This is a genomic window from Micromonospora sp. NPDC049282 (assembly GCF_043197045.1).
Classification (GTDB): Bacteria; Actinomycetota; Actinomycetes; order Mycobacteriales; family Micromonosporaceae; genus Micromonospora.
The window spans coordinates 1-222,631 of record NZ_JBICSL010000008.1 but is presented as its reverse complement, the minus strand read 5'-3'; the positions used below and the strand labels follow the sequence as shown (position 1 = coordinate 222,631).

Genomic DNA, 222,631 nt, shown 5'->3' with positions numbered 1-222,631 from the left:
TCGCTGTTCAGCGGCCCGGTCTTCGAGCCCGGATGGGACCCGGACATCCCCACCGGCGGGTTCGGCGCGGCGATCACCGCGCTGATGACCGACGGCGCCCGGAAGGACCCGGCGCGCGCCCGGCGCACCGCCGAGGAGACCAACCACGCCGCGGACCGGGTCCCCGAGCCGGACCTGACCGCCGGCCGGCAGTTCGCGAGGCTGCTCGGGCTCAGCGGGAGCGCCGCCCAGGTGACCCGGGGGAAAGCACCGGCGGCCGGGGCGGCGGGCGCGCTCGGCGCCGAGCTGGGCAAGGTCGAGTCGCTGCCGGTGATCCGGCTGGTCGACATCATGATCAGCGACAGCGACAACGTGATCGCCGAGGCGATGGCCCGCCAGGTGGCGCTGGCCAAGGACAAGCCCGGGTCCTTCGCCGGGGGCGCGGCCGCCACCGACGAGGTGCTCGGCGGGCTGGGTCTACCGGTCGGTGAGATCAGCCTGGCCGACGGCAGCGGGCTGTCCCGCACCAACCGGATCAGCCCGTCGCTGCTCACCGACCTGATCACGCTGGCCGGCAACGGGAGCCACCCCGAGCTGGCCGCGATCTTCGGCGGCCTGCCGGTCGGTGGCTGGTCCGGCACCCTCGACGAGCGCTACCGGACGGCCGCCACCCGGACCGGCGCCGGCGTGGTGCGCGCCAAGACCGGCACGCTGAGCGAGGTGAACGCCATCGCCGGCACGGTGACCACCGCCGACGGCCGGCTGCTCACGTTCGCCGTGCTCACCGACCGGACGCAGGGTTCGCTCGACGAGACCCGGCAGGCGCTCGACCGGATCACGTCCGCGCTGGCCGGCTGCGGCTGCCGCTGACGACGGGCGTCGATCGGTCGGCGCGAGCCCGGGTGGGGGTGTCGCGGCGCGGGTACGGTGGGTTCATGGCGCAGTTCGTGGACTGGGATCTGGCCGCCGCCACCGCGGGGGCGCTGAGCAAGTCGGGCCCTCGGGTGTCGTACACCGAGGCCACCGACGTGGTCGGCGACCTGCGCCGGCTGACCGAGGAGGCCGCCGGTCACGTGACCGACTACACCGGCCTACGGGCCCAGGTGGCCCACCCGCCGGTGCGCGTGGTCGACCGCCGGGACTGGGCGGCGGCCAACATCGCCGGGCTGCGTGAGGTGATCACCCCGCTGGTCGAGCGGCTCTCCGGGGACAAGCGGCCGGGCGCGTTCACCGAGGCGATCGGCTCCCGGCTCACCGGGGTCCAGGCCGGCACCGTGCTGGCCTACCTGTCCGGCCGGGTGCTCGGCCAGTACGAGGTCTTCGCCGGCGACCCCGGCCAGCTGCTGCTGGTGGCCCCGAACATCGTCGAGGTCGAGCGGAAGCTCGGCGCCGACCCGCGTGACTTCCGGTTGTGGGTGTGCCTGCACGAGGTGACGCACCGCACCCAGTTCACCGCCGTGCCGTGGATGCGCGCCTACTTCCTCGGCGAGGTGCAGGCGTTCGTGGACGCCTCGCAGGGCGGCGAGCACCTGCTGGAGCGCCTACGTCGTGGGGTGGCCACGCTCTCCGACGCGGTCAAGGACCCGGAGAGCCGCTCCAGCGTGCTCGACATCGTGCAGACCCCGGCGCAGCGTGCCGTGCTGGACCGGTTGACCGCGCTGATGACGCTGCTGGAGGGGCACGCCGAGTTCGTGATGGACGGCGTCGGCCCGACGGTCATCCCGAGCGTCGAGTCGATCCGGGCGGCGTTCAACCGCCGTCGCGAGTCCGGCAACCCGCTGGAGAAGGCGATCCGGCGGCTGCTCGGCATCGAGGTCAAGATGCGCCAGTACGCCGAAGGGCGCAAGTTCGTGCACGGCGTGGTGGAGCGGGTCGGCATGGCCGGCTTCAACAAGATCTTCTCGTCCCCGCTCACCCTGCCCCGGCTCGACGAACTGGGCCACCCGGAGGCCTGGGTGTCGCGGGTGCACGGGCCGGCCGGTGCCACCCCGACCGCCGGCTGAACCGGCCGCGCCGGACGTGCCGGCCGGGCGGTCGCCGGTCACGCCGTCGCCGGCGCCGGCCGTCGCCGCCGTGCGGCTCGCCGTACGCCGGCTGCTGACCGGGCTGCCCGGGGCCGGACCCGTGCTGGTGGCCTGCTCGGGCGGCCCCGACTCGCTGGCCCTGGCCGCGGCCACCGCGTTCGTGGCGCCGCGGCTCGGCCGTCCGGCCGGCCTGGTGACCGTCGACCACGGCCTGCAACCGGGTTCGGTCGATCGGGCCGAGGCGGTCGCCCGCTGGGCCCGTACGGCCGGGTTCGACCCGGTCGAGGTGGTCCCGGTCCGGGTGGCCGGCCGGCCCGGCGGCCCGGAGGCCGCCGCCCGGACGGCCCGTTACGAGGCACTGGTCGCGGCCGCCCGGCGGCACGACGCGGCCGGGGTGTTGCTCGGGCACACCCGGGACGACCAGGCGGAGACCGTGTTGCTCGCGCTGGCGCGGGGCGCCGGGCCGCGAGGGTTGGCCGGGATGCCCGAGCGGCGGGAGCTGGACGGGGTGCCGCTGCTGCGCCCGCTGCTCGACGTGGCGCGGTCCGACACCCGGGCGGCCTGCGCCGCGCTCGGGCTGTCGGCGTGGTCCGACCCGCACAACACCGACCCGGCGTACGCCCGGGCCCGGGTCCGGGCCGAGGCGCTGCCGGCGCTCGTCGCCGCGCTCGGACCGGGCGTGGTGGCGAACCTGGCCCGGACCGCCCGCCTGCTCGCGGCCGACGTGACCGCGCTGGACGCGCTGGCCGACGCCGCGCTCGCCGACGTCCGGGCCGACGGCGGTGGGCTCGCGGTGGACGGGCTCGCCGCGTTGCCGGCGGCGGTCCGCACCCGGGTGCTGCACGCCTGGGCGCGGGAGTTGGGCGCCGCGCCGGCCGACCTGTCCCACCGGCACGTGGCGGCGCTGGACGCCCTGGTGACCGGCTGGCGCGGGCAGGGGCCGGTGCATCTGCCCGGCGGCCGGCAGGTGCGCCGGCAGGCCGGCCGGCTGACCGCCCCGGGTGGGTAAGCCCACGCCGGGTCGGGTCGGCGAGGTGGCCGTGTCCGGGGGTGGATGATGCCGCCGTTTCGCCGAGGTGGCGACGCGGACGGTCAGGCGTCGACGCGCTCCCGGAAGGTGGTCCGGTAGGCCTGCGGCGTGGTGCCGACCCGGCGGGTGAAGTGGTGGCGCAGCGTGGCCGCGTCACCGAAGCCGGCCCGGTCGGCGACGCTCTCCACACTGAGGCGGGTGTCCTCCAGCAGTCGGCGGGCCAGCAGCACCCGCTGGTTGGTCAGCCAGTCGTGCGGCGTGGTGCCGGTCTCGGCGCGGAACCGGCGGGCGAAGGTGCGCGGGGCCATCCCGGCCCGGGCGGCCAGCTCGTCCACGGTCACGCCGCGGTCCAGGTGGCCCATCAACCACTCCAGCACCGGCTCCAGGGTGGGCGCCTCCGGCGCCTTCGGGATCGGCGCCTCGACGTACTGGGCCTGGCCGCCGTCGCGGTGCGGCGGGACCACCATCCGCCGGGCCAGCCGGGTGGCCACGGCCGAGCCGTGCTCCTGGCGGACCAGGTGCAGGCAGGCGTCGATCCCGGCGGCGGTGCCGGCGCTTGTCAGCAGCCGGCCGTCCTGCACGTAGAGCGAGTTGCACCGGACCCGGGCCCGTGGGTTGCGGCGCTGCAACTCGTCGCCGTAGAGCCAGTGGGTGGTGCACTCGCGGTCGTCGAGCAGGCCGGCCACGCCGAGCACGAACGCGCCCGAGCAGACGCTCAGCACGTACGCCCCGCGCGCGGCGGCCCGCCGCAGTGCCGCCAGCACCTCGGGCGGGATCGCGCGCAGGTCCTCGTCGCCGGGCACGGTGACACCGCTGAAGTGCGCGGGCACCGCCACGAGGTCGGCCTCCTCCAGCGGCGCCAGGTCGGCGTGCGGCTGGAGGTGGAAGCCGGAGGAGGTGCGCACCGCCCGGCCGCCGGGCGTGCAGACCTGGAACTGGTAGGCGGGGAAGCCGTCGTCGGTGCGGTCGGTGCCGAAGACCTCGGCGAACACGCCCAGCTCGAACGTGGCGACCCGGTCCATCGCGAGGACGGCAACGGAACGGAGCATGTGACGAGGGTAACCCGGACAGTGGCAGGAAATCGATGGTCGACGGCATTCCTGCCACTGTCCGCAGCGGACGGCGGGCCGCAGACTAAGTGGTGTCCGGTGCGCACCGGCGGCGAAAACAGTCCTCAACCATGTGAAAGCGAGCGCCGCCATGACCGTTCTGCTGCTCCTGCTCTTCCTGCTCCTTCTCGTCGGGGCCAGCGCCGTCGGGCTCACCGCCGACACCCGCGACTCGGCCGACTGGAAGCCGACCGACGACGGCCGGCGCTGGCGCTCCCGTACCTGCTGAGGTGATTTGTTTCGTTCGCGCCGAAGATCCCCGGCGGGACCGCGCCAAAAGGAGCGGCCCCGCCGACGGAGGCCATCCGCCGTACGGCAGGCTAGGAGCATGGCTGACGGCTCCTGGTACGACGCCGACATCGACCACGTGATCATCTCCGAGGCGCAGATCCGCGAGAAGACGGCGGAGCTGGCCAAGCAGGTCTCGGCGGACTACGCGCACGTCGACGACGGTCTTCTGCTCGTCTGTGTGCTGAAGGGCGCGGTCATGTTCATGGCCGACTTCGCCCGCGCGCTGGGCCGCCAGGGCCCGCCCGCCGAGTTGGAGTTCATGGCCGTCTCGTCGTACGGCCAGGGCACCACCTCGTCCGGGGTGGTCCGCATCCTCAAGGACCTGGACCGCGACATCGCCGGCCGGCACGTGGTGGTCGTCGAGGACATCGTCGACTCCGGCCTGACCCTCTCCTGGCTGCTGCGTTACCTGGAGTCGCGCTCCGCGGCCAGCGTCGAGGTGGTCGCGCTGTTCCGCAAGCCGGACGCGGTCAAGGTGCAGGTCCCGGTCAAGTACGTCGGCTTCGACATCCCGACCGAGTTCGTCGTCGGCTACGGCCTCGACTTCGGCGAGCGTTACCGCGAGCTGCCCTATGTCGGGGTGCTCAAGCCCGAGGTCTACGCCCGGGCCTGAGCGCCGACGGGCTGCTCGTCAGCGGACGTTCAGCGGGCTCTCAGTCTTTCGGTCTACGGTAGGGGCCGGTGACGTGGAGGCACCCTCCACGCCCGACCCCTCGAGCCGCGTGACCGTGCGGCGTGGGCGGGTCGGGTGCGGAGCTCCCCGCCACGCCGGCTCGAACTCTGGTTCGCCGTACGCGTAAGTGCCGGGCTCGCAAGCTCACACCTCGCCTGTACGGTGTACCGTCGAATGACCGTGGTGCGGCAGTTCGCGCGCCCCGGGGGTCGGGCCGGCCCGCACGGCGGCTCCGGCCGCCGCCCGAGGCGGCGACACCATTCAGACGGTCAGGACGTCGATCAGGAGGATGCGGGCGTCTCGGCGCCCGACGACAGCATGGAACGTACGCGTTTCTTCCGCCGACCGGTGGTCTGGATCATCCTGGTCATCCTCGGCGCCGTTGTGCTCAGTCAACTGTTCACCGCTGGTCCCAGCTACCACCGGGTGGACACATCCGTTGCGCTCGACCAGCTCAATAAGGGTGGCATCGAGAAGGTCGTCTTCCAGGACAAGGAGCAGACGCTCCAGCTCGACCTGAAGGACAAGGCCAAGTTCGACGACACCACCACCGACAAGATCGAGGCGCAGTTCCCGTACGAGGTCGGCGGCCAGGTCTGGAACCAGGTCCGCGAGGCCGAGGCGGCGGACCGGATCACCGGTGCGGTCGACACCAAGGTGTCGTCGGACAGCATCTGGGTCAGCCTGCTGGTCAACCTCCTGCCCATCGCGCTGCTGGTGCTCCTGCTGCTGTTCTTCATGTCGCAGATGCAGGGCGGCGGCTCGCGGGTGCTCAACTTCGGCAAGTCCAAGGCGAAGATGATCACCAAGGACACGCCGAAGACCACCTTCGCGGACGTGGCCGGGGCGGAAGAGGCCGTCGAGGAACTGCACGAGATCAAGGACTTCCTGCAGAACCCGGCGAAATACCAGGCCCTGGGCGCCAAGATCCCGAAGGGCGTGCTGCTCTTCGGCCCGCCCGGCACCGGTAAGACGCTGCTGGCCCGCGCCGTGGCCGGCGAGGCCGGGGTGCCCTTCTACTCCATCTCCGGCTCCGACTTCGTCGAGATGTTCGTCGGTGTCGGCGCCAGCCGGGTCCGTGACCTCTTCGAGCAGGCCAAGTCGAACGCACCGGCGATCGTCTTCGTCGACGAGATCGACGCGGTCGGCCGACACCGTGGCGCCGGCATGGGCGGCGGCCACGACGAGCGGGAGCAGACCCTCAACCAGCTCCTGGTCGAGATGGACGGCTTCGACACCAAGGGCGGCGTCATCCTGATCGCCGCCACCAACCGGCCGGACATCCTCGACCCGGCGCTGCTGCGCCCGGGCCGGTTCGACCGGCAGATCCCGGTGGACGCCCCCGACATGGAGGGCCGCAAGGCCATCCTCCGGGTGCACGCCAAGGGCAAGCCGTTCGCGCCCGACGTCGACCTCGACGCGGTCGCCCGGCGGACCCCGGGCTTCTCCGGCGCCGACCTGGCCAACGTGATCAACGAGTCCGCGCTGCTCACCGCGCGTAAGGAGCAGCGGGCGATCAGCAACGACTCGCTCGAGGAGTCGATCGACCGGGTGATCGCCGGACCGCAGCGCCGCACCCGGGTGATGAGCGACCAGGAGAAGAAAATCACCGCGTACCACGAGGGTGGGCACGCGCTTGTCGCCTGGGCGCTGCCGCACGCCGCGCCGGTGCACAAGGTGACCATCCTGTCCCGTGGCCGGTCGCTGGGTCACACGCTTGTCCTCCCGACCGAGGACAAGTACACCCAGACCCGGGCCGAGATGATCGACACCCTGGCGTACGCGCTGGGCGGCCGGGCGGCCGAGGAACTGGTGTTCCACGAGCCGACCACCGGCGCCGGCAACGACATCGAGAAGGCCACCCAACTGGCCCGCGCGATGATCACCCAGTACGGCATGAGCTCCAAGCTCGGTGCGATCAAGTACGGCACCAGCGGCGACGAGCCGTTCCTCGGTCGCAACATGGGTCACGAGCGGGACTACTCCGACTCGGTGGCCGCCGAGATCGACGGCGAGATGCGCGCGCTGATCGAACTGGCGCACGACGAGGCCTGGGAGATCCTGGTGGAATACCGGGACATCCTGGACAACATGGTCCTGGAGCTGATGGAGAAGGAAACGCTCTCCACCGCCGACATGGCCCGGATCTGCGCCCGAGTGGTCAAGCGTCCGCCGATGGCGCCCTACCACGGCTTCGGCAAGCGCCTGCCCTCCACCGAACCGCCGGTGCTCACCCCGGCCGAGAAGGACGCGCTCAACGCGCAGGCCACCGCCGACGGCATCTCGGTCGGCGGCTCCAGCAACAACTCGGACGGTACGCACTGAGCAGCGACCCGACGGCCGGCTCCCCGCACCGGGAGCCGGCCGTTTCCGCGACCGAGCCCGACGGCGACGACACGCTCGACTACGTGGCCGCGCGCCTGATCAGCGGCAAGCTGACCGGTGGCCCGGTCGAGGAGAACGTCGACCTCGGCCGGATCGAGAAGGCGGTCCGGGAGATCCTCATCGCGGTCGGCGAGGACCCCGACCGCGACGGCCTCCAGCAGACGCCGGCCCGGGTCGCCCGCGCGTACGCCGAACTCTTCGCCGGCCTGCGCGTCGACCCGGCGCAGGTGCTCCGCACCACCTTCGAGGCCAACCACGAGGAACTGGTGCTCGTCCGGGACATCGACGTGATGAGCCTCTGCGAACACCACCTGCTGCCGTTCCGGGGCAGCGCGCACATCGGCTACATCCCCGGGCCGGACGGCCGGATCACCGGCCTGTCCAAGCTGGCCCGGCTGGTCGAGGTGTTCGCCCGCCGGCCGCAGGTGCAGGAACGGCTCACCTCGCAGATCGCCGACCTGCTGATGTCCAGCCTCGCCCCGCGCGGCGTCATCGTGGTGCTCGAGTGCGAGCACATGTGCATGGCCATGCGGGGCATCCAGAAGTCCGGCGCCAAGACCATCACCTCCGCGGTGCGGGGCGGCCTGCAGAACGACGCCAAGTCGCGGGCCGAGGCGATGGCCCTGATCATGCATCGCTGACCCGGCGGACTCCCACGGCCGCGCGCTCCCCACCTGCGGAGGCGCGGCCGCCGCCGTCCCCGGACGATCAGCCGGGCAGCATGGCCAGCAGCAGGCCGGCGGCGGTGAGCACCGCCGGAACCAGGCAGACCAGTGCGCCGAACCGGGGCGTCCGGTCCACCCGGTCGGTCGGGCGCGGGCGGAAGATCCGCCCCACCGCGAGCCAGCCCAGCATGAACGCCACCGCCGGCAGCGGCAGCCCCACCAGCAGCGCCAGCACGGTCACCGGACCCGGGCCGGCGACCGCGAAGAGGACGAGCTGCAGCAGCGGCACCACAAGCGCCGCCGGCCCGTACACCAGCAGGTTGCGCGGGCGGGACGGCCAGCGGGCCAGCCGGGGCAGACCGCGCGCGGACAGGGTGTCGTCCGCCGCGTCCGCCCAGCCGCCGGCCGAGCGCAGCGCCGCCAGCACGGCGGACGGCCCGCCCGCCATCGACCGCGCCGCCTCGGTCACCTCCGGCGGTGTCGGAACCAGGGAGATCGCCGGCACGCCCAACTCACGCAGCCGGGACTGCTGGGACGCCAACCGCTCGCGTACCCCGGTCAGCTCCTCGCGGGCCGCCGCCACCGACCGGGCCTGCTCCCCGGCGGCGGTCGCCGCCGCCCGGCGTACGCCGTCGAGCTGCCGTGCGGCCGCCACGTATTCCGCCCAGGCCGACTCGGCGGGATCCACCGCCACGGTCGGGTCGCCGACCCGCGGCCCCGGCACCGCCGTCGGAGTCTCGCTCATCCGGCCGCCTCCCCGGCCCCGAACGGCACGAAGACCGTGCCCTGCTCCTCCGGGCCGTCCCAGAGCACCGCGCGACCGGGGCGGGGCTGCCACCACACCGGGCGGTCGAACAGCCGCTCCAGCCGGCCACCCGGCACGTCGGTGACCGCCACGGCGGTGAGCTTGTCCACCTCGCCCTCGGGGCCGAGCAGCCCGGCCAGCGGGCCCGGCGTACGCCACCAGCCGAGCAGGTGCCGGCCGGCCGGCGGCCCCTCCAGCAGCAACGACCGCAGCAGCTCCGGCGGCAGCTCGGTGGCGTCCGGCACATCCGACCCGAACACCACCAGATAACCCGGCTCGCCCGACTCGATGGCCGCCCGCAGCCCGGCGGCGTCGACAATCTCCACCCGGTGCCGCTCGGCCAGCTCGGCGGCGAGCACACCGGCCGGCTCGGCCGACCCGTTCGCCAGCGGCGCCAGCACGAACCGCCCCGGCTCCGGATGCGCCGCCGCCGCGCTGCGGACCGCGGTGACCAGCAACCGCTCCGCCTCCTCGTCCCGGCCCAGCACCGCCAGGTTCCGCCCGGCGGCCGGCCCGAGCGGCACCGCCACGGTGGTGCGCCGGACGTCCACCGCGCGGCCGAGCAGCGCGGCCGGCGCGTGGACCCGGCCGGCCAGCGCGGCCCGGTGCCGCGGGTCGTTGGCGAGCAGCGGGCGGGCGTAACCGGCGAACACCACCGGCGGGACGGACGCCTCCGGCCGGGCCGACCAGAGCCGCCGCCGCAGCTCGGTGAGAACCTCCGGACCCCCGTACGGGTCCGGGAAGCGGATCATCCGCTCGTGACCCCGGGTCGCGCCGCGCGGACCGCCCAGCCCGCCGGCCGTGTTGACCACCGCGCTGCCGACCGGCAGGCCGGCCGCCGAGTCGTTCGCCGGCTCCAGCACCGCCGAGCCGCCGGGCAGCGCCACCCGCACCGGGAACTGCCCGAGCAGCGGATCACGCGGGCCGCCGATGCCCAGGTCACCCTCGCCGGCCAGGACCAGATGGATCCCGTACGAGCGGGCCGCGCGGGCCAGCGCGTCCAGCCGGGCGAGCAGGTCGGTGGCGAACCGGTCCCGCTCGCGCAGCACCAGCGGGAAGTTGTCGATCACGCAGAGGATCCGGGGCAGCGGCTGGTGCTGGCGCAGCTCGGCGTAGCGCTGCCCGCCGGCCCGCCGGGACGCCTCCTCGCGGCGGCGCACCTCCGCCTCCAGCTCGCCGAACAGGTCCGCGACGTACTCCCGGTCGGCGGCCATCCCGGCGGCCCGGACCTGCGGCACCCAGGACCGGTCCCGCTCGGTCTGCAGGAACTCCACGAAAGACTCGCCGTCGCCCAGATCGGCCAGGTAGAGCGCCAGCTCGTCCGGGCCGTACCGGGCGGCCAGCCCGAACAACGCGTTGGTGAGGAACGCCGACCGGCCGGCCTGCGACCGGCCGCTCACCAGCCAGTGCGGGGTCAGCTCGGTGAAGCCGAGACTCACCGGGCGGCCGGCCGCGTCGCCCACCGTGGTGCTGAGCCCGTCGACCGAGCCGGCCGTCCACAGCCCGTCCGACGGCAGCAGGTCGGCCAGGCCGAGCCGGGACCCGTCCTCGATCTGCCGGGCCAGCCGCCGGCACACCTCGACGACCAGCTCCGCCGGCGGATCCTCGTCCACGAACACCGGCGAGTTCAACCCGCCCGGCGACTCGGCGCCCGGGCTGCTGAACCCGGCCGTGGGCGGATCACCGACCAGCGCGTACGCGGTGCGCACCGCGAGCGGGGTGGCCCGGGGCAGCGCACTGCCGGCGGACCAGCCGGCGACCACCAGGTGCAGGCCGGCGCGGGGCCCCCGATCGGCCAGGTCGGCGAGCCGCCCCAGGTCCGCCGAGGTCGCGCCGTCCGGCAGCGTGGCCACCACGAGCAGCAGCGTACGGTCGTGGCCGCGCTGCCGGGCCGTCCCGGCGGCCACCCACTGCTCCGCCTCGGCCAGCACCGCGTGCCACCCGACGAGGTCGGTGGCCGGCGGCGGCAGCAGGCCCGCGTCGGCGAGCGCCGCGTAGCCCGCGAACGTGTCACCGTGGCCCCCGTCGACCACCCGGGCCAGCAGCGCGCCCGCCGGCGTCGCCGCGAACAGCCGCAGCAGCAGCGCCCGGAGCAGCCCGGCCACCCGCGGATCCGTGGCGTCGACGTCGACGCTCAGGTGGCCGCTGCCGAACAGCGGCACCAGCGCGGGGAAGCGGGCGTCGTCAAGCGGCGCGGCGGCGCCGACCCGAACCCAGGCCGGTGGGCCGTCGCCCGGCGGCGTGGCCGGTGTCAGGGCCTCCAGCGGCGCGCCGGCCCAACCGGGCGCCACCTGCTCGGCCGCCGCCCGCAGGCGCTCGGCCAGCTCGTACTGCCGGTGATGGTCGGCGGGCGCGGGCCGGATCTCGTCCAGGATGCCGGCGGCCGCGGTCGCCGCGGCCTCGGCCCTGCGGTGCAGCGCGGCGGCCCGGCCGGCACGCGCCTTCGGAGTCGCCACCGCGTCCACCTCTCTTCCCGAGGCCGACATCTTCCCCCCGAGCTGTGACGGTAACCCAGCCGGGAGCCGTCAACCGGGATGTCGGTCGGCGCGGTGAGCTGCGCGCCGGTGAGCAGCCTCACCCGATCCCCGGGCGGCGTCCGCCCGGCGGTTCGCCACGATCCGCCAGTTCTGAGGCATTGGGTACGCGACGCGTAGCCGATAGCCTCAGGAGGTGGAATCAGTGCAGCCCTCCGCCGGTTCCCAGGTCTCCCGGGTACCGGCGCAGCGAACCCCGCCGGAGCAGGTGGCGCCCCCCGCGCCCGCTCCGGCGCCGGTGCGGCCGAAGCGCCCGCTGCGCACCGTGCTCGCGATCGTCGCGGGGGTGTTGGCGTTGCTCTGCACGGGCGGCGCGGTGGTCGGTTTCGTGCTCTACGACCGGGCGACAGCCCCGGACCGCAGCGCCCCGGACGTGGTGGTCGCCAACTATGTCCAGGCCTACCTCATCGAGCGAAATGACACCAAGGCCCAGGAGTTTTCCTGCAAAAGCGCAGCCGGTCTTGAGGGGATGCGTGCTCTACGGGCGGAGTTGGAGCAGCGTGAGGCCAACTTCAATGTGGTGATCAAGGTGAGTTGGGGCCCTCTGGTCCGAGTCAAGGATGGGCAAGGCGAATCAGTTACGACGACGCTCGCCATTTCGAGCTCGCAAGACGGTCAGCCACGAAGCAGCCGCCGGGAGGCGTGGCGCTTTGACCTAGTGGACAACAAGGATGGTTGGCGCGTCTGCGGCGCAGATCGGCTCGGCTGAGGACGTTACTCCAACCAGAGCAGGTGGACCGGCACCTCCAGGGTGGTGGGTGTCTGGCCGCGCCAGGCCCAGCGGTACCACTCCAGCTCCGGCGCCACCCGGACGCAGATGTCGCCGTCCGCGCCGGAGTAGGTCTCGGTGACCGCGCGCAGGTCGCGTCGCTCCGCGCCGCCGTCCACATGCACCACCCGTCGCCCGGTCACGGCGTCGGCCTCGAACACCGGCGTGGGCGGCCGGCGGGTCGGCGCGTCGAGCGAGACCAGCCGGATGCCCGGTCCGGTGGAGGCCGGGGGCGGTCGTCGTTCGCCGACCGTCTCGACCCAGACTCGTTCCACCGGCACCAGCGGCGCGAACACCTCCACCTGCTCGGACTCGGCCCGGTACCACTCGTGTTCCGGGATGACCGGCACGTAGGTGCGGCTGCCCTGCACCACCCGCTCGTCGGCGCGCAGGTCGCCGCGCCAGCCGAGACCGGGCAGGCCGACCAGCACGCGGCGACCGCGCAGTTCGGCCCCGCCGACGGCGGGCACGACGTCGACCGGGCGGGGTGGCAGCGGGGCCCAGTCGGGCCGGTCCGCGAAGGGATCGGGAAGCGGGTTGCTCATCGGCGGGACCTCATTCGGCCTCGCCCAGGGGCGCGCCCCGTTCGCGCATGAACGGCACCGGGTTCTCGGCGCCGCGGCTGGACCGGTCGCTGTCGTGGTGCACCTCGAAGTGCAGGTGCGGGCCGGAGGAGTTGCCGCTGGTGCCGGAGAGCCCGATCACCTCGCCCGCAGCGACCTCCTGCCCCGGGCGCACCCGGGGCCGTTCGATCATGTGGCAGTAGCGGGTGATGAAGCCCTCGGCGTGCAGGATGTCCACGAACCATCCGCAGCCGCCCTTGTCCGGCCAGCCGTCCCGGTCGCAGTCCCGCCGGCCGGAGTGGTCGGGGTCGCAGCGGGCCACCAGCACCCGGCCGGCGGACGCGGCGTGGATCGGGGTGCGTTTGCCCGCGGCCAGGTCCACGCCGTCGTGGCTCGGGCGGGCCTCGGTCCGGAAGCCGGAGACCACGCCGCCGGGCAGCGGCGCGGTCCAGCCGGAGGCGGCGATCCGGGCCCCGGCCGCGGCGTCGCAGACGGCCTTGCCGGCGATCTCGACGGTCCGGGCCGCTCCACCGGCGAGCGCGTCGACGATCCGCCCGGCCAGCCCCTCATGCTTGGCGTACGCGTCGGGGAACGCGCTGACCTGCACCCGCTGCGCCACCACGCTGAGCGGTCGCTGCTGCCAGTTCGGCACCCTCACCATCTTCTGGTAGAACTTGCGGGCCGCGTACGAGGGCGTCATCCGCTGCTCGACGGTGCCCCAGCCGGGCCGCTGCTGGAACAGGCCCACCGAGTCGTGGTCGGCGCCCACCCCTTCGTGCGGCAGGGCCAGCGACGCCGGCACCGTGCTGTTGGCCAGGTTGCGCAGCGCGGACTCCTGCATCGCGGTGGCCAGCGCGATCACCCAGCCGCGGGCGGGCAGTTTCATGTCCTGCCCCACCTTGATGATGACAGCGGCGTTGCGCAGCTGGCCGTCGCCGTACTCGGCGAAGCGAGGCATGTCCCCGGTCAAGTTCACCTGGTAGGCGGGGTCGCAGCTCAGGCCGGCGAGCTTCGGGTCCTCCGGGTCGCCGCCCAGCTCGGTGAGGAAGAAGGCGCCGGCGCCGCCGACACAGCAGAGCAGCGTGAGCACGGCGGTGACCGCGGTGGCCAGCACGCCGACGCGCAGCTTGCGACGGACCCGCGCGGCGACGGCCGGCCCGGTGCTCACGACCGCTCCCAGTCGACCGCGTCCACCAGCCACGGCCCGTCCGGGGCGACCAGTTCGAGCCGGAGCGTGCCGCTGTCCAGCGGGATCGACACCTCCACGAAGGACTCGGTGCGGGGGCGGAGCGTCGGCGGGCCGGCGGCCCGCCGCGCGGGCACCGTCTCCGGGTCGGCGCCGGTCATCTTCTCCACCAGCGCGGGGGTGCAGAGCGGGCGCAGCCTGGCCTGCCAGGCGTCGGCTGCGCTGCCCGGGCCGGTCAGCCAGGCCGTGGTGAACCGGTCGGCGACCTGCTCCGGCGTCTGCTCACCCGGGCGGGTCTTCGGGGCGACCGCGGCCGGCGGGCTGGACAGCACCCCGTCCTCACCGGCCTCCGGGTCCGCCGTGCTGATCGGTTGGGTGGGGCGGACGGCCACGCCGGCGCCCGGGTCGCCGGGCCCGGAGACGAGCCGCGCCGAGCCGATCACCCCGAAGACCAGGACGGCGATCACCAGCGCGACGCCGAGCCGGGACCGGAGGACCCGGGTGAACAGGAATTCCACCGCCCGCCGCACCGGTGTCACCTGGCCTCGGAGCGGATTCGCGGCGCCGGCCGGGCGGCCGGCGTGCCGCGATCCGCCGAGTCCGGCCGGTAGACGGCGTAGGAGGGCGCCTCCTCGGGCACGTCCGGCTCGGTCCAGGTGGACGGCGCGCGGCGCGGCCGGGGCGCGGCGGTGGGACGTCCGGAACGGCGCTCGGTCGCGGGCGCCTCGTCCGGCCGTTCCCGCCCGTCCGGCCGGTCCCGTTCCACAGTCGTGGCGGAGTGCGCCGGATCCTCGTGCCGGGCCTCCGGGCGGAGGCTGCGCTGGTCGGCCAGCACACCGCGCCGCCGGCCGAGCGCCGGCTCGTTGGTGCCGCCCGGCTCGGCCACGTCCAGCCGGGCGGCGATCCGCATGTCCCGGAAGAACCGGCGATGCCAGGAGCCGGCCGAACTGACCGCCTCGCTGCTGTCCTTGCCGCCGAGCTGGGTGATCCGCCGGTACGGCCGCAGCAGCAACCACCCCACCACCCCGCAGAGCCAGACCAGGACCACCTGGAGCCAGCCGGGCAGCGTGGTCGTATTCATGATCAGGTCGACCGCGAAGAGGTAGATGGCCGCGCCGGTGCCGAAGATGGCGATGTTGAACACGGCGGCCACCACGGCGTTGGCCAGCCGGCGGAGTCCGGCGCTGGCCGGGCGCATCAGACCGACCGTGCCGAGGATCGGCGCCGCGATCACCGCCCACCGGAAGATCAGGAACCCGAGCAGCACCAGCACCGACGCGGTCAGGTCGAACATGGCGAAGAGCAGCGACGCCAGGACCGCGATGAAGCCGGCCCCGATCCGGTCCATGTCCTTGGTGCCCTGGAGATACTCGTACGCCTCCGGGTCCTCCGACTTGATCTGCTCGGCGACCCGCGCCCACTGCTGCTGCTTGGCCTTGATTACGACATCGCGGGTGGCCGGATTGGAGCGGATCGACGCCGCCTCGTCCCAGTTCAGTGACTTCGCGTCGTAGAGCGCCTGGCCGTACTTCTTCGCGGTCTCGCTGTCGGCGGAGCCGAGCACGCCGCGCAGCCAGTTGCGGTAGAGCATGGTCTCGGTGGCGGTGTCACTGGCCCGCACGGCTGGCGGGCGATGGTCCTTGCACGCCTCGGGATTCGGGTCGTCGCACTGGCCGGGCGGAGTGTCCCGGGCGGATGGACCGACCGCGTCGTGCACGACGCCGAGCGTGGTGATCAGCGTGCTGTCGGCGATGTTCGCGGACTTCACCGGCCAGGCGGCCAACGCGGTCACCGCCACCATCACCAGGATGGCCCAGCCGGCCGTGGTCATCGCGTTGCTCATGTCCGACTGGCGGGAGCGCCAGAGCAGGTAGAGGCCGACCACGCAGATCGTGATGATGCCGAAGACGCTGAACACCTTCTGGTAGACGGCCTTGGTGGCCTGCTCCACCAACGGGTCCGCCCAGCGCCACATGGTCCGGGGATCCCACGCGCGTTCCCGCAGCGCGTTCGACGCGCCGATCACCGCGTTGGCGAACATGAACTCGCCGTTCGCCACCATGGTGGTGAAGCGGTAGTCCGGATGGAGCACCGACGAGGCGCAGCCGCCGTCCACGTCGTACGTGGTGTAGCTGTAACCGGCGTACCCGTAGTCGCTGTAGAGGCCCTTCGGGCCGGGCTGCTTGGCCGAGTCGGGCCGGGACGCGAACCAGCCGGCCAGGCCGGAGTCCGGTGCGCCGGGGACCGGGGCGTTACGGCACTCGACCTGGTCCTGGCTGACCTCCTTCAGCCGGCCGACGCAGGTCCGGAAGTCGGTCTGCCACTCCTTGGTGCTGCACAGCTCCGCCCGCGCCTGGATGGTCGGGCCGGCGGCGTACGCGGGTGTGGCGCCGATCAGCGGCCAGGAGATCGTGGCTCCGGCGAGTACGCCGAGAGCGATGAGGAGCGCCGCGATCCGTGCCCGGGCCCTCGCCATGTCACGCCTCCAGATCAGCCAGCACGGTCGGCAGTTGCCCGGCGGCCTGGGCGACCGCGGCGGGGGTGGTGTCCAGGTGCTTCAGCAGCCCGTCGACGTACGACACGTCGACCCGGACCTTCTGCACGCGCCCGTCGACGTCGCGCATGACGAACTCACGGAACCCGAGCCGGTTCGCCGATCCGCTGTCGGCCTGGGAGAGCGAGGCGAGGGTCGCCTCGTAGCCGTCGTCGACCGGCACCCGCAGCAGCCGGAGCGCCTCGGAGGCGATCTCGCTGTCCTCGGCGATGCGGCCGACGAAGACGGTGGAGACGAGGTTCTGCACGTCGAGGCCGAGGATGTCCTTCGGGTTCTGTGAGGCGACGAGCGCGGCCAGGTTCCACTTGCGGGAGTCGCGGGCGAGTCGGACCAGGAACGACCGCCCGGAGCGCCAGCCCTCCATGAAGTGCGCCTCGTCCAGGCCGACCAGCTTCCGGGAGGACATCGAGCCGCCGTAGCAGCGGCGGACCGCGAGCCGGTGCGCGGTGTGCAGCATCGGCAGGGCCAGGGCCTCCTCGGCCGACCAGTACTCCCGTTCGATCTTGAGGTCGGGCAGCCGGAGGCCGGCCATGGTGATCACGGTGAGCGCGGCGTCGGCGCCGAGCAGCCCTTCCGGCGGCCGGCCGAAGAAGAGCATGGCCAGCGGCATCTCGGCGGTGTCGAGCAGCAGGTTCGCCAGCTCGCGGCCGGCGTCGTCGTCGAGACCCTGCAGGCAGGTCACCACGTCGTCCAGGGTGGACGTCTCCTCGGCCGGCACCTGGCGGACCGCGTGCCGGAACAGCGTGGCGGTGGACGCCTCCCGGGCCACCTGCGGCGGCACCAGCATCATGCAGATGTCCTGCACCAGCATCCGGCGCTCGGCCCGGGCGTTGGAGACGGCGATCTCGAACTCCCGGTCGCCGGCCGGCCCGGTGGTGAACTCGCTGCGCAACGGCGTGGGGATCAGCGCGTACGGCGCCAGGGTGCCCTGCTCGGACCCGGTCAGGTTGAGCACCCGCGAGTAGGGCGCAAGCTCGGGCATGGCACAGAGCCGGGCCAGCGGCCCGGACGGGTCGAGCAGCGTCACCTGCACGCCCCGCCGCGCGGACAGGTAGCCGAGCGCGCCGAGCAGCGTGGACTTGCCGCCACCCGGTTCGGCGACGAAGACGGCGAGGCCGGAACGCTCGCGGACCTCCATCGGGAAGTGCAGGTCGAGGAAGACCGGGCGGCGACAGGTGCCGGCGGTGCGGCCGATCAGGTCGCCGCGCCGGTCACCGACGGTGCTCGCGGCCTGGGGCAGCGCGGCGGCGAGCAGGTTGACCGGCATCCGCCGGACGTAGCCGGTGTTGGCGATGGGCTCGCCGGGGATGAACTCGCGGGCCAGCCAGTCCTGGTTCTTCGGGTGCTGGAGCGAGATCCGCAGCTCGCGGGAGTAGAGCTGGATGAGCCGGCGGGCCCGTTCCAGGCATTCCTCCCGGGTGCGGCCGCCGACCGCGATCCGGTGCCAGCCGTGCGCGCGGGCCGAGTCGACCGGCAGCCCGGTGGTCATCTCGTCGCCGATGACCAGTGCCCGCTTGGCCAGTCGTTCCAGCTCGGGCGGCGCGTCGATGCCGTGCTCGGCGTAGTCGAGCTGCTGGGAGCGGATCATCCGGAGCCGGTGTTCGAGGTTCCGGAAGGAGTCGTTGGGGCCGAGGATGTCGACCCGGGTCGACAGTTCCATCGGCCACGGCAGCCGCTCGTGGAAGTGCAGCCAGGGCTCGTGCCGCTCGGGGATCTCCAGCGGCTCCATCCGGCCGACCGCGAGCACGGCCACGTGCCGTTCCTCGCCGGTCATCCGGTTGACCAGCTTGACGGTCGAGCCGTACGGGGTGCGGTAGCGCTCGACCTGCTCGGTGAGGGCCAGCAGGTCGCCGCGTTCCCACCGGCCGTTGGTGATCGGGGAGAGCACGCCGGGCGGCGCCATGCAGAGCGCCACCGAGCGGTAGAGCAGCCACTCCAGCTCGGGCGCGCTGACCCGACGGCCGCGCATGCCGAACGCGCCGAGCACCTCGTCGAACTGCTCGACGGTGCGGCCCAGCCGGCGTCGTTCGCCGTCGGCGGTGCCTCGGCCGAACGTGCGCAGCAGCCGCTCGGTGAGCGAGTCGCCGAGCGACCGGCGGGCGAAGGTGACGCCGAGGTAGGTCTGGCCCTCGGCGTGGTTGACCGACATCAGGTGCCGCTGGGCGGCGACCAGGTGGTCGGCCCAGCCGGTGGTGCCGGGCACGTCGGGCAGCGGAGAGGCGGTGAGCCCGTCGATGGTGCGGGCCCACTCGTCGGCCGGGAAGGGCCGGGTGGTGCGGCGCAGGTGCAGCCGGAACCCGGCCAGGCCGGCGTACTGCTCGGAGATCGCCGAGAGCAGCGCCTCGCGTTCCGCGTCCGGCCGGAACGCCCAGCGCACCTCGGGCAGCCAGTACCACGCGGTGACCGTGTTGGGGGTGAAGGTGAGGTGGCCGGCGATCTCGGTGATGGCCAGCTCGACCGACGGGTCCCGGTCGCCGAACTTGATCTTCGGGGCGCGGACCCGGACCGGCTTGGCCGGCTTGCCGCGGCGTTCGGCGGAGCGCTGCCGGGGCGGCGTGACCTCCCGGTGCGCCGGCCGGCCGACCTCTCGGGACGGCGCGGCCGGCATCGGGTACGCGTCCACCGGCTCGGGTCCCGGCTCGCGCCGCTCGGTGCGATGACCGGGGCCGCGTACCTCGGCGGGCGCCGGCAGGGCGACGGGCTCGTCGGCCGGCTCCGGTTCGGCGGTGGGCCGGAGCGCGGGCAGCCGGTCACCCACCTGCAGCGGCACCCGGTTGCGGGTCGCGGGCGGCGGGTCGATCGCGGGTGGCGGCGCGGGTGCGGTGATCGCGGTCTCGGGTCGGGGTCGCCCCACCGGGCGTACGCCGGGGGCCTGCTCGCGGGCCGGCCGCCCGGGGTCGACCGGCGGCGCCGCCTCGACCGGTGCGGCGGGTTGGTGCGGGATCGGCAGGGCGTCGCGGCCCACCCCCCGTCGGGGTGGCGCCACCACCGGCTCCACCTGCTGGGCCGGCGGGATGGCGGAGGTGGCGGGGCGACGGACCCGGGGCTGCGCGCCGCCGAACAGGTCGAGGAAGGGCGAGTCGATGTCGCCGTCGGGGCGTGCCGGCTCCCGGGGTTCCGGGCCGCGCGCGGCGAGTGGACGCGGTGGCTGGAAGACGCCGACCCGGCCGTGCCCGGGGCTGGTGACCAGCGCCGGGTCCAGGACGACCTCGTCCAGTTCCTCGTCGGTCGGGTAGTCGAACGATCGCGCACGGTGACCGGGCGGGCCGGCCGGGCGCCCGGCCGGGGAACCCGGCGTGGAAGAGCGACTCATGCGACCGCCTCACCCGCGTCGTTCGTCTGCACCGTCGGTGTACGCCCGGTCATGCCAGTTCCTCCCGGATCCTGATCCGGCTCGCGACGAGGCGCGGGTCCCGCAGCTCGGCGGCCGGCTCCCGGGTGCGTCGCCAGTCGGTCAGCGCGGTCCGGATGACCATCCGCGCCGGCCGGTCCGGATCGACGTACCGGAAGATGAACGAGGTCGTCACGATGGCGAGCGAGATCTCCCAGGCGGGAAAGAGCTCGACCTGGAGCGTGAACAACCAGTGGATGAACACGTAGAGGGGTACGAGCAGCATGAACAGGCCGTACTGGGCGTACGGCAGGTGGACGGGAAGGGTGTAGCCGGGCGGGCCCAGGTAGACCAGGCGTGCCCGGTAGATGTCGTCGTCGGTGCGCAGCCGCATCGTCGCCCAACGCCCTACTCGAAGATGAGGTTGATCAGGTAGTCGCCGACGAAGAAGAGTGTGGCCGCGCCGGCGATGAAGGCCAGCCCGATGATGGCGATGGCCGAACTGGTCAGCACCTTGGAGATCTCACCCCGGCTGGCCCGGCCGATGAAGATCACGCCGAGGACGGCGAGCAGGATCGGCGCGACCTTGCTGGCGAAGAAGGTGACGACGTTGTCGGTGTCGATGCCCTTCGGGGCCGGCTCGGCGAGTGGAGTCGACGCCAGGGTGTGGAGCGCGTGGTCGACGGCGGTCGTCGCCGTTGCCATGAGCTCGATGGCGATCACTGGAAACCTCCCCAAAGGTCGCGGCCGGCGGTGCCGCGATGGTGCAGTTAGGCAAGCCTGGCGGGATGGTGCTCGTCAGAGACAGCGCCGTCGACGCTGAGTCCGTCACCCACCACGAAGAGTGGTGAGCTTTGGGCGGATTCTTCCCGCTTCGGCCCTCCCTCCAGGCTTCGCCATCTCGATGCTGGGCAATTCCAAAGCGTACGGCCCGGCCACCTTTGCGACAAGCCGCGAAGAGTGGACCCGGATCGACCCGGACGACCGATCGTACACCTGTTCCAATCTGCACGTCAGGGCCACCGGATCCGGGGCTCGCCCGGTCGCCGGAAGCCCGGTCGGCGAACGGTACTGTCGGGTCCGTGACCGATCTGGTACGAGCGGACGCCCCGGTGGTGATGGGCGTCCTCAACGTCACCCCCGACTCCTTCTCCGACGGCGGCAGATACGCCGATCTGGGCGCCGCCGTCGCACACGGGGTGCGACTTCGCGCGGCCGGCGCGGACCTCGTCGACGTCGGCGGCGAGTCCACCCGGCCCGGCGCCGACCGGATCGACGCGGAGACCGAGACCGCCCGGGTGCTGCCGGTGATCCGCGAGCTGAGCGCCGCCGGCATCCCGGTCAGCATCGACACCAGCCGGGCCCGGGTCGCCGAGGCCGTGCTCGCCGCCGGCGCGGACGTGGTGAACGACGTGTCCGGCGGGCTCGCCGACCCGGACATGGCGCGGGTGGTCCGCGACGCGGGCTGCCCCTGGGTGCTCATGCACTGGCGGGGGCACTCCCGGCAGATGCGCGACCTGGCCACCTACACCGACGTGGTGGCCGACGTCCGGGCCGAGCTGGGTCAGCGGGTCGACGCGGCGCTCGCCGCCGGGGTCGCCGCCGACCGGATCATCGTGGACCCGGGGCTCGGCTTCGCCAAGACCGCCGCGCACAACTGGGAGCTCAGCGCCCGCCTGCCCGAGCTGGTCGATCTCGGCTTCCCGGTGCTGTTCGGGTCCAGCCGGAAGTCCTACCTGGGTCGGCTGCTCGCCGACCCGGCCGGCGCTCCCCGCCCCACCGCCGGGCGGGAGGCCGCGACGGTCGCGACAAGCGTGCTGGCGGTGGCGGCCGGCGCCTGGGGGGTACGCGTGCACGACGTCCGCGGCACCGCCGACGCGCTCGCCGTCTGGCGGGCCACCGGCAGCCCGCGGCTGGCGGGCGCGGCGCGGACCGGTACGACCGCCGGCGCGGCCGGCGCCGGCCGCGGAGGGGACCGATGACCGACCGGATCGAGCTGACCGGCCTGCGCGCGCACGGCCGGCACGGGGTCTACGACTTCGAGCGGGCCCAGGGGCAGGAGTTCGTGGTCGACGCGGTGCTCGAACTCGACCTGGGCCCGGCCGCCCGCTCCGACGAGGTGACCGACACCGTGCACTACGGCGAGCTGGCCGAGCGGCTGGTCGCGGTGGTCACCGGCGAGCCGGTGAACCTGATCGAGACGCTGGCCGACCGGCTGCTCGCGATCTGCCTGGCGGACCCGCGGGTCGCCGCCGCGACGGTGACCGTGCACAAGCCGGAGGCCCCGATCCCGCACGCCTTCCGGGACGTGGCCGTCACCCTGCGGCGTACCCGGTGACCCGGGCCGTGCTGTCGATCGGCAGCAACCTCGGCGACCGCCTCGGCCACCTGCGCGGCGCGGTGGCCGCGCTTGGCGACGACGTGCTGCTGGTTTCCGGCGTCTACGAGACTCCACCGTGGGGGGACGCGGAGCAGCCCGCGTACCTGAACGCGGCGGTGATGGTCGCGGACCCGGCGGCGGCGCCGGGCGACTGGCTGACGCGGGCCCGGGCCGCGGAGGCGGCGGCCGGGCGGACCCGCGACCCGGCCCGGCGGTACGGGCCGCGCACGCTGGACGTGGACGTGATCGTGGTCTGGGACGACGCCGGGCAGCCGATGCTCGCCGACGACCCCGAGCTGACGCTCCCGCATCCCCGGGCGCACCTGCGTGCCTTCGTGCTGCGGCCGTGGATCGACATCGAGCCGCACGGCCGGCTGCCCGGGCACGGCTGGCTGACCGACCTGCTCAACGCCGAGCCGCTGGCCGCCGACGCCCTGGAACTGAGCCCACGACCCGATCTGACGCTAGAGTCGGAGGCATGAGTACGGCCCGGACCCCGCAGGACCCCGACCGCTTCCGGATGGGTCCGACCCGGGTCTCCACGCTGGTGGTGGCCGGGCTGGCCGCCGCCGCGGTGGCCTGGCTGCTGATCAGCGGCTTCTACTACGACTTCGCGCCCGACCTGCCCTGGCTGCCGGTGATCACGCTGGCCGGGTTGGCCGTGCTGGAGGGCTACGCGGCGGCCAACACCCGCGCCCGGGTCGAGCGCCGGCCCGGCCGGGAGCCGGTGAACCCGCTGCTGGTCGCCCGGTTCGTGGTGCTCGCCAAGGCGTCCGCGCTGGCCGGAGCCATCTTCACCGGCTTCTACGCCGGGCTCACCGGATGGCTGTTCGTGGAGCGGACCAACGCCGCCGTCGGCGACCGCCCCGCCGCCGTCGCCGGGCTGGTCGCCTCGCTGGCCCTGGTCGTGGCCGCGCTCTGGTTGGAGCGCTCGTGCCGGGTGCCGGAGCAGGAGGACGACGAGGACCGGGAGCCGGGCGACCGGGAGACGCCGCGCGGGCGCCACTGATCCCAGGGTTCCCCCACCCTCCGCACGCAGGTACCGTCCCTGGCGACCGGAGAGTGACGGCCGCCACCGGTCCGCCCGCGGAGTGGGCCGGACGCGGCCACCTGGGAGGCGCGGGCCACATGGGGTACGACGAGTCGGGCCGGACGGTCCCACCGGAGACGTCGTCCGGAGTGCCCGCCGCGGTGCTGGAGAACGTCTTCGACGACCCGTCCCACGGCGAGCCCGGCCGGGACCGGATCGCGGTGCACGTGGTCTGGGAGTTCCTGCTTCTCGCCGGGCTGGCGGCGGTGACCTGGCTGCTCTGGCGGGAAGACTCGGACGCGTTGCGCGGCGGCGCGCTGAAGACGCTGCTGGTCGACGTGGCCGGGCTCGGCCTGCTCACCCTGGCCGCCGGCCTGAGCCTGCGGGCGGCTGCGGTCAACCTGGCGATCGGCCCGGTCGCGCTCGCCGCCGCGCTGCACTACGCCGAGCAGGGCGACCGGGGCGCCCGGGAGGCGTTGCTCCCGGCGCTCGCGGTGGCGGCGGTCGCCGGGTTGGCGCTCGCCCTGGCCGTGGTGGTGCTGCACGTGCCCGGCTGGGCGGCGAGCCTGGCCGGCGCGGCCGGCGTGATCGTCTACCTGGAGCGGCGGACCGCACCGGTCACCGTGCAGGGCGACTACGACCCCCGGCGCACCGCGCTCTACCTCTTCCTCGGCTTCGCCGCCGTGGCCGTCCTCGGTGGCCTCTTCGGCGCGATCAAACCGGTGCGCCGGCTGATCGGCCGGTTCCGCCCGATCGCCGACCCGGCCCGGCGGCGTGGCGCGGTGGCCGCCTCGGTGACCGCGCTGGCACTCGTCGGCTCCATGGTGCTGGCGATGTTCGGCGGGATGCTGATCGCCGCGAACGGCGACCGCACGGTCGCGCCGGGCACCGGCCTGGACTGGTCGGTGCTGGCGGTGGGCGCGGTGCTGCTCGGCGGCACCAGCGCGTACGGCCGGCGTGGCGGCATCTTCGGCACCCTGCTCTCGGTCTGCCTGGTGGTGGTGTTCCTGTCCTGGACCGTGGCGCACGACTGGACGGTCAGCCGGTGGGCGGTCGGCGGCGCGGTCCTCGGCGCCGGGCTGCTGGTCACCCGCCTGGTGGAGACGTTCGGGCGGCCCCGCCCGGCGCCGCCCGGCGCGGGCGCGTCCGGCCCGCTCCGGCCGGCCGGCGACGGCACGCTCAGCAGCGGCTGGGCGATGACGCCGGCGCCCGAGCCGGCCGCCACCTGGCCGTCGGTGCTACCGATGCGCAACGACACCGACACGCCGGTCGAGGCGTGGGAGGCGCCGCGCTGGGACAGCGAGCCGCGACGCTGGGACGCCGACGACCGCTGACGCCGACCGGCGGCGTCGCGTCCGGCGGGCCGGAGCTGATCTCGCCGGATAGGCTCGGCGGCATGACGGAGACTCCTGCCCCCGGCGGCCGTACCTTCGACGAGCTCGACAAGCTCTCCACCGAGGAGCTGCGCGAGCAGGCGTTCCACCTGGCCCGGGAGCGTCGCGACGTGGGGTTCTTCTGGTCGGTGCTGCGGCACCTGCCGAACGCCGACGAAGCCGCCGCCCTCGACGGCGCCCCGAACTCGGTCGGGCCGACCATCGACGAGGCCAACGCGCTGTGGCGCGAGCTGACCGGCCACGGCTACGAGGAGTCCGCGCCGCTGCTGCGCGCCGCTTTCATCGACTACCTGCTGAAGCACTGATCCGGTGGCCGTCCGCCGGCCGGGGGCGGCCGCGCGGTGGGGCAGGTTTGCCCGGCGTGGCGGCCCGGGAACTGACCGCTCCATGGCCCTCACCAACCGCCCCCGCACCGTCCCCCGGTACGGCACGGCCGCCGGCACCGGCACGCTCGCCGCGTTCCTGCTCGTCGCGGTCGGCGGCAGCCCGATGTACGTGGGCTGGGCGCAGGGCCACACCGACCCGACCGGCGCCGGCGGCTGGTTCCTGCGGCTGCTGGCCTGGCCGGCCTGGCGGTGGCACGCGGACGAGGGGCTGCTCACCGCGAACCTACGGGCGATCCTGCTGCTCGTGGCGGCCGCGGGGCTGCTCTATCTGCTGCCCGGCCCGCAGGTGGACCGGGTGGCGGCCTCGGGCAGCCAGTTCCTCTCCGGTTGGGGCGCGTACGCCTTGGCGGCCGGGATCGCCGCGTTGCTCGCCACGCTCCTCGGGCCGAACGGCACGCTCTACGCCGCGTTCCAGGCCGCGAGCGCCGGCGTGACATACGGCTTCTTCGCCGGCTGGATCGTCGGCCTGGCCAGCCTGGGCGGCCGCGCCTGACCGACCGGGATCGTCGGCCTGGCGAGGTCGTGCGGGCCGAGGCGGCCGCGCCTGACCGACCGGGATCGTCGGCCTGGCCAGGTCGTGCGGGCCGAGGCGGCCGCGCCTGACCGACCGGGATCGTCGGCCTGGCCAGGTCGTGCGGGCCGAGGCGGCCGCGCCTGATCCCGGCGCGGTCGGGCTCAGTCCACCGCGCCCAGGGTCAGCACCCGGTCCCGGGTGAGCAGCCCGACCGGGCGGCCCTCCTCGGTGACCACCGCCTGCTCGGCGCCGGAGGTGAGCAGCGCGCCCAGCGCGTCGTAGGCCGAGCTGCCCAGCGCCACGGTGGGCAGGCCGGCTCCGTCGCCGGCCGGGAGCGGGTCGAGCACCGCACCGGTCACCGGGGTGACCGCCAGCCGCCGGACGCCCCGGTCGGCGCCGACGAACTCGCGGACGAACGCCGAGGCCGGCGAGCCGAGCAGCGCGGCGGGTGGGTCGTACTGCTCCAGGACGCCGCCCTCCGACAGCACCGCGATCCGGTCGCCCAGCCGAACCGCCTCGTCGAGGTCGTGGGTGACCAGCACGATGGTCTTGCGGACCTCGGCCTGCAACCGGAGGAACTCCTCCTGCAGCCGGGTCCGGACGATCGGGTCGACGGCCGAGAACGGCTCGTCCATCAGCAGCACCACCGGGTCGGCGGCGAGCGCCCGGGCGACTCCCACCCGCTGCCGCTGGCCGCCGGAGAGCTCGTGCGGGTAGCGCCGGCCGAACTGCGCCGGGTCGAGGCCGACCAGCTCGAGCAGCTCCCCGACCCGGGTCCGGGTCCGGTCCCGGGGCCAGCCCAGCAGCCCCGGGACGGTCGCCACGTTGGCGGCCACGGTCTGGTGCGGGAACAGGCCGACGTTCTGGATCACGTAGCCGATCCGGCGGCGCAGCGTCACCGGGTCGACCCGGGTGACGTCGTCGTCGCCGAGCAGGATCCGCCCGTCGGTCGGCTCGATCAGCCGGTTGATCATCCGTAGCACGGTGGACTTGCCGCAGCCGGACGGGCCGATCAGCACCACCAACTCGCCGGCCTTGACCTCCAGGCTCAGCTCCCGGACCGCCTCGGTGCCGTCCGGATAACGCTTGCGGATGCGCTCCAGCGTGATCGAGGCGGCGCCGTGGCCGGTGTCGGTGCCCGGGGTAACGTCCACGTGTGTTCCTCCACCTGAGCTACCGGGCCGCCCCGGGTAATCCGTGGTTCTCCTGGCAGTACGTGCGGGACAACTCTGACAGCATCCTCGCCGCGTTGCGCGAGCACACCTGGCTGACCGCCCGGGCCGTGGTGATCGCCGCGCTGGTGGCGCTGCCGCTCGCGGTGGCAGCGTACTGGTTCCGGTCGCTGGCCGCGTCCATCCTGGCGCTGACCGGGGTGCTCTACACGATCCCGTCGCTGGCGCTGTTCGCCTTCCTCGCGCCCTACCTCGGCATCGGCGCGGCGACCGTGCTCACCGTGGTGGCGCTGTACGCGTTGCTGGTCATCGTGCGCAACACCCTGGCCGGCCTGAACCAGGTGCCGCCCGAGGTGCGGGAGGCCGCCGAGGGCATGGGCTACGGCCGTTGGGGCCGGCTGTTCCGGATCGAGCTGCCGCTTGCGCTGCCCGGCATCCTCACCGGCGTACGGCTGGCCACCGTGTCCACGGTGGCCCTGGTCACGGTGGGGGTGGTGGTCGGCCGTGGCGGTCTCGGGCAGCTCATCTTCGCCGGCTTCCAGAACAACTTCTACAAGGCGCAGATCATGACCGGCACCGTGCTCTGCGTGCTGCTGGCGCTGGTGCTCGACCTGGCCCTGGCCGGGGTGGGCCGGCTGCTCACTCCGTGGCTGCGCGGGAGAGCCTCGTGAGCGCGAGGAGTGCAGCGCAGCGGAGCTCCGCAGTCGCGAATGGAAGGGAAGCCCGGTGAGTCCGGTGCAGGCGGCGGTGACCTGGCTGAACGACCCGCTGAACTGGACCAATCCCGGCGGGGTGCTGGACCGCCTCGGCGAGCACCTGAGCATGTCCGCCCTGGCGGTGCTGCTCGGCTGCCTGGTGGCCTGGCCGGTGGGCCTCTGGCTCGGGCACAGCGGCCGGGGTGGCGGGCTGGTCCTGCTGGTCTCCAACGTCACCCTGGCGATCCCGACCCTGGCCCTGCTCACCATCCTGCCGCTGACCTTCCTCGGGTTCGGCCGCGCGTCCGTGGTGGTGGCGCTCGCGGTCTTCGCGGTGCCGCCGCTGCTGGCCAACGCGTACACCGGGGTCCGGCAGGCCGATCCGGAGGCCCGGGACGCGGCGCGCGGGATGGGACTCTCCGGCGGGCAGGTGTTGCGCCGGGTCGAGCTGCCGCTCGCGGTGCCCTACCTGGCGGCCGGTTTCCGGACCGCGGCCGTGCAGGTGGTGGCCACCGCCGCGCTGGCCTCGTTCGTCAACGGCGGCGGGCTGGGCCAGATCATCCGGGCCGGCTTCGGCCTCGACATCGCGGCCGGCGGCGGTCAGATCATCGCCGGGGGTGTCCTGGTGGCCGGTCTGGCGATGCTTGTCGAGGGCGTGCTCGCGGTGGTGGAGCGGATGGTCACGCCGCGTCCGCTGCGCCGGGTCCGCCAGCGGGCGAACCGCCGCGCCGCCGCGGCCACGGCCGGCGGCTGACCCGCCGCCCGGCGAGGCGTTGAGGCGGCGGTCGCAGCCGCGCGGCCCGCCGGTGACGATCGGATGACGAAAACCGCTCCGAATTTGTCGGTCGGGTCCGTGAGGATGTTGGGTGGAGTCGCGGGCGGCATTCGGATCGCCCGTCGGACACGCGGCCGGCCCGAAGGGGTCGCGCCGGGACACGGAAGGCGGGCATTGATGCGCGCACGTTCACGGCTGGCCGCGGGGGCCTTCGGCGCCCTCGTCGCGGCGAGCCTTCTCACCGGCTGCGGCGATGCCGGTTCGTCCGGCACCGACGCCCCCGAGGCGGGCGCCTCGGGCGCCGGTTGCGCCCCGGTCGCGGGTGATCAGCTCGTTGTCCTCACCGACGACAAGAAGCTCCAGAACACCGACAACGTCCTCCCCGCGATCAACGCGAAGGCGGCCACACCGCAGCTTGTCGCCGCGCTGGACAAGGTTTCCGCGAAGCTCGACACGCCCAAGCTGATCCAGCTCAACCGGGCCGTCGACGACGAGCGGAAGACGCCCCAGGTGGCGGCGCAGGAGTTCGCCGGCGCCAACGGCGTGACCGACGGGATCGAGAAGGGTCCGGGCGGCCAGGTGACGGTCGGCGCGGGCAACTTCAGCGAGAGCCAGACCGTCGCCGAGCTTTACAAGATCGCGCTCACCGCGGCCGGCTACCAGGTCAAGGTGCAGACCATCGGCAACCGGGAGCTCTACGAGCCGGCCCTGGAGAAGGGTCAGATCCAGGTCGTCCCGGAGTACGCCGCGACCATGGCCGAGTTCCTCAACACCAAGACCAACGGCAAGGACGCGCAGCCGGTCTCCTCGCCCGAGCTGGAGAAGACGGTCTCGGCGCTCAAGACCCAGGGCGACAAGGCCGGCCTGGTGTTCGGTCAGCCGTCCCAGGCGCAGGACCAGAACGCCTTCGCGGTCACCAAGGCATTCGCCGACAAGTACGGCGTGTCGACCCTCTCCGACCTGGCCGCGAAGTGCTCCGGGCAGGCCACCGTGCTGGCCGGTCCGCCGGAGTGCCCGCAGCGGCCGAAGTGCCAGGCCGGTCTCGTCGAGGTCTACGACTTCAAGGCCGGCTCGTTCAGCTCGCTGGACGCGGGCGGTCCGCAGACCAAGAACGCGCTGAAGACCGGTTCCGCCAGCGTCGGCCTGGTGTTCTCCTCCGACGCCGCGCTCGCCACGAGCTGACCGACCGTCGCCGGCCGGTCGCACCGGCCGGCCGGCGACGTCCCAGCCGGGCGGCAGCGCGCTCAGCGGTCCGTGCACCGGACCGCGCCGACCCGTTCCCCTGCGGTGGAACTCTCGGTACTCTGCACTCCCATGCCAGCCTCGGTCGCCCCCGCCGACAAGCGCACCCCGGCGCTGCTGACCGTCCTGTTCTGGATCGGTGTCGGGCTGGCGCCGCTGGCGGCGCTCGTCCTGCTGGTCGCCGGCGGCAACGGCACGCTCCGGTTCGGTGCCGTGCTCGCGATCCTCGCCGTGGTGCTGATCGGCCTCTCCATCGCGTTGCGGGCCGAGCAGGGCGGCGCCGGTGCCGAGGAGCTGCGCGACGAACTGGAACAGCTCCGACGGGAGCTGCGGGCCGAGATCGTGGCCGCCGCGCAGCGCGGCAATCAGGCCCTCGACCAGGCGCGCCGCGCGGAGGAAGCGGCCGGCGCGGTACGCCACCGGCTCGATGCGGCGGCTGCGGGCCTGGCCGCCGCGCCCGTCGAGGAACGGTCGGGCGGCCGGGCCCGGGTGCCGGTCGCCGGGGCGTACGACGCGGGTCGGGCGCATCCGGCCGGCCGCGACGACGACGAGCCCAGCGGTCGCTACGGCACCGGCCAGCGGGGCGAGCCGGCATGGGAGGTCCGTCCCGACGTCGAGCGGACCGGGTCCGACGCGTACGCCGCCGAGGGCCGGGCGCGACCCGAGCCGCCCGGTGCCGGGCGCGACCGGCCGGCCGGCCGCCACGAGCAGCACACCGGGTTCGGCGGTCGCGGAGCGGAGCCGGCACGGCCCGGCGGACGGGCCTCCGCCGGCGTCTACGGCGCGGCGCGGGTGCCCGAGCCGGAGGCCCGGCCGGAGTCCCGCCGGGTCGGCGTGGTCCACCACACCGAGACCGTGCATGTCACCACGCGACACACCATCGTGGGTGGTGGCGGCGACCCGTCCGATTCCCGGTACGGCGGATTCGCGGGCCGCTGGTCGCCGCCGGCGGAGGACCAGCCGCGGGGCGCGGAACCGGCCGAGCATCGCGGTGCCGGCCGGGACGACCGTCCACGGGCCGGCGCCGACCCGACCGGCTGGCCCGGGAGCCTGCGGGCCGGCCCGGGCGCGGAGGAGCCCTGGCCCGGCGCGCACGACGACGACTCGCGGGACGACGGCTTCCGGCCGGGCGCGTCGAGCGACGGCCCCGGCCGGGCCGGGGACGGTCCGAGCTGGGCCGGGGACGGCCCCGGCCGGGCCGGCGGCGAGCATCCCTGGGCGAGCGTCGGCAGGTCGGCCGCCGGTGAGCGGGGCTGGTCGTCGCGGGCGGTGGACGACGGCTGGTCCGCCGACGACGACCGGGCGCGGCCGGTGGACGAGCCGCCGACGCCGGCCTGGCCGCGGCCCGGGCAGTACGGCCGGCCGGCGGCGCCCGAGCGACCCGGACAGTACGGCCGGGCGGAGCCGGTCGAGCGTTCCGGCCGGGCGGCGCCCGCCGAGCCGGACGGAGAGAACTGGTCCGAGCTACGTGCCGGCAACCGCTGGGCGGCGGTGCGCGACGACGGTCAGGGTCGGGAGTTCCGGGTGGGTGAGCGGCGGGCCGCGGTGCACGCCGACGGCGGCGGCACCGAGTACCGGATCGAGGACCGCTGGGCCGCGGTCCGCGGCGCGTCCGGCGAGTACGGCAACCAGCCACGCCACGATCCGGAGCCCTCGTACGGCGGCTCGTCGCGGCGCGACCCCGACCCGTCGTACGGCGGTTCAGGTTCGTGGCAGGACCCGGAGCCGTCCTACGGCAACTCGGCCTGGTCGGAGGAGGGCCCGCCGGCGTTGCCGGCCGGCGGGGTGCCGGTGCCGGGCGAGTGGCGGCCGCCCACCCAGCGCACCGGCCAGCCGGAGTGGCGGCAGGTCGAGCCGGAGTGGCGGCAGCCGGAGCCGGAGTGGCGGCAGCCGGAGCACGGCTACGGACAGCCGCCCCGGGATGCCACCGACCGCTGGCGCTGACCGTTCGCGCGGCGCCCGGACGGGATCGACGCGCCGCCGGGATGCGATCGGCGCCGGGACGACGTCACTTGTCGATGTCGCCGACCACGAAGAACATCGAGCCGAGGATGGCGATCAGGTCCGGCACCAGGCATCCGGGCAGCAGCGTCGACAGCGCCTGCACGTTCGCGTACGAGGCGGTGCGCAGCTTGAGCCGCCACGGCGTCTTCTCGCCCCGGGAGACCAGGTAGTAGCCGTTGATGCCGAGCGGGTTCTCGGTCCAGGCGTAGGTGTGCCCTTCGGGCGCCTTGACGACCTTGGGCAGCCGGGTGTTCACCGGCCCGCTGATCCGGTCCACCCGGTCCAGGCACTGCTCGGCGAGGTCCAGTGAGGCGTACACCTGGTCGAGCAGCACCTCGAACCGGGCGTGGCAGTCCCCGGCGGTCTTCGTCACCACCGGCACGTCGAGCTGGTCGTACGCCAGGTACGGCTCGTCCCGGCGCAGGTCGAGGTCGAGCCCGGAGGCCCGGCCGACCGGCCCGGACGCGCCGAACGCGGCGGCGTCGGCGGCGGACAGCACACCGACGCCGACGGTACGGGCCAGGAAGATCTCGTTGCGCCGGATCAGGTTGTCCAGGTCCGGCATCCGGCGGCGTACCTCGCCGATGGCGGCGCGGGCGCGGCCGGTCCAGCCGGCCGGCACCTCCTCCTTCAGGCCGCCGACCCGGTTGAACATGTAGTGGATCCGGCCGCCGGAGACCTCCTCCATCACCGCCTGGATGGTCTCCCGTTCGCGGAACGCGTAGAACATCGGCGTGATCGCGCCGATCTCCAGCGGGTAGGAGCCGAGGAACATCAGGTGGTTGAGCACCCGGTTCAGCTCGGCCAGCGCCATCCGCAGCCAGGTCGCGCGTTCCGGCACCTCCATGCCCATCAGCCGTTCGACCGCGAGCACCACGCCCAGCTCGTTGGAGAACGCGGACAGCCAGTCGTGCCGGTTGGCCAGCACGATGATCTGCCGGTAGTCGCGTACCTCGAAGAGCTTCTCCGCCCCCCGGTGCATGTAGCCGACGATCGGCTCGGCGGCGACCACCCGCTCCCCGTCGAGCACCAGGCGCAGCCGCAGCACGCCGTGCGTCGAGGGGTGCTGTGGCCCGATGTTGAGCACCATGTCGGTGCCGAGCTGCTCACCGCCGGCCCCGGTGCCGACGGTCAGCTCGCGGAGGTCGCCGGCGTCCGTGGTCATGCCCGTCATCGTGCCACGAGCGGGTCGAGGGCGACGCCGACCGGCTGCCACAGCCACCAGTGCCCGCCGAGGCCGGCCGGGTCGGTCAGCTCGGCCACCGCCGACGCCGTGGCCAGCGCCCGCAGGTAGCCGGCCGGGTCCCGGGAGGCCGACGCCAGCGGCGGTCGCCCGCCGTCGGCCCCGAGCGCCCGCAGCGCCTCCCGCTGCGACACCAGGGTGTACGCACACCGGGCGACCCGCTCACCGGCAGAGGCGACCGAGTCGATGGCGACGTGCGCGGTCACGTCGCACGACCCGTCCGGCACCGGCGGCACCTGTCGTCCGTCCCGGTACCCGGTCAACGTCCCGTCCACGGGCCGGGCGTCCCGCAGGTGCCCGTAGTCCACCGCCAGCGCCAGCCCGCGTTCGATCCGCCCCACCGCCTCCGCCCAGACCTCGTCCCGTTTCCGCCCGACCTCCGCCCGCGCCCATCCGCCGTCCCACCCGCCCGGCTGCCCGCGCTCCACGCCGATGATCAAGGGGTTTGCGTCGTGGTCCGGGCCTCCACCCGACCCGAACTCCTTGATCACCGGGGGCGGCCACCAGTGGGTCAGCCAGGCGGTGTCGGCGAGGGAGAGGGCTCGGCCGGGGGTTTCCTCGCCGGTGGTGGGGTCGACCAGGACGAGGCGCCAGCCGTCGGGGGTGTACGTGGCGACGTCCAGGGGGACGTTGTCCAGCCATTCGGTGGCCAGCAGCAGGCCGGTGATCCCCTCGGGGATCTCGTGGCGCCAGTGGATCTCGGGTGGCAGGCCGGCCGGGCGGGCGGCCCGTTCCACCGCGACCGGGTGGATCCGAGCGGCCAGCTCCGGCGCGGCCTGGGCCAGCAGCGCCCCGAGCAGCTCCCCCCGGCCGGCGCCCACGTCGACCACGTCCAGCCGGTCCGGTTGCCCAAGCGCGTCGTCGAGGACGGCGAGCTGCCGCGCCACGGCAGCGGCGAAGGCCGGCGAGGCGTGCACGCTGGTGCGGAAGTGGGCGGCGGGGCCGGGGCCGGCGACGAAGAAGCCGTCCGGCCCGTAGAGCGCCCGTTCCATCGCGTCGCGCCAGCGCAGTGTGGGGTTCCCGGATCTCACGTGCCGACCCTAAGGTGCCCCTTGCATACCACCGGGCGGGCGCTTCGGACGGCCGGTGAAGGTTTTCACACCTTCTTGGTTCCGGTCTGTCACCCGGGCGCATACTTGCCATCGACCGGTACCCCCTTCGAGGACTGGATCGCTGCCATGAGCGCACCGCTGCGCCCGCGGGCCCTCCGGGCCCCGCTCGCCTTCCCCCGTACCCTCACCGTCGGCGTGCTCGGCGCCGGACGGGTCGGCGCCGTGCTCGGCGCGGCCCTCGCCGCCGCCGGTCACCGGGTGGCCGCCGTGTCCGGTTCGTCCGGTGCCTCGCGGGCCCGGCTGGCGCTGCTGCTGCCGCAGGCCCCGCACCGCTCCGCGCCCGCCGTGGCGCGCGCCGCCACCGACCTGCTGATCGTGGCGGTTCCCGACGACGCCCTGGCCGGGGTGGTGGCCGACCTGGCCGCGAGCGGCGCGCTGCGTCCCGGGCAGGTGGTGGCGCACACCTCCGGCGCGCACGGGCTGGCGGTGCTGGCCCCGGCCGCCGCGGCCGGCGCCCGGCCGCTCGCGCTGCATCCGGCGATGACCTTCACCGGTACGCCGGACGACCTGTCCCGCCTGGCCGGCAGCTCCTACGGGGTGACCGCCCCGGCCGAGCTGCGCCCGTTCGCGGCCCGGCTGGTGGCCGACCTGGGCGGCGTGCCGGAGTGGGTGGGCGAGGCCGACCGGCCGCTCTACCACGCGGCCCTCGCGCACGGCGCCAACCACCTGGTGACCCTGGTCAACGACGCGGCCGACCGGCTGCGCGACGCCGGGGTGGACCGGCCGGAGAAGGTGCTCGCCCCGCTGCTGCGGGCCGCCCTGGAGAACGCCCTGCGCCTCGGTGACGACGCGTTGACCGGCCCGGTCTCCCGGGGCGACGCGGGCACCGTACGCCGGCACCTGGACCGGCTGGCCGCGGCCGCGCCGGAATCCGTGCCGGCGTACCTGGCGTTGGCCCGACGGACGGCGGACCGTGCGGTCGCGGCGGGCCGGCTGCGCCCGGCGGACGCGGCGCCGCTGCGGGACGTGCTGGACGGGATGGAGGTGGCCTCCTCGTGGTGAGCGTCGTGCACACGCGCAAGGAGCTGGCGGCGGCCCGGGACGGGCTGACCGGCACGGTCGGCGTGGTGATGACCATGGGCGCGCTGCACGCGGGGCACGAGACGCTGCTGCGGGCCGCTCGGGAGCGGGCCGACCACGTGCTGGTGACCGTCTTCGTGAACCCGCTCCAGTTCGGCCCGAACGAGGACTTCGACCGCTACCCGCGCACGCTCGACGCCGACCTGGAGATCTGCCGCCGGGCCGGGGTGGACCTGGTCTTCGCGCCCCCGGTGAGCGAGATGTATCCGCAGGGGCAGCCGACGGTGCGGCTGGACCCGGGCCCGCTCGGCGAGGACCTGGAGGGCCTGAGCCGTCCCGGTTTCTTCCACGGCGTGCTCACCGTGGTCCTGAAGCTGCTCCAGCTCACCCGCCCGGACCTGGCCTTCTTCGGCGAGAAGGACTACCAGCAGCTCACCCTGGTCCGCCGGATGGTCCGCGACCTCGACGTGCCGACCGAGATCGTCGGCGTGCCGACCGTGCGCGAGCTGGACGGGCTGGCGCTGTCCAGCCGCAACCGTTACCTGTCCGCCGAGGAGCGGCGGGCCGCGCTGAGCCTCTCCGCCGCGCTGCGGGCCGGCGTCGCGGCGGCCGGGCGGGGCGACGACGCGGGCGCGGTGCTGGCCGCCGCGCACCGGGCGTTCGACGCGCCGGAGGCCCGCCTCGACTACCTTGTGCTCACCGACACCGATCTGGAGCCCGGACCGGTCTCCGGCGCGGCCCGGCTGCTGATCGCCGCCTGGGTCGGCGCCACTCGCCTGATCGACAACACGGCGATCCACCTCGCGCCGCGTCCCTGACCCCAGCACCTATGCGGAAAGGCACCCCGATGCTCCGGACCATGCTCAAGTCGAAGATCCACCGGGCCACGGTGACCCAGGCCGACCTGCACTACGTCGGCTCGGTGACCGTGGACGAGGATCTGCTCGACGCGGCGGACCTGCTCCCCGGTGAGCAGGTCGCGATCGTGGACATCACCAACGGCGCCCGCCTGGAGACGTACGTGATCCCGGGCCGGCGGGGCAGCGGCGTGATCGGCATCAACGGCGCCGCCGCGCACCTGGTGCACCCCGGCGACCTGGTCATCCTCATCTCGTACGGGCAGATGGACGACGCCGAGGCGCGCGCCTGGCAGCCCCGGGTGGTGCACGTCGACGCGGACAACCGGATCGTCGACCTGACCGCCGACCCCACCACCGCCGCCCCCGGCACCGCCGGGAATCCCACCCCGAACCCCCTGGCCGCCGCCCTGCCCTGATCCCCCCGACGCGGTCTGTCACCGGAAGGTCATTTTCGGCTACCCTGGGCGCACCGTCGGAATCGACGGTCGTCGGGCTGGGGGAGGCGCGATGGGCCGTGCGATGCGAAGCCTCGTCGCCGCCGTGGTCGCGGGTGTGCTGCTGGTCGGGTGCGCCTCGTCGGGCGGGCTGGACGGGGATCTCGGCGACGACTGGGCGGCCATGCCGCCGGCCGGTCCGTTCACCCCGGTGGCCGAGGTCTGCCAGGTCGCCGACTTCACCCCGGCCGTGGGCCTGCCGGCGTACGCGCCGGTCGGCTGCGATCTGCCGCACCGGGTGGAGACGGCGCACGTGGGCGCGTTCGCCGTCGACCGGACCGCCCCGCCGGCGCTCGGCTCACCGGAGATGCGTACCGCGTTCGCCGACTGCGACACCCGGGCCCGGGGCTACCTGGGCGACGACTGGCGCGCCGGGCGGCTCCGGCTGGCCGTGGCGGTGCCCACCGGCACCGGCTGGACGGCCGGCTCCCGCTGGTACCGGTGCGACCTGGCCGAGCTGAACACGGTCGAGGCGGCGGCCGTGGTGGTGACCCGGACGGGCAGCCTGCGTAACGCGCTCAAGCCGCCGTCCCCGCTGCGCCTGGGCTGCCAGCGCACCGGGCAGGACCGCGGCCGGGTGCAGAGGCTCACCCCGGTCGACTGCGCGGTGGCGCACGACGCCGAGTTCGCCGGCGTCTGGGTGGCACCGGACCGCCCGTACCCGAAGAAGCCGGCGGACTGGGCGCCGCTCTACGCCGGCTGCTTCGGCGCCATCGCGCGTTTCTCCGGGGTGCCCGCCGACGGGGCCCTGCGCTACCGCAGCGACGTGGTGGTCCGGCCGCCCGGCGCCGGCCGCTGGGGGGTCGGCGACCGGGGCGTCCGCTGCTATTTGTGGCTCAGCGACCGCACGGTGACCGGCTCGCTGAAGGGTGCCGGCCCGGGCCGCCTGCCGGTCCGGACGAGGTAGCCGAAACCACTCGTCCCGCCCCCGTCACCCGGGACGAGGACGCTTCGGGTTGACTGTGCCCATGGACTTACCCACCGTCGGCCTGCCTGCGCTGCCCCGGCTGCTCGCCGCGCCCGCGCCCGGCTGGGTGGAGACCACCGACGTGATCGTCGTCGGCTCCGGGGTCGCCGGGCTGACCGCCGCGCTGCACCTGCGCGAGGCCGGCCTGCACGTCACGGTCGTCACCAAGGTCGACATGGACGAGGGCTCCACCCGCTGGGCGCAGGGCGGCATCGCCGCGGTGCTCGACCCGTCGGACAGCCCGGGCGCGCACGCGTACGACACCGAGGTGGCCGGCGTGGGTCTCTGCGATCCGGCGGCGGTCCGGGTGCTGGTCGAGGAGGGCCCGGTCCGGCTGCGCGAGCTGATGCGGATCGGGGCGGAGTTCGACCGCAACCCGGACGGCTCGCTGATGCTCGGCCGGGAGGGCGGCCACCGGGCCGACCGGATCGTGCACGCCGGCGGCGACGCCACCGGTGCGGAGGTGCAGCGGGCGTTGCACGCGGCGGTGCGCCGCGACCCCTGGATCCGGCTGGTCGAGCACGCCCTGGTGCTGGACCTGCTGCGCGCCCCGGGCGACGGTCCGGGCGGGCTCGGCCCGGCCTGCGGGATCACGCTGCACGTGCTCGGCGAGGGCAGCGAGGACGGCGTCGGCGCGATCCTCGGCCGCGCGGTGGTGCTGGCGACCGGCGGGATGGGGCAGGTCTTCGCGGCCACCACCAACCCGGCGGTCTCCACCGGGGACGGTGTCGCCCTGGCGTTGCGTGCCGGCGCCGCCGTCACCGACCTGGAGTTCGTCCAGTTCCACCCGACCGCGTTGATCGTGCCGGCCGGCGGCCCGGGCGCCGGCCTGGCGCAGCAACCGCTGGTCTCGGAGGCGCTGCGCGGCGAGGGCGCCCATCTGGTCGACGGCGACGGCAAGCGGTTCATGGTCGGCCAGCACGAGCTGGCCGAACTGGCCCCCCGGGACGTGGTGGCCAAGGGCATCCACCGGGTGCTGCTGACCACCGGCGCCGACCAGGTCTTCCTGGACGCGCGGCACCTGGGCGGCGACTTCCTGGCCCGGCGGTTCCCCACCATCGTGGCGTCCTGCCTGGCCATCGGCGTGGACCCGGCGACCGACCTGATCCCGGTCGCGCCGGCGGCGCACTACGCCTCCGGCGGCGTCCGGACCGACCTGCACGGCCGCACCTCGATCCCCGGCCTGTACGCCTGCGGCGAGGTGGCCTGCACCGGGGTGCACGGCGCCAACCGGCTGGCCAGCAACTCGCTGCTGGAGGGGCTGGTCTTCTCCCGCCGGATCGCCGAGGACATCGCCGCCGGGCTGCCCGAGCAGGCCCGGCCGGCGGAGACCGGCGCCTGGGTGGGGGACGAGGGCCGGCTGGTGCCGGCGGCGGGCACGCCGGAGCTGCAACGGGCGATGACCCGCGGCGCGGGCGTGCTCCGCTCGGCGGAGACACTGGCCGCCACCGCCGTCACCCTGACCGGGCTGGGCGAGGGGCGGGGGGTGCCGCGTACCGCCGACTGGGAGGCGACGAACCTGACCACCGTGGCGTCGACGCTTGTCGCCGCCGCGTACGCCCGCGCGGAGACACGGGGCTGCCACTGGCGGGAGGACTTCCCGGCCGCCGACGACAGGTGGCGGGGCCACCTGGTGGCCGAGGTGGGCCCGGACGGGCGGTTGGCCGAGCGTTTGGTGAGCGCGAGGAGTGAGCCGGTTCTGCGAGCCCCGCAGTCGCGAACGGGGGAGGCGCGGTGAGCGCGAGGAGTGAGCCGGTTCTGCGAGCCCCGCAGTCGCGAACGTCGTCGATGGAGGAGGAAGTTTCATGATCGAGTCGACGGTACGGGCGTTGCGGGACGGCGGCCTGGATCCGGAACGGGTCCGGCAGGTCGTGGTCGACGCGCTGGCCGAGGACCTGGGCCCGGACTTCCTCGACGTCACGAGCGTCGCCACCGTCCCCGACGACCAGCGGGACACCGCCGACCTGGTGGCGCGCGAGGACGGGGTGGTCGCCGGCCTGCCGGTGGCCGCCGCCGTGTTCGAGCTGGTGGGTGAGGTGACCGGCGCGGGGCGTACGGTCGCGGTGTCGCTGGTGGCCCACGACGGTCAGCGGGTGGCGCGCGGCGACGTGCTGGCCACGGTGACCGGGCCGACCCGGCTGCTGCTCACCGCCGAGCGGACGGCGCTCAACCTGCTCTCCCGGATGTCCGGGGTGGCGACCCACACCCGGGCCTGGGCGGACGCGCTGGCCGGCACGAAGGCCATGGTGCTGGACACCCGTAAGACCACGCCGGGGCTGCGCGCGCTGGAGAAGTACGCGGTCCGGGCCGGCGGCGGCACCAACAAGCGGATGGGCCTGCACGACGTTGCCATGATCAAGGACAACCACAAGCTGGCGGCGGGCGGGATCACGGCCGCGTTCCGGCGGGTCCGGGAGGCGTTCCCGGAGGTGCCGGTGCAGGTCGAGGTGGACACGCTGGCCGAGGCGGTGGAGGCGGTCGAGGCCGGGGCGGGTTTCCTGCTGCTGGACAACATGACCCCGGCGCAGCTGCGTGAGGTGGTGGCCGTGGTGGGCGACCGGGCGGAGCTGGAGGCGACCGGTGGGCTGACCCTGCCGGTGGCGGCCGAGTACGGGGCCACCGGCGTCGACTTCCTGTCGGTCGGCGCGCTCACCCACTCCTCGCCGATCCTCGACATCGCCCTCGACCTGCGCCAGAAGTAACGGTCTAGGCTGCCGCTGTGCTGCTCTGCATCGACATCGGAAACACCAACACCGTGCTGGCGACCTTCGACGGCGACAAGCTGGTGCACTCCTGGCGGATCAAGACCGACGCCCGCTCCACCGCGGACGAGCTGGGCCTGATGTTCCGGGGGTTGCTGGCCGGTGACGCCGTGGAGATCACCGGGGTGGCCGCCTGTTCGACCGTGCCGGCCGCGTTGCGCTCGCTGCGCACCATGCTGGATCGCTACTACGCCGACCTGCCGAGTGTGATCGTCGAGCCGGGCGTACGCACCGGGGTGCAGCTCGCCATCGACAACCCGAAGGAGGTGGGCGCGGACCGGGTGGTGAACACGCTGGCCGCGTACACGCTCTACGGCGGGCCGTCGATCGTGGTGGACTTCGGCACCACCACCAACTTCGACGTGATCAGCGACCGGGGCGAGTTCCTCGGCGGGGCGTTCGCGCCCGGCATCGAGATCTCGTTCGACGCGCTGGCCGCCCGCGCCGCCCAGTTGCGCAAGGTGGAGGCCACCCGGCCGCGGTCGGTGATCGGCAAGAACACCGTCGAGTGCCTCCAGTCCGGCCTCTACTTCGGCTTCGCCGGCCAGGTGGACCGGATCGTCGAGCGGATGTCCGAGGAACTGGGCGAGGTGAAGGCGGTCATCGCCACCGGCGGTCTGGCCGCGCTGGTGCTGGGGGAGTGCGCCACCATCACCCACCACGAGCCGATGATCACCCTGATCGGCCTGCGGATGGTCTACGACCGCAACACCTGAGGTCAGTAGCGCCGCGCGCGAAGCACGACCGTGCGGTACGGCAGCTCCACGGTGTCCCGGCCGGCCAGCTCCGGGTGGGTGGCGAACAGGTCGGTCAGCCCGCCGTCGACCCGCGCCCGCTCGGCCGGGGTGGCGGTCAGCCAGTAGGAGCGGGTGTGCAGCATGGCCACCAGCTCGTCCGGGGTGAGCGTGGTGGCGTGGCCGAACTCGCCGACCTCGACCGGGATGAAGGCGGGGCCGAAGTCGGCGTACCGGTCGGTCACGTCACCGGCGTTGTGGTCGAGGTGGGCGATCCGGGTCAGCTCGGCCACCCAGCCGACCCGCTCGTCCCGGACGTTCCACACCGGCGCGAACGTGCCGCCGGGGCGCAGCACCCGGGCCACCTCGGCGTGCGCGCGGTCCCGGTCGAACCAGTGGTAGGCCTGCCCGACCAGCACCGCGTCCACGGCGTCGTCGGGCAGCGGCATCGACTCGGCGCTGCCGGCCAGCGCCGTCGTGCCCGAGGTGGCGGCGGCCAGTTGCGCCCGCATCTCCGGATCCGGCTCGACGGGTACGACGTGGTGTCCGAGCGCGGACAGCCCGCGGGTGAGGATGCCGGTGCCGGCGCCGAGGTCCACCACCCGGGCCGGGGCGGGACAGCCTTCCAGCGCCCAGCGCAGCGCCTCCTGCGGATAGCGGGGCCGGAACCGGTCGTACTCGCCGGCGGCGGCGCCGAACGAGAGCGCCGCAGTGGGGTCGGTCATGGCGGGCAGGTTATCCCGTAACGGCCGGCACGGCGCTTGAGTACGCTCATGTGCTGACCCCGCCGATGTTCCCCAAGGCTTGAGGAAGCGTGCCGTGACCGAGCAGAACGCCCTGCCAACCGACCCCGCCGACGACCTTCCCGAGCAGATGAAGGTCCGCCGGGAGAAGCGGGACCGGATGCTCGCCGAGGGCGTCGAGCCGTACCCGGTCGGTTTCCCGCGCACCACCACGCTCGCGAAGCTCCGCGAGCGCTACGCCGACCTGCCGACCGACACCGCCACCGGCGACCGGGCCTCGGTCACCGGTCGGGTGATCTTCATCCGCAACACCGGCAAGCTCTGCTTCGCCACCCTGCGCGACGGCGACGGCACCGAACTCCAGGCGATGCTCTCGCTGGACCGGGTCGGCCCGGAGCGGTTGGCGGACTGGAAGCGCCTGGTGGACCTCGGTGACCACGTCGGCGTGACCGGCGAGGTGATCACCAGCCGGCGGGGGGAGCTGTCGGTGCTGGCCGACGAGTGGACGGTCACCGCCAAGGCGCTGCGCCCGCTGCCGGTGGCGCACAAGCCGCTGAGTGAGGAGTCCCGGGTCCGCCAGCGCTACGTGGACCTGGTGGTCCGTCCGCAGGCCCGGCAGATGGTCCGCACCCGGGCGGCGGCGGTCCGCAGCCTGCGCGACACCCTGCACGGGCGGGACTTCATTGAGGTCGAGACGCCGATGCTGCAGTTGCTGCACGGTGGCGCGGCAGCCCGCCCATTCGTGACCCACAGCAATGCGCTCGACACCGATCTGTATCTGCGAATCGCGCCGGAACTGTTTCTCAAGCGCGCGGTCGTGGGGGGCGTCGACCGGGTCTTCGAGATCAACCGCAACTTCCGTAATGAGGGCATCGACTCCTCGCACTCGCCGGAGTTCGCGATGCTGGAGACCTACGAGGCGTACGGCGACTACGACACGATGGCCGAGCTGACCCGAAATCTGGTGCAGCAGGCCGCCATCGCGGTCGCCGGCTCGACGACCGTGACGCACGCCGACGGCCGGGAGTTCGACCTGGGCGGCGAGTGGCGCTCGGTGACGCTGTTCGGTGTTCTTTCCGAAGCGCTCGGTGAGGAGGTCACCGTCCGCACCGAAAGGTCACGCCTGGTCGAGTACGCGGACAAGGTCGGCCTCGCGGTCGACCCGAAGTGGGGGCCGGGCAAGCTGGCCGAGGAGCTGTTCGAGGAACTGGTGGTGCCGTCGCTGCAGGCGCCCACGTTCGTCCGCGACTACCCGGAGGAAACCAGCCCGTTGACCCGGGCGCACCGGAGCGAGCCGGGGTTGGCCGAGAAGTGGGACCTCTACGTGCTCGGATTCGAGCTGGGTACCGCGTACTCCGAGCTGGTCGACCCGGTCGTGCAGCGGGAGCGGCTGGTGGCCCAGGCGCAGCTCGCGGCGCGCGGCGACGACGAGGCCATGCGTCTCGACGAGGACTTTCTCCGGGCGATGGAGTACGGAATGCCGCCGGCCGGTGGGATGGGAATGGGAATCGACCGGCTCCTGATGGCGCTGACCGGCCTGGGAATTCGGGAAACCATCCTGTTCCCGTTGGTCCGGCCCGAGTAGGCGGGCAAAGCTTCTCCGCCTCGTTACGCCGTCCTATTGACGGGGCAAGCATCGGGCAGGTTATCGTGCTCGGGGCATTGCAGGAGCACCACCCTGCTCGAAAGGAATGTGGGACGTGGCCAAGCAGATCATTCACAAGCTGGTCGATGACCTGGACGGCGGGGACGCTGACGAGACTGTCAAGTTCGCGCTCGACGGCGTGCAGTACGAGATCGACCTCTCCGCCTCCAACGCCGAAAAATTGCGCGGCGAATTCGCGCAGTACATCGCGCACGGCACGAAGGTCGGTCGGGGCGGAGTGGTCGTGGGCGGCCGGGCCGCGCGCGGCCGGGGCGGGGCGACCGCCGACCGCGAGCAGAACCGGGCCATCCGCGAGTGGGCCAAGAAGGCCGGCAAGGACATCTCCGACCGGGGCCGGATCCCGCAGGAGATCGTGGACGAGTACCACGCGAAGGCGGGGCACTGACCCCGACGTACGCGACGGTTGACCCGACGCCGGCCCGGAGGACGACTCCGGGCCGGCGTCGGCCGTTTCCGCCTGACCGCGCCTGCCGTCCGGTTCGGCCCCGGCCGGCCGGTCCAGGTGTCGGCGGCGGGAAGAAACCGGCGTCCGGTGGAGTTGTCCACAGGCGGTGGAGATTTCGTCCACAGGCTGTGGACGAGCGCGGCGGGTGCCCGAACCCCCGCCCGAAGCCCCTCGACCGGGCCTTCCACCGGTGGTCGAATTTCGCTCTGCGCGTACAGGCGGGGGTCCCGGAACACCTCCTGAGCGTGGACGGTTGGCAGAAACGACGTCGGAACCGTCATTCACGGGGTCCCACGACCTCAGCGGAGACGGTCCGCGGCGATAGAGTAAGGAGGCACGGACGCCCGTCCCGGACGTCCGCGCACCGGCCCCGCCGAGATCTGACCATCAAGGCGCACGGCATGTGAGGAGCACGAGGGCATGTTCGAGCGGTTCACCGACCGAGCGCGACGGGTTGTCGTCCTGGCCCAAGAAGAGGCCCGGATGCTCAACCACAACTACATCGGCACGGAGCACATCCTGCTGGGCCTGATCCACGAGGGTGAGGGCGTGGCGGCGAAGGCTCTGGAGAGCCTCGGCATCTCGCTGGAGGGCGTCCGTCAGCAGGTCGAGGAGATCATCGGCCAGGGCCAGCAGGCGCCGAGTGGGCACATCCCGTTCACGCCGCGGGCCAAGAAGGTGCTGGAGCTGTCGCTGCGCGAGGCGCTGCAGCTCGGCCACAACTACATCGGCACCGAGCACATCCTGCTCGGCCTGATCCGCGAGGGCGAGGGCGTGGCCGCCCAGGTGCTGGTCAAGCTCGGCGCCGACCTCAACCGGGTCCGCCAGCAGGTGATCCAGCTCCTCTCCGGCTACCAGGGCAAGGAGCCGGCCGCCGCCGGCGCCGCGCCGGGTGAGGCCGCGCCGTCGACCAGCCTGGTGCTGGACCAGTTCGGCCGGAACCTGACCCAGGCCGCCCGGGAGGGCAAGCTCGACCCGGTGATCGGGCGCGAGAAGGAGATCGAGCGGGTCATGCAGGTGCTGTCCCGCCGCACCAAGAACAACCCGGTGCTGATCGGCGAGCCCGGCGTCGGCAAGACCGCCGTGGTGGAGGGCCTGTCCCAGAAGATCATCAAGGGCGAGGTGCCCGAGACGCTGAAGGACAAGCAGCTCTACACGCTCGACCTCGGCGCCCTGGTCGCCGGCTCCCGCTACCGCGGTGACTTCGAGGAGCGCCTGAAGAAGGTGCTCAAGGAGATCCGTACCCGCGGCGACATCATCCTGTTCATCGACGAGATCCACACCCTGGTGGGTGCGGGCGCCGCCGAGGGCGCGATCGACGCCGCCAGCATCCTCAAGCCGATGCTGGCCCGTGGTGAGCTGCAGACCATCGGCGCCACCACGCTCGACGAGTACCGCAAGCACCTGGAGAAGGACGCCGCTCTCGAGCGCCGCTTCCAGCCGATCCAGGTGGGTGAGCCGTCGCTGGCGCACACCATCGAGATCCTCAAGGGCCTGCGGGACCGCTACGAGGCGCACCACCGGGTGAGCATCACCGACGCCGCCCTCGTGGCCGCCGCGACGCTGGCCGACAGGTACATCTCCGACCGCTTCCTGCCGGACAAGGCGATCGACCTGATCGACGAGGCCGGCGCGCGGATGCGGATCCGCCGGATGACCGCGCCGCCGGACCTGCGTGACTTCGACGAGCGCATCGCCCAGGTGCGTCGCGACAAGGAGTCCGCGATCGACGCGCAGGACTTCGAGCGGGCCGCGCAGCTGCGCGACAAGGAGAAGCAGCTGCTGGGTCAGAAGGCGCAGCGGGAGAAGGAGTGGAAGGCCGGTGACCTGGACGTCGTCAGCGAGGTCGACGACGAGCAGATCGCCGAGGTGCTCGGCAACTGGACCGGCATCCCGGTCTACAAGCTGACCGAGGAGGAGACCTCGCGCCTGCTGCGCATGGAGGACGAGCTGCACAAGCGCGTCATCGGCCAGGAGGACGCGGTCAAGGCGGTGTCGAAGGCGATCCGGCGGACCCGGGCCGGCCTGAAGGACCCGAAGCGCCCATCCGGCTCGTTCATCTTCGCCGGCCCGTCCGGTGTCGGTAAGACCGAGCTGTCCAAGGCGCTGGCCGACTTTCTCTTCGGCAGCGAGGACGCCCTTATCCAGCTGGACATGTCCGAGTTCCACGACCGTTACACGGTCTCCCGGCTGGTGGGTGCCCCTCCCGGCTACGTCGGCTACGACGAGGGCGGGCAGCTGACCGAGAAGGTGCGTCGCCGGCCGTTCTCGGTGGTGCTGTTCGACGAGATCGAGAAGGCCCACCCGGATGTGTTCAACACGCTCCTGCAGATCCTGGAGGACGGTCGTCTCACCGACGGCCAGGGCCGGATCGTGGACTTCAAGAACACGGTCATCATCCTGACCACCAACCTGGGCACGCGGGACGTTGCCAAGGCGGTCTCCCTGGGCTTCCAGCAGTCGGAGGATTCCGAGTCGACCTACGACCGGATGAAGCAGAAGGTCAACGACGAGCTCAAGCAGCACTTCCGGCCCGAGTTCCTGAACCGGATCGACGACACGATCGTCTTCCACCAGCTGCGTGAGAACGAGATCCTGCAGATCGTGGACATCATGATCCAGCGGATCGAGGGTCAGCTGCGTAACAAGGACATGGGTCTGGAGTTGACCGACAACGCCAAGAAGTACCTGGCGAAGAAAGGCTTCGACCCGGTGCTGGGCGCCCGGCCGCTGCGTCGCACGATCCAGCGCGACATCGAGGACAACCTGTCGGAACGGATCCTGTTCAACGAGCTGACCCCGGGTCAGATCGTGGTGGTCGACTGCGAAGGCGACCCCGAGAACATCGACAAGTCCAAGCTCGTCTTCCGGGGCGCGGACCGGCCGGACGCCGTGCCGGACGCCGTCCCGGCGGATCTCGGCGCCGCCGCCACCGGCGCGGACGACGCCGCCGCGTAAGTTCGGGCGAGACTGTTTCCAGGGCGACGGCCCCGGTCGGCGAGAGCCACCGGGGCCGTCGCCTTTCCCGTGCCCGGGCGTGCGGTCAGGGCAGGGGAACGGGCGGGCCGTCGCCGGCCAGCCGGAACGACTCCGGACCCACCGGTTCCACCAGCCCGTCGGTGACCAGGCCGGCCAGCGCCCGAGCCCGCTGCACGTCGTCGTGCCACACCTGGTCCAGTCGCTGGTGCGGCACCGGTCCCGCGGTGTCCCGGAGCACGGCGAGGAGCAGGCCGCGTACCTGCCGGTCGGTCCCGGCGTAGCGCTGCGGACGGCGGGTCGGCCCGGCCGGCGCCGCCAGCCCGGAGGCCCGCCACGCGCAACTGGACTCGACCGGGCACACCGCGCAGCGGGGCGCGCGTGCGGTGCACACGACCGCGCCGAGTTCCATGAACGCCGCGCTGGCCAGGGCCGCCGCGGCCGGTTCGACAGGCAGCAGCTCCTCGGTGGCGACCAGGTCGGCGGGGCGGGTGGTCGGCCCGGCGTCGGGCTCCCCGGCGATCGCGCGGCACACCACCCGGCGGACGTTCGTGTCGACCACCGGATGCCGCTGCCCGTACGCGAACGCCGCCACCGCCCGGGCCGTGTACGTGCCGACCCCGGGCAGCGCCAGCAACTGGTCCAACCGGTCGGGCACCACGCCGCCGTGCCGGTCCACGACGGCCACCGCGCACTCGCGCAGGCGTACCGCCCGGCGGGGGTAGCCGAGTCGGCCCCACATCCGGATCGCCTCGGCCGGGGTGTCCTCGGCCAGCGCGCGTGGCTCCGGCCAGCGGGCCAGCCATGCCTCCCAGGCGGGCACCACGCGGATCACCGGGGTCTGCTGGAGCATGACCTCGCTGACCAGGATCGCCCAGGCACCGATGCCGGGGCGGCGCCACGGCAGGTCGCGGGCGTTGCGCTCGTACCACCGGCTGACCAGGGTGGCGAAGGTGGGTCCAGTCATGGCGTGCCGATGATGTCACGGGCGGCTTTCCCGCAGGGTGGGCGGGCCGGGTGGGCCGGTGCGGTGGATCTTCGGCGGCGGGGCAGAATGTCCGAATGAACGAGCTCGCGATCACCGTCATCGGCCGGGACCGGCCGGGCATCGTGGCCGACGTCGCGGAGGTCCTCGCCGGGCTCGGCGCGAACCTCACCGACTCGACGATGACCCGGCTGCGGGGGCACTTCGCCATGACCCTGATCTGCGTGGGTCCGTCCGCCGCCGACGTCGAGGCCGCGTTCGCCCCGCTCGCCGCCGACGGGCACCTGCTGGCCACCGTACGCGCGGTCACCCCGGACGGCGCCCGCGAGCCGGCCGGCGAACCGTACGTGCTGGCGGTGCACGGCGCCGACCGGATGGGCATCGTGGCCGCGATGACCCGGGTGCTGGCCGACGCGGGCGGCAACGTGACCGACCTGAGCACCCGGCTGACCGGCTCGCTCTACGTGGTGGTCGCCGAGGTGGAGTTGCCGCCGGGCAGCTCGGACGAGGTGGCCGGCCGGCTCACCCGGGCCGCGGCGGAACTGGGCGTCGGGGTCAGCCTCCGCCCGTCGGACTCGGACCTGCTGTGACCGGCCCGGAGTACGCCGGCCTGGGCGGCTGGACGCCGGAGAAGCTGGGCGTCCCGGGCGAGGTGCGTCCGGTGGTCGCCGCCCCGGAGCCGGTGCTGAGCCGGCCGGGTCCGGAGGTCGACCCGACCTCGACCGAGGTGGTGCGGCTGGCCGCCGACCTGGTGGCCACCATGCGGGTCTCGCCGGGCTGTGTGGGCCTGGCGGCGCCGCAGGTCGGGGTGAGCGCGCAGGTGTTCGCGGTGGACGTGACCGGGCACCCGAAGGCGGTCACCGTGCACGGCACGTTCGTGCTCTGCAACGCGCGGGTGGTGGAGGCGAGCCGGTGGAAGGCCGGCCGGGAGGGCTGCATGTCGGTGCCGGACCTGACCGGCGACGTGAAGCGGGCCAGCCGCCTGGTGGTGGAGGGAATGCTGCCGGGCAGCGGAGAGCCGGTGCGGCTGGTCACCGACGGTTTCGAGGCGCGTGCGCTCCAGCACGAGATCGACCACTGCGCCGGCTTGCTCTTCCTCGATCAGGTTGCCGGCGCACACGCCGTCTACCAGCGCAAAGTCTATCTCTGACGGTGGCCGAAACCATCCAGTGTGGACGGCTGGGCGGGCGTCGCACGCGGTTACCGGCGCGTCGGACCGGCGCGCCGAGCACCGCGCGGCTACGGTAGGCGCATCATGCGTCTGACGGTCGGCCCTCTGCCCTCCGCCGTGTACTGGCGGCGTCGTGCCGTCGTGCTCGGCGCAGGGCTGCTCTTCCTGATTGTCCTGCTCTATTCCTGCACCGGCACGGACCGCAACACCGGCGCGCCGGGCGGCGAACCGTCGCCGGGCGGCTCCGCCGGTGCGGCGCCGGGACCTTCCGGCTCGGTACTTGCCCCGCAGTCGACCGGACCGTCGCCCTCGCCGGGCGCCTCCGGTGACACCGGCGGTGGCACGAACACGGGCGGTGGCACGAGCACCGGCGGTGGCACGGGCACCGATGGTGGCACGAGCACCGGGGGCGGGTCGGGCACGGGTGACGGCGGCGCGTCCGGGGAGCCGGTCTCCGCCGACGGCGCCTGCACCGACGCGGAGATCCAGGTGACCCCGGTGGCGGTGCCGGCGAGCGCCCAGCGGGGCACCGTGGTCACGCTGCGCCTCAAGATCAAGAACGTCTCGAACCGTACGTGCAGCCGCGACGTCGGCGCCGATCTTCAGGAGCTGTACGTCAAGGCCGGCGCGGAGAAGGTCTGGTCGTCCGACACCTGCGGCACCGGCAAGGGCTCGGACGTGCAGTCGTTCACCCCGGACTTCGAGCGCGCGTACGAGCTGGGCTGGAACGGGCGGGACACCAGCCGCTGCGACGGCGGGCTGGCCGCCGGCCCGTACGCCCCGATCGGCACGTACCAGGTCTTCGCCCGGGTCGGCACCAAGATCAGCGAGCCGGTGAAGTTGACCGTCACCGGCTGAGGCGGATCAGACGTACCGCTCCAGGATGGACGCCTCGGCGAGCCGCGACAGACCCTCGCGGACCCCACGGGCGCGGGCCTCGCCCACCCCCTCGACCGCCTGGAGGTCCTCCACGGTCGCGCCGAGCAGCCGCTGGAGGCTGCCGAAGTGCACCACCAGCCGGTCGACCACGGCCGCCGGCAGCCGGGGCACCTTGGCCAGCAGGCGGAACCCGCGCGGGCTGACCGCGGCGTCGAGCGCGTCGGAGGCGGACGGGTAGCCGATGGCCTTGGCCACCGCCACCAGGTCGATCAGCTCGGTGGCGCTGAGCAGGTCCAGCTCGACCAGCGCCTCGTCGAGCGTGCGCGACTTGCGGCCCACCGGCAGGTAGTCGCGGATGACCAGGGTGCGGTCGGCGTCCACGCCGGCCATCAGCTCGTCGAGCTGAAGCGCCAGCAGGCGGCCGTCGGTGCCCAGCTCCACCACGTAGCCGGCGATCTCGTCGGCGATCCGCCGCACCATCTCCAGCCGCTGCACCACCGCCACCGCGTCGCGCACGGTGACCAGGTCCTCGATCTCCAGCGCGGAGAGCGTGCCGGAGACCTCGTCCAGCCGGAGCTTGTAGCGCTCCAGCGTCGCCAGCGCCTGGTTCGCCCGGGACAGGATGGCCGCCGAGTCGTCCAGCACGTGCCGCTGGCCGTTGACGTAGAGGCTGATGATCCGCATCGACTGGCTGACCGAGATGACCGGATAGCCGGTCTGCCGGGCCACCCGCTCGGCGGTGCGGTGCCGGGTGCCGGACTCCTCGGTGGGGATGGACGGGTCGGGCATCAGGTGCACGCCGGCCTGGACGATCCGGGTGCCGTCGCTGGAGAGCACCACGGCGCCATCCATCTTGCACAGCTCGCGGACCCGGGTGGCGGAGAACTCCACGTCCATCGGGAAGCCGCCGGTGCAGATCTGCTCGACCACCTTGTCGTAGCCGAGCACGATCAGCGCGCCGGTGCGGCCGCGCAGGATCCGCTCCAGGCCGTCGCGGAGCGCGGTGCCGGGCGCCATGAGGGCGAGATTGGCGCGCAGCGGGTCGGCGCCGGCGCCGCCGACGCTCCCGGCCACGCTCACGCTGATGGCGCGGGTGGGGTTGCCGCTCACGGCACCGGTGCGGGCGTGCGGCGTCGCCGTTGCGGGCTTGGTGGCATCGCGGTCGATCGGCACGGGCACAGTCTACGGACTGCGGTGCGGTGGGTGCTCTCGTGGTTACTGTGATGTGTCACGATGTCGGGCTCGTCCGGCCGTCGGTGGACCGTGTGGCCTGTCCGGAATCGTCCGGCCGCGCCCTCCGAGCGTGCGCACTCACGGTCACTCCGCGGATGCGCGGGCGGCCGCCTGGAGCGCGGCACGCACGTCCGTGACCTCGATCACGCGCATGTTCTCCGGGGCGATGCCGCTGCTGCCGGGGCCGCAACCGGGCGGGACCAGGGCCAGCCGGAAGCCCAGCCGGGCGGCCTCGGCCAGCCGACGGGGCACCGCGCCGACCCGCCGCACCTCGCCGGTGAGCCCGACCTCGCCGATGGCGACCAGGTGCGCGTTGAGCGCCAGGTTGAGCCCTCCGGAGGCCACCGCGAGCGCCACGGCGAGGTCGGCCGCCGGCTCGACCACCCGGATGCCGCCGACGGTGGCGGCGAAGACCTCCCGGTCGTGCAGCGTCAGCCGCTCGGTGCGGCGCTGGAGCACCGCGAGGACCATCGCGAGCCGGGCGCTGTCGAGGCCGGAGACCGTGCGCCGCGGCGAGCCGGCGACCGTCGCGCCGATCAGCGCCTGCACCTCGGTGACCAGCGCCCGCCGGCCCTCCATGGCAACCGTCACGCAGGTGCCCGGCACCGGCTCGGAGTAGCGGGTCAGGAACAGGCCGGACGGGTCGGCGAGGCTGCTGATGCCGCCCTCGTGCATCTCGAAGCAGCCCACCTCGTCGGCCGCGCCGAACCGGTTCTTCACGCCGCGCACCATGCGCAGCGAGGAGTGCTTGTCGCCCTCGAAGTGGAGCACCACGTCGACCAGGTGCTCCAGCACCCGAGGGCCGGCCACCTGGCCGTCCTTGGTGACGTGCCCGACCAGCACGGTGGCGATGCCCCGCTCCTTGGCGACCGCGACCAGCGCGGCGGTGACCGCGCGCACCTGGGTCACGCCGCCCGGCACGCCCTCGGTGCCGGTGGTGGAGATGGTCTGCACCGAGTCGAGCACCAGCAGCCCGGGCTTCACCGCGTCGAGGTGACCGAGCACCGCCGCCAGGTCGCTCTCGGCGGCCAGGTAGAGCTGGTCGTGCAGGGTGCCCATCCGCTCCGCGCGCAGCCGGACCTGGCTGACCGACTCCTCGCCGCTGACCACCAGCGACGGGCTGCCCGCGCCGGTGGCCCACTGCTGGGCCACGTCGAGCAGCAGGGTCGACTTGCCGACTCCGGGCTCGCCGGCCAGCAGCACCACCGCGCCGGGGACCAGACCGCCGCCGAGCACCCGGTCGAGCTCGCTCACGCCTGTCGGCCGGGCCCGGGCCGGCGCGGCGCTGATGGTGGCGATCGGCCGGGCCGGCTCGGCCGGCACTCGGGAGCTGACCACCCGGCCGGAGACCAGCGGACCGGTGACCGTGGACTCGACCACCGAGCCCCACTCGCCGCACTCGGGGCACCGGCCCACCCACTTCGGTGGCTGGTGACCGCAGGCGTCGCACTCGTAGGCCGGGCGGGGCTCGCGGGCGGCGGCACGGCCGCGGCCGGAGCCGGCGCGGGGGGAGGTCGATCGGGGCGTGGTCACCACCGGACGCTAACCGGGCGGTACGACGAAAGCCCACCGACGAAACGACGACACCGCCGGTGTGGCGCAGGCCACGGTGGCGGTGTCGTCGGAGACGGTGCGGCGTCAGCCGTGGCTGCCACCCTCTTCGGCGGTGTGCTCACGCGGGTTGACGACCGGCGACGGCGGCGCCTCCGGGGTCAGCGGGACGCCGATCGGCACCGGCGTCCTGATCACGTTGCCGTTGCCGAAGTCGAAGGTCAGGTCGACCTGCTGGCCGACGAGCACCTTCTCGTTCAGGCCGACGAGCTGGAGGATTCGCGGGTTGCCGCTGATCAGCTGGGCGTAGCCGAGCGCCGGGATCTCGATCCGGGCGGGCTGGCCGGCGGGCGCCGCCGCGCTCTCCGACGGCGACGGGCTGGCCGAGGCGGAACCGCTCTGCGACGGCGAGCCGGTCACGTCCAGCGACTGGCTGGGCGAGGCGCTCGGGTCGGCGGCGGTCGGCGAGGCGGAGGCCGGCTCGGTCGGCGACCCGGTCGGGGTGGCCGCGCCGCTGGACCCGGCACCGCCGGTCAGCACGACCTCGCGCGCGCTGTCGGTGGTGACGGTCACCGTCACCGGCGCCTTGCTGTCGTTGTAGATCACGACGTTGAGCGGCGCGTTCGCGCCCGCCTCGTAGCCCTTCGGCCCCGGGAACTGCACGTAGAGCCCGCGCACCTGGTAGAGGTTGTCGGAGGTCTGGACGTTGACGCCCTGTACCGACGGGATCTTGTTGGCGGTCTCGGCCACCTGCCCGGCGCCACACCCGGACAGCAGCAGGCTCGCCGCCGCCGTGCCGGCCAGCAGCAGGGCCGGCCCCCGGGAACCCCTGATCGAGCGCGTCACGTCGGTCCTCCTCGTCACGATCCCCCGCCCGGTCGACCGCCGGGCACGGGGTGGCCTTACCCGCGCAGACCGCGCTCCAGGGTAGTTGGAGCTGATCGAGGCCCGCACGCGGACCCGGCAACGCCACCTCCAGGGGACTCCTCAGACCACCCGGCCGTTCGCCACCAGCAGCACCACATCGATGAGCGCGACCACCAGCACCGCCCGGAAGGCGGTCACCGGACGGCCGTCGGCCCGGCCGGTGGCGCCTCCGGCGTACCAACCGAGGGCCGGCACCGCGACGGCGGCGGCGACCGCCGACAGGCCGGTCCACGACGGCGGCCCGGGCGGGCCGAACACCAGCGTGACGGTGGCGGCGAGGAGCAGCCCGGCGGCGGCCAGCCGGCTGCCCGCCGGGCCCAGCCGGTGCGGCAGCCCGCGCACCCCGGTGCGGGCGTCGTCGGCCAGGTCGGGCAGGACGTTCGCGAAGTGCGCCCCGGCGCCGAGCAGCGCGGCGGCGCCCACCAGCCAGGCCGGGGGAGCGGGCGAGCCGGGCAGCGCCAGCACCACGAACGCGGGCAGCGCGCCGAACGAGACCGCGTAGGGCAGCACCGACACCGGCGTCGACTTCAACGGCTTGTTGTAGAGCAGCGCGGAGACCAGCCCCAGGGTGGCGAAGGTCGCCGCGACCGGACCGGCGGCCAGCGCCAGCAGTCCGGTGGCGACGGCGGCGACCGCGGTGGCCCGGGCCAGCGTCGACCGGGCGACCGCGCCGGTGGTCACCGGCTTGTCGGTACGCCCCACCGCGGCGTCCCGGTCGGCGTCGATCAGATCGTTGCTCCAGCCGACGGCGAGTTGGCTGGCGAGCACGGTCAGCGCCACCGTCACGATTCCGGCGGCGGCGTGCCCGACGGCGGCGGCGAGCAGCGCGGCGACCACGGTGACCGCCGCCGCCGGCTCCGGATGGCTCGCCCTGACCAGCCCTAACACCCGTGTCGACATAACGGAAGTCTGGTCGTTACCGGGGAGTCGTGCCACGCTCGGTCCATGCCAGAAGCGTCCCCGGTGGCCGGTCCGCGCCGGGCGCTGCCCCCGAACGACCCCCGGCAGTACGACGACCTGGCCGACGAGTGGTGGCGGCCGGACGGCGCCTTCGCGATGCTGCACTGGCTGGCCCGCGCCCGCGCGGCCCTGGTGCCCCCGGCGTCCACCCGGGACGACCTGCTGGTCGACCTCGGCTGCGGCGCCGGGCTGCTGGCGCCACACCTGGCCGGCAAGGGCTACCGGCACGTGGGGGTGGACCTGACCCGTTCCGCGCTCGACCAGGCCGCCGCGCACGGCGTGACCGTGCTCCAGGGCGACGCCACGGCGGTGCCGCTGGCCGACGGCTGCGCCGCCGTGGTCTCCGCCGGCGAGCTGCTGGAGCACGTGCCGGACTGGCGGCGGGCGGTGGCCGAGGCGTGCCGGTTGCTGCGGCCGGGCGGCCTGCTGGTGCTGGACACCCTCAACGACACGCTGCTGGCCCGGCTGGTCGCGGTGGAGCTGGGGGAACGGCTGCCCACGGTGCCGCGCGGCATCCACGACCACCGGCTGTTCGTGGACGCCCGCGCGCTGGTGGCCGAGTGCGCCCGGCACGGCGTGGCGTTGCGCCTGCGCGGGCTTCGACCGGAGTTGGGCGGCACGCTGGCCTGGTTGCTGCGCCGGTGGCGGGGCGGCGACCGTCCGGTCCGGACCGAGCCGCGTGTCGTGCCGACCCGGTCCACCGCGGTCCTCTACCAGGGCAGCGGGCGCCGGGGCGGGTAGCCGGGAGCACCCGGGGTAAGGGACGTCGAGAAGGGGGCGACATGACTGTGCACGCGCTGGAGGCGGCCCGCCGGTTGGCGCCGCGACTGGCCGCCCGCGCGGCCGGGCACGACCGGGACGGCTCGTTCCCCGTCGACGACTTCGCCGACCTGCGGGAGGCCGGCCTGTTCGGCCTGATGGTCCCGCGCGAGCTGGGCGGCTCGGGCGCGACGTTCGCCGAGTACGCCGCCGTCGCGACCGAACTGGCCCGGGGCAACGGCGCCACCGCGCTGGTGTTCAACATGCACGCCTCGGTGACCGGGGCGTTGGGCGCGGTCACCGAGGAGCTGGCCGAGGCGCTCGGCGTATCGGACGAGGCGTTGGTCGCCCGCGACCGGCTGCTGCGCGCGGCGGCCGACGGCGCCTGGTACGCGGTGGCGATGAGCGAGCGCGGCGCCGGCGCCCGGCTGTCCCAGCTCAGCACCGTCTACCAGCCGGTCGACGGCGGCTGGCACGTCAAGGGCAGCAAGACCTTCTGCTCCGGCGCCGGCCACCCGGACGGCTACCTGGTGGCCGCGCGCAGCGCCACCGACCAGTCCGTGGTCTCCCAGTTCCTGGTCCCGGCCGGGGATGGGATCACGGTCGAGCCGACCTGGGACGCGCTCGGCATGCGGGCCACCTCCTCGCACGACCTGCACCTGGACGTGACCGTCCCGGCCGACCGGCTGCTGGGTGGGGTGGAGGGGCTGGCCCTGGTGGTGGCCCAGCTCATGCCGCACTGGCTGGTGGCCAGCTACGCCGCCGTCTACGTCGGGGTGGCCCGGGCCGCGATCGACGCGGCGGCCGAGCACCTGAACGCCCGGAACCTGGCCGGGTTGCCGGCGGTCCGGGCCCGGTTGGGGCGGGCGGACGCGGCCGCCGCGGCCGCCGAGCTGGTGGTCGCCGAGGCCGCCCGCCGGGTCGACGAGGATCCCGGTTCCGTCGAGACGAACCGCTGGGTGTGGCGGGCCAAGCTGCTGGCCGGCACCACGGCCGCGGAGGTGGCGGCGTCCATGCTGGAGGCGGCCGGCACCTCGGCGACCCGCCGGGGCCATCCGCTGGAGCGGCTCTACCGGGACGCCCGGTGCGGGTCGCTGCATCCGGCCACCTCCGACGTGTGCGCCGACTGGCTGGGCATCGCCGCGCTCGGCGGCGACCCGGACCGGGACGGTGCGGTCCCTCGTTGGTGAGTGAGCCGGTTCCGCGGGGCCGGAGAAGTTGTCGAGAGGTGGGGGACGTGGGCGTACCGGTGATCGCGGGTCTGGGCATGGCGTTGCCGCCGGGCGCCGCGCAGGACGAGCTGTGGACGGGTTTCTTCGAGAAGCGCTTCTCGGGCACCACCCGGGCGCTGGCCGAGAGGATCTTCGCCAACTCCGGGGTGACCCGCCGGCAGGCGGCGGTGAATCCGCTGCTGGAGGACGTCTCGGAGTGGCCGACCGAGCGCCGGATGCGCCGCTACCAGGTGGAGGCGCTGCCCCTGGGCAAGGAGGCGGTCAGCCGCGCGCTCACCGCCGCCGGCCTGGACGCCGGCGACGTCGGCCTGTTCGTGGTCTGTTCCTGTACCGGGTACGCCACCCCGGGCCTGGACATCCTGCTCGCCCGGGACCTCGGCATGGCCCCGGACACCCAGCGCATGTTCGTCGGCCACATGGGTTGCTACGCGGCCCTGCCCGGGCTGGGCGCGGCGAGCGACTTCGTCACCGCCCGGGGGCGGCCCGCGTTGCTGCTCTGCGCGGAGCTGACCAGCCTGCACATCCAGCCACCGGGCGCCCGGGTGGACACCCAGCAGATCGTCTCGCACGCGCTCTTCTCGGACGCCGCGGTCGCCGCCGTGGTGGTGCCCGCCGGCCGGGGGTACGCGGTGCGCGAGGTCACCTCCGTCACCGACACCTCCACCGCCGATCACATGACCTGGGACGTCACCGACACCGGCTTCCGGATGGGACTGTCGCCGAAGGTGCCGAAGGTGCTCGCCCGGTTCGTCCGGGACCTGGTGGACGACCTGCTGGCCCGGCACGGGTACGACCGGTCCGGGGTGGACGGCTGGGCGGTGCATCCGGGCGGCCCGCGCATCCTCAACGTGGTGGAGCGTGAGCTGGCCCTGCCGCCGACGGCGCTGGCGGCGTCCCGGGAGACGCTGGCCGAGCACGGCAACTGCTCGTCCCCGACGGTGCTGCTGATCCTGGACCGGTTGGCCCGTACGCCGTCGCCGCCGCGTCGGGTGGTGATGCTCGCGTTCGGGCCGGGGCTGACGCTCTACGCGGCCCTGCTGGAGCGCGCGGGCTGACGGACACGTCGCCGCGTCGATACCCTGGCGGCATGGCCTCCGAGGAGCGGATCCGGTCGGCGGTGCTGGTCGGCCTGACCGTGCTGGCGTTGGCGCTCGGCGCGTGGTGGTGGCGGTCGACGGCGCCCTGGCTCGGCACGGTCCCGGGCCCGACGAGCGACGACCTCGTCCGGTCCCGGGTCGAGGTGGACGGTGCCGCCGGGCAGGTGCCGCCGGGGCAGCCGACCGGCCGGGATCCGCTGGTGGTCGGCGTCGACCCCGGCTCCGGCGAGCTGGCTTCCGGGCCGGACCGTTCGGTGGTGATCCACGTCGACCCGGACGGGGCGGCGCGTCCGCTGGAGGTGTCGCACGTGGTGTGGCGGGAGACGTCCCGGCTGACGCCGGGCGGGCCGCCGGTCGTCCGGCAGGCGAATCCCTCGTCGGGCGACACGTACCGGTTGTCGGTGCGTTGCTCCGCCGATGGTGCGGTCTCGGTTCGGGTGACCGGGGCCGGCGCCGGCGACGTGGAGCGGGTGCTGAACTGCGGTGGGCGGCTGGACGTCCCGTTGATGGAGGGCACCGGCGCGCCGGTGTTGGTGCGGTTCGCCCCGCTGCGGGGCGAGACCGAGCTGGACGCCCGTCTGGAGGCCCTCTACTAAGCCCGGGTCAGCCGGCCAGCCGGGCCAGGTCGTCCCGGTAGTCCGCCGCGGGGCCGAGTTCCGGCACCAACCGCACCAGCGTGCCCTGCCGGTCCACCAGCAGCGCGGCGGCGGTGCCCGGCCGGGCCGCCAGGTGCAGGTAGGAACGGAGCCCGCCGGCCGGGTCGCCGAGCGGGCGTACGCCGGTGGCGGTGGCGGGCCCGGCGCTGCGGCCCTCGGTCACGGTGACCACGGTGACTCCGGCGGGCGCGGTGGCCGCCGCGGTGCCGACCTCGTCGGCGCAGGCGCAGGCGTCAACCAGGATGATCATGGCGGGCAGCAGGCTGCGCAGCGGCACCGGGGTGTCGTCGGCGCCGACCAGGTCCAGCGCGGGCAGCGGGCCGACCGCCGACGGCGCGGCGGTGGTGGCCCGGGGCAGCACGGTCGGGGCGCCGGAGCGGTTGGGCCGCGGCCAGGTGACGGCGGCCAGCCCGGCGAGCGTGACCAGCATCGAGACCAGCAGCACCAGCACGGGAAGCCCGAGCCGGACCCGGACCGGCCGGTGGGTGTGCCGGGGGTCGCGGCGCAGCTCCCGGCGCACCTGCCGGGCCTCGTCGGCGAGCGCCGAGGCGTCGTCGGGGACGACCACCCGGCCCCATTCCGGGGGCAGCCCGGGGAGCCCGTCCGGCGGCCCCTGGCCGTCAGCGTCAGGCACGCCCATCGGACCCCCAGAACGTCTCGGTGAGCGGACGTCACGTCCACCACCAGCGTCCCGCACTGGGGGCCGTACCGCCACATCTGGGCGCGGATGGAGTTGCGGAGCTACCATGGAAGGAGCGCATTGCCCCAGATCTGCAACGCTCCGGTCGCCCGCGCCGGGTTGTCATCTGCTAGTCACGGAGCGTGTCCAAACCATCGACTTGACCTCCTGTCAAGCCGAAGAAATACCTCTCACAGGGCCCCTGAGCTGCGCCAACGATCAGGACAGCGGTGAGACATCGGTGCCTGAGCGTGTTACCCTAGACACAGCGAAAGGGGTTTCGAACCTATGGTTTTCAGTGTCGGCGAGACCGTTGTTTACCCCCACCACGGGGCCGCACTCATCGAGGCAATCGAGACTCGGGTCATCAAGGGCGAGCCCAGGGAATACCTCGTCCTGAGGGTCGCGCAGGGTGACCTGACGGTCCGGGTGCCTGCCGAGAACGCCGAGATCGTGGGTGTGCGCGAGGTGGTCGGCGAAGAGGGCCTGGGCAAGGTCTTCGACGTGCTCCGTGCACCGCACACCGAGGAGCCGACCAACTGGTCGCGGCGTTACAAGGCAAATCTGGAGAAGCTGGCCTCCGGCAACCCGCTGAAGGTGGCCGAGGTCGTCCGCGACCTGTGGCGCCGGGAGCGGGAGCGGGGCCTGTCGGCGGGCGAGAAGCGCATGCTCGCCAAGGCCCGTGACATCCTCGTGGGCGAGGTCGCGCTGGCCGAGAAGAGCACCAAGGACGAGGCGGAGACGCTGCTCGACAAGGTGCTGACCGAGGCCTGATCCGCACCGCTGCCTCTACCCGCACCACAGCGAACGAAACCGAGGACCGCGACGTGACCGCGCAGCTCAATCCGCGCGGTGACGTCGCGGTCCTCGTTCCTGCGGCCGGCGCCGGCGTACGCCTCGGCCCGGGCGCGCCCAAGGCGCTCCGACCGCTCGCCGGTGAGCCACTGCTGGTGCACGCGGTCCGCCGCATCGCCGCCGCGCCCTCGGTGCACACGATCGTGGTGGCCGCGCCGGCCGCCGATGTCGAGTCGGTGCGGGCGCTGCTCGCGCCGGTGGCGCCGGTGACCGTGGTGCCGGGCGGCGCCGAGCGCCAGGCGTCCGTGGCGGCCGCCCTCGCCGCCGTGCCCGCCGGGCCCGAGATCGTCCTGGTCCACGACGCCGCCCGGGCGCTCACCCCACCCGATCTGGTCGAGTCGGTGGCCGCGGCGGTCCGCGGCGGGCACGACGCGGTGATCCCGGTGCTGCCGGTGGTCGACACGATCAAGGAGGTCGACGCCGCCGAGCGGGTGCTCGGCACGGTCGACCGGGCCGCCCTGCGGGCGGTGCAGACGCCCCAGGGCTTCCGCCGGCCGGTGCTGACCGCCGCGCACCGGGCGGCCGGGGATCCGCTCACCGACGACGCCGGCCTGGTGGAGAAGCTGGGCGTCGGGGTGTGCTGCGTACCCGGCTCCGAGCTGGCCTTGAAGATCACCCGCCCGTTCGACCTGGCGCTGGCCGAACACCTCCTGACCACCGGCGCCTGACCGCGCGTCCCACGTACCCTCTGGTCATGATCGTTCCTCGGGTGGCTGTCGGCACCGACGTGCACGCGTTCGCGGCCGGGCGGCCCTGCTGGGTCGCCGGCCTCCACTGGCCGGACCAGGACGGCCTGGCCGGCCACTCGGACGCCGACGTGGTGGCGCACGCCGCCTGTAACGCGCTGCTCTCCGCCGCCGGCCTCGGTGACCTGGGCGCGAACTTCGGGGTGGATCAGCCGGAGTGGGCCGGCGCCTCCGGGGTGGCGTTGCTGGCCGAGTCCGCCCGCCGGGTGCGGGCGGCGGGCTTCGCGATCGGCAACGTGTCCGTCCAGGTGGTGGGCAACCGGCCCAGGATCGGGCCGCGTCGGGACGAGGCGCAGCGGGTGCTGTCCGAGGCGGTGGACGCGCCGGTCACGGTGTCCGCGGCGACCACCGACGGCCTCGGCTTCACCGGGCGCGGCGAAGGGCTGGCCGGCATCGCGGTGGCGCTGGTGTACGAGGCGCCGGCCCGATGACGCGGTGACCGGGACACCCGGTCACCGCGCCCGGCTCAGTCGACGTCGGCGCAGACGTTGTGGGTCGTGCCGTGGAGCATCGTGATGGTCTTGTCGAAGGTCGGGGTGAACTCCACCCGGAACTGGCCGTCGACGATCCACAGGCCCTTCGGAAGCGTGCCCGCGTTCTCCCGGAAGCCGAGCAGCACCGGACCGGTGACGTACCAGGTCATCGAGCCGTCGGTGCGGTAGCGGACCAGCGAGGTGCCGCTCGCGTCCGCCGTGGCGGTGGCCCCGGTCTCCACGTTTGTCACCCGGTCGATGAGGGCGCCGGTGAACAGCTCCTCCTTCGGCGAGCCGTCCGGATAGCTCGCCAGGGTCAGCTTCCGCACCTCGTCGACGATCGGCTCCACCCGTACCGCGAACTCGCACCGGGCGCCGGCGGGCAGCTCGAACGCCTCCTGGGGCGCCGGCACCCAGGCGCCGGACGTGTGCCCGTCCCGGGCGGCGGACGCCGATCCGGGCAGGGCCGCGACCACGGCCGCCACGACCGACGCCACCGCGATACTCATCCCGCTGAAACGCATGTTCACTCCATCCGTACTGCTGGTCAGGGCGAGTCCCAGCGTCCCCGGGACGGATCACCACCGGCTCACCGCGCGCAGGCGGTGGCCGGGCCGCCCGGCCCCGGCTCCCGGTCGGTCGCCGGGGTGCCCGACCACGCGCTCACCGCCGGGTGACAACCGCCGGTGCCGGCCGGATCGTCCTGTTCGTTATGGAGTTCCGCCTGCTCGGGCCGTTCGAGGCCCGCCACGACGGCCGGCCCGTCGAGATCGGCAGCCGGCGCCAGGAGCGCTGCCTGCTCGGGATGCTGCTGCTCGACACGGGTGGGGTGGTGCCCACGGACCGCCTCATCGACCTGCTGTGGAACGGCCGGCCGCCGGTTGCCGCGCGCGGCGCGGTGCAGACGTACATCGGCCGGTTGCGGGGTGCGTTGAAGCCGTACGGGGTGCGGATCAGCACCCGAGGTGCGGGCTACGCCGTCGAGGGGGACGGGATCAGCGTCGACGTCGACGAGTTCGGCGAGCTGGTCCGGGCAGCCGGCGCGGTCGCCGACCCCGCCGAGCGGCTGCGGTTGCTGGACCGAGGGCTGGCCCTCTGGCGGGGGCCACTGCTCGCCGACGCGGCGGACGGCGAACTGCGCGACCGGCTGCACGGCACGGTCGAGGAACTGCGGCTGGTCGCCGTGGAGCTGCGCGCCGAGGCGCAGCTCGCGCTGGGCCAGCACGCGCAGGTCATCGCGGAGCTGACGCCCCTGGCGGACCGACATCCGGTTCGGGAACAGCTGATCGGCGTGCTCATGACCGCCCTCTACCGGGGGAACCGCCGGGCCGAGGCGTCGCGGCTCTACCGCACCACCCGGGAGCTGCTGAGGGCGGACTTCGGCGTCGAACCGGGGCCGCGGCTGCGCGAGGTGCACCGCCGCGTGCTGTCCGAGGACAACCGGCTCGACCGGATCGGTCGGCCGGTGTACGAGGTCCGGATCCGCGACGAGAGCCTCCCGTGGAGCGTCGGCGGCCATCCGGCGCTCGACTTCTGCAACACCCTGGCCGGGTGGGGCAGCGAATCCCCGCTGCCTGGCGCCGAGTGGCTGCGCGGCTACCGGACCCTGGCCGTCTGGAGCGGCCACGTCGGGCTGGCCGACGAGGTGTCCGTCACCCGCCTGCTGCACCTTGCCCGACGCGACCCCGCCTCGGCGGAGGCGGTGCTCGCCGAGGCCCGTACGCTCCGCGCCGCTCTCTACGCCAGCCTGGTCGACCCGGCCGACCACCGGGCCTTCGACGCGGTCGCCCGGGCCGCCGAGGCGGCCGCCCGGACGCTTGTGTTCCGGCGCGGGACGGACGGGCGCGGCCGCTGGTGGATCGACCTGACCGCCGGGCTGCGGTTGCCGCTGCACGCCGCCGCGTTCAGCGGCGCGCAGCTGCTCGCCGATCCGAGCCGGCTCACCGTCCGGGCCTGTCCGGACGGGCGCTGCGGGTGGCTGTTCCTCGACGAGAGCGGCCTGCGCCGGTGGTGCAGCCTCGGCACCTGCGGGGGCCGGGCGGACGCGCCCTGCCGCAGCGCCTGACCGCGCTGGCCGGCACGGGACGGGCCGGGGCGGCTAGGCTCGCCGGGATGCCGAGTGACGCCGCTCCCGACCAGTCCGCCGCCGACGGCTTCCTGCAGCGTGCCCACCTCCTCGCCGAGCTGGGCCGCTACGACGAGGGGATCGGCGAGCTCACCGCGCTGATCGCCACCGAGCCCGCGCATCTCGAGGCGCTGATGATGCTGGCCCGGATGCAGCTCGCCGCCGACCGTCCCGCCGACGCGCTCGCGGTGGCCGAGGCGGCGGTGTCGGCCGTGCCGGGGGCCGTGCCGGCGCTTGTGGCACGCGGGCTCGCGCTGCTCGACCTGGAACGCTGGAAGGCCGCCGCGAGCACCGCCGAGGAGATCCTGGCGCTCGGCCCCACCGACGCGTACGCGCAACGCAGCGCCGCCGCGATCCTCTCCGCCGCGCGCAACGGGCAGCCGGCGCTGGACGCGGCCTGGCGGGGTGTCGAGCTGGCCCCGGACGAGCCGGAGGCTCATCTCGTGCTCGGCCTGGTCGCGGTGCGGCTGGAGCTGTTCGACCTGGCCGAGCGGGCCTACCGGGAGGCGTTGCGGCTGGACCCGGAGCTGGCCGGGGCGGGGAAGGACCCGGGGGTGGCGCGGCTGGAGCGGCGCCGCTACGCGGAGACGCTGGAGCACCTGACCGAGGTGGCCGACATCTCCCCGACCGGTCCCGATCCGGTGCGTACCGCCGACGCCGGTCTGCGCCGGCTGGTGCTGTCCGCCGCCGGCTGGTCGCTGGTGCTCACCGTGCTGGTCGCCGCGCTGGCCCCGGCCGCGCCGGGCGCGTCCCGGCTGCTCGCCGTGCTGGCGGCGGTCGGGGTCGGGCTGCTGGCGGGACTGCCCGCGTCCCGGCTGCCCGGCCTGCGGGACGCGATGTCGCGCGGGCTGTCCCCGGCTGTCTACGCGGCGGCCGCGGCGCCGCTGTTGCTGGCGGTGTATGCGCTTGTCGGCGGCCCGTGGCCGCTGGTGGGTGCGATCACTGCCACGGTGGTCGCCGGGTTCACCGCATTCCGCCGGGGGTAGAAAAATCGGATGCTCACCGTCAACGCCTACGCGGCCACGTCCGCGACCGACCCGCTCACGCCGACCACCGTCGAGCGGCGGGACCTCCAACCGGACGACGTCCTCATCGACATCAGGTTCGCCGGCATCTGCCACTCCGACATCCACACCGCGCGCAGCGAGTGGGGCCCGACCACCTACCCGATCGTGGTCGGCCACGAGATCGCCGGCGTGGTGCGGGAGGTCGGCTCCGCGGTGACGAAGTTCGCCGTCGGAGACCGGGTCGGCGTCGGCTGCATGGTCGACTCCTGCCGGGAGTGCGACAACTGCCGCAGGGGGCTGGAGCAGTACTGCCTCAAGGGCAACATCGGCACGTACGGGGCGGTCGGCCGGGACGGCAAACCGACCCAGGGCGGCTACTCGCAGGCGATCGTGGTCACCGAGGGCTTCGTGCTGCGGATCCCGGACGGCATCGAGCTGGACGCCGCCGCGCCGCTGCTCTGCGCCGGCATCACCACCTACTCGCCGCTGCGGCACTGGAACGCCGGGCCGGGTCGGAAGGTCGCCGTGGTCGGCATGGGCGGCCTCGGCCACATGGCCGTGAAGCTGGCCCACGCCATGGGCGCCGAGGTGACCGTGCTGTCCCAGTCGCTGAAGAAGCGGGAGGACGGGCTGCGGCTCGGCGCCGACCACTACTTCGCCACCTCGGACGAGGCGACGTTCACCGACCTGGCCGGCTCGTTCGACCTGATCGTCAACACGGTCAGCGCGTCCATCGACCTGGACGCCTACCTGGGGCTGCTGGCCGTGGACGGGACGCTGGTGAACGTGGGCGCGCCGGAGGACCCGCTGTCGGTGCGCGCGTTCTCGCTGATCCCGGCCCGGCGGTCGTTCGCCGGCTCGATGATCGGCGGCATCGCCGAGACCCAGGAGATGCTCGACTTCTGCGCCGAGCACGGGCTGGGCGCCGAGATCGAGGTCATCCCGGCCGAGAAGATCAACGAGGCGTACGAGCGGGTGCTCGCCTCGGACGTGCGCTACCGCTTCGTCATCGACGCCTCGACGTTCTGACCACCGCGTGCGAGGGGGCCGCGTCCGTGCCGGGCGCGGCCCGCTCGGCGTACGTCAGGGTTTGCGCGCCCAGGTCCAGGCGTAGCCGTCGTCCTCGCAGGCGGTGCCCGCGTCGCAGAGGTCGAGCGGGCGGAACGTGTCCACCATGACCGCCAGTTCGTCGAAGAAGTCCGCCCCGATGGACCGCTCGGCGGCGCCCGGCTGGGGGCCGTGGGTGAAGCCGGACGGGTGCAGCGAGATCGAGCCCTGCTCGATGCCGGAGCCGCGCCGGGCCTCGTAGTTGCCGCCGGTGTAGAAGAGCATCTCGTCGGAGTCGACGTTGTGGTGGTTGTACGGCACCGGGATGGCGGCCGGGTGGTAGTCCACCTTGCGCGGCACGAACGAGCAGATCACGAAGTTCGGGCCCTGGAACGTCTGGTGCACCGGCGGCGGCTGGTGGATCCGCCCGGTGATCGGCTCGAAGTCGTGGATGGAGAACGCCCACGGGTACATGTGCCCGTCCCAGCCGACCACGTCGAACGGGTGGTTCGCATAAACATGACGCGTCCACGCTGTGCCGCTGCCACCCGGGCCTACGGCCCGAGAGCGGTGTCGGACCAGCACCTCGACCTCCTCGCCGTCCACGAGCAGCGGGGTGTCCGGTCCCCGGACGTCGCGCTCGCAGTAGGGCGAGTGCTCCAGGAACTGCCCGCGTACGGAGAGGTAGCGCTTGGGCGGCCCGATGTGCCCGGCCGCCTCGACGGCGAGCAGGCGGGTCGGCTCGTCGCCGGTCGGCACCAGGCGGTGGATGGTCGAGGTGGGGATGACGACGTAGTCGCCGGCCACCGCGTCGAGCACGCCGAACGGCGACTCCACCCGCATCGAGCCGGATTCCAGGTAGAGGCAGTGGTCGCCGGTGGCGTCGCGGAACAGCGGTGAGGGCTGGTCGGCCAGCACGTACGCGATCCGGACGTCGTCGTTGGCGAGCAGGTACCGCCGGCCGAGCACCGGGTCGGCGCCGCTGCCGTCGAGCTTGTGGGTGCGCAGGTGGCGCGGCTTGAGCGGCAGGTTCGGCACCCGGGTGACGGTGGGCGGGGCGAACTCCTCGGCGGCGAGGATCGCGGTCGGCGCGTGCCGGTGGTAGAGCAGCGACGAGTCGGAGGAGAAGCCCTCCTGACCGACCAGCTCCTCGGCGTAGAGCGTGCCGTCGGGCTGCCGGAACTGGGTGTGGCGCTTGCGGGGCACCTCGCCCACGCTGCGGTAGTACGGCATGTCGCCTCCGTTATGTCCCGTTGGCCGGCCGGTAGCGTCCGATAATCGGACGTTGTTGTCCGTTCCTCGTAGCGTCCCGTACATTCTTCTCTCGTGTCAACGCAGGTGCCCCGCCTCCTCGCCGGCCTGGTGGACGACGCCGCGGTCTTCCCCCCGGGCAACGCCACGCTGCCCGACGCGGTGACCGCGCACCGCACGCACCGCGCCGCCTGGTACGCCGGCCTGGTCGGCCCGCTGCTGCTGCCCGCCTCGGAGATCGTCCGCGGCGCGCTGAGCGGCCTGGTGGACCCGGCCGAGCGCTTCGTCATCGGGTTGATCGGCGACACCGGTCTCGACCAGCTGCCCGCCGCGCTGTCGGCGCTGACGCCCGACGGGGTGACCGCCCGGCAGGTCGAGGCGCCGGTCGCCAAGCGCGGCGAGGACCCGCAGCCCGGCCTGGCCGAGCTGGTCGCGCTCGCCGGCCGGCTCGACGGCGCCACCGTCTACGCCGAGGTCCCGCTGACCTTCGGGCTGATGGGCGCGTTGGACACCCTCGCGCGGGCGCGCGCCGACCGGCTGCCGGTGGCGGCCAAGTTCCGCACCGGCGGGTTGGCCGCCGAGCTGTTCCCGACCCCGGCCGAGCTGGCCGCGGTGATCTGCGCCTGCCGCGACCGGGACCTGCCCTTCAAGCTCACCGCCGGGCTGCACCACGCGATCCGGCACCGCGACCCGGAGACCGGCTTCACCCACCACGGCTTCGTCAACGTGCTGGCCGCCACGCTGGCCGCCGTCGAGGGCGCCGAGGTGGACGGGGTGGCCGAGCTGCTGGCCGCCACCGACCCGGTGCGCGTGGTCGAGTCGGCCCGGGCCCGGCGCGAGGCCCAGCGCCCGCTCTGGGTCGGGTACGGCTCGTGCAGCATCTCCGAACCACTTACCGATCTGATCCGGCTGGGGCTGGTGAACGGAGGCTTCGAGGCATGAGCGAACGCACCGAGCGGAGCGAGGGCCGTGCGGGCATGCCCGGTCGGCACGGCATGAGCGAACGCACCGAGCGGAGCGAGGGCCGTGCGGGCATGCCCGGTCGGCACGGCATGAGCGAACGCACCGAGCGGAGCGAGGGCCGTGAGGGCATGCCCGGTCGGCACGGCATGAGCGAACGCACCGAGCGGAGCGAGGGCCGTGAGGGCATGCCCAGTCGGCACGGCATGACGTGGGTTGCCGGGGCGGCGGGGTCGCCGTACGGGGTGACGAACCTGCCGTACGGCGTGTTCCGGCACGGCGACCGGGAGCCGCGGATCGGCGTCCGGATCGGTGACCTCGTGCTCGACCTGGCCGGCGCCGAGGCGGCCGGCCTGGTGCTGGCCGGCGGGGCGCTGGGCCGGCACACGCTGAACGCCTTCCTGGCGCTCGGCCGGCCGCAGTGGACCGCCGTCCGGGCGCGGGTCACCGAGCTGCTCACCGACCCGGCGCACCGGCCGGCGGTGGAGCCGCTGCTGGTGCCGGTCGGCGAGGTCGAGCTGCTGCTGCCGTTCGAGGTGGCGGACTACGTCGACTTCTACTCCTCGGAGCACCACGCCGGGAACGTCGGGCAGATCTTCCGGCCGGGCCAGCCGCCGCTGCTGCCGAACTGGAAGCACGTGCCGATCGGCTACCACGGGCGGGCCGGGACGGTGGTCGTCTCCGGCACCCCGGTGGTTCGCCCCACCGGGCAGCGGGCCAGCGCGCAGGGCCCCACCACCGGCCCCTCGGTACGCCTGGACATCGAGGCCGAGGTCGGCTTCGTGGTCGGTGTGCCGAGCCGGCTCGGTGACCGGGTGCCGGCGACCGACTTCGCCGACCACGTCTTCGGCGTGGTGCTGGTCAACGACTGGTCGGCCCGGGACATCCAGGCCTGGGAGTACCAGCCGCTCGGCCCGTTCCTCGGCAAGTCGTTCGCCACCTCCGTCTCGGGCTGGGTCACGCCGCTGGAGGCGCTCGTCGACGCGTTCGTGCCCGCGCCGGACCAGGACCCGCCGGTGCAGGACTATCTCCGCGACACCCCGCACCTCGGGCTGGACCTGACCCTGGGCGTGGAGTGGAACGGCGAACGGGTGGCCGAGCCGCCGTTCGCCACCATGTACTGGACCCCGGCCCAGCAGCTCGCCCACCTCACCGTCAACGGGGCGTCGCTGCGCACCGGCGACCTCTACGCCTCCGGCACCGTCTCCGGCCCGGAACGCGGCCAGGTCGGCTCGTTCCTGGAACTCACCTGGGGTGGGGCCGAGCCGGTGAAGTTCGCCGACGGCAGCCAGCGGACCTTCCTGGAGGACGGCGACACGGTGACGATCACCGCCACCGCGCCCGGTCCGGACGGCACCGCGATCGCGCTCGGCGAGGTCACCGGGACGGTCCTCCCGGCCCGCTGACCGCCGCCTTCCGCATCGACGGCCCCGATCGCACCCACTGTGCGACCGGGGCCGTCGCGTTGCGCGTTGATCGACGCGGGTCGTGTGCGCCCCGGGCGGTGCCGGTCCGGGGCGCACCGAGGAGTGAAAAACAGGAAGGACCGAGCATGACCGAGTTGACCGGCGCCGTCTGGCGCACCAGCAGCCGCTCGAACGATCAGGGTCTCTGCGTCGAGGTGGCCACCAACGTGGTCGCCGCGCACGGCGTGGTGGGCGTACGCGACTCGAAGGACCAGGACGGTCCGACGCTCGCGGTGAGCCCGCCGGGCTGGACCGCGTTCGTCACGGCGTTGCGCGGCGACGCCTTCCGCGGCTGACCGATCCCGCCGGACCCCGGCGCCCCGCAGGGGGCGCCGGGGGTGGAAATGTCACTCTGGGGCTCCCCCGGACCGGTGACGGCCCGTACCGTGGACGACACGGGAGGTGCCATGTCGACGGTGACCGTTTCCGCCTTCATCGAAGCGCAGGACGCCGATCTGTGGCGCCTGCTCACCGACCTGCCGGCCCGCGCCGACTGGCTCTCCGCGGTGGGCGCGGTCGAGGTGCTCACCGAGGGCGGGTTCGCGCCCGGCACCGCCTGGCGGGAGACCCGGGTCCGGCCGGACGGCGGGTCCGAACCGGAGGAGTTCGAGGTGGTCGAGGCGACCGCCCCGCGCCGGGTGGTGCTCGGCTCGCGCGGCGCCGGCGTCGACTACCGGATCACCTGGACGTTGCGCACGGTCGAGCGCCGGCGGCGCGGCTGCACCGAGGTCACCGTCGAGCAGGAGGCGATGCCCACCCGGCCGTACGGGCGGGTGCTGGCCCTGATCCTCGGCGGCCTGGCCGCCCGGGCGGTGCACGGCGCGCTGCGGCGCGACCTGGCCGACCTGGCCCTCGCCGCCGGCCCGGCCCACTCCGCCGAGGCCGCCTGAGTCGACGGGTCACCCCGCGCCCGGCCGTGCGCCGGGCGGCCGGGCGACCGGATCACGGCCCGGACCCGGCCGGTAGGGTGCCGGGTCGGAGGTGACGGATGGCGAAGGCCGGCAGGCGGCGGGCCGTGGTGGCGCTGGTGGCGGTGCTGGCCGTCGCGGCGTCGGTCGCCGTGGTCGCCCGGGTGCTGGCGCCGGCCGAGGTCGAGACCGTGGCCCGCGGCCCCTACCCGGAGGCGCCCGCGCCGGCCGCCGGGGTGATCGGGCGGCTGCCGGTGGCGCCGCTGGTCGTGGACGGCCGGCTCCGTGTCTACGCCGGCGCCCGCCAGGTGTACGCGGACCAGCCGGTCACCGGCCGGCACCGGGTCACCCCGTTCTGGTCCTACCGCCGCTGGCCGGCGACGCTGGTCGGGGTGCTCGCCCAGGGCACCACCGTGGTCAGCCGCTGGTCCGACGGCACGTTGGTGGCGCTTGACGCGCGTACCGGACGGGTGGCCTGGCGGGCCGACGGCCCGGAACCGGCGCCGGTGCCGAAGCCCCGCCGCACGTTCGCCGCCCCGGTCTGGGATCCGGTCGGCCTGCACGTCGCCCGCACCGCCGGCGGCCTGGACGTGCTGCTCGCCGCCGGTCCGGAGGCCCTCGGCGGGTACGCCCTGGCGGACGGCCGTCGGCTCTGGCACGCCGACGTCGGCCAGGGCTGCCGGGTCGACGTGGGCAGCACCGCGAGCGGCGAGATGGTCGGGGTGGACAGCTGCGCCGGGCCGGCCTCGGTCGAGCTGCGGGACGCGGCGACCGGTGCGGTGCGGACCCGGTGGCGACCGCCGAACGCGCCGGACCGGCTCGTGGTCACCCCGGTCGGCTGCCGCGACGGGCGCTCCGGCTGCCGCGGTCTGCGTACCGCCGGGCCCGGCGGTGAGTCCGGGCGGGGCTGGCTGGTGACCGATCCCGGCGAGCCGTCCGCCGCGCCGGGCCTGGACGTTCCGGGCGTGGTGCTGGACGGCGAGCGGGTGGTGGACACGTCCGGCGGCGTGGTGGTCGGGCGGTCCCCCCGCACCGGCGAGGAGCTGTGGCGCCGGGCGGACATCCACCCGGCCCGGGTGCTCGCGGTCGAGCCGGGGCGGGTGCACCTGCTGACCGACCGGCGGGAACTGGTCACGCTCGACCCGCTCACCGGGGCGACCCGGTCGGAGTTCGTGCTGGACCTCGGGCGGGACGGGATCGGCTGGCGGCCGGGCCGGGCGTACGCGGTCGACGGCTACGTCGCGGTGGAGCGCGTCCGGGAGGAGGCGACCGCGGATGACGACGACCAGGGCTATTTCCTGATGGCCGAGTCAATCCTGCTCGCCGCCACCTGAGAACGGCCGGCCGGTGAGAAGGGGCCCCTTCTCGACGCCAGGCGTTAAGAAGGGGCCCCTCCTTACACCAGGGCGGCCTCGGCGGCGGCCAGGAACGCGTCGTTCTCGGCCGGGGTGCCGATGGTGACGCGCACCCCGTCGCCGGAGAACGGCCGCACGATCACGCCGCGCGCCTCGCACGCCTTGCCGAACTCCACCGCCCGCTCGCCCAGCGGCAGCCAGACGAAGTTGGCCTGGCTCTCCGGCACGTCGGGCACGAACTTGCGCAGCGCCTCGGCGACCCGGTCCCGCTCGGCCACGACCAGCGCGCAGCGCCGCTGTACCTCGTCGGCCTGGGCCAGCGCGGCCAGCGCACCGGCCTGGGCGGCCGAGCTGGTGGAGAACGGGGTGACCACCTTGCGCACGGCGGCGGCCACCGCAGGCGCGGCGACCAGCCAGCCGATCCGCAGACCGGCCAGGCCCCACGCCTTGGAGAGCGTGCGCAGCACCGCCACGTTCGGCCGGTCCAGGTAGCTGAGGCCGTCGGGCACCTCGGGGTCGGTGACGAACTCCCGGTACGCCTCGTCGATCACCACGAGCACGTCGTCCGGCACCGCGTCGAGGAAGCGGTCCAGCTCTGCCTTGCGCACCGCCGTGCCGGTGGGGTTGTTCGGGTTGCAGACCAGGACCATCCGGGTCCGGTCGGTCACCGCCGCCGCCATCGCCGCCAGGTCGTGTCCGTGACCGGCGTCGTTCGGCACCCGCACGCTTGTCGCGCCGCTGGTCGCCGCGATGATCGGGTACGCCTCGAACGAGCGCCACGAGTAGAGCAGCTCGTCACCCGGCAGGCAGGTGGCCCGCACCAGGTGCTCGGCCAGCGCCACCGAGCCGCAACCGGTGGCGATCCGGTCGGCGTCCACGCCGTAGCGCTCGGCGAGGGCCTGGCGCAGCGCCACCACGCCCATGTCCGGATAGCGGTGCGAACCGGCGACCGCCTCGGCGACCGCCTCCACCACGCCGGGCAGCGGGCCGTACGGCACCTCGTTGCTGGCCAGCTTGATCGCCTCGGACAGGCCCAGCTCCCGGGCCAGGTCGGCCGGGCTGCGGCCGGGCACGTAGTTGGGCAGCGCGTCCAGGTCGGCGCGGGTGAGTCGCAGCGCAGGCTGGTGACGTCCGGTGTCGGTCATGGGGTGTCTCCCGGGGGGTCGGCGCGGTCGTGCGGGGCGGTACGGGGGTCGGGGCGGGGGAGCTGGACCACCACGGTCTGCGCCCGCTTGTCGTGCAGCGCCTGGCGCAGCGGCTGGTCGAACAGCGGCGAGACGGCGTCGACGAACTGGAGCACCAGGCCCAGCCCGCAGCAGTACCAGAGCAGCGTGGGCATCCCGAGCGTGCTCCAGCGCCGGAAGGCCCGGCCGAAGCCGAGCGGCTGGTCCGCCTCGACCGGCAGCGCGCGTACGCGGGCCACCCGCTTGCCGAAGGTCTGCCCGCGCGCCGCCATCGACGGCACCTCGTAGGCGAACCAGAGCGCGGTGGCGATCAGCAGGATGACGACCTGCAACCCGCCGGCCTGCTCGTCGATCTGGGGCAGCCCTTCGGTGGAGGTGTCCCCGTTCACCGCCCGGCGCATCGTCTCCCGCAGGTACGGCGAGATCGCCTCAAGGTAGCGCCAGACGAACCAGCCGTTGACCAGGGCGTTGAGCAGGAACACCACGCCCAGGTCGATCAGCCTGGCGACCAGCCTGGCGCCGTACGAGGCGAGCGGCAGCCCGTGCGGACGCGGGATCGGCGGCCGGCCCGGCCACTGCGGGTACGGCCAACCCGGCGGCGGCCCCTGCGGTCCCGGCTGGCCCGGCTGGCCGGGCCATGGCCCAGACTGGCCCGGTTGCCCAGACTGGCCCGGCCACGGTCCGGCGTGACCAGGCTGGCCGGGCTGCCCCGGCCAGGGACCGGGCCGTCCGGGTGCGCCGGACGTCGGGAACGGCTCGGGCGAGCCGGCCGCACCGGAGGTCGGCCGGTCGGTGGTCGCACCGGGGACCGGCGTCACGGCGGCCGGCTCGGGCTCGGCGGGCGGGGGACCGTCGGGCGGGGTGACGTCGACCGGAATCGGCGCGCCGACCCAGCCCTCCCCGTCCCACCAGCGGCGGGTCTCCGGTTCGGCAGGGTCGACGTACCAGCCGGGTTCCAAGCTCACGGTGCTCCCTCGGTTCGCGACTGCGGGGCTCGCAGGCCCGGCTCGCTCCTCGCGCTCACGGTGCTCCCTCGGTTCGCGACTGCGGGGCTCGCAGGCCCGGCTCGCTCCTCGCGCTCACGGTCCAACCTTAACGACGACCGTGTTCGCGAACTTGTCGTGGAGGCACTGCTGCCAGGGCTTGTCCCAGAGCTGCCAGAAACCGTCGAGGTAGTTGAGGAACGGCACCAGCGACCCGGCGACGAACTCGACCAGGTAGCGCTTGCCGAGCATGCCCCGGGTCAGCGTGGCGCCGGGCTGCGCCGGCACGATCCGCAGCTTCATCACCTTCTTGCCCAGCGTCTGCCCGCTGCGGTGGGCGTATTCCACGTGATAGAGCCAGTAGAAGACCAGCAGCAGCACGAAGAGTCCCAGCTCGGCGGCGAGCAGCGGGAGGAAGAAGTCGGTCAGGAAGGTGTCCGGGTCGGGCCCCTCCGAGCCGGCCTGATCCAGATCGCCGATCATCCGGAAGAAGAGCAGGAAGAAGATCGGCAGGAACAGCACCATCGCCACCGCCGAGGCCACCGCGGTGTCGATCAGCCAGGCCAGCAGCCGGTCGCCGAAGCTGGCCAGCGGCTGCCCGTCCGGTGCCACCGCGGGCGGGGCGAGCGGCGGGTACGGCACGTACCCGGGCGGGGGCGGCGGGTAGCCGGGCAGGCCCGCGTACGGCGGCGGGGTGTGCTGCGCGGGCACTGCGGGGCCGGTGGGCGGCGCGAAGCCGCCACCCGCGGGCGGGGGCCCGGCGGGCGGCGGCGTCGGGTTCGGGGGAGGCTGGGTCACGCGGACAGTGTCACAGATTGCCGCGCTTCTCCTGCTCCCGCTCGATCGCCTCGAACAGGGCCTTGAAGTTGCCCTTGCCGAAGCCGAGGGAGCCGTGCCGCTCGATCAGCTCGAAGAAGACGGTGGGGCGGTCCTGCACCGGCTTGGTGAAGATCTGGAGCAGGTAGCCGTCCTCGTCCCGGTCCACCAGGATCTTGCGGGACTGAAGCTCCTCGATCGGCACCCGCACGTTGCCGATGCGGGCCCGCAGCTCCGGGTCCTGGTAGTAGGAGTCCGGGGTGTCCAGGAACTCCACGCCGGCGGCCCGCATGGCGTCGACGCTGGCCAGGATGTCGTTGGTGGCCACCGCGACGTGCTGGGCGCCGGGGCCCCGGTAGAACTCCAGGTACTCGTCGATCTGCGACTTCTTGCGGGCCACCGCCGGCTCGTTGAGCGGGAACTTCACCTTGCGGGTGCCGCTCGCGACCACCTTGCTCATCAGCGCGGAGTAGTCGGTGGCGATGTCGTCGCCGACGAACTCGGCCATGTTGGTGAAGCCCATGACCCGCTTGTAGAACTCGACCCACTCGTCCATCCGGCCCAGCTCCACGTTGCCGACCACGTGGTCGACGGCCTGGAAGAAGCGCTTCGGCTGGAGGCCGGCGGCGATCATCGGCTGCCGGTCCACGATCGGGCCGCGGGCGACGAAGCCGGGCAGGAACACCCCGGTGTAGCGGGACCGGTCGACGAGCGTGTGCCGGGTGTCCCCGTACGCGCCGATGGACGCCATCCGGACCGTGCCGTGCTCGTCGCTGACGTCGTGCGGCTCCACCAGTCCGGTGGCGCCCTGCGCGGTGGCGTGCGCGTACGCGGCGTCCACGTCCGGCACCTCCAGCGCGATGTCGGAGATGCCGTCGCTGTGCTTGGCCACGTGCTCCGCGCCGTCGGCGTCCGGACGGACCACGCCGGTCAGCACGAACCGGGCCGAGCCGCTGGTCAGCACGTACTGCGCGTGGTCCCGGTAGCCCTGCTCCGGGCCGCGGTAGGCCACGCAGGTCATGCCGTAGGCGGTGGAGTAGTAGTGCGCCGCCTGCTTGGCGTTGCCGACCAGGAAGTGCAGGTGGTCGAGGCCCTTCACCGGGAACGGGTCCCGGCTGATGTCGTGGTCGACCGCGCCGACGAGAACGTCGGCGTCGGCCTCTTCGGTCGACTGGGGTCGGTCGATCGCCTGGGTCATGGGTGCCTCCCTCGCGTACCGGCCGGCCTCGTGGGCCGCCGTGGATGTGCTTCGGGCGAGCATCTACGGGCGGCCTCCGGTTGGGCAATAGTTGACGAATTTCCTGGTCAGGTTGCGCATTCGGTACGGTGAACCACCATGAACACTGGTCAGGCTGTACAGCTCGACGAACTGGACGCCCGCTTGATCGAACTGCTCGCCGAGGAGCCCCGGATCGGGGTGCTGGAGTGCTCGCGGCGGCTCGGGGTGGCCCGGGGCACGGTCCAGGCCCGGCTGGACAAGCTGGTCGGCCGGGGCGTGGTGGGCGGGTTCGGGCCGGAGATCTCCCCGGCCGCGATCGGCTTCGGGGTGACCAGCTTCGTCACCCTGGAGATCAGCCAGCGGCACGGCCACGACCAGGTCACCGCGCATCTGGCCGCCATCCCGGAGGTGCTGGAGGCGCACACCATCACCGGCTCCAGCGACCTGCTCTGCCGCATCGTGGCCCGGTCGAACACGGACCTCCAGCGGGTCATCGACCAGATCGTCGCCTCGGAGGGCATCCGGCGCGCCTCCACCATCATCGCGCTGGCCGAGCAGATCCCCTACCGCACGCTGCCGCTCGTCCGCTCCGCCGCCGGCGGTGAAGGAGGGGCCCCGCTTGACGCATTCGGTAGAGGCGGGGCCCCCTCTTAACATCCGAGGCCGACCAAGAAGCGGCGCGACACGCCCCGCGCGGACCCCGGGGGAACGGTGATCGTCGCTACCGTGTCCCGTGTGAAGGGCCTAGGCGTACGCGGCTGGTTGCTGCTCGGGCTCATCACCGTGGTCGTGCTCGCCGCCACCGGCGTGTGGAACCCGTTCCCCGGCATCTGGGACTGGGTCGACCGGAGCGAGCCGATCTCCGAGCCGGACGTGGCCTGGCAGCAGCGCGTCGGCGGCACCCCGCGCAGCGTCACGATCGCCGGCGACACCGTGATCGTGGAGCAGCGCACCCGGATCGAGTCCCGCAAGCTCGCCGACGGCAGCCAGCTGTGGGAGCGCAAGGCCGACTGGTCGGCGGTGGCCGGCAGCGGCCGGGAGTCGGTCGTCGCCGTGGGCAAGCTGCTGGACAAGGGGTACGAGGTGCTCGACCCGGTGTCCGGCGTGACCCGCCGCCGCGACGGTCGCGCGATCGCCGTCTGGACCTACCGGAACCTCCTGCTCGACGCCTACTGCGTGCAGCCCACCGACTGCACCCTGCGGGCCTGGGAGCCGCGCGGCGCCACCCCGCTGTGGAGCGTGTTCCTGCCCGGCGTGCACAGCGGCGTGCTCGCCGACAATCCGGAGCTGCTCGGCACCCGGCGGCTGGGCGCGACCCGGATCGACAGCGGGGTGGCCGGGCCGGAGTCGGTCCCGCCGCTGCTCGGCTTCCCGGTCGACGGCCGGGTGCACGTGGTGGACACCGCCACCGGTCGGGTGCTGCAGAACGTGCAACCCGGCCGGGACGAGCGGCTCGCGGTGATCGGCGGCCGGCTGCTCCGGATCGCGGCCACCTCCCGCGACGGGAGCTGCTACTTCGTCATCACCGCCGTCGACCCGGCCACCGGGCAGCAGGTGTGGCGGCGGGCCGGCCTCAACCTGCGCACCGCGGACTCCGCCGGCTGTGTGCAGCGGGAGGACCCGCAGGGCGCCCGGAACGTGCTCATCGGGGTCGCCCCGGACGGCCGTGAGGCGGTGCTCGACGGCTACGACGGCCGGCTGCTCCAGGTCGGCGCGGAGGGAGAGAAGCTGCTCGCCGTCGACGACCGGTACGCGGTGGTGCGCAGCGCCGACAAGGATTCGCTGTTCGGCCGTGAGTTGTCCGCCGAGCGGACCCGGTGGACCCGCCCGGCCGGCGGGAAGAGCGGCGCGGCGCTCACCCCGTACGCGGCGGTGATCACCGGGGACAGGCCGTCCCGGCTGAGCGCGGTCGAGCCGCGTGGGGGCCGGGTGCTGGTCGAGCTGCGTACCTCGGCGAACGCGTTGGCGGTCGGCCCGAACGGCATGATCATCGGGGAGGGGCGGGAGATCGGGTACGTCCGTTGGGGCGCCGGCGCCGCCGGTGTGCCGGCGGCGGACCAGGGGGCCGTGCCGGCGCCCGACCCGGCCGACACCTGGCGTCCCCCGAGCGACCAGGGCAGTTGCGGGCCGAAGAAGGAACTCTGCGCCGACGGGAAGTGACGCCCGGTGAGATCGGCGTCCCACGACCCACCGGCGGGTGTCACCGATCGACCGCTCTGCCCTAGGCTTTTCGGTCATGAGCAGTGCCGCCGCCTTCTCGTACGCACCCCTGCTGCCGACCGGTCCCGACCAGACGGAATACCGTCTGGTCACCGACGAGGGCGTGGACGTCGTCAACGGCCCGGGGGGTCGCCGGTTCCTCACCGTGGAGCCGGCCGCGCTGACCGCGTTGACCGCCGAGGCCATGCACGACATCGCCCACTTCCTGCGCCCGGCCCACCTGGCCCAGCTGCGGTCGATCATCGACGATCCGGCGGCCTCGCCGAACGACCGGTTCGTCGCGCTCGACCTGCTGCGCAACGCCAACATCGCGGCCGGTGGGGTGCTGCCGATGTGTCAGGACACCGGCACCGCGATCGTGATGGGCAAGCGCGGCCGGCACGTGCTGACCGACGGCGCCGACGCGGAGGCGATCTCGCACGGCGTCTACCAGGCGTACACCCGGCTCAACCTGCGTTACTCGCAGCTCGCGCCACTGACCATGTGGGACGAGCGGAACACCGGCAGCAACCTGCCGGCCCAGGTGGAGCTCTACGCCGAGGACCCGGACGGCCACCCGGACGCCTACAAGTTCCTGTTCATGGCCAAGGGCGGGGGCTCGGCCAACAAGTCCTACCTCTACCAGGAGACCAAGGCGCTGTTGAATCCGACGCGGATGATGCAGTTCCTGGAGGAGAAGCTGCGGCTGATCGGCACCGCGGCCTGCCCGCCCTACCACCTGGCGATCGTCATCGGCGGCACCTCCGCGGAGTACGCGTTGAAGACCGCCAAGTACGCCTCCGCGAAATACCTGGACGCGTTGCCGACGCAGGGTTCGATGAGCGCGCACGGCTTCCGTGACCTGGAGTTGGAGGCCGAGGTGCTGGAGCTGACCCGCAACTTCGGCATCGGCGCGCAGTTCGGCGGGCGCTACTTCTGCCACGACGTCCGGGTGGTCCGGCTGCCCCGGCACGGCGCCTCCTGCCCGGTCGCGATCGCGGTGTCCTGCTCCGCCGACCGGCAGGCGGTCGCCAAGATCACCCCGTCGGGTGTCTGGCTGGAGCGGCTCGAGACCGACCCGGCGCGGTTCCTGCCCGACGTCACCGACGAGACGCTCGACACCGAGGAGGTCGTCCGCGTCGACCTGAACCGGCCGATGGGCGAGATCCGCGCCGAGCTGTCGAAATATCCGGTGAAGACGCGCCTGTCGTTGACCGGCCCGCTGGTCGTCGCGCGGGACATCGCGCACGCGAAGATCGCCGAGCGGCTGGATGCCGGGGAGCCGATGCCGCAATATCTGCGCGACCACGCGGTCTACTACGCCGGCCCGGCCAAGACCCCCGAGGGCTACGCGTCCGGCTCGTTCGGTCCCACCACGGCCGGCCGGATGGACGCCTATGTGGAGAAGTTCCAGGCGGCCGGCGGCTCGCTGGTGATGCTGGCCAAGGGCAACAGGTCCGCCCAGGTGACCCGGTCCTGCGGCGCCCACGGCGGGTTCTACCTCGGCTCGATCGGCGGCCCGGCCGCCCGTCTCGCCCAGGACTGCATCAAGCACGTCGAGGTGCTCGAATACCCCGAGCTGGGGATGGAAGCGGTCTGGAAGATCGAGGTGGAGGACTTCCCGGCCTTCGTCGTGGTCGACGACAAGGGCAACGACTTCTTCGCCGAGGTGACCAAGCCGGTGCTCACGGTCGGCCGTCGCTGACCGACATCGGTGCGCTCGCCCGGCCTCTCGGCCCGGCGAGCGCACCGCCCCCGTCGGATGCCGTCACCGACAGCAACCCGGGATGAGTCTGGACGGCGTCGCTCTCGATCGTCTATCAGATCTCTATCACCTCGACGGGGAGTTCGGTGACCACCGCGTTACGCTGCTCGAAGTGCACAAGGGGCGTACGGGGGCGCGGATGCGGTTCGGGATCCTGGGACCCCTGCGGGTGGGCGGCGGCGAAGCCACCGTCACCGCAGGTCGGGACAGGACCGTGCTCGCCCTGTTGTTGCTGCGCGCCGGTCGGGTGGTGCCGTTCGACGAGCTGATCGACGCCGTCTGGGAGGAACGCCCGCCGGCCACCGCCCGGGCTCAGTTGCAGATCTGCGTGTCACGGTTGCGGCACCGGTTCGTGGTGCTCGGGCTGCCCGCCGAGGCCATCGTCACCGATCCGGTCGGCTACGGCATCCGGGTCGAGCCGGACGACCTGGACGCCGAGGTCTTCGGTCGGGCGGTTCACGCCGGCCGCGCCGCGGTTGCCGCCGGCCGGCCCGGGGAGGCGCGGCGCCACTATCGGGCCGCGCTGGCCCTGTGGCGGGGTCCGGCGCTCGGTGGAATCGCCAGCCGCAGCGTACGCCGGCTGGCGCAGGCCCTCGACGAGCAGCGACTGGCCGCGTTGGAGGAATGCGTAGAGGTCGAACTGCGGCTCCGTCCGGCGGCCGACCTGGTCGAGGAGTTGGCCGAGAGCGTCGAGCGGAACCCGCTGCGGGAGCGGCTGCGCGGCCAGCTCATGCGCGCCCTCGCCGGGGTCGGCCGGCAGGCCGACGCGCTCGCCGTCTACCGCGAGGGCCGCCGCCTCTACGCCGAGGAACTGGGGATCGAACCCGGTCCGGAGTTGCAGGAGCTGCACCAGCGGGTGCTCGCCGGCGACCTGGCTCTGGGCGCCGCGGAGGGCGGGTCTACCGCGCCGGTCCGGGCACTGCCCCGGGCGATCAGTGACTTCACCGGACGCCAGCAGACCGTGGCCCGGCTGGTGAAGGAGATCGAGGAGGACAAGGTCCGGGTCCAGCTCATCGACGGCATGGCCGGCAGCGGCAAGACCACCCTGGCCGTGTACCTGGCGGCCGCTCTCGGTGACCGTTATCCGGACGCGCATCTCTTCGTCGACCTGCACGGGCACAGCGAGCGCACGCCGCTGACCCCCTCGGCGGCGGTGGCCGTCCTGCTGCGCCAGCTCGGCGTGCCGCCGGAGCGGATGCCGCTCGACCTGGCGGACCGGTTGACCTTGTGGCGCACCGAACTGGCCAGCCGCCGGGCGCTCGTGGTGCTCGACAACGCGGGCGACAGCGCGCAGGTCGAGCCGCTGTTGCCGAACGGCCCGGACTGCCTCGTCCTGATCACCAGCCGCCGCCGGTTGCTCGGGCTCGACGAGGGGCGTCCGTCTTCCCTCCCCGTGCTCGACCGGGACGAGGCGGTGGAACTGCTCGGCCGGATCGTCGGTCGTGATCGCATCGCCGCCGAGCCCGCGGCGGCCGTCGAGGTGGCGCGCCGCTGCGGGCACCTGCCGCTGGCCCTGCGGTTGGCGGCGGCCCGGCTGGCGCACCGACCGAACTGGCGCGTCGCGGATCTGGCCGAACGGTTGGCCACCAGCACGGACCCCCTTGCCGAGCTGGCCGCCGGGGAGCGCTCGGTCGGACAGGCGTTCGCCCTGTCGTACGCCCAGGTTTCGCCCATGGCGCAGCGGCTGCTGCGGCTGCTCGGCCTGCCGCCCGAGGCCCGGTTGGACAACCGGGTGGCCGCCGCGTCGGCCGACCTTCCCTTGGGCGAGGCGCAGGACCTCCTCGACGAGCTGGTCGACGCGCACCTCGTGGAGGAGGTCGAGCCGGGCCGCTACCGGTTGCACGACCTGATCCGCGAGTACGCACGCACGCTGCTCGCCGAGCCGGCCCGGGCACAGGAGCGCCGCGCGGCCCTGGAACGCCTGCTGGACCACCACCTCGACGTGGCAACTGCGATCGCCCGGACGATCGAGTCGCCGGGCAGCCGGCAGTCCCTCCGCGCTGAACCGCCGCGCCGGCCCGATCTGGTCGCTGCCACGCTACCGCAGGGCCGGGCCTGGTTCGACGAGCACGGAGCGCTGCTGACCGCACTGGTCCAGCTCGCCGAGGCGGAGGGTTTCCCCCGGCACTGCTGGCAACTCGTCCGGGCCTGCTGGCGGGCCAACTTCGACAGTGGACACCTGGACGACCTGCTGGAGACGCACGCCGTCGGCCTGCGCGCGGCCAAGGCGCTCGGCGACGAGGCGGCGGTAGGGACCATCTACAACTACCTGTCCTCGGTCTACTACCGGCAGGCCCGGTTCCCCGAGGCCATCCGGTTGATGCGGCAGGCCCTGGAGATCCGCCGCCGACTCGGGCTCCGCGACGAGACGCGGGTCTCGCTGTGGAACCTGGGCGTCTCCTACTCGGCCAACGGCGACCATCAGCAGGGGATGGAGTGCTTCGACGCCGCGATGCAGATGATCCGCGGCGCGAACCACACGCCGGAGCTGGGCAACCTGGTCAACAACATCACGTATGCGCTGCTGATGGCCGGCCGCCACCCGGAGGCGCTTCGTCTCAGCCGGGCCCACCTGGTGCTCGCCCGGCAGAACCAGGACTTCAGCCAGTTGGCGAACGCGGTCGCGCACACCGGCATGATCCGGCACCGGATGGGCCACCTGGAGCCGGCCCGCCGGTTGCTGCGGGTCGCCCTGCGCCTCAAGCGGGCACACGTCGGCCGGCACGGCGAGGCCGAGGTGCTCAACGAGATGGGCGTCTTCGAGCGGCGGGCCGGTCGCCCCGAGCGGGCGGCCGAACTGCACCGGGAGGCTCTGGTCGTGATGATCGATTCGGGTGACCGGATCGGTCAGTGCACCTCGCGCAACCTGCTCGCCGCGGCGTTGCTCGACCAGGGCGACCACGCCAGCGCGCTCGACCTGCACCGCCGGGTGCTCGCCGACGCCACCCGGCTCGGTGCCCGCCACGAGCAGGCTCACGCGCTGGACGGCATGGCCCGGTGCCTGCGTGACTCTGACCCGCGGACGGCCCGCACGTACGCCAGCCGCGCGCTGATCCTGTTCCGGCAGGTCGAGGCACCGGGTGAGGCGGCGACCGCGGAGTTGCTGGCCGAGCTGGGCTGAGCCGGCGCGCGTTCCCCTGCACGTCGGCGGGTGGCGCGGCAGGATGGGGTGCGTGACGACTCCAGAGGCGACCGGTTACCGGATCGAACGCGACTCGATGGGCGAGGTGGAGGTGCCCGCCGAGGCGCTGTGGCGGGCGCAGACGCAGCGCGCGGTGCAGAACTTCCCGATCTCCGGGCGTGGGCTCGAACCGGCCCAGATCAAGGCGCTGGCGCAGATCAAGGGCGCGGCGGCCCAGGTCAACGGCGAGCTGGGGGTGATCGACGCGGACGTGGCCGAGGCGATCGCCGTCGCGGCGGCGCACGTCGTCGCCGGCGGCTACGACGACCAGTTCCCGGTGGACGTGTTCCAGACCGGTTCCGGCACGTCGTCCAACATGAACACCAACGAGGTGATCGCGTCGTTGGCGAGCCGCGAGCTGGGCCGGGACGTCCACCCGAACGACCACGTCAACGCGTCGCAGTCCAGCAACGACGTGTTCCCGACCTCGATCCACCTGGCCGCCACCCAGTTCGTGGTGGAGGATCTGCTTCCCTCGTTGACGCAGCTCGCCGGCGCGCTGGAGGCGAAGGCGGCCGAGTTCGAGACCGTGGTCAAGGCCGGTCGCACCCACCTGATGGACGCCACCCCGGTCACCCTGGGGCAGGAGTTCGGCGGCTACGCCGCGCAGGTCCGCTACGGCGTCGAGCGGCTGGAGTCGGCGTTGCCCCGGCTGGCCGAGCTGCCGCTCGGCGGCACCGCGGTCGGCACCGGCATCAACACGCCGCTCGGCTTCGCCGGCAAGGTGATCGGCCGGCTGCGGGACTCGACCGGCCTGCCGCTGTCCGAGGCGCGCAACCACTTCGAGGCACAGGGGGCCCGGGACGCGCTGGTGGAGACGTCGGGTCAGCTCCGCACCGTCGCGGTCGGCCTCTACAAGATCGCCAACGACGTACGCTGGATGGGTTCCGGCCCTCGCGCGGGCCTGCGCGAGCTGCGTATCCCGGATCTCCAGCCCGGCTCGTCGATCATGCCCGGCAAGGTCAATCCGGTGGTGGCCGAGGCGATGCGCCAGGTCTGCGCCCAGGTGATCGGCAACGATGCGGCGGTGGCCTTCGCCGGCTCGCAGGGTGACTTCGAGCTGAACGTGATGCTCCCGGTCATGGGCCGGAACCTGCTGGAGTCGATCAAGCTGATCGCCGCGTCCAGCCGGCTCTTCGCCGAGCGCCTGGTGGCCGGCCTGGTCGCGGACGCCGAGGTCTGCCTGGCGTACGCGGAGGGGTCGCCGTCGATCGTCACCCCGCTCAACCGTCACCTCGGCTACGACGAGGCCGCCTCGATCGCCAAGGAGGCGCTGGCCAGGCAGGTGTCCATCCGGGAGGTGGTGATCTCCCGCGGCCACGTCGACTCGGGCAAGCTCACCGAGACCCAGCTCGACGAGGCGCTGGACCTGCTCCGGATGACGCACCCCTGAGGTGGTCGGGGTGCGGCTGGGCCGGACGCCAGTTCGGTGAAGTGGCGGTGTCCGGCCGACCGGGATGCCACCACTTCCCCGAGCTGGTGTCGATCATTGGTCGACCAAGTCGGCGGTAAATGCCTCGCCCGCGTGCGGGAAGAGCGGGATGATCCGGCCGTGTCTGACAACCGGATTTTGCTGGAGACCGCAAGGCTGACGCTGCGCCGGTTGACCATGGACGACGTGGACCGGTTGGTCGAGCTGGACGCCGACCCGGAGGTGATGCGGTTCCTGACCAACGGCGCGGCGACGCCGGCCGCGACGATCCGGAGTGAGATGTTGCCCCGGCTGCTCGCGCAGTACGACCGCTGTCCCGGCCTCGGCTGCTGGGCCACGCTCGACCGGTTCACCGGTGAGTTCCTCGGCTGGCTCGCGCTCGACCCGTCCGACGACGGCGCCGAGGGGGAGTTGGGCTACCGGCTGCGTCGCCCGGCCTGGGGGCACGGTCTGGCCACCGAGGGGGCGCGGGCACTGGTCCGGCACGCGTTCGACACGGTCGGTGTCCGTCGGGTGTGGGCGCAGACGATGGCGGTGAACGACCGGTCCCGGGCGGTGATGGCCCGGGCCGGGTTGCGCTACGTCCGCACGTTCCACCTGACGTTCGACGACCCCATTCCGGGTACGGAGCACGGCGAGGTCGAATACGAGCTGCTCGCCGGGGACTGGCCGGGGGTGCGTCAGGAGTGGGACGCCGCCCTGCGTGCCCGGTAGGCGCTGACCGCGGCCCGGTTGCCGCAGCCACCGTCGCAGAACCGGCGGGACCGGTTCTTCGACAGGTCGACCAGCACGTTGTCGCAGTCGGGGTGGTCGCAGTGGCGCAGTCGGCTCAGCTCGTTCGTGCGGACCAGGTCGGCCATGGCCATCGCGGCCTCGACCGCCATCCGGGTCGCCAGCGGCGCGTCGCGGGGCACGGCGTGCAGATGGTACGGCTCGTCGTCGTGCCGGATGAGCTGCGGCAGCGCCCGAGACTCGCGGAGCAGCGCGTTGACGATCTCCACCAGCTCGTCGGTGTCGGCGTCCCAGAGCCGGCGCAGCCGGGGTCGCAGCGCGCGGACCTGGCGCAGCTCGGTGGCGGTGTGCTCGTGCCGGCCGCTCCACCCGTGTGCGGTGAAGAACCGGTCGAGCGCGGCCACGTCGGGCAGGCCCTCCCGATCCGGGTCGGCGGTGTTCACCAGTGCGGCGGCGGCGACCAGCGCGCACTCGGTGTCATGAGCGAAAAGCAACTTGACTCCTGTCGGACGGTGCCCCTAGCGTCATCAGCGTAACGCTCCTTCACTCATGACCGGGAGTTGCCGATGCGTGAACGGTCCGGCGCCGGGCTCGGCCTGGCCCTGCTCTCCGCGCTCACGTTCGCCACCTCGGGCACGTTCGCCCGGCCGCTGATCACCGGCGAGTGGTCGGCCGTGGCGGTGGTGATCGCCCGGGTCGGCATCGCCGCCCTGGTGCTGGCCGTGCCCGCCCTGCTGGCGCTGCGCCGCCGGTGGCCGGTGCTGCGCCGCAACGCGCTCACGGTGGTGCTGTTCGGGCTGCTCGGCGTGGCCATGGCCCAGGCGTGCTTCTTCAACGCGGTCCGCTACCTGCCGGTCGGCGTCGCGCTGCTGCTGGAATACCTCGGCATCGTGCTGGTGGTCGGGTGGATGTGGCTGGTACACGGCCAGCGTCCCCGGCGGCTGACCGTGGCCGGCTCGCTCACCGCGCTGTTGGGCCTGGTGTTCGTACTCGACCTCACCGGCGCCGGCCGGCTCGACCCGGTGGGCGTGCTCTGGGGCCTCGGCGCCGGGATCGGACTGGCCGGCTACTTCGTCATCGCCGGACGCCTCGACGACGCGCTGCCCTCGGTGGTGATGGCCAGCGGCGGCATGGCTGTCGGTGCCCTGGCGCTGCTGCTGCTCGGCGCGGTCGGGGCGCTTCCGCTGGCCGCCGGCACCGCCGACGTCAGCTTCGCCGGCCACCGGGTGAGCTGGCTGGTGCCGATCGCCGGGTTGTCGCTGGTCGCCGCCGTGGTCGCCTACCTGACCGGGGTGGCCGGCACGCGGCTGCTCGGCGCCCGGCTCTCCTCGTTCGTCGGGCTGACCGAGGTGATGTTCGCGGTGCTCATCGCCTGGCTGGTGCTGAACGAGCTGCCGACCGCGGTCCAGCTGGCCGGCGGGGTGCTCATCGTCGGTGGTGTCGCCCTGGTCCGGGTGGACGAGATGCGGTCCGCCCCGGAGGCGGTCGCGCCGGCCCCGGCGGAGCCCGCGCTGAGCGGCGACCGATGAGCGCGCCCCGCGCCGCCGTCGTCTTCGACGCCGACGAAACCCTGATCGACCTGCGCCCGGCGGTCACCGGCGCGCTGGCGGCCGTACTCGAGGAGATGCGGCGGCGGACCCCGGCGGCGGCCGACGTCTCGCTCGCGGACCTGGAGGGCGACTGGGGTTCGGTCTTCGGCGCGCTCAGCGCCGCCCCGGTGCAGGAGATCCGGCGTGCCGCGCTGGCCCGGTCGCTGGCCCGGGCCGGGCTCGGCGCCCACCTCGACGAGTTCGCCGCGCTCTTCTTCGCCCGCCGGTACGCCCTGAGCCGGCCGTTCCCGGACGCGCTGCCGACGCTTGCCGCGTTGCGCCCGCACCACCTGCTGGGCTTCGCCACCAACGGCAACAGCCGCGCCGAACGCTGCGGCCTCGCCGGGCAGTTCGCCTTCGCGTTGTACGCGCACGAGGGCGGCCTGCCGAAGAAGCCGGCACCCGGGTTCTTCGCCGGCGTGGTGGCAGCCGCCGGGCTGCCCGCCGGCCGGATCGTCCACGTCGGCGACTCGCCGGAGCACGACGTGGTCGCCGCCCAGCGGGCCGGCCTGCGGACCGTCTGGCTCAACCGGGCCGGCCTGCCCCGCCCGCCCGGCCTCGAACCCGACGCCGAGGTGTCCACGTTGAGCGACCTGCCGGGGGTGCTTGTCGATGTGACGAGCACGAATGCCTGATTGCCGACCATTCCGGGCGCACACCTGGCGAAACCCGCTCCCGTGATGTGGGATGACTGCCACGTCCCTCAACGAGAGGATCTGAATGTGGTGAGCAAGCGCTTCACCGCCGGCGCGGTCGCGGTCGCGGCCTCGCTGGCACTCACGGTGACCGGTCTTGGCGTCCCGGCGACCGCCGCGCCGTCGGACACCCGGACCTTCACCGTGCTGGCCGAGAGCGGCGTCTCCACCGACGCCGCGATCGCCGCGATCAAGGCGGCCGGCGGCACGGTCGTCTCCCGCACCGACGACGTCGGCCTCTTCCAGGTGACAAGCGACCGGGCGGACTTCGCCAGCCGCGCCACCGCCGCCGGAGCGCTGGTCGGCGCGGCCGAGGAGAAGGCGATCGGGCGCAAGCCGAAGCTGGACCGGGTCGAGCAGGAACACCTGCTCGCTGCCGTCGCGAGCAAGGGCAAGGCCGCCAAGGGCAACGCCAGGAAGATGGACCCGCTGGACGACAAGCTCTGGGGTCTGGACATGATCCGGGCCGACCAGGCGCGCAAGATCGAGCCGGGTGACCGCCGGGTGACCGTCGGCGTCCTGGACACCGGCGTCGACGCCAGCCAGCCCGACCTCGCCCCGAACTTCAACTGGGCGCTGTCGCGCAACTTCGCGCCGGACATCGCCGACGTCGACGGCCCGTGCGAGGTGGCGAGCTGCCTCGACCCGGTCGGCACCGACGACGGCGGCCACGGCACGCACGTGGCCGGCACGATCGGCGCCGCCGCCAACGGCTTCGGCCTCTCCGGCGTGGCCCCGAAGATCTCCCTGGTCGAGCTGAAGGGTGGCCAGGACAGCGGCTACTTCTTCCTCAACCCGGTGGTCAACGCGCTGGTGCACGCGGGCCGCTCCGGGCTCGACGTGGTCAACATGTCGTTCTACGTCGACCCGTGGCTCTACAACTGCGCCGCCAACCCGGCCGACTCGCCGGAGGCGCAGGCCGAGCAGCGGACCATCATCGAGGCCATGAAGCGGGCGCTGACCTTCGCGCACCGCAAGGGCGTCACGCTGGTCGGCGCGCTGGGCAACAACCACGAGGACCTGGGCGACCCGCGCACGGACGTGAGCAGCCCGGACTACGGCGCCGACCCGTACCCGCGGCCGATCGACAACGCGAGCTGCTGGGACCTGCCCACCGAGGGGCCGCACGTGATCAGCGTGTCGTCCGTCGGCCCGTCCGGCAAGAAGGCCGACTACTCGAACTACGGCACCGAGCAGACCTCGGTGGCGGCGCCGGGCGGTTGGTTCCGGGACGGCTTCGGCACCGACACCTACCGTGCCGACGCCAACATGATCCTCTCCACGTACCCGAAGAAGGTGCTGCAGGAGGAGGGGTCGGTCGACGAGAACGGCAACATCGTGGCCGGCTTCGAGAACTCGGTGTTCAAGCAGTGCAACGCCAAGGGTGAGTGTGGCTACTACACCTACCTCCAGGGCACCTCGATGGCGTCCCCGCACGCCGCCGGCGTGGCCGCGCTGATCGTCAGCCGGTGGGGCAAGAAGCAGGGCCGGGACGGCTACGGCATGGCGCCGGACCTGGTCGAGCAGCACCTCTACCGGACGGCGGCCGAACACGCCTGCCCGGAGCCGCGGCTGCAGACCTACACCAACGAGGGCCGCAACGCCGAGTTCGACGCGTACTGCGCGGGCTCGTTGAACTTCAACGGCTTCTACGGCTATGGCATCGTGGACGCCTTCGCGGCGGTGAAGACCCCGCTGAAGCCCAACGCGCGACCGTAACCACTCCGCACCATCGAGAAGCCCGGGCGACCTACGTCGCCCGGGCTTCTCCGTGCCGCGACTGCGCGCAGTGACCATCCCGCCGGTCGCCGGTCGCCGGCGCGACCAGTTGCAGCGACACCGGCTCGTCACGGCCGCCAACCCCGGGCCACCAGGGCGGCGCGGATTTCGCGGACCAGGGCGGGAAACTCCTGGCGCAGGCGTCGGCCGGTCACATGCAGCACCAGCCAGCCCGCCTCGACGAGTTGGTTGAGCCGGCGCCGGTCGAGGTGCATCCGGTCGGGATCGGCGTGCCACTGACCGTCGTACTCCACGGCGACCCGGAACTCCGGCCAGGCGAGGTCGGGATGCAGGACGAGGCCGGTGGACACGCGTACCGGATGCCGCGCCACCGGTCGCGGGAGCCCGGCGAGCATGAGCCGCACCCGCAGGTGGGACTCGGGTGGTGACTGGGCGCAGCCGTCGGTGAGGCCGAACACCCAGGACGCCCGGCGGCCACCCGGCCGGCCGGCGTTGCGGACCGCCTCGGTGGCCAGCCCGGACCGGTTGACCACCCCGATACGCAGCAGCCCGTCGATGACGCCGACCGCCCTCACCGGATCGGCCCAGACCGCCGTCTCCCAGGCGCACGCGGCAGGCTCGGTGCGAGGTGGTGGCCGGTGCGCGCCGGTCGGCGAGGTCGGGGGCGGCGCGTCGGTAGCGCACGGCGGACGGCTCCGAACCGGCGCCGTCAGGGTCACCACATCCGAGGGCCGGACCGATGTGAGCGGCCTGCGGTCGCTGCTCGGTGCGGTGCCGCTTGGCGCGGTGCCGCTTGGCGCGGTGCCGCTTGGCGCGGTGCCGCGGATCGGCGTGGTAACGGGAGCCGATCTCGGCGAGGTTCCGGGAGCGGCGGTTCCGGGAGCGGCGGTTCGGGGAGCGGCGGCTCGGGAGGCGGCGGCTCGGGAGGCGGCGGCTCGGGGAGCGGCGGCTCCGGGGCCGTCGGCTCCGGGATCGGCGGCGGGGACCAGGAGGCCACTGCCGGTGCCGGACATCGGCGCGTGGTGCACCCGGACGCCCGGTTGGGAATCGGCCCGGACTGTGGCCGGAAGCAGGACGTGCACGTCGTCGGTGAAGTCGGCGGCGTGCTCGACCCCGTGCAGGTAGGCCGCGGACGGCCCGGCGATCAAGGTGCCGGGTGGCATCCGGAGCAGCACGGCCCGGCAGGCCAGCGCGTGGTCGCGATCGAGGCGGGCATCGGCGTAGATGTCCTGCCGCAGCCGGACCCAGGACGCGCCCCGAAGGTGGTGTCGGGACAGCAGCCCGCGGCGGACCGCGTCCGAGCCACGGAAGACCTGCCAGACCAACTGCGGTGGCCGATGTGGATGAGGTGGCATGTGTCCAGCGTGAGCCGGACCCGCCGCCGTCTCCATCCCTGTGGACAACCACTGCCGACCCTGACCGCCGCACCCTGTGGACAACCACCACGCGGCCCGTCGGTGTGCTAACACCACGCGTCCATCTACCCGAAGATCGACTTCACTTCGCCGAAGTGGCGGTATCCGTCCCGTTCCGATGCCGCCACCTCGGCGCAATGGTGAACGGTGGACACATCGCGGGGGCACGTGCTTGCCGAGGGCCGATGGCGGAGGTGGTGGCGTAGTCACCGCGTCTCCGGGCCGGGTCACTGAATGATCGTCTCCACTTCGCCGAGGTGGTGGTGTCCGGTGGGCCTTGATGCCGCCACTTCGCCGAGCTGATGGGCCGGGGTGGGTGGGATCCCGCCACCTCGCCGAGCTGGCGCCACACGGAGCCGGGCGAGTCGGTCAGGAGAGCGCGGCGGCGACCGCCTCCGCGGCGGCGGTGACCTGGGCGCCGACCTCGGTCACGTCGAGCGCGGTCAGTGACACCACGCCGACGCTCCCCTCCAGCCCCGGCACCCCGAGCACCGGCGCGGCCACCCCGTACGCCCCGGATTGGAGCTCACCGCTGGTGCTGACCGGTCCGGGATCGCCGGCCCGTCCGGCGAGTACGGCCCGGCCCGCCGCGCCCCGCTCCAGCGGGTGCCGGGAGCCGGTCCGGTACGCCACGTGGAAGGCGGTCCAGCTCGGCTCGACCACTGCCAGCGCGACCCCCTCGCCGCCCTCGACCACGGTCAGGTGCGCGGTCGCCCCGGTCTGCTCGGCGAGCCGGCGCAGCGCGGGCATCGCGCCCTCGGCGAGCAGCGGCTGGGCGCGGCGGGCCAGGTGCAGCACGCCGACGCCGATCCGCAGCCGGCCTTCGCCGTCGCGCCGGAGCATGCCGTGCCCGGCCAGCGCGCCGACCAGCCGGTAGACCGCCGCCCGGCCGATGCCCAGCCGGTGCGCCGCCTCGGTGACGGTCAGCCCGCCCGGGGCGTCCGCGACGAGGTGCAGCAGACGCAGACCCCGGTCCAGGGTCTGCGCGGTCTCTCCCGAGCGTGCCGCCGTGTCCACAGCACGCAGCGTACGACCCGGCTCCGGCCAACCTCGAAATGTGCGGACGGCTACCCTTGTGAGGTGACGCTACGCCTGTATGACACCGCCACCCGATCGGTGCGGGACTTCGTCCCGCGGGAAGCCGGCAAGGTGGGGGTCTACCTGTGTGGTCTCACGCTCCAGGGACCCCCGCACATCGGCCACCTTCGCTCCGGCGTCAACTACGACGTGCTGCGTCGCTGGCTGGTCGCCAACGGGTTCGAGGTCACCTTCATCCGCAACCTGACCGACATCGACGACAAGGTCCTGGCCAAGGCCATGGAGCAGGGCCAGCCCTTCTGGTCGATCGCGTACGCCAACGAGCAGATCCTCGCCGCCTCCTACCGGGCGCTGAACGTGCTCCCGCCGACCTACGAGCCGCGGGCCACCGGGCACGTCCCGGAGATGCACGAGCTGATCGCCCGCCTGATCGAGACCGGGCACGCCTACCCGGCCGGCGACAACTCCGGCGACGTCTACTTCGACGTGGCCTCCTGGCCGGCCTACGGTTCGCTGTCCGGGCAGTCCCCGGCCGACATGCAGCCCGCCGGGGACGCCCCCGACCGGGGCAAGCGGGATCCGCGTGACTTCGCGCTCTGGAAGGGCGCCAAGCCGGGCGAACCGGCCGACGCCTCCTGGCCGTCGCCGTGGGGTCGCGGCCGGCCCGGCTGGCACATCGAGTGCTCGGCGATGTGCTGGCGTTACCTGGGCGCCGAGTTCGACATCCACGGCGGCGGGCTCGACCTGACGTTCCCGCACCACGAGAACGAGATCGCCCAGTCGCAGGCCGCCGACCTGCCGTTCGCCCGCTACTGGGTGCACCACGGCCTGCTCGGCATCGGCGGCACCAAGATGGGCAAGTCGCTGGGCAACACGCTCGACCTCGACTACGTGGCCTCGCTCGGGGTGCGCCCGGTGGAGCTGCGCTACTACTACGCCGCCGCGCACTACCGGTCCCACATCGACTACTCGGAGGACGCGCTGCGTGAGGCCGCGGTCGCGTACCGGAGGATCGAGGGCTTCGTGCAACGGGCGGCCGAGCGGGTCGGCGCGGGCCGGCCCGACGGGTTGCCGGACGCCTTCGCGGCGGCGATGGACGACGACCTCAACACCTCGGCGGCGCTCGCCGTGCTGCACGAGGTGGTCCGGGACGGCAACACGGCGCTGAGCGGCGGCGACGATGTGACCGTCCGCACGACGCTCGCCGCTGCCCGGGCGATGCTGGATATCCTCGGCGTCGACCCCCTGGATCCGGCCTGGACCGGCGCCGACCGCGCGGGCGACCTGCGCGGCGTGGTGGATTCACTGATCGCGCTGGCCCTGGAGCAGCGCGCGCAGGCCCGAGGCCGCAAGGACTGGGCCGCCGCCGACGCCGTACGCGACCAGCTCAAGCAGGCCGGCGTGGTCGTCGAGGACACCCCCCAGGGCCCGCGTTGGACTATTGGAGAGCAGGACTGATGGCCGGCAACTCACAGCGCCGTGGCCGGCGACTGACGCCGAAGGCGGGCGCCCCCAAGGGCACCGGTGGCAAGAACAAGGACTCCCTCGCCGGCCGGGGTCGCACCCTGCCCGCGGACGAGCGTCCCTGGCACAAGGCCTACTCGGGCACCGAGAAGCTGCCCCAGCGCACCGCCTGGAAGCAGGACAAGGAGCGCCGTGCCGCCGCCGAGGAGGGCCGCGCGCCCAAGATCGGTCAGCCGGGCAGCAAGGACACCACCTGGGGCAAGGGCGGCGGCCGGGGCGTACCCAACGCCAAGGGCCGCAGTGGCGGCGGCAAGCCGGCCGGCCGCTCCGGTGGGCCCCGGGTCGCGCCGGGCCGCAAGTCGAACCCGGCGAAGGACAGCCCCGAGCTGCTCGTCGGGCGTAACCCGGTGCTGGAGTCGCTCCGCACGCAGGTGCCGGCGACCGCGCTCTACACCGCGCAGGGCATCGACGTCGACGACCGGGTCAAGGAGATCGTCCGCACCGCCGCCGACCGGGGCATCGCGATCCTCGAGGTCAGCCGCACCGAGCTGGACCGGATGACCGGCGGCGTGCTGCACCAGGGCGTCGGCCTCCAGGTGCCGCCGTTCGCCTACGAGCCGTTCGAGGACCTGGTCACCGCCGCGCTGGAGCAGGCGGCCCCGCTGCTGGTCGCGCTGGACGGGGTCACCGACCCGCGCAACCTCGGCGCGGTGATCCGGTCGGCCGCCGCGTTCGGCGCCCAGGGTGTCTTCGTACCGGAGCGGCGTGCCGCCGGGATCACCGCGACCGCCTGGCGGACCAGCGCCGGCGCGGCCGCGCGCGTCCCGGTCGCCCAGGTCACCAACCTGACCCGGTCGCTCAAGGCGTGCAAGGAGGCCGGCTTCGTCGTGGTCGGCCTGGACGCCGACGGGCAGACCGACCTGTACGACCTGGAAGCCGCGGTCGGCCCGCTGGTCGTGGTGGTCGGCTCGGAGGGCCGTGGCCTGTCCCGCCTGGTCGGCGAGACCTGCGACCTGACCGTCAGCATCCCGATGGTCTCCGACGTCGAGTCGCTCAACGCCAGCGTCGCCGCCGCGGTCACGCTCGCCGAGGTCGCCCGCCGCCGCGCCGTCGAGGCCTGACCACAAGCACGAAAAGGGGCGGTCCGCCGTGGCGGGCCGCCCCTTTTTCGCGTACGTCAGATCCGCTGGCCGGTGACGGCGTGGAAGACGTGGTTGCGGCCGATGCGCGGCTTGACGAACACGGTGTCGCCCATGTTCGGCATGCTGCGCCGGTCGGTGCGGATCACGAACCGCTCGTTGTGGCCCTCGAGCGCCGCGTGACCGTAGATGTTGGCGTCGGAGCCGAGGTCCTCCACCAGCTCGACCACGACCGGCATGCCGCCCTCGGACGGGCTCACCAGGTCGCAGTCCTCCGGCCGGAAGCCGACGGTGACCTTGCCGTCGCCACCCTCGCCACGGGCCGCCGCGATCTGCTCGCGGGTCAGCGGCAGGATCATCTCGGCGAACGCGCCACCCTGCTCGGTCAGTGGCACCGTCTTGATGTTCATGGCCGGGGAGCCCATGAAGCCGGCGACGAAGACGTTGGACGGGGTGTCGTAGAGCGCCCGCGGGGTGTCCACCTGCTGGAGCACGCCGTCCAGCATGACCGCCACCCGGTGACCCATGGTCATGGCCTCGACCTGGTCGTGGGTGACGTAGACCGTGGTGACACCGAGCTTCGCCTGGAGCGAGGCGATCTGCGTACGGGTCTGGACGCGCAGCTTGGCGTCGAGGTTCGACAGCGGCTCGTCCATGAGGAAGACCTGCGGCTCGCGGACGATCGCGCGGCCCATCGCGACCCGCTGGCGCTGACCGCCGGAGAGCGCCTTCGGCTTGCGGCTGAGGAACTCCTCCAACTGCAGGAGGTTGGCTGCCTCCTTGACCCGCCGGTCGATCTCCGACTTCGAGGTCTTGCGCAGCTTGAGGGCGAACGCCATGTTCTCGTACACCGTCATGTGCGGGTAGAGGGCGTAGTTCTGGAAGACCATCGCGATGTCGCGGGCCTTCGGCGGGAGGTGGGTGACGTCCCGCTCGTCGATGTAGATCGCGCCGTCGTCGACGTCCTCCAGGCCGGCGAGCATCCGCAGGCTGGTGGACTTGCCGCAGCCGGACGGGCCGACCAGGACGAGGAACTCCCCGTCACCGATCTGCAGGTCGAGCTGGTTGACGGCGGGGCGCTCGGTGCCCGGATAGATCCGGGACGCCTTGGAGTAAGTGACCGTAGCCATGATGGAGCGCTTCCTTTCACCGGCAGGAACGTGCCGGACGATCCGAGTGAAGGAGCGACCGGCACCCAAGGTGCCGGCCAAACGGGGCGTCACCCGAGCAGCCGGGGCCGGCCGGAGTGTCGTCCGTGTCACTGCACCGTAAACGGCTTTCACGATCGTGCCAAGGCGAGGAGCAACGGGTGGGACGGACTGCATACACATTTCGGTCAGCCGGGCACGTCAGGGCATCAATCTCCCGGCCAGGAGCGCGATCCGGTGACGATCCGTCGGCCGGGCCGGTCGGGAAACTGACGTTTTCCGTGGTCGGGAGCGCTGCCAGGCGGGATTTCCGGGACCCAGTCGCTATGCTGAGCCGGTCACACGCGCCCCTGTAGCTCAGCTGGCCAGAGCACTCGCCTTGTAAGCGAGATGTCGCCGGTTCGATCCCGGCCGGGGGCTCCAAATTCCATCAGGCCCCCGGGCCGTCCGGTCCGACCACCCGCCTCCGACCGGCCGCCCCCGCCATGGCGTTCACGCTGCCACGACGGGGGCGACGGAGGTCAGGCAGCTTCCGTGGTGAAGGCCTGGAAGGTTGCCACGTTGTCCGCCGGGTTCGCGTCCGGCTGAGGCACCATCCGGTCGGCTCGCACCTCGAGACTGATCTCGCCGAGGTCACCAACCGTGTCGCCCCAGTAGTCGAGGTGGAGGTCGAAGGTGCGCTCCTCGCCCTCCGCCATCGGACCGCCGGGCACACACTCGTGGCTGCACTCGTCGGTCCACGGCCAGCCGAAGCCCGGCGGCAGGCCGCGACCGGTGATCGTCACGCCCGAGTGGGGGGCGTCGGTGTGGGCGCTGACGGTCACCCGCACGGTGCCCGCGAACCAGCCGTCAGGCTGCCGCACCATGGTCAACGGACCGGCCACGGAGACGGACAGGTCGGGCTGGGTGTCCTGCACGTACGGCTGCGGGTCGGCGAGCGAGCCGGTGGTGGAGCGGAACCGGGTACGGAAACTCTCGTCGGTGACGGTCGTGCCGTCGACCGTCACGGCGAGCTGGCCGTTGCGGGCCTTCATGGCGTACGCCTGCACCGTGGTGAGGACCCAGAAGTCCACCCGGAAGCTGCGGTGCTCGCCCGGTTGGAGTTCGCCGCCCGGCACGTCGCACTCGACCCTGACCCGACCGTCCGGCAGGAAGTCGCCGCTGCTGTAGCAGCTCACGCCCCACTCCGCGTTCTGGTAGGAGCCGGGGATCGGCTCGGTGATCACGTAACGAGCGCGTCCTGGCTCGGTGCCGTTGTAGGTGAGGTCGACCTCCAGTGAGCCCCGGTAGCCGCGCTCAGTCGGCTCCAGCACGAGCCGGTCCGCCACGGTGGCGGTGGAGCCGGCGGCGGCGGCCTGGGCCGGCACCCCGACGAGTGCCAGGGACGCGGTCATCCCGAGTACGGCGGCCAGCATCCTGGACAGTGTGGTGCGCATGGTCCTCCCCGTGAACCCCGTTTTGAGGCGGATGGTCCGCCCCTCGCCACGGAGGGTGGCGAGCGCCCATGGTGGCAGAGGCGAGCGGGTCGCCGCTGCCCCATTTTCGTCGGCGGTCGCCCGACCGGTGATAGGGCGGCAGGTCAGCCGGCGGGGTGCTGCTCCGGTCGGAAGCCCTTGACGATCAGGTAGACGCCCAGCGAGAACTCCCACACCGCGATGGGCAGGGCCGCGACCGCGGTCACCGGGGACAGCCGGTCCCAGAGGTCGAACAGGACGCCGACGTCGGACGCGACGAGGAGGGGCGCTCCGATGAGCCCGAGCACCGGAAGTAGGCGCGGGACGAGGCGTGACTGGTACAGCAGGGATCCCAGCAACAGCGCGTTCACGGCCGGAATGAGGCTCTGGCTGAGCAGGAACATCGAGTCGTAGAGGGTGACAAGCGCCTGGCCGGTGAGCAGCGCGTCCGCTCCGACTCCGGCCCGCCGCAGCCCCACGATCGTCAGGATGCTCGCGACGCCGACGAAGATGCCGGCGGCCTCCAGGACCCGAGCGGCGACGAAGCCCAGCGCTCGGGCTTCGCCCTGCCGCCTGACCACCGGGAACAGCGCGACGGCGGTGCCGATGCAGGCGAGGGCGACGATCACCTCGAGGACCCCACCGACGACCACCGGGGTTTCCGACGTGGTGCCCACGATGTAGTCCGCGTCCCGTACCGGGCCGTACAGGGCGACGGTCGGGATCGAGATGAAGGTGAGCACGTAGAACCCGCCCGCGACCAGCGAGGTCTTCCGCAGTGAGTCCATCGGTGTCCCTTCCGCCGCCGTCGTCGTCCTATCGATGATGACGACTTGATCCCCGGTCGCGAATCGGCCGCTCGGGCATCCGCGCCGCGTCAGACGTCCCGGTGGGTGTTAACCGGGGCCCCTTCCTATGCCGGATGCGTTAACAAGGGGCCCCGCCTTTCAGGCGTAGCCTGACCACGATGAGCCGTGCGACGGAGGAGTCCAACCGGGCCATGCTGCGGGCCCGGGACGCCATGGACCGGGCGTACGCACAGCCGCTGGACATCCCCGCGCTGGCCCGGATCGCGCACGTGTCCGAGGCGCACTTCATCCGCACCTTCCACGCCACGTTCGGCGAGACCCCGCACCGCTACCTGCAACGCCGGCGGATCGAGCGGGCCATGTCGTTGCTGTTGGAGACCGACCGGGACGTCACCGACATCTGCCTGGCCGTCGGCTTCACCAGCCTCGGCACGTTCAGCCGGACGTTCCGCGGGATCGTCGGCCAGTCGCCCCGCGACTTCCGGCGGCACCGGTCCGCCGCCGCGAACGTGCCGAGCTGCTTCGCCAAGTCCTGGACCAGACCGAGCAGTTTTGGATAAGCAGCAGGTCAGGGCATTGCTCTAGCGTCGACGGCATGACGATGACTTCGATTTCCCGCTCGCAGATCTATGTGCTCGACCAGGACGAGGCGCTCGACTTCTACGTCGGCAAGCTGGGCATGGAGGTGAACACCGACCAGGATCTCGGCTTCATGCGCTGGCTCACGGTGAACGTGCCGGGCGACGTCGAACGGGAGATCCTGCTGGAGAAGCCGGGCCCGCCGGCGCTGGACCCGAAGACCGCGGAGCAGGTCCGGGAGCTGCTCACCAAGGGCGCCACCGGCGGCTTCCTGTTCCTCACCACCGACGACGCCCACAAGGCGTACGCGGACCTGGTCGCCAAGGGTGTGGAGGTCACCGACGAGCCGACCGACCGGCCGTACGGGATCGATTTCGGTATCCGCGACCCGTTCGGCAACCGGATCCGGATCGGCCAGATGCACCCCCGCGAGCAGTGGGCGAACGGCTGACCACGGGGCAGCGGTGATCAGGGGGGGGCCGGATAGATTCGGCTCTCCCGATCATGGTGAGGTGACCGATGGCGAGCCGCCTGTTGTTCCTGGCCCGGCACGGCGAGCAGGAGGAGACCGGGACGGAGGCCCCGGAGGTCGGCCTGTCGGCGCGGGGCCGCATGCAGGCGACGCTGCTAGGTGAGCGGCTGCGCGGGGCGCGGATCGACGCCGTGCACCACGGGCCGCTGGCCCGGGCGGCGGAGACCGCCGCGCTTGTCGCCGCCGAGATGCCCGGTGTCCCGGTGCACTCCGACGACCGCGCCGGCGACCACATGCCGCACGACACCGACCCGGCCGGCCTGCCCGAGCGCCACGCGGCGTTCCTCGCCCAGTTCACCGAACGGGAGCGGCGGGACGGGCCGCGCGTGACCGCGGGAGCGGTGGCCCGGTTCGCCACCGCCCCCGCCGAGGGCGACGTCCGCGAGCTGGTGGTCACCCACAACTTCCTGGTGGCCTGGCTGGTGCGCCACGCGCTGGAGGCGCCGGCACACCGGTGGATCGGGCTCAACCACGCCAACTGCGCGCTGACCGTGATCCGCTACAGCGACGGCGGCCCCCCTACGGTGGTCGCCCTGAACGACGCCGCCCACCTGCCGCCCGAGCTGCGCGCCACCGGCCTGCCCGACGACTACCGGTTCTAGCCGGCGCCGTGCCGGGCCCCGGCGTCGGTCAGCCGCGCAGCTTCACCACGGCCTCGGCGACGGCGCGCGCGGACTGCGGGTTCTGGCCGGTGACCAGGCGGCCGTCGACCACCACGTGCTCGGTGAAGTTCGGCGCGGGGACGTGCTGCGCGCCGGCCTCGGTGAGCTTGTCGGCGAGCAGGAACGGCACCACGTCGGTGAGGCCGACGGCGGCCTCCTCGTCGTTGGTGAAGCCGGCCACCCGCTTACCGGCGATCAGGCGCGAGCCGTCGGAGAGGGTGAGGTTCACCAGCGCCGACGGGCCGTGGCAGACGGCGGCGACCACGCCGCCGCGCTCGTGGACCGAGCGGGCGATCCGGGCCAGGTCCGGGTCGTCGGGGAAGTCCCACATGGTGCCGTGACCGCCGGCGAAGACGATCACGTCGTACCCGGCCGGGTCGACGTCGGCGGCCTTCGGGGTGTCCGTCACGCCGGCGGTGGCCAGGAAGTCGTTCTGGGTCTTGTCGTCGGCGTCCCGCCCGTCGGTCGGCGGCTCCCCGCCGGCCACCGACACCAGGTCGACGTCGTACCCGGCGGCCCGGAAGACCTCCCACGGCTCGGCGGCCTCACCGACGTAGTAGCCGGTCTTGCGGCCGGTGTCGCCGAGTTCGGAGTGGCTGGTCAGAGCGATCAGTGCACGAGTCATGTCACCATGCTTGCGCGCCGAGACACAGCCGACCAGGAGGCAAGCGTCACGTCGACGACAGGTTTGCCGAGGTGAGGATGCCCCCTGGATCGGCGCGGTCAGCCGGTGGCGCGGGTGAGCAGGCCGACCACCTCGGCGGTGGCGGCGGGCGGGGTGGCCTGCGGCGGGCAGTCCACGTAGCCGACGCTGGTCGGGCCGACGGTGAGGCGGTAGCTGAACGCGTCGGCGCACATGGTGGCCGGCACGGTGACGGCCGCCTCGGCGGCGAGCCGCGGGTCGGCGGCGAGCTGTCGCAGTCGGTCGAGGTCCGGCTCGGCGAGCCGGCCGTCGCGGGCGGCGCCGGCCCGGTCGGTCTTCGTCCAGCTGCCGTCCGGCCGCACGGTGATGGTGTCGGTCAGGCCGGCGATGCCGCCCGAGCGCACGAGCACCACCTCGACGCCGGGCAGCTTGGTGACGGCCGGGCCGACGGGCGCCAGGGTGTCGACCCGGGCGCAGCCGGCGAGCGGGGTGAGGATGACGGCGGCGGCGGCCGCCACGGCGGGGGCTGCTCTCATACCCGATCGGACGCGCGACGGGGCCACCCGGTTCCGGACCACCGCGTCTCCCTCATCCGTTCGGTCAGTGTCTAAGACGGGAAACCGCCGCCCTCTTTCACGCCCATCGATGTCTCAGCTATATCTACATCAGTGACTACCCCCGTCACAACATCTCCTTGCAGGAGGGCACGTGAAAAGAACCGTCGCCGCCGTCAGCGCAGCGCTGCTCACCAGCGGCGTGCTGGCATGCGTCACCACCACGGCGCAAGCGGCCGCGCCCAACGCCCCCAGTCCCGAGCCCGCCGCGGCGGCCCGGGCCGACAGCCTGATCCGTACCAACCCCGGCGCCGTCCAGGGCGCCGGCGGGGAGGCCTACCGGGCCGTCCGCACCAAGGTCGACCCCTCCGGGGCGGCGCACACCCGCTACACCCGGACCTACCAGGGCCTGCGGGTGTACGGCGGTGACTTCGTCGTCCACACCGCCCCCGACGGCACCCTGACCGGCACCTCGGTCGGCCTGTCCGCCCCGCTCACCCTCGGCACCACCGCCAAGGTCGGCGCGGCCGCGGCCAAGTCCAGCGCGCGCAAGGCGTTCACCGGCAGCCTCACCTCCGTCGGCGCGCCCGAGCTGTTCGTCGACGCCAGCAGCGGCAAGGGCCGGCTGGCCTGGGAGACCGTCGCCACCGGCTGGAAGGCGGACAAGCAGACGCCGTCGAAGCTGCACGTCGTCACCGACGCCACCACCGGCAAGGTGATCGGCTCGTACGACGAGATCGAGTCGGTGGTCGGCAGCGGCCAGGGCATCTACACCGGCTCGGTCAGCATCGACACGACGCTCTCCGGCAGCACCTACCAGATGATCGACCCGTCGCACGGCAACGGCCGTACCTGCGACATGAACAACGGCACGTCCACCTGCACCACCTTCACCGACGCCGACAACGCGTGGGGCACCGGCGCCAACTCCAACCGGCAGTCCGCCGCGGTGGACGCCCACTTCGGCGCCGCGAAGACGTTCGACTACTTCAAGAACGTGCACGGGCGCAACGGCATCTTCGGCAACGGCCAGGGCGTGCCGAGCCGGGTGCACTACGGCAACAACTACGTCAACGCGTTCTGGGACGGCGCCCAGATGACCTACGGCGACGGGTCGAGCAACTCCCGCCCGCTGGTCTCGCTGGACGTGGCCGGGCACGAGATGAGCCACGGCGTCACCGAGGCGCTGTCCGGCCTGGTCTACTCCGGCGAGTCCGGTGGCCTGAACGAGTCCACCAGCGACATCTTCGGCAACATGATGGAGTTCTACGCCGCCGCGCCGAGCGACCCGGGCGACTACCAGGTCGGCGAGAAGATCAACATCAACGGCAACGGTACGCCGCTGCGCTACATGTACAACCCGTCGCTGGACGGCTCGTCCGACTCCTGCTGGTCCACCAGCACGAAGAACAAGGACGTGCACTACTCCTCCGGCGTCGGCAACCACTTCTACTTCAACCTCGCCGAGGGCACCGGCGCCACCTCGTACGGCACCTCGCCGGTCTGCGGTTCGGCCCCGGCGGTGACCGGCATCGGCCGGGCCAAGGCGGAGAAGATCTGGTACCGGGCGCTCGACGTGTACTTCACCTCGAACACCTCGTACGTCAACAACACCACGCCGTCGAACACCGCCCGGGCGTACACCCTCAAGGCGGCGACCGACCTGTACGGCAACTGCTCCACCGAGTACAAGACCGTCCAGGCGGCGTGGACCGCGGTGAACGTGGCCGGCAACGACGCGCCGTGCAGCTCCACCGGCAACGACTTCTCCGTGTCGCTCTCCCCGACCTCGGGGTCGGTGACCCAGGGCGGTTCCGTCTCCGCCACCGTCGCCACCGCCACCACCAGCGGGACCGCGCAGACCGTGACGTTCTCCGCGTCCGGCCTGCCGACCGGCGCCACCGCGTCGTTCAGCCCCGCCTCGGTGACCTCGGGCGGCTCGTCCACGCTCACCATCGCCACCAGCGCCAGCACCCCGACCGGCACCTACTCGGTGACGGTCACCGGCAATGCGACGTCCGGGGCCAAGACCGCCTCGTACTCGCTGACGGTCACCGGCACCGGCGGTGGCTGCACCGGCGCCGGCCAGAAGCTCGGCAACCCGGGCTTCGAGTCCGGAAACACCGGCTGGACCACCACCTCCGGCGTGATCGGGCAGTACGGCTCGCAGGGCCAGCCGACCCACGGCGGGACCTGGAACGCGTGGCTGAACGGCTACGGCACCACCCGTACCGACACGCTGGCGCAGTCGGTGAGCCTGCCGTCGGGCTGCTCGACCTACAACTTCAGCTTCTGGTTGCACATCGACTCGGCGGAGAGCACGTCGAGCGTGCAGTACGACAAGCTGAACGTGCAGGTGCTCAACTCGTCCGGCTCCGTGCTGGCGACGCTGGCGACCTACTCGAACCTGAACAAGGCCACCGGCTACACCCAGCGGTCGTTCTCCCTGGCCTCGTACGCCGGGCAGACGGTCACGCTGAAGTTCACCGGCACCGAGGACGCGTCGCTGCAGACCTCGTTCGTCGTCGACGACACCGCGGTCAACGTCTCCTGACCTGACCGCCCGACCCCGGGGCCCGGCGGCCACCCCACGTGGGTGGTCACCGGGCCCCGCCCGTTACGGTCGGGCCCATGTCCGACGCGGAGTTGACCGTCACCGTGACCGGCCCGGTGGCGACCGTGGTGATCCACAACCCGGCCCGCCGCAACGCCATGACCCCGGCCATGTGGCGCCGGCTCCCGGTGCTGCTCGACAACCTGGAGGACGACCCGGCGGTGCGGGTGCTGGTGCTCACCGGCGCCGGCGGCACGTTCTGCGCCGGTGCCGACCTCGGTGACCTGGACGAGCTGCTGGCCGCCGGTGACGGCAGCATCGCGGTGGCCGCCGAGGAACGGCTCGCCGCGTTCGGCCGCCCCACCGTCGCCGCCGTCGAGGGTGCCTGCGTCGGCGGCGGCTGCCAGCTCGCCGTCGCCTGCGACCTGCGCCTCGCCGCGGCGGACGCCCGGTTCGGCGTACCGCCGGCGCGCCTCGGCCTGGTCTATCCCGCGCCGACCACCCGCCGGCTGGCCCGACTGGTCGGGCCGGCCGCGGCCAAGCACCTGCTCTTCACCGGCGACCTCGTCGACGCCGAGCGCGCACTGCGGATCGGCCTGATCGACGAGGTGCTCCCGGCCGCCGCGCTCGCCGACCGGGTGGCGGCGCTGACCGCCACCGTGGCCGAGCGCTCCCGGCTCACCGTGACCGCCGCCAAGGAGATCGTCGACGGGCGCGCCGACGCCGACCGGATCGCCTGGTGGTACGCCCAGGTGCGGGAGAGCGGCGAGGCCCGCGAGGGGGTGGCGGCGGCCAACGAGCGCCGACCGCCGCGCTTCGACTGGGCCCCGCCACCGGGTCCGTCGCCGTTCGGGTGCACCTGATGTCGCTCTGGCAACCACAGGCGCACCCAAACCCTCCGGGACACCGCCGAGATCTGTGGTCAGCGCGCGGATCGGCTCTCGCTGACGTGTGAGAGCAGTTCATCGACCGACCACTGGTCGGAGGCGTGTTCGCCGTGTTTCGCAGCGAGCACCCGGCCGTCGGGGGCGATCAGGAAGTCGGCCGGCAGCCCGAGCCGCCCGCCGTGCGGGGTGCGGGACGGGAGCCGCTCCCGGCCGTGCAGCACCTGCCAGGTGCCGCTCGCCACGGCGCGCGGGATCGGCAGCCAGGCGCGCGGGTCCAGCAGCGCCCGCCGCGAGGACTCCACGCCGAACTCCCGGTAGAGCCGCCGGTCGGGATCGGCCACCACCGCGAACGGCAGGTCGGCGACGTGCTCCCGGAGCTCGTCGGCGGGGGAGTGGAAGAGCACCACCTCGCGGACGCCGGCTGCCTCGATCTCGGCGTGCCGGCGGACGATCGAGCGTAGGTGGAGGTTGCAGACCGGACAGCCGGCGAACCGTCGGAACTGGAGGTGGACCAGGCGGGTGGGGTCCGGCAGGGCGAGCTCGGCGCCGGTGACGCTGGTCAGGTGGCGGAGGGTGACGACGTCCATGAGCTCTCCCGTTATAGGCGTACGATGTACTCCTACAACCGTAGGCGTATCTTGTACGCTGTCAAGGCCATGCCCCGTCCCCGTTCCCTGACCCCCGCCCAGCTCGCCGACGCCGCGCTCGCGGTACTCGACCGGGACAATCTTCCCGGCCTCACCATGCGGGCGGTCGGCGCGGAGCTCGGCACCAGCACGATGGCCCTCTACCGCTACGTCGCCGACCGCGACGAGCTGGAGGCGCTGGTCGTCGAGCGGGTCCTCGACGGGGTGGACATGCGCCCCCCGACCGACGTGCCGTGGCCGGACGGCATCCGGGCACTGGTCGACCGGGTGCGCGTTGCGGTCGGCGCCCATCCGGCCGTGGTGCCGTTGCTCCCCGCGCACCGGCACCGCTCGCCCGGGATCCTGCGCTGGGGCGAGGCGGCGCTCGCCGTGCTGACCCGGGCCGGCTTCGCCGGCACCCGGCGAGTGGTCGCGTTCCGCGCCCTGCTCGCGTACGTGGTCGGGGCGATCCAGATGGAGCACCTCGGCGGGCTGGGCGGCCCCGGCACGGCGGTCATCGCCGCACTTCCCCGGGAGGAGTTCCCGCTGCTGGCCGAGACCGCACGCGCGGCCGCCGCGGTCGGCCCGGACGACGAGTTCGGTGGTGGACTCGACCTCCTGCTCGACGGGCTCGCCCGCCAGCTCGCCCGGCGACCGTCGGGGCCCGGCGACCGGTGACGGTGGGGCCGGCGGGCGCCGCGCCGGAGGCGTACCCCGGCACCGCCCCCTGTGCCCGCCGGCCGTCCGTCACCGCGCCAGCGTCACCCAGCCCGGGGTCGCCGGCTCCCGCCGCAGCGGCATGCCCGCCTCGGCCGGGGTCCGGTCGCCCTTGCGCTGGTTGCACGCATAGCAGGCGGCGGTGGTGTTCCCCCAGGTGTTCCGGCCACCGCGCGAGCGGGGCAGGACGTGGTCGATCGTGCTGGCCGGGCCGTCGCAGTAGGCGCACCGCCGCCGTCGCGGGCCAGCACCCCGGCCCGGGACCAGGCCGGGCCGGTGCGGAACCGCCAGCGCGTCACCACGTACCGGACGAGGCGGACCACCCGCGGCAGCGGGAAGACGCCGATCAGCCGGTCCGGCTCGGCCTCGTGGATCTCGGCGACCCGGCGGCAGAGCATCCGGATCGCGTGCTTGACGGTGACCCGGTGCAGCGGGCCGAGGTCGGCGTTGACGACGAGGACGGCGTCCACCGGGTTCTCCCTTCACGATCGGTGGTGGCGACGAAAAAGCCGCCCGGTCCACGGGACCGGGCGGCGACGACGGGGCGCGTGGACGCGCGTCAGTCGGGCCTTCCGAGCCATGGACCGTGTTCCCGACAACCGTCGCCGAGCAGCCACGAGGTCATCGTGGTGGCGGATCGCAGCGACATTGACGGCTCCTGGAACGGTGGTTGACCTTGCGCGTTCACGGTAGATCCACGCCGGAGACGCGAGCAACGTATTTCGATCCGCCGTCGGACGGTGTCCGCTGCCGCCCGGCGCGCCCGGCCCGGCGGGCGGCGGCGAGCGGGCGGTCGATCCGGGCGCTCATCTGCACCACCAGCTCGCTCTCCAGCAGCGGCCGGTTCACCTCGGCGGCCACCGACAGCGTCGGGGTGGAGATCGACCGCCAGATGGCGGTGAGTCCGGCGCCGAGGCCGACAAGCGCCACCGCGGTCCGGGTGGTGGGGGAGCCGGCCGCCGCCGCGGTGCTCACCCCGACCACCGCCAGGAGCACCACCAGCAGCGGCGCAAGCACCGGCCAGAAGATGCCCCGGGCCGCCTGCGCCACCAGCTTCCGGTCCCGGATGACGACGTTGCGGGCCACCACCGCCCAGTTCTCCTCGTCCAGCAGGTCGCGCGGGTGCAGGCCGCCGGTGAGCACGTCCTGCCACAGGTCGCCCTGGTTGCGCAGCTCGCGGGCCAGCTCTGCGAGCCCGGCCTCCCCGGGGTCGCCGACCGTGGCCCGGCCGACCGCGCCGGTCCAGGCGGACAGCGAACGGCGCACCACCGCCGCCGAGTACGGCGGCAGCACGCTTGCCAGCTCGTCCAGCCACCGGCTGAGCTGGACCTGACGCCCGCCGAAGCGTTGGACCAGCTCGGCGGCGTCGCCGCGCCGGACCGTGTCGGCGAGCGAGCGGCCGAGCCGGTACGCCACCCCCACCCGGTGGTTGGTCGCCATGGTCCAGCGCAGCACCTCGACGTTCAGCTCGTCGAGGGCGAGCAGCAGCGGCTCCCGGTCCGCCCCGACCGCCCGCCGCGCGGCGTCGGTCGACGGCAGCACGCGGCCGGTCGGGGTCAGCGGGGCGATCTGGGCGAGTGCCACGTCGACGCCGTCGAGGTGCATGCCGAGCCGGTGCCGTCCCGGCATCTCGGTCAGGTTGGACAGTTTCGCCGGAGCGGTCGCCGGCCGCTCCCCGTCCTCGGCCAGGTCGGCGGTCTGCGCGTGGTGGTAGGCGTCCGCCATGGACCAGCCGAGGCGCAGCGCGGTGACCACGGCGGTCCGCTCGTCCTGCCGGTCCTCCGTCCGCGTCGCGGTGCCCACCGCTTGACTTTATGCGTTTTATGACCGTTTATCGGCGGTTCGCGCCAGCAGTCCGCGTGGGCGGATCGAGCGCACCGGCTCGGCCGCCGCGCCCTCGGCACGCAGGATGTGGTTCGCCGCGATGATCCCGGTGGCCGCCGAACGCTCCATCAACGCGCTCGGGAACTCGGTGCGGATCCCGTCCCCGGCCAGGTACAGCCCCGGCGCGTCGGTGCGTACCCCGGGGCGGCCGGCGTGGCTGCCCGGCGTGAACGCCGGGGCCTGCGCCTCGACCCGGGCGCGCAACTCGCGGACCCGCAGCTCGGCGACCTCCGGCCAGAGCGCGGTCAGCTCCCGCAGCATCCGCGCGGCCAGCTCGTCCGCCGGCACGTCCGGCTCACAGGCGTACGCGTGCAACTCCACCACCGAGCCGCCGGTGCGCTCCGCCCAGCGGCGCGGCTCGGCCTCCAGCCGGTGGTAGAGCGTCACCGAGTCCAGCGTCGGCTGGCGGGACACGCCGCTGAACACCGCCCGCTCCGGGCGGACGTCCCCGTCCATCCAGTAGCGCGCCACCGCGTACGGCGGCCCGGGCCGGCCGAACGCGGGCATCCGCGCCACCAGCTCGGGCGCCGCCGCGACCAGGCCGGGGGAGGCGGCGACCAGCCCGGCGAGCGCCGGCGGGTCGACGGCGAGCACCACGTGCCCGGCCGCCCAGGTGTCGCCGTCCGCGCCGGTCACCCGCCAGCCCTCCGGCGTACGGTCCAGGCGGGCCGCCGGGGCGCCGGTCAGCACCCGGCCACCGTGCTTCTCCACGTGCCGGGTGAGCGGCTCCCAGATCGCCGTCGCGTAGTCCTGGTCCGGGCAGTCGAAGGCCAACCCCTCCGGGTTGCCGAGCAGATAGAAGTGGAACTGCGCGATCATCTCGGCGGCCGACATCTCCGCCTCGTGGTTGAAGAACGAGTGCGAGAAGACCTCGAAGAGCATCGCCCGGGCCCGGTCCGGCAGCCGCAGCGAGGTGAGCAGCTCGTCCGCGGTCCGCTCGTCGAACTCCGCGTAGGTGCGCTCCGGATCGTAGGTGAGCAGCGGAAGCGCGGCGTCCCGGTCCATCGCGCGCAGGTCGGCCAGGCGCAGGCTCGGGCTGCGCAGCAGCAACGCCAGCAGGTTGGCCGGCGGGGCCGGCGGCAGCTTGCCGAACTCCTCGGCCGGCCACTGCGCGGACAGGATCGGATAGCCCGGGATCGGCTTGAGGAAACCCAGCGTCGGGTCGACCCGGCGCAGGATCGACCGCCAGTTCCAGTACTGCCGGAAGAACGCGTGGAAGCCGTGCTCGTTGAGCTGGGCGCCGTCGGGCAGTTCCTCGGGCCAGGCGCCGAGCCGGCCACCGAGGTGCGGCGCGGCCTCCAGCACGGTCACCGCCACCCCGCGTTCGGCCAGCACCACCGCCGCCGACATGCCCGCGATTCCGCCGCCCACCACGAGCGCCGACGTCGGCCGCGGCACGCGGGGCGCGCCACCGCCGCCCGGGTCCACCACGTGCTCACGTACGCCGATGAGTCGACCAACCACTCGCGACAGCCCCACGCCCCACCCTCCGCTCAACCGGTGCCCCCCAGTGTCCCCGAGAGGTAAGGAAGGGCCCCCTGTCAACGCATTCGGATGTGGCGGGGCCCCGCTTGACGCGGCAGGCCCCGCGCGCGGACGCGGGGCGTCAAGCGGGGCGTCTTCCTCTACCGGAGGCGTTGACAGGGGGCCCCTCCTTTCACCCCGGGCGGGGGCGGTCGGAGGGAGGCCAGACGTAGTCCAGGTCGGCGGGGGTGTCCGGGAAGAGGGGGGTGTAGTGGGCGGGGTCCTTGCGCAGCAGCGAGGACCGGTGGCTGCGGTGCAGGTCGTCGCGGCCCAGCCAGGGCGGCAGGTCGCCGGCGGCGGCCAACTCGTCCTGGGTCCGGATCGTCGTGATGCCGCAGGCGGCGGCGAGGTCGGTGGCGAGCGTGGCCGCGCAGGTGTCCGCCCGACCGGGCTCGCACCACACCGCACACATGTCGAGCCCGTAGCGGGTCAGCGCCTCCTCGTACCCGGCCCACATCTTCACCGCGGGATGGTGGCGCCAGCCGTAGTCCGATCGGGTCAGACCGCGCAGCACCTGGATGGCCTCCACGCGCTGCTTGCCCAGCCGTTTCTGGTCCAGGGTCCGGGCGCTGGCCAGGAAGTCCGGATACGGCAGGAACGTCTGCATGCCGGTGCTCTACCCGTCCCCGACGGCGCCATGCGTTCAAGATCGAAGGGGGCTGCGCCCACCGCGAGCGGCTGACTACGATCCGGGCATGGCCGAGCCCCTGCGTGACCGTGCGCGCCGCGCGACCGGGTGGCGGTTCCGGCCGAACGGGGACGAACGACCCCATTACGTGGTCTGCGGCTCGGACCCGGTGGCCTACTGGGTGGTCCGGGCGCTGCTCGCCACCGACCCGGCCGCCGGTCAGGTCCGGGTCACACTTGTGGTGCCGGAGCGCCGCCGCTCCGACGGCCCGGACGGGCGGGACGTGCCCGGCGTACGCGTGGTCCTGGCGGACCGGCTCGACGAGGCCGCGTTCCGCCGGGCCGGGCTGGCCGACGCGGCCGGGCTGGCGCTGCTGCACCAGGACGACGTGGGCAACATGCACGCGGCGCTCTGCGCGCAGGAGGTCGAGCCCCGGTTGCGCCTGGTGGTGCGGATGTACAACACCAACCTGGCGGACGGGCTGCGGCAGCTCTTCCCCGACTCGGCGATCATCTCCGACGCCTCGATGGCCGCGCCCGCCTTCGTCGCCGCCGCGCTGGGCGAGCTGGCGCCGACCCACTTCCGGCACGCCGGCCGCACGCTCTACGTGGCCCGCCGCACCGACGTACGCCCGCAGGACGTGGTCTGCGGGCTGGCCGTCACCACCGATCCGGAGCTGGTCCGGGTGCTGCCCGCCGACGAGGCCGCGGCCGACGTGGTGCTGGCCGAGGCGACCGGCCGGCCGCCCGGCACCGAGCTGGCCGCCCGCCGGCTGGTGCGGGCCCGGCGACGCCGGCAGCCGGTGGAGGTGCTGCTGCGCGCCGTCCGCAGCTTCGCCACCCGCAAGATCGGCATCGCGGTGCTGGTGCTGCTCGGGGTGATCGCGGTGCTGGGTTGGCTCAACGCGCGGGCCGCCGGCGTCGACTGGGGCGAGGCGCTCTATCTCACCCTGGTCACCACGCTCAGCGGCCAGGACCCGGACGTGAACAAGCCGGCCGCCGCCCAGGTGATGCAGGTGGTGCTCAACCTGGCCGGGCTGGCGCTGATCCCGCTGATCACGGCCGCCGTGGTCGACGGCATCGTCAACGCCCGGCTGGCCCTGCACGCCGGCCGGATCCAACCCGACCGCTCCGGGCACGTGGTGGTGGTCGGGCTGGGCAACATCGGCACCCGGGTGATGGCCCAGCTGCACGACTTCGGCGTCGAGGTGGTGGCCATCGACAAGAATCCCGACGCGCGCGGCGCCGCGCTGGCGCACCGGCTGGGCGTGCCGGTGATCGTCGGGGACGCCGGCCTGGAGGAGACGCTCCGCTCCGCCTCGGTCGACACCAGCCAGGCGCTGGTGGTGGTCTCCACCGACGACGGGGCGAACCTGCGCGCCGCGCTGATCGCCCGCTCCCTCGACCCCGACCTGCGGGTGGTGCTGCGGCTGTTCGACGGCGACTTCGCCGAGCGGATCCAGCAGGCGTTCGGCATCGGCATCTCGCGCAGCGTCTCCTACCTGGCCGCGCCGTCGTTCGCGGCGGCCCTGCTGGACCGCGCGGTGATCGCCACCATCCCGGTGGACCGGCACGCGTTGCTGGTCACCGAGGTGCCGGTGGTGGCCGGCTCCCCACTGGACGGGCGCCCGCTCGGCGCGGTGGCCCGCCCCGGCGAGGTGCGCCTCCTCGCGCACACCCGGACCGGGCAGAAGGCCGACTGGTCGGTCGACCCGCGGGTGGTGCTGAACGCCGGGGACCGGCTGACCGTGGTGGCCCGGCGGGCCGGGTTGACCGCCCTGTTGCGGGAGACCACGCCCGCGCCGACCGGGCCGCCCATCCCGCGTGAGCCGGCGGAGTGACGCTCCTCAGCGGTGGCGGAACGCGTACCAGAGCGCGCCGAGGGCGAGCACGCCGAACCCGGCGAGCACGCTGGCCGGCGGCAGGCTGACCGCGAGCACCAGGCAGCCGACCAGCCCCAGCGCGGCGAGCAGCGACGGGCCGAGCGTCAGCGCCGCCGCGTTGGTGATCGCGTAGTAGACCAGCACGGTGCAGCTGGAGAAGCCGATCGCGCCCCGGACGTCGCCGAGCGCCACCACCACGATCACCACGGCGGCCACGGCCAGCTCGGCCCGGTGCGGCACCCGGTGGCGCGGGTGCACGGCGGCCAGCGCGCCCGGCAGGTCGCGACGGCGGGCCATCGCCAGCGTGGTGCGGCCGACGCCGGCGAGCAGGGAGAGCAGCACCCCGGTCACCGCGACGGCGGCTCCGGCCCGCACCAGCCAGGCCAGCCCGGGCCGGCCGGCCGCGGTCACCACGTCGACCAGCGGGGCCGCCGAGGCGGCGAGCCGGCCGGGGCCGAGCACGCCGAGCGCGACCACGGCCAGCGTCAGATAGACCGCCAGCACCGCGCCGAGCGCCAGCGGCACCGCGCGGGGGATGGTGCGTTCCGGGTCGCGGACCTCCTCGCCGAGCGTGGCGATCCGCGCGTACCCGGCGAAGGCGAAGAAGAGCAGGCCGGCGGCGGTGAGCACGCCGTGCGTCCCGACGTCGGCGAGACCGGTGAGCCGGTCGGCCGCCACCCGCGGCGCGCCGGTCACCGCCACCACGGCCAGCACGGTGAGCACCACCGCGACCAGCACCCGGGTGGCGGCCGCGGTCTTGCCGATTCCGCGCAGGTTCACCGCGGTCACCGCCACCACCGCGAGGACCGCGACGAGCCGCGCCCGCCCCGGCCACAGGTAGGCCCCGATGGTCAGCGCCATGGCCGCGCAACTCGCCGTCTTGCCGACCACGAACCCCCACCCGGCGACGAAGCCGGCGAACGGGTGCAGCCGCTCCCGGCCGTAGACGTAGGTGCCGCCGGACTCCGGGTAGCGGGCGGCGAGCCGCGCCGAGCTGGTGGCGTTGCAGAACGCGATGAAGCCGGCCAGCGCGAGCGCGACCAGCAGTCCGGCGCCGCCGGCCGCCGACGCGGCCGGGGCGAAGACCACGAAGACGCCCGCGCCGAGCATCGAGCCCAGACCGATGACCACCGCATCGGGTACGCCGAGTCGCCGCGCCAGCCCTTCCACACCGGCAGCCTAGGGCCCCGGGGTGAGCACCGGGTGGATCAGTCCGGGGCGGACCAGCCGACCGGCCGGGTCCAGCCGCCCAGCCGGCCGGGCAGCGGCAGGTCGTCCCAGGGCACCCGGTGCAGCAGCCGGTCCAGCAGCAGCCCGAGCAGCAACCCGGCGATCGAGTCGGTGATCCAGTGCCAGCCGAGATAGACGGTGGTGCAGAAGACCACCGCCGGCGGCGCCACCCGCACCACGGTGACCAGCCGGGGCGGTACGGCGCGGCCGACCGTACGCAGCAGCGGGGCCAGCAGCAGGGCGAGCACGCCGTACCAGACGATCGCGTTGGCCACGTGCCCGGACGGGTACGACTGGGCGAAGCGCACCGGCAGCTCGTGCTGGAACAGCGGGAGCGTCTGCTCGGGCGGCAGGAACGGCTCCTTGACGCTGGCGCTGGGCGCCGGCCGGGCGGTCCACACCTTCAGCGGGCCGATCGTGAAGAACGTCAGCACGAACGCCGTCACCGGCGGCAGCACCGCCCGCACCGAGCGCAGCCGCAGCGCCAGCAGCACACCCAGCCCGGCCGCCAGCAGCGTCAGCGGGGTGCCCTGGCCGAGCAGGTTGAGCGCCATGGCGATCCACCGGGCGGCGGTCGGCCGGTGCGCGGCCGACCAGTCGGCGACCGCCCGGTCCAGCCCGAACAGGTGACCGGAGGCGAGCGTCACGGTCAGCGCCACCAGCGCGGCGAGCAGCAGCCCGTCGAACCACCACCCGGCCGGTCGGACGGGCCGCAGCCGCAGGTCGCGGCGTACCCCTGAGGTCTGGCGCACGCGACCACGCTACCGGCCGCCGGCGACGGCCCGGCCGTGCGGGCGTCGGCGGTCTGTGTGCCGAACCACGAAGGGAAGCACTTGGGGGAGCCAGCGGTCACACTGGTTGCCGTGCGGATCACTTCGGCTCTCGTCGACCCGGCGCTGCTCGACCTCCCCTGGTCGACCCCGCTGGAGCAGTGGCCTGCCGAGCACCTGGTGGCGCTGCCCCAGGGCATCTCCCGGCACATCGTGCGGTTCGTCCGGCTCGGCGACTACGTCTACGCGGTGAAGGAGACCGGCGAACGGGTCGCCGAGCGCGAGTACGACCTGCTGCGGGCGCTGGAGCGGATCGACTTCCCGTCGGTCGAGGCGATCGCGATCGTGGCCGACCGGCAGACCGACGACGGTGAGCCGCTCGACCCGGTGCTGATCACCCGGCACCTCCAGTTCTCGCTGCCCTACCGCGCGCTGTTCTCCAACACGCTGCGCCCGGAGACGATGAACCGGCTGCTGGACGCGCTGGCCGCACTGATCGTGCGGATGCACCTGACCGGCTTCTTCTGGGGCGACTGTTCGCTGTCGAACACGCTGTTCCGGCGGGACGCGGGCGCGTTCGCCGCCTACCTGGTGGACGCCGAGACCGGGGCGCTGCACCCGTCGCTCTCCAACGGCCAGCGCGGCGAGGACCTGGAGATCGCCCGGGTCAACATCTTCGGCGAGGCGCTCGACCTCCAGGCCGCCGGCCTGCTGCACGAGTCGATCGACCCGGAGGTGGTCTGCGAGGAGGTCGTACGGCGCTACGAGCGGCTCTGGCACGAGATCACCTACGAGCAGCAGGTCGAGCGCGCCGCCCGGCACGACATCGAGGGGCGCATCCGCCGCCTCAACGAGCTGGGCTTCGACGTCGCCGAGGTGGCCATGTCGACTGTCGACAACGGGCGCTACCTGGTGCGGCCCAAGGTGGTCGACGCCGGCTACCACACCCGGCGGCTGCTGCGGCTCACCGGCCTGGACGCCGAGGAGAACCAGGCCCGCAAGCTCCTCAACGACCTGGACGCCTACCGGGTGGAGAGCGACCTGACGGACGAGCAGCAGGCGGCGCACCGCTGGCTGACCGAGGTCTTCGAGCCGGTGGTCCGGGCGGTGCCGGGACACCTCCGGCGCAAGCTGGAGCCGCAGGAGTTGTTCGCCCAGATCATCGAGCACAAGTGGCTGCTCTCCGAGCAGGCCGGCCGCGACGTCGGAATGCGCCGGGCCGTGCACTCCTACCTGGCCGACGTGCTGGTGCACCGCCCGGACGAGCAGGCCGTGCTGGGCGTCGAGGTCCCCACCGCCTGACCTCCGTCTCGCCCGTGGCCCCGGCCGGGCTTCGGATCGATTCGCCCGGCTCACTCCACCCAGTCGCCGGCGCGCATCACCCGCACCACGTTCAGGTCGTCGTCGAGCACCACCAGGTCGGCGCGCAGGCCGGTGCGCAGCGCGCCCACCCGGTCGCCCAGGCCGAGGGCGCGGGCGGGGGTGGTGGCGGCCATGCGGCAGGCGTCCGGCATCGCCACGCCGGTGCCGACCGCGTGCCGCAGGGCGGCGTCCATGGTGAGCGTGCTGCCGGCGATCGCGCCGCTGCGGCTGAGCCGGGCCACGCCGTCGGCCACGGTGACCGCCTGGCCGCCCAGCTCGTAGTCACCGTCGGGCATGCCGGCGGCGGCCATCGCGTCGGTGACCAGCGCGGCCCGCTCCGGGCCGGCCACGGAGGTGGCGAAGCCGAGCATGCCGTCGTGCAGGTGCACCCCGTCGGCGACCAGCTCGCAGACCACGTTCGGGGCCTCCAGCAGCGCCACCACCGGGCCGGGCTCGCGGTGGTGCACCGGGCGCATCCCGTTGAACAGGTGGGTGCCGACGCTCGCGCCGGCGGCCACCGCCGCGCGGGTCTGCTCCCAGGTGGCGTCCGTGTGGCCGACCGCCGCCACCACGCCGTTCGCCACCAGCAGCTCGATCGCCGCCGTCGCGCCCGCGCGCTCGGGAGCGAGCGTGACCATCCGCACCGCGCCGCCGCCCAGCTCGATCAGCTCGGTCAGCTCGTCGGTGGACGGGTCGCGCAGGAACTCCGGGTTCTGCGCGCCGCAGCGGTCGGTGGACAGGTAGGGGCCCTCGAAGTGCAGGCCGGCGAGCACACCGGACTCGACCAGCGGGCGGAACGCGGCGGTGGCGTCCCGCATCAGCGCGAACGGGGAGCTGACCAGGCTGGCCAGCAGCGTGGTGGTGCCGTGGCCGAGGTGGAACTCGGCGGCCTGCCGGGCGGAGTCCGGGTCGCCTGTGGTGAACGTGTGGCCGCCGCCGCCGTGGGTGTGCATGTCCACGAAGCCGGGCACGATCCAGTGGCCGTCGCGCACCGAGGGGTATTCGGCGACCGCGGTGATCCGGCCGTCCGAGATCTCCACGCAGCCCTGCCGGATGACGCCGGTCGGGGTCACCACCTTGCCGGTCACGCGCCGGGTCATCGACTCTCCTTCGCCAGGGTGTCCAGGGCCAGCAGGGCGGCGCCGAGGCAGCCGGCCTCGTCGCCGAGGGCGGCCGCGACCAGGCGCGGCTCGCGGTGGAAGGTCAGCCGTTCGCGCAGCGCGTCACGCAGCGGGTCGAACAGTCGGGGGCCGGCCTGGGCCAGGCCGCCGCCGATCACCACGGTCGCCACGTCGAACAGCGCCTGCCCGGTGGCGAGACCGTCGGCGAGCGCCTCGACCGCCTCCCGCCAGACCTCGCCGGCGAACCGCTCGCCGGCCGCCGCCCGGTCGGCCACCTCGGCCGCGGTCGCCGGCGTGCCGGCCAGCTCGGTGTAACGGCGGCCGATCGCCGAGGCCGAGGCCACCGCCTCCAGGCAGCCGGCGCGGCCGCAGCCGCAGCGCGGGCCGCCCGGGCGTACCAGGATGTGGCCGATCTCCCCGGCGGCGCCGTGCGCGCCGGTGGCGGCCGAACCGTCGACCACGTGCGCGGCGGCGATGCCGGTGCCGATCGCGACGAAGAGCACGTGGCCGGCGTCCCGGCCGGCGCCGAGCCGGGCCTCGGCCAGGCCGCCCACCCGCACGTCGTGGCCGAGCGCCGCGGGCAGGTCCAGGCGCGTGGCCGCCAGTTCCCGCAGGGGTACGTCCCGGAAGCCGACGTTCGCCGACCAGACCGCCACCCCGCGCGTCTCGTCGACCACCCCGGGTACGGCGATGCCGCAGGCCACCGGTGTGAGACCGGCGGCGTGTGCCTTGCCGGCCAGCCCTTCGGCCACGTTCAGGATGGTGCCGACCACGGCGTCCGGCCCGCGCTGCGCTTCGGTGGCGTGCCGTTCGGCGTGCACGGTCGTGCCGTCCGGCCGGACCAGGGCGCACTTCATCCCGGTGCCGCCCACGTCCAGCGCGACGACGACCTCGTCGCGGGAGGTCACGCGAGAACCACGGACCGGGTCAGGTGCCGGGGCGCGTCGGGGTCGAGGCCGCGGCTGGTGGCCAGCGCGACGGCGAACCGCTGGGCCAGGATCAGGTCGGCCATCGGGTCGACCGGGTTACGCCCGGCCGCCCAACTGGTCAGCACCGTGCGGCAGCCGTGCGTGCGGCTGTGCGCGAACGCGGCGCCGGTGGCCGCCACGTCCTCCGCCAGCCCGTCCGGGATCCCGCCGAACGCCCAGACCAGCCGGCCCGGGGCGGCGATCGAGATGGGGCCGTGCCGGTAGTCCATGGCCGGGTACGCCTCGGCCCAGAACGTGGCGGCCTCGCGGCACTTCAGCGCGGCCTCCTGGGCCAGCCCGACGGTCCAGCCGCGACCGAGGAAGGTGACCTGCTCGATGCGGGCCGGGTCGATCGGCAGCGGCGCCCGGACGGCCACCTCGGCGTCGGCGGCCAGCCGGCCGAGGTCCTCGCCGAGGTGGGCGCGGAGCAGCGCGAGCGCGGTGGTGGCGAAGCGGGTCTGCACGACCGAGCGCTCGTCGGCGAAGGGCAGCGCTACGGCGGCGTCGGCCAGCGGGACGGCGGGCGAGTCCGGATCGCCGACCAGGACCGTGGTGGGGATCCGCCCGCGCAGCGCGGCGAGCAGGTCGAGGACCTCGGTGGTGGTGCCGGAGCGGGTGATCGCGATGAGCCGGTCGTACCGGCGGCCGGTGGGGAACTCGCTGGCCTGGAAGGCGTCCGTCTCGCCCTGGCCGGTGCTCTCGCGGAGCCCGGCGTACGCCGCCGCCATGAACCACGACGTGCCGCAGCCGACCACGGCGACCCGCTCGCCGGGGCGCGGCAGGTGCTCGGCGACGGTCGGCGCGAGCCGGGCCGCCTCACGCCAGCAGTCGGGCTGGCTCGCGATCTCCGCGTGCACGTACGCCATGACAACTCCTCGCCAAGGGAGGCCTTGCGCAATACGGCGCGATAGGGCCTTCTTTCGCGCGTCATTCTGCGCGAAGTGGGGCGGGCGTGGCAACCGTCTCCCGGTTCGCGCAGAGCAGGGTTTTGCGCAGACCTAGTTTTGCGCACTACTGTGCACGCAACCAATCACCGTACGTGCACAGTCAGGGGAGGCCCCCGCGGTGGACCGCTACGCGCGTTGGAACGCGTTGCTCGAGATGCTGACCGACAGCGGCCGGGTCAGCGTCGAGGAGGCGGCCGAGCGGCTCGAGGTCTCCCAGGCCACCATCCGGCGGGACTTCGACCAGCTCGCCCAGCAGCAGATGATCACGCGGACCCGGGGTGGCGCGGTCGCCAACGGCGTCTCGTACGACCTGCCGCTGCGCTACAAGACGGCCAAGCACTCGGCGGAGAAGCAGCGGATCGGCGCGGCTGCCGCCGCGCTGGTCTCCCCGGGCACCGTGGTCGGCCTGAACGGCGGCACCACCAGCACCGAGGTGGCCCGGGCCCTGGCCGTCCGCCCGGACCTCAACACCAGCGCCGAGGGCGCCCAGCTCACCGTGGTCACCAACGCGTTGAACATCGCCAACGAACTGCTGGTCCGCTCGCGGATGAAGGTGGTGGTGGCCGGCGGCGTGGTCCGGCCGAAGTCGTTCGAGCTGGTCGGTCCGCTGGGCGGGGCGTTGCTGCGCGAGGTCACGCTGGACGTCGCGCTGCTCGGCGTGGACGCGATCGACCCGCAGCTCGGCGCCGCCGCGCACCACGAGGGTGAGGCGGCCATGAACAGCCTGATGGTGGCGCGCGCGAAGCGGGTCGTGGTCATCGCCGACTCGTCCAAGCTGGGCGGGCACGCGTTCGCCCGGATCTGCCCGGTCGACCGGGTGGAGACGCTGGTGACGGACTCCGGCGCGGACCCCGCGGTGGTGCAGGCGTTCCGCGACGCCGGCGTGCACGTCGTCTGCGCCTGAGAGTGACACGCCGATCGCGTATACATACCGGGTATTGCCTTCCGCTGCATACCGCGTATGGTGTCGCTGTCGCCTAACTCATCGGGGGAGGTCAGCTGTGTCGGCTGTCCTGGAGATCGAAGGTCTCCGCAAGACGTACCGGAGCCGGAAACGCGGGGTCCGCCACGCGCTCGACGGCTTCGACATGCGGGTCGAGGCCGGCCAGGTGCACGGCTTCCTCGGCCCCAACGGATCCGGCAAGACCACCACGCTGCGTACGCTGCTCGGGCTGATCCGGCCCAACGGCGGCCGGATGGCCATCCTCGGCCAGGAGCTGCCGCGGGCGTTGCCGGCGGTCGCCGGTCAGGTCGGCGCCATCGTGGAGAGCCCGCAGTTCTTCCCGCACTTCACCGCGCGGGACACCCTCGGCCTGCTCGCCCGGGCCGGCGAGCTGCCGCAGCGGCGGGTCGACGAGGTGCTGGAGCAGGTCGGACTGCGGGACCGCGCGACCGAGCGGGTGAAGACCTACTCGCTCGGCATGAAGCAGCGGCTCGCCGTGGCGTCCGCACTGCTCAAGGAACCGAAGCTGCTGATCCTGGACGAGCCGGCAAACGGCCTCGACCCGGGCGGCATCCGGGAGATGCGCCGGCTCATGCGCGAGCTGGCCGAGTCCGGGATGACCGTGGTGCTCTCCAGCCACATCCTCGGCGAGATCCAGCTCATCTGCGACTCGGTCACCATCATCTCGCTCGGCCGGCGGGTCGCGTTCGGGCCGGTCGAGCAGGTGCTCGCGGCGCACTCCCAGGGCAGCGTCCGGGTCCGGCTGGAGGCGGTCACCGACCTGCCCCAGGCGGCGGAGACGCTGACCCGCTCCGGGATCCGCGTCGCCGCCACCGAGCCCGACCACCTGATGCTGGCCGGCGTCGACAAGCCGGCCGTGGTCAGCCGGATGCTCGCCGAGCAGGGCCTCTACGTCAGCGAGCTCACCCCGGTCGCGGTCGACCTGGAGAGCGTGTTCCTCGAACTGACCGCCACCGCGCCGGTCCCCGGCCAGAACCGTCAGGTCGATCAGTCCGCCAAGGTCGACCAGACCGGCACCGCAGGAGGTTGGGGCGCATGAGCCTGTTCGTCACCGAGCTGCGCCGGCTCGCCAAGCGCCGGCTCACCCGGCTCATGCTCGTCCTGCTGGTGCTCGGGCTCGCCACCGTGGCCACCGCGTTCAGCTTCTCCAGCCACAAGCTCTCACCGGAGGTGGTGGCCGCCGCGCAGGCCGAGTCCGACACCCAGTACAAGCAGTCGGTCCAGGAGTGGCAGCGCACCGTGACCGAGTGCGAGGCCGCCCAGGCCCGGGGCGAGCAGACCGAGGAGCGGTACGGTCCGAACTGCGGCAAGGACTTCCAGCCGCAGCCGGAGATGTTCGACCCGAAGTGGAACCTGCCCTACCAGTTCGACTTCCGGGCCGAGTTCCCCACGTTCATCGCCGTGTTCGCCGGTGCGGTGGCGCTCTTCGCGTTCATCGTCGGCGCGTCCTTCGTGGGCGCCGAGTGGAGCAGCGGCGGGATGATGAACCTGCTTCTCTGGCGGCCGAAGCGGCTGGCCGTGCTGGGCACCAAGCTGGCCGCGCTGCTCACCACCGTGCTCGGGTTGAGCGTCGTGCTGGGCGCGTTGTGGACGGCGGCGTTCTGGCTGATCGGCACGTCCCGTGGCACCACCGCGAAGATGACCGCCGGGGCGTGGCGCTCGATCGGTCTGGACGGCCTGCGGGCGGTGGCGCTGATCCTGGTCGTCGGCGCGGTCGCCTACGCGCTCGCCTCGTTGGGCCGGCACACCGCGATGGCGCTGGGCGCGGCGGTGGCGCTGTTCGCGATCAGCGAGATCGGCATCCGGATCGCGGTCGGCGTGTTGTCGGTGCCGTTCGGCGAACGCTACGTGCTCTCCACGTACGCCCAGTCGTGGTTCATGAAGCAGGCGGAGCTGTTCGACTACGACGCCTGCGAGTTCGCCAGGGGCGCCTGCGAGCCGGCCAAGTACGTGGTCACCTGGGAGCAGTCCGCCGTGGTGTTCGGCCTCGGCACGGTGGCGGTCCTGGTCGCCGCGTTCGCGACGATGCGTAAGCGGGACATCGCCTGACGAGGTCCGCGCCGCCGGCCGGACGCCGGCGGCGCGGACCACGCGTCCGGTGCGGCCGGGGGCGGCCCTGGTTACGCTGGGGTCCCCCCGGCCGGCACGTCTTTCGCGCCGGTCATCCGCCGTCGGAGAGGAGCGCCATGTCCGCCGACGCCACCGACCGGGCCGCCGTCGACGAGTCGGCCACGACCCGGGGTACGCGCCGCGGCGCCGGCGTCTCCGTGCCCCCGCCCCGCCCCGCGCCGCCGGTCGAGTCCACCCCGCCGGCCGAGCAGGTCTCCCCGCGAGAGCCCGTCCCGCCGACCGAGCAGGTCTCCCCGCACGAGTCCGCGCCGCCGGCCGAGTCCCCGCCGGCCGGTGGGCTCACCGAGCGGGAGCGGCGGATCCTCGACTTCGAGTCGCAGTGGTGGAAGCACGCCGGCGCCAAGGAGCAGGCCATCCGGGACACGTTCGGTCTCTCCGCGACGCGTTACTACCAGCTGCTCAACGCGTTGCTGGATCATCCGGCCGCGCTGGCCGCCGAGCCGCTGCTGATCGGGCGCCTGCGCCGGCTCCGCTCGTCGCGGGCCCGCAACCGTCGGCGCTGACCGGCCTCACTTCTCGTACGTGCGCAGCCCGTTGCCGATGGCGAAGAAGGTCGGTGCCCACTCGCCGATGAAGATGCCCCAGCGGTCCGCCCGTGCCACGCCGGCGCGTTCCAGGTTCTTGGAGAGAAACCAACTGGTGAACGAGAGTCCGATACTGACGAATCCGGCCAGGTAGGCGTGTTCCGCGCGCATTCCCGACTCGTGCAACCGCTCCAACATTGCGATCCCCCTGCCACGGTCCGATCAGGTCGAGGCCGACGCTACCGAATGTGCCGGCACGATGACCGGGAGTTGGCCGGATGCGCGGCATGGCCGCACCGTCGTCGGGTAAGGCGGCGGCGGGCGACGGAGGGAGCGGATCGATGGGGGCGCCGGACCGCCGGTACGCGATCGGCAGCGGGACGACCCGACCGGTCGGCGAGGCGCCGATGATGGGCGTGCGCACCGCGTCCGACCCGGCGCCGGGGCGGTCGGAGAACGAGGACCACGTCTTCCGGTTCGGCCCGCTCGTCGGCGTCCTCGACGGCGCCACCGTGCCGGACGGCTTCGACACCGGCTGCGTGCACGGCCCGGCCTGGTACGTCCGGCACCTGGCCGCCCGGATCGGCCTGGCGGTCGCCGCCCGGCCCGCGGCCACGCTGACGAGCAGCCTGGCGGCGGCGATCCTGGCGGTCCGGGCGGACCACGGCGGCGCCTGCGACCTCGACCACCCGGGCACCCCGTCGTCCACCGTCTGCCTGCTGCGCGAGGGTGGTGACCGGGTCGACTACCTGGTGCTCTGCGACAGCCCACTGGTGCTGGACACCGGCGACGGGATCGACGTGGTCTCCGACGACCGGTTGGAGAACACGCTGGCCGATTTGCGCCGGACCGTCGCCGCGCCGCCCGACGGCGAGGCCGATCCGTCGACCCGGTTCCGGCGGGCCGTGACGGCGCAGCGGACCCGGATGAACCGTACCCACGGCTACTGGGCGGCGGCCGCCGACCCGGACGCGGCGTACCACGCGGTGACCGGGACGGTGCCGCTGCGCGGGCCGGGGGCGCTGCGCCGGGCGGTGCTGCTCAGTGACGGCGCCTCCTGCGCGGTCGAGCAGTTCGGCCTCTTCGACTGGGCCGGGCTGCTGGGGGTGGTGACCGTGGAGGGCCCGGCGGGCTTGATCGACCGGGTCCGGACGGCTGAGCGGGAGCATCCGGAACGGCTGCGCCGGCGCAAGCGCTCGGATGACGCGTCGGTGGCGCTCTGTGAGTTCGAGCCTTCGGCGTGAGCACACTCACCCCGGAACGGGCCGGTCGGATGACAACGGAGCGTGAGCCGGAACACCCCGGGGGTACGACCGGCCGCACCGCTCCGCCGTACCGGCAATGAGTCGGCAAAGGGGTGGACGAGCGCTGCACCGGGCGGCAGACTCCGGCTCGTGACAGGTGCGGTGAAGCTGGAGCCGGTGGACGAGCGGAACCTGGAGCCGTTGCTCTCCGTAGCGGCGGCGGAGGCGGAACCGGAGGACGTGATGCCTCCGGTGGACGCCCCGGCCGGTTGGTCGCTGGCCCGCCGGGACGCCTTCCGCGAGTTCCACCGGGCCAACTTCGGCGGCTTGGACGGCCCGACCGGCACCGTGATGTTCGCGATCGTGTCCGGCGGCGAGGTGGTCGGCATGGTGCGGATGGCCCGCCGCGACGAGCCGGGGACGGTGGAGACCGGAATGTGGCTCGGCCGGTCCGCGCGGGGCCGTGGTCTGGGCGCCGCCGCGCTGCGGGAACTGCTGCACGCCGCCGCGGCGGCCGGGATGCGCACGGTCGTGGCCGACACGACGCCGGACAACGCCGGGGCGATCTCGGTGCTCCGCAAATGTGGCGCGGAATTGCGCCAAGAAGGCGGAAAGACGTACGCCAGAATGTGTCTGGATTCGGCCCTCCCGACCCACTGAAGTCGCTGCTTGCCGTTCGGCAATCATCTCACATTTTCCCTGCTGGTTAGTGCCTGGATGCGAAGTTTCGCCCCGCGGGCGACGCCTTTCTGGTTCCGCTGGGAAAATGTTTCGCCAATGTTCTGACGGGTACTGCCGGCCGGGTCCGCTGATGCGGGACACCGGTTCGCAGGCCCTTTTTCGCTGATCCCCGGCAGTTGTGTCCGGGCCTGCTCCACCCAAGAGGTGTCCCTTCCCCCGGGGAGCGAAGGAGAACTGATGAAGAGCGGAGCACGGATCGCGCTGGCGGTCGGTTTCGGATATGTCCTCGGTCGCCGCCGGAAGCTGCGGACGGCACTCACCCTGGCCGCCGCCGTGGCCGCCGGACGGGCCAGCCAGAATCCCGGCGGCCTGAAGCAGATGGCCGGCGGCCTGCTCGGGTCGAACCCCCAACTGGGCAACCTGAGCAAGCTCGGCGCGCCGCTGGTCACCGCCGGCCGGGCCGCGGCGACCGCCGCCGCCGGCAGCGGTATCGACGCGGTCAGCGGCCGGCTGCGGGGCGGCGCGGACGCGTTGCGCCGCCGCTCCGGCGCGCCGTCGGGGGAGCACGGGCAGCGGTCCGCTCCGGACGAGGAGCAGGAACTCGACGACCAGCCCGACGCCGACCACGACGAGGCCGACGACCAGACCGACGACGAGGACCGCGCCGAGCAGCCGGCCCCCGCGCGTCGACGCCGGGGGCGGTGACCATGCCCACGACCAACAGCCTCACCGACCGGGCACGCGACCAGATCGGTGGCGAACTGCGCAACCTCGCCACCGCGATCGGCGAACGCGCCGTGCAGGTGGTGACCGAGCGGATCACCGGCGCCACCGGACGACTCGGCGAGTACGCGAAGGAAGGCGGCGGTCCCGGCCTGATCGCCGCGGCCACCGGCGCGCAGAAGCTCGCCGACGGCCAGTCCCCGCTGAAGGCCATGGTCCATGCCGGCGTGGCCGGCGGTAAGGAGAAGCTGATGTCGGCGTTCGGCGGCGGCAAGGGTGGCAAGGGCGGCGGCAAGAAGCTCAAGGTCACCAACATCGTCGAAACCATCGAGGTCGGTGTGCCGGTCCGGGTGGCCTACAACCAGTGGACCACCTTCGGCGACTTCCCCAGCTTCATGAAGAAGGTCGAGCAGGCCGACAACGACGAGGACGAGAAGATGACCTGGAAGGCGCAGGTCCTCTGGTCGCACCGCACCTGGGAGTCGACCATCGTCCGGCAGATCCCGGACCGGCTCATCCACTGGCGGTCCAAGGGCGACAAGGGCTCGGTCGACGGCACGGTCAGCTTCCACGAGGTCGGCCCGGAGCTGACCCGCATCCTGGTCGTGCTGGAGTACCACCCGCAGGGCTTCTTCGAGCACACCGGCAACCTCTGGCGTGCGCAGGGCCGCCGGGTCCGCCTGGAGCTGAAGCACTTCGTCCGGCACGTGATGACCGAGACCGTGCTCGACCCGGACTCGGTCGAGGGCTGGCGGGGCGAGATCCAGGACTCCCAGGTGGTCAAGGACCACGAGACCGCGCTCCGCGAGGAGCAGGAGGGCAGCGGCCAGCAGGAGCCCGGCCGGGAGGAGGAGCCGGCGGAGGAGCGCCGGCCCGCCGAGCGCGGTCGCGGCCGGCCGCCGCAGCGCCGCCGTCCGAGGGAGGAGGAGCAGGAGTACGAGGACTACGACTCCGGCGACGACTTCGACGACGACGAGTACGACGAGGAGCCGCAGGAGGAGGAGCAGCCGCCGCGTCGCCGGCAGCCCGAGCGGGCCCGCCGCCCGCAGCGCGCCGAGCGGGCGCCCCGTGAGGAGCGGGCGCCCCGTGAGGAGCGGGCCCGCCGCGCACCCGAGGCGCCCCGCCGGCCGGTGGTCCGGCGTCGCCGTGAGGAGCGTGGCGAATGAGCGTGGCGACATCCGGTCAGCCGGGCAGCGCGTTGGAACGCACCGGTGGCGGCGGTGGTGGCGGCACCCTCGCCGACGTGGTGGAGACCGTGCTGGACAAGGGCGTGGTGATCGACGCCCAGGTGTCGGTCGCGGTGGTCGGCATCCAGCTCCTGGAGATCAACGCCCGGGTGGTGATCGCCAGCGTCGAGACGTACCTGCGGTTCGCCGAGGCGGTCGACCGGATGAGCATCGTGCCGAAGGACCAGAAGACGCTGCCCGACCTGGTCGACGACGCCGCCGGCGCGGCCACCAAGGGCAAGGCGGTGGCCGGACTGGGCAAGGCGGCGCAGGAGATCAGCGGCGCGGTGTCGGACTCGCTGCGGGACCGGGGCGACGGGCGTGAGCGGTCGCGCAGGCGGGACGGGGAGAAGTGAGATGACCCAGGACAGCGGGCTGTTCATCTACGGCATCGTGCCGTCCGACGTGGAGCCGACCCCCGACGCCGAGGGGGTCGGCTCCCCGCCCGGGGAGGTGAACGCGGTCCGGCACGGCGAACTGGCCGCGCTGGTCAGCGAGGTGGGGCTGGAGGAGCCGCTGGGCCGGCCGGACGACCTGACCGCGTACGAGCGGCTGCTGGACGGCACGGCGGTGGTCGCGCCGGTCCTGCCGGTGCGGTTCGGCACGGTGGTGACCGGCGAGGACGCGGTCGAGGACCTGCTCGAAGCGCACCATGACCGCTTCGCCGCCGCCCTGGAGGAGTTCGAGGACCGGGTGCAGTACACCGTGCACGGGCGCTTCGACGAGCAGGAGTTCATCGGCGAGTTGCTGGCCGCCAACCGGGACGCCGCCGCGCTCGCCGAGCAGGTGCGCGGCCGACCGGAGGCGCAGAGCCGGGAACAGCGCATCCGCCTCGGCGAGATGATCAGCCAGGCGGTGGAGTTGCGCCGGGAGGCCGAGAACCGCGAGCTGATCGACGCGGTGGGCCGGTACGCGGTGGCGGACGCGGCCCGCGCCCCGAGCCACGAGCTGGACGCGGTGCACGTCGCCTTCCTGGTCGCGGACGAGGACGAGGACGAGTTCATCGGGGCGTTGGAGGACTTCGCCGAGCAGCGGCGGGAGCTGATCCGGATGCGCCTGATCGGGCCGCTGGCGCCGTACGACTTCGTCAGCGCGCACCAGCTGGTGGAGTGAGCATGGACATTCTCTGGATGCTGCTGACCCTGCCCTACGCGCCGGTGCGCGGGCTGACCGCGATCGTCAAGGTGGTCGCCCGGGAGGCGGAGTCGCAGCAGCACAGCCCGGTCAACATCCGGCGTGAGCTGGAGGAGCTGGACCGGGCCGCCGCCGCCGGTGAGATCACGCCGGAGGAGCGGGACCGTGGGCAGCAGCGGGTCCTGGAGCGACTGACCGGGCCGGCCGACGACCGTACCCCGTCCCGACGGAACGGGGCGCCGCGGCGGCCGGCGGGCGCGCGGCGGGAGACCACCGACCGCCGCGACGAGCCGCGCCGGGCACAAGGGGGGCGACGATGACATCCGCACGGACAGGGGACGACCTCGACGAGTACGACGAGGACGCGATCAGCGCGGCCGAGGCGGCCCGGGAGGGGCTGCGTCAGGTGGTGGCGCTGACCGGCCGGGACGCGCTCGGGATCACCTCGATCCAGCCCACCGACGACGGTTGGCTGGTCGGGGTGGAGGTGGTCGAGGACCACCGCATCCCGGCCTCGACCGACCTGCTCGGGCTCTACGAGGTCGAGCTGGACATGACCGGCAGCCTGCTCGGCTACCGGCGGACGCGCCGCTACCAGCGCGGCAAGGGCGACGGGGGCTGACATGAGTCAATCGCGGATGCCCTCGGTGGTGCAGAACTCGGGCCAGGTGCTGCCGGCCGGGAACGAGCCGGCGAACCTCGGCGACATCCTGGAACGGGTCCTCGACCGGGGCATCGTCATCGCCGGCGACATCCGGGTCAGCCTGCTCGACATCGAACTGCTGACGTTGAAGCTGCGGCTGGTCATCGCCTCGGTGGACACCGCGCGACAGATCGGCATCGACTGGTGGGAACACGACCCGTGGCTCAGCTCCCGGGCCCGCCCGCCGGTGGAGCCGGGTCCGCGCGACCCGGAGGAGGTCGAGGCGTCGCGCCGGCCGCGGATCGCCACCCGGGCCGCGAGGAGGGACCGGGATGAGTAGTGCGACCGCCGAGCCCGTCCCGGCGGCGCCGGCGACCGGGACCGGCGTCTGGCTGCACGGGGTGGTGGCCGAGGTGGACCCGGCGTTTCTGGCCGGGGTCGCCGGGATCGCGGGCACACCGGTGCGCCCGGTCGCGGGCGCGGGCCTGGTCGCCGTGGTGGGCGACGTCCCGCTGACCGAGTACGGCGAGGAGGCGTTGCGCCGCAACCTGGAGGACCTGGGTTGGCTGGAGCGGTCCGCCCGGGCGCACCACGCGGTGGTGGACGCGCTCGCCCGGTCCGGCGCCGTGGTGCCGGCCCGGCTCGCCACCGTCTACCGCGACGACGAGCGGGTGACCCGGGTGCTGGCCGAGCGGCACGACTCGTTGGCCGGCACGCTGGCCCGGCTCACCGGCCGCGAGGAGTGGGGCGTCAAGGGGTACGTGGTGCCCGGCGCCACCCCCCGCGTCGAGGAACCAGCCGGTGGGGGCGGGGCGGGTGCGGCATACCTGCGGCGGCGTCGGGCCCAGCTCACCGCCCGCGAGGAGGGGCAGCGGATCGCCGCCGACGCGGCCGCGGCCGTGCACACCGCGCTGGCCGGGCACGCGGTCGCCGCCCGGCGGCACGCGCCGCAGGACCGGCGGCTGTCCGGCGCGCCCACCGCCATGGTGCTCAACGGCGCCTACCTGGTGGAACGCGCCGGGGTGGCCGCCTTCTCCGCGTTCGCCGGCGAGCTGGCCGACCGGCATCCGGAACTCCGGTTCGAGCTGACCGGGCCGTGGCCGCCGTACTCCTTCGTGGCGGAACCGGCGGCGGAGTCGGCGTGGGAGTGACGACGCTGGCGCCGAGCAGCGCCGACGACCCGGCGGTCTACCAGCAGGTCGCGTTGGTCGACCTGCTGGACCGGGTGCTCGCCACCGGTGTGGTGATCACCGGGGACATCACGTTGGCCATCGCGGACGTGGACCTGGTCCGGATCTCGCTGCGCGCGCTTGTCGCGTCCGTCGGCGCGCTCGTCCCGCCCGATCCGGCGAGGTTGCCGTGACCGGGCGGGACGAAGCGGCGGAGCTGGTGGCGGCGCTCGGCGAGCCGCGGTGGCGCCCCGGGTGCGCCCCCTGGACCGCCGGCTCGCGGTCGACCAGGACTCGGTCGAGCGAGGGCTGGCCAGCCTCGTGCTCACCGTCGTCGAGCTGCTCCGCCAACTCATGGAGCGGCAGGCGCTGCGCCGGGTCGACCTCGGCGACCTGACCGACGACCAGGTCGAGCGGATCGGCACCACGCTGATGGCGCTGGAGGAGCAGATGACCCAGCTCCGCGAATACTTCGGGCTGGCTCCCGAGGACCTCAACCTGGACCTGGGCCCGCTGGGCCCGCTCCTCCCCACCGACTGACCGAACCTCCGCCGGGGAGGCTCAACGGTGGGAGTCGGCGTAGGACTCCAGCCGGGCCAGTTGGGCCGGGTCCAGGGAGGGGCGGACCCGGGCGCGGGCGGACTCGACGTGGGTCGCGGTCACGGTGGCGGCGGTCAGGGACTCGCGCATCGCGGCCAGGGCCGCCTCCCGGACCAGCGCCGTGCAGTCGGCGGCGGAGAAGCCGTCCAGTTCGGCGCCGAGCGCGTCCAGGTCGACGTCCGGCGCGAGCGGGACGTGCCGTGCTGCGGCCCGGAGGATCTCCGCGCGGGCCGGGCCGTCCGGCGGTGGCACGTAGACCGGGCGTTCCAGCCGGCCGGGGCGCAGCAGCGCCGGGTCGATCAGCTCCGGCCGGTTCGTCGCGCCGACCACCACCACGTTGCGCAGCGCCTCCACCCCGTCCAGCTCGGTGAGCAGCGCGGCGACCACCCGGTCCGTCGTACCCCCGTCGGTGGCCTGGCCGCGCACCGGCGCCAGCGCGTCCACCTCGTCCAGGAAGACAAGCGTGGGCGCCGCCTCGCGGGCCCGGCGGAACAGCTCGCGGACCGCGCGTTCGCTCTCACCCACCCACTTGGAGAGCAGCTCGGCCCCCTTCACCGACAGCACGTTCGCCCGTCCCGAGCCGGCCAGCGCGGTGACCAGGTAGGTCTTGCCGCAGCCGGGCGGCCCGTAGAGCAGCACACCGCGCGGCGGCGTCACGCCCAGCCGGGCGAACGTGTCCGGGTAGGTCAGCGGCCAGAGCACCGACTCGGTAAGCGTCTGCTTCACCTCGTGCAGGCCGCCGACGTCGTCAAGCGTCACCGAGGCCAGCTCCAGCGTGGAGGCGGCCATCGTGGTCGCCCGGACCACCTCCAGCGCGGCGGCGAAGTCGGCCATCGCCACCGTCGGCGTCTCCGCCGACTTCTGCCGCAGCGCCGCCCGCACCCCGGCCTCCCGCACCAGCGCGGCCAGGTCCGCGGCGACGAAACCGGGGGTACGCGCCGCCACCTCGTCCAGCCGGACGTCGCCGGCCAGCGGCACCTGCCGGGTGAGCACGGTCAACTGTTCCCGGCGCAGCGCCGCGTCGGGCAGCGGCACGGTGATCCGCAGCGCCAGCAGGTCCGGGCCGCGTAACGCCGGGTCCACCTCCGCCGGCCGCCCGGTGGTGCAGACCACCGCCGCCCCGGCGCGCAGGATCTCGTCGACCACCTGCCGGAACACGGTGGCCAGCGGCCCTGGCTCGTCGGCCGGGGCGAGCGCCTCCACATCGGTGACCAGCAGCACGGCGGGTCCGCCGGCGCGTACCGCGGCAGCCGCCTCGCGCAGCCGGCGGGCCGCCGCGTCGTTGGCCAGCGCGGCCAGCTCCGGCGCCCAGAGCGGGCGGATCGGGGCCCCCACCCGGGCGGCGACCGCACGGACCAGCGACGACTTTCCCGAGCCGGCGGGGCCCTCGACCAGCACGCCGAGCGAGACCGTGGTGGCCAGCCGGCCCAGCACCTCCCGGTGGTGGAAGCCCAGGTCCAGCAGTTCGGTCAGCTCCTCCGCCTGGGCGCGTAGGCCGGGCAGCTCGTCCACGTCGGGCGCGTCCGCCGGCCCGAGCAGGCCGTCGGCCGTGCCGTCCACCTCGGACCGGCCGCCGGCCGGGTCTCCGCCGCCGGCCGGGGACCGCTCGCCCGGGGAAGCCGTGCCGGTCGGGGCGGGCGTGCCGGTCGGGGCGGGCGTGCCGGGGGCCGGGCGGGCGGCAGCCCCGCTCAGGGGGCCGGCGCCGTGCGTCGCGGCGCCGTGCTCCCAGCCCACCACCGTGTCCATGGTGACCAGCACGCCGCCGGCCGGCTCGGCCGCCACCACGTTGAGCAGCGTGCTGGTCCAGGCGTACCCGACGGAGCTGGCGAGGCTGCGCCGCGCGGCCTCGACCAGGCCGCGCACGGCGGCGTCCGGGAGCACGTCCTGCGGAAGCAGCGAGACGTCGTCACCGGCGGTGACCACCTTGCCCAGCAGCGCGAGCCGCAGCATCTCCGGGGGAACCGCGGCGGACACCGCCACCGGACCGGCAAGCGTGACCCGGTTCGCCGGGGTGCAGGGCAGCGGGCGCACCGTGACCTGGCCGCCGGCCCGCAGGCCGAGGTTGCCGAGCAGGAGGTCGTCGGCGTGGAGCAGGACGCTGCTCGTGCCCGGGTCGGCCGCCGCCGCGATGCCGGCCGTCACCCGCCGGCCGGTCAACCGCACCGGGTCGCCCGGGCGCAGCGCCAGCGCGGTCAGCACCTCCGGGTGGAGGCGTACGACGCCCCGGCGGGCGTCCAGCGCGGCCGGCCGCAGGCTCGCGGTCAGGGTCAGGTCGGGTTCCGCCACCCGCCGACAGTAGCCGCCGGGCCCACCTCACCGCCCGGGTCAGCGCGGGCCCGGGTCCTCCAGCAGCGACGGGTCGCGGCGGATCATCTCGGCGAGCCGGGCCGCCGGATCGGCCTCCAGCGGGTCGTGGCCGGGCGCGACCACCGTCTTCACCGACATCGGCCAGGCCGGCGGGGGTGTCGGCGCGGGCACCGGACCCACCGTCACCGCCGGGCCCGCCCAGGAGACCCGCAGCGGGTACGCCTGCTCGCCCAACTCGACCCGCAGCGTCACGGCGAGCCCGGGGTGCTCGGCGACCACCCGCCGCACCGCCTCGGCGATCTCCTCGACCGGGTCCCGCCGCAGCGGCGCCTCGCCACCCCGTAGCGCCTGGCCGCCCCGCAGCCGGTACGCGCCGTGCCCGGCCCGGTGTTCCGCCGGCTCGACCGGGTCCGGGTCGCCGACGGGCGTCTCCCGGTCGATCTCCCCGGCCGGTTCGTCGGGCAGTGGCGCCCGGCGGCGCTGCGCCTCCTCGCGCCGGGCCAGCCGGGCCAGTGTCTCGTCCAGATCACCTCTCATCGCGTCCACCCCTTCGCAGATCACGGACCGAACCGGCGGGCGGTTCAGCGTTCCCGGGCCCGGGTCGCCCGGTCCAGCGCCCGGTCGAGGACGACCAGCAGGGCGTCCCGTACGGAGAGCCGGTCCCGGGCGTCGAACTGCACCAGCGGCACGTGCTCGGCGATCGCCAGCGCCCAGCGGATCGACGGCAGGTCCAGGGCCAGCCGCCCGTCGAAGGCGTTCACGCCCACGGCGAACGGCAGCCCGGCCCGCTCGAAGAAGTCGATCGCCGGGTAGCAGTCGTCGAGCCGGGCGCTGTCCACCACCACCAGCGCGCCGAGCGCGCCCCGGGCCAGGTCGTCCCACATGAAGCCGAACCGGGCCTGGCCGGGCGTGCCGAAGAGGTAGAGCTTCAGGCTGCGGTCGATGGTGACGCAGCCGAAATCCATGGCCACCGTGGTGGTGGTCTTCCCGGCCACCCCGCCCGGGTCGTCGACGCCGATCCCGGCGGTGGTCATCTCCGCCTCGGTGGTCAGCGGGGCGATCTCGGAGATCGCGCCCACCGTGGTGGTCTTGCCGACACCGAAACCACCGGCGATCAGGATCTTCACCGGGATCGGCGGCCGGGGCGCGGGCACCCGGCTGACGATCGGGGTGGGTTCGCCGGGCCCACTCGCCGGCCGGTACGGCAACGGTGGCCCGGCCGACGGGGGCGGCGTGGCCCGGCCGATCAGCGGGACCGGGTTGCCGTAGCGGGCGGGGGCGCTGTTCGCGGCCGGCCCGCCCTGGCCGGCCGCCCGCCATTCAGGAGATCGCACGAAGTCCATCAATCACTCGCAGGATGAGATCGGGATCGAGGGCGTCGTCGACGTCCGCGACGTGCACGTCGAGGTGGCCGGCGGCGCGCAGGTCGCCGACCAGCACCCGGGTCACCCCGAACTGCATCCGGGTCCGGGCGGAGATCTCGGCGACCGACACCGGCTCGGCGCAGATCGCGACGATCGTGGCCAGCTCCGGAGACAGCCGGGCGGTCACCGCCCACGCACCGCTGCCCGGGCGGGCGGTCACCTGGGTCTCCAGGCCGATCGACGGGTCGCCGTCCACCCGTCCGCCGGTGATCACGAACGGGCGTGGGCCGGGCGGCTCTCCGTAGCCGTCGTCCGCCGCCGGAGCCGGGGCCGGGGCGGACGCACGCAGGAAGGGGCGGATCCGGACGCCGGGTTCCGGCTCCGGGTCCCCACCGGCGGCCCCCGGGATCATTGCTGGACGGCGTTCTTCAGCTCGGCGATCAGGCGGGGGCTCAGGGCGCCGCCGGCGCGGCCGGCGAAGAGCGTCATCTCGTACGCCACGGTGCCCAGGTTGGCCGAGCGGTCGGCGACCACGCCGAGGACCGAGCCGCTGCTGATCGAGCTGATCAGCAGGTAGCCCTCGGCCATGTCCACGATCACCCGGTTGAGCGCGCCCAGCGCGTACCAGCTCGCGGCGCCACCGGCGAGGCTGGTCATGCCGGAGACGACGGCGGCGAGTCGTTCCGCGTTGGACCGGTCCTTGATCGCGGACATGGCCATCAGCAGCCCGTCCGAGGAGACCGCGATCGCCTCCATCACCCCGGCCGTGCTCGAGGTGAACGAGTCGAGCAGCCAGTTGAAGGTGCGCGCCTCGGGGCTGAGGTCGCCGTTGGTGCTCTCGACGTTGTCGTGCAGGAACGGGCTGGTCACCGTGATGGATCCTCTTCGTAGCGGCGGTCGGGACTGACTTCGCGCAGCGCGCGGGCGACGCCCGCCTCGAACTCGGTGATGAGGTTGCGGACCTCGACGGGATCACCGGGGTCGGAGCTGGTGGGGGGTGCGGGCGGCACCGGGGAGACGGACAGGTTCGCCCCGGGCACCCGCCGGCTGAGCCGGGGTAGCTCCGGTGCCGGCTCGGGCGGCGTGACGTCGTCCTCGGCCCGGCGTACCCCGTCCTGGAACGCCTCCACCAGGGCGCGGACCGCGGCCGGGTCGTCGGGGACGCCGATCAGCGGCCCGATCACCGGCCCGGCCGGCGCGGCCGGCGGCCCGGACGGCAGGTTCGCCCCGGGCACCCGCTTGCGGATCGGCCGGGTCCCGGCCGGCCCGGCCGGCGCGCCGACGGGGCCGGGGGAGGACGGTCCGGCGGCCGGCCGGTCGGACGGGCCGGGAGGTGGCCCGGCCGGCGGGTAGCCGGCGGGCGGCGCCGGGCGGGGCGGAGCGGCGGGGCGTGCCGAGTGTGCGGGTCCGGCCGGTGACGCCGGGCGGGCCGGTCCGGTGGGTGGCGCCGAGTGGGCCGGTCCGGTGGGTGGCGCCGAGTGGGCCGGTCCGGCGGGTGTCGGGCGGGCCGGAGCGGCCGGTGGCGCCGGATGGGCCGAGCCGGCGGGCGGTGGGGCGAGGGCGGGGCCGGGGGGGGGGGGGGGGGGGGGGGGGGGGGGGGGGGGGGGGGGCGGGGCGCCCGGGGGGGGGGGGGGGGGGGCGGCCCCCACGACCGGTGTCGGCGGAGTGGTGCTCGCGGGACGTGCCGACGGGCCGGCGGGCGGCGTGGTGGGTGACCCGGTCGCGGGCGGCCAGGCGGGCGGCGGGCCGCCGGTGGGGAAGCGGAGGTCGGCGGCCGGCGGTTCGTCGGCGGCCGGCGCGAGATCCTGCGGGTCGCCCGGCTCCGACTTGCCGGCCTGGCTGCCGAAGGCGTTCCACGGGTCACCGCTGGTGATGCTGCGGGTCGCCCGGCTCAGCAGCTCGGCGTCGAAACCGGCCGGCTCGGCGGAAGCCGGCGGGGCGACGATCGCGTGCTCCGCCGGCGCCGGTTCCGGCCGCCGCTCGACCGCCGGCACGGTGGCCCGCGCCGCGGTCGCCCCCACCGGCTCCGGCCGGCGGATCACCAGCGAGCCGCCCGGGATCTCCACGCCGGCGGTGACGCCGCCGCCGAGCGTCGCCGAGAGCCGTACGCTCCAGCCGTGCCGGCGGGCCAGCCGGCCCACCACGAAGAGCCCCAGCACCTCGGTCGGAGCGAGGTCGAGCCGCTCCCGCCGGGTGAGCCGGGAATTCTCCTCGGCGAGCCGCTCCGCGGTGAGGCCGATGCCGTGGTCCACCACGCTCAGCCGGGCACCGCCCTCGGTCAGCTCGCCGGCCACCACCACGCGGGTGTGCGGCGGCGAGAAGGCGGTCGCGTTCTCCATCAGCTCGGCCAACGCCAGCACCAGGTCACCGGCGATCGCGGGCGCGGCCGAGACGCCGGGCGGGACCTGCACGTCGACCCGGGTGTAGTCCTCGATCTCGCCGAGCGCGAGCCGGACCACGTCGGCCAGCGGGATCGGCGCCACGTGGCCGTCCGAGCCGGTGGCGCCGGAGAGCACCACCAGGCTGCCGGCGTTGCGGCGCAGCCGGCTGGAGATGTGGTCCAGCCGGTAGAGGTGCTCCAGCCGGCCCGGGTCGGCCTCCTGCCGCTCCAGCCGGTCGATCAGCGCGATCTGGCGGCCGACCAGGTTCTGCGTACGCCGGCCGACGTGACCGAACATCTGTGCCACGTTGCGCCGGCCGGCCACCTGCCGCTCGACCAGCCGGGCGGCGGTGTGCTGCACCCGGTCGAAGGCCCGGGCCAGGTCGCCGATCTCGTCCCGGGCGCCGACGTCCACCGGGTCGAGGCGGACCGGCGGCACCGACTCGGTCTCGTCGTCGGCCACCCGGGTCAGCTCCGCCTCGGTGACCCGGGCGACCCGCTCGGCGGAGCGGGTGAGCCGGCTCAGCGGGCGGGACACGGTTCGGGCCACCGTCATGCTGAGCAGTACGACCAGGAGCAGGATGACCGCCGCCGCGCCGGCGACCAGCCAGGCCGCGGTGAGCGCGTCCCGTTCGTCGGTCCGGGTCTCCGCGATGACGTCCGCGACGACCTTCTTCTCCACGAACTGGCCCAGCGTGATCATCGAGCGGACCGAGGGGAAGAGCTTGTCCAGCGGCAGCGGGGCGATCGCGCCGACCGGGTCGCGGACGCTGTCCCGGAGGAAGGTCTGGCTGGTCCGGGCCGCCACCGCCGCGTCGTCCAGCAGCGCCAGCCTCAACTGTGCCGGCGTGATCAGCTTGCGGAACCGCGCGTTGTCCACGTTGAGCGCCGCCATGCAGGCGATGTACGAGGCGGACACCCCCGGATCGCCGGTCGCGCGGACCAGCACGATCTGGGTGGCGCACGAACTCAGCGCCTCGTCGGTGCGCAGCAGCGCGTCCAGCGCGAGCACCTGGCGCCCGGCCGAGGTGTCGGTGTCCACCCGGAACGGCAGCCGCAGCGCGTCGATGAGCGCCAGGTCGACCTTGGCGAAGGTGTTCAGGATCTGTTCCGGCGTGGCCCGGCCGGCGAGCGTCGAGGTGCGGACGTCGGCCAGCCGGCGTACCCCTTCGAGGGACTCGCGGACCGGCGTCGGCAGCGATTCGGCGCGCAGGTCGGCGGCCCGGTCGTCGACGGTGGCGGACTTCTGGATCAGCTCGGTGCGGGTGACCTGCCCGAGCAGCAGCCCGATCGAGAGCAGGCGTTCCTGCTGGAGGTCCTGGATCAGGCTGCCGAGCCGGCTGGCGACGCGGACGGTCTCGGCGGTGTCGGCGGCCCGCTGCGCGGCGGCCACCCGGTCGATGACCACCGGCACGGCAAGCCCGACCATGCTGAGCAGCGGGATGATGACCAGCAGGGCGAGTTTGCCCCGGATCCGCAGCCTAGCGAGCAGCATCGAACGGCCTCCACCGCTCGGCCTCGGCACCCGTGCCCACCCCGACGGGTAGGCGGTCGGCGTCCCGGGCGGTGGCCGGTGGGTCCGGGTGGACCGCCGGGGGCAGCGCGGCCTCGGCCGGCGCCGGACGCGCCTGGCCGGTCGGGCGCCGGAACAGCGTCACGGCCAGCCCGATGAGCAGCGCGACCGCCACGCCGGCCGCGAGCCGGGCGAGCAGCCGGTCCCGGTCGAGTGCGTCCAGCCGCTTCTCGAGCAGCGTGTCGAGCTGGTCGAGGATGACGGTGCGGAGCTGCTTGGCGGCGGTCTGGGCGGTGATCCCGGCGGCGGTGAGCTGGTCGGGGCGCGGCGCGGCCCGACCGCCGCCCGCGGCGGTGAACGCTTCGAGGGACCGCTGGTAGGTGTCCAGCGGGGTGAGCACGTTGGCGCCCAGGTCGGTGCTCTCCGAGCTGTCCACCGCCGCCCGCAGGTCGGCGACCAGGTCGTTGGCCGGGCCGAACGCCGCCACCCGCAGCTCGGCCAACTCGATGCCGGTCTTCGCGCGCTCGGCGGCGGGCCGGGCGGAGGCCAGCCGGACCAGGTCGGCGAGCCGGCCGGCCAGCACCGTCGCGGTGGGCAGGTCCCCGCCGATGCCGTCCTGCAGGTAGAACGAGTCCGACTGCGGGTCACGGATCAGGCCGGAGCTTTCCCGTACTTTCCGGTAGAGGGCGAGCAGCAGGTCGTTGGCCTCGCCGTACGCCCGGTAGGCGGCCTCCGGGTCGGCCAGGCCCCGGTCCGGCAACCCTTCCAGCTTCGCCCGCAGCCCGGCCCAGCGCTCGTGGCTGCGCAGTTCGTCGCCGACGGCGTCGTCCACGCCGGCCACCTGCTCGATCGCGGCGTTGAGCGCGGTGCGGGAGACCGGTGCCCCGGCGACGGCGGTGGACTGGGCCTCCACCAGCGCGTCGGTGACCGGCCCGAGGGCGCGCAGGTAGCGGACGCCGAGCCGCTCCCGGGTGGCCAGGTCGTGGTCGTCCGAGGTGTTCCCCTCGGCCAGCGCGAAGAGCAGGCCGAGCGGGGCGACCAGCGCCAGCGCCAGCAGCAGGGGCAGGGCGCGGCCCGGTACGGAGGGCCGCCGACGGACCCGCGGCGCGGGAACTGTCATGGTCTGTCTCCTCCGGCGACGGCGGGGCGGTCGGTGCGCGGAAGGTCGCCGTACGCAGTCCCGTGCACCGGACCGGAAAAGTAGTCGAACCGGGCGGGGCTGGAGCCGTGGTCGTGGAGTCGGCTTCACGTCAGTTCGTCCTGGCTCACCGATCGTCAACAAATGGGACACTCAGCGTCCGATTAGGCTGGCGAGACGCGGCATCGATGATGATTTGTGAGTGTAGATGTAAATTCACGTGATCCGAATACGTCCCGCTGGGATGCTCTGGACCTTCTGCGGACGACGGAACGTGCGCGCCGAACGGTGTAACCGGACGGACGTACGGCGGATCTCAGGGAATGCTCAGCCGGCGGGCCGTAGCGTGTGCCGCATGAGATCACCGCTGTCCGTCGCGCGGGTCCGGCGCGCCCTGTCCGGCCACCCGCGCCGGACCGTCGCCGCCGTGGTGGTGGTCGCCCTGGTCGCCGCCGCGCTGGTCTGGGCGGTCCGGCCGCAGGGCCCGGACTTCCGGACCGAGTCGGCGCTGGTGAGCGTCCGGTCCGGGCCGGCCGGGGACGAGCCGGTCGACCTGGACACCACGCTCTACCTGCCCGGCGACGCCTCCGAGACCGACCGGGTGCCGGCGGTGCTGCTGGCGCACGGTTTCGGCGGCACCAAGGAGTCGGTGCGCTCCGACGCGGAGGACCTGGTCGCCCGGGGCTACGCGGTGCTCACCTGGACCGCCCGCGGCTTCGGCCGCAGCGGCGGCCAGATCCACCTGGACAGCCCCGACTACGAGGTGCGCGACGCGCAGCGCCTGCTGAACTGGCTCGCCGCCCGCCCCGAGGTCCGCCTCGACGCGGCCGGCGACCCGCGGGTCGGCGTGGTCGGCGGCTCCTACGGCGGCGGCCTGGCCCTGCTGCTGGCCGCGCAGGACCGGCGGGTCGACGCGATCGTCCCGATGATCACCTGGAACGACCTGTCCCGGGCGTTCCTGCCGGAGAGCACCGGCAAGGCGCCCACCGAGGGCGTGTTCAAGAAGGGCTGGGCCGGCATCTTCTTCGGCGGCGGCGGCAACGCCGGCTCCGGCCCGGCCGGCCTGTCCGGCGCCACCGCCGCCGCGCCCGAGGGCGCACCCGCCTCGGCCGGGCCGGCCAGTCCGCAGCCGGGCGCCGGCCCGGGCAGCGGCTCCGGCCGGGCGCCCGGAGCCACCGCCGACCCGTCCTGCGGCCGGTTCGCCGACGACGTCTGCGCCGCGTACCTGCGGATCGCCACCACCGGGCGGGCCGACGACGCCGCGGTCGAACTGCTGCGCCGCTCCTCGCCGGCCGGCGTGCTCGACCGGATCAAGGCGCCCACCCTGCTGGTGCAGGGCGAGGCGGACACGCTCTTCCCGCTCACCGAGGCGGACGCCAACGCGCGCGGCATCGCCGCCGCCGGCACCCCGGTCCGGGTCGCCTGGTTCACCGGCGGCCACGACGGCGGCGCCGGACCGACCTCCGACTCCGACCGGGTGAAGTTCCTGACCGCGCAGTGGCTCGACCACTACGTCAAGGGTGACGGCCCGGCGCCCGGCGACACGTTCACGTTCTCCCGGATCGCCGGTTTCGACGCGCTCGACCGTGGCCTGGTGGCCACCGGCTACCGCACCGACGACTACCCGGGCGTGACCGGGCAGGAGCGCCGCGAGGTCGCGCTGACCGGCCCGGCCCAGCCGGTCGCCGTACCGCCGAACGGCAACCCGGCGGCGATCTCCGCGATCCCGTTCGCCGGGGCGCTCGGCTCGCTGCTGGACGGCGTGGCCGGTGACATCCCCGGCCAGCACGCCCGCTTCGAGTCGGCGCCGCTGGACGACCCGGTCGACGTGGTGGGCGCGCCGACCGTGCGGATCCGGGCGGCCTCGGAGACCGGCGAGGCGGTGCTCTTCGTCAAGCTCTACGACGTCGACCCGCAGGGCGCGTCGACGCTGCCGGACGGCCTGGTCGCGCCGGTGCGACTGACCGGCCTGCCGACGACGCTGGCCGCCGCCACGCCGGTGACGGTGACGCTGCCGGCGATCGTCCGGCGGGTCGAGGCCGGGCACCGGCTGCGGCTCGTGGTGGCGACGTCCGACCAGGCGTACGCCTCGCCGGCCGAACCGGCGGTGCACACCGTGGCGCTCGGCGACGGGCCGCTCGTGCTGCCCACCGTGGACGCCGCGCCGATCCCCACCTCGGCCGCGGTCTGGCGCTGGGTGCTGGCCGGGCTGCTCGCCGCGATCGCGGTCGGGCTCGTCGTGGTCGTGCTGCTCACCCGCCGCCGGCACCGCCGCCAGGACCGCTCCGTGCACCCGGAGTACGCGGGCGTCCCGCTCGCCGTACGCAACCTGCGCAAGGAGTACGCGGACGGCTTCGTCGCCGTCTCCGACGTCGACTTCGAGGTGCACCCCGGTCAGGTGGTGGGCCTGCTCGGGCCGAACGGCGCCGGCAAGACCACCACGCTGCGGGTGCTGATGGGGCTGACCCAGCCGACCGCCGGTGAGATCTACGTGTTCGGGCACCGGCTGGTGCCGGGCTCGCCGGTGCTCTCCCGGATCGGCGCGCTTGTCGAGGGGCCGGGCTTCCTGCCGCACCTGTCCGGGCTGGACAACCTCCGGGCCTACTGGCGGGCCACCGGGCGGCCGTGGGCGGACGCGCACTTCGACGAGGCGCTGCAGATCGCCGGCCTCGGCGACTCGGTGCACCGGCGGACGAAGAAGTACAGCCACGGCATGCGGCAGCGGCTCGCCATCGCCCAGGCCATGCTCGGCCTGCCCGAGCTGCTGGTGCTCGACGAGCCGACGGACGGGCTCGACCCGCCGCAGATCGCCGAGATGCGCCGGGTGCTCCAGCGCTACGCCACGGACGGCCGGGCGGTGCTGGTCTCCAGCCACCTGCTGGCCGAGGTGGAGCAGACCTGCACGCACGCGGTGGTGGTGAACAAGGGGCGGATCGTGGCGTCCGGCCCGGTCGAGGAGATCGTCGGCGAGTCGCCGAGCGTGTTGTTCGACGTGAGCGACCCGGACGCCGCGCGGTCGGTGCTCGACCGGCTGGACGGCGTACGGGTGCTGCCCGACGACGACGGCGCGCTTGTGGTCGACACCAACGGCACCGCCCGCAGCGAGGTGGTGGCCGAACTGGTCCGGGCCGGGATCGGGGTGGACCGGGTGGTGCCCCGGCGCCGCCTGGAGGACGCGTTCCTCGCCCTGGTCGGCGAGAACTCTCGGGGAAGCGGTGACCGGTGATGGCGGATTCTGCGGTGGCGTCGGCGGGCGCGTCCGGCGCGGCTCCCGGGGGCGGGGCGGCGGCCGGCTACCGGCCCTCGGCCACGATGCCGTTCGGCGCGGAGTTCCGGCGGCAGGCGTCGCGCCGGCGTACCCAGTTGGCGCTGGGGTTCATGGTGCTGCTGCCGCTGATCATCCTGGTGGCGTTCCAGTTCGACTCCGGGGACGACGACGGTGGCGGGCGGGGCGAGTTCGCCAGCCTGGCCGACCTGGCCACCTCGGGCGGGCTCAACTTCACCCTGTTCTCGATCCTGGTGTCGGCGTCGTTCCTGCTGGTCGTGGTGGTGGCGCTGTTCTGCGGTGACACGGTGGCCAGCGAGGCGAGCTGGGGGAGCCTGCGCTACCTGCTGGCCGTGCCGGTGCCCCGGGCCCGGCTGCTGGCGGTGAAGCTGGTGGTCGCGCTCGCGTACTCCGGGTTGGCGTTGCTGTTGCTGGCCGGCACCGCGCTGGTGGCCGGCACGCTGCGCTACGGCTGGGAGCCGTTGAGCAGCCAGGTCTCCGCCGAACTGGCGCCGGCCGAGGGGTTGCTCCGGCTGCTCGGGGTGCTCGGGTACCTGGCGGTGGTGCTGCTGGTGGTGGCCGGGCTGGCGTTCCTGCTGTCGGTGACCACGGACGCCGCGCTCGGCGCGGTCGGCGGGGCGGTGCTGCTGTGGATCCTGTCCAGCATCCTCGACCAGATCACCGCGCTGGGCGGGCTGCGCAACCTGCTGCCGACCCACTACAGCAGCGCCTGGCTGGGCCTGCTGTCGTCGCCGATGCAGACCGACGACGTGGTCAAGGGGGCGATCTCGGCGGTCGTCTACGCCACGCTGTTCTGGAGCCTGGCGTTCTGGCGCTTCACCCGCAAGGACATCACGAGCTGAGGTGAAAGGCGGGGCCCCCTATTAACGCATCCGGTGGAGGAAGGGGCCCCGCTTAACGCCTTCTGCCCATATCATGGGAGCGTTCCCATGTGATTGTCCCGCCTGCAAGGAATCGATTACTTTCGATTCCTATGCCCACCATCCTGGACGTCGTCCGACAGTCGTCCCAGGAGGTTTCCCATGGTTCCGGCGCAGTTGAAAGGCCCCGTGCTCTCCCTGTTCCGCATCGTCGTCGGCCTGCTCTTCCTGCTCCACGGCGCAGCGTCGATCTTCGGCATACTCGGCGGCAACCCGGTCACCGGCAAGGCGGTCCCGGTCGGCACCTGGCCCGGCTGGTGGGCTGCGCTGATCCAACTGGTCTGCGGCGCGCTGGTCCTCGTCGGCCTGGTCACCCGGCCGGCCGCGCTGCTCGCCTCCGGCTCGATGGCGTACGCCTACTTCGTGGTGCACCAGCCGCACGGCCTGCTGCCCATCAGCAACGGCGGCGAGGCGGCCGCGATGTTCTGCTGGTCGTTCCTGCTGGTCGCGGTGCTCGGCCCCGGCACCTGGGCGCTCGACGCCCTGCTGTCCCGCCGCGGTCCCGCCGCCGCCGAGACCTCGTCCGCCCCTCGGGCGTCCGTCCCCGCCTGAACCCCTCGCTCGCCGAGATCTTGGTACGGGCGCGCCCCTCAAGGGGTCGTCCCGTACCAAGATCCGGTGCGGCAGTTGCCGGGATGGTCGGCCGGCAGGTGGCAGCGGCCCGCCCCGGGGAGGCGGGCGTCGCACCAGACCCGGGTACGCACGAACTGCCGGTCCTCCTCCGACAGCGTCGTCTCGCCGAAGTCGACGGCCAGCACGTGCCCGAGTGAGCGGCGCAGCGCCATGGCCAGGGCGGCGGCCTCGTCGACGCTGGTCAGGGTGGTGGGCAGGTGGATGATCCAGTGCGGTTCGGTCACCGTGGTCGACCCCCGTCGGCCAACCCCTCGGTGTACGACGACAACGCCGCGACGGCCGACGTCAGGCTCTCCGCCATCAGGGCGAGGCGTTCGGCGCCGTCCTGCCACTGCCGGACGGTCGTCCCGGCGACTGGTTCCGCGCCCCGGTCGGCGTCGGAGAGCTGCTGCCCGGCAGCGGTGATCCGGGCCGGGAGCCGGCCGATCCGATCAGCGGCCGTGCCCAACCGGTTCCGCACGCCGTCCAGTGCCTCGACCAGCCCGCCGATGGTCGCGGTGTCCCGGTGACCGGCCGCGACGCGCAGTCGGCGTACCCCGTCACTGACCTGGAATTCGGCGTCGCCGGCCAGGTCGAGGGCGTCCTCGCCGCTGCGCCGGGCCAGCCTGATCGCCGGATGGGCGCAGCCCGCGCCGACGCGTGCCAGCAGCACGGTGGCGGCGGCCACCCCGAGGTGCGTCTCCCGTAGCTCGGCGGTGACCTGCTCGACCGCCCAGATCGCGCTGGCGACCGGCACCTCTGAACTCGTCTCCGCATCCGTCACATCACGTCTCCTTCGCCTGGTGGATGGCCGGAGCAGCGCGCGGGTCCACTGGGGATGTGCGCTGCCCCGGCCGGGGGGATCGACCAGTGCCTAGCCGGGCGGTCCTGCGGGAAGCTTTACCGATAATGCTGGTAAAGTCAACGATGCGCTTGAGGTTCCTCCCGGCTTCGTGATCAGATGGGCATGCCTAGCTGGGAGTGCCCGCATGTCCACACCGCGCCGGTTTGAGCCGCACTACCGAAGGATCATCGCCGACATCCGGAGGCGCATCGCCGACGGCGAGTGGCCGCCCGGCCACAAGCTGCCGTCCACAAAGGAGTTGGCGGACATCTACGAGGTGGGCAGTCAGTCGACCGTGCGGCAGGCCATCACGATCCTGATTGAGACCGGCGAGTTGTACGGCCACCAGGGTCTCGGTGTGTTCGTCCCCGACGCCGACAGATAGCTGGACCGCCTGCAGCGGGCCTCCAGGGGAGGATCGGCGTCGCCGCCCGAAATCTTGGAAGGAAATGGCCCCTGGAGGGGCGCTTTCCTTCCAGGATCTCTCGGATTGCTGTCGGCGGTGCAGGTGCCGCGCTCAGAGTGGGTTGATCGGGGTGGTGGCAGTGGACGGTGGGGCAGTCGGAGCGGTCGGTTCCGTGGTGGGGTCGGGGTCGCTGCGCTTCCAGGCGCTCACCCCGAGCCGGCCGGTGTTGCCGAGGTCGATCGGCCCGTCCAGCTCGACCGGTTGCGCCGGTCGGCCGGTCACCGGCGCGACGTCGAGCTGTCGGCCCTCGGTCGCCACCACGGTCGCGTCGGTGACGGTGTTGCGCCAGAGCAGCGCGGCGCCGGCCCGTTCGCCGGGGCGCAGCACGAGCCGGGTCGGCGCCGCGTCGAAGCCGGAGGTGATCTCCTTGGCGCCCGGGACGATCCGGACCGTGATCGGGTCCCCGTCGGCATCCCGGAGCCGGACCGCCGGATAGCCGCGCAACTCGTACGGCTGGTTGCCGCAGTTGACCAGGCCCAGGCCCATGGCCCGCAGCCCCATCGCGGCGCTCACCCCGGTCTCGGTGATCCGGATGCCCTCCGGGGTGCAGGCCGGGGTGGGTGAGGTGGTGGGGGCGGTCGGCGGGGCGGGCATCGGTTCGACGTGCGGTGGCTCGGTGCACGCCGCCAGCAGCGTCAGTGCCGTGAGAAGAACGGTCCCGACCGCCGCGCTGCGCATGGGGTGATCATGCCACCCGGTGGGCGAGCCGGTCGCCCTGGTCGGCCGCCGAGCCGGCCCACTGCGTGGGAACCCCGGGTGGCAACGTCGTGAGCGGCGCATAGACTCGACGGCACAACTGCATACCTCATCCAGAGGGGCTGAGGGATACGGCCCGACGACGCCCCGGCAACCACCCGCACGCTCGACGACGAGCGACCTGCGGGCAGGTGCCAATTCCGTCCCCGCCGCACCCGGCGATGCGGGGAAAGATGAGAGGACCCTCGGCATGACGTCGACGCTTCCCGCCGTGTCCGGCATCGACACCTCCCGCAGCCCGGCCCGTGCCCTGGTCTGTCGCGCCTGTTCCGCGCGCTACCCGCTGGCCGCCCAGCACGCCTGCTACGAGTGTTTCGGCCCGCTGGAGGTCGACTACGACACCGCCGCGTTGGCCACCGTCACCCGGGAGCAGATCGAGGCCGGCCCGAACAGCATCTGGCGCTACGCCGCCCTGCTGCCGGCCGGCCAGGACCCGGCCACCCGGGTCACCCTCGATCCGGGGCTGACCCCGCTCGTCGCCGCCGGAAACCTCGCCGCCGAGCTGGGTCTCACCGGTCCGCTCTGGGTCAAGGACGACAGCGCCAACCCCACCCACTCGTTCAAGGACCGGGTGGTGTCGGTGGCCCTGACCGCCGCCCGGGCGCTCGGTTTCACCCGCTACGCCTGCGCGTCCACCGGCAACCTGGCCAACTCGGTCGCCGCGCACGCCGCCCGTGCCGGCGTGCCGTCGGTGGTCTTCATCCCCAGCGACCTGGAGCAGGGCAAGGTCGTCACCACCGCGGTCTACGGCGGCGATCTGGTCGCCATCGACGGCTCCTACGACGACGTGAACCGGCTCTGCGGCGAGCTGGTGGAGACCGACGAGTTCGAGGACACCGCGTTCGTCAACGTCAACGTCCGGCCGTTCTACGCCGAGGGCTCCAAGACGCTCGGCTACGAGGTGGCCGAGCAACTGGGCTGGCGCATCCCGGCCCAGGTGGTCATCCCGATGGCCAGCGGCGAGCTGCTCACCAAGATCGACAAGGCGTTCACCGAGCTGGTCGAGATCGGGCTGGTCGAGGCGCCGGCCGGCGGCTGGAAGGTGTTCGGCGCCCAGTCCGCCGGCTGCAACCCGATCGCCACCGCGCTGCACGACGGCCGCGACACCATCGTCCCGGTCAAGCCGACCGGCATCGCCAAGTCGCTGAACATCGGCGACCCGGCCGCCGGCGTCTACGCGCTGGAGGCGGTCCGCCGCACCGGCGGCTGGATGGAGTACGCCGACGACGACGAGATCCGCGACGGCATCCGGCTGCTGGCCCGGACCACCGGCGTGTTCGCCGAGACCGCGGGCGGTGTGACGGTGGCGGTGCTGCGCAAGCTGGTGCGGTCCGGAAGGCTCGACCCCACGGCCGAGACGGTGATCTTCAACACCGGCGAGGGCCTGAAGACGCTCGACGCGGTGGCCGCCACCGCCGGCCCCACCCACCGCATCAAGCCCAACCTCCGCGCCGCCCGAGACGCCGGCCTCCTCTCCTGACTGCGCCCCACCCTCCCCACTCCCACCCCTCCTCCGCGATCTTGCACTTTCCGCCCCGGCGAAAGGGGTGAATCGCCCTCGCCTCGGGGCCGAAAGTGCAAGATCAACGAGAGGGTGGGTGGGGCGGGCTCGCCCGGGTGGGGGATCGGGGGCGACCAGGGGGTGACGGGGGAACTGCGGGGAGTGGCAGAAAACCACCGGCAAGGACTTGACGGCAGGAACCGGACGGCGCAAGATGCTCGGTGCGGGAGGGCATCCGCCGGAGACTTTTCAAAGTTTTGCGACCCAACGCCGGAGGCGTTGTGCGGACGTCCCTCCCGACCAACCTCGCGCAGGGCCAGCGGAAAACCGCTGGCCCTGTCGCCGTTCCCGGGCCAGCCAGTTTGTGACACGCCCCTACTGATCTGGTGCCTTCCTGTTGCATGATGGCGGCATGACGGAGACCCCGCACCCCCTGCACGACAGGCACGCCGAGACCCTCGACCGGGCGCTGACCGCGATCACGGAGCGCGGGTACTGGTCCGCCTATCCCGAGTCGCCCAGCCCTCGGGTGTACGGCGAGACCGCCGCCGCCGACGGCAAGGCCGCCTTCGAGGCGTACCTGGGCGGAGACTTCCCGCTCGACCAGGCCGGTGACGGCAGCACCGTCGCCACCGAGGCCAGCCCGTTCGGCGTGCCGCTCGACGTGCGCTACCCGCACGCAGGCGCCGACCAGCTGGTGGCCGCCGCCACGGCCGGGCTGCCGGCCTGGCGCGACGCCGGCCCGAAGGCCCGGGCGGGGGTCTGCCTGGAGATCCTCGACCGTCTCCACAAGAACATCTTCGAGCTGGCCAACGCGGTGCAGTTCACCAGCGGCCAGGCGTTCGTGATGGCGTTCCAGGCCGGCGGCGCGCACGCGCTGGACCGGGCCCTGGAGGCGGTCGCCTACGCGTATTCGGAGATGACCCGTCATCCGGGGACGGCCGGCTGGGAGAAGGCCGCCGGCAAGGGCGACCCGCTGCGGATGACCAAGACGTTCCACGTGGTGCCGCGCGGGGTGGCCCTGGTCATCGGCTGCAACACGTTCCCCACCTGGAACTCGTACCCCGGGTTGTTCGCCTCGCTGGTCACCGGCAACCCGGTGGTGGTGAAGCCGCACCCGCGCGCCGTGCTGCCGCTGGCGATCACCGTGAAGTACGCCCGCCAGGTGCTCGCCGAGGCCGGCTTCGACCCGAACCTGGTGCAGCTCGCCCCCGAGGCGGCCGGCGAGAAGCTCGCCTCGACGCTGGCCCTGCACCCGGCCGTGAAGATCGTCGACTTCACCGGTTCCACCGAGTACGGCGACTGGCTGGAGTCGAACGCCAGGCAGGCCGCCGTCTACACCGAGAAGGCCGGCCTGAACACGGTGGTGATCGACTCCACCGACGACTTCGCCGGGCTCTGCCGCAACCTGGGTTTCACGCTCACGCTCTACAGCGGCCAGATGTGCACCACCTCGCAGAACCTGCTGATCCCCCGCGACGGCATCGCCACCGACCAGGGGCACAAGAGCTTCGACGAGGTGGCCGCCGGGATCGCCGGCGCGGTCGCCAAGCTGACCGCCGATCCGGCCCGGGGCGTCGAGCTGACCGGCGCGATCGTCAACGACGGGGTGCTGGAGCGGCTGGACGAGGTGACCAAGGTCGGTGAGCCGGTGCTGGAGTCCCGGACCGTCGAGCACCCGTCCTTCCCGCGCGCCGTGGTGCGTACGCCGACCGTGGTCAAGCTGGACGCCGGCGACACCGCGACCTACGCCCGGGAGTGGTTCGGGCCGATCTCGTTCGCCATCGCGACCGACTCGACCGAGCACAGCCTGCGGGTGCTGCGCGAGACGGTGGGGGAGAAGGGCGCGCTGACCGCCGCCGTCTACTCCACCGACGAGGCGGTGCTGGACGCGGCCGAGGCGGCGGCGGTCGACGCCGGGGTGCACCTGTCCTGCAACCTGACCGGCGGCGTGTTCGTCAACCAGTCGGCGGCGTTCTCCGACTTCCACGGCTCGGGCGCGAACCCGGCGGCGAACTCCGCGCTGACCGACGGCGCCTACGTCGCGAACCGCTTCCGCATCGTCCAGAGCCGCCGGCCCGCGTGAAAGGCGGGGCCCCTTCTTGACGCATCCGGCCGAGAAGGGGCCCCTTCTCAACCACGCAGGGGGTCAGGCCGGGCGGCGCATCTGGAGCTCGCGCAGGGCGGCGATCCGCGGGTGCCGGACGCGTACGCCGGTGTCGGTGAAGCCCAGCTTCCGGTAGGCCCGGCAGGCGCGGTCGTTGCCGACCACCACCTCCATCATCAGCTCCGGCCGCCCGCAGGCGCGGGACCAGGCCGCCACCTCGTCCACCAGCGCGGCGAGCAACCCGCTGCCCCGCCGGGCCGGCGTCACGTAGACCGCGTAGACGAGCGTCAGCCCCGGTTCGTCGGGTGCGGCCGTGCCCCCGGCGTGGCCGACCAGGCGACCGCCCGGGTCGGCGACGAACTGGGCGGTGTGGTCGCCCCGGGAGACCGTCGCCACCCGGGCCGCGAAGTCCGCGTGCGGCCGGGCGGCGGCCTCGGCGACGGTCTCCAGGAAGGCCAGCGGGGCGTCGGCCAGCATCTCCAGCCGGAGCGCCCGCATCCGGGCGGCGTCCTCGGGGCGGATCCGGCGGACCGTGGTCGGGGTGGGCGCGCTGGTCATGTCCGCATGCATACCGGACCGGTCCGGACTCGCGCTGCGGCGGGGCCGTAGCGGCCCGGATTATGCCCGATTTGTGGTCGTGCACGGTCGTCACGCCTCGTGTAGCGTGCGATTTCGGTCACCGTATTCAGCGGCCGTCGCCGATGGCCGAAACCGGTGCGCCGCCGGTGCCGGTCCGCCGGTTCCCGGGTCTTGGAACGCCGTGCAGAGTGAGGAAGTGCACCGTGGCACAGGGCACCGTGAAATGGTTCAACGCCGAGAAGGGCTACGGCTTCATCGCCGTCGACGGCGGGCAGGACGTCTTCGTCCACTTCTCCGCGATCGAGATGGACGGCTACAAGGCGCTGGACGACGGCCAGCGGGTCGAGTTCGAGATCGCCCAGGGCCAGAAGGGTCCGCAGGCCGAGCACGTCCGCCTCATCGCCTGATCGTTCGGCGGCCGCCGCGCGCGGCCGAACCACCCTGACCGGTGCTGCGTCACGGCCCCGCACCGTGGAAGATCATGAGCCGTTCCAGCCGTTGCCGCTGAGGAGGGCCCATGTCCGAGCTGCCCCCGTCGGGTTCCACCGAACCGGTGCCCCCGACCGACCCGACCCGGCCCGCGTCGCCGGCCGCCGGGCCGGTGCCGGAACAGGCAGGCCCGTCCGGACCGCCGACGCCCGCCCCCGGTCAGCCGGCCGCCGACCCGTGGGCCGACCCACCCACCGCCGGCCCGTCCGGCTCCGAACCGGGCATTCCGCCCCAGCAAGGGTACGGCGCGCCGCCCGGCTGGACCGCGCCGCCCGGTGCGCCGCCCGGCTGGACCGCGCCGGACGCCCCGCCGCCCACCGGCTGGGGCTGGCCCGCCGCAGGCCCGGCGTACCCCGGTTATCCGATGCCCGGCGCGACCTATCCCGCGCAGCCGGTGCCCGGCGGTCCGCACGGCTGGTATCCGGGCCTCGACCCGAACGATCCGCTGGTCACCCCGCCGCACGCGGGCGTCGGCGGCTGGTTCGCGCGGTGCGTGGACGCGGTTCGGCGGGGCTGGCGGCAACTCCTGCCGATCATGCTGCTCACCCAGGGCGTCCCGGCGGCGGTGATCTCCGTCCTCTCGCTCTTCCTGGCCCCCACCGACCGGATGGTGACCGGCTCGGACGGCGCGCCGGTGCTGCCGGACGGCTACCTGGAGCAGTTCTTCGTGTTCTACGGCGTGGTGCTGCTCGCCGCCCTGGTCTTCGGTCCGCTCCAGGCCGTCGGCTGGGGTGCGGGGACCTGGGTGGTGGCCCGGCAGGCGGCCGGCGAGCCGGCGGGTGTCGGCGCCGCGCTCCGGTACGGGCTGCGCCGCGCGCTCGGTGTCTGGGGCTGGACGATCGTCGTCTCGCTGCTGATCACGGTCGGCGCCTGCTTCTGCCTGTTGCCCGGCGTCTACGCCGGGTTCGCGGTCGCGCTGTTCGGGCCGGTCTACCTGTTCGAGCGGCAGGATCCGATCGGGCGGGCCTGGCGGATGTTCCACAAGCGCTTCGGCATGGTGCTGGGCCGGGTGACGCTGGTCATGTGCGCGCTGCTCGCGGCGAGCCTGCTGGATCTCCTGGTGAGTGCGGTGAGCGGCGTGGCGTTCGGCGCCGATCCGACGGCGGCGCCGGGCACCGCGGCGGGCGCGGTGACGCTGGCGGTGATCGGTGCCGTGCTGGCCGCGCCGGCCTACCTCGCGCAGCTCGTCGGGCTGGTCGTCGCGTACGCCGAACAGCGGGCCCACGAAGGCCCGGTGAACGCGGCCCGACTGGCAGCGGAACTCGGCTGAGCGGCGCTGTCGTGCTTGCACTCGGCTAGGGAGAGTGCTAAACAAGTCATTGGCACTCGCGTACGGTGAGTGCCAATGGTCGGGGCGGTAGGGCCACGGCCGCAACGGCGTCCGGAGGGACGTCGGCGCGGAACGGGGCCGGTCGTCGCGGGCTGTCCGGCCCGACCGAGGAGGACGTCGTCGTCGCCAGGTGGCGACGTCCCCAAGGTGCGTACACCAGACGGCCCATCCGGGCATCCCGGGTGGCCCGTGAGTGTCCAGGAGGACAACGCCGTATGGCCAAGATGATCGCGTTCGACGAAGAGGCGCGCCGCGGCCTCGAGCGGGGCATGAACCAGCTCGCTGACGCCGTGAAGGTGACGCTCGGCCCGAGGGGCCGCAACGTCGTGCTCGAGAAGAAGTGGGGTGCCCCCACCATCACCAACGATGGTGTGAGCATCGCCAAGGAGATCGAGCTCGAGGACCCGTACGAGAAGATCGGCGCCGAGCTGGTCAAGGAGGTCGCGAAGAAGACCGACGACGTCGCCGGTGACGGCACGACGACGGCGACCGTCCTGGCCCAGGCCCTGGTTCGCGAGGGTCTGCGCAACGTGGCCGCCGGCGCCAACCCGATGGCCCTGAAGCGGGGCATCGAGGCCGCCGTCGCCAACGTCTCGGAGGAGCTGCTCAAGCTCGCCAAGGACGTGGAGACCAAGGAGCAGATCGCCTCCACCGCCTCCATCTCCGCCGGTGACACCACCGTCGGTGAGATCATCGCCGAGGCGATGGACAAGGTGGGCAAGGAAGGCGTCATCACCGTCGAGGAGAGCAACACCTTCGGCCTCGAGCTCGAGCTCACCGAGGGCATGCGCTTCGACAAGGGCTACATCTCCGCCTACTTCATGACCGACCCGGAGCGTATGGAGGCCGTCTTCGACGACCCCTACATCCTGATCGTCAACAGCAAGATCTCGTCGGTGAAGGACCTGCTCCCGATCCTGGAGAAGGTCATGCAGTCGGGCAAGCCGCTGCTGATCATCGCCGAGGACCTGGAGGGCGAGGCCCTGGCCACCCTGGTGGTCAACAAGGTCCGTGGCACCTTCAAGTCGGTCGCCGTCAAGGCGCCGGGCTTCGGTGACCGCCGCAAGGCCATGCTGACCGACATCGCCATCCTCGCCGGTGGCCAGGTCATCAGCGAGGAGGTCGGCCTCAAGCTGGACGCCGTCAACCTCGACATGCTGGGCCGCGCCCGCAAGGTCGTGGTGACCAAGGACGAGACCACCATCGTCGACGGTGCCGGCGACGCCGACCAGATCCAGGGCCGGGTCAACCAGATCCGGGCCGAGATCGACAAGAGCGACTCCGACTACGACCGGGAGAAGCTGCAGGAGCGCCTGGCCAAGCTGGCCGGCGGTGTTGCGGTGATCAAGGTCGGCGCGGCCACCGAGGTCGAGCTGAAGGAGCGCAAGCACCGCATCGAGGACGCCGTCCGCAACGCGAAGGCCGCCGTCGAGGAGGGCATCGTCCCGGGTGGTGGCGTCGCGCTGGTGCAGGCCGGCAAGACCGCCTTCGACAAGCTGGACCTGGCCGGCGACGAGGCGACCGGCGCGCAGATCGTCAAGATCGCGCTGGACGCCCCGCTGCGGCAGATCGCCGTCAACGCCGGCCTCGAGGGTGGCGTCGTCGTCGAGCGGGTTCGCAACCTCGACCCGGGTCACGGCCTCAACGCCGCGACCGGCGAGTACGTGGACCTGCTGGCCGCCGGCATCATCGACCCGGCCAAGGTGACGCGTTCCGCGCTGCAGAACGCCGCCTCGATCGCCGCGCTGTTCCTCACCACCGAGGTCGTCGTGGCGGACAAGCCGGAGAAGACCCCGGCCGCCCCGGCTGGCCCGGGTGGCGGGGAGATGGACTTCTGAGTCCAGCTCCACCCAGTACGCCGGAAGGGGGCGGGCCGCGTCAGCGGTCCGCCCCCTTCCGCGTGTCGCCTCAGGTGGGCAGCGGGCGTTGGTTGCGTCGCTTGTGCGCCCGGTCGTACGGCGGCACGAGCCGCCTCGGCTCGTCCACCGGTTGCCGTGGCTCCTCCTCGGGTGGCTGGTCGGCGACGACCTGCTCGGCGTCGCCGAGGTCGAGCCGATCGGCCGCCAGCTCACCGGCCGGGGCCGGGTCGTGGGCCCGTTCGTCATCCGTGGGCATGCGCCGCCTCCTCTGTGCTCGACCGTAGGTGTCGCTCGATCAGCGTGGAGGGCGAACGGCGTTATGCGCCTTTGATGGCTTTCCGGTAGAGGAAGAAGACGCGCTCGATCCGAGCGCCGGCCACGCCGGAGTAGAACGGCACCGGCCCCACCCAGCCGATCTGCGCCGCGACGATCCCCGCCGCCGCCTGGTCGCGAAGGCAGCGGCGCAGCAGCACCCCGCCGATCCCGGAGCCCTCGGCCGCCGGCGCGGTGCCCATCGGCCCGAACCAACTCGGCCGCGCCGACCCGTACGCGGCGAAGCCGAGGATCTCGCCGTCCCGCTCGGCCAGGTGGGTGCCCGCGTCCGGGCGGCCCACCGAGCCGGCCAGCTCACCGTCCCAGGTGCCGCCGAACACCGACCGGGCGAACGCGGTCAGCGCCGGCAGGTCCGCCGGTTCGGCCCGACGTACCGTCACGCCGTGGGCGGCCAGCCGCTGCTCGGCGGCCTCGGTCGGGCGCAGCGCCGGCGACCCCTCGGTCAGCGCCGCGGTCATGTTCCAGGCCGTCCGGTCCTGCCGGTAGCCGAGCCGCAGCGCGGCACAGACCGCCGGGGTGTAGCGGACGTCGATGCCCGGCCAGGCGTAGTGCGGCGGGTTGCCGGCGAGCAGCAGCTCGGACGCGCCGAGCGCGGCCAGCCGCGTCTCCGCCTCGGTCAGCAGCGCCGCGCCGACCCCCCGGCGGCGCTCCGCCGGCGCCACCGCGACCAGGTCGACGTGACCGAGCCGTGGATCGGTCGCCGACAGCGACCCGACCAGGACCCCGAGCAGCGCGCCGTCGCGGACCGCGCCGAGCCGCAGCACCGTCCGGTCGGCCGCCGCCCGGTCGGCCAGCGTGGCCACCACGGCCGGCGCCTCGGCCGCGTCCTCCGGCAGGTCCAGCGCCCGCCGGCAGAGCCCGACGACCTCGGGCAGGCGGTCCGGGCCCAGCTCGATGATCTCCATGGACGCCGACGCTAGGCCATCCGGCAGGGTTTGTTAACCGGCGCGGGCCGCCCGCACCGCCGCGTACGCGTCGACCAGGCCGGCGCCGACCAGGTCCCGGGTGCCGCCACAGGCCGTGCCGGCCGGGACCGTCGCCGCCGACGCGGTCTCGGTGAGGATCCGCCGGGTCCGGTCCAGGTCACCGACAAGCGCCGGGTTCGCCGACCACATCAGCGCCACCACGCCCGCCACCTGCGGGGTGGCCATCGAGGTGCCGTCCAGGGTGGCGTAGCCGCCGCCGGGGAACGCCGACGGCACCGCCGCGCCGGGGGCCACCAGATCGGGTTTCGCGACCGCCCCGGTCGGGCCCCGGCTGGAGAACTCGGTGAGCCGGCGGGACCGGTCCACCGCGCCGACCGTGAGCACGTCCGGGTACGGCGCCGGCGGGTCGGCGATGGAACCGCAGTACGGGCCGGTGTTGCCGGCGGCGGCCACCACCAGGATGCCGGCGGCGCTCAGCGCGGCGGTCGCCGGGCGCAGCGCTCCCGCGTCGCACCCCTCCAGCGGCGGGCAGCCCCACGAGTTGGTCAGCACGTCCGGCGCGCGTTGCGGCCGCCCGTCGGTCAGCGGGTTCCCGCCCGGCGGGAACGGCGCCAGCATGAACTGGAGACAGTCGAGGTAGCGGGCCGGGCTGCCGAGGTTGCGGTCCAGGTTGACGCAGCCGACCCAGCTCGCGCCGGGCGCCACCCCGATCCCGTTCCGGCCCACCGCGCTGCCGAGCGTGTGCGTGCCGTGGCCGCCCCGGTCGGCCGGCGCCCGGCGGTGCTCCCACGGGTCGTACCAGGAGTCGTCGCCGCCCCGGAAGCCGCCGGCCAGCGCCGGGTGCCGGCCGTCGACGCCGGAGTCCGAGCTGCCCACCACCACGCCGGCGCCGGTGACGCCCAGCTCCGACCAGACCCGGTCCGCGCCGATCAGCGTCACGTTCCAGGTGGGGCCGCTCGGCGCCGGCGTGTCGCCGCGGGCCGGCGGCGCCGCCGCGGGCAACGGGCGCGGCCGCTGGTCGACCAGCACCCGGGCCACCTCGGGGCGGCCGGACAGCCACGCCCGTACCGCCGGGCCGCCGTCCGTCTCGATCGCGTTGACCAGGTAGTAGGGCGTCGGGTCGAGGCCCAGCCGGGTCAGCGTGCGGCGCAGGTCGCCCTGGGTGCGGTCGGCGGTGGCGACCAACCGCCGGTAGACCTCGGCGGCCCGCGCGTCCCGTCCGGCCCGGCCCGGCGTACCGGCCGGCAGGCCGCTCAGGTCGGCCTGCTCGCGCAGCACCACCAGCAGCCGCTCGCCGTGCAGGCCCGGCTGTCCGGGGACCAGGTACACCACGGCCACGGCGGCCAGCAGCGTGCCGGCGGCCAGCCCGGCCACGCCCCGGCGGGGCGCGCGGGCGCGCGGGCGGGCGAGCAGCACGCCGTACCCGACGGCGAGCAGGACCGCGACGGCGAACGCGGCGCCGGCGCCGACCGCCACCCAGAACGGCACGTCGCGGGTGGCGGCCAGCAGCAGCGTGATCTCCTCCGGGTCGGTGAGGGCCAGCGGCCCGGCCAGCGCCAGGCCGACCAGCCAGCGCACCGGCGCCGGGCCGGCCGGCCGGCCGGCGTGCCGGGCCGCCACCTCCAGCGCGCCCAGCACGAAGCCGAGCGGCGGCAGCAGGAGCAGGCCCGGCAACTGGGCGCCCGACTGTCCGGCGCCGGCGGCGAGCAGCGCCAGCGTGACGCCGGCGACCAGGCCGCCGACCAGCACCAGCCGGGCCGGCCGGACCGTCGTCCCCGGCACGAAGCCGGCCCAGAACGCGGGGCCGAGCAGCACCCCGGCCAGCCCGCCGAGCGCGGCGGCGGCCAGCCCGGCGAGCACCGTCTCCAACGCCCCGCCCAGCGCGCCCACCCACGCCCAGGGCAGCAGGACCGCCAGCCCGGCGGCCACCGCCAGCAGCGACACGACGCCGGGCCGCCGCCCCTCCCGACCGGCCGTCCCCGGCGTCGCGGCGCGAACGTCGGACCACGTCGGGCCGTCGCCCCCGGCCGGCGCCGGGGGCGCGGCGGGGCCGGGCCGGGCGACGGCCGGGCGGCGGCGGGTCAGCCGGGCGGCGACGAGCGCGAGCAGCGCGGCGGTCACCGCCAGCGCGGCCAGGTACGCCTCGTGGTGCACCGGCGGCAGCGCCCTCAGCAGCGTCGCCGCGCCGAGCGCGACCGCGCCGCCGGTCCACGCCCGCCCGGCCGCCCGCACCGCCGGCGAACGGGGCAGCAGCGCCAGCGCCAGCGCCGGCCCGCCGACCAGCAGCGTGGTGACCACCGCGACCACCGGCCAGACCGCCACCACCCGGTCCAGCCCGGTGACCAGCACCACCTGGTCGACCAGCCAGCCGGTGACCTGACCGGGCACGGTGACCAGCACCGCCCAGACGCCGGTCGCCACCGCCGCGACGACCGGCCACGGCCCGGTCTCGCGCGGCGTCGTGGGTACGGGAACAGCGGGCGGGCCGGTCAGCATGGTCATCACGGTACGGCCGGCGCGTGTCGCCGTGGCGTGGGGACGGCTACCGTGGACGGGTGCGCGACCCCAACGTGTCCCGATCCGCGGCCGGCCAGCTCTCCGCCGAGCGCCGCGCCGACGACCTGCGCCGGCTCCGTGCCGAGCGGTTCGACGTGCTGATCATCGGAGGCGGGGTGACCGGGGCGGGCGCCGCGCTCGACGCCGCGTCCCGAGGGCTGAAGGTCGCCCTGGTGGAGGCGCGCGACTATGCCGCCGGCACGTCCAGCCGGTCCAGCAAGCTGATCCACGGCGGCCTGCGCTACCTGGAGCAGTTGGAGTTCCACCTGGTCCACGAGGCGCTGACCGAGCGCGGGCTGCTCGCCACCCGGCTCGCCCCGCACCTGGTCCGCCCGGTGCCGATCCTGGTGCCGCTGCCGGCCGAGGGCGGCGTGCGGGACCTGCCCCGCCGGTTCCTCCGCCGCTCCTACTACGGCCTCGGCGTGGCCGCGTACGACGCGTTCGCCGGGGTGTTCGGCGGCGGGCGCGGCATGCCGCTGCACCGGCACCTGACCCGCGAGGGCGCCCGCCGGGTCTTCCCGAGCCTGCGGCCCGACACGCTGGCCGGCGCGATCCGCTACTACGACGGCCAGGTCGACGACGCCCGCCTGGTGGTGACGCTGGCCCGCACCGCGGCCAGCCTCGGCGCGACCGTGGTCAACAGCGCCCGGGCGGTCGGCCTGGTCCGGCAGGCCCGCGAGGTGACCGGCGTCCGGGTGCGCGACCTGGAGGCGCCGGCCGGCTCGCCGGACGCCGAGTTCGAGGTCCGCGCCCGCACGGTGATCGCCGCGACCGGCGTGTGGAGCGACGACATGTCGCGCATGCTCAACGACGTGGGGCTGCGCCCCGGCCTGCGGGTCCGGGCCTCGAAGGGCGTGCACCTCGTGGTGCCCCGGTCGGCGATCGTCGGCGAGACCGGCCTGATCCTGCGCACCGCGACAAGCGTCCTCTTCGTCATTCCGTGGGGCGGGCACTGGATCATCGGCACCACCGACACCGACTGGCAGCTCGACCGGTCGCACCCGGCCGCCACCGCGCGCGACATCGACTATCTGCTGGAGCAGGTCAACACCGTGCTGGCCCGGCCGCTGACCACCGCCGACATCGAGGGCGTCTACGCCGGGCTGCGCCCGCTGCTGTCCGGCGAGGCGGACTCCACCTCCAAGCTCTCCCGGGAGCACGCCGTGGTCGAGCCGATGCTCGGCCTGCTGCTGGTGGCCGGCGGGAAATACACGACCTACCGGGTGATGGCCGCCGACGTGGTCGACCACGCGGTGCGCCGGCTCGGCCGGACCCGCCCGTCGCGCACCGCCGACCTGCCGCTGCTCGGGGCCGACGGATACGCCGCGATGTGGCGGGACCGGGCCGACCTGGCCCGCCGGCACGGGATGCCGGTCGGGGTGGTCGAGCACCTGCTGGAGCGCTACGGCAACCTCACCCTGGACCTGCTCGCCCTGGTCGACGCCGACCCGCTGCTCGGCTCGCCGCTGGCCGGCGCGCCGGAATACCTCGCCGCCGAGGTGACGTACGCGGCCCGGGCCGAGGGCGCGTTGCACGTGGAGGACGTGCTCACCCGGCGTACCCGGATCTCCATCGAGACCGGCCACCGCGGCCTGGAATCGGCGGAGCACGCCGCGGAGCTGATGGGCGCGGTGCTCGGGTGGGACGCGGCGACCCGGGCCCGGGAGGTCGCCAACTACCGGGCGCGGGTGGAGGCCGAGCGGGAGTCGCAGCTCATGCCGGACGACATCGCGGCCGACGCGGCACGGCTCGGCGCGCCGGACGTGCGCGGCTTCGCCGCCGACCGGGGCACCGAGCTGCCGAGCTCGCCCCGCTGAGGACGCCGGAACCCTTACCGCCCGCTCGGCGGGTAGTGCCACAACCTACGGAAGTGTAGGTTTCCCGCGTGGTTCGTCCATCCTCGACGCGCGTCCGCGCCCTGTCCGCCGCCGTCCTGCTGGCGACCGCCCTGACCGGCTGCTCGCTCCTCGGCCGGGCCGAGAGTGCCACCACCCCTGGTGAGCAGGGCTCGGCCACTCCGACACCGGCCGGGAAGCGCGTCACCCTGCTGCAGCGACTCGGCTCGGACGGCAAGGTCCGCACGCTCGACGTCGACCCGGCCGGGCGGTGGCAGTGCCGCGACTGCGCCGGCGACGGCGTCGACGCGACCGGCGCGCTCAACCCCGAGCAGACCCAGCGGTTGCAGCGGATGCTCGCCGACCCGGCGCTGGCCGGGGAGACCGACGAGGCCCGGCGCTACCGGCAGCTCTGCATCGGCGTGCTGACCTCGACGCTGCTCATCCCGCCGGAGCTGACCGTCACCATCCAGGACTGCCCGGGCGAGCCGGAACCGCCGGTGGCGTACGACGTGCTGCTGCTGCTCACCCAGGCCACACCGGCCGAGGACAAGGGCTGAGTCAGATCACCTTGCCGGGGTTGAGCAGCCCCGCCGGGTCCAGCGCGGCCTTGATCGCCTGGTGCACCCGGACGCCCACCGGGCCGATCTCCCGCGCCAGCCAGTCCCGCTTGAGCAGCCCGACGCCGTGCTCCCCGGTGCAGGTGCCGCCCAGCTCCAGACCGAGCCGCATGATCTCGTCGAAGGCCCGCCGGCCCCGGTCCAGGCTCGCCGGGTCGGCCCGGTCGACCACGATGTTGGGGTGCATGTTTCCGTCACCGGCGTGCCCGACCACGCCGATCGGCACGTCGCACGACTCGGCGATCCGGGCCACCCCGTCCAGCAACTCCGCGAGCCGGCCGCGGGGCACCGCCACGTCGTCGATGACCAGGCCGCCGTTGCCGCCGGGGAACGTCCGGGCGGCGAATTGCTCCATCGCCGGGTGGGCCAGCCGCCGGGCCTGGAGCAGCGCGGCGGCCTCGGTCGCGTCGGTGGCGGTCCAGACCTCGTCCGCGCCGGCCGCGGTGCACACCTCGGCGAGCCGGGCCAGGTCGCCGGGTGCCCGGTCGCCGGTGTCCACCGCCGCCAGCAGCAGCGCCTCCGCGTCGGTCCGCAACCCCATCGGCCGGTACGCCTCGATCGCCCGCAGGTGCGTCCGGTCCAGCAGCTCCAGCAGGCTCGGGGTGAGCCCCCGCTCGGCGATCCCGGCCACCGCGCCGCCGGCCGCCGCCGTGGTGGGGAAGACCGCGACCAGCGTCAGCGACGCCTCGGGCGCCGGACGCAGCGCCACCGTCACCTCGGTGATCACCCCGAGCGTGCCCTCCGAGCCGACGAAGAGCCGGGTCAGGTCGTACCCGGCGACTCCCTTGGCGGTGCGCCGGCCGGTGCGCAGCACCTCGCCGGAGGCGAGCACCACCTCCAGGCCCAGCACGTACTCGGTGGTCACGCCGTACTTCACGCAGCACATGCCGCCCGCGTTGGTGGCCACGTTGCCGCCGATGGTGGACGACTCCCAGGAGCCGGGGTCCGGCGGGTACCAGAGCCCGCGCGCCCGCACCGCCCCGGCCAGCGCCGCGTTGACCACGCCGGGCTGCACCACGGCGATCCGGCCGACCGGGTCGACCTCCATGATCCGGTCCATCGCCACGGTGCTCAGCACCATGGCGCCGGCCACCGCGTTGGCCGCGCCGGCCAGCCCGGTCCGCGCCCCCTGCGGGACCACCGGTACGCCGTGCCGCCCGGCCGCGCGCACGGCCGCCACCACCTGAGCGGTGTCGCGAGGGCGGACCACCACCAGCGGGGTGCCCGACGCGCACAGGTCCGCCTCGTCCCGCTCGTGGCCGGCCAGCAGGTCCGGATCGGTCAGCACGGCGGTCTCGCCGAGCGCGGCCCGCAGTTCGTCGAGGAGGGGATGGGCGGCCATGCCGGGAAGGCTACGCGTACGGTTGGTCGCCATGCTCCTCCTGGACCCGCCCGCGGTGCCCTGGCGCGGCCGGCTCTGGTCGCACCTGATCAGCGACGTCTCGTACGCGGAGCTGCACGTCTTCGCCGAGCTGCTCGGCGTGCCCCGGCGCGGCTTCGACCGGGACCACTACGACCTGCCCGCCGAGCGGTTCCGGGCGGCGGTCTGGCTGGGCGCCACGGTGGTCCCGTCCCGGGAGATCGTCAGCCGGCTGCGGGACGCCGGCCTGCGCCGCCCGAAGCACCGCGTCTCAGCCGAGGCCGCCCAGCTCCCGGGCCAGGTTGGCGCGGGCGCGGTCCTCCCAGCGGGCGTGCGGCTCGGGTAGCCGGTAGAGCGCCGGCAGGTCGAGCAGTTGCCGCAGCACCGCGGCCCGGCCGGCGCGGAAGTCCGGCTCGGCGACGTGCGCGTACTCGCGGCGGATCGCCGTGGCGTACCGGTCGTAGTCGGCCGGCTCGGCCGCCAGCACGGCCAGGTCGGCGTCGCAGAGCAGCGCGCCGTCCGGGTCGTCCGGCCCGGTCTCGTGACCGGCGGTGAGCAGCACCAGGCGGCGTACCCCCCGCACCGCCGCGGCCGGCAGCCCGGCGGCGGTGAGCAGGCCCTCGCCCAGGTCGGCGCTGGCCCGCTCGTTGGCGTCGCCGCCCGCGCGCGGGTCGTAGACCGCGTCGTGGCACCACGCCGCGAGCCGGACCAGGTCGGGGTGGCGGGCCCGATCGGCGTACGCGTCGACGACGTCGAGCACCGTCCGCAGGTGGTCCACCGTGTGGTGGTGCCGGTGCGGCTCCCGCCAACCGGCCAGCAGCCGGTCCCCGGCCCGCCGCACGCCGCCCGGGTCGGTGGCCCCGGCGGCCCGCGCCGTCCGCCGCCACCGTGCCGTCAGCTCGTCCATCCGGTGCAGTCTGCCCGATCCGGGCCACGGGGCGAGGATTCACCCGGGACGGGACGGGTAGTACCCGCCATGGCCCGGGACCGACGACTGCCGTTCCTGCGCCGGGTCACGCCCCGCGAAGGGCTGGCCGACCCGGACGGGCAGCGGATCTCCGTCGCCATGGACGAGCTGCGGGACAGGGGCAGGGCCACCCTGCACGACCGGCTGCACCGGGTTCGCACCGCGTTCGGCCTGGCGTTGCAGGCCGGGCTCGCGGCCGGCCTGGCGTACCTGGTCTCGCACCGGCTGCTGCACAACCCGCAGCCGGTCTTCGCGCCGATCTCCGCGGTGGGCACGCTGGCCGCCTCGGTGGGGCAGCGGTTCCGGCGCACCGTCGAGCTGATCATCGGGGTGGCGGTCGGTGTCCTCGTCGGCGACACGTTGATCTACTTCCTCGGCACCGGCGCCTGGCAGCTCGCGCTTGTGGTGACCTCGGCGATCCTGCTGACCATCTTCGCTGGCGGGAGCGTGGCCATCGTGATCCAGGCGGCGGCGACCGCGGTGCTGATCGTGACGCTCAGCCCGTCCACCAAGAACCTGGAGCTCCCGCGCTTCGTCGACGCCCTCATCGGCGGCAGCATCGCGCTCGTGGTCACCGCCGTCCTGCTTCCGCTCAACCCGCTGCGGGTGATCAACCGGGCCGCCCGGCCGGCGCTGGACCTGCTCGCCGATCAGCTCGACCTGTGCGCCGAGGCGCTGCGCAACCGGGACCGGGGCGCGGCCCAGCGGGCGCTGTTCCGGCTCCGGGAGAACAAGGAGGAACTGGCCGCGCTCGGCGAGGCGATCGAGGGCGCCAAGGAGACCATCACCATTTCGCCGGCCCGCTGGCACCGGCGCAGCGAGCTGACCCACTACGCCGAGGCGGCCGAGCCGATCGACCGGGCGATGCGCAACAGCGGCACGCTGATCCGCCGTTCGGTCACCATGATCGAGGACGAGGAGGCGATCCCCGAGCCGATGCCGGACGCGGTCGCCCACCTCGCCGAGTCGGTACGCCTGCTGCGACACGAGTTCGCCGTCGGGGAGGAACCGGAGCAGGCCCGGGAGCGGGCGCTGCGCGCCGTCAGCGAGGCCGGCCGGGCGTACGCCGAGGGGGTGGGCTTCTCCGGCAGCGTGGTGATCGCGCAGGTGCGTACCGCCGCGAGCGACCTGATGGTGGCCTCCGGCGTCGAGCAGGAGGAGGCGAACCGCCTGGTCCGGGAGGCGTTCAACGGCACCGACCAGCGCACCGGCGAGGCCACCGACCCGAACCCCGCCCCCCAACCTCCCACCGCCCCACCGGTCGGCTGACCCGCCGGCCGTCAGCCGGGGAGGGCGGTCAGGGCGGTCAGGAGGGTGTCGATCTCGTGGGCGGTGGTGCCCAGGCCGATGCTGGCGCGCAGGGCGGTGGCGGGCGCCGAGCGGGTCCGGCCGGGCCGGCGCGGGCAGGGCGGGTACGAGGGTGACGGTCATGGCGGAGCCTCCCGGGCCACAGGGGACCCCGGGGTGTCGGGACGGGGTCCGCGCTTGCCCAGCACCCGATGCGGCGCTGGGCCCGGTCATCACCCGGGGCACCCCACCGCGAACTCGACGAGGGTTGCCGGCCAGCAAGCCGGGGCTTGACGCTGGCGCTCGTGACCTGTTCCGGAGCATAGCCGTCGTGATGCGGCCGGAACAGTGCGGCGCGGGTGACTACGCTGACCGCATGGCCGTCACCCCGCCCGGCGGAGCACTGCCGCCGCCGTCCGCGCCCGCCGTCCCGCCGCCCGGGGCGCCGACGCCGCGGATGCCGCTGCGCCGGCTCGGCTGGCGTCGCTTCGTGGCGCTGGCCGGGGTGGTGCTGCTGATCGCGGCCGGCGCGCTGTTCATGGTGTTCACGCTGGGCGAGAGCCTGGGCGCCGAGGCGCTGCTGGTCGGCGTGATCGCGGCGATCCTGCCGGTGCCGGTGCTGGTGTCCTGCTTCCTCTGGCTCGACCGCTACGAGCCCGAGCCGCTGAAATACCTGATCTTCTGCTTCGCCTGGGGCGCCTTCGTCTCCACCGCCATCTCGCTGCTGGTCAACGAGACGGGCGCGCGGCTGTTCAAGGACTGGGGGCTGCCCGCCGCGCTGACCGCGGTGCTGGTCGCGCCGTTCATCGAGGAGCTGACCAAGGCGGCCGGCCCGATCCTGCTGCTGATCTTCCGGCGGCGGGAGTTCTCCGGGGTCACCGACGGCCTGGTCTACTGCGGGCTCTCCGCGGTCGGTTTCGCCATGGTCGAGAACATCCTCTACCTGGGCGGGTACGGCTACCGCACCGGCGTGGAGGAATACGGCCCGGCCACCGGCGCGCAGCAGGTGATCGCGATCTTCATCGTGCGGATCCTGCTGTTCGGCTTCGCCCACCCGCTGTTCACCTCGATGACCGGCGTCGGGCTGGGCGTCGCCGCGCGTACCGCCGACCGGCGGGTGCGGATCCTCGCCCCGCTCGCCGGCCTGCTGCTGGCCATGATGCTGCACGGCACCTGGAACCTGATCCCGTCACTGGCGCAGGTCACCGGGCAGCCGGTGATCGTGCTCTACGGCTACATCGGCGTGATGGTGCCGATCTTCTTCGGGATGGTGGGGCTGGCCGTCGGCCTGCGCGCCTGGGAGGGGCGGCTCACCGAGCGCACCCTGCCCGACTACGTCCGGGCGGGTTGGCTCACCCCGCCCGAGGTGGCGGCGCTGGGCAGCCTGGGCCGGCGGCACGCCGCCCGCTCCTGGGCCCGCCGGGTGGCCGGCGACGGCGGGGTGAGGGCGATGCGCGGCTACCAGTTCGCCGCGACCCGGTTGGCGCTGCTGCGCGACGGCATGCGCCGAGGGCTGGACCGCAAGCCCGCCGAGCGGGACCGGACGGCGCGGGAGGAACGGGAGCTGCTGGACTCGATCGCCGCGTACCGGTCGTTCTTCGTCGGGCGCGACCCGCAGGCGCCGGTCGGGGTCTGGGACGGCCAGCGCTACCACCTGCGTTTCCCGGACGGCTCCCGGCGCGCGGTCGAGGCGCCGGACGAGCCGGTGGTGCCGATCCCGGTGGTGCTGGCCCCGCCGCCCCCGCCGGTCGGTCACGGTCCGCACCCGTGGCGTCCGCACGCCTGAGCGGTCAGGCCATCAGCCCGGTGAGGAAGTCGCCGAGCCCCTGGGCGATGGCCATCAGCGCGCCCCCGATGCCCCGGAACAGCTGCGCCGCGCCGTCCGGCCGGAACGCCATGAAGTAGATCAGGAACGCGAGGAGCCCCCAGGCGAGAATCTTCTTTACGACGACCATGGTCCCTCCCCAGGGCACGCTGAGGTGCCTGGGCTTCCCGCCGGGAAGCGCCGCAAACGGAGGGTTACAGGTAGAGCCCGGTGGAGCCGGTCGCGCCGCTGTCCACCCGCTCCGCCGCCACCGCGTGCACGTCGCGCTCGCGCAGCAGCACGTACGCCCGGCCGTGCAGCTCGACCTCGGAGCGGTCGTCCGGGTCGAAGAGCACCCGGTCCCCGGAGACGATCGACCGCACGTGCGGCCCCACGCCCACCGCGGTGGCCCAGGCCAGCCGCTTGCCGACCGCCGCGGTCGCCGGGATCACGATGCCGGCGGTGGAGCGGCGTTCCCCCTCACCGCCCTCGGTACGCACCAGCACGCGATCGTGCAGCAGGCGGATGGGCAGCCCGGCGTCGAGACTCTGGTCGGCGGTCACGCGAAGACGCTACCGCGTGCCCCGCGGCCGGTCCCGTCGTGGTTGCCGGGAGCGGTGACGGGGCAATGTGTGGCGGGACCGCCCTACGGTGGGGCGGTCCGACGTATCCTGTCCCACCTGTGACGTGGGTGGACCAACTTTGCGGGAGGTGCGCTTGAGCCGCTTCGAGCGGATGCGCGGACGGCTCCGCCGCGCGTACGAGTCGGGTCGTGAGGCGGCCGCGGCCGGCCGGTCCGACCGGGACCCGACTCCCGGCGAGGCGGACGGCGTGGCCTCTCCCAGCTCGCCCGGTCCGGCGGCGACGCCGGCGGCGACCGTGGTGGGCGCCGAGCCGCCCGCCGCGACGCACAACTCGACCGTGAGCCGCGACGACACCGAGGTGCCGCACGCGCTGCGTATCGCGGCCGCGTGGTGCTGGCGGCTGATCGTGATCGGGATCGTCACCTGGGCCCTACTCAAGATCGTCGGCACGATCAGCATCGTGATCATCCCGCTGACCGTCGCGCTGCTGCTCTCCGCGCTGCTCGCCCCGGCCGTCGGCTGGCTGCTCAAGGCCCGGTTCCCCCGCTCGCTGGCGACCGGCGTGGTGCTGGTCGGCGGTCTCGCCGCGGTGGTCGGCACGCTCACGCTTGTGGTCAACGAGTTCATCCAGGGCGTGCCGGAGCTGAGCGAGAAGTCCTCCCAGGGCGTCCGGCAGATCCAGAACTGGCTCAAGACCGGCCCGCTGCACCTGTCCGACAGCCAGCTCACCCGCTACATCGACGAGGCGCAGAACTGGATCAACGGCAACACCGAGCGGTTCACCAGCGGCGCGCTCAGCACCGCGGCCACGCTCGCCGAGGTGCTCACCGGCACCGTCCTGGTGCTCTTCGCGACGTTCTTCTTCCTCCGCGACGGCAACAACATCTGGCGGTTCCTGGTCCGGCTGCTGCCGGTCGCCGCGCGCTGGAAGGTCGACGACGCCGGCCGTGCGTCCTGGGCGACGCTCGGCGCGTACGTCCGCGCCACCGTGCTGGTCGCGTTCATCGACGCCGTGGGCATCGGCATCTTCCTGGTCGTCTTCGACATCCCGTTCGCGTTCCCGCTGGCCGCGCTGGTCTTCCTGGGCGCGTTCATCCCGATCGTCGGCGCGTTCCTTTCCGGCGTGGTGGCCGTGCTGGTGGCGCTTGTCGACAGCGGCCCGGTGACCGCGCTGGCGATCCTGGCCGTGGTGGTCGGCGTGCAGCAGGTCGAGGGGCACGTGCTCCAGCCGCTGATCATGGGCCGGGCGGTGGCCATCCACCCGCTCGCCGTGATCATCGGCATCGCCGCCGGCGTGGTGCTGGCCGGCATCGCCGGCGCGCTGGTCGCGGTGCCGCTGATCGCCGTGCTCAACACCGCCGTCCGGCGGCTCGCCGCGCGTACCGTGCCGGACACCCCGCCGGACGCGGTGGTGGTCGCCTCCCAGGCGCCCTGACCCGGCCCGACCCGCCGACGCCCGCGTCACCCCGCCCGGGGAGGCGCGGGCGTCAGCTCTTGGCCAGCCGTTCCAGTGCGCCCCGGGCCACCTCCGGCCGGGTGGTGTACCAGAACGGGGGCAGCGAGCGGCGCAGGAACGGGCCGTAACCACGCGCCGTCTCCAGTCGCGAGTCGAGCACCGCGACCACCCCCCGGTCGCCGGTGGCCCGGATCAGCCGGCCGACGCCCTGCGCCAGCCGGACCGCGGCGATCGGCACGCTCACCGCCGCGAAACCGGAGCCGCCGCCCGCGTCGACCGCCGCCGCCCGGGCCGCGGCGAGCGGCTCGTCGGGCCGGGGGAAGGGCAGCCGGTCGATCACCACTAGCTGGCAGGCGTCACCCGGCACGTCCACCCCCTGCCAGAGCGACATCACCCCGAACAGGCAGCTCTCCCGCTCGGCGCGGAACCGGCGCACCAGCAGCGGCAGCGCCTCCTCGCCCTGGAGCAGCACGGGCAGGTCGGTCCGCGCGCGCAGCAGCTCCGCCGCCTGCTGCGCGGCCCGCCGCGACGAGAAGAGCCCGAGGGTACGCCCACCGAGTGCGCCGACCAGCGCCAGCAGTTCCTCGCCGGCCGCCGTGGGCAGCCCGGAGACGCTGGGGCGGGGCAGGTGTGCGGCGACGTAGAGGATGCCCTGCCGGGCGTAGTCGAACGGTGAGCCGACGTCGAGCGACCGCCACCCCGGGCCTTCGGTGGCCGGGACCGTGCCGACCGCCGCCCGGCTGCCCTCGGTGCTCGCCACCGGGGCCGGACCGGCGCCCCGGCCGGCGGCGGCCGCGGTGGCGATCGCGGCGGCGGCCGGTGACGGCGGGGCGGGCGGCGGCGCCTCCAGCCCGAGCGCCCGGGCCACCGTGTCGAAGCGCCCGCCCAGCGCCAGCGTGGCCGAGGTGGCGACCACGGTGCGCTCGTCGTAGAGGTGGGTGGCGAGCGTGCCCGCCACCGACAGCGGCGCGACCACCAGCGCCCGGCGGCTGCCGTTCTCCGGCTTCTCCACCCAGGCCACGTCGTGGTCGCCCTCCTCCAGCAGGCGCTGGGCGGTGGTGGAGAGCTCGTCCAGCACGGCCTTCGCCTGCTGCTTGCGGACCGGGTCGGGGTCGTCGGCCTTCACGTCGCCGATCGTCTCCAGCGCGGCCCGGGTCGCCGAGTCGAGCAGCGTGCACGCCTCGCGCAGCGGGGGCGGTAGGCCGGCGGTGAGCCGGCCGGCCGGCGCCTCGGCCAACCCCACGGCCAGCGCGTCACCCGCCTCGGTGAGCCGGTCGGCGAGATCGGGGCGGAGCAGCGGCCGGGCCCGCCGGGTGGACCGGTCGATCAGCTCCGGCACCAGCTCGGCCTGAGCCGCCGAGGAGACCCGGTCGGCCAGCTCGTGCGCCTCGTCCACGACCAGCAGCCGGTGCGGCGGCACGATGTGCCGCCCGGCGAGCATGTCCACGGCGAGCAGGCTGTGGTTGGTCACCACCAGGTCGGCCTCCCGGGCCCGGGCCCGGGACGCCTCCGCGAAGCACTCCGGCCCGAACGGGCAGCGGGACGCGCCGACGCACTCCCGGGCCGGCATGGAGACGCTCCGCCAGACCTGGTCGTCGACGCCGGGATCCAGCTCGTCGCGGTCGCCGGTGGCGGTCTCCTCCGCCCAGTCGCGCAGTCGTTGCACCTGCTTGCCCAGCCGACCGGCCTCGCCGAGCCACTTCGTGCCCCCGCCGGACCCCCCGGGCGCGTCGAAGAGCGTGTCGTCCGGTTCGTCCTCGACGGAGCTGTCCAGCCGGGCCAGACACAGGTAGTGGTGGCGCCCCTTGAGCACGGCGAAGGTCGGGCGGCGGCCCAGCACCGGCTCGACCGCGTCGGCCAGCCGGGGCAGGTCGTGGTCGACGAGCTGGGACTGCAACGCCAGGGTGGCGGTGGAGACCACCACCGGGCCGTCCACGGTCAGCGCCGGGGCCAGGTAGGCCAGGGACTTGCCGGTGCCGGTGCCGGCCTGCACCAGCAGGTGCTCGCCGGAGGCGATGCTCCGCTCGATCGCCTCGGCCATCTGCTGCTGGCCGGGCCGGGTCGCGCCGCCGGGAACCGCGCCCACCGCGGCCGCCAACAGCTCCCCGCCGCTCGGGCGGCCGCTCCGACGCTTCTTCGGGACGGCGGTGCCGGTGGCGGTGCGGGACGGGCTCACCGTGCGACCGTACCCGCCGGCACCGACGCCGTCCCGGCCGCTCCGGCGGCGTGGCGGACGGCGGGTCGCGTCCGGTTACCTGCCGATCGCGTGGCGTGGCCGGAATCGGTTAGGGTGCCAGGCATGCCGAGCGACGTGGTCCGCGTGATCTACCGCAAGTACGACGGCAGCGCCCACCGCGACTACCCGGCCCGCCGGCTCGCCGAGGACGACCTCGGCGTCTGGCTCGGCGTGCCGGTCGGCACCGAGTCGGTCTACCACGGCCGGCCCTCGGTCGAGCAGATCCCGTTCGTCCTGCTGGTGCCCCGGCACGCCTGGTGGACCGGCATGTTCAACCCGCCGCCGCGCACCAGCGAGGTCTACTGCGACATCGCCACCCCGGCCCGCTGGGAGGGCGGGGAGACGGTCCACCTGGTCGACCTCGACCTGGACGTGGTGCGCCGCCGCGAGACCGGCCTCGTCGAACTGCGCGACGAGGACGAGTTCGCCGAGCACCGGGCCCGGTGGAACTACCCGGACGACCTGGTCGCCGAGGCCGAGGCCGCGGCCGGCTGGCTGCTCGGCGCGCTCGGCGACGGCAGCGAGCCGTTCGCCACCTCGTACCGGAAGTGGTTGGCCCTGGTGGTCTGAGCCGCGCTCACCAGCGCGGCGGCCAGGCGGCGTTCGGGCCCAGCGGCGGCAGCTCGCCCACCTTCTCCGGGTTGAGCTGGTTGAACACGCCGGTGACCCGGCCCTCGTGCACGGCGAACGAGGTGACCATGCGCATCGTCCGCCCCTCGTGCCAGGGCAGCTCCGCGTGCCAGCCCAGCGTCCCCTCCACCAGCACCGGCCGCACGCGCAGGCCGCCCCGCCGGCGGGCCTGGTCGAACAGGCCGAGGAGCAGGCGGGCGGCGGCCTCGGCGCCGACCACCGGCCGGCGGGCCGCCGGGAAGTGGCCGCCGGAGTCGCCGATCGACACCGCGTCCGGTGCGAGCACCTGGATCAACTGCTCCAACTCGCCGGACTCCACCGCGGCCACGAACGCGGTGAGCACCCGCCGCTGTTCGACGAGGTCGGCGCTGTGCCGGGGCGCGTCCGGCCCGTGCACCGCCCGGCGGGCCCGGGACGCGAGCTGCCGGGCCGCCTCCGGCGTCGCGCCGAGCACCTCGGCGACGTCGGCGAACGGCACCGCGAACACGTCGTGCAGCACGAACGCCACCCGCTGCTCCGGCGTCAACCGCTCCAGCACCACCAGCAGGGCGGTGCCGACCTGATCGGCGCGGACCGCCCGCTCGGCCGGGTCGGGGGCGAACCCGTCCGCCGCCGGCAGGCCGGTCACCACCGGCTCCGGCAGCCACTGACCGGGGTACGTCTCCCGACGCACCCGGGCCGAGCGGAGCACGTCCAGGCAGAGCCGCGAGCAGGTGGTGGTCAACCAGCCGCGCAGGTCCCGTACGCGGGCGCGGTCGGCCGGGTCGGCCAGCGCGCCGCAACATCGCAGCCAGGTCTCCTGCACGGCATCCTCGGCCTCGCTCCGGCTGCCCAGCATCCGCTGCGCCACCGCCAGGAGGTGCCCTCGCTCCGCCTCGAATTCCCCCGCCAGCTCGTCCACCCACCCATTCTCCCGTCCGCTCCCGCCGCTCGCCGTCCGCCCTCGGGCTTGATCAACTCCGCTTCGCCGAAGTGGCGGTGACGGAGGGCGTCGAATAGCGCCACCCCGGCGAAACGGTGTGGATCATGCGGCGATGGACAGCGCGGGTGAGGATCGGGGGATGAGTGGTGTGGTCGGGCCCGAGGACGGGTCGATGCGGGAGTTGTTGCGGGTGGGGCCGGGGCCGGTGGACCTCACGGCGGTGGACCCCCGCTCGATGCCGGGGCTGCCGAGGGCGGCCGGGCGTGGTTCGGCGCGCAAGGAGTGGGCCCGCGGGCAGGTCGAGCTGATCGGTGCGGAGCTGGGCCGGCAGCAGGAGATGCTGTACGCCGCCGCGCAGGTCGCCGCCGGCCCGGGCGGCGCCACCAGCGCGCCCACCCAGGCCGGCGCGAGCCTGGCGGCAGGCCGACCGCGCCGGGTGCTGCTGGTGCTCCAGGCCATGGACTGCGGCGGCAAGGACGGCACGGTCAAGCGGGTGGCCGGCGCGATGAACCCGCTCGGACTGCACATCCGCTCCTTCGGCCCGCCGACCAGGCAGGAGCTGCGGCACGACTTCCTGTGGCGGGTACGGCGGGCGCTGCCGCCCCCCGGCTACGTGGGCGTGTTCAACCGCTCGCACTACGAGGACGTGCTCATCGCCCGGGTGGAGGGGCTGGTCGACGAGGCCACCTGGCGGTCCCGCTACGAGATCATCAACGACTTCGAGCGGGAGCTGGCCGAGCAGGCGGTCACCGTGGTCAAGGTCATGCTGCACATCTCGTACGCCGAGCAGGGCGAGCGGCTGATGGAACGGCTCACCGACCCGACGAAGCACTGGAAGTACAACCCCAGCGATCTGGACACCCGGGCCCGGTGGGACGAATACCAGGCCGCGTACGCCGAGGCGCTGGAGCGTTGCGGCACGGACGCCGCACCCTGGTTCGTGGTGCCGGCGGACCGCAAGTGGTTCCGCGACTGGGCGGTCGCCCACCTGCTGCGGGAGACGTTCGGGGACTTGGATCTGGGGTATCCGGCTGCCGATTTCGACGTGGAACGGGAGCGTGACCGGTTACGCGGCCAGGGCGGCGAGCTCTCAGGTGAACGGCAGGTGAACGAGCGGTGAATCGGGCCTGACCAGGGGTGGGCCGGTCGATGCCCGATTCCACCGGGTCCCTAGCATGCCCAGAGCAGGCGCCTAACGGGGCGACGCCACCTTCCACCGACACGACGAGGTCCGTGCTGTGAAGTTTTCCTTCCGTCCCACCGAGGGCGCCTTCTACGAGCTCTTCACCAGGGCCGCGCAGAACCTGGTGAAGGGGACCGAGCTGCTCAACGAGTTGGGTCTGCCCAACTCCGACGTGCAGTCGATCAGCGAGCGGCTGACCGATATCGAGCACGACAGCGACCAGATCACCCACGAGCTCTACAAGAAGATCAACTCCACCTTCATCACCCCGTTCGACCGCGAGGACATCTACCGGCTGGGCTCGCTGCTCGACGACGTGATGGACCACCTGGAAGCGGTCGGCAACCTGCTCTACCTGTACGGCCTCACCAAGCTCCCGTCGCTGCCGCGCGAGCTGCACGAGCTGGTCAACGTGCTCGACCTGCAGGCCAAGCTCACTGCCGAGGCGATGCCCCGGCTGAAGTCGATGAAGGATCTCGAGGACTACTGGATCGAGTGCAACCGGCTGGAGAACGACGGCGACCAGGCCTACCGGATGCTGCTCGTCCGCCTCTTCTCCGGTGAGTACGACGCGCTGACCGTGCTGAAGATGAAGGAGGTGGCCGACGAGCTGGAGGCCGCCTGCGACGCCTTCGAGCACGTCGCCAACACCGTCGAGACCATCGCGGTCAAGGAGTCCTGATCCTGTGAGCCCCGAACTCATCGCCGTGCTGGCGGTGATCGCGGTCGCCATGGCGTTCGACTACACGAACGGCTTCCATGACGCGGCCAACGCGATCGCGACCAGCATCTCGACCCGGGCGCTGACCCCCCGGATCGCGCTCGGCCTGGCCGCCGTCGGCAACTTCGTCGGCGCGCACTTCGGCGCCGGGGTCGCCAAGACGGTCGGCGACGGACTGGTCTCGCTCCCGACCGGGGTGGAGAGCCTCGGCGTGGTCTTCGCCGGCGTGCTCGGCGCGATCGCCTGGAACCTGATCACCTGGTACTTCGGACTGCCGTCCTCCTCCTCGCACGCCCTCTTCGGCGGCCTGGTCGGCGCGACCCTGTTCGCCGCCGACGGCATCGTCCAGTGGGGCAACATCGTGGAGAAGATCCTGATCCCGATGGTGCTCTCGCCGGTGGTCGGCCTGATCCTCGGCTTCCTGGTGATGCTGGCGATCATGTGGCTGTTCCGGAAGGGGCAGCCGGGCAAGCTCAGCCGCGGCTTCCGCTTGGCGCAGACCGTGTCCGCCGCCGCCATGTCCGTCGGTCACGGCATGCAGGACGCCGCCAAGACCATGGGCATCGTCGTGCTGGCGCTCTACACCGGCGGTTTCCAGGAGAGCAAGACGCACATCCCGGGCTGGGTCTTCTGGACCTCCGCGACGATGCTGGCGCTCGGCACGTACGCGGGCGGCTGGCGGATCATCCGTACCCTGGGCCGGAAGATCATCGACCTGGGCCCGGCCGAGGGCTTCGCGGCCGAGACCGTGGCCAGCGCGGTGCTCTACTTCAACGCCCTGGTGCTCAAGGCGCCGATCTCCACCACCCACACGATCACCTCGGCGATCATGGGCGTGGGCTCGACCAAGCGGCTTTCCGCGGTCCGCTGGAACGTGGCCGGCAACATCGTGATCGCCTGGATCATCACGTTCCCGGCGGCGGCGGCCATCGCCTGCCTCGCGTACCTGCTGGTCCGGCCCTTGTTCTGAGCGCGGCCACGTCGAGGGGTTCCCGCCGTGGCGGGAACCCCTCACGCGTAGGAGACGCCGATCCGGGCCTTGATGTCGTCGACCAGGGTCATGATCTCCAGCGTGGCGGCGTGCGGCACCAACGGGCTCTCGGTCAGCCCGGCCGCGAGGCAGCGCCCCACCTCGATCGCCTCGTACTGGTAACCGCCGCCGGTCAGGTCCGCCGGGATCGTCTCCGGTTCGGCGCCGAGCCGGTGCAGCACCGCGGACCCGGGCCGGAAGAACGGCTCGGGCAGGTCGATCCGGCCGGTGGTGCCGGTGATCGACGCGGTGATCGCAGTGGCGCCGACCATGCCGCAGCTCAGCGTCGCCACCGCGCCGGAGTCCCAGCCGAGGACGATGCCGGTGTTCTCGTCCACCGCCTCCGGGCTCAACCGTGCCCACGCCTGCACGTGCTGCGGCGTGCCGAGCACCAGATGGGCCAGGCCCAGCGGGTAGACGCCGAGGTCGAGCAGCGCGCCGCCGCCCAGCTCCCGATTCCGCATCCGGTGCTCGGGCGGGAACGGCCCGGCCGCCCCGAAGTCGGCCCGGACGTGGGTGACCTCACCGATCGCGCCGTCGCGGATCAGCTCCAGCAGCCGCAGGACCAGCGGGTTCGTCCGCATCCACATGGCCTCCATGAAGAAGAGGCCGCGGGCGCGCGCCGTCTCCACCAGCTCGATCGTGGTGGGCAGGTCCAGCGTGCAGGGCTTCTCCACCAGCACGGCCTTGCCGCCGGCCAGGCAGGCCAGCGCCGCCTCGTGGTGCGCGGCGTGCGGCGTCGCCACGTAGATCGCGTCCAGGTCCGGGTCCGCGGCCAGTTCGGCCCAGGAGGCGTACGCCCGCGGCACGTCGTGCCGCCGCGCGAACGCCTCGGCGCTCTCCCGGGTACGCGACCCGACCGCCACCAGCTCGGCCCCCGGCGCAAGCCGCAGGTCCGTGGCGAAGCAGGTGGCGATGTGTCCGGTGGCCAGGATTCCCCAACGCGTCATGCCGGCACGCTATCCCGGCCGGTCACGCGGCCGAGCGGGTGATCCACCCGTCGGGATGTCAGGACCGGCCCGGGACCTCCGCGACGAACACGCGCCACGAGGCCCGGGCGATGGCGCTCAGGTTGCGGTGAGCCGGGGCGGCCGGTCGGTTGGCCTGCACACGTCGGTCGCGATCGGACGACCTTCGACCCTGCCTCGAACACGGAACGTGAGGGTTGCGGAGAGTCATGCCATCGGCGGGCTCATTGCCGAGATGGCGCCCATATAGCGCTCCTAACGGACATAGCTCCCGCTTTCGTCTCCTGCCCGTGGTCCCTGTGGCTGCCTTTGCTCTGCAGCCCTCACCGCAGCAGTCACTGCCGGTCGCTGATGCGCGATTGGCTGCAGAGCAAAGGCGGCACGAGGTGACACAGGCGAGGCGGCGGCTTATCACGCAGGGTTACGAGTTCGGCGCCGTCTCGGTCAACGCCGCTCGACCGCGCAGCGGCCGGCCCGCCGGCATCCGGAGTCGCCGGAGCATCGCGCCGACCCGGCCGGCCACGCGCACGGCCCGGATGCGCGACGGGATCCGACCCGGCCGGGCTGCCCGGCCGGGAACTAGGCTCGGCGCATGACGATCGACGGCTTCGCCGCACCCCCCGCCCTGGTGGAGCATGCCCGCCGCTTCCACGCCGAGGGTGGCGTGCCGTCGGTGCCCCGGGTCGCCGCCACCGTGCTGCTGCTCCGCCCGGCCGGCGACGACTTCGAGGTCTACCTGATCCGGCGGGTGGCGGCGATGACGTTCGGCGGGATGTACGCCTTCCCCGGTGGCGGGGTGGACCGGTCCGACTCGGAGGCGCACCTCGGGTGGGCCGGGCCGGAGCCGGCGGCCTGGGGTGAGCGGTTCCGGCTCGCCCCGGCGGACGCGCAGGCGGTGGTCTGCGCCGCCGCCCGCGAGGTCTTCGAGGAGGCGGGCGTGCTGCTGGCCGGCCCGGACGGCGACACCGTGGTCGGCGACGTCAGTGGCGACGAGTGGGAGGCCGCCCGGCAGGACCTGGTGGGCCGGCGTACCGGCTTCGCCGACCTGCTGGCCGGGCGCGGGCTCACGCTCCGGTCGGACCTGCTGCTGCCGTGGACCCGGTGGATCACGCCGGAGTTCGAGCCGCGCCGCTTCGACACGTACTTCTTCGTCGCCCTGCTGCCCGAGGGACAGCGGACCCGCGACGTCTCCGGCGAGGCCGACCACACGCTGTGGCTGCGCCCGGCGGACGCGCTGGCCCGGGCGGAGGCGGGCGAGCTGACCATGCTGCCGCCGACCATGGTCACGCTCCGCGAGATCGCCGCCGCCGGCGACCTCGCGGGCGTGGCGCGCGCGGCGGCGGACCGAGACCCGGGTACGCCGATCCTGCCCCGCATCGAGGGCCTCGACTCCGCCGCGCCGCGCTTCGTGTTGCGCTGACGCCTCAGCCGAAGCGGCCGGTGATGTAGTCCTCGGTCTTTTTCCGGGTGGGGTTGCTGAAGATCTTCTGGGTGTTGTCGTACTCGATCAGCCGGCCCGGGTCGCCGGTCTTCTCGATCGAGAAGAAGGCGGTACGGTCGGACACCCGCGCCGCCTGCTGCATGTTGTGCGTGACGATGATGATGGTGAACTTGTCCTTGAGCTGGAACATCAGGTCCTCGATGGCCAGCGTGGAGATCGGGTCCAGCGCCGAGCACGGCTCGTCCATCAGCACCACCTGCGGCTCGACCGCGATGGTCCGGGCGATGCAGAGCCGCTGCTGCTGACCGCCGGAGAGGCCGGCGCCGGGCTTGCCGAGCCGGTCCTTCACCTCGTCCCACAGGTTCGCCGAGCGGAGCGCCTTCTCGGCCGCCTCCTCCAGGATCGACTTGCGCCGGACACCGTTGAGCTTCAGCCCGGCCACCACGTTCTCGAAGATGCTCATGGTGGGGAACGGGTTCGGGCGCTGGAACACCATGCCGATCATCCGGCGGACCGCGGTGACGTCGACGTCACGGTCGTAGATGTCCTGCCCGTCGATGGTCAGGTTGCCCTCGACCCGGGCGCCGGGCAGCACCTCGTGCATCCGGTTGATGGACCGCAGGAAGGTCGACTTGCCGCAGCCGGACGGGCCGATCAGGGCGGTCACGGTCTTCGGCTCGACGGTCAGGTTGATGTTCTCGATCGCCTTGAAACCGCCGTAGTAGGCGGTCACGTTGGCGGCTTCGACACGCTTGGCCATGGTGGCGGTACCTCCGGGGTTCATCGGCCGAGCTGGTTTCGACGGGCCAGCAGCTTGGCCGCGACGGTCAGGACGAGGACGAGCGCGACCAGGGTCAACGCCGCGGTCCACGCCCGCGCCGGCGAGTACTTCGACGCCTCGCCGGCCTGCTGGTAGACGAAGAGGGCCAGCGACGACTGGTTGTTCTCGAACGGGTTGACGTTGATCGCCGCGCCGCCGCCGGCGACGAGCAGCACCGGCGCGGTCTCACCGGCGGCCCGCGCGACCGCGAGCATGATGCCGGTGACGATGCCGGGCAGCGCGGTCGGCAGCACGACCCGCAGGATGGTCTTCCACTTCGGTACGCCGAGCGCGTACGCGCCCTCGCGCAGCGGCGCCGGCACCAGCCGGAGCATCTCCTCGGTGGACCGCACCACGGTGGGCAGCATGAGCACGCTCAACGCCAGCGCGGCGGCGAAGCCGGAGAAGCTCGGCCGGCCGTCGTTGAACCAGGGTGAGACGACCAGCACCCAGAAGGCCAGCACGAACAGGCCGGTGACGATCGACGGGATGCCGGTCATCACGTCCACGAAGAAGCGGATGGTGAACGCGAACCGGCCCCGGCCGTACTCGACCACGTAGATCGCGCAGAGCACGCCGAGCGGCACGGTGATCAGCGCGGCGATGCCGACCTGCTCCAGCGTGCCGACGATCGCGTGGTAGGCGCCGCCGTTGGCGTCCCGCGCCCCGATGTTGTTCATCGAGGTGCCGAAGAAGTTGCCGTCCAGCCGCTCGGAGCCCTTGCTGACCAGGGTCCAGACCACCGAGGCCAGCGGCAGCACGGCCAGCACGAAGGCGGAGTGGATCAGCGCGCTCCAGGTCCGGTTGCGGGCGGACCGGCGGCCCTCCACCGCGTTCGCGGCGGCGAAGAGACCGACCAGGTAGAGCAGCGCGCCGAGCACCACGACCAGGACCGGACCGCCGATGCCGGCGCCGTAGACGAGGCCGGTCGCGACCAGCAGCGCCGCGACGGCGACGGCGGGCGCGGCGTACGCGGGAAGCCGTCGGGCCCGCAGCGTGGCCGGCTGGGCCGGCGGGCGCGGGCGACGGGTGGGGAGAGTGGTGGTCATCAGGCAGCCGACTCCGTGAACTCGCGCCGCCGGTAGATGATCGCCCGCGCGGTGATGTTGACGATCAGCGTGATCGCGAAGAGCACCAGGCCGGAGGCGATCAGCGCGCCCCGGCCGGTGTCGTTCGCCTCGGCGAACCGGTTGGCGATGTTGGCGGCGATCGAGTTGCCGCCGCTCTGCAGGATGTTGAACGAGATGGCGTAGGTCGAGCCGAGCGTCAGTGCCAGCGCGATGGTCTCGCCGAGCGCGCGGCCCAGGCCCAGCATCACCGCGGCGATGACGCCGGGCCGGCCGTACGGCAGGACCGCGGTACGGATCATCTCCCAGCGGGTGGCGCCGAGCGCGAGCGCGGCCTCCTCGTTGGCGGTCGGGGTCTGCCGGAACACCTCGCGGGAGAGCGAGGTGACGATCGGCAGCACCATGATCGCCAGCACCAGGGAGCCGAGCAGGATCGAGTTCCCGTACGGGCCGTCGCCGAAGATCGGGATCCAGCCGAAGTAGTTGTTCAGCCAGGCGGAGAGGTCGGCGACCGGTCCGGCGAAGTAGTCGCGGCCCCAGAGGCCGAAGACCACGCTCGGCACGGCGGCCAGCAGGTCGATCAGGAAGCCCAGGCCGTTGCCGAGCCGGCGCGGGGCGTAGTGCGTCAGGTAGAGGGCGATGCCCAGCGCGACCGGCACCGCCACGAGCAGCGCCAGCAGCGAGCTCAGGACCGTGCCGAAGGCGAGCGCCCCGATGCCGAACTTCGGCGGGTCGTCGTTGGGGAACCAGCCTTCGAAGGTCCAGAACGACTCGGTGTCGGCCCGCAGCGCCGGCACGGCCTTGGCGATCAGGAAGATCGCGATGGCCGCGATGATCACCAGCACGGTGGTGCCGGCGGCCAGGGTCAGACCGCGGAACGCGCGTTCCGCGCCGAAGGCCCGGGCGCGGGGCAGGCCGCCGCCCCCGCCGAGTTCGCCGCCGGGGCGGCCGGGGTTGCCGGAGCGTTCGGCCACACGCGCCGAGGCACCGGCGGGCCGCTCGTGGCTCGTGGCCACGGGAGTCCCGCCGGTGCCGGCGTGCGCCGAGCGCTGAGGGGTGTCACCCATCTGCTCGCTCGCTTCGCGTTGAGGAGTCGTTCGGGGCGTCAGGAGAGGCTCTTGACCGCGGCCTCGACCTTGGTGCGGACGGCGTCCGGCAGCGGGGCGTAGCCCAGCTCGACCAGCTCCTGCTGGCCCTCGGCGCTGGCGGCGTGACCGAGCAGGCCCTTGACCAGCGGCAGCTTGTCGGCGGCGAGGCCCTTGCTACAGACGATCTCGTAGGTCGCCAGGACGATCGGGTAGGCCCCGGCCTCCTTGGTGTTGTAGTCGATCGACATCTTGAGGTCGTTGCCCTGGCCCTCGAACGTGGCCCCGGCGATGGTCTTGCCGGCCGAGTCGGCGGTCAGCTCGGTGAACTCGCCGGCGCCGTTCTTGACCTTGGCCATCTTCAGCCCGGAGTTCTCGGCGTACGACAGCTCGACGTAGCTGATGGTGCCGTCGGTGCTCTTGACCTTGCTGGCCACACCGTCGGACTTGGCCGCGCCGACGCCGCCCGGCGCCTTCCATGCCTTGGCGTTGCCGAGCGTCCAGTCCGCCTCGGCGGTCTTGGAGAGGTACTTGGTGAAGTTGTCGGTGGTGCCCGACTCGTCGGAGCGGTGGACGGCCTGGATCGCGGCCGACGGCAGCTTGGCGTCCGGGTTGTCGGCCTTGATCGCCGCGTCGTCCCACCTGGTCACCTTGCCGGCGAAGATCTTCGCCAGGGTGGCCGGGCTGAACTGGAGGTTGTCCGCGCCGCTGACGTTGTAGACCACCGCGACCGGGCCGATCACCATCGGCAGGTTGAGGGCCTGGCCACCGACGCACTTCGCGTCCGCCTGCGGCTGTTCCTCCGGCTTGAGCGCGGAGTCGGAGCCGGCGAAGTCGGCGGTGCCGGCGATGAACGCCTGGATGCCGGCGCCGGAGCCGCTCGGCTCGTAGTTGATCGTGGTGCCGGAGCACTTCTGCTGGTACGCCTTGATCCACTCGGCCATGGCGTTCTTCTGCGCGGAGGAGCCCTGCGCGTTCAGCGTGCCCTTACCGCAGTCGACGGCCGCGGTGGAGCCGGAGGCAGAGGCCGGCTCGTTGTTGTCCGAGCCGCAGGCGCTGAGACCGAGAACCGCGGTAAGAGCGAGACAGGCGATGGCGCCGTGCCGCTGGAGCTTCACTTCAGGGGTTTCCCTTCACGTCTTCGGTCAGGTCGCCCGGGGTGCCGGGGGCCGGCACCGACCGGCTGACGTGAAAGTTAGGAGAGCCAGGTGGACGGTTCGCCGGTCGGAAGTGAACGCAGGATGAACACGTTCGTCCGATCAGATGGCCGTCCGCTGAGGGGGGACTGTCCAGTTCGTGAACCGGCGACCCGCGAGCGCCGTCGAGGGCGATTTCCCCGGTTGTCAGCCCCGCTGGTAGGTGACGTGCGCGGACCAGCGGGCGAAGCCGAGCCGCTCGTAGAGCGCCACCGCACCGGCGTTGCTCTCGTCGACGTAGAGCATCACCCGGTCCAGCCCGCGCCGGTCGTGCAGGTGGATCAGGCCGGCGGCGGTGAGCGCCCGGCCGAGCCCGCCGCGGTGGACCGACGGGTCGACACCGAGCACGTAGACCTCGCCGATCCGGGCCGACCCCTGCCGCTCGTGCACCTTGGTCCAGTGGAAGCCGAGCAGCCGGCCGGTCGCGGAGTCCACCGCGAGCAGGAAACCGGCCGGGTCGAACCACGGCTCGGCGAAACGTACGCGCAGGTCGTCGAGGGTCCACCGGCCCTGCTCGGGATGCTGGGCGAACGCGGCGTTGTTGACCGCCAGCCAGGCCTCGTCGTCCTGGCCGGGTCGGAACGCCCGCAGCTCGACGCCCTCGGGCAGGTTCGGCTCGGGCGGCGCGGCGGTCAGCGGGCGGCGCAGCTGCCAGAGCACCCGCGTGCGGGCGAAGCCCAGGTCGACCGCGAGCGCGGCGGCCGACGGATGATCGCCGCGCGCCCAGGCGCGCAGCGGCCCCGAGGCGGCGGCCAGCACGCCCCGGGCCAACGCCCGGCCGGTGCCCCGCCGCCGGTACGCCGGGTGCACCACCAGCTCCACGCCGACGCCCTCGGCCGGGGTGGTGGTGTCGAGGTGCGCGTACCCGGTCAGGGTCCCGTCGGACGCGCGGGCGGTGAGGTGCACGGCCGGCGCCTCCGGGTCGCGCATCCGCAGCAGCACGTGCTCGTCGAGCGGGTCGGCGCCGTCCGCGTCGCCGGCCACCCGGGCCAGCGCCAACACCTCGGCCACCTCGGGCGCCGTCAGTCGGTCGGCGGGTGTCACCCGGTCGCCCGGCGTCGCCGTGCCGGGTCCGTCACCGCTCGTCGGCTCGGTGCTGCTCATCCAGTCACGGTAGCGGCCGGCGGGCCGTCGTTCGCGGCAGAGCGGCGTGGTGGGCGGTGGCGCTCGTCACGCGGCGCCGGTGGGCAGCGGCTCCAGCTCGAACCGGCCCAACAGTTCGGGCAGCAGCCGCTGCAACGCGGTGACCGTGCCGGAGCGGTCCCCGCCCGCGTCGTGCATCAGCACGATCGAGCCCGGCTCGGTCTGCGAACGGACCGTCCGCTCGATGGCGGTGGCGCCCGGCGCCTTCCAGTCCGAGGGGTCGACGCTCCAGTGCAGCGGGGTGAGACCCAGGTTCGCGCAGGTCGACATCACCTGCGGCGTCCAGACGCCGCCCGGCTGGCGGTAGTAGGCGACATGGGCGTTCGGGACGGCGGCCAGGATCGCGTCGTTGGTGCGTCTCAGGTCCGCCCGGATCGTCTCCGGGCTGCGTTTGCCGAGGTTGACGTCGTGCTTCCAGGAGTGGTTGCACAGGGTGTGCCCCTCGGCCGCGATCGACCGGACCAGGTCCGGGTAGCTCTCGGCGTTCTCGCCGACGACGCAGAACGTGGCCTTCACGCCGTACTGGCTCAGCAGGGCGAGCACCTGTGGCGTCCACCGGGGGTCGGGGCCGTCGTCGAAGGTCAGCGCGACCCGGGAGGAGCCGGTGCTGACGTGCGCGCCGTACGGACCCGTGCCGTCGGCCGTGTCCGGAGTGGCGTCCGGGCTCGGCGTGCCGGGGTCGTCGCTCGGCGGCTGGTCGGCGTAGCGCGGTCCGTGTGCCGAGGTGGTCGCGCCGGCGGTCGACGGGTGCTGCTCGGGAACCAGGCTGCGGCCCAGCGCGTACGCGGAGGCCAGCAGCCCGGCGAGCACCGCGGTCACGACCGCCGCCGTCTTCAGCGTCGAGCCGGACATCAGTGGTACCGGCCGTTCGCCGCCCCCGTGGTCACCGCACGCACCGTTGGCCCCCTCAGCCCTGACGAATCCGTCAGTCAGGATATGGGCGACTCAAGGTGCAAATGGGGCATACAGGAAAAGTGCCCCCGGCTGGGTCTCAGACCGGCAGCGGGGCGGGCTCCGACTCGGGCAGCGAGCGCGACGGCGGCACCACGAACTTGTAACCGACCTGGCGGACCGTGCCGATCATCGACTCGTACTCCGAGCCGAGCTTTGCGCGCAGCCGCCGGACGTGCACGTCGACCGTGCGGGTGCCGCCGAAGTAGTCGTATCCCCAGACCTCACGCAGCAGCTGGTCCCGGGTGAACACGCGCCCCGGGTGCTGGGCGAGGAACTTCAACAGCTCGAACTCCTTGTAGGTCAGGTCGAGCGGCCGGCCCTTCAGCTTCGCGGCGTAGGTGTCCGGGTCGATGTTCAGCTCACCGGCCCGGATCGAGCCGCCCGCGCCGGCGACGGCGTTGCTCAGCCGGCCGACCGCGAGCCGCAGCCGGGCCTCCACCTCGGCCGGGCCGGCCGCGGCGAGGATGACGTCGTCCACGCCCCAGTCGGCGTTCAGCGCGATCAGGCCGGCCTCGGTGACCACCGCGACCAGCGGCACGCCGAGCCCGGTGGCGTGCAGCATCCGGCAGGTGGCCCGCGCCTCGCTCAACTCGGAGCGGGCGTCCACCAGGACGGCGTCCGGGGTCGGACCGGAAACCAGCGTGCGCACGTCACGGGGTGCGGTGCGCACCGAGTGCGGCAGCAGGTCGAGTGCCGGCAACACCGCCGACGGCTCACCCGCCCGTGCGGTCACGAGCAGCAGGAGCTCCACGATCACCTCCGTCCCGGCGGCCCTTCGGCCGCGCGCGACCAGCGGCACACCCGGGTGGGGCGGCGCTGTGAACTTGCGTGGGTCCCGGCGTCGCTGACGGGCGGGGTAACGGGGTGAGCGTAACCGATGGCCCCGCCGTCACCTTCGCGCCTTTTCCCGTTTGCCCTTTCTGCCCTCGATCGAGGCGCAGGTTTTAACGTTGCCGAAACCGTGACCTCCGCCGAGCCGCCCGGGTCTGGCACGATCGGGGCGTGTTTCCCTCCACCTCGCGCGATGCCGGTCGTGAACCGTGGGCCGACGGCCCGTCCTCCGGGCCGTCCGGCCCCGCCCGTGGCTACCCGCCCGCCCCGCGCACCGGGCCGGCCGAGGAGGAGCCGCGTGCGCGTAAGGGCCCCCGCCGGCTCCGCAAGGGCGGCCCCGGCCGGCGCCCGGACGACGCCCCGGACGAGGCGCCCGAGGAGGAGGTGCCGCCGGTGGAGTTCCGCCGGCCGCTGGCGCTGACGGTGGCCGGCTTCGCCGCGCTGCTCGGCGTCGGCCTGGTGCTCGGGGCGCAGACCGCCGGCCCGGGGCACCGGCTGCCGTTCGCCGTGATCATCTTCGGCGTCCAACTGCTTTACGTGCTCGCCTGGACGATGGCCATGCGACCGCCCGCGCTGCTGGTCGTCGCGCTGGTCAGCGCCGGCACCGCGGCGATCGCCGACATCGCCGCCGTGCAGTCGGACATCGCCGGCCTGGCCCCGCTCGGATACGCCGCGGTCGCCGGGCTCGTGCTCGGCGTGCTCGGGCAGCTCGTCCGCCGGGTGGACCGGGTCCGGGTCACCGACTCGCTGGGCGGCACCCTGCTCATCGTGGTGGGGGTGGTCGCGTTCGCCTCGCTGATCGTGCTCAGCCGGATCCCCAAGGGCACCCAGGCGATCACGGTCTGCCTCACCGCCGCCGGAGTGGCCCTGCTGGTGGCGCGGCTGACCGACGCGGTGGCGCCGTGGCCCCGGCTCGCCCCGCAGGTGCCCCGCGGCGCGGCCGGCGTGGTGGTGGGCGCCATGCTCGGCACGCTGACCAGCGCCGTGCTCGGCTCCTACCTGGTCGGCTTCACCCCGACCAGCGCCGCGCTGGTCGGGGTGGTCACCGCGGCCACCGCCGTGCTGGCCGACCTCGCCGTCGGGTACGCCGAGGCGGGCCGGCTGATGGCCGGTGAGGCGCCGACCATGTGGGTCGCCCGGCACATGCAGGGGCCGCTGGGCGGCTTCGCGCTCGCCGCGCCCGCCGCGTACGCCATGTGTGTGCTCTTCCTCTGAGTGCCCGGTTGAGGAGGTCTCGCCTCGGGTAAGTACGGTTGCGCCGCGAGACGCGGTGACGGCGGCGAGGACTGGAGGCGGCGTGGCAGAGGCGTACCCGGCAGAGGACCGGCCCCGTCGCCGGGGCCGGAAGGTGCTGATCGGTTTCGTCGTCCTGCTGCTGGTGCTGGCCGGGCTGCTGGTCGTCGCCGACCGGGTGGCGGCCGGGGTGGCCGAGCGGGCCATCGCCGACCAGGTACGGCAGGAGCTCACCAAGCAGGACGCGCAGTCCGCCGCGCCCAAGGTCGAGGTGGGTGGCTTCCCGTTCCTCAACCAGGTGCTCGCCGGGAAGTACGAGCACATCTCGATCCAGCTGACCGACGTGAAGGGCAACGTGCAGGGCGGCGCGGTGGACGTGCCCCGGCTGGACGTGGACGCCCGCAACGTGACCGCGTCGCTGGACACGCTCCGCTCCGGTCAGGGCGACGTGGTGGCCGAGAGCGTCGACGGGCGGGGCACCGTCACCTACGACAGCCTGGTCAAGCTGATCAAGCGGCCCGGCCTGACGCTCGGGGAGCGGGACGGCAAGCTGGTGGTGACCGCCCCGGTGGACATCCTCGGCGTCAAGCTGACCGTCAACGGCACCGCCGACCTGACCGTGGCCGGCGGCAAGGTGGCGCTGCGCTTCGACGACCTCACCGCCGAGGGTCTGCCGAACGTGGCGCTGGCGCGGACGCTGCTGGCCAACTACGCCAAGAGCATCTCGATCGACGTGCCGCTGCCGGAGCTGCCGTTCCAGCTCAACCTCCGCAAGGTTGAGCCGAGGCCGGAGGGCCTGGTGGTCACCGCGGACGCCAAGGACGTCCCGATCAACTCCGCGGGCTGAAAGCCGGCCTGCCCGAGCTGACGTGCCCCGCATCTCGCATGCTGGTCGGACCGGTGGCGCACGCCGGTCCGGCTGGTAGTGTCGCACCCCATGGGGACCCTCCTCACCAAACGGCGCGCGGTCGACCTGTGCCGCGTGGCCACCTGCCTGTGTCGCCCCGTCATCTGACGGCGGGGCTGTCTTCGGCCGCCTAGCGGCCATCGGCACCAAGGGTCCGTAACACCCCCTGAACGCCCGGCAGCGGCGCCGTCGCACGTACCCGTGATCCGTTCCTAGCTCTGGGTCCCGCGCGTGGTGCGACAACCACCGACTTCGATCTCCGCGCGCAGGCTCACCACCCATCCTCACCAGGGAGTGATCTGATGAGTCGCGACACCGCACTCGTCTCGGCCGAGTGGGCCGAGAAGAACCTCGACGCCCCGGGCGTCGTCTTCGTCGAGGTCGACGAGGACACCTCGGCCTACGACACCGGCCACATCGCCGGCGCGATCAAGCTCGACTGGAAGACCGACCTGCAGGACCAGATCCGCCGGGACTTCGTCAACCAGGAACAGTTCGCGGCCCTGCTCTCCGAGCGGGGCGTCGGCAACGACGACACCGTCATCCTCTACGGCGGCAACAACAACTGGTTCGCCGCGTACGCGTACTGGTACTTCAAGCTCTACGGCCACCGCGACGTCAAGCTGCTCGACGGCGGCCGCAAGAAGTGGGAGCTGGACGCCCGTCCGCTGGTCAAGGACGCGGTGACCCGCCCGGCGACGCAGTACGTCGCGCAGTCGCCGGACACCTCGATCCGCGCGTTCCGCGACGAGGTGGTCGACGCCATCGGCACCAAGAACCTGGTCGACGTGCGCAGCCCCGACGAGTACGCCGGCCGGCTGCTCGCCCCGGCCCACCTCCCGCAGGAGCAGGCGCAGCGGGCCGGGCACGTGCCGACCGCGATCAGCGTGCCGTGGTCCAAGGCGGCCAACGAGGACGGCACGTTCAAGTCCGACGACGAGCTGCGCAGGATCTACGCCGCCGCCGGGCTGGACGACGGCAAGGAGACCATCGCCTACTGCCGGATCGGCGAGCGCTCGTCGCACACCTGGTTCGTGCTCCAGGAGCTGCTCGGGCACCAGAACGTGAAGAACTACGACGGATCCTGGACCGAGTACGGGTCGCTGGTCGGTGTGCCGGTGGCCCTCGGCGACGAGCCCGGGGAGGCGTGATCATGACCGCTCCGACCGCTGCCGGCTGCGCCGCGCCGGATCAGGCCGCCCCGCTCCCGGCCAGCCTGGACCTGGAGAAGGAAACCGTCATCACCGGCCAGGTGCTGGCCGAGTCCGGCGAGGCCGTGCCGGGCGCGTACGTCCGGCTGCTCGACTCGACCGGTGAGTTCACCGCCGAGGTGGTGACGTCCCCGGCCGGCCAGTTCCGGTTCTTCGCCGCGCCGGGCTCGTGGACGCTGCGGGCGCTCTCCCGCCACGGCAACGGCGACACCGCCGTGACCGCGGCCCGTGGCATCAACGAGGTCACCGTCACCGTGAAGGCGTAAGGCGGGGCCCTTGTTAACGCTTCCGGTATAGGAAGGGCCCCTGCTTAACACCTCCGCACCGCGTGCACCGGCTCGGGCCGGTCGCCCCATCCCATGGGGTGGCCGGCCCGAGCCGATGCTGGGTCAGGACGTGCAGCCGCCGGGGTGGGCCACCCGTCGGACGCAGCGGCGTCGCCCGCCGAGCCGCCGGTCGCAGAACACCTGGTGCTGCGCGTCCGTCGTGCCTTCCTCGGGTCTTTTTCCGGTCGAATCTCGTGCAAGGCAGGGCGGGTGGCGGGTTTCGGTCAATGATCGACACCAGCTCGGTGAAGTGGTGGCATCCCGGCCGGCCGGATAGTGCCACTTCGCCGAGCTGGCGTCCGGACATCCGGTCGGCCCCGGCCACCTGACGCACCCGGCCCCCCGATCTCGGAGCCGGGTGGTCGGGCCGCTCGACGCAGCGGCCCGCGCGTCGGGCCGTGGCCGGGCGGGCCGCCGAGCCGTGACACCATGACCCGGTGAGTGCCGTACAGCCGGGCTACGCCCCGCCCACCCGTCCCGACCAGCCCGGATCCGGCCGGCGCCGGCAGCGCTGGCTGGTGGCCGCCACGGTGGTGTGGGCCGTGCTGCTCGCCGGGCTGACCTGGTGGTCGGTGCGCAACGATCCGCCCACCGTCAAGGAACAGCGCCCGCTGGACCAGGCCGGCCCGGTGGTGGACCGGGCGATCGGTGCGCTCAGCGCCGCGATCGGGACGGCCGGGGTGCCGGCGCTCCTACCGGACCGGCTGGAGCGGGACTGCCGGGTCACCCCGCTGGAACGGGGCGCGGACCTGGAGCGCGGCATCGAGGTGGCGACCGCCGGCGGTGATGCCCGCGACGTGCTGCGCCAGGTGGCCGACCGGCTGCCGTCGCGGTGGCGGGCGGGCGTCTCGTCGTTCGACGGCGAGCCGCTGCTGCGCGCCGACGCCGGCGACTTCGTGGCGATCGAGGGCCGGCCCGGCGGGCCCGGACGGGTGCTGCTGACCGCCGCCACCGGCTGCCGTCCGGTCGGCGCGGGTTACCGGGCCCCGGCCGCCGACGCCGCCGCCGAGTCCGCCGCGCTGGCCCGCGCGTTGGACCGCTGGGGCGGTGCGACCGGGGCGGTCCAGGTGCTGACCGCACCCTGCCCCGGCGGCGGAGCCGCCCGGACCGCCCGCGCCGAGGCGGCCGCGGCGGCCGACCAGCCGCTCGCCGCCGCGTTCGGCGCCGGCGCCGCGCCGGTGGTGGACTCCGTCGACCGGTACGCCCGACCGGGTGACCCGGCGGTGCTGGCGGAGCGGGTCGACGAGCGGATCCGGGTGGCCGTGACCACCCCCTGCCCGTCCTGACCCGACAGGGCTCAGTGCTGGCGGTTCTCGTCGTGCGGGGCGCGGCTGCGGCCCAGCGCGTCCACCCGTCCCCACCGGCCCGGGATGTCGAGCAGCTCCACCCGGCCCATCCCCGGCGGCACCGCCGGGTCGATGATCAGATGCTCGCCCTGCGGCTCCAGCCCCAGCATCACCCGCAGCAGCAGCAGGGGCGTGCCGGCGGACCAGGCCTGCGGGCTGCACGCGGTCGGATACTCCACCGGGTAATCGATGAGACCGCGCTCGTAGCCGGCGAACGCCTCGGGAAGCCGCCCGTTGAAGTAGCGGGACGCGCTGAGCATCGCGTCGGTGATCTGGCCGGCCTCGTGCCGGAAGCCGTATTTCCACAGGCCCCAGGCGATGATCGAGTTGTCGAACGGCCACACCGTGCCCACGTGGTAGCCGATCGGGTTGTAGCGGCCCTGGTCGTCGGCGAGCGTCCGCACGCCCCAGCCGGAGAAGAGACGCGGTCCGAGCAGGTGCGCGGCGATCGCCGGCGCGCGGGACTCGTCGACGATGCCGCTCCACAGCAGGTGACCGATGTTGGAGGAGAGCGCGTCCACCTGCCGTCCCTGCGGGTCCAGGGCCAGCGCGTAGTACTCCCGTTCCGGGATCCAGAAGTCGCGGTTGAACCGCTCCTTCAGCGCCGCCGCCTCGCGTTCCAGCCGTTCCGCGTACGCCGGGTCGCCCCAGAGTTCGCGGGCCATCCGGGCGCCGCGCCGCTTGGCGTCGTACGCGTACCCCTGTAGTTCACAGGTGGCCCGGGGGAACGGCGGCAGCCGGCCGTCGGAGTAGGAGATGGAGTCGGGGGAGTCCTTCCAGCACTGGTTCGGCAGCCCGTTCTCCGGGTTGCGGGTCATGTACCAGACGTAACCCGTGCCGAGCAGGTCCCCGTACGTGTCGAGCCAGGCCAGGGCGGCCCGGATCTCCTGTTCGAGCTGGCGCACCAGCGCCGAGTCCCCGGTCCACCGCTCGTACTCGTCGAGCAGGATCACGAAGAGCGCGGTGGTGTCGGCCGCGCCGTAGTACGGCGAGTGCGGCTGCTCCTCGAAGCCGGCGGTCTCGCCGTATCGCAGCTCGTGCAGGATCTTGCCGGGTTCCTCGTCCCGGAAGTCGTCGATCCGCCCGCCCTGGAGTCCGGCCAGTATGAGGATGGTCGGCTGGATCAACTCGGGCAGGAACGGCAGGATCTGGAGCGAGGTGAAGATGCTGTCCCGGCCGAACAGCGTCATGAACCAGGGCAGGCCGGCGGCGACCAGCCGCACGCCGAGCGTGATCGACTCGTACCGGAGTGCGGCCAGGTCGGTGAGGCTGCGCCGGTACGCCCCGGCCAGTGGCTCGCAGTCGCAGCCCAGCGTGGGCGCGCGCTCGATCAGCGCGTTCTGCTCGGCCTCGATGGCCGCCACCGAGCGGTGCCCGCCCAGCGGCAGGGTGGCCCGGATGTCCTCGCCCCGCGCCCCGTAGATCATGGTGGAGATGTGCAGTCGGGTGGTCCACTCGCCGTGTGCCGCGATGCGGATCCGGAACGTCATCCCGCCCCGGTCGACCTCGGCCGGGGCGGTGCTGCTGATCCGCGTCTCCCGGTGGAACCCCTGCCGGCGGTAGGTGAGGCGCAGTCCGTTCTCCTCCACCGTCGGCGTGGTGCTGCCCTTCTTCTCCCGCTTGTGCTTGATCTCGAAGAGGTCGGCGAAGTCGGAGCCGATGTCGAGCCGGAGCCGGAACTCCTTCTCCTCCTCGGAGTGGTTGAGCAGGGTCAGCTCCTCGTCGAAGCTGCCGCCGATCGAGCGGCTGCGGATCACCGAGACGTCCGCGTCCAGGTAGTGCGTCGGTTCGCCGGGGACCATGAAGAACCGGGTCTTGTAGGAGAGCGATTCGTCGATGGAGAGCGCGTGCAGCATTTGGCCGTCGAGGGAGAGGATCCAGGTCGAGATGAACCGGGTGTCGAAGGAGAACAGCCCGGTGGGAAAGTCGTACGACGGCTCGATGTTGCCGCGCTGGTCGCTGACCAGGAAGGTGTTGCCGTCGAGGATGTTGACCCGTTCGTTCACGCCGACCGCCGGACGTGCTCGCGGGCGGTCACCCTCGGGTCCCGGGCCCCGGGCGGGTCGGGTAGGAACCGGCGGAGCGCCAGGAACAGCACCACGTGCCCGCTGAACGTGGCCTCGTTGCGCAGCACCGCCGCCAGCGCGGCCTCGCGGCCGGTGACCAGTCCCTCGAAGAGCGGGGTGCCGATGGTCAGGACGGCGTCCGCCGGGTGCTCCTCCTGCCGGCTCACCCGGGCCGACCCGGGTGCCAGCGTCACGTACCAGTGTTCGGTGTGGTTGCCGTCGGCCAGGTCGATCTGCAGGGTCCCGCCGATCGGGCTGCGCAGTACGGCGGGGGCGCGCGCCGGCAACGACGCGAAGAACCGTTCGATCGCCTCACTCACATTCGAATGGTAGGCGCGAGCCCGGCAAATCGGGTCAGGATTGGCGCACCGGGCAGAATGGACGACCTGGCGAGGGCTGGTTCAGTAGACCAGGGCCTGCGCGCCCTCGGCCATCGCCTCCTCGACGAAGACCGCCGCCCCGGCGATCCGGACGCCCGGGATCACGTCGTCCGGGCCGATGTCCCGCCGGGCGGCGCACTGGGTGCAGGCGGTCACCCGGCCGGTGGTGAGGATCACGTGCAGCAGCTCGCCCAGCGGCGCCGAGTGCGGCAGCTCGAACGACTCCGCCCGAGCGGGCAGCGCGAACCAGGTGGACTCGCCGGTCAGCCAGAGCGACACGTCCACCCCGGCCGCGGCCGCGGTGGCGGCGACGGTGAATGCCTGGGCGCAGCGCTCGGGGGCGTCCGCCCCGGCGGTGGCCTTGACGACGAGAGTGCGCGCCATGCCGTCCAGCATAGGATGGCCCGGATGGTCACCGAGATCGGGTTCGTCAGCCTGCTGGTCGCCGGCCTGGGCGCGCTCGCCGGTGGCCTGGTCTATGTCGCCGTGCGAATCGCAAGAGGTAAGTGGTGAACCCGTGAGTGAGAATCCGCTCCAGCCGCCGTGGCTGAACGCTCCCCCGGTCGAGGAGTACCCGTACGAGGAGAGCCACGACCTGCGCGTCGGCCCGAAGCTGCACCCCAGCCTGGACGGGCTGCTGCCGTACATCGGGGTGTGGCGCGGCCGGGGCCGGGGCGGTTTCCCGACGGTCGAGGACTTCGACTTCGCGCAGGAGATCCGGATCAGCCACGACGGCCGGCCGTTTCTGCTCTACGAGTCGCGGGCCTGGATCCTGGACGAGCAGAGCCGCCCGGTCCGCCCGGCCGGTCGCGAGGTGGGCTGGTGGCGTCCGGTGCTGGACGGCGAGCGGGTCACCGACGAGATCGAGGCGCTGATGAGCGTGCCGACCGGCGTGATGGAGCTGCACATCGGCAAGCGCAAGGGCACCCAGATCGAGTTCTCCACCGACGCGGTCGTACGCACCGCGACGGCCAAGGAGGTCACCGCCGGCGCCCGCCTGTTCGGCATCGTCGAGGGCGCCCTGCTCTACGCGCAGGAGATGGCCGCCATGGGCCACCCCCTCAGCCCGCACCTCTCGGCCCGCCTGATCCGGGTGGCCGGCTGACCGGACCGGCGCGGCGGCCGAACTATGATCGGAGGGTGTCCGAATCCTCCCTCGCGGAACTGCTCCGCTCGCGCGGGCTGCGGCTGACGGCGCAGCGGCAGCTGGTCCTGCGGGCCGTCGTGGATCTGGGGCACGCCACCCCGGAGCAGGTGCACACGGCGGTCCGTGAGGTCGCGGCCGGAGTCAACATCACCACCATCTACCGCACGCTGGAGCTGCTGGAACGGCTCGGCCTGGTCACCCACACCCACCTGTCGCACGGTTCGCCGACCTACCACGCGGCCGGCGAGCACCAGCACGTGCACCTGGTGTGCCGGGAGTGCGGGGCGATCGACGAGATCTCCCCGGAGATGCTCCGGCCGCTCGCCGACCAGCTGGCCGGGCAGCGTGGCTTCCAGGTCGACATCGGGCACGTGGCGCTCTTCGGGGTCTGCGGTCGGTGCGTACAGGACGGGGAACCCAAATGATCGACATCGCCGGCGCGGTGACCACCGACGCCATCGACGAGCAGACCCGGGACCAGCCCGAGCCGGCCCACCGGGCGGCCGGGGTCGCCCCGGTGGCCGCGCACTACGGCGACCCGATGCGCGAACAGCGCGTCCTGGCCACCGGCGTGGGCCTGGTCGACCGCTCGCACCGGGGCGTGATCGCGGTTCCGGGCGAGGAGCGGATCGGCTGGCTGCACACGCTGACCAGCCAGCACCTGGCCGGGTTGGCCCCGTGGCAGGGCACCGAGCTGCTGGTGCTCTCCCCGAACGGGCACGTCGAGCAGCACGCGATGGTCGCCGAGGACGGCGAGACCACCTGGCTGGACACCGAGCCGGGGATGACCGCCGGACTCCTGTCATACCTGGAGAAGATGCGGTTCTTCAGCAAGGTCGACCCGCGCGACGCCACCGCCGAACACGCGCTGCTGTCGCTGGTCGGGCCGGATGCCGCCGGCGCGCTCGCCGCGCTGGGCGTCGCCGAGCTGGCCGCACCCGACGTGGTCGGGGTGCCGGGTCCGAAGTTCCGTTCCGGCGAGCTGCCCGCGCGGCCCTCCGTGGTGTACGACGTCAAGCCGTTGCCGGCCGGCGGCTGGGCCCGGCGGGTGGCGCTCGGCGTCGACCTGCTGGTGCCCCGCGCGGCCATGGCCGGGGTGGTGGACCGGCTGCGCGGCGCGGGTGTGCCGGTGGCCGGGCTGTGGGCGTACGAGGCGATCCGGGTGGCCGCCCGCCGGGCTCGGGCCGGGGTGGACACCGACCACCGGACCATTCCCGCCGAGGTGGACCTGATCGCCCGGGCCGTGCACCTGGACAAGGGCTGCTACCGGGGGCAGGAGACGGTGGCCCGGGTGCACAACCTGGGCAGACCGCCCCGCCGGCTCGCGTTGCTGCACCTGGACGGCGTGACCAGCGACCAGCCGCCGACCGCCGGCACGCCGGTGACGCTGGACGGCCGGACGATCGGGTTCGTCGGCACCGCGGTGCACCACTACGAGCTGGGTCAGATCGCGCTCGCCGTGCTGAAGCGCAACACGCCCGACGACGCCCGCCTGATGGTGGGCGACAGCGCCGCCGCCATCGACAGCTAAGGAAGGGTCCCTTCTTAACGCCTCCGGCATAGGAAGGGCCCCCGCTTGACACCCCTCACGCGGGAAGACCTGCGGTTGGCGGGCGGTCTAGGATCCGGGCATGACGACAGGGACGTTGATCACGGTTGCCCCCACCGGCGCGGAGTCGGCCAAGGCGGAGGTGCCGGCGCTGCCGGTGACACTCGACGAGCTGCTGCTGACCGCCAAGGAGTGCGAGGCGCTCGGCGCGGCCGTGATCCACGTCCACATCCGCGACGACGAGGCGCGGCCCACGCTCGACCAGGGGCGGCTGCGGGAGACAGTGACGGCGCTGCGGGAGGGCACCGACCTGATCGTGCAGCTCTCCTCCGGCGGCGCGGTGACCGACCCGGAGGCCCACCGGCTCGCCGTGCTCGACGCCGGGCCGGACATGGCCTCCTGCACCATGGGCACGGTCAACTTCGGTGACGACGTGTTCCTCAACCGCTGGGAGTTCATCGTCGACCTGCACAGCCGGATGCAGGAGCGGGGAGTCGTCCCCGAGTACGAGATCTTCGAGCTGGGCCACCTCACCGCGTTGCAACGGCTGCTCGGCAAGTACGGGCTGCCGCACGGCGGGCACGTCCACGTCGACTTCGTGATGGGCGTGCCGGGTGGCATGCCGGGCACCACCGCCACCCTGGTGGCCGCCCAGCAGATGCTGCGCGACCTGCCGGAGGGCACCACGTTCTCGGCCACCGGCATCGGGCGCAGCACCATCCCGGTGATGCTGGCCTCGCTCTCCACCGGTGGTCACCTGCGGGTCGGGATGGAGGACACGGTCACCTACGCCAAGGGTCGCCCGGTGGAGTCCAACATGCAGCTCGTGGCGCGGGCGGTCGGCTTCGCCCAGCTCGCCCAGCGCGCGCCGCTGACCACCGCGGAGGCCCGCGCGCTGCTCGGCGTGTAAGCGGCGCACGCGCCCCAACCCTTGTACGGCCGGAGCCGACGTCGCAGGTCACCCCGCTGCGGGCCCGCAGCGTCCCGTCGGTACCGTCCATCCCGTGGGAAAGACGTACGAGGGTGGCGTGCCGCTCGCCGAGGTGGTCCGGTCCGGGTTCGTGGAGGGCGTCCACCGGGGTTCCGTGGTGGTGCTCGACGCCGCCGGCTCGCCGGTCGCCGGGGCGGGTGACGTCGCCTCGCCGATCTTTCCCCGCTCGTCGAACAAGCCGATGCAGGCGATCGGCATGCTCCGGGCCGGGCTGCCGCTGACCGACCCGGCCGACGTGGCGCTGGTCGCCGCCAGCCACGCGGGCGAGGAGTTCCACGTCGAGCGGGTCGTCGCCCTGCTCCGGGGCGCCGGACTGGGCGAGGACGCGTTGCACTGCCCGGCGGACCTGCCGTTCGGCGAGGCTGCCCGGGAGGCGGTGCTGCGGGCCGGCGGGGGACCGTCGCGGGTGCTGATGAACTGCTCGGGCAAGCACGCCGGCATGCTGCTCACCTGTCTGGCCGCCGGCTGGCCGCTGGACGGCTACTGGCGGCCGGAGCATCCGCTCCAGCGGCGGCTGACCGCCACCATCGAGGAGTTCACCGGGGAACGGGCGGCGGCGATCGGGGTGGACGGCTGTGGCGCGCCGGTGCACGCCGTCTCGCTGACCGGGCTGGCGCGCGCCTTCCTGCGGCTGGTCACCGCCGAGCCGGGCACCGTCGAGCGGACTGTGGCGGACGCGATGCGGACGTACCCGGAGATGGTCGGCGGCACCCAGGCCGACGACACCCGGCTGATGCGCGGCGTACCCGGGCTCCTGGCCAAGATCGGCGCGGAGGGTGTGATGGCGGCGGCGGTCCCGGACGTCGGCGCGGTGGCCCTGAAGATCGACGACGGCGCGCCGCGCCCGCGAATGCCGGTCCTGACCTCCGCCCTGGCCCGCCTCGACGTGCGCGCCCCGATCCTCACCGAGTACGCCGAACTCCCACTTCTCGGCGGCGGCCTGCCGGTGGGAGCCGTCCGCCCCCGCTGGTGACCACCCCCAGATCTTGCACTTCCGGCCCCTGGTCCGCCCGTTATGAGTGGTGCTCCGGGGCGGTAAGTGAAAGATCAACGAACCGGGCGGGGTCGGTCAGGGGAGGAAGGTGAGCAGGGCGGTGTTGACCGGGGTGGGGCGCTCCAGGGGGAGCAGGTGGGCGGCGTCGGGGATGTCGGGGAGGCGTACGCCCTGCGGGGCCTCGGCGGCGATGCGGTCGGCCAGGCGGCGGATGTCGGGGAGGTCGTCGGCGCCGGCGGCGGTGAGCACCGGCATCGGCAGCTCGTGCAGCCGGTCGATCGCCAGCGGGTCCAGCTCGCCCACCTCGATCGCGCTGAGCGCCTGTTCCGCCGCGAGCGCCCGGCGGTCCATCTCCTCGGCGAACCGGACCAGCTCCGAGTCGACGTCCGAGGGCTGTCGGGTCGGCCCGACCACCCAGAAGCGCACCTCGCCGGCGGCGGTGGCCGCGAAGTCCTCCGGGTCCACGTCGCCGACCAGTTCATCCCAGAGCTGTTCGGTCTCCTCGGACCACTCGTTGCCGGAGATCGCGGCGCCGAACAGCGCCAGTGCGCTCACCCGCTCCGGGTGGGCCAGCGCGGTGTCCACCGCGACCCGGCCGCCGAACGAGCAGCCGACCAGCGCGGCCCGCTCGACGCCGAGCGCGTCGAGCAGCCCGATCACGTCGTCGTGGTGGGCGAACGGGGTGGGCGGCAGCTCCGAGTCGCCGTAGCCGCGCAGATCCGGGACGATCACCCGGTGTCGGGCGGCGAGCGCCGGCACCTGCGCGCGCCACATCCGCCGGTCCGCGATGCCGGCGTGCAGCAGCACCACGACGCTGCCGTCGCCGGCCTCGTCGTACGCGAGCCGGGCGCCGTTGATCTCGATCTTGGTCACGGCGGAACGGTACGGGCCGGACGCCGGGCCCGCAACCAACTTGTCGTGACGTCGCTAACTCTGGCTAGCACTTTGCTTGCAGCAGCTAGCAGGCCGCGTTACGGTGGAGTCATGGCCACCAGCAAGGACCTTCCCGATGTCGGCGGGTTCATTCGCGACCTGCGGCGCAACGCGAAGATCTCGCTGCGTCAGCTTGCCGAGCAGGCGGGCGTCAGCAATCCCTACCTGAGCCAGATCGAGCGTGGGCTGCGCAAGCCGAGCGCCGAGGTGCTCCAGCAGCTCGCCAGCGCGCTGCGCGTCTCCACCCCGGCCATGTACCTGCGAGCCGGGCTGCTGGACGACAAGGAGGGCCAGGGCGTGCTCGCGGCCATCGCGGTCGACCCCGAGCTGACCATGGCCCAGAAGCAGTCGCTCACCCAGATCTACGAGACGTTCCGCCGCGAGAACGCGCGCCTCGCCGAGGCGACCGGCACCGCCGGACCGGCGGAGCAGACCGGACCGCCGGAGCAGAGCGGGCCGCCCGGTGCGCCGGCGGAGCCCGCCGAGCCAGCCGCCGCGCCCGAGGCCCCGGCCACCGTCGCGCCCGCCGCGACCGGCCCCGTGACGCCCGACGGCACCCCGACCGAGGCGGTCCTCGAGTCGGTCGCCGTCACCGAGGCGGGCACCGCGCCCGCACCGACCACCGCCGCCCGTGAACGCACGACCGCCCCCCGGGCGGCCCGGAAGGCCGCCGGTGCGGCCGAAGAGGAGCAGTCATGACCCAGCCGAAGACCAACCGCATCCCCGCCCCCCTCTACGCCGCCGCCGGCGCCGGCGAGCTGGCCCTGGAGCAGCTGCGCAAGCTGCCCACCGTGGTCAGCGGTCTCGGCACCCGGGTCGTCACCGACCTCGGCGGCAAGGCCGTCGGCACCGGCTTCGAGCTGCGCCAGAAGGCGACCGACACGCTGCGGACGGCCGACCTCGACCAGCTCCGCCAGGCGGCCAACCTGGACAAGCTCCGCGAGACCGCCACCCGCAACGCCGCCGCCGTGGTGTCCGGCGCCTACGCCGCGCAGGAGCGCGCCCTGGCCGCGTACGCCGAGCTGGTCGCCCGCGGTGAGCGGGTCGTCGGCGCCGGCGTGCTGGAGGCCGCCGACACGGTGAACGCGGACATCGAGGCGACCGAGGAGACCCTCCCGGCGCCGGCCGCCGTGGCCCCGCAGACCGAGGTGCCCAGCCCGGCCGAGGTGGCCGAGGCGGTGGCCGCCAAGCCGGCCGCCGTGAAGCGGACCCGGGCCACCAAGGCGACCGCCACCAAGGCCGCCGCCACGCCGTCGGCGAAGCTGCCGAAGACCACGAAGCGGACCCGCCCGGCCGCCGAGTGATCCCACTCCCCACCGAGACCCCGGACAGCGTCCTGTCGGACGTTTCCGGGGTCTCGGCATAAGCTTGCCGACATGGCCTACGCCGCGCCGATCTTCGCGTTCGAAGTCAAAGCTGTGATTCAGCTGATCCTGCTCGTCTTCGCCCTGGTCATCCAGGGTGTGGCCCTGGTGCACGCGCTCACCCAGCGCGGCGACGGCTTCGCCGCGATCGGCACGCTGCCCAAGGGCGGCTGGGTCGCCATCCTGGCGGTCTGCATGCTGCTGACCCTGCTCGGCTTCGGCCCGATCAGCCTGTTCGGACTGGTCGGCATCGCCGCCGGTCTCATCTACCTGCTCGACGTGCGGCCCGGCCTGCGTGACCTGCACGACGGTCGAGGGTCATGGTGAGAGGTTTCCGCTGGCCACCGCCGCCGGACGGCGGCCCCCGCACCTGGGGGCCCGGTCCCGGCGGGCCGCGGACCGGCCGGCCGGCGTTGCCCGAGCCGGAGACGGAGCTGGTCGCCACCCCGCACGGGGTGAGCCTGGAACGCCTGGTCACCGGCGTCGGCGACCCGGTCACCGTGTTCGCCCACGGGCTGGGCAACGGCATCGCCACCACCCGGCCGTTCGGCAGTGGCGTCATCGGACGGCGCATCTTCTTCCAGTTCCGCGGGCACGGCCGGTCCGACTCCCCACCCGGGCCGTGGACCTACCTCGACCTCGCCCGTGACCTGCGGGCGGTCGCCGACCTGGGCGGCGCCACCCGCGCGTTCGGCGCCAGCCTCGGCGCGGGCGCGCTGTGCCGGCTGCTCGCCGAGAGTCCGGAACGCTTCCAGAAGCTCGTCTTCTTCCTGCCCGCCGTGCTGGACACGCCGCGCGGCGAGGTGGCCCGGTCCCGTCTCACCGGCCTGCTCGACGCGGTGGCCGACGGCGACGCGCACGCGCTCGCCGAGGTGGTGTCGCTGGAACTGCCGCCGTCGGTCCGCAACACCCCGGCCGGCTGGGCGTACCTGCGGCAGCGGCTCGACCAACTGCTGCGCGACGGGCTCGCGCCCGGCCTGGCCGGCCTGCCCGAGCAGGCCGCGCTGGACGACGCCGCCGCGCTCGCCGCGGTCACCGCGCCCGCCCTGGTGATCGGCTGTGCCGACGACGACCTGCACCCGGTCGCGGTCGCCGAGCGGCTGGCCGCCGCGCTGCCGGCGGCCACCCTGCACGTGTACGACCGGCCCGGCGTCCTCTGGACCGACCGTGCCGATCTGCGGGGGCGCATCTCGTCGTTCCTGAACGGGTAATGTCGCCCGGCATGGGCGTCACACACCACGGCCGTACGCACCGCCTCGACCTCGCCGACCCCACGCTCCGTGAGTGGACGTGCCGGGTGCTGGCGGCCGATCCCGAACAGGGCATCGTGCTGGACCGGTCCGCGTTCTACCCGGGTGGCGGCGGGCAGCCGCCGGACCACGGCGTGCTGCTGTGGCAGGGCGTGCAGACCCGGATCGCGGGCACCCGCAAGGCCGACGACCTCTGGCTGATCCCGGCCGACGGTGACCCGCTGCCGCCGGTCGGCGCCGAGGTCACCGGCGCGGTGGAGGACGCCCGACGGACCATGCTGATGCGCACCCACTCCGGGCTGCACGTGCTCTGCGGCGTGGTGTTCCGGGACTTCGGCGCGCTGGTCACCGGCGGCAACATGGAACCCGGGGAGGCCCGGATGGACTTCAACCTCCCCGAGGTGCCGCCGGACTTCAAGGCCCGCATCGAGGAGCTGGTCAACGCCGAGGTGGCCGCCGACCGGTCGGTCGCCGTCCGGGTGCTGCCGCGCGCCGACGCGCTGGCCCTGCCGGACATCATCCGTACCCAGTCCAACCTGATCCCGCCGAGCGAGCAGGAGGTGCGGATCGTCGACATCGTCGGGCTGGACGTGCAGGCCGACGGCGGCACCCACGTCGCGTCCACCGCCCAGATCGGCAAGGTCCAGGTGGTCAAGGTGGAGAGCAAGGGGCGGGCCAACCGCCGGGTACGGGTACGGCTCGCGGACTGAGTCAGCGGGGCAGGTGCGCCGCCCGGACGTCGAGCAGCCACCGTTCCACCGTCTCCTCGTCCGGGCGTTCCGGCAGCGGCGAGCGGGTCCGGGCGAACTCCGCCTCGGCGTCCGCCACCAGCGCCTGCGCCTCGGCCAGCGCGCCGGCGGCCACCCGCTCGCCGAACGCGTGGAACCAGCCCGGGTCGGCCAGCCGGATCTCCAGCACCCCGGTCGCGTACAGCACCCGGCCCTGGTGCAGCAGCCGGGCCAGGTGCCGGGCGTGCTTGGCCGAGCGCCGCCGGCCGCCGGTGTCCGGCGGCGCGGCGGCGAGCTTGCGGAACTGCTGCGAGGCGTACCCGAGATAGGCGTCGCGGACCCGGGGCGCGCTGAGGAACGCCGAGCGGATGCCGATCAGCCGCTCGCCGAAATCGGTGCGCGTCTCGTAGCAGTCCTGCGGCAGCCACATCAGCTCGGTGGCGGTCGGGTTGCCGCTCAGCGCCAGCAGCGCGTATTTCCGGCACTCGTGCAGCGTGACGTCGGGGTCGGTGGTGACCACCGACTCCCGGGGCGGGCGCAGCCCGTGGAACGCGACCGTCGGCGCGGCGTAGACGCCGATCCGGTCGGTGTCCGAGCCGGGGCCGGCCAGCCCGTAGGCGACCGAGCCGACGATGCCGGAGAGCAGCAGGTGCATGCCGTCATGATCGCCGATCCGGTTCGCTCGGGAAACCGGACTTCGGCTGTCAGGTATCGGTGACACGGTGAACCCATGAACTCACCACTGACCGGAAAGGTCGCGCTCGTCGCGGGCGCCACCCGCGGCGCCGGCCGGCAGATCGCCGTCCAGCTCGGTGCCGCCGGGGCCACCGTCTACGCCACCGGCCGCACCACCCGGGACCGCCGCTCCGAGATGGACCGGCCGGAGACCATCGAGGAGACCGCCGAGCTGGTCACCGCCGCCGGCGGCACCGGCATCGCGGTCGCGGTCGACCACCTCGACCCGGAGCGGGTACGCCTGCTGGTCGAGCGGATCGACGCCGAGCAGGGCCGCCTCGACGTGCTGGTCAACGACATCTGGGGCGCGGACCCGCTGATCACCTGGGAGAAGCCGGTGTGGGAGCAGCCGCTCGACGCCGGCTTCCGCACGCTGCGGCTGGCCGTCGACACCCACATCATCACCAGCCACTTCGCGTTGCCGCTGTTGATCCGCAACCCGGGTGGGCTGGTCGTCGAGATCGGCGACGGCACGAAGGCGTACAACGACACCACCTACCGCCTGTCGGTCTTCTACGACCTGGCGAAGGTGTCGGTGAACCGGCTCGGCTTCACCCAGGCGCACGAGCTGGCCCCGCACGGCGGCACCGCGGTCGCGCTCACCCCCGGCTGGCTGCGCTCCGAGTCGATGCTTGAGCACTTCGGCGTGACCGAGGCCAACTGGCGCGACGGCGCGAAGACCGAACCGCACTTCGTGATGTCCGAGACGCCGGCGTTCGTCGGGCGGGCGGTGGCCGCGCTGGCCGCCGACCCGGACCGGGCCCGCTGGAACGGCCAGTCGCTGGACAGCGGCGGGCTGGCCCAGGAGTACGGCTTCACCGACCTCGACGGCACCCGCCCGCACTGGGCCCGCTACCACGACGAGGTGGTCGCGCCGGGCAAGCCGGCCGACGACGCCGGCTACCGCTGACCGGTGTCCTCCGGCGGCCCGGCGTAGAGCGCCGCCGCGCGGCGGGCCGCCCCGGCGAACCGGGCCCGCAGCTCCGGCGGCGCCAGCACCTCCACCTCGGGGCCGAGCGCCAGCAGTTGGCCGTACGCCACGTCGACCGACTCGACGGGCAGCCGGAGCACCAGCCGGCCCTGCCCGTCGGGCCGGCCGGCGGCGGCGACCGCCTCGGAGTAGACGAACGGCGCGTCCACCAGGTGCCGTAGCAGCCGCAGGCCGGCCGGGCCGAGCCGCACGGTGACCCGCTCCCGCAGCAGCTCGCGCAGGAACGCGCCGGCCTGCTCCCGCCAGTACGCCCCGAGGTCGAAGCGCTCGTCCCGGTCGAAGCCCGCCGCTCCCACCTCGACGCCGACCACCCGGTCCACCCGGTACGTCCGCCACGCCTCGCCGACCCGGCCGACCAGATACCAGACCCCGTTCTTCAGCACCAACCCGTACGGCGCGAGCGCGCGGGTCACCTCCCGGTCGCCGCGCCGGTAACGCAGCTCGACCATCCGGTCCCGCCACACCGCCCGGGCCAGCTCGGCCAGCCGGGGCGGCGGCGCGGACTCCCGGAACCAGCCCGGCACGTCCAGGTGGAACCGCTGGCCGGTACGCGCCGGCGCGTCCCGCAGGCTCGGCGGCAGCGCGGCCAGCACCTTCAACTCGGCGGCGGCCACCGCGTCGGCCAGCCCCATGTCACCGGCCGGACCCGGCAGCCCGGCCAGGAACAGCGCCTCTGCCTCGTCGCGGCTCAGCCCGGTCAGCCGGGTCCGGTAGCCGCCGAGCAGCCGGTAGCCGCCGGTCCGGCCCCGGTCGGCGTAGACCGGGACACCGGCGGCGGAGAGCGCCAGCACGTCGCGGTAGACGGTGCGTTCGGAGACCTCCAGCTCACGCGCCAGCTCGACCGCCGTCATCGTCTCCCGGGACTGGAGCAGCAGCACCAACGAGATCAGCCGCGACGCACGCACCCACCCATTGTGCGTGCAAGGAGGGGCCCCCTCTTGACGCATCCGGATTGGAGGGGGCCCTCCTAACACCCGGGCGGCGTGCGCGGGCCCACTAGGCTGTGCCGTCGTGAACGCCTCCCGTACCGTCGCGCCCGTCACCGGCGCGGTCGCCCGCTTCCTCGGCGGCGCCGGCCTGCTGCTGCGCGGCTTCGGCATGTACGTCCGCAGCCCGAAGCTGATGCTGCTCGGCGTCGTGCCGGCGCTCATCTCCGGCGTGCTCTACGTCGCCGGGTTCGCCGCCCTGCTCTACTTCGTGGACGACCTGGCCGCCTGGCTCACCCCGTTCGCCGACGACTGGTCGTCGACAGCTCGCGGGCTGCTGCGGGTCGCCGCCGGGCTGGCCGTGGTCGGGGTGGCCGCGCTGGTCGGGGTGCTCACCTTCACCGCGGTCACGCTGGCCGTCGGCGACCCGTTCTACGAGGCCATCTCCGAACGGGTCGAGGACCGCCTCGGCGGCACCCCGGGCAAGGTGGACGTGCCGTTCTGGGCCTCGCTGCGGCGCAGCATCGCCGACTCGTTGCGCCTGGTGGCAATCTCCGCGCTGATCGGTGTACCCCTCTTCGCGGCCGGTTTCATCCCGCTGGTGGGCCAGACGGTGGTGCCGGTGGTCGGTGCCGGAGTGGGTGGTTGGTTCCTGGCGCTGGAACTGGTCGGCGCGCCGTTCTACCGGCGCGGGATGCGGCTGCCGGATCGGCGGTCGCGGCTGCGGGCCGACCGGCCGACCGCGCTCGGCTTCGGGGTGGCGGTCTTCCTGTGCTTCCTGATCCCGCTCGGCGCGGTGCTGGTCATGCCGGCCGCCGTCGCCGGGGCCGCCCTGCTGGCCCGCCGGACGCTCGGCCAGCACGTCGAGGAGCGATGAGATGGACACCGTGCTGATCGAGGGCGACATCACCGCCCAGCAGGTCGACGCGATCGTCAACGCGGCGAACTCGTCGCTGCTCGGCGGCGGGGGAGTGGACGGCGCGATCCACCGCCGCGGCGGGCCGGCGATCCTGGCGGAGTGCCGGGCGCTGCGCGCCTCCCGCTACGAACGAGGGCTGCCGACCGGGCAGGCGGTCGCCACCACGGCGGGCGACCTGCCGGCACGCTGGGTGGTGCACACCGTCGGGCCGGTCTTCGCGCCGCGCGAGGACCGGTCGGCGCTGCTGCGCGACTGCTACGCCAACAGCCTGCGGATCGCCGACGAGCTGGGCGCCACCCGGATCGCGTTCCCGCTGATCTCGGCCGGGATCTACGGCTGGCCGGTCGAGGACGCGGTCAGCCAGGCGCTGACCGCGCTGCACGCGGCCACCCCGGCACACCTGGTCGAGGCCCGACTGGTGCTGTTCGGCCCCGACACGTACGCGACCGCGGTGCGGGTCGCCGCCGGGCGGTTCAGCTGAGCGTGCGCCGGCACGACCACTGGCTGTCCACCGGCCGGTAGCCGAGCTGGGCGTTGATCGCCAGCATCGGTGCGTTCGCCTCGTCGTTGGAGGTGTACGCGGTCCGCACCCCGCGCGCCGCGGCGGCGTGCAGCGCAGCCTGCTTGGTCAGCCGGGCCAACCCTCGACCCCGGTACGCGGCCAGCGTGCCGGTGAAGTCCGACCACATCCGGTCGCCGTCCCGCTTCACCAGGCTCAACGCGACCAGCTCGCCGTCCACCTCGGCGACCGTGCTGGCCTCCCGGTCCAGCCCCAGGTTCTCCCAGCACTCGTGGTGCCAGAGGTCGTAGTCGAGCGCGTCCGTCGGCACGTCACCCGGCTCGTCCCGGGCCGACTCGGAGTCCACCCGGTGCACCCGGCGCGGGTCGAGCCCGGCGGTCGGCAGCAGCCGAACGCCCGGCGGCGGCTCCGGCATCGGCGGGGCGGTCCGCAGGTCGAGCGCGGAGTAGCGCAGTTCCCGGCTGGGCGTGAAGCCGTGCCGCTGCGCGAACGGCAGCGAGTCGGCGCGGGCGTTACCGAGCACCCGGGTCGACCCGAGGGCCCGTACGTGGTCGAGTGCGGTGTCGAGCAGCGCGGTGCCGGCGCCCCGGCGGCGGTGGTCCGGGTGGACGTGCAGCATGGCGACCTCACCCACCCCGGGCGTCGAGGTCTGCGTGTTCCGGTACGCCGACACCCAGCCGACCACCTGCCCGTCCGCCTCGGCGACCCAGGCGGCCCAGTCCTCGCCGGGCGGTGGCTGACCGATCATCCGGCGGGTCGACTCGACGCCCCGGACCAGATAGGGAAAGACCACCGCACGCAGCGCCACCACGGCGGGCGCGTCGTCGGGAAGGGCGCGACGGATCAGGGCTTCACTCATCCGGGCGACCCTAGCCACGCCGCGCCCCGGTCGCGACCGGTTTGTTGAGCGGGGCCCCTCCTCCACCGGATGCGTCAACCGGGGCCCCGCCTTACGCGGAATCGCGCAGGATGAGCTGCGTGGGGAGCATCAGCGCCTGCTCGACGTGCTCGCCGGCGGCGATGCGCAGCAGCTGGCGGGTCATCGCCCGGCCCAGCTCCACGATCGGCTGCCGCACCGTGGTCAGCGGCGGCTCGGTGTAGGCGGCCGTCTCGATGTCGTCGAACCCGATCACCGCGACGTCCTCGGGCACCCGCCGCCCGGCCTCGCGCAGCGCCCGCAGGGCCGCGTGCGCCATCAGGTCGGAGGCGGCGAACACCGCGTCCAGCTCCGGGTCGCCGGCGAGCAGCTCGCGCATCGCGGCGGTGCCGGACTCGCGGGTGAAGTCGCCGTACGCGACCAGCTCCGGCAGCCCGGCGGCGGTCAGCGCGGTGCGGTAGCCGATCAGTCGCTCGATGCCGGCCACCATGTCCTGCGGCCCGGCGATGGTGGCGACGCGCCGCCGGCCGGCCGCGATCAGGTGCTCCACCGCCGCGGTCACGCCGCCCTCGTGGTCGACGTCGACGTACGGCACCTCGGCGCCGTCGAGCGGCCGGCCGCTGCACACCACCGGGATGCCGAGCCGGGCCAGCCGGCCGGGCAGCGGGTCCTCGCCGTGCAGCGAGGCGAAGAGCACGCCGTCGACGTGCCGCCCGGTGGTGTACCGCTCGACCCGTTCGTGCCCGGCCGGCGAGCCGGCCAGCATCAGCACGAGCTGCTTGTCGGCCGCCTCCAGCTCCTGGGCGGCGCCGCGGATGATGCCGGGGAAGACCTGGTCGTCGGAGAAGACCCGGGTGGCCGCCTCGGGCAGGACCAGCGCGACCGAGTCGGTGCGCTGGGTGACCAGGCTGCGGGCGGCTAGGTTCGGGACGTACCCGAGTTCCTCGACCGCCCGGCGTACCGCCTGCTGGATCGACTCGGCGACCGTGGTCGAGCCGTTGACCACCCGGGAGACCGTGGCCCGGGAGACGCCGGCCCGCCGGGCCACCGCCTCCAGGGTCGGCCGCTGTGCCGTCGTCATCCCCGTAACCACCACCTCGTCACAGCCCGTTCCGGGCGATCACCTCCTGGTACCAGCGGGCGCTCCGCTTGGGTGTGCGCCGCTGGGTCAGGTAGTCGACGTGGACGATCCCGAACCGCTTCCGGTATCCCTCGGCCCATTCGAAGTTGTCCAGCAACGACCATACGAGATAGCCGCGCAGGTCGACCCCGCGGGCGATGGCCTCGTGCGCGGCGCGCAGGTGGCCGTCGAGGTAGGCGATCCGGTCGGCGTCGGCCACCCGGCCCGTGGATTCCCGGGTGGTGTCCGGGAAGGCGCCGCCGTTCTCGGTGATCATCAGCGGCAGGCCGGGGTGGTCGGCCGCCACCCGCTCCAGCAGCCGGGTCAGCCCGGCCGGCTCGATCGACCAGCCCATGTCGGTGACCGGGCCGGTCGCCGGCCGGAACTCGACCGCGCCGGCGGTGCCCGGGTAGGCGCTGCTGCCCTCGCCGCCCGCCCGTCCGGCGACGTAGGTGGGCGAGTAGTAGTTCAGGCCGAGCAGGTCCAGCGGCGCGGCGATGATCTTCTCGTCGCCGTCCCGGACGAAGTCCGTCGCGACGATTCGGTTGACGTGCGCCAACACGTCCGCCGGGTAACCGGCGCCGGTCAGCGGGCCCAGGAAGATCCGGTTGTGCAGGCCGTCGACCAGCCGCACCGCCTCGGCGTCCGCGGCGCTGCCGGCGTCCGCCGGCTGCACGTCGGCCAGGTTGAGCGTGATCCCCAGCGTCTCCGCGCCGTCCGCGCGCAGCGCCCGGGCGGCCAGGCCGTGGCCGAGCAGCAGATGGTGTACGGCCCGGAACGCGGCCCCGGCGTCCTGCCGGCCGGGCGCGTGCACCCCGTTGCCGTAGCCGAGGTAGGCGGAGCACCACGGCTCGTTGAGCGTGGTCCAGGTGCGGACCCGGTCGCCGAGGCGGCCGTGCACCGCGACCGCGTAGTCGGCGAAGTGCTCGGCGGTCTCCCGGACGGTCCAGCCGCCCCGGTCCTCCAGCGCCTGCGGCAGGTCCCAGTGGTAGAGCGTGACGATCGGGTCGATGCCCCGCTCCAGCAGCGCGTCGGTCAGCCGGTCGTAGAAGTCCAGCCCGCGCGGCTCGACCGGACCGGTGCCGTCGGGCCGGATCCGGGGCCAGGCCACCGAGAACCGGTACGCCCGCAGCCCCAGCTCGGCCATCAACGCGACGTCCGCGGCGTACCGGTGGTAGTGGTCGCAGGCGACGTCGCCGCTCTGGCCCTGGAACACCGCCCCCGGCGTACGGCTGAAGGTGTCCCAGACCGACGGGCCGCGACCGTCCTCGCGGGCGGCCCCCTCGATCTGGTACGCGGCGGTGGCCGCCCCCCAGACGAACCCCTCGGGGAAACGGACGTCTGTCATGCCTTCACCGCACCTTCCATGATCCCGCCGATGATCTGGCGGCCGAACAGGACGAACACCAGCAGCAGCGGCAGCGTGGCGATGGCCGTTCCGGTGAACACCTGGGACATGTCCTGGTAGTACCCGTCGGAGAGGGCCCGCAGTGACAGTTGCACGGTCGGGTTCTCCGGGTCGTTGAGCACCGCGTACGGCCAGAGGAAGTCGTTCCAGGTGGTCATGAACGTGAGCAGGCCGAGCACGGCGGCGGCCGGGCGCAGCGCGGGCAGCACCACGTTCCAGTAGATCCGGGCGGTGTTGCAGCCGTCCATCCGCGCCGCCTCGATCAGCTCGGTGCTGACCGCCTGGCCGGCGTACTGGCGCATCATGAACACGCCGAAGCCGGTGACCAGCGCCGGCACGATCACGGCGGGCAGCCGGTCGTTCCAGTTCAGCTTCGTCATCAGCAGGTAGAGCGGGATGACGCCGAGCTGGGTGGGGACCATCATGGTGGCGACGATCGCCAGCAGCAGCCCGTTGCGCCCGCGGAAGCGCAGCTTGGCGAACGCGAACCCGGCCAGGGTGGAGAAGAAGACCACCGAGAACGTCACGGTGGCGGCCACGATGGTCGAGTTGATCAGGCCGGTGAGGAAGTAGGCGTCGGTGTTGTCGAACAGCCGGGCGATGTTGGCGCCGAGGTTGCCGCCGGGGGTGAGCGGCGGCGGGACCTGACCCATGGCGTCGCTGGTGCGGCTGGCCACCACGAACATCCAGTAGATCGGGAAGACCGACAGCAGCGCGGAGAGGGCCAGGGCCAGGTAGGTGAGCCGGCTCGCCGACCAGACGCGGGTCATCGGGAGACCTCCTTGCGGGCGCCGCCGCCGAGCCGGCGCAGGAGCAGGACGTTGATCGCCGCGACCACCGCGATCAGCGCGAAGAGCAGCCAGGCGATGGCCGAGCCGTAGCCGAAGTTGTAGTGCGGCGCGAACGCGTTCTCGAACATGTACATGGTCACCGTCTGCGACTCGCGCAGCGGACCGCCCCGGATCGCGTTGGTGCCGGAGTTGAACATCCGCGGCTCGGTGAAGAGCTGGAGGCCGCCGATGGTGGAGATGATGACCGCGAAGACGATGGTCGGCTTGAGCAGCGGCACGGTGATGGACCAGAACTGCCGGGCCCGGCTGGCGCCGTCGATCGACGCCGACTCGTACAGGTCGCGGGGGATGGCCTGCATGGCGGCCAGGAAGATCAGCGCGTTGTAGCCGGTCCACCGCCAGTCGACCATGGTGGAGATGGCGACCCAGGCGGCGAACCTGTTCGCCTTCCAGTCGATCGCGCTCACCCCGACGTGGTCGAGCAGCCAGTTGATCATGCCGAAGTCGCGGCCGAACAGCACCGCGAACACGATCGCCACCGCGGCGGTCGAGGTGACGTTCGGGACCAGCACGGCCATCCGCCAGGTGGTACGGGCGCGCAGCTGGCGGTTGAGCAGGTTGGCCAGCCAGAGCGCGGCGAGCAGTTGCGGGACCGTCGAGATGACGAAGATGCCGAGCGTGTTGACCACGGAGTGCCAGAAGTCCGGGTCGGCGAGCAGCTGGCTGTAGTTGTCGAGACCGATGAACGGGTGCTCGGCGCCGAGCAGGTCCCAGTCGTGCAGCGAGACCCAGAACGTGTACGCCAGCGGGTACGCCCCGAAGACGCCGAACAGCAGGAAGAACGGGGCGATGAACAGGTACGGCGAGTATCTGGTGTCGAGCCGGCTGAGCCGGGCGCCCCGTTCGGCGCGGGTGGTGCGGGGGGCCGGTGCGACCGGCGGGCGGGCGTCGAGCTGGACGGCCATGACCTGAGAACTCCTCTCCGCCGTGCGGGCGGCACCCGTCGCCGGGACCGCCCGCACGCGCTGCTCGGGTTACTTGGCGGCGGCCTTCTCGGCGTTGGAGACCGCGTCGGTCCAGCCCTGCTGGGGGGAGCGCTTGCCCAGCTCCACGGTGCGCACGGCGTTCTCCACCTCGGTCCGGACGGCCTGGTTCTTCGGGCCCATGTAGACCGGCTTCAGGTTCTTGGCGCCCTCGGCGAAGATCCTGCCGACCGGGGCCTCGGAGAAGTAGGCGTTCTTCGAGTCGACGATCGCCGGGTCGGCCAGCGCCTGCGGGGACGAGGGCAGCGGGCCCTTGAGCTTGAACGCGCCGATCTGACCCTTGGCGCTGGTCAGGAACTTGGCCAGCTCGATCGCCTCGGCCTGGTGCTTGCTCTGCTTCGGCACGGCGAGGAAGGAACCGCCCCAGTTGCCGCCGTTGCCGGGGATCTGGGCGATGTCCCACTTGCCCTTGGCGCCGGGGCCGGCGTTGCCCTCGATCACCCCGGTCATCCAGGCCGGGCAGGCGATGGTGGCGAACTTCGACTGCTTGAACGCCGACACCCACTCCTCGGACCAGGAGCCGTACTTGCCGGACAGCCCCGAGTCGATGATGTCCATCGTGGTGTCGTACGCCTGGCGTACCGCCGGGTTGCTGCCCACGACCAGGTTGTTGCTGGTGTCGTAGTAGCTGTAGCCGCTGGTGTTGCCGGCGGTCTGGAGCAGGATGGTGTTGAACGTGTTGGTCGCGGCGTCCAGGAACGCGGCGCCGGTCTTCTTCGCGGTGAACTGCTCGCCGACCTTGACGTAGTCGGTCCAGGTGGGCCACAGCTTCGAGACGGCCTCCCGGTCGGTGGGCAGGCCGGCCTTGGCGAACAGGTCCGTGCGGTAGCACATGGCCATGCCGCCGACGTCGGTGCCGAGGCCGATCAGCTGCTTGCCGTCGGCGGTGAGCCCCTGGTTCCACTTCCAGTCGAGGAAGTTGCCCTTCAGGTCGGCCGCGCTGTGGTCGAGCAGGTTGACGAAGTTCTGCGGGTTGGCCTTGTACTCGACCAGCAGGCCCTCCTCGATGGCGACGACGTCGCCGGCGCCCTTGCCGGCGGCGAGCCACTGGGTGAGCTTCGGCGAGTACTCGTCGAGGTTGCTGCCGGTGCCACGCTCGACGATCTTCACGCCGGGGTGGCTGGCCATGTACTCCTGGTAGAGATCCGCGTAGCCGAACTGGCCGAAGACGTCGACGGTGAGCGTGACCGGCCCGTCGGCGGCGGCCTCGTCGCCGCCGCCGCAGCCGGTGGTGCCGAGCAGTGCGGTGGCGGCGACCAGGGCCACCGCCGCCAGTCGACGGCGCGTGAAGGTGAGCATGCAGTCCTGACCTCTCGGGGTCGTAACGGGTGGTGGAAGGCGGTTCCGGTACTGAGAGAGCGCTCTCTCGACAGCCTGGTGGGTGGTCCGGGACCGTGTCAAGAGAGCGCTCTCAGAGCGTCCGAAAAAAGCGGAGAGGGACGGTCACCGTCCCTCTCCGCCCGGTATCGGGTGCTGTGTCAGCCCACCCGCAGCCCGTCCAGCAGGCTCCGGTCGCCGGTCACGCCCAACGCGTCGAAGCTGATCCGGCCCATCAACGCCAGCTGCAGGTCGCTGGCCGTGCCGGTCACCTGCGCCCGGGCCCGGTGGTCGTCGTGGTCCAGGATCGTCGCGGTGTCCAGCAACGCCACCCCCTCGCCGCGCAACCGCAGATACCACTCCTGCGCGGCGTCCGTCGCGCTCAACTGGACCACCCCGTGCCACGGGCCCGACTTGATCCGCCGGCCCGCCGGCAGCCAGGTGTCCAGCACCTCGCTCACCCCGTCGGCCGCGAGCTTGGACTCGATCGGGTCGCCCGCGCCGATGGCGAGCTGGGCGTCCCAGCGGTGCACCGCGGTCTCGTGCGCCACCCGGCGCGGCCAGAAACCGGCCTTCTTCGGCTGCGGGGCGAAGTTCCAGGCCGGGGCCTCCGGATCCAGGCCGTCCAGGAGCGCGGTGAGCCGCTCGTACTCCTGGGCGTACCACTGGGCCGGGGTGAGAGCGGCCGGCGGCTCCGGGTCGTGCCGCTCCGGGCGGGCGGTGGCGCCGGCGGTCAGCACCGTGCCCACCCAGACGTAGGTCCGGGTCAGGTGATGGGCCAGATCGGTGACCGTCCAGCCGGGACACGACAGCACCGGTGTCTCCGGAGGCGCCTCCGTCACGGCCGCGGCGAACGCCGGGCCCTCCGTCCGCAACGCGCCGATCCAGAAGTCCTTCGTGTGGTGCAGTCTGCTCATCGCCATCCTCCCGGGGGTGGCCGGGCCACCAGTGGGTGCCGCGGCTAACCCTCAGCCTAGGGTGAAAGGCGTGTCAGACGTCTACGCCGAACCGACGACCGCCACCGGACCGACCGATCCGGGCACCCTGGCGCGCTACACCACCCTACGCCTCGGTGGCCCGGCCGGTCGGCTGGAGATCGCCGACGACGCCGCCGGAATTGTCCGCAAGGTGCAGGAGGCGGAGGCCCGCGAGCAGCCGGTGCTGGTGCTGGCCGGCGGCAGCAACGTGGTCATCGGCGACCAGGGCTTCCCCGGCACCGTCGTGCTCGTCCGCTCCCGGGGGTTCCAGGCCGTCGACGCGGACGACGACACCGTCACCGTACGGGTGGCCGCCGGCGAGCCGTGGGACGACCTGGTCGCCGCCACCGTCGAACGCGGCTGGGCGGGACTGGAATGCCTCTCCGGCATCCCCGGCTCGGCCGGCGCGACGCCGATCCAGAACGTCGGCGCGTACGGCCAGGAGGTGGCCGAGACGATCGTCGCCGTCGAGGCGTACGACCGCACGCACCGCGAGGTGGTCCGGATCCCGGCGGCGGACTGCGGATTCGCCTACCGGGGCAGCGTCTTCAAGTACAGCGACCGCTGGGTGGTGCTCTCGGTCGACTTCCGGCTCACCCGCTCGCCGCTCTCCGGCCCGGTCCGCTACGCCGAACTGGCCCGCGCGCTCGGCGTCGAGGTCGGCGACCGGGTGCCGCTGGCCGACGCCCGGGCCACCGTGCGCCGGCTGCGGGCCGGCAAGGGCATGGTGCTCGACGCGGCCGACCCGGACACCTGGTCGGTGGGCTCGTTCTTCACCAACCCGGTGCTCGACCGCGAGGCGTACGAGCTGCTCCGGGAGCGTGCGGCCGACCTGGGCGAGCCGCCGCACTGGCCGGGCGCCGGCGACGTGGTGAAGGTCAGCGCGGCCTGGCTGATCGACAAGGCCGGCTTCGGCAAGGGGTACGCCGGCCCGGAGGGTGTGGCCATCTCGACCAAGCACACGCTCGCGCTCACCAACCGGTCCGGCACGGCCAGCACCGCCGCCCTGGTGGCCCTGGCCCGGGAGATCCGCGACGGCGTGCACGCCCGCTTCGGCGTCCCCCTCCACCCCGAACCCGTCCTGGTCAACTGCACCATCTGACCCGTCGGACCAGCCCGCCCCCCCGCCCGTGCGAGGGGCTGGCTCCGGGTGTGCCGCTTCTTCGCGTTGAGGGTCCGTCCGGGTCGCGTGCGCTCTGCGTGTGCTGAGCCTGGAGGGCCCCTGGAGGGGCCGTTTGGTACCAAGATCTCGGAGCCGCGGAGCCGGCGGGACAGAAGGAGGTCAGGTCACGTCGGGGCGACCGCGGGCCAGGGAAGCGTCAGGTAGCCACGGCGCCAGGCGGCGGGGCGGTCCTGGACGGGCCAGCCGGCCTCCTTGAGCGCCGTCACGGCCCGCAGCCAGCGCTGGCGGGGGCCGAACGGGGCGTAGCCGGCTGCCGCTCGCCAGGTCTGCTCCAGCGCGTCGAGCAGCCCGTGCACGCGCTCGCCGGGGACGTTGCGGTGGATCAGCGCCTTGGGCAGTCGCTCGGCAAGCGTCGCCGGGCTCTCCAGCGTGGTCAGCTTCGCGGCCAGCGTGAGCGTGCGCGGGCCGGCGGCGTCCAGCAGCACCCACGCGCCGAGCCGCCCCAGCTCGTCGCAGGTGCCCTCGACCAGCAGCCCGCCGGGCGCCAGCCGCCCGGTGATCGTGCGCCAGGCGTCGGCGACCTCGCTCTCGTCGTACTGGCGGAGCACGTTGAACGCCCGGACCAGGGCGGGACGCAGCCCGGCCAGCTCGAAGCCGCCCCGGGCGAACGTCAGCCCGGGTGGGTCGGTGGCCGGCTGGGCGGCGGCCACGCGTACCGGATCGATCTCCAACCCGACCACCCGGACGTCGGCGCGGACCCTGGTCGCGAGCCGGGCCCGCAGCTCGACCGGGGTGACCGGGGTGGCGCCGTACCCCAGGTCGACCACGAGCGGGTCGGCGGCGGCGCGGAGCGCGTCGCCGCAGGCCCCGACGATCCAGTTGTCCACCCGGCGGAGCCGGTTGGGGTTCGTCGTGCCCCGGGTGACGACCCCGAGCGGCCGGCGCGGCTCCACGGTCAGGACGTCCGGTGCACCTTGTGCTGGGCGGCCTGGGCCAGCGGGCGGACCACGAGCTGGTCGACATTGACGTGGTGCGGGCGGGTGGCGCACCAGGCGACGCAGTCGGCCACGTCGTCGGCGACCAGCGGTTCGGCCACCCCGGCGTAGACCGCCTCGGCCCGGTCCGCGTCGCCGCCGAAGCGGACCAGCCCGAACTCCTCGGTCCGCACCATGCCCGGGTCGATCTCGACCACCCGGACCGGCCGGCCGGACAGTTCCAGGCGGAGCGTGCCGGCGATCGCGGTCTGCGCGTGCTTGGCCGCCGTGTAACCGCCGCCGCCCTCGTAGACGACGTGCCCGGCGGTCGAGCTGACGATCACGATGGTGCCGGCGCCGGAGCGCTCCAGCGCGGGCAGCAGCGCCTTGGTGACCCGGAGCGTGCCGAGCACGTTGACGTCGTACATCCATTGCCAGTCGCCGACGTCGGCGGTCTCGACCGGGTCCAGGCCGCGGGCGCCGCCGGCGTTGTTGACCAGCAGGGTGACCGGGCCGGGCGCGGCGTCCGCCGCGGCGGCCAGGGCGGCGACCGATTCGTCCGAGGTCACGTCGCAGGCCACCGCGGTGGCCGCGCCGCCGGCCGCCTCGATCTCGGCGACCAGCGAGGCCAGCCGGTCGGTACGCCGCGCGGCAGCGAGCACGTGGAAACCCTCGGCGGCCAGCCGGCGGGCGGTGGCCGCGCCGATCCCGCTGGACGCTCCGGTGACGATGGCGACTGAGGTCATCCGGACATTCTCTCCCGCCGCCCCGCTCCCCGCGGTGATGAGGTCCGTCACGCCGGGGAACCCGCCGCAGGCATTTCCGAACCCCGATGGGGAAGATGACACCCGGCGTACGGGTTGACCCGAGAGGCGCCGGTCGTGCGGGACGGCATCAACCGTGACAGAGGGAGCGGACGTGGCGGAGTTGCACACCGGTGTAGGTCGTCAACGAGGTGCCCTGCCGTGGCCCCGGCCACGCCGCATCGCCACCCTCTCGGTGCACACCTCGCCACTGCACCAGCCCGGCACGGGCGACGCCGGCGGTATGAACGTCTACATCCTGGAGGTCGCCCGGCGGATGGCCGAGGCCGACGTCGAGGTGGAGATCTTCACCCGGGCCACCTCCGGTGACCTGCCCCCGGTGGTCGAGATGGCGCCCGGGGTGACCGTCCGGCACGTCACCGCCGGCCCGCTGGAGGGGCTGACGAAGGAGGAGCTGCCCGGCCAGCTCTGTGCCTTCACCGCCGGCGTGCTGCGCGCCGAGGCGGCCCGCCCGCCCGGCCACTACGACCTGATCCACTCGCACTACTGGCTCTCCGGCCAGGTCGGCTGGCTGGCCAAGGAGCGCTGGGGCGTGCCGTTGGTGCACACCGCGCACACCCTGGCGAAGGTCAAGAACGCCCGGCTCGCCGCCGGGGATCGGCCCGAGCCGAAGGCCCGGGTGATCGGCGAGGAGCAGGTGGTGGCCGAGGCGGACCGGCTGGTCGCCAACACCCGGGTGGAGGCCCGCGACCTGCTCGACCGGTACGCGGCCGACCCCGGCCGGGTCGCCGTGGTGGAGCCGGGCGTGGACCTGGACCGGTTCCGCCCCGCGCGCGGCGACCGGGAGTCCGCGAGCCGCGCGGCCCGCCGCCGCCTCGGTCTGCCGGTGCACGGCTACGTGGTCGCGTTCGTCGGCCGGATCCAGCCGCTCAAGGCCCCGGACGTGCTGGTCCGCGCCGTCGCCGCGCTGCGCGAACGGGACCCCGCGCTCGCCGACGAGTTGACCGTGGTGATCTGCGGCGGCCCGAGCGGCAGCGGGCTGGACCGGCCAACCGCGCTGATGGAGCTGGCCCACTCGCTCGGCGTGGCCGACCGGGTCCGTTTCCTCCCGCCGCAGACCGGCGAGGACCTGCCCGCCCTCTACCGCGCCGCCGACCTGGTCGCGGTGCCCTCGCACAGCGAGTCGTTCGGGCTGGTCGCGCTGGAGGCGCAGGCCTGCGGCACGCCGGTGCTGGCCGCCGCCGTGGGCGGTCTGGTCACCGCCGTACGCGACGGCGTCAGCGGGATGCTCATCGACGGGCACGACCCGGTCGACTGGGCGCGGGCGTTGGCCGGCCTGCTTCCCGAGCGGGTGCGGCGGGCGGCCCTGGCCGTCGGCGCGGAGCGGCACGCCCACGACTTCTCCTGGCACCGGACCGTCTCGGGGCTGCTCGCGGTCTACGGCAATGCGATCTCCGAGCACCGGGCCCGGCTGGCCGGCCGGCTCGGCGACCCGGCGCTCGCCTGCTCCTGGTGACGGCCGCCGCCCGGCAGTCGCCGGCAGCCGACCGTAGAGTGGGTGCGATGAGCCGCACGAGTGAGGTCGCCGCGCTGATCGAGACCGTCTGCGCGGAGCGCGAGCTTCAGTGGGAGTCCACCGGCGAGGCGTCGTACGCGGTGACCCTGCCGGGCACGCACAAGCTCAAGACGATCTGCAACCTGATCGTCGGCGAGCACGCGTTGCGGATCGAGGCGTTCGTGATGCGCCAGCCCGACGAGCGTCGCGAGGAGCTGTGGGCCTGGCTGCTCCAACGCAACGCGCGGATGTACGGCGTCTCGTTCTCCATCGACGCGGTCGGCGACGTCTACCTGACCGGTCGGGTCAACCTGGCCGGGCTCGACGCCGACGAGCTGGACCGCCTGTTCGGCTCCGTGCTGACCTACGCCGACGAGTCGTTCGACAGCATGCTGGAGATCGGCTTCGGCGCCGCGATCCGCCGGGAGTGGGAGTGGCGGGTCAAGCGGGGCGAGTCGACCGCCAACCTGGCCGCGTTCGCCCACCTCGTCGAGCCCTCGACCTCGGCCGGCTCGGCCGCCGGAGGTTCGGAGCCCTCCTGACGGGTATGCCGCACCGCGCGGTGCGGAGCACTGGGACCCACCGCGGGCCGAGGACGGACTGTCGAGGAGCGTGTCCCATGGCTCAGCGCAACAGCTCAGGTCGCGGCACGACTGCGACCCGAACGAAGCGGCAAACCGGCAACCAGACTCCGAACACCCCGATGGTGTCGGAGTCCGAGATCTCCCGGATGAAGGTCGACGACATCCGGGGCCAGCTCCGCCGGCGCGGGGTCTCCGGGATCTCCGCGCTGCGTAAGCCGGAGCTGGTGAAGACACTCGCGCGTACGATGCGCGCGGAGGGCCGCGGCGGCGCGGCGCGGCGGAGCACCGGCCCGTCCGGCCGTCCGTCCGCCACCCGCAGGTCCGCCGCCGCGAAGAAGACCACGGCGGCGCGGCGGAGCACCGCCGCGAAGCGGACCGCGTCGTCGCCGGCCAAGTCGGCGCCGGCCGCGCGGGCCACCGGGGCGAGGGCCAAGGCGACGGGTACGCGCAAGGCGGCGCCCGCCCGGGCGAAGGCCACTCCGGCTCGGGCGAAGGCGACCGCGTCGCGCGCGAAGGCCACTCCGTCGCGGGCGAAGGCGGCCCCGGCTCGCGCCAAGGCCAGTCCTTCGCGGGCGAAGGCCACTCCGTCGCGGGCGAAGGCGGCCCCGGCTCGCGCCAAGGCCAGTCCTTCGCGGGCGAAGGCCACGTCGGCTCGCGCCAAGGCCACGCCGGCACGGGCGAAGGCGGCCCCGGCGCGGAAGGCGGCCACGGGTCGCGCGCAGGCCGCGCCGACGCGTGGGCCGGCGTCCAGCCGGTCGATCGGGTCGTCCCAGCTCATCATGTCGCTCACGGATCTCCCGGAGCGTCCCGGTCGCAGCCTGGTGACCCGCAACCACGAGGTGATCCAGCGTTGGGCCCTGGCCCGGGGCGCGAAGCCGGCCACCATCGCCGGCACCGAGCGGGGCGACCGGCCCGGGGTGCTGACCTTCAACATGCCGGGTTACCGGGAGAGCAGCCGGATCCGGGAGGTCACCTGGGACGACTGGTTCCGGACGTTCGACTCGCGGCGGCTCAACCTGATCTACCAGGAGCAGATGCGGGACGGCCGGCAGAGCAACTTCTTCCGGACCGAGAACCCGAATCGCGAGGACGGCTGAGGTTTACGGGAATGGTCGGCGGGAACCCGACGTTGGCCATCGCGGAGACCACAGCAGGGACAGCCGGCTTCCCGACACGGACGCTGTGACGGGTAAGACAGCGATCCGGGTTGAATCCGGAATCCGGGCGAACTAACTTTATTGCACCGCGTCACGCTTGTTTTCGTTCGGGGGAGCGGCGGATCGATCAGATCCGCGCAAGCGAGATGCGAGGATCGGGTGGAGCACACCGTTGGGGGACGGTGCCGCCCGTGGTAACCGGCGGCGCGAGCGGGCGACGCTTACGGGGGTGAGTGTCGCCCGCCGCCGCCGGGCGTACGGTACGAGCGCCCATCTCGACGGGGGTCGGGGTGGGCGCTCTGCCGTCTCAACGCCGGCTCTCCTCCGGCTGCCGGGCGGCGGCCCGCAACGCGGCGACCCGGCGTTCCCGGGGCCCGCCGGCAAGCAGGTGCCCGGCCGCGGCGCACAGGCCCAGCCCACCCACCACCAGCCAGTGCCGCTCGCCGAGATGCTCCAGGCTGAGCCCGCCGAGCGCCGGCGCCACGAAGGACGCCGCGGGGAACGTCAGGTAGAACACCGACTGGTAGCGGGCGCGCAGTTCCGGCGGGGCCAGATCCGCGTTGATCTGCGCGTTCGGCGGCGCGGCGAGCATCTGCCCGGCCGTCCAGACCACCGCCGCGCCGAGATAGAGCGGCAGCCCGTCGGCGACGGTGAGCGTGCCGAACCCGAGCGCCATCAGCCCGGTGGAGACGGCCAGCACGGTGGATTTCCGGTACGGCTCGATCAGCCTCGGCACGAAGAGCTGGCCGGCCACGATCAGCGCCCCGCCGAGCGCCACCACCAGCCCGTACGCCGTCGGGCGAAGGCCGTCCGCGCGCATCGCCAGCGGCATGATCGTCGACGTCTGCATGGTCAGCACGGCGAGCAGGAAGGTCAGCCCGACGAAGGCGAGGAAGGTGCGATCGGTCAGCGCGGTGTGCAGCCCGGGCCGCCGGCCCAGCACCGCACGCGGAGTCACCGCGCGGCGGTCGAGCGTCTCCGGCACCTTGAGCGCGATGACCAGGGCCGCGGCCAGGGTGGCCCCGGCGTCGACCAGGAACAGCGCCAGGAAGCTCGCCTCGGCGAGCACCCCGGCCAGCAGCGAGGCGACCGCCATGCCCAGGTTGAACGCCCAGAACTGGAGGTTGAACGCGCGGGACCGGCGGGCCTCCGGCACCACGTCCACGATGGCCGCCACGAACGCCGGGCTGGGCATCGAGTGCGCCACCCCGACCAGCGCCGCCAGCACCGCGATCAGCGCCAGGTGCCGGCTGAACGCCAGCGCCACCATCAGCCCGGCCGCGGCGAGGTGGGCGGCGAGCAGGGTGGACCGCCGGCCCCACCGGTCGGCCAGCACGCCGCCGAGCAGCGTGCCGGCCGCGCCGCCGATCCCGTACGCGCCGACCACGAGCCCGGCCAGCGACGGCGAGGCGCCCCGGGCGGCGGTCAGGTAGAGCGACAGGAACAGCAGCGCGAACGCGCCGGCCCGGTTGACCAGCAACCCGGACCAGAGGTACCAGAACGTGGCGGGCAGTCCGCCGGCCGTGTCGTCCCACCAGCGCCGCAGGCCGTGCACCCGTCCTCCAGGAAGGTTTCCTTACCGATTGCACCGCCACCGTATCCGCCGGTCCGGCGACGGCTCCGGGCAGGCGTACGTACTCAGGAGCCGACCCGGACCGGCGCGGCGGGTGACGCGGCCGCGGCCTCGGCCGCCTCGGGCGCCGGGGTGCGGGCCAGGGTGACCGGCGTGACCGTGGCGCCGGTGGTGCGGAGCTGGGTGGCGCGCCGCTCCCGGGCCGGGCCGGAGATCAGGTGGGCGACCGCCGTGACGGCGCCGACACCGGCGCAGGCCAGCCAGAGCGCGGTGTTGCCGGCCTGCTCCCGGAGCAGGCCGCCGAGGATCGGCGCGGAGGCCCCGGCGAGCTGCCAGGAGAGTGAGAACACGCCCTGGTAGCGGCCGCGCAGCGCGGCCGGCGACAACTCGGCGATCAGGGTGGCGTTGGAGGGCGAGTTGAGCATCTCGCCCAGCGTCCAGATCAGCACGGTGAGGCCGTAGAGCCAGATCGTGTCGGCGAACGCGGTGAGCCCGAACCCGACCCCCATGATCAGTGCGGCGAGCGCCAACACGTGGGACCGGCTCCGGCCGGCGATGAGCCTCGGCACGAAGAGCTGCCCGATCACGATGAGCACGCCGTTGAGCGCGATCACCGAACCGTAGGTGGCCGGGCTGAGCCCGGAGTCGACCATGGCGATCGGCAGCATCGAGATGTGCTGGAGGAAGACCAGCGCGGCGAACAGGTTGAGCGCCACGAAGCCGAGGAAGACCCGGTCGCGCAGGATGGTGCGCAGCGCGCCGGCCGGAGCCGCCGCGCCCTTGGCGGCCGGGGCGGCCGGTCGGGTCAGGGTCTCGCGGACCCGGGTGAAGATGATCAGCGCGGTGACCAGCGTGGTGGCCGCGTCGACCAGGAAGAGCAGCAGGTAGCCGGCCTCGGCGGCGAGGCCGGCCAGGACGGCGGCGCAGGCGAAGCCGAGGTTGATCGCCCAGTAGTTCAGCGAGAACGCCCGGAGCCGGTCCTTCTCCGGCACCACGTCGATGATCATCGCGCCGAAGGCCGGGCGGGCCGCCTCGGCGAACGTGCCGAGCAGCAGCGCGCCCACCGCCACCGCCCAGAGCGGCCGGGCCAGGCCGAGCGCGACCATCATGGTGGCCGCGCCGAGGTGCGCGGTGAGCAGCGTGGGCCGCCGGCCCCAGCGGTCGGTGAGGGTGCCGCCGACGGTGGTGCCGACCGCGCCGCCCACACCCCAGAGCCCGATCACCAGGCCGGCCTGCGCGGCCGAGAAGCCCCGCTCCCGGGTCAGGTAGATGGCGAGGAAGATCAGGACGAACGAGCCGAGTCGGTTGATCAGCGTGCCGGTCCAGAGGTACCAGAAGGAACGGGGTAACCCGCCCGCCGTCTCCCGGAACCAACCCCGCACCGTCCGCATCCCGACGCCCCCGTTCGGTAATGACCGATCAATCTCGGACGCCTTACAACCTAGTGCCGCGCCGGAGGCGCGGTCATCCGCATTTCCACGTGGTGGTCGTCACCACAGGTCCCCGCGTGTCCACCCGGTCGGTACGGCAGGATGATCCGCATGACTGCGAGCGAAGGACCCACCGTCGGGACGCTGGTCCTGCTGCGGCACGGCGAGAGCGACTGGAACGCCAAGAACCTCTTCACCGGCTGGGTCGACGTCGACCTGACCGCCAAGGGTGAGACCGAGGCGCGGCGCGGCGGCGAGCTGCTCCGCGAGCACGGCCTGCTGCCGGACGTGGTGCACACCAGCGTGATGCGCCGGGCGATCCGCACCGCCGAGCTGGCGCTGAACGCCGCCGACCGGCACTGGATCGCGGTGCGTCGCTCCTGGCGGCTCAACGAGCGCCACTACGGCGCCCTCCAGGGCAAGAACAAGAAGCAGACGCTCGACGAGTACGGCGAGGAGCAGTTCATGCTCTGGCGCCGGTCGTACGACACCCCGCCGCCCCCGATCGACGACAACGACGAGTGGTCGCAGGTCGGCGACCCCCGGTACGCGCTGCTGCCGACCGAGCTGATGCCCCGCACCGAGTGCCTGAAGGACGTCGTCGACCGGATGCTGCCGTACTGGTACGACTCGATCGTGCCGGACATCCTGGCCGGCCGGACGGTGCTGGTGGCGGCGCACGGCAACTCGCTGCGCGCGTTGGTCAAGCACCTCGACCAGATCTCCGACGAGGCGATCGCCAAGCTGAACATCCCGACCGGCATCCCGCTGCGCTACGACCTGGACGTCGAGCTGCGCCCGCAGGTGCTCGGCGGCACCTACCTGGACCCGGCGGCGGCCCAGGCCGCCGCCGCCGCGGTAGCCAACCAGGGCCGCTGAGATGTAAGGCGGGGCCCCTTCTCGACGCTTCCGGTATAGACGGGGCCCCTTCTCCGCACTCCCCTGTGGAGAAGGGGCTCCGCCTGACTGCGGGGCGGGGCGGGTCAGGCCGACGGCGAGCCGGTGATCAGGTACACCACGTGCTCGCCGGCGTTCACCGCGTGGTCGGCGAAGCGCTCGTAGAAGCGGCCCAGCAGGGTGGCGTCGATCGCGGTCTCCACCCCGTACGGCCAGTCGTCGCCGAGCAGCACGCCGAAGAGGCTCTTGTGCAGGTCGTCCATCGCGTCGTCGTCCCGGTCCAGCTCGGCGGCGACGTCGGCGTCGGGCTTGGCCAGCACCGCGCCGATCTTCTCGGCCATCCGGTCGGCGATGCCGGCCATGTCGGTGAAGACCGGCCGCAGTTCGGCCGGCACCGCCGGCGAGGGGTGCCGGCGCAGCGCCGTCTTCGCCACGTGGTCGGCGAGGTCGCCCATCCGCTCCAGGTCGGCGGCGACGTGCAGGGCGGTGATCATGGCCCGCAGGTCGGAGGCGACCGGCGCCTGCCGGGCCAGCAGGTCGCAGACCCGTTCCTCCACGTGCCGGTAGAGCTCGTCGATCTCGGCGTCCCCCGCGGTCACCGTCTCGGCCGCCGCGCGGTCGGCGGTGAGCAGCCCTCTGGTGGCCTGCCGCATGGCCGCGCGCACCGCCTCGGCCATGTCCACCAGCAGTTGGCTGACAATCTGCAGGTCGGCCCGGAACTCGTCGCGCATCGTCACTTCCTGGGGTCGGTGGCCGTTGCCCGGGACGGGTACGGCGTGAGCAGGTGCGCGCCCCACGGTAGGCCGGACGGCCGGCACCAGGGTGAACGTGGGTGAACGACGCGGGACCCGTGGGTGAACATTCCCGGAAGCGAGAGTGATTCGTCCCTTTGTGACCGATCCCCGGGTTAACAATGACCCTACGATCGGCGAGTGGAATGGGCGGTGGCCATCGCGGTGGCCGTGGCGCTGGTGACCGGACTGGTCGCCGGGTCGATGCTGTCCGGCCGGGTGGGGGAGTGGCGGCGCCGCCGGGCGTCGCGGGGCGGCGGGACCTCCCGCCGTGACGCAGGGAGGCCGACGATTCCGGACTACCAACAGGGGGGCCTCTCCGGGCTCGGCCGCAAGACGATCGACTCGTTGCGCGCCGGCGTGGTGGTGCTCGACTCCGACGACGTGCCGGTGCTGGTGAACCCGGCCGCCCGGGCGATGGGCCTGCTCCGTGCCGGGGCGGCGCCGGGCTCGATCGCGGCGCACCCGCTGATCCGTACGCTGGCCGGGCAGGTCCGCCGCACCGGCGTGCGTCGCGAGATCGAGCTCGACCTGCCCCGGGGTCGCGACAGCGCCGGTGACAACCCGCTCGGCGTGCACCTGCGGGCCATGGGCCTGGGCGCCGGATACATCTCGATCGAGGCGGTCGACGTCACCGAGTCGCACCGTCTGGCCCGGGTACGCCGGGACTTCGTGGCCAACGTGAGCCACGAGTTGAAGACCCCGATCGGCGCCCTCCAACTTCTCGCCGAGGCGCTGGTGGACGCGACCGAACCGGCCGGCGACGGCGCGCCCGACCTGTCCGAGGACCTGGTCGCCGCGCGACGGTTCGCCGAGCGGATCCAGCACGAGTCGACCCGGCTCGGGCGGCTGGTGCAGGAGCTGCTGGAGCTCACCCGACTCCAGGGCGCCGAGCCGCAGCCCGCACCCGAACCGGTCGCCGTGGACTGGGTGCTCGCCGAGGTGGTCGACCGGACCCGCACCGCGGCCACCGCCCGCCGGGTGGAGATCGTCGTGGGCGGGCAGCGGGGCCTGACCGCGTACGGGAGTGACAGCCAACTCGCCACCGCCGTGGCGAACCTGGTGGAGAACGCGGTCAACTACTCGGCCGAGGACACCACGGTCCGGGTGACCGTGCGGGGCACCGACGAGCACGTCGAGATCGCGGTGGCCGACCAGGGGATCGGCATCGCCCCGAACGAGGTCGACCGGATCTTCGAGCGCTTCTACCGCGCCGACCAGGCCCGATCGCGCTCGACCGGCGGCACCGGCCTGGGGCTGGCCATCGTCAAACACATCGCCAGCAACCATGGCGGTCGGGTGGAGGTGTCGAGCACCCTTGGTGGTGGGTCGACGTTCACCCTCCGGCTGCCTGCCCGCCCCCCGGACGACCTGGAGGCGACACTCGCCTCCGCTGGGATCGAGGCCGGCCCGGCCGAGCTTCGGCAGGTCTGACCACAGGAAAGGAAGCACCCGTTGAGCCGCGTACTGGTGGTCGAGGACGAGGAGTCGTTCTCCGACGCCCTGTCCTACATGCTCCGCAAGGAGGGCTTCGAGGTCTCCGTCGCCGCGACCGGCACCTCCGCCCTCACCGAGTTCGACCGGACGGGCGCGGACATCGTGCTGCTCGACCTGATGCTGCCGGAGATGTCGGGCACCGAGGTGTGCCGTCAGCTCCGCCAGCGGTCGCACGTCCCGATCATCATGGTCACCGCCCGGGACAGCGAGATCGACAAGGTGGTCGGCCTGGAGATCGGCGCCGACGACTACGTGACCAAGCCGTACTCGCCGCGTGAGCTGGTCGCCCGGATCCGGGCGGTGCTGCGCCGGCAGAGCACCGAGGCGAACGAGACGGGCGCGCCGACCCTGGCCGCCGGTCCCGTCCGGATGGACATCGAGCGGCACGTGGTGACCGTGGACGGGGCCGGCGTGCAACTCCCGCTCAAGGAGTTCGAACTGCTGGAGCTGCTGCTGCGCAACGCCGGCCGGGTGCTCACCCGTGGCCAGCTCATCGACCGGGTCTGGGGTGCCGACTACGTGGGCGACACCAAGACGCTGGACGTGCACGTGAAGCGGCTGCGCTCCAAGATCGAGCCGGAGCCGTCCACGCCGCGCTACATCGTCACGGTGCGAGGTCTGGGCTACAAGTTCGAGCCGTGACCGACGCCCCTCTGAGCCACCTGTGGTGTTCCACCGAATGTCCCGGGTGGGTGGGATGTCTGGTTCGGCGGTGGTGGGCGGCACGCTGGCGGCGGAATCGGCCCGGGGTGCGCGGCGTTGTAACCGGGTGAACGGCCGAGGAAGGTGAGTGCACCCCCGCGCCGCCGACCCGCGCCCCCCGGGAATGACGGTGGGCGGCCGGTCGTTACACATGGTCCGGCGCCGCGTAGAGGCCCCCGCGCCCC

216 protein-coding genes, 1 tRNA gene, 5 pseudogenes and 2 riboswitches (1 of these 224 cut by a window edge) are annotated in these 222,631 nt (G+C 73.7%); of the genes and pseudogenes, 130 read left to right on the top strand and 92 right to left on the bottom strand.

Annotated elements, in window-relative coordinates:
- The 3 genes from dacB to tilS form a co-directional block, all read left to right on the top strand.
- Positions 1-849 carry the 3' portion of a D-alanyl-D-alanine carboxypeptidase/D-alanyl-D-alanine-endopeptidase gene (dacB, locus tag ACGFI2_RS15865; RefSeq protein ID WP_393516954.1) on the top strand. 567 nt of this gene lie to the left of the window's left edge, so only the last 849 of its 1,416 coding nucleotides appear in the window; the start codon falls outside the window, past its left edge; the stop codon is at positions 847-849.
- 65 nt (positions 850-914) lie between these two features.
- Complete coding sequence (locus ACGFI2_RS15860) at positions 915-1,982, top strand: zinc-dependent metalloprotease (protein ID WP_393516789.1); 1,068 nt, start codon at positions 915-917, stop codon at positions 1,980-1,982.
- 16 nt (positions 1,983-1,998) lie between these two features.
- Positions 1,999-3,012, top strand: a complete 1,014-nt coding sequence (tilS, locus tag ACGFI2_RS15855) for a tRNA lysidine(34) synthetase TilS (RefSeq protein WP_393516951.1) — start codon at positions 1,999-2,001, stop codon at positions 3,010-3,012.
- 83 nt (positions 3,013-3,095) lie between these two features.
- On the opposite strand, the gene ACGFI2_RS15850 is transcribed toward tilS, so the two are convergent.
- The gene (locus ACGFI2_RS15850) at positions 3,096-4,082 is read right to left on the bottom strand and encodes a GlxA family transcriptional regulator (RefSeq protein ID WP_393516786.1); all 987 of its coding nucleotides are present in this window, start codon (positions 4,080-4,082) and stop codon (positions 3,096-3,098) included.
- 151 nt (positions 4,083-4,233) lie between these two features.
- Here ACGFI2_RS15850 and ACGFI2_RS15845 point away from each other — a divergent pair, with 151 nt between their 5' ends.
- From ACGFI2_RS15845 to folE, 4 genes are all read left to right on the top strand, one after another.
- Entirely contained in the window at positions 4,234-4,371 is a 138-nt protein-coding gene (locus ACGFI2_RS15845) for a hypothetical protein (protein ID WP_393516783.1), read from the top strand.
- Positions 4,372-4,470: 99 nt separating this feature from the next.
- The gene (gene hpt / locus ACGFI2_RS15840) at positions 4,471-5,046 is read left to right on the top strand and encodes a hypoxanthine phosphoribosyltransferase (protein ID WP_265009961.1); all 576 of its coding nucleotides are present in this window, start codon (positions 4,471-4,473) and stop codon (positions 5,044-5,046) included.
- 378 nt (positions 5,047-5,424) lie between these two features.
- Complete coding sequence (gene ftsH / locus ACGFI2_RS15835; protein ID WP_393516780.1) at positions 5,425-7,431, top strand: ATP-dependent zinc metalloprotease FtsH; 2,007 nt, start codon at positions 5,425-5,427, stop codon at positions 7,429-7,431.
- Positions 7,432-7,514: 83 nt separating this feature from the next.
- Positions 7,515-8,132 (top strand): GTP cyclohydrolase I FolE, encoded by a 618-nt coding sequence (folE, locus tag ACGFI2_RS15830; RefSeq protein WP_393516777.1) that lies wholly within the window; start codon positions 7,515-7,517, stop codon positions 8,130-8,132.
- Positions 8,133-8,199: 67 nt separating this feature from the next.
- On the opposite strand, the gene ACGFI2_RS15825 is transcribed toward folE, so the two are convergent.
- A complete protein-coding gene (locus ACGFI2_RS15825) occupies positions 8,200-8,901 on the bottom strand; it encodes a hypothetical protein (protein ID WP_393516774.1) in 702 nt (233 codons plus the stop codon).
- Positions 8,898-11,426 carry an FtsK/SpoIIIE domain-containing protein gene (locus ACGFI2_RS15820; RefSeq protein ID WP_393516771.1) on the bottom strand — a complete coding sequence of 843 codons (2,529 nt, stop codon included), beginning with the start codon at positions 11,424-11,426 and terminating at the stop codon, positions 8,898-8,900. Before ACGFI2_RS15820 ends, ACGFI2_RS15825 begins: the two co-directional genes overlap by 4 nt.
- Positions 11,427-11,640: 214 nt before the next feature.
- Here ACGFI2_RS15820 and ACGFI2_RS15815 point away from each other — a divergent pair, with 214 nt between their 5' ends.
- Positions 11,641-12,204: a hypothetical protein gene (locus ACGFI2_RS15815; protein WP_393516948.1), complete on the top strand. Its 564-nt coding sequence runs from the start codon at positions 11,641-11,643 to the stop codon at positions 12,202-12,204.
- Between the two features lie 5 nt (positions 12,205-12,209).
- Here the strand turns inward: ACGFI2_RS15815 and ACGFI2_RS15810 are convergent, their stop codons facing one another.
- The 7 genes from ACGFI2_RS15810 to ACGFI2_RS15780 are packed head-to-tail and all read right to left on the bottom strand — an operon-like array spanning position 12,210 to position 20,621.
- On the bottom strand, positions 12,210-12,809 hold the full coding sequence (locus tag ACGFI2_RS15810) for a hypothetical protein (RefSeq protein ID WP_393516768.1): 600 nt from the start codon (positions 12,807-12,809) through the stop codon (positions 12,210-12,212).
- A 10-nt stretch (positions 12,810-12,819) separates the two neighbouring features.
- The gene (locus tag ACGFI2_RS15805) at positions 12,820-13,995 is read right to left on the bottom strand and encodes a M23 family metallopeptidase (protein WP_393516765.1); all 1,176 of its coding nucleotides are present in this window, start codon (positions 13,993-13,995) and stop codon (positions 12,820-12,822) included.
- The gene (locus ACGFI2_RS15800; protein ID WP_393516763.1) at positions 13,992-14,552 is read right to left on the bottom strand and encodes a hypothetical protein; all 561 of its coding nucleotides are present in this window, start codon (positions 14,550-14,552) and stop codon (positions 13,992-13,994) included. The genes ACGFI2_RS15805 and ACGFI2_RS15800 overlap by 4 nt, the downstream gene beginning before the upstream one ends.
- Positions 14,549-16,489, bottom strand: a complete 1,941-nt coding sequence (locus ACGFI2_RS15795; protein ID WP_393516761.1) for an MFS transporter — start codon at positions 16,487-16,489, stop codon at positions 14,549-14,551. Before ACGFI2_RS15795 ends, ACGFI2_RS15800 begins: the two co-directional genes overlap by 4 nt.
- 1 nt (position 16,490) lies before the next feature.
- The gene (locus tag ACGFI2_RS15790) at positions 16,491-19,880 is read right to left on the bottom strand and encodes an ATP-binding protein (RefSeq protein WP_393516758.1); all 3,390 of its coding nucleotides are present in this window, start codon (positions 19,878-19,880) and stop codon (positions 16,491-16,493) included.
- A 49-nt stretch (positions 19,881-19,929) separates the two neighbouring features.
- Positions 19,930-20,292, bottom strand: a complete 363-nt coding sequence (locus ACGFI2_RS15785) for a hypothetical protein (RefSeq protein ID WP_089157613.1) — start codon at positions 20,290-20,292, stop codon at positions 19,930-19,932.
- A 14-nt stretch (positions 20,293-20,306) separates the two neighbouring features.
- Positions 20,307-20,621: a hypothetical protein gene (locus ACGFI2_RS15780; protein ID WP_181570737.1), complete on the bottom strand. Its 315-nt coding sequence runs from the start codon at positions 20,619-20,621 to the stop codon at positions 20,307-20,309.
- A 359-nt stretch (positions 20,622-20,980) separates the two neighbouring features.
- On the opposite strand from ACGFI2_RS15780, the gene folP reads away from it, so the two are divergent.
- The 7 genes from folP (at position 20,981) to ACGFI2_RS15745 (ending at position 25,581) form a co-directional block, all read left to right on the top strand.
- Positions 20,981-21,880 (top strand): dihydropteroate synthase, encoded by a 900-nt coding sequence (gene folP, locus ACGFI2_RS15775; RefSeq protein WP_393516753.1) that lies wholly within the window; start codon positions 20,981-20,983, stop codon positions 21,878-21,880.
- Positions 21,877-22,236, top strand: a complete 360-nt coding sequence (folB, locus tag ACGFI2_RS15770) for a dihydroneopterin aldolase (protein ID WP_393516750.1) — start codon at positions 21,877-21,879, stop codon at positions 22,234-22,236. The genes folP and folB overlap by 4 nt, the downstream gene beginning before the upstream one ends.
- Positions 22,233-22,760, top strand: coding sequence for a 2-amino-4-hydroxy-6-hydroxymethyldihydropteridine diphosphokinase (gene folK / locus ACGFI2_RS15765; protein WP_393516747.1), 528 nt, complete (start codon positions 22,233-22,235; stop codon positions 22,758-22,760). Before folB ends, folK begins: the two co-directional genes overlap by 4 nt.
- 38 nt (positions 22,761-22,798) lie before the next feature.
- Positions 22,799-23,287, top strand: a complete 489-nt coding sequence (locus ACGFI2_RS15760; RefSeq protein ID WP_393516945.1) for a DUF3180 domain-containing protein — start codon at positions 22,799-22,801, stop codon at positions 23,285-23,287.
- Positions 23,288-23,406: 119 nt separating this feature from the next.
- Positions 23,407-24,642 carry an ABC transporter permease gene (locus ACGFI2_RS15755; RefSeq protein ID WP_393516745.1) on the top strand — a complete coding sequence of 412 codons (1,236 nt, stop codon included), beginning with the start codon at positions 23,407-23,409 and terminating at the stop codon, positions 24,640-24,642.
- A 62-nt stretch (positions 24,643-24,704) separates the two neighbouring features.
- A complete protein-coding gene (locus ACGFI2_RS15750; RefSeq protein ID WP_393516742.1) occupies positions 24,705-25,007 on the top strand; it encodes a hypothetical protein in 303 nt (100 codons plus the stop codon).
- A gap of 82 nt (positions 25,008-25,089) precedes the next feature.
- A complete protein-coding gene (locus ACGFI2_RS15745; protein ID WP_393516739.1) occupies positions 25,090-25,581 on the top strand; it encodes a hypothetical protein in 492 nt (163 codons plus the stop codon).
- 182 nt (positions 25,582-25,763) lie between these two features.
- Here ACGFI2_RS15745 and ACGFI2_RS15740 read toward each other — a convergent pair whose 3' ends face one another.
- Positions 25,764-26,756, bottom strand: a complete 993-nt coding sequence (locus tag ACGFI2_RS15740) for an ABC transporter ATP-binding protein (RefSeq protein WP_393516736.1) — start codon at positions 26,754-26,756, stop codon at positions 25,764-25,766.
- A gap of 2 nt (positions 26,757-26,758) precedes the next feature.
- Between ACGFI2_RS15740 and ACGFI2_RS15735 the strand changes: the two genes are divergently transcribed.
- From ACGFI2_RS15735 to ACGFI2_RS15720, 4 genes are all read left to right on the top strand, one after another.
- Positions 26,759-27,445, top strand: a complete 687-nt coding sequence (locus ACGFI2_RS15735; protein WP_393516733.1) for an ABC transporter permease — start codon at positions 26,759-26,761, stop codon at positions 27,443-27,445.
- A gap of 55 nt (positions 27,446-27,500) precedes the next feature.
- Complete coding sequence (locus ACGFI2_RS15730; protein ID WP_393516730.1) at positions 27,501-28,223, top strand: ABC transporter permease; 723 nt, start codon at positions 27,501-27,503, stop codon at positions 28,221-28,223.
- Between the two features lie 198 nt (positions 28,224-28,421).
- Positions 28,422-29,426, top strand: coding sequence for a glycine betaine ABC transporter substrate-binding protein (locus ACGFI2_RS15725; RefSeq protein WP_393516727.1), 1,005 nt, complete (start codon positions 28,422-28,424; stop codon positions 29,424-29,426).
- Between the two features lie 132 nt (positions 29,427-29,558).
- Complete coding sequence (locus ACGFI2_RS15720; RefSeq protein ID WP_393516724.1) at positions 29,559-31,430, top strand: hypothetical protein; 1,872 nt, start codon at positions 29,559-29,561, stop codon at positions 31,428-31,430.
- Positions 31,431-31,494: 64 nt separating this feature from the next.
- Here the strand turns inward: ACGFI2_RS15720 and ACGFI2_RS15715 are convergent, their stop codons facing one another.
- Together ACGFI2_RS15715 and ACGFI2_RS15710 are read right to left on the bottom strand one after the other, a co-directional pair.
- The gene (locus ACGFI2_RS15715) at positions 31,495-32,664 is read right to left on the bottom strand and encodes an NADH-quinone oxidoreductase subunit D (protein ID WP_181570726.1); all 1,170 of its coding nucleotides are present in this window, start codon (positions 32,662-32,664) and stop codon (positions 31,495-31,497) included.
- The gene (locus tag ACGFI2_RS15710) at positions 32,661-33,725 is read right to left on the bottom strand and encodes an SAM-dependent methyltransferase (RefSeq protein WP_393516942.1); all 1,065 of its coding nucleotides are present in this window, start codon (positions 33,723-33,725) and stop codon (positions 32,661-32,663) included. The genes ACGFI2_RS15715 and ACGFI2_RS15710 overlap by 4 nt, the downstream gene beginning before the upstream one ends.
- 186 nt (positions 33,726-33,911) lie before the next feature.
- On the opposite strand from ACGFI2_RS15710, the gene ACGFI2_RS15705 reads away from it, so the two are divergent.
- The 7 genes from ACGFI2_RS15705 to ACGFI2_RS15675 all read left to right on the top strand — a co-directional run bounded on the left by ACGFI2_RS15705 (position 33,912) and on the right by ACGFI2_RS15675 (position 40,664).
- Positions 33,912-34,847 (top strand): Rossmann-like and DUF2520 domain-containing protein, encoded by a 936-nt coding sequence (locus ACGFI2_RS15705; protein ID WP_393516721.1) that lies wholly within the window; start codon positions 33,912-33,914, stop codon positions 34,845-34,847.
- Positions 34,841-35,683, top strand: a complete 843-nt coding sequence (panC, locus tag ACGFI2_RS15700) for a pantoate--beta-alanine ligase (RefSeq protein ID WP_393516718.1) — start codon at positions 34,841-34,843, stop codon at positions 35,681-35,683. The genes ACGFI2_RS15705 and panC overlap by 7 nt, the downstream gene beginning before the upstream one ends.
- Positions 35,684-35,712: 29 nt before the next feature.
- Positions 35,713-36,141: an aspartate 1-decarboxylase gene (gene panD / locus ACGFI2_RS15695; protein ID WP_393516715.1), complete on the top strand. Its 429-nt coding sequence runs from the start codon at positions 35,713-35,715 to the stop codon at positions 36,139-36,141.
- 91 nt (positions 36,142-36,232) lie between these two features.
- Positions 36,233-37,126, top strand: a complete 894-nt coding sequence (locus ACGFI2_RS15690) for a septum formation family protein (protein ID WP_393516712.1) — start codon at positions 36,233-36,235, stop codon at positions 37,124-37,126.
- 61 nt (positions 37,127-37,187) lie between these two features.
- Complete coding sequence (locus ACGFI2_RS15685) at positions 37,188-38,924, top strand: L-aspartate oxidase (protein ID WP_393516709.1); 1,737 nt, start codon at positions 37,188-37,190, stop codon at positions 38,922-38,924.
- A gap of 67 nt (positions 38,925-38,991) precedes the next feature.
- Positions 38,992-39,888, top strand: coding sequence for a carboxylating nicotinate-nucleotide diphosphorylase (gene nadC, locus ACGFI2_RS15680; RefSeq protein WP_393516707.1), 897 nt, complete (start codon positions 38,992-38,994; stop codon positions 39,886-39,888).
- 17 nt (positions 39,889-39,905) lie between these two features.
- The gene (locus ACGFI2_RS15675; protein ID WP_393516704.1) at positions 39,906-40,664 is read left to right on the top strand and encodes a type III pantothenate kinase; all 759 of its coding nucleotides are present in this window, start codon (positions 39,906-39,908) and stop codon (positions 40,662-40,664) included.
- A gap of 2 nt (positions 40,665-40,666) precedes the next feature.
- Here ACGFI2_RS15675 and ACGFI2_RS15670 read toward each other — a convergent pair whose 3' ends face one another.
- The gene (locus ACGFI2_RS15670; protein ID WP_393516702.1) at positions 40,667-41,407 is read right to left on the bottom strand and encodes a class I SAM-dependent methyltransferase; all 741 of its coding nucleotides are present in this window, start codon (positions 41,405-41,407) and stop codon (positions 40,667-40,669) included.
- Between the two features lie 94 nt (positions 41,408-41,501).
- On the opposite strand from ACGFI2_RS15670, the gene lysS reads away from it, so the two are divergent.
- The 3 genes from lysS (at position 41,502) to ACGFI2_RS15655 (ending at position 46,494) form a co-directional block, all read left to right on the top strand.
- Positions 41,502-43,010, top strand: a complete 1,509-nt coding sequence (lysS, locus tag ACGFI2_RS15665; protein ID WP_393516699.1) for a lysine--tRNA ligase — start codon at positions 41,502-41,504, stop codon at positions 43,008-43,010.
- 115 nt (positions 43,011-43,125) lie between these two features.
- Complete coding sequence (locus ACGFI2_RS15660) at positions 43,126-43,476, top strand: Lsr2 family protein (RefSeq protein ID WP_091070408.1); 351 nt, start codon at positions 43,126-43,128, stop codon at positions 43,474-43,476.
- Positions 43,477-43,956: 480 nt separating this feature from the next.
- The gene (locus tag ACGFI2_RS15655; protein ID WP_393516696.1) at positions 43,957-46,494 is read left to right on the top strand and encodes an ATP-dependent Clp protease ATP-binding subunit; all 2,538 of its coding nucleotides are present in this window, start codon (positions 43,957-43,959) and stop codon (positions 46,492-46,494) included.
- An 85-nt stretch (positions 46,495-46,579) separates the two neighbouring features.
- Here the strand turns inward: ACGFI2_RS15655 and ACGFI2_RS15650 are convergent, their stop codons facing one another.
- Complete coding sequence (locus ACGFI2_RS15650; RefSeq protein ID WP_393516694.1) at positions 46,580-47,479, bottom strand: A/G-specific adenine glycosylase; 900 nt, start codon at positions 47,477-47,479, stop codon at positions 46,580-46,582.
- Between the two features lie 95 nt (positions 47,480-47,574).
- On the opposite strand from ACGFI2_RS15650, the gene ACGFI2_RS15645 reads away from it, so the two are divergent.
- The 3 genes from ACGFI2_RS15645 to ACGFI2_RS15635 all read left to right on the top strand — a co-directional run bounded on the left by ACGFI2_RS15645 (position 47,575) and on the right by ACGFI2_RS15635 (position 49,526).
- Complete coding sequence (locus ACGFI2_RS15645) at positions 47,575-48,087, top strand: glycine cleavage system protein R (protein WP_393516691.1); 513 nt, start codon at positions 47,575-47,577, stop codon at positions 48,085-48,087.
- Complete coding sequence (locus tag ACGFI2_RS15640) at positions 48,084-48,647, top strand: peptide deformylase (RefSeq protein WP_393516688.1); 564 nt, start codon at positions 48,084-48,086, stop codon at positions 48,645-48,647. Before ACGFI2_RS15645 ends, ACGFI2_RS15640 begins: the two co-directional genes overlap by 4 nt.
- Positions 48,648-48,752: 105 nt before the next feature.
- Positions 48,753-49,526 (top strand): hypothetical protein, encoded by a 774-nt coding sequence (locus ACGFI2_RS15635; protein WP_393516685.1) that lies wholly within the window; start codon positions 48,753-48,755, stop codon positions 49,524-49,526.
- 6 nt (positions 49,527-49,532) lie between these two features.
- Here the strand turns inward: ACGFI2_RS15635 and disA are convergent, their stop codons facing one another.
- The 4 genes from disA to ACGFI2_RS15615 all read right to left on the bottom strand — a co-directional run bounded on the left by disA (position 49,533) and on the right by ACGFI2_RS15615 (position 54,158).
- Positions 49,533-50,720, bottom strand: a complete 1,188-nt coding sequence (gene disA, locus ACGFI2_RS15630; RefSeq protein WP_393516682.1) for a DNA integrity scanning diadenylate cyclase DisA — start codon at positions 50,718-50,720, stop codon at positions 49,533-49,535.
- Between the two features lie 144 nt (positions 50,721-50,864).
- Positions 50,865-52,313 carry a DNA repair protein RadA gene (radA, locus tag ACGFI2_RS15625; RefSeq protein WP_393516679.1) on the bottom strand — a complete coding sequence of 483 codons (1,449 nt, stop codon included), beginning with the start codon at positions 52,311-52,313 and terminating at the stop codon, positions 50,865-50,867.
- Between the two features lie 105 nt (positions 52,314-52,418).
- Complete coding sequence (locus ACGFI2_RS15620; protein WP_393516676.1) at positions 52,419-53,177, bottom strand: hypothetical protein; 759 nt, start codon at positions 53,175-53,177, stop codon at positions 52,419-52,421.
- Positions 53,178-53,318: 141 nt separating this feature from the next.
- A complete protein-coding gene (locus tag ACGFI2_RS15615) occupies positions 53,319-54,158 on the bottom strand; it encodes a UbiA family prenyltransferase (RefSeq protein ID WP_393516673.1) in 840 nt (279 codons plus the stop codon).
- A 45-nt stretch (positions 54,159-54,203) separates the two neighbouring features.
- On the opposite strand from ACGFI2_RS15615, the gene ACGFI2_RS15610 reads away from it, so the two are divergent.
- The 4 genes from ACGFI2_RS15610 to ACGFI2_RS15595 are packed head-to-tail and all read left to right on the top strand — an operon-like array spanning position 54,204 to position 57,902.
- Entirely contained in the window at positions 54,204-54,959 is a 756-nt protein-coding gene (locus tag ACGFI2_RS15610; RefSeq protein ID WP_393516671.1) for a methyltransferase domain-containing protein, read from the top strand.
- A gap of 41 nt (positions 54,960-55,000) precedes the next feature.
- A complete protein-coding gene (locus ACGFI2_RS15605; RefSeq protein WP_393516668.1) occupies positions 55,001-56,167 on the top strand; it encodes an acyl-CoA dehydrogenase family protein in 1,167 nt (388 codons plus the stop codon).
- Between the two features lie 38 nt (positions 56,168-56,205).
- Positions 56,206-57,264, top strand: a complete 1,059-nt coding sequence (locus tag ACGFI2_RS15600) for a type III polyketide synthase (RefSeq protein WP_393516665.1) — start codon at positions 56,206-56,208, stop codon at positions 57,262-57,264.
- A gap of 32 nt (positions 57,265-57,296) precedes the next feature.
- Positions 57,297-57,902 (top strand): hypothetical protein, encoded by a 606-nt coding sequence (locus tag ACGFI2_RS15595; protein WP_393516662.1) that lies wholly within the window; start codon positions 57,297-57,299, stop codon positions 57,900-57,902.
- A gap of 7 nt (positions 57,903-57,909) precedes the next feature.
- On the opposite strand, the gene ACGFI2_RS15590 is transcribed toward ACGFI2_RS15595, so the two are convergent.
- Positions 57,910-58,602, bottom strand: a complete 693-nt coding sequence (locus ACGFI2_RS15590; protein WP_393516660.1) for a hypothetical protein — start codon at positions 58,600-58,602, stop codon at positions 57,910-57,912.
- Positions 58,603-58,929: 327 nt separating this feature from the next.
- Between ACGFI2_RS15590 and ACGFI2_RS15585 the strand changes: the two genes are divergently transcribed.
- The 3 genes from ACGFI2_RS15585 to ispF are packed head-to-tail and all read left to right on the top strand — an operon-like array spanning position 58,930 to position 60,673.
- Entirely contained in the window at positions 58,930-59,415 is a 486-nt protein-coding gene (locus ACGFI2_RS15585; RefSeq protein WP_013288937.1) for a CarD family transcriptional regulator, read from the top strand.
- Between the two features lie 53 nt (positions 59,416-59,468).
- Complete coding sequence (gene ispD / locus ACGFI2_RS15580; RefSeq protein WP_393516658.1) at positions 59,469-60,164, top strand: 2-C-methyl-D-erythritol 4-phosphate cytidylyltransferase; 696 nt, start codon at positions 59,469-59,471, stop codon at positions 60,162-60,164.
- Positions 60,165-60,190: 26 nt separating this feature from the next.
- The gene (ispF, locus tag ACGFI2_RS15575) at positions 60,191-60,673 is read left to right on the top strand and encodes a 2-C-methyl-D-erythritol 2,4-cyclodiphosphate synthase (protein ID WP_393516656.1); all 483 of its coding nucleotides are present in this window, start codon (positions 60,191-60,193) and stop codon (positions 60,671-60,673) included.
- 35 nt (positions 60,674-60,708) lie between these two features.
- On the opposite strand, the gene ACGFI2_RS15570 is transcribed toward ispF, so the two are convergent.
- On the bottom strand, positions 60,709-61,239 hold the full coding sequence (locus ACGFI2_RS15570; RefSeq protein ID WP_393516653.1) for a hypothetical protein: 531 nt from the start codon (positions 61,237-61,239) through the stop codon (positions 60,709-60,711).
- 149 nt (positions 61,240-61,388) lie between these two features.
- Here ACGFI2_RS15570 and ACGFI2_RS15565 point away from each other — a divergent pair, with 149 nt between their 5' ends.
- The 3 genes from ACGFI2_RS15565 to ACGFI2_RS15555 are packed head-to-tail and all read left to right on the top strand — an operon-like array spanning position 61,389 to position 64,876.
- Positions 61,389-62,780, top strand: a complete 1,392-nt coding sequence (locus ACGFI2_RS15565) for a BTAD domain-containing putative transcriptional regulator (protein ID WP_393516650.1) — start codon at positions 61,389-61,391, stop codon at positions 62,778-62,780.
- A gap of 47 nt (positions 62,781-62,827) precedes the next feature.
- Positions 62,828-63,826 (top strand): tetratricopeptide repeat protein, encoded by a 999-nt coding sequence (locus ACGFI2_RS15560; RefSeq protein ID WP_393516647.1) that lies wholly within the window; start codon positions 62,828-62,830, stop codon positions 63,824-63,826.
- A gap of 9 nt (positions 63,827-63,835) precedes the next feature.
- Positions 63,836-64,876, top strand: coding sequence for an NAD(P)-dependent alcohol dehydrogenase (locus ACGFI2_RS15555; protein ID WP_393516644.1), 1,041 nt, complete (start codon positions 63,836-63,838; stop codon positions 64,874-64,876).
- A 54-nt stretch (positions 64,877-64,930) separates the two neighbouring features.
- Here the strand turns inward: ACGFI2_RS15555 and ACGFI2_RS15550 are convergent, their stop codons facing one another.
- A complete protein-coding gene (locus tag ACGFI2_RS15550) occupies positions 64,931-66,127 on the bottom strand; it encodes a homogentisate 1,2-dioxygenase (RefSeq protein ID WP_393516641.1) in 1,197 nt (398 codons plus the stop codon).
- 93 nt (positions 66,128-66,220) lie between these two features.
- On the opposite strand from ACGFI2_RS15550, the gene ACGFI2_RS15545 reads away from it, so the two are divergent.
- The 5 genes from ACGFI2_RS15545 to ACGFI2_RS15525 all read left to right on the top strand — a co-directional run bounded on the left by ACGFI2_RS15545 (position 66,221) and on the right by ACGFI2_RS15525 (position 70,813).
- Positions 66,221-67,087 carry a hypothetical protein gene (locus ACGFI2_RS15545; RefSeq protein WP_393516638.1) on the top strand — a complete coding sequence of 289 codons (867 nt, stop codon included), beginning with the start codon at positions 66,221-66,223 and terminating at the stop codon, positions 67,085-67,087.
- A gap of 224 nt (positions 67,088-67,311) precedes the next feature.
- Positions 67,312-68,511: a fumarylacetoacetase gene (fahA, locus tag ACGFI2_RS15540; RefSeq protein ID WP_393516939.1), complete on the top strand. Its 1,200-nt coding sequence runs from the start codon at positions 67,312-67,314 to the stop codon at positions 68,509-68,511.
- Between the two features lie 146 nt (positions 68,512-68,657).
- Positions 68,658-68,867, top strand: coding sequence for a DUF397 domain-containing protein (locus tag ACGFI2_RS15535; protein ID WP_393516635.1), 210 nt, complete (start codon positions 68,658-68,660; stop codon positions 68,865-68,867).
- A gap of 111 nt (positions 68,868-68,978) precedes the next feature.
- The gene (locus ACGFI2_RS15530; RefSeq protein WP_393516632.1) at positions 68,979-69,461 is read left to right on the top strand and encodes an SRPBCC family protein; all 483 of its coding nucleotides are present in this window, start codon (positions 68,979-68,981) and stop codon (positions 69,459-69,461) included.
- A 98-nt stretch (positions 69,462-69,559) separates the two neighbouring features.
- Positions 69,560-70,813 (top strand): PQQ-binding-like beta-propeller repeat protein, encoded by a 1,254-nt coding sequence (locus ACGFI2_RS15525; RefSeq protein WP_393516629.1) that lies wholly within the window; start codon positions 69,560-69,562, stop codon positions 70,811-70,813.
- Between the two features lie 62 nt (positions 70,814-70,875).
- Here ACGFI2_RS15525 and hisC read toward each other — a convergent pair whose 3' ends face one another.
- The 4 genes from hisC to hppD all read right to left on the bottom strand — a co-directional run bounded on the left by hisC (position 70,876) and on the right by hppD (position 75,015).
- Complete coding sequence (gene hisC / locus ACGFI2_RS15520) at positions 70,876-71,979, bottom strand: histidinol-phosphate transaminase (RefSeq protein ID WP_393516626.1); 1,104 nt, start codon at positions 71,977-71,979, stop codon at positions 70,876-70,878.
- Positions 71,976-72,983: an RDD family protein gene (locus ACGFI2_RS15515; protein WP_393516623.1), complete on the bottom strand. Its 1,008-nt coding sequence runs from the start codon at positions 72,981-72,983 to the stop codon at positions 71,976-71,978. Before ACGFI2_RS15515 ends, hisC begins: the two co-directional genes overlap by 4 nt.
- Before the next feature lie 114 nt (positions 72,984-73,097).
- A complete protein-coding gene (locus tag ACGFI2_RS15510) occupies positions 73,098-73,799 on the bottom strand; it encodes an RDD family protein (protein ID WP_393516620.1) in 702 nt (233 codons plus the stop codon).
- A gap of 10 nt (positions 73,800-73,809) precedes the next feature.
- Complete coding sequence (gene hppD / locus ACGFI2_RS15505; protein WP_393516617.1) at positions 73,810-75,015, bottom strand: 4-hydroxyphenylpyruvate dioxygenase; 1,206 nt, start codon at positions 75,013-75,015, stop codon at positions 73,810-73,812.
- A 138-nt stretch (positions 75,016-75,153) separates the two neighbouring features.
- On the opposite strand from hppD, the gene ACGFI2_RS15500 reads away from it, so the two are divergent.
- From ACGFI2_RS15500 to ACGFI2_RS15475, 6 genes are all read left to right on the top strand, one after another.
- The gene (locus tag ACGFI2_RS15500; protein WP_393516615.1) at positions 75,154-75,690 is read left to right on the top strand and encodes an Lrp/AsnC family transcriptional regulator; all 537 of its coding nucleotides are present in this window, start codon (positions 75,154-75,156) and stop codon (positions 75,688-75,690) included.
- 72 nt (positions 75,691-75,762) lie between these two features.
- Complete coding sequence (locus ACGFI2_RS15495) at positions 75,763-77,196, top strand: hypothetical protein (RefSeq protein WP_393516612.1); 1,434 nt, start codon at positions 75,763-75,765, stop codon at positions 77,194-77,196.
- Between the two features lie 76 nt (positions 77,197-77,272).
- The gene (locus ACGFI2_RS15490; RefSeq protein ID WP_393516610.1) at positions 77,273-78,940 is read left to right on the top strand and encodes a fumarate hydratase; all 1,668 of its coding nucleotides are present in this window, start codon (positions 77,273-77,275) and stop codon (positions 78,938-78,940) included.
- 199 nt (positions 78,941-79,139) lie between these two features.
- Positions 79,140-82,121, top strand: coding sequence for a BTAD domain-containing putative transcriptional regulator (locus tag ACGFI2_RS15485; RefSeq protein WP_393516936.1), 2,982 nt, complete (start codon positions 79,140-79,142; stop codon positions 82,119-82,121).
- A gap of 43 nt (positions 82,122-82,164) precedes the next feature.
- Positions 82,165-83,574 (top strand): class II fumarate hydratase, encoded by a 1,410-nt coding sequence (locus tag ACGFI2_RS15480; protein ID WP_393516607.1) that lies wholly within the window; start codon positions 82,165-82,167, stop codon positions 83,572-83,574.
- A 159-nt stretch (positions 83,575-83,733) separates the two neighbouring features.
- Positions 83,734-84,327 carry a GNAT family N-acetyltransferase gene (locus ACGFI2_RS15475; protein ID WP_393516604.1) on the top strand — a complete coding sequence of 198 codons (594 nt, stop codon included), beginning with the start codon at positions 83,734-83,736 and terminating at the stop codon, positions 84,325-84,327.
- Here the strand turns inward: ACGFI2_RS15475 and ACGFI2_RS15470 are convergent.
- Complete coding sequence (locus ACGFI2_RS15470; RefSeq protein WP_393516601.1) at positions 84,294-84,839, bottom strand: CGNR zinc finger domain-containing protein; 546 nt, start codon at positions 84,837-84,839, stop codon at positions 84,294-84,296. The two genes, ACGFI2_RS15475 and ACGFI2_RS15470, sit on opposite strands and share 34 nt — an antisense overlap.
- Positions 84,840-84,911: 72 nt before the next feature.
- Here ACGFI2_RS15470 and ACGFI2_RS15465 point away from each other — a divergent pair, with 72 nt between their 5' ends.
- The 3 genes from ACGFI2_RS15465 (at position 84,912) to ACGFI2_RS15455 (ending at position 88,348) form a co-directional block, all read left to right on the top strand.
- Entirely contained in the window at positions 84,912-85,874 is a 963-nt protein-coding gene (locus tag ACGFI2_RS15465) for a DMT family transporter (protein ID WP_393516598.1), read from the top strand.
- The gene (locus tag ACGFI2_RS15460; RefSeq protein WP_393516595.1) at positions 85,871-86,569 is read left to right on the top strand and encodes an HAD family hydrolase; all 699 of its coding nucleotides are present in this window, start codon (positions 85,871-85,873) and stop codon (positions 86,567-86,569) included. Before ACGFI2_RS15465 ends, ACGFI2_RS15460 begins: the two co-directional genes overlap by 4 nt.
- A gap of 90 nt (positions 86,570-86,659) precedes the next feature.
- Positions 86,660-88,348, top strand: a complete 1,689-nt coding sequence (locus tag ACGFI2_RS15455; protein WP_393516933.1) for a S8 family serine peptidase — start codon at positions 86,660-86,662, stop codon at positions 88,346-88,348.
- Positions 88,349-88,476: 128 nt separating this feature from the next.
- On the opposite strand, the gene ACGFI2_RS15450 is transcribed toward ACGFI2_RS15455, so the two are convergent.
- Positions 88,477-88,944 carry an endonuclease domain-containing protein gene (locus ACGFI2_RS15450; protein WP_393516592.1) on the bottom strand — a complete coding sequence of 156 codons (468 nt, stop codon included), beginning with the start codon at positions 88,942-88,944 and terminating at the stop codon, positions 88,477-88,479.
- Between the two features lie 1,209 nt (positions 88,945-90,153).
- On the bottom strand, positions 90,154-90,801 hold the full coding sequence (locus ACGFI2_RS15445; RefSeq protein ID WP_393516589.1) for an IclR family transcriptional regulator: 648 nt from the start codon (positions 90,799-90,801) through the stop codon (positions 90,154-90,156).
- Positions 90,802-90,864: 63 nt separating this feature from the next.
- On the opposite strand from ACGFI2_RS15445, the gene cysS reads away from it, so the two are divergent.
- On the top strand, positions 90,865-92,280 hold the full coding sequence (gene cysS, locus ACGFI2_RS15440; protein ID WP_393516586.1) for a cysteine--tRNA ligase: 1,416 nt from the start codon (positions 90,865-90,867) through the stop codon (positions 92,278-92,280).
- On the top strand, positions 92,280-93,407 hold the full coding sequence (gene rlmB, locus ACGFI2_RS15435; RefSeq protein WP_393516583.1) for a 23S rRNA (guanosine(2251)-2'-O)-methyltransferase RlmB: 1,128 nt from the start codon (positions 92,280-92,282) through the stop codon (positions 93,405-93,407). Before cysS ends, rlmB begins: the two co-directional genes overlap by 1 nt.
- 56 nt (positions 93,408-93,463) lie before the next feature.
- Here the strand turns inward: rlmB and ACGFI2_RS15430 are convergent, their stop codons facing one another.
- Complete coding sequence (locus ACGFI2_RS15430) at positions 93,464-94,555, bottom strand: ABC transporter ATP-binding protein (protein WP_393516580.1); 1,092 nt, start codon at positions 94,553-94,555, stop codon at positions 93,464-93,466.
- Between the two features lie 364 nt (positions 94,556-94,919).
- Between ACGFI2_RS15430 and ACGFI2_RS15425 the strand changes: the two genes are divergently transcribed.
- Positions 94,920-94,996 (top strand) — tRNA-Thr (locus ACGFI2_RS15425).
- Between the two features lie 98 nt (positions 94,997-95,094).
- On the opposite strand, the gene ACGFI2_RS15420 is transcribed toward ACGFI2_RS15425, so the two are convergent.
- The gene (locus ACGFI2_RS15420) at positions 95,095-96,009 is read right to left on the bottom strand and encodes a hypothetical protein (RefSeq protein ID WP_393516577.1); all 915 of its coding nucleotides are present in this window, start codon (positions 96,007-96,009) and stop codon (positions 95,095-95,097) included.
- Between the two features lie 143 nt (positions 96,010-96,152).
- Positions 96,153-96,815: a DUF4386 domain-containing protein gene (locus ACGFI2_RS15415; RefSeq protein ID WP_393516574.1), complete on the bottom strand. Its 663-nt coding sequence runs from the start codon at positions 96,813-96,815 to the stop codon at positions 96,153-96,155.
- Positions 96,816-96,994: 179 nt separating this feature from the next.
- Here ACGFI2_RS15415 and ACGFI2_RS15410 point away from each other — a divergent pair, with 179 nt between their 5' ends.
- From ACGFI2_RS15410 to ACGFI2_RS15400, 3 genes are all read left to right on the top strand, one after another.
- Positions 96,995-97,396 (top strand): helix-turn-helix domain-containing protein, encoded by a 402-nt coding sequence (locus ACGFI2_RS15410; RefSeq protein WP_393516571.1) that lies wholly within the window; start codon positions 96,995-96,997, stop codon positions 97,394-97,396.
- A gap of 35 nt (positions 97,397-97,431) precedes the next feature.
- Positions 97,432-97,866, top strand: coding sequence for a VOC family protein (locus ACGFI2_RS15405; RefSeq protein ID WP_393516568.1), 435 nt, complete (start codon positions 97,432-97,434; stop codon positions 97,864-97,866).
- Between the two features lie 68 nt (positions 97,867-97,934).
- Complete coding sequence (locus ACGFI2_RS15400) at positions 97,935-98,549, top strand: histidine phosphatase family protein (protein WP_393516566.1); 615 nt, start codon at positions 97,935-97,937, stop codon at positions 98,547-98,549.
- 28 nt (positions 98,550-98,577) lie between these two features.
- Here ACGFI2_RS15400 and ACGFI2_RS15395 read toward each other — a convergent pair whose 3' ends face one another.
- Together ACGFI2_RS15395 and ACGFI2_RS15390 are read right to left on the bottom strand one after the other, a co-directional pair.
- A complete protein-coding gene (locus tag ACGFI2_RS15395) occupies positions 98,578-99,234 on the bottom strand; it encodes a type 1 glutamine amidotransferase domain-containing protein (RefSeq protein ID WP_393516564.1) in 657 nt (218 codons plus the stop codon).
- 98 nt (positions 99,235-99,332) lie between these two features.
- A complete protein-coding gene (locus tag ACGFI2_RS15390) occupies positions 99,333-99,788 on the bottom strand; it encodes a hypothetical protein (protein WP_393516561.1) in 456 nt (151 codons plus the stop codon).
- Between the two features lie 172 nt (positions 99,789-99,960).
- Between ACGFI2_RS15390 and ACGFI2_RS15385 the strand changes: the two genes are divergently transcribed.
- A complete protein-coding gene (locus ACGFI2_RS15385; RefSeq protein ID WP_393516558.1) occupies positions 99,961-102,360 on the top strand; it encodes a M4 family metallopeptidase in 2,400 nt (799 codons plus the stop codon).
- A 77-nt stretch (positions 102,361-102,437) separates the two neighbouring features.
- Positions 102,438-103,223 carry an enoyl-CoA hydratase/isomerase family protein gene (locus ACGFI2_RS15380; RefSeq protein WP_393516555.1) on the top strand — a complete coding sequence of 262 codons (786 nt, stop codon included), beginning with the start codon at positions 102,438-102,440 and terminating at the stop codon, positions 103,221-103,223.
- Positions 103,224-103,282: 59 nt separating this feature from the next.
- On the opposite strand, the gene ACGFI2_RS15375 is transcribed toward ACGFI2_RS15380, so the two are convergent.
- On the bottom strand, positions 103,283-103,834 hold the full coding sequence (locus ACGFI2_RS15375) for a peroxiredoxin-like family protein (protein WP_393516552.1): 552 nt from the start codon (positions 103,832-103,834) through the stop codon (positions 103,283-103,285).
- A gap of 69 nt (positions 103,835-103,903) precedes the next feature.
- On the opposite strand from ACGFI2_RS15375, the gene ACGFI2_RS15370 reads away from it, so the two are divergent.
- Complete coding sequence (locus ACGFI2_RS15370; RefSeq protein ID WP_393516549.1) at positions 103,904-104,551, top strand: TetR/AcrR family transcriptional regulator; 648 nt, start codon at positions 103,904-103,906, stop codon at positions 104,549-104,551.
- 69 nt (positions 104,552-104,620) lie between these two features.
- Here the strand turns inward: ACGFI2_RS15370 and ACGFI2_RS15365 are convergent.
- The 4 genes and pseudogenes from ACGFI2_RS15365 to ACGFI2_RS15350 all read right to left on the bottom strand — a co-directional run bounded on the left by ACGFI2_RS15365 (position 104,621) and on the right by ACGFI2_RS15350 (position 108,605).
- Positions 104,621-105,060 (bottom strand): annotated as a pseudogene (locus ACGFI2_RS15365) (HNH endonuclease).
- Between the two features lie 214 nt (positions 105,061-105,274).
- Positions 105,275-106,393: a hypothetical protein gene (locus ACGFI2_RS15360; protein WP_393516546.1), complete on the bottom strand. Its 1,119-nt coding sequence runs from the start codon at positions 106,391-106,393 to the stop codon at positions 105,275-105,277.
- Positions 106,394-106,411: 18 nt separating this feature from the next.
- Positions 106,412-107,953, bottom strand: a complete 1,542-nt coding sequence (locus ACGFI2_RS15355) for an FAD-dependent oxidoreductase (protein ID WP_393516543.1) — start codon at positions 107,951-107,953, stop codon at positions 106,412-106,414.
- Positions 107,954-108,131: 178 nt separating this feature from the next.
- Positions 108,132-108,605 (bottom strand): MSMEG_6728 family protein, encoded by a 474-nt coding sequence (locus ACGFI2_RS15350; RefSeq protein WP_393516540.1) that lies wholly within the window; start codon positions 108,603-108,605, stop codon positions 108,132-108,134.
- A gap of 88 nt (positions 108,606-108,693) precedes the next feature.
- On the opposite strand from ACGFI2_RS15350, the gene ACGFI2_RS15345 reads away from it, so the two are divergent.
- Positions 108,694-110,466, top strand: coding sequence for a potassium channel family protein (locus ACGFI2_RS15345; RefSeq protein ID WP_393516537.1), 1,773 nt, complete (start codon positions 108,694-108,696; stop codon positions 110,464-110,466).
- A gap of 6 nt (positions 110,467-110,472) precedes the next feature.
- On the opposite strand, the gene ACGFI2_RS15340 is transcribed toward ACGFI2_RS15345, so the two are convergent.
- Both ACGFI2_RS15340 and ACGFI2_RS15335 read right to left on the bottom strand, forming a co-directional pair.
- Positions 110,473-111,678, bottom strand: a complete 1,206-nt coding sequence (locus ACGFI2_RS15340) for an APC family permease (RefSeq protein ID WP_393516535.1) — start codon at positions 111,676-111,678, stop codon at positions 110,473-110,475.
- Positions 111,679-111,716: 38 nt separating this feature from the next.
- Complete coding sequence (locus tag ACGFI2_RS15335) at positions 111,717-112,460, bottom strand: phosphatase PAP2 family protein (protein ID WP_393516930.1); 744 nt, start codon at positions 112,458-112,460, stop codon at positions 111,717-111,719.
- 141 nt (positions 112,461-112,601) lie between these two features.
- Here ACGFI2_RS15335 and ACGFI2_RS15330 point away from each other — a divergent pair, with 141 nt between their 5' ends.
- Positions 112,602-113,810 (top strand): DUF4032 domain-containing protein, encoded by a 1,209-nt coding sequence (locus tag ACGFI2_RS15330; RefSeq protein WP_393516532.1) that lies wholly within the window; start codon positions 112,602-112,604, stop codon positions 113,808-113,810.
- A gap of 50 nt (positions 113,811-113,860) precedes the next feature.
- On the opposite strand, the gene nagA is transcribed toward ACGFI2_RS15330, so the two are convergent.
- From nagA to ACGFI2_RS15315, 3 genes are read right to left on the bottom strand one after another with little or no spacing between them, the layout of a single operon-like run.
- Entirely contained in the window at positions 113,861-114,970 is a 1,110-nt protein-coding gene (nagA, locus tag ACGFI2_RS15325; protein ID WP_393516530.1) for an N-acetylglucosamine-6-phosphate deacetylase, read from the bottom strand.
- The gene (locus ACGFI2_RS15320; protein WP_393516527.1) at positions 114,967-115,899 is read right to left on the bottom strand and encodes an ROK family protein; all 933 of its coding nucleotides are present in this window, start codon (positions 115,897-115,899) and stop codon (positions 114,967-114,969) included. Before ACGFI2_RS15320 ends, nagA begins: the two co-directional genes overlap by 4 nt.
- On the bottom strand, positions 115,896-116,825 hold the full coding sequence (locus ACGFI2_RS15315; RefSeq protein ID WP_393516524.1) for an SIS domain-containing protein: 930 nt from the start codon (positions 116,823-116,825) through the stop codon (positions 115,896-115,898). The genes ACGFI2_RS15320 and ACGFI2_RS15315 overlap by 4 nt, the downstream gene beginning before the upstream one ends.
- Positions 116,826-117,024: 199 nt before the next feature.
- Between ACGFI2_RS15315 and ACGFI2_RS15310 the strand changes: the two genes are divergently transcribed.
- From ACGFI2_RS15310 to ACGFI2_RS15295, 4 genes are all read left to right on the top strand, one after another.
- The gene (locus ACGFI2_RS15310) at positions 117,025-117,810 is read left to right on the top strand and encodes a DeoR/GlpR family DNA-binding transcription regulator (protein WP_393516521.1); all 786 of its coding nucleotides are present in this window, start codon (positions 117,025-117,027) and stop codon (positions 117,808-117,810) included.
- Positions 117,811-117,907: 97 nt separating this feature from the next.
- Positions 117,908-118,909 carry an ATP-binding cassette domain-containing protein gene (locus tag ACGFI2_RS15305; RefSeq protein ID WP_393516518.1) on the top strand — a complete coding sequence of 334 codons (1,002 nt, stop codon included), beginning with the start codon at positions 117,908-117,910 and terminating at the stop codon, positions 118,907-118,909.
- Complete coding sequence (locus ACGFI2_RS15300) at positions 118,906-119,919, top strand: ABC transporter permease subunit (protein WP_393516515.1); 1,014 nt, start codon at positions 118,906-118,908, stop codon at positions 119,917-119,919. The genes ACGFI2_RS15305 and ACGFI2_RS15300 overlap by 4 nt, the downstream gene beginning before the upstream one ends.
- A 137-nt stretch (positions 119,920-120,056) precedes the next feature.
- A complete protein-coding gene (locus ACGFI2_RS15295) occupies positions 120,057-120,503 on the top strand; it encodes a DUF3263 domain-containing protein (protein WP_393516512.1) in 447 nt (148 codons plus the stop codon).
- A 6-nt stretch (positions 120,504-120,509) separates the two neighbouring features.
- Here the strand turns inward: ACGFI2_RS15295 and ACGFI2_RS15290 are convergent, their stop codons facing one another.
- The gene (locus ACGFI2_RS15290) at positions 120,510-120,722 is read right to left on the bottom strand and encodes a hypothetical protein (protein ID WP_393516509.1); all 213 of its coding nucleotides are present in this window, start codon (positions 120,720-120,722) and stop codon (positions 120,510-120,512) included.
- A gap of 143 nt (positions 120,723-120,865) precedes the next feature.
- Here ACGFI2_RS15290 and ACGFI2_RS15285 point away from each other — a divergent pair, with 143 nt between their 5' ends.
- The 12 genes and pseudogenes from ACGFI2_RS15285 (at position 120,866) to ACGFI2_RS15230 (ending at position 127,884) form a co-directional block, all read left to right on the top strand.
- The gene (locus ACGFI2_RS15285; RefSeq protein WP_393516506.1) at positions 120,866-121,768 is read left to right on the top strand and encodes a hypothetical protein; all 903 of its coding nucleotides are present in this window, start codon (positions 120,866-120,868) and stop codon (positions 121,766-121,768) included.
- A gap of 150 nt (positions 121,769-121,918) precedes the next feature.
- A complete protein-coding gene (locus ACGFI2_RS15280) occupies positions 121,919-122,428 on the top strand; it encodes a GNAT family N-acetyltransferase (protein WP_393516503.1) in 510 nt (169 codons plus the stop codon).
- Between the two features lie 258 nt (positions 122,429-122,686).
- Entirely contained in the window at positions 122,687-123,154 is a 468-nt protein-coding gene (locus ACGFI2_RS15275) for a hypothetical protein (RefSeq protein ID WP_393516501.1), read from the top strand.
- A 2-nt stretch (positions 123,155-123,156) separates the two neighbouring features.
- Positions 123,157-124,338: an SRPBCC family protein gene (locus ACGFI2_RS15270; RefSeq protein ID WP_393516498.1), complete on the top strand. Its 1,182-nt coding sequence runs from the start codon at positions 123,157-123,159 to the stop codon at positions 124,336-124,338.
- 77 nt (positions 124,339-124,415) lie between these two features.
- Positions 124,416-124,556: pseudogene (gene gvpJ / locus ACGFI2_RS15265) on the top strand (gas vesicle protein GvpJ); the annotation flags it as partial.
- 199 nt (positions 124,557-124,755) lie between these two features.
- On the top strand, positions 124,756-125,511 hold the full coding sequence (locus tag ACGFI2_RS15260; RefSeq protein ID WP_393516495.1) for a GvpL/GvpF family gas vesicle protein: 756 nt from the start codon (positions 124,756-124,758) through the stop codon (positions 125,509-125,511).
- A 2-nt stretch (positions 125,512-125,513) separates the two neighbouring features.
- The gene (locus ACGFI2_RS15255; RefSeq protein WP_393516492.1) at positions 125,514-125,852 is read left to right on the top strand and encodes a gas vesicle protein GvpG; all 339 of its coding nucleotides are present in this window, start codon (positions 125,514-125,516) and stop codon (positions 125,850-125,852) included.
- Positions 125,849-126,154 carry a gas vesicle protein gene (locus ACGFI2_RS15250; protein ID WP_393516489.1) on the top strand — a complete coding sequence of 102 codons (306 nt, stop codon included), beginning with the start codon at positions 125,849-125,851 and terminating at the stop codon, positions 126,152-126,154. Before ACGFI2_RS15255 ends, ACGFI2_RS15250 begins: the two co-directional genes overlap by 4 nt.
- Before the next feature lies 1 nt (position 126,155).
- Positions 126,156-126,356, top strand: a pseudogene (gene gvpJ / locus ACGFI2_RS15245) (gas vesicle protein GvpJ); the annotation flags it as partial.
- 151 nt (positions 126,357-126,507) lie between these two features.
- Positions 126,508-127,326, top strand: a complete 819-nt coding sequence (locus ACGFI2_RS15240; RefSeq protein ID WP_393516486.1) for a GvpL/GvpF family gas vesicle protein — start codon at positions 126,508-126,510, stop codon at positions 127,324-127,326.
- Positions 127,317-127,538 carry a gas vesicle protein gene (locus ACGFI2_RS15235; protein ID WP_393516483.1) on the top strand — a complete coding sequence of 74 codons (222 nt, stop codon included), beginning with the start codon at positions 127,317-127,319 and terminating at the stop codon, positions 127,536-127,538. Before ACGFI2_RS15240 ends, ACGFI2_RS15235 begins: the two co-directional genes overlap by 10 nt.
- Before the next feature lie 61 nt (positions 127,539-127,599).
- Positions 127,600-127,884: a gas vesicle protein K gene (locus tag ACGFI2_RS15230; protein ID WP_393516480.1), complete on the top strand. Its 285-nt coding sequence runs from the start codon at positions 127,600-127,602 to the stop codon at positions 127,882-127,884.
- Between the two features lie 21 nt (positions 127,885-127,905).
- Here the strand turns inward: ACGFI2_RS15230 and ACGFI2_RS15225 are convergent, their stop codons facing one another.
- From ACGFI2_RS15225 to ACGFI2_RS15195, 7 genes are read right to left on the bottom strand one after another with little or no spacing between them, the layout of a single operon-like run.
- On the bottom strand, positions 127,906-130,230 hold the full coding sequence (locus tag ACGFI2_RS15225; protein ID WP_393516477.1) for an AAA family ATPase: 2,325 nt from the start codon (positions 130,228-130,230) through the stop codon (positions 127,906-127,908).
- 39 nt (positions 130,231-130,269) lie between these two features.
- The gene (locus ACGFI2_RS15220) at positions 130,270-130,788 is read right to left on the bottom strand and encodes a hypothetical protein (protein WP_393516474.1); all 519 of its coding nucleotides are present in this window, start codon (positions 130,786-130,788) and stop codon (positions 130,270-130,272) included.
- A 44-nt stretch (positions 130,789-130,832) separates the two neighbouring features.
- Complete coding sequence (locus ACGFI2_RS15215) at positions 130,833-131,594, bottom strand: ATP/GTP-binding protein (RefSeq protein WP_393516471.1); 762 nt, start codon at positions 131,592-131,594, stop codon at positions 130,833-130,835.
- A complete protein-coding gene (locus ACGFI2_RS15210; protein WP_393516468.1) occupies positions 131,572-132,027 on the bottom strand; it encodes a DUF742 domain-containing protein in 456 nt (151 codons plus the stop codon). The genes ACGFI2_RS15215 and ACGFI2_RS15210 overlap by 23 nt, the downstream gene beginning before the upstream one ends.
- Positions 132,024-132,485: a roadblock/LC7 domain-containing protein gene (locus ACGFI2_RS15205; RefSeq protein ID WP_393516465.1), complete on the bottom strand. Its 462-nt coding sequence runs from the start codon at positions 132,483-132,485 to the stop codon at positions 132,024-132,026. The genes ACGFI2_RS15210 and ACGFI2_RS15205 overlap by 4 nt, the downstream gene beginning before the upstream one ends.
- Positions 132,482-135,490 (bottom strand): nitrate- and nitrite sensing domain-containing protein, encoded by a 3,009-nt coding sequence (locus ACGFI2_RS15200; protein WP_393516462.1) that lies wholly within the window; start codon positions 135,488-135,490, stop codon positions 132,482-132,484. Before ACGFI2_RS15200 ends, ACGFI2_RS15205 begins: the two co-directional genes overlap by 4 nt.
- A complete protein-coding gene (locus tag ACGFI2_RS15195) occupies positions 135,477-136,628 on the bottom strand; it encodes a hypothetical protein (protein WP_393516459.1) in 1,152 nt (383 codons plus the stop codon). The genes ACGFI2_RS15200 and ACGFI2_RS15195 overlap by 14 nt, the downstream gene beginning before the upstream one ends.
- A 373-nt stretch (positions 136,629-137,001) precedes the next feature.
- On the opposite strand from ACGFI2_RS15195, the gene ACGFI2_RS15190 reads away from it, so the two are divergent.
- From ACGFI2_RS15190 to ACGFI2_RS15180, 3 genes are all read left to right on the top strand, one after another.
- Positions 137,002-139,872, top strand: a complete 2,871-nt coding sequence (locus tag ACGFI2_RS15190) for an alpha/beta fold hydrolase (RefSeq protein ID WP_393516456.1) — start codon at positions 137,002-137,004, stop codon at positions 139,870-139,872.
- Positions 139,872-140,774: an ABC transporter permease gene (locus ACGFI2_RS15185; protein ID WP_393516453.1), complete on the top strand. Its 903-nt coding sequence runs from the start codon at positions 139,872-139,874 to the stop codon at positions 140,772-140,774. The genes ACGFI2_RS15190 and ACGFI2_RS15185 overlap by 1 nt, the downstream gene beginning before the upstream one ends.
- A 180-nt stretch (positions 140,775-140,954) precedes the next feature.
- A complete protein-coding gene (locus ACGFI2_RS15180; RefSeq protein WP_393516450.1) occupies positions 140,955-141,404 on the top strand; it encodes a DoxX family protein in 450 nt (149 codons plus the stop codon).
- Positions 141,405-141,442: 38 nt separating this feature from the next.
- On the opposite strand, the gene ACGFI2_RS15175 is transcribed toward ACGFI2_RS15180, so the two are convergent.
- Both ACGFI2_RS15175 and ACGFI2_RS15170 read right to left on the bottom strand, forming a co-directional pair.
- Positions 141,443-141,709, bottom strand: coding sequence for a hypothetical protein (locus ACGFI2_RS15175; RefSeq protein WP_393516447.1), 267 nt, complete (start codon positions 141,707-141,709; stop codon positions 141,443-141,445).
- On the bottom strand, positions 141,706-142,248 hold the full coding sequence (locus ACGFI2_RS15170; RefSeq protein WP_393516444.1) for a hypothetical protein: 543 nt from the start codon (positions 142,246-142,248) through the stop codon (positions 141,706-141,708). Before ACGFI2_RS15170 ends, ACGFI2_RS15175 begins: the two co-directional genes overlap by 4 nt.
- Before the next feature lie 205 nt (positions 142,249-142,453).
- On the opposite strand from ACGFI2_RS15170, the gene ACGFI2_RS15165 reads away from it, so the two are divergent.
- Entirely contained in the window at positions 142,454-142,693 is a 240-nt protein-coding gene (locus tag ACGFI2_RS15165) for a winged helix-turn-helix domain-containing protein (RefSeq protein WP_393516441.1), read from the top strand.
- A gap of 132 nt (positions 142,694-142,825) precedes the next feature.
- Here the strand turns inward: ACGFI2_RS15165 and ACGFI2_RS15160 are convergent, their stop codons facing one another.
- Positions 142,826-143,452, bottom strand: coding sequence for a DUF4232 domain-containing protein (locus tag ACGFI2_RS15160; RefSeq protein ID WP_393516438.1), 627 nt, complete (start codon positions 143,450-143,452; stop codon positions 142,826-142,828).
- A gap of 124 nt (positions 143,453-143,576) precedes the next feature.
- Positions 143,577-143,710, top strand: a riboswitch (SAM riboswitch).
- A 10-nt stretch (positions 143,711-143,720) separates the two neighbouring features.
- Here ACGFI2_RS15160 and thrC point away from each other — a divergent pair.
- Both thrC and paaN read left to right on the top strand, forming a co-directional pair.
- Entirely contained in the window at positions 143,721-145,010 is a 1,290-nt protein-coding gene (gene thrC, locus ACGFI2_RS15155) for a threonine synthase (protein ID WP_393516435.1), read from the top strand.
- Between the two features lie 433 nt (positions 145,011-145,443).
- Entirely contained in the window at positions 145,444-147,117 is a 1,674-nt protein-coding gene (gene paaN, locus ACGFI2_RS15150) for a phenylacetic acid degradation protein PaaN (RefSeq protein ID WP_393516432.1), read from the top strand.
- A gap of 63 nt (positions 147,118-147,180) precedes the next feature.
- Here the strand turns inward: paaN and ACGFI2_RS15145 are convergent, their stop codons facing one another.
- A complete protein-coding gene (locus ACGFI2_RS15145; RefSeq protein ID WP_393516429.1) occupies positions 147,181-147,696 on the bottom strand; it encodes a GNAT family N-acetyltransferase in 516 nt (171 codons plus the stop codon).
- Between the two features lie 224 nt (positions 147,697-147,920).
- On the opposite strand from ACGFI2_RS15145, the gene ACGFI2_RS15140 reads away from it, so the two are divergent.
- The 3 genes from ACGFI2_RS15140 (at position 147,921) to groL (ending at position 151,374) form a co-directional block, all read left to right on the top strand.
- On the top strand, positions 147,921-148,124 hold the full coding sequence (locus ACGFI2_RS15140) for a cold-shock protein (RefSeq protein WP_393516426.1): 204 nt from the start codon (positions 147,921-147,923) through the stop codon (positions 148,122-148,124).
- A gap of 110 nt (positions 148,125-148,234) precedes the next feature.
- Entirely contained in the window at positions 148,235-149,476 is a 1,242-nt protein-coding gene (locus ACGFI2_RS15135) for a hypothetical protein (protein WP_393516423.1), read from the top strand.
- Positions 149,477-149,751: 275 nt separating this feature from the next.
- Complete coding sequence (gene groL / locus ACGFI2_RS15130; protein WP_393516420.1) at positions 149,752-151,374, top strand: chaperonin GroEL; 1,623 nt, start codon at positions 149,752-149,754, stop codon at positions 151,372-151,374.
- Between the two features lie 70 nt (positions 151,375-151,444).
- Here the strand turns inward: groL and ACGFI2_RS15125 are convergent, their stop codons facing one another.
- The 3 genes from ACGFI2_RS15125 to ACGFI2_RS15115 all read right to left on the bottom strand — a co-directional run bounded on the left by ACGFI2_RS15125 (position 151,445) and on the right by ACGFI2_RS15115 (position 155,150).
- Positions 151,445-151,651 carry a hypothetical protein gene (locus ACGFI2_RS15125; protein WP_393516418.1) on the bottom strand — a complete coding sequence of 69 codons (207 nt, stop codon included), beginning with the start codon at positions 151,649-151,651 and terminating at the stop codon, positions 151,445-151,447.
- Between the two features lie 61 nt (positions 151,652-151,712).
- Positions 151,713-152,633, bottom strand: coding sequence for a GNAT family N-acetyltransferase (locus ACGFI2_RS15120; protein WP_393516415.1), 921 nt, complete (start codon positions 152,631-152,633; stop codon positions 151,713-151,715).
- 33 nt (positions 152,634-152,666) lie between these two features.
- Positions 152,667-155,150 carry a S8 family serine peptidase gene (locus tag ACGFI2_RS15115; RefSeq protein WP_393516412.1) on the bottom strand — a complete coding sequence of 828 codons (2,484 nt, stop codon included), beginning with the start codon at positions 155,148-155,150 and terminating at the stop codon, positions 152,667-152,669.
- A 74-nt stretch (positions 155,151-155,224) separates the two neighbouring features.
- Between ACGFI2_RS15115 and ACGFI2_RS15110 the strand changes: the two genes are divergently transcribed.
- A complete protein-coding gene (locus tag ACGFI2_RS15110; protein ID WP_393516928.1) occupies positions 155,225-157,027 on the top strand; it encodes a glycerol-3-phosphate dehydrogenase/oxidase in 1,803 nt (600 codons plus the stop codon).
- Positions 157,028-157,095: 68 nt separating this feature from the next.
- Complete coding sequence (locus ACGFI2_RS15105; protein ID WP_393516409.1) at positions 157,096-157,605, top strand: hypothetical protein; 510 nt, start codon at positions 157,096-157,098, stop codon at positions 157,603-157,605.
- 1 nt (position 157,606) lies between these two features.
- Here the strand turns inward: ACGFI2_RS15105 and ACGFI2_RS15100 are convergent, their stop codons facing one another.
- A complete protein-coding gene (locus tag ACGFI2_RS15100) occupies positions 157,607-159,007 on the bottom strand; it encodes an FAD-binding oxidoreductase (protein WP_393516406.1) in 1,401 nt (466 codons plus the stop codon).
- 31 nt (positions 159,008-159,038) lie between these two features.
- Here ACGFI2_RS15100 and ACGFI2_RS15095 point away from each other — a divergent pair, with 31 nt between their 5' ends.
- Positions 159,039-159,371, top strand: coding sequence for a DUF4031 domain-containing protein (locus ACGFI2_RS15095; RefSeq protein WP_393516403.1), 333 nt, complete (start codon positions 159,039-159,041; stop codon positions 159,369-159,371).
- Here ACGFI2_RS15095 and ACGFI2_RS15090 read toward each other — a convergent pair.
- Positions 159,297-159,932: a metal-dependent phosphohydrolase gene (locus tag ACGFI2_RS15090; RefSeq protein WP_393516400.1), complete on the bottom strand. Its 636-nt coding sequence runs from the start codon at positions 159,930-159,932 to the stop codon at positions 159,297-159,299. The two genes, ACGFI2_RS15095 and ACGFI2_RS15090, sit on opposite strands and share 75 nt — an antisense overlap.
- A 69-nt stretch (positions 159,933-160,001) precedes the next feature.
- On the opposite strand from ACGFI2_RS15090, the gene ACGFI2_RS15085 reads away from it, so the two are divergent.
- Positions 160,002-161,261: an aromatic acid exporter family protein gene (locus ACGFI2_RS15085; protein WP_393516397.1), complete on the top strand. Its 1,260-nt coding sequence runs from the start codon at positions 160,002-160,004 to the stop codon at positions 161,259-161,261.
- 207 nt (positions 161,262-161,468) lie between these two features.
- Positions 161,469-161,590: riboswitch (SAM riboswitch) on the bottom strand.
- A gap of 23 nt (positions 161,591-161,613) precedes the next feature.
- Positions 161,614-163,065, top strand: a complete 1,452-nt coding sequence (locus tag ACGFI2_RS15080; RefSeq protein ID WP_393516925.1) for a PrsW family intramembrane metalloprotease — start codon at positions 161,614-161,616, stop codon at positions 163,063-163,065.
- Between the two features lie 4 nt (positions 163,066-163,069).
- On the opposite strand, the gene ACGFI2_RS15075 is transcribed toward ACGFI2_RS15080, so the two are convergent.
- Positions 163,070-163,234 (bottom strand): hypothetical protein, encoded by a 165-nt coding sequence (locus ACGFI2_RS15075; RefSeq protein WP_393516394.1) that lies wholly within the window; start codon positions 163,232-163,234, stop codon positions 163,070-163,072.
- Between the two features lie 64 nt (positions 163,235-163,298).
- Complete coding sequence (locus ACGFI2_RS15070; RefSeq protein ID WP_393516391.1) at positions 163,299-163,646, bottom strand: GroES family chaperonin; 348 nt, start codon at positions 163,644-163,646, stop codon at positions 163,299-163,301.
- A gap of 88 nt (positions 163,647-163,734) precedes the next feature.
- Between ACGFI2_RS15070 and ACGFI2_RS15065 the strand changes: the two genes are divergently transcribed.
- The gene (locus tag ACGFI2_RS15065) at positions 163,735-165,102 is read left to right on the top strand and encodes an AI-2E family transporter (protein ID WP_393516388.1); all 1,368 of its coding nucleotides are present in this window, start codon (positions 163,735-163,737) and stop codon (positions 165,100-165,102) included.
- Positions 165,103-165,154: 52 nt separating this feature from the next.
- Here ACGFI2_RS15065 and ACGFI2_RS15060 read toward each other — a convergent pair.
- Both ACGFI2_RS15060 and ACGFI2_RS15055 read right to left on the bottom strand, forming a co-directional pair.
- Positions 165,155-165,841: pseudogene (locus tag ACGFI2_RS15060) on the bottom strand (ATP-dependent DNA helicase); the annotation flags it as partial.
- 111 nt (positions 165,842-165,952) lie between these two features.
- A pseudogene (locus ACGFI2_RS15055) lies at positions 165,953-167,299 on the bottom strand (ATP-dependent DNA helicase); the annotation flags it as partial.
- Between the two features lie 123 nt (positions 167,300-167,422).
- Between ACGFI2_RS15055 and ACGFI2_RS15050 the strand changes: the two are divergent.
- Entirely contained in the window at positions 167,423-167,929 is a 507-nt protein-coding gene (locus ACGFI2_RS15050; RefSeq protein ID WP_393516385.1) for a DUF402 domain-containing protein, read from the top strand.
- A gap of 7 nt (positions 167,930-167,936) precedes the next feature.
- Here the strand turns inward: ACGFI2_RS15050 and sigJ are convergent, their stop codons facing one another.
- Positions 167,937-168,890: an RNA polymerase sigma factor SigJ gene (gene sigJ, locus ACGFI2_RS15045; RefSeq protein ID WP_393516382.1), complete on the bottom strand. Its 954-nt coding sequence runs from the start codon at positions 168,888-168,890 to the stop codon at positions 167,937-167,939.
- Positions 168,891-169,050: 160 nt separating this feature from the next.
- On the opposite strand from sigJ, the gene ACGFI2_RS15040 reads away from it, so the two are divergent.
- The 3 genes from ACGFI2_RS15040 to ACGFI2_RS15030 all read left to right on the top strand — a co-directional run bounded on the left by ACGFI2_RS15040 (position 169,051) and on the right by ACGFI2_RS15030 (position 171,785).
- Positions 169,051-170,031, top strand: a complete 981-nt coding sequence (locus ACGFI2_RS15040; protein WP_393516379.1) for a PPK2 family polyphosphate kinase — start codon at positions 169,051-169,053, stop codon at positions 170,029-170,031.
- A 118-nt stretch (positions 170,032-170,149) separates the two neighbouring features.
- Entirely contained in the window at positions 170,150-170,776 is a 627-nt protein-coding gene (locus tag ACGFI2_RS15035; protein ID WP_393516376.1) for a DUF47 domain-containing protein, read from the top strand.
- A 4-nt stretch (positions 170,777-170,780) separates the two neighbouring features.
- Positions 170,781-171,785 (top strand): anion permease, encoded by a 1,005-nt coding sequence (locus ACGFI2_RS15030; RefSeq protein WP_393516373.1) that lies wholly within the window; start codon positions 170,781-170,783, stop codon positions 171,783-171,785.
- Between the two features lie 41 nt (positions 171,786-171,826).
- On the opposite strand, the gene ACGFI2_RS15025 is transcribed toward ACGFI2_RS15030, so the two are convergent.
- Positions 171,827-172,795: a Gfo/Idh/MocA family protein gene (locus tag ACGFI2_RS15025; RefSeq protein WP_393516370.1), complete on the bottom strand. Its 969-nt coding sequence runs from the start codon at positions 172,793-172,795 to the stop codon at positions 171,827-171,829.
- 610 nt (positions 172,796-173,405) lie between these two features.
- Here ACGFI2_RS15025 and ACGFI2_RS15020 point away from each other — a divergent pair.
- A complete protein-coding gene (locus ACGFI2_RS15020; protein ID WP_393516367.1) occupies positions 173,406-174,233 on the top strand; it encodes an NUDIX hydrolase in 828 nt (275 codons plus the stop codon).
- 4 nt (positions 174,234-174,237) lie between these two features.
- Here ACGFI2_RS15020 and pstB read toward each other — a convergent pair whose 3' ends face one another.
- The 7 genes from pstB to ACGFI2_RS14985 all read right to left on the bottom strand — a co-directional run bounded on the left by pstB (position 174,238) and on the right by ACGFI2_RS14985 (position 181,276).
- Positions 174,238-175,014, bottom strand: coding sequence for a phosphate ABC transporter ATP-binding protein PstB (pstB, locus tag ACGFI2_RS15015; protein WP_393516364.1), 777 nt, complete (start codon positions 175,012-175,014; stop codon positions 174,238-174,240).
- A gap of 20 nt (positions 175,015-175,034) precedes the next feature.
- Positions 175,035-176,123, bottom strand: a complete 1,089-nt coding sequence (pstA, locus tag ACGFI2_RS15010) for a phosphate ABC transporter permease PstA (RefSeq protein ID WP_393516361.1) — start codon at positions 176,121-176,123, stop codon at positions 175,035-175,037.
- Complete coding sequence (gene pstC / locus ACGFI2_RS15005; RefSeq protein ID WP_393516358.1) at positions 176,123-177,208, bottom strand: phosphate ABC transporter permease subunit PstC; 1,086 nt, start codon at positions 177,206-177,208, stop codon at positions 176,123-176,125. Before pstC ends, pstA begins: the two co-directional genes overlap by 1 nt.
- Positions 177,209-177,246: 38 nt before the next feature.
- Positions 177,247-178,344 carry a phosphate ABC transporter substrate-binding protein PstS gene (gene pstS / locus ACGFI2_RS15000; RefSeq protein WP_393516355.1) on the bottom strand — a complete coding sequence of 366 codons (1,098 nt, stop codon included), beginning with the start codon at positions 178,342-178,344 and terminating at the stop codon, positions 177,247-177,249.
- A 225-nt stretch (positions 178,345-178,569) separates the two neighbouring features.
- A complete protein-coding gene (mshD, locus tag ACGFI2_RS14995) occupies positions 178,570-179,526 on the bottom strand; it encodes a mycothiol synthase (RefSeq protein ID WP_393516352.1) in 957 nt (318 codons plus the stop codon).
- A 66-nt stretch (positions 179,527-179,592) separates the two neighbouring features.
- Complete coding sequence (locus ACGFI2_RS14990; protein ID WP_393516349.1) at positions 179,593-180,417, bottom strand: polysaccharide deacetylase family protein; 825 nt, start codon at positions 180,415-180,417, stop codon at positions 179,593-179,595.
- Positions 180,418-180,556: 139 nt separating this feature from the next.
- Positions 180,557-181,276 (bottom strand): response regulator transcription factor, encoded by a 720-nt coding sequence (locus ACGFI2_RS14985; RefSeq protein WP_217628656.1) that lies wholly within the window; start codon positions 181,274-181,276, stop codon positions 180,557-180,559.
- A 245-nt stretch (positions 181,277-181,521) separates the two neighbouring features.
- Between ACGFI2_RS14985 and ACGFI2_RS14980 the strand changes: the two genes are divergently transcribed.
- The 6 genes from ACGFI2_RS14980 to ACGFI2_RS14955 all read left to right on the top strand — a co-directional run bounded on the left by ACGFI2_RS14980 (position 181,522) and on the right by ACGFI2_RS14955 (position 186,313).
- Entirely contained in the window at positions 181,522-182,565 is a 1,044-nt protein-coding gene (locus ACGFI2_RS14980) for a hypothetical protein (RefSeq protein ID WP_393516346.1), read from the top strand.
- Positions 182,566-182,647: 82 nt separating this feature from the next.
- Entirely contained in the window at positions 182,648-183,430 is a 783-nt protein-coding gene (locus ACGFI2_RS14975; protein WP_393516343.1) for a DUF2993 domain-containing protein, read from the top strand.
- Positions 183,431-183,520: 90 nt separating this feature from the next.
- A complete protein-coding gene (locus ACGFI2_RS14970) occupies positions 183,521-183,598 on the top strand; it encodes an Ms5788A family Cys-rich leader peptide (protein ID WP_311202345.1) in 78 nt (25 codons plus the stop codon).
- 194 nt (positions 183,599-183,792) lie between these two features.
- The gene (locus ACGFI2_RS14965) at positions 183,793-184,641 is read left to right on the top strand and encodes a sulfurtransferase (RefSeq protein WP_393516340.1); all 849 of its coding nucleotides are present in this window, start codon (positions 183,793-183,795) and stop codon (positions 184,639-184,641) included.
- Positions 184,642-184,643: 2 nt separating this feature from the next.
- Positions 184,644-184,967, top strand: a complete 324-nt coding sequence (locus tag ACGFI2_RS14960) for a DUF1416 domain-containing protein (RefSeq protein ID WP_393516337.1) — start codon at positions 184,644-184,646, stop codon at positions 184,965-184,967.
- A gap of 497 nt (positions 184,968-185,464) precedes the next feature.
- Positions 185,465-186,313, top strand: coding sequence for a hypothetical protein (locus ACGFI2_RS14955; protein ID WP_393516334.1), 849 nt, complete (start codon positions 185,465-185,467; stop codon positions 186,311-186,313).
- Between the two features lie 11 nt (positions 186,314-186,324).
- On the opposite strand, the gene ACGFI2_RS14950 is transcribed toward ACGFI2_RS14955, so the two are convergent.
- From ACGFI2_RS14950 to ACGFI2_RS14940, 3 genes are all read right to left on the bottom strand, one after another.
- Complete coding sequence (locus ACGFI2_RS14950) at positions 186,325-188,379, bottom strand: glycogen debranching N-terminal domain-containing protein (protein WP_393516331.1); 2,055 nt, start codon at positions 188,377-188,379, stop codon at positions 186,325-186,327.
- On the bottom strand, positions 188,376-188,759 hold the full coding sequence (locus tag ACGFI2_RS14945; protein WP_393516328.1) for an SCP2 sterol-binding domain-containing protein: 384 nt from the start codon (positions 188,757-188,759) through the stop codon (positions 188,376-188,378). Before ACGFI2_RS14945 ends, ACGFI2_RS14950 begins: the two co-directional genes overlap by 4 nt.
- Before the next feature lie 81 nt (positions 188,760-188,840).
- Entirely contained in the window at positions 188,841-189,215 is a 375-nt protein-coding gene (locus ACGFI2_RS14940) for a DsrE family protein (protein WP_393516325.1), read from the bottom strand.
- Positions 189,216-189,227: 12 nt separating this feature from the next.
- Between ACGFI2_RS14940 and mtfM the strand changes: the two genes are divergently transcribed.
- The 6 genes from mtfM to ACGFI2_RS14910 all read left to right on the top strand — a co-directional run bounded on the left by mtfM (position 189,228) and on the right by ACGFI2_RS14910 (position 193,479).
- A complete protein-coding gene (gene mtfM / locus ACGFI2_RS14935; protein ID WP_013288813.1) occupies positions 189,228-189,332 on the top strand; it encodes a small membrane protein MtfM in 105 nt (34 codons plus the stop codon).
- On the top strand, positions 189,298-189,924 hold the full coding sequence (locus ACGFI2_RS14930) for an FABP family protein (RefSeq protein ID WP_393516322.1): 627 nt from the start codon (positions 189,298-189,300) through the stop codon (positions 189,922-189,924). The genes mtfM and ACGFI2_RS14930 overlap by 35 nt, the downstream gene beginning before the upstream one ends.
- Before the next feature lie 35 nt (positions 189,925-189,959).
- On the top strand, positions 189,960-190,391 hold the full coding sequence (locus ACGFI2_RS14925) for a Fur family transcriptional regulator (protein ID WP_393516319.1): 432 nt from the start codon (positions 189,960-189,962) through the stop codon (positions 190,389-190,391).
- Positions 190,388-191,497, top strand: a complete 1,110-nt coding sequence (locus ACGFI2_RS14920; RefSeq protein ID WP_393516316.1) for a YgfZ/GcvT domain-containing protein — start codon at positions 190,388-190,390, stop codon at positions 191,495-191,497. The genes ACGFI2_RS14925 and ACGFI2_RS14920 overlap by 4 nt, the downstream gene beginning before the upstream one ends.
- 100 nt (positions 191,498-191,597) lie before the next feature.
- The gene (locus tag ACGFI2_RS14915) at positions 191,598-192,425 is read left to right on the top strand and encodes a 3-keto-5-aminohexanoate cleavage protein (RefSeq protein WP_393516313.1); all 828 of its coding nucleotides are present in this window, start codon (positions 191,598-191,600) and stop codon (positions 192,423-192,425) included.
- Positions 192,426-192,519: 94 nt separating this feature from the next.
- A complete protein-coding gene (locus ACGFI2_RS14910) occupies positions 192,520-193,479 on the top strand; it encodes an asparaginase (protein ID WP_393516310.1) in 960 nt (319 codons plus the stop codon).
- A gap of 96 nt (positions 193,480-193,575) precedes the next feature.
- Here the strand turns inward: ACGFI2_RS14910 and ACGFI2_RS14905 are convergent, their stop codons facing one another.
- On the bottom strand, positions 193,576-194,373 hold the full coding sequence (locus tag ACGFI2_RS14905; RefSeq protein WP_393516307.1) for an alpha/beta fold hydrolase: 798 nt from the start codon (positions 194,371-194,373) through the stop codon (positions 193,576-193,578).
- Between the two features lie 111 nt (positions 194,374-194,484).
- Here ACGFI2_RS14905 and ACGFI2_RS14900 point away from each other — a divergent pair, with 111 nt between their 5' ends.
- The 5 genes from ACGFI2_RS14900 to ACGFI2_RS14880 all read left to right on the top strand — a co-directional run bounded on the left by ACGFI2_RS14900 (position 194,485) and on the right by ACGFI2_RS14880 (position 197,757).
- The gene (locus ACGFI2_RS14900; RefSeq protein ID WP_393516304.1) at positions 194,485-195,132 is read left to right on the top strand and encodes a helix-turn-helix domain-containing protein; all 648 of its coding nucleotides are present in this window, start codon (positions 194,485-194,487) and stop codon (positions 195,130-195,132) included.
- On the top strand, positions 195,129-195,737 hold the full coding sequence (locus tag ACGFI2_RS14895; protein ID WP_393516301.1) for a hypothetical protein: 609 nt from the start codon (positions 195,129-195,131) through the stop codon (positions 195,735-195,737). The genes ACGFI2_RS14900 and ACGFI2_RS14895 overlap by 4 nt, the downstream gene beginning before the upstream one ends.
- Positions 195,738-195,809: 72 nt before the next feature.
- Entirely contained in the window at positions 195,810-196,124 is a 315-nt protein-coding gene (locus tag ACGFI2_RS14890; protein ID WP_393516298.1) for a DUF2516 family protein, read from the top strand.
- The gene (locus ACGFI2_RS14885; protein WP_393516923.1) at positions 196,121-197,008 is read left to right on the top strand and encodes an alpha/beta fold hydrolase; all 888 of its coding nucleotides are present in this window, start codon (positions 196,121-196,123) and stop codon (positions 197,006-197,008) included. The genes ACGFI2_RS14890 and ACGFI2_RS14885 overlap by 4 nt, the downstream gene beginning before the upstream one ends.
- A gap of 11 nt (positions 197,009-197,019) precedes the next feature.
- Positions 197,020-197,757: an alanyl-tRNA editing protein gene (locus ACGFI2_RS14880; protein ID WP_393516295.1), complete on the top strand. Its 738-nt coding sequence runs from the start codon at positions 197,020-197,022 to the stop codon at positions 197,755-197,757.
- Between the two features lies 1 nt (position 197,758).
- Here the strand turns inward: ACGFI2_RS14880 and ACGFI2_RS14875 are convergent, their stop codons facing one another.
- Positions 197,759-198,448 (bottom strand): DNA polymerase beta superfamily protein, encoded by a 690-nt coding sequence (locus tag ACGFI2_RS14875; RefSeq protein WP_393516920.1) that lies wholly within the window; start codon positions 198,446-198,448, stop codon positions 197,759-197,761.
- Positions 198,449-198,505: 57 nt separating this feature from the next.
- Between ACGFI2_RS14875 and ACGFI2_RS14870 the strand changes: the two genes are divergently transcribed.
- Positions 198,506-199,420, top strand: coding sequence for an SDR family oxidoreductase (locus tag ACGFI2_RS14870; protein WP_393516292.1), 915 nt, complete (start codon positions 198,506-198,508; stop codon positions 199,418-199,420).
- Here the strand turns inward: ACGFI2_RS14870 and ACGFI2_RS14865 are convergent.
- Positions 199,411-200,406, bottom strand: a complete 996-nt coding sequence (locus tag ACGFI2_RS14865) for a helix-turn-helix transcriptional regulator (protein ID WP_393516289.1) — start codon at positions 200,404-200,406, stop codon at positions 199,411-199,413. The genes ACGFI2_RS14870 and ACGFI2_RS14865 overlap by 10 nt on opposite strands.
- A gap of 106 nt (positions 200,407-200,512) precedes the next feature.
- On the opposite strand from ACGFI2_RS14865, the gene ACGFI2_RS14860 reads away from it, so the two are divergent.
- Together ACGFI2_RS14860 and ACGFI2_RS14855 are read left to right on the top strand one after the other, a co-directional pair.
- Positions 200,513-201,304, top strand: coding sequence for an EI24 domain-containing protein (locus tag ACGFI2_RS14860; protein WP_393516286.1), 792 nt, complete (start codon positions 200,513-200,515; stop codon positions 201,302-201,304).
- Between the two features lies 1 nt (position 201,305).
- Positions 201,306-201,827, top strand: a complete 522-nt coding sequence (locus ACGFI2_RS14855; protein WP_393516283.1) for an O-acetyl-ADP-ribose deacetylase — start codon at positions 201,306-201,308, stop codon at positions 201,825-201,827.
- On the opposite strand, the gene ACGFI2_RS14850 is transcribed toward ACGFI2_RS14855, so the two are convergent.
- The 7 genes from ACGFI2_RS14850 to ACGFI2_RS14820 form a co-directional block, all read right to left on the bottom strand.
- Positions 201,820-202,725: a GNAT family N-acetyltransferase gene (locus ACGFI2_RS14850; protein ID WP_393516280.1), complete on the bottom strand. Its 906-nt coding sequence runs from the start codon at positions 202,723-202,725 to the stop codon at positions 201,820-201,822. The two genes, ACGFI2_RS14855 and ACGFI2_RS14850, sit on opposite strands and share 8 nt — an antisense overlap.
- A 91-nt stretch (positions 202,726-202,816) precedes the next feature.
- Positions 202,817-203,824 carry a LacI family DNA-binding transcriptional regulator gene (locus ACGFI2_RS14845; RefSeq protein ID WP_393516277.1) on the bottom strand — a complete coding sequence of 336 codons (1,008 nt, stop codon included), beginning with the start codon at positions 203,822-203,824 and terminating at the stop codon, positions 202,817-202,819.
- 19 nt (positions 203,825-203,843) lie between these two features.
- Positions 203,844-205,211, bottom strand: a complete 1,368-nt coding sequence (locus ACGFI2_RS14840; RefSeq protein ID WP_393516274.1) for a GH1 family beta-glucosidase — start codon at positions 205,209-205,211, stop codon at positions 203,844-203,846.
- The gene (locus tag ACGFI2_RS14835) at positions 205,208-206,041 is read right to left on the bottom strand and encodes a carbohydrate ABC transporter permease (protein WP_393516271.1); all 834 of its coding nucleotides are present in this window, start codon (positions 206,039-206,041) and stop codon (positions 205,208-205,210) included. The genes ACGFI2_RS14840 and ACGFI2_RS14835 overlap by 4 nt, the downstream gene beginning before the upstream one ends.
- Positions 206,038-207,027 carry a carbohydrate ABC transporter permease gene (locus ACGFI2_RS14830; RefSeq protein WP_393516268.1) on the bottom strand — a complete coding sequence of 330 codons (990 nt, stop codon included), beginning with the start codon at positions 207,025-207,027 and terminating at the stop codon, positions 206,038-206,040. The genes ACGFI2_RS14835 and ACGFI2_RS14830 overlap by 4 nt, the downstream gene beginning before the upstream one ends.
- Before the next feature lie 69 nt (positions 207,028-207,096).
- The gene (locus ACGFI2_RS14825) at positions 207,097-208,404 is read right to left on the bottom strand and encodes an ABC transporter substrate-binding protein (RefSeq protein ID WP_393516265.1); all 1,308 of its coding nucleotides are present in this window, start codon (positions 208,402-208,404) and stop codon (positions 207,097-207,099) included.
- Between the two features lie 179 nt (positions 208,405-208,583).
- Positions 208,584-209,339 carry a maleylpyruvate isomerase family mycothiol-dependent enzyme gene (locus ACGFI2_RS14820; RefSeq protein ID WP_393516262.1) on the bottom strand — a complete coding sequence of 252 codons (756 nt, stop codon included), beginning with the start codon at positions 209,337-209,339 and terminating at the stop codon, positions 208,584-208,586.
- A 70-nt stretch (positions 209,340-209,409) separates the two neighbouring features.
- Here ACGFI2_RS14820 and ACGFI2_RS14815 point away from each other — a divergent pair, with 70 nt between their 5' ends.
- Positions 209,410-210,501 carry a UDP-N-acetylmuramate dehydrogenase gene (locus ACGFI2_RS14815; protein WP_393516259.1) on the top strand — a complete coding sequence of 364 codons (1,092 nt, stop codon included), beginning with the start codon at positions 209,410-209,412 and terminating at the stop codon, positions 210,499-210,501.
- Between the two features lie 185 nt (positions 210,502-210,686).
- On the opposite strand, the gene ACGFI2_RS14810 is transcribed toward ACGFI2_RS14815, so the two are convergent.
- Both ACGFI2_RS14810 and ACGFI2_RS14805 read right to left on the bottom strand, forming a co-directional pair.
- Entirely contained in the window at positions 210,687-211,475 is a 789-nt protein-coding gene (locus ACGFI2_RS14810; protein ID WP_393516256.1) for a class I SAM-dependent methyltransferase, read from the bottom strand.
- A 2-nt stretch (positions 211,476-211,477) separates the two neighbouring features.
- Positions 211,478-212,242 (bottom strand): SDR family NAD(P)-dependent oxidoreductase, encoded by a 765-nt coding sequence (locus ACGFI2_RS14805; RefSeq protein WP_393516253.1) that lies wholly within the window; start codon positions 212,240-212,242, stop codon positions 211,478-211,480.
- A gap of 172 nt (positions 212,243-212,414) precedes the next feature.
- Here ACGFI2_RS14805 and mshA point away from each other — a divergent pair, with 172 nt between their 5' ends.
- The 3 genes from mshA to ACGFI2_RS14790 all read left to right on the top strand — a co-directional run bounded on the left by mshA (position 212,415) and on the right by ACGFI2_RS14790 (position 215,496).
- Positions 212,415-213,776, top strand: coding sequence for a D-inositol-3-phosphate glycosyltransferase (gene mshA / locus ACGFI2_RS14800; protein ID WP_393516250.1), 1,362 nt, complete (start codon positions 212,415-212,417; stop codon positions 213,774-213,776).
- 47 nt (positions 213,777-213,823) lie between these two features.
- The gene (locus tag ACGFI2_RS14795; protein WP_393516247.1) at positions 213,824-214,357 is read left to right on the top strand and encodes a YbjN domain-containing protein; all 534 of its coding nucleotides are present in this window, start codon (positions 213,824-213,826) and stop codon (positions 214,355-214,357) included.
- Between the two features lie 287 nt (positions 214,358-214,644).
- The gene (locus tag ACGFI2_RS14790; protein ID WP_393516917.1) at positions 214,645-215,496 is read left to right on the top strand and encodes a hypothetical protein; all 852 of its coding nucleotides are present in this window, start codon (positions 214,645-214,647) and stop codon (positions 215,494-215,496) included.
- A 367-nt stretch (positions 215,497-215,863) separates the two neighbouring features.
- Here the strand turns inward: ACGFI2_RS14790 and ACGFI2_RS14785 are convergent, their stop codons facing one another.
- On the bottom strand, positions 215,864-217,111 hold the full coding sequence (locus tag ACGFI2_RS14785; protein WP_393516245.1) for an MFS transporter: 1,248 nt from the start codon (positions 217,109-217,111) through the stop codon (positions 215,864-215,866).
- Between the two features lie 83 nt (positions 217,112-217,194).
- On the bottom strand, positions 217,195-218,520 hold the full coding sequence (locus ACGFI2_RS14780; protein ID WP_393516243.1) for an MDR family MFS transporter: 1,326 nt from the start codon (positions 218,518-218,520) through the stop codon (positions 217,195-217,197).
- Positions 218,521-218,670: 150 nt separating this feature from the next.
- Here ACGFI2_RS14780 and ACGFI2_RS14775 point away from each other — a divergent pair, with 150 nt between their 5' ends.
- Positions 218,671-219,438, top strand: a complete 768-nt coding sequence (locus tag ACGFI2_RS14775) for a phosphoglyceromutase (RefSeq protein ID WP_393516240.1) — start codon at positions 218,671-218,673, stop codon at positions 219,436-219,438.
- A gap of 104 nt (positions 219,439-219,542) precedes the next feature.
- Here the strand turns inward: ACGFI2_RS14775 and phoU are convergent, their stop codons facing one another.
- Positions 219,543-220,187, bottom strand: coding sequence for a phosphate signaling complex protein PhoU (gene phoU / locus ACGFI2_RS14770; RefSeq protein WP_393516237.1), 645 nt, complete (start codon positions 220,185-220,187; stop codon positions 219,543-219,545).
- 213 nt (positions 220,188-220,400) lie between these two features.
- On the opposite strand from phoU, the gene ACGFI2_RS14765 reads away from it, so the two are divergent.
- Positions 220,401-221,681, top strand: a complete 1,281-nt coding sequence (locus ACGFI2_RS14765; RefSeq protein ID WP_393516915.1) for a sensor histidine kinase — start codon at positions 220,401-220,403, stop codon at positions 221,679-221,681.
- Between the two features lie 21 nt (positions 221,682-221,702).
- On the top strand, positions 221,703-222,386 hold the full coding sequence (locus ACGFI2_RS14760) for a response regulator (RefSeq protein WP_393516234.1): 684 nt from the start codon (positions 221,703-221,705) through the stop codon (positions 222,384-222,386).
- Positions 222,387-222,631: the final 245 nt, after the last annotated feature.

Bases quoted from the DNA above. Each gene is read 5' to 3' on its own strand.
- ACGFI2_RS15860 (WP_393516789.1), top strand. From the start codon at position 915: ATGGCGCAGTTCGTGGACTGGGATCTGGCCGCCGCCACCGCGGGGGCG.
- ACGFI2_RS15850 (WP_393516786.1), bottom strand. From the start codon at position 4,082: ATGCTCCGTTCCGTTGCCGTCCTCGCGATGGACCGGGTCGCCACGTTC.
- ACGFI2_RS15845 (WP_393516783.1), top strand. From the start codon at position 4,234: ATGACCGTTCTGCTGCTCCTGCTCTTCCTGCTCCTTCTCGTCGGGGCC.
- hpt (WP_265009961.1), top strand. From the start codon at position 4,471: ATGGCTGACGGCTCCTGGTACGACGCCGACATCGACCACGTGATCATC.
- ftsH (WP_393516780.1), top strand. From the start codon at position 5,425: ATGGAACGTACGCGTTTCTTCCGCCGACCGGTGGTCTGGATCATCCTG.
- ACGFI2_RS15825 (WP_393516774.1), bottom strand. From the start codon at position 8,901: ATGAGCGAGACTCCGACGGCGGTGCCGGGGCCGCGGGTCGGCGACCCG.
- ACGFI2_RS15810 (WP_393516768.1), bottom strand. From the start codon at position 12,809: ATGAGCAACCCGCTTCCCGATCCCTTCGCGGACCGGCCCGACTGGGCC.
- ACGFI2_RS15795 (WP_393516761.1), bottom strand. From the start codon at position 16,489: ATGGCGAGGGCCCGGGCACGGATCGCGGCGCTCCTCATCGCTCTCGGC.
- ACGFI2_RS15790 (WP_393516758.1), bottom strand. From the start codon at position 19,880: ATGAGTCGCTCTTCCACGCCGGGTTCCCCGGCCGGGCGCCCGGCCGGC.
- ACGFI2_RS15785 (WP_089157613.1), bottom strand. From the start codon at position 20,292: ATGCGGCTGCGCACCGACGACGACATCTACCGGGCACGCCTGGTCTAC.
- folB (WP_393516750.1), top strand. From the start codon at position 21,877: ATGACCGACCGGATCGAGCTGACCGGCCTGCGCGCGCACGGCCGGCAC.
- ACGFI2_RS15760 (WP_393516945.1), top strand. From the start codon at position 22,799: ATGGGTCCGACCCGGGTCTCCACGCTGGTGGTGGCCGGGCTGGCCGCC.
- ACGFI2_RS15755 (WP_393516745.1), top strand. From the start codon at position 23,407: ATGGGGTACGACGAGTCGGGCCGGACGGTCCCACCGGAGACGTCGTCC.
- ACGFI2_RS15750 (WP_393516742.1), top strand. From the start codon at position 24,705: ATGACGGAGACTCCTGCCCCCGGCGGCCGTACCTTCGACGAGCTCGAC.
- ACGFI2_RS15745 (WP_393516739.1), top strand. From the start codon at position 25,090: ATGGCCCTCACCAACCGCCCCCGCACCGTCCCCCGGTACGGCACGGCC.
- ACGFI2_RS15725 (WP_393516727.1), top strand. From the start codon at position 28,422: ATGCGCGCACGTTCACGGCTGGCCGCGGGGGCCTTCGGCGCCCTCGTC.
- ACGFI2_RS15720 (WP_393516724.1), top strand. From the start codon at position 29,559: ATGCCAGCCTCGGTCGCCCCCGCCGACAAGCGCACCCCGGCGCTGCTG.
- ACGFI2_RS15715 (WP_181570726.1), bottom strand. From the start codon at position 32,664: ATGACGGGCATGACCACGGACGCCGGCGACCTCCGCGAGCTGACCGTC.
- ACGFI2_RS15710 (WP_393516942.1), bottom strand. From the start codon at position 33,725: ATGGAACGGGCGCTCTACGGGCCGGACGGCTTCTTCGTCGCCGGCCCC.
- ACGFI2_RS15705 (WP_393516721.1), top strand. From the start codon at position 33,912: ATGAGCGCACCGCTGCGCCCGCGGGCCCTCCGGGCCCCGCTCGCCTTC.
- panD (WP_393516715.1), top strand. From the start codon at position 35,713: ATGCTCCGGACCATGCTCAAGTCGAAGATCCACCGGGCCACGGTGACC.
- ACGFI2_RS15690 (WP_393516712.1), top strand. From the start codon at position 36,233: ATGGGCCGTGCGATGCGAAGCCTCGTCGCCGCCGTGGTCGCGGGTGTG.
- ACGFI2_RS15685 (WP_393516709.1), top strand. From the start codon at position 37,188: ATGGACTTACCCACCGTCGGCCTGCCTGCGCTGCCCCGGCTGCTCGCC.
- nadC (WP_393516707.1), top strand. From the start codon at position 38,992: ATGATCGAGTCGACGGTACGGGCGTTGCGGGACGGCGGCCTGGATCCG.
- ACGFI2_RS15670 (WP_393516702.1), bottom strand. From the start codon at position 41,407: ATGACCGACCCCACTGCGGCGCTCTCGTTCGGCGCCGCCGCCGGCGAG.
- ACGFI2_RS15655 (WP_393516696.1), top strand. From the start codon at position 43,957: ATGTTCGAGCGGTTCACCGACCGAGCGCGACGGGTTGTCGTCCTGGCC.
- ACGFI2_RS15650 (WP_393516694.1), bottom strand. From the start codon at position 47,479: ATGACTGGACCCACCTTCGCCACCCTGGTCAGCCGGTGGTACGAGCGC.
- ACGFI2_RS15645 (WP_393516691.1), top strand. From the start codon at position 47,575: ATGAACGAGCTCGCGATCACCGTCATCGGCCGGGACCGGCCGGGCATC.
- ACGFI2_RS15635 (WP_393516685.1), top strand. From the start codon at position 48,753: ATGCGTCTGACGGTCGGCCCTCTGCCCTCCGCCGTGTACTGGCGGCGT.
- ACGFI2_RS15615 (WP_393516673.1), bottom strand. From the start codon at position 54,158: ATGTCGACACGGGTGTTAGGGCTGGTCAGGGCGAGCCATCCGGAGCCG.
- ACGFI2_RS15610 (WP_393516671.1), top strand. From the start codon at position 54,204: ATGCCAGAAGCGTCCCCGGTGGCCGGTCCGCGCCGGGCGCTGCCCCCG.
- ACGFI2_RS15605 (WP_393516668.1), top strand. From the start codon at position 55,001: ATGACTGTGCACGCGCTGGAGGCGGCCCGCCGGTTGGCGCCGCGACTG.
- ACGFI2_RS15595 (WP_393516662.1), top strand. From the start codon at position 57,297: ATGGCCTCCGAGGAGCGGATCCGGTCGGCGGTGCTGGTCGGCCTGACC.
- ACGFI2_RS15590 (WP_393516660.1), bottom strand. From the start codon at position 58,602: ATGGGCGTGCCTGACGCTGACGGCCAGGGGCCGCCGGACGGGCTCCCC.
- ACGFI2_RS15585 (WP_013288937.1), top strand. From the start codon at position 58,930: ATGGTTTTCAGTGTCGGCGAGACCGTTGTTTACCCCCACCACGGGGCC.
- ispF (WP_393516656.1), top strand. From the start codon at position 60,191: ATGATCGTTCCTCGGGTGGCTGTCGGCACCGACGTGCACGCGTTCGCG.
- ACGFI2_RS15570 (WP_393516653.1), bottom strand. From the start codon at position 61,239: ATGCGTTTCAGCGGGATGAGTATCGCGGTGGCGTCGGTCGTGGCGGCC.
- ACGFI2_RS15560 (WP_393516647.1), top strand. From the start codon at position 62,828: ATGCCGAGTGACGCCGCTCCCGACCAGTCCGCCGCCGACGGCTTCCTG.
- ACGFI2_RS15555 (WP_393516644.1), top strand. From the start codon at position 63,836: ATGCTCACCGTCAACGCCTACGCGGCCACGTCCGCGACCGACCCGCTC.
- ACGFI2_RS15550 (WP_393516641.1), bottom strand. From the start codon at position 66,127: ATGCCGTACTACCGCAGCGTGGGCGAGGTGCCCCGCAAGCGCCACACC.
- fahA (WP_393516939.1), top strand. From the start codon at position 67,312: ATGACGTGGGTTGCCGGGGCGGCGGGGTCGCCGTACGGGGTGACGAAC.
- ACGFI2_RS15535 (WP_393516635.1), top strand. From the start codon at position 68,658: ATGACCGAGTTGACCGGCGCCGTCTGGCGCACCAGCAGCCGCTCGAAC.
- ACGFI2_RS15530 (WP_393516632.1), top strand. From the start codon at position 68,979: ATGTCGACGGTGACCGTTTCCGCCTTCATCGAAGCGCAGGACGCCGAT.
- ACGFI2_RS15525 (WP_393516629.1), top strand. From the start codon at position 69,560: ATGGCGAAGGCCGGCAGGCGGCGGGCCGTGGTGGCGCTGGTGGCGGTG.
- hisC (WP_393516626.1), bottom strand. From the start codon at position 71,979: ATGACCGACACCGGACGTCACCAGCCTGCGCTGCGACTCACCCGCGCC.
- hppD (WP_393516617.1), bottom strand. From the start codon at position 75,015: ATGACCCAGGCGATCGACCGACCCCAGTCGACCGAAGAGGCCGACGCC.
- ACGFI2_RS15500 (WP_393516615.1), top strand. From the start codon at position 75,154: ATGAACACTGGTCAGGCTGTACAGCTCGACGAACTGGACGCCCGCTTG.
- ACGFI2_RS15490 (WP_393516610.1), top strand. From the start codon at position 77,273: ATGAGCAGTGCCGCCGCCTTCTCGTACGCACCCCTGCTGCCGACCGGT.
- ACGFI2_RS15485 (WP_393516936.1), top strand. From the start codon at position 79,140: ATGCGGTTCGGGATCCTGGGACCCCTGCGGGTGGGCGGCGGCGAAGCC.
- ACGFI2_RS15480 (WP_393516607.1), top strand. From the start codon at position 82,165: ATGGGGTGCGTGACGACTCCAGAGGCGACCGGTTACCGGATCGAACGC.
- ACGFI2_RS15465 (WP_393516598.1), top strand. From the start codon at position 84,912: ATGCGTGAACGGTCCGGCGCCGGGCTCGGCCTGGCCCTGCTCTCCGCG.
- ACGFI2_RS15460 (WP_393516595.1), top strand. From the start codon at position 85,871: ATGAGCGCGCCCCGCGCCGCCGTCGTCTTCGACGCCGACGAAACCCTG.
- rlmB (WP_393516583.1), top strand. From the start codon at position 92,280: ATGGCCGGCAACTCACAGCGCCGTGGCCGGCGACTGACGCCGAAGGCG.
- ACGFI2_RS15430 (WP_393516580.1), bottom strand. From the start codon at position 94,555: ATGGCTACGGTCACTTACTCCAAGGCGTCCCGGATCTATCCGGGCACC.
- ACGFI2_RS15420 (WP_393516577.1), bottom strand. From the start codon at position 96,009: ATGCGCACCACACTGTCCAGGATGCTGGCCGCCGTACTCGGGATGACC.
- ACGFI2_RS15415 (WP_393516574.1), bottom strand. From the start codon at position 96,815: ATGGACTCACTGCGGAAGACCTCGCTGGTCGCGGGCGGGTTCTACGTG.
- ACGFI2_RS15410 (WP_393516571.1), top strand. From the start codon at position 96,995: ATGAGCCGTGCGACGGAGGAGTCCAACCGGGCCATGCTGCGGGCCCGG.
- ACGFI2_RS15405 (WP_393516568.1), top strand. From the start codon at position 97,432: ATGACGATGACTTCGATTTCCCGCTCGCAGATCTATGTGCTCGACCAG.
- ACGFI2_RS15400 (WP_393516566.1), top strand. From the start codon at position 97,935: ATGGCGAGCCGCCTGTTGTTCCTGGCCCGGCACGGCGAGCAGGAGGAG.
- ACGFI2_RS15395 (WP_393516564.1), bottom strand. From the start codon at position 99,234: ATGACTCGTGCACTGATCGCTCTGACCAGCCACTCCGAACTCGGCGAC.
- ACGFI2_RS15390 (WP_393516561.1), bottom strand. From the start codon at position 99,788: ATGAGAGCAGCCCCCGCCGTGGCGGCCGCCGCCGCCGTCATCCTCACC.
- ACGFI2_RS15380 (WP_393516555.1), top strand. From the start codon at position 102,438: ATGTCCGACGCGGAGTTGACCGTCACCGTGACCGGCCCGGTGGCGACC.
- ACGFI2_RS15375 (WP_393516552.1), bottom strand. From the start codon at position 103,834: ATGGACGTCGTCACCCTCCGCCACCTGACCAGCGTCACCGGCGCCGAG.
- ACGFI2_RS15370 (WP_393516549.1), top strand. From the start codon at position 103,904: ATGCCCCGTCCCCGTTCCCTGACCCCCGCCCAGCTCGCCGACGCCGCG.
- ACGFI2_RS15350 (WP_393516540.1), bottom strand. From the start codon at position 108,605: ATGCAGACGTTCCTGCCGTATCCGGACTTCCTGGCCAGCGCCCGGACC.
- ACGFI2_RS15345 (WP_393516537.1), top strand. From the start codon at position 108,694: ATGGCCGAGCCCCTGCGTGACCGTGCGCGCCGCGCGACCGGGTGGCGG.
- nagA (WP_393516530.1), bottom strand. From the start codon at position 114,970: ATGACCCGGCGCGTGACCGGCAAGGTGGTGACCCCGACCGGCGTCATC.
- ACGFI2_RS15315 (WP_393516524.1), bottom strand. From the start codon at position 116,825: ATGGCGTACGTGCACGCGGAGATCGCGAGCCAGCCCGACTGCTGGCGT.
- ACGFI2_RS15300 (WP_393516515.1), top strand. From the start codon at position 118,906: ATGAGCCTGTTCGTCACCGAGCTGCGCCGGCTCGCCAAGCGCCGGCTC.
- ACGFI2_RS15295 (WP_393516512.1), top strand. From the start codon at position 120,057: ATGTCCGCCGACGCCACCGACCGGGCCGCCGTCGACGAGTCGGCCACG.
- ACGFI2_RS15290 (WP_393516509.1), bottom strand. From the start codon at position 120,722: ATGTTGGAGCGGTTGCACGAGTCGGGAATGCGCGCGGAACACGCCTAC.
- ACGFI2_RS15285 (WP_393516506.1), top strand. From the start codon at position 120,866: ATGGGGGCGCCGGACCGCCGGTACGCGATCGGCAGCGGGACGACCCGA.
- ACGFI2_RS15275 (WP_393516501.1), top strand. From the start codon at position 122,687: ATGAAGAGCGGAGCACGGATCGCGCTGGCGGTCGGTTTCGGATATGTC.
- ACGFI2_RS15270 (WP_393516498.1), top strand. From the start codon at position 123,157: ATGCCCACGACCAACAGCCTCACCGACCGGGCACGCGACCAGATCGGT.
- ACGFI2_RS15260 (WP_393516495.1), top strand. From the start codon at position 124,756: ATGACCCAGGACAGCGGGCTGTTCATCTACGGCATCGTGCCGTCCGAC.
- ACGFI2_RS15255 (WP_393516492.1), top strand. From the start codon at position 125,514: ATGGACATTCTCTGGATGCTGCTGACCCTGCCCTACGCGCCGGTGCGC.
- ACGFI2_RS15250 (WP_393516489.1), top strand. From the start codon at position 125,849: ATGACATCCGCACGGACAGGGGACGACCTCGACGAGTACGACGAGGAC.
- ACGFI2_RS15240 (WP_393516486.1), top strand. From the start codon at position 126,508: ATGAGTAGTGCGACCGCCGAGCCCGTCCCGGCGGCGCCGGCGACCGGG.
- ACGFI2_RS15220 (WP_393516474.1), bottom strand. From the start codon at position 130,788: ATGAGAGGTGATCTGGACGAGACACTGGCCCGGCTGGCCCGGCGCGAG.
- ACGFI2_RS15215 (WP_393516471.1), bottom strand. From the start codon at position 131,594: ATGGACTTCGTGCGATCTCCTGAATGGCGGGCGGCCGGCCAGGGCGGG.
- ACGFI2_RS15210 (WP_393516468.1), bottom strand. From the start codon at position 132,027: ATGATCCCGGGGGCCGCCGGTGGGGACCCGGAGCCGGAACCCGGCGTC.
- ACGFI2_RS15200 (WP_393516462.1), bottom strand. From the start codon at position 135,490: ATGCTGCTCGCTAGGCTGCGGATCCGGGGCAAACTCGCCCTGCTGGTC.
- ACGFI2_RS15195 (WP_393516459.1), bottom strand. From the start codon at position 136,628: ATGACAGTTCCCGCGCCGCGGGTCCGTCGGCGGCCCTCCGTACCGGGC.
- ACGFI2_RS15190 (WP_393516456.1), top strand. From the start codon at position 137,002: ATGAGATCACCGCTGTCCGTCGCGCGGGTCCGGCGCGCCCTGTCCGGC.
- ACGFI2_RS15185 (WP_393516453.1), top strand. From the start codon at position 139,872: ATGGCGGATTCTGCGGTGGCGTCGGCGGGCGCGTCCGGCGCGGCTCCC.
- ACGFI2_RS15180 (WP_393516450.1), top strand. From the start codon at position 140,955: ATGGTTCCGGCGCAGTTGAAAGGCCCCGTGCTCTCCCTGTTCCGCATC.
- ACGFI2_RS15165 (WP_393516441.1), top strand. From the start codon at position 142,454: ATGTCCACACCGCGCCGGTTTGAGCCGCACTACCGAAGGATCATCGCC.
- ACGFI2_RS15160 (WP_393516438.1), bottom strand. From the start codon at position 143,452: ATGCGCAGCGCGGCGGTCGGGACCGTTCTTCTCACGGCACTGACGCTG.
- thrC (WP_393516435.1), top strand. From the start codon at position 143,721: ATGACGTCGACGCTTCCCGCCGTGTCCGGCATCGACACCTCCCGCAGC.
- paaN (WP_393516432.1), top strand. From the start codon at position 145,444: ATGACGGAGACCCCGCACCCCCTGCACGACAGGCACGCCGAGACCCTC.
- ACGFI2_RS15145 (WP_393516429.1), bottom strand. From the start codon at position 147,696: ATGACCAGCGCGCCCACCCCGACCACGGTCCGCCGGATCCGCCCCGAG.
- ACGFI2_RS15135 (WP_393516423.1), top strand. From the start codon at position 148,235: ATGTCCGAGCTGCCCCCGTCGGGTTCCACCGAACCGGTGCCCCCGACC.
- groL (WP_393516420.1), top strand. From the start codon at position 149,752: ATGGCCAAGATGATCGCGTTCGACGAAGAGGCGCGCCGCGGCCTCGAG.
- ACGFI2_RS15125 (WP_393516418.1), bottom strand. From the start codon at position 151,651: ATGCCCACGGATGACGAACGGGCCCACGACCCGGCCCCGGCCGGTGAG.
- ACGFI2_RS15120 (WP_393516415.1), bottom strand. From the start codon at position 152,633: ATGGAGATCATCGAGCTGGGCCCGGACCGCCTGCCCGAGGTCGTCGGG.
- ACGFI2_RS15115 (WP_393516412.1), bottom strand. From the start codon at position 155,150: ATGCTGACCGGCCCGCCCGCTGTTCCCGTACCCACGACGCCGCGCGAG.
- ACGFI2_RS15100 (WP_393516406.1), bottom strand. From the start codon at position 159,007: ATGGCCGCCCATCCCCTCCTCGACGAACTGCGGGCCGCGCTCGGCGAG.
- ACGFI2_RS15095 (WP_393516403.1), top strand. From the start codon at position 159,039: ATGCTCCTCCTGGACCCGCCCGCGGTGCCCTGGCGCGGCCGGCTCTGG.
- ACGFI2_RS15090 (WP_393516400.1), bottom strand. From the start codon at position 159,932: ATGGACGAGCTGACGGCACGGTGGCGGCGGACGGCGCGGGCCGCCGGG.
- ACGFI2_RS15085 (WP_393516397.1), top strand. From the start codon at position 160,002: ATGGCCCGGGACCGACGACTGCCGTTCCTGCGCCGGGTCACGCCCCGC.
- ACGFI2_RS15080 (WP_393516925.1), top strand. From the start codon at position 161,614: ATGCGGCCGGAACAGTGCGGCGCGGGTGACTACGCTGACCGCATGGCC.
- ACGFI2_RS15075 (WP_393516394.1), bottom strand. From the start codon at position 163,234: ATGGTCGTCGTAAAGAAGATTCTCGCCTGGGGGCTCCTCGCGTTCCTG.
- ACGFI2_RS15050 (WP_393516385.1), top strand. From the start codon at position 167,423: ATGCCGAGCGACGTGGTCCGCGTGATCTACCGCAAGTACGACGGCAGC.
- ACGFI2_RS15040 (WP_393516379.1), top strand. From the start codon at position 169,051: ATGAGTGGTGTGGTCGGGCCCGAGGACGGGTCGATGCGGGAGTTGTTG.
- ACGFI2_RS15025 (WP_393516370.1), bottom strand. From the start codon at position 172,795: ATGACGCGTTGGGGAATCCTGGCCACCGGACACATCGCCACCTGCTTC.
- ACGFI2_RS15020 (WP_393516367.1), top strand. From the start codon at position 173,406: ATGACGATCGACGGCTTCGCCGCACCCCCCGCCCTGGTGGAGCATGCC.
- pstB (WP_393516364.1), bottom strand. From the start codon at position 175,014: ATGGCCAAGCGTGTCGAAGCCGCCAACGTGACCGCCTACTACGGCGGT.
- pstA (WP_393516361.1), bottom strand. From the start codon at position 176,123: ATGACCACCACTCTCCCCACCCGTCGCCCGCGCCCGCCGGCCCAGCCG.
- pstC (WP_393516358.1), bottom strand. From the start codon at position 177,208: ATGGGTGACACCCCTCAGCGCTCGGCGCACGCCGGCACCGGCGGGACT.
- mshD (WP_393516352.1), bottom strand. From the start codon at position 179,526: ATGAGCAGCACCGAGCCGACGAGCGGTGACGGACCCGGCACGGCGACG.
- ACGFI2_RS14990 (WP_393516349.1), bottom strand. From the start codon at position 180,417: ATGTCCGGCTCGACGCTGAAGACGGCGGCGGTCGTGACCGCGGTGCTC.
- ACGFI2_RS14970 (WP_311202345.1), top strand. From the start codon at position 183,521: ATGGGGACCCTCCTCACCAAACGGCGCGCGGTCGACCTGTGCCGCGTG.
- ACGFI2_RS14965 (WP_393516340.1), top strand. From the start codon at position 183,793: ATGAGTCGCGACACCGCACTCGTCTCGGCCGAGTGGGCCGAGAAGAAC.
- ACGFI2_RS14960 (WP_393516337.1), top strand. From the start codon at position 184,644: ATGACCGCTCCGACCGCTGCCGGCTGCGCCGCGCCGGATCAGGCCGCC.
- ACGFI2_RS14940 (WP_393516325.1), bottom strand. From the start codon at position 189,215: ATGCTGGACGGCATGGCGCGCACTCTCGTCGTCAAGGCCACCGCCGGG.
- mtfM (WP_013288813.1), top strand. From the start codon at position 189,228: ATGGTCACCGAGATCGGGTTCGTCAGCCTGCTGGTCGCCGGCCTGGGC.
- ACGFI2_RS14930 (WP_393516322.1), top strand. From the start codon at position 189,298: ATGTCGCCGTGCGAATCGCAAGAGGTAAGTGGTGAACCCGTGAGTGAG.
- ACGFI2_RS14920 (WP_393516316.1), top strand. From the start codon at position 190,388: ATGATCGACATCGCCGGCGCGGTGACCACCGACGCCATCGACGAGCAG.
- ACGFI2_RS14915 (WP_393516313.1), top strand. From the start codon at position 191,598: ATGACGACAGGGACGTTGATCACGGTTGCCCCCACCGGCGCGGAGTCG.
- ACGFI2_RS14900 (WP_393516304.1), top strand. From the start codon at position 194,485: ATGGCCACCAGCAAGGACCTTCCCGATGTCGGCGGGTTCATTCGCGAC.
- ACGFI2_RS14895 (WP_393516301.1), top strand. From the start codon at position 195,129: ATGACCCAGCCGAAGACCAACCGCATCCCCGCCCCCCTCTACGCCGCC.
- ACGFI2_RS14890 (WP_393516298.1), top strand. From the start codon at position 195,810: ATGGCCTACGCCGCGCCGATCTTCGCGTTCGAAGTCAAAGCTGTGATT.
- ACGFI2_RS14880 (WP_393516295.1), top strand. From the start codon at position 197,020: ATGGGCGTCACACACCACGGCCGTACGCACCGCCTCGACCTCGCCGAC.
- ACGFI2_RS14870 (WP_393516292.1), top strand. From the start codon at position 198,506: ATGAACTCACCACTGACCGGAAAGGTCGCGCTCGTCGCGGGCGCCACC.
- ACGFI2_RS14855 (WP_393516283.1), top strand. From the start codon at position 201,306: ATGGACACCGTGCTGATCGAGGGCGACATCACCGCCCAGCAGGTCGAC.
- ACGFI2_RS14850 (WP_393516280.1), bottom strand. From the start codon at position 202,725: ATGAGTGAAGCCCTGATCCGTCGCGCCCTTCCCGACGACGCGCCCGCC.
- ACGFI2_RS14845 (WP_393516277.1), bottom strand. From the start codon at position 203,824: ATGACGACGGCACAGCGGCCGACCCTGGAGGCGGTGGCCCGGCGGGCC.
- ACGFI2_RS14840 (WP_393516274.1), bottom strand. From the start codon at position 205,211: ATGACAGACGTCCGTTTCCCCGAGGGGTTCGTCTGGGGGGCGGCCACC.
- ACGFI2_RS14835 (WP_393516271.1), bottom strand. From the start codon at position 206,041: ATGACCCGCGTCTGGTCGGCGAGCCGGCTCACCTACCTGGCCCTGGCC.
- ACGFI2_RS14830 (WP_393516268.1), bottom strand. From the start codon at position 207,027: ATGGCCGTCCAGCTCGACGCCCGCCCGCCGGTCGCACCGGCCCCCCGC.
- ACGFI2_RS14825 (WP_393516265.1), bottom strand. From the start codon at position 208,404: ATGCTCACCTTCACGCGCCGTCGACTGGCGGCGGTGGCCCTGGTCGCC.
- ACGFI2_RS14820 (WP_393516262.1), bottom strand. From the start codon at position 209,339: ATGAGCAGACTGCACCACACGAAGGACTTCTGGATCGGCGCGTTGCGG.
- ACGFI2_RS14805 (WP_393516253.1), bottom strand. From the start codon at position 212,242: ATGACCTCAGTCGCCATCGTCACCGGAGCGTCCAGCGGGATCGGCGCG.
- ACGFI2_RS14795 (WP_393516247.1), top strand. From the start codon at position 213,824: ATGAGCCGCACGAGTGAGGTCGCCGCGCTGATCGAGACCGTCTGCGCG.
- ACGFI2_RS14790 (WP_393516917.1), top strand. From the start codon at position 214,645: ATGCGCGCGGAGGGCCGCGGCGGCGCGGCGCGGCGGAGCACCGGCCCG.
- ACGFI2_RS14780 (WP_393516243.1), bottom strand. From the start codon at position 218,520: ATGCGGACGGTGCGGGGTTGGTTCCGGGAGACGGCGGGCGGGTTACCC.
- ACGFI2_RS14775 (WP_393516240.1), top strand. From the start codon at position 218,671: ATGACTGCGAGCGAAGGACCCACCGTCGGGACGCTGGTCCTGCTGCGG.
- phoU (WP_393516237.1), bottom strand. From the start codon at position 220,187: ATGCGCGACGAGTTCCGGGCCGACCTGCAGATTGTCAGCCAACTGCTG.